The organism is Nostocoides sp., from assembly GCF_037045025.1.
Taxonomy (GTDB): Bacteria; Actinomycetota; Actinomycetes; order Actinomycetales; family Dermatophilaceae; genus Nostocoides_A.
Genome location: NZ_JBAOHM010000015.1, coordinates 1 through 227,395 on the forward strand (window position 1 = coordinate 1; position 227,395 = coordinate 227,395).

Annotated in this window: 221 protein-coding genes, 9 pseudogenes and 1 riboswitch (1 of these 231 cut by a window edge); of the genes and pseudogenes, 105 read left to right on the forward strand and 125 right to left on the reverse strand. The window is 69.4% G+C overall.

The features are described from left to right. The 6 genes and pseudogenes from crcB to V9G19_RS19090 all read right to left on the reverse strand — a co-directional run. Positions 1-357: fluoride efflux transporter CrcB (crcB, locus tag V9G19_RS19065; RefSeq protein ID WP_462286997.1), on the reverse strand; the 357-nt coding region annotated here is incomplete at its 3' end. Next, entirely contained in the window at positions 354-707 is a 354-nt protein-coding gene (locus V9G19_RS19070) for a DUF190 domain-containing protein (protein ID WP_462285599.1), read from the reverse strand. The genes V9G19_RS19070 and crcB, both read right to left, overlap by 4 nt. Beyond that, entirely contained in the window at positions 704-1,138 is a 435-nt protein-coding gene (locus V9G19_RS19075; RefSeq protein ID WP_462285598.1) for a fluoride efflux transporter FluC, read from the reverse strand. Before V9G19_RS19075 ends, V9G19_RS19070 begins: the two co-directional genes overlap by 4 nt. After that, positions 1,135-3,165: pseudogene (locus tag V9G19_RS19080) on the reverse strand (ABC transporter ATP-binding protein). Before V9G19_RS19080 ends, V9G19_RS19075 begins: the two are co-directional and overlap by 4 nt. A gap of 2 nt (positions 3,166-3,167) precedes the next feature. Next, positions 3,168-4,902 (reverse strand): annotated as a pseudogene (locus V9G19_RS19085) (ABC transporter ATP-binding protein). Continuing rightward, complete coding sequence (locus V9G19_RS19090; protein WP_462286998.1) at positions 4,887-5,474, reverse strand: TetR/AcrR family transcriptional regulator; 588 nt, start codon at positions 5,472-5,474, stop codon at positions 4,887-4,889. Before V9G19_RS19090 ends, V9G19_RS19085 begins: the two are co-directional and overlap by 16 nt. A gap of 93 nt (positions 5,475-5,567) precedes the next feature. On the opposite strand from V9G19_RS19090, the gene V9G19_RS19095 reads away from it, so the two are divergent. Continuing rightward, positions 5,568-7,436 carry a putative nucleotidyltransferase substrate binding domain-containing protein gene (locus V9G19_RS19095; protein WP_462286999.1) on the forward strand — a complete coding sequence of 623 codons (1,869 nt, stop codon included), beginning with the start codon at positions 5,568-5,570 and terminating at the stop codon, positions 7,434-7,436. Continuing rightward, positions 7,436-8,137, forward strand: a complete 702-nt coding sequence (locus V9G19_RS19100) for an exonuclease domain-containing protein (protein ID WP_462287000.1) — start codon at positions 7,436-7,438, stop codon at positions 8,135-8,137. Before V9G19_RS19095 ends, V9G19_RS19100 begins: the two co-directional genes overlap by 1 nt. Positions 8,138-8,143: 6 nt before the next feature. Here V9G19_RS19100 and V9G19_RS19105 read toward each other — a convergent pair whose 3' ends face one another. Next, the gene (locus tag V9G19_RS19105; RefSeq protein ID WP_462287001.1) at positions 8,144-8,530 is read right to left on the reverse strand and encodes an SRPBCC family protein; all 387 of its coding nucleotides are present in this window, start codon (positions 8,528-8,530) and stop codon (positions 8,144-8,146) included. Between the two features lie 168 nt (positions 8,531-8,698). Between V9G19_RS19105 and V9G19_RS19110 the strand changes: the two genes are divergently transcribed. After that, positions 8,699-9,319 carry a hypothetical protein gene (locus V9G19_RS19110; RefSeq protein WP_462287002.1) on the forward strand — a complete coding sequence of 207 codons (621 nt, stop codon included), beginning with the start codon at positions 8,699-8,701 and terminating at the stop codon, positions 9,317-9,319. Between the two features lie 8 nt (positions 9,320-9,327). Here V9G19_RS19110 and V9G19_RS19115 read toward each other — a convergent pair whose 3' ends face one another. From V9G19_RS19115 to V9G19_RS19165, 11 genes are all read right to left on the reverse strand, one after another. Continuing rightward, entirely contained in the window at positions 9,328-10,086 is a 759-nt protein-coding gene (locus tag V9G19_RS19115; protein WP_462287003.1) for a class I SAM-dependent methyltransferase, read from the reverse strand. 71 nt (positions 10,087-10,157) lie between these two features. Continuing rightward, the gene (locus V9G19_RS19120) at positions 10,158-11,615 is read right to left on the reverse strand and encodes an aminotransferase class I/II-fold pyridoxal phosphate-dependent enzyme (RefSeq protein ID WP_462287004.1); all 1,458 of its coding nucleotides are present in this window, start codon (positions 11,613-11,615) and stop codon (positions 10,158-10,160) included. Positions 11,616-11,621: 6 nt separating this feature from the next. Next, complete coding sequence (locus V9G19_RS19125; protein ID WP_462287005.1) at positions 11,622-12,719, reverse strand: hypothetical protein; 1,098 nt, start codon at positions 12,717-12,719, stop codon at positions 11,622-11,624. Beyond that, positions 12,719-13,687 carry an SGNH/GDSL hydrolase family protein gene (locus tag V9G19_RS19130; RefSeq protein ID WP_462287006.1) on the reverse strand — a complete coding sequence of 323 codons (969 nt, stop codon included), beginning with the start codon at positions 13,685-13,687 and terminating at the stop codon, positions 12,719-12,721. The genes V9G19_RS19125 and V9G19_RS19130 overlap by 1 nt, the downstream gene beginning before the upstream one ends. A gap of 159 nt (positions 13,688-13,846) precedes the next feature. Next, positions 13,847-15,289, reverse strand: a complete 1,443-nt coding sequence (locus V9G19_RS19135; RefSeq protein WP_462287007.1) for an aldehyde dehydrogenase — start codon at positions 15,287-15,289, stop codon at positions 13,847-13,849. A gap of 2 nt (positions 15,290-15,291) precedes the next feature. Next, positions 15,292-15,507: a 2-hydroxymuconate tautomerase gene (locus V9G19_RS19140; protein ID WP_462287008.1), complete on the reverse strand. Its 216-nt coding sequence runs from the start codon at positions 15,505-15,507 to the stop codon at positions 15,292-15,294. Then, positions 15,507-16,298 (reverse strand): 2-keto-4-pentenoate hydratase, encoded by a 792-nt coding sequence (locus V9G19_RS19145; protein ID WP_462287009.1) that lies wholly within the window; start codon positions 16,296-16,298, stop codon positions 15,507-15,509. Before V9G19_RS19145 ends, V9G19_RS19140 begins: the two co-directional genes overlap by 1 nt. Beyond that, positions 16,298-17,428, reverse strand: coding sequence for a 4-hydroxy-2-oxovalerate aldolase (dmpG, locus tag V9G19_RS19150; RefSeq protein WP_462287010.1), 1,131 nt, complete (start codon positions 17,426-17,428; stop codon positions 16,298-16,300). The genes V9G19_RS19145 and dmpG overlap by 1 nt, the downstream gene beginning before the upstream one ends. A gap of 15 nt (positions 17,429-17,443) precedes the next feature. After that, on the reverse strand, positions 17,444-18,487 hold the full coding sequence (locus V9G19_RS19155) for an acetaldehyde dehydrogenase (acetylating) (RefSeq protein ID WP_462287011.1): 1,044 nt from the start codon (positions 18,485-18,487) through the stop codon (positions 17,444-17,446). A gap of 12 nt (positions 18,488-18,499) precedes the next feature. Beyond that, positions 18,500-19,279 (reverse strand): 2-keto-4-pentenoate hydratase, encoded by a 780-nt coding sequence (locus V9G19_RS19160; protein ID WP_462287012.1) that lies wholly within the window; start codon positions 19,277-19,279, stop codon positions 18,500-18,502. A 126-nt stretch (positions 19,280-19,405) separates the two neighbouring features. Continuing rightward, on the reverse strand, positions 19,406-20,215 hold the full coding sequence (locus V9G19_RS19165; RefSeq protein WP_462287013.1) for an IclR family transcriptional regulator: 810 nt from the start codon (positions 20,213-20,215) through the stop codon (positions 19,406-19,408). Positions 20,216-20,284: 69 nt separating this feature from the next. On the opposite strand from V9G19_RS19165, the gene V9G19_RS19170 reads away from it, so the two are divergent. Further along, a complete protein-coding gene (locus V9G19_RS19170) occupies positions 20,285-21,076 on the forward strand; it encodes an IclR family transcriptional regulator (protein WP_462287014.1) in 792 nt (263 codons plus the stop codon). Positions 21,077-21,102: 26 nt separating this feature from the next. Here V9G19_RS19170 and V9G19_RS19175 read toward each other — a convergent pair whose 3' ends face one another. Then, on the reverse strand, positions 21,103-22,977 hold the full coding sequence (locus tag V9G19_RS19175; protein ID WP_462287015.1) for a 1-acyl-sn-glycerol-3-phosphate acyltransferase: 1,875 nt from the start codon (positions 22,975-22,977) through the stop codon (positions 21,103-21,105). 183 nt (positions 22,978-23,160) lie between these two features. Here V9G19_RS19175 and V9G19_RS19180 point away from each other — a divergent pair, with 183 nt between their 5' ends. Beyond that, complete coding sequence (locus V9G19_RS19180; protein ID WP_462287016.1) at positions 23,161-24,582, forward strand: wax ester/triacylglycerol synthase domain-containing protein; 1,422 nt, start codon at positions 23,161-23,163, stop codon at positions 24,580-24,582. Further along, positions 24,579-25,544 carry an alpha/beta fold hydrolase gene (locus V9G19_RS19185; RefSeq protein ID WP_462287017.1) on the forward strand — a complete coding sequence of 322 codons (966 nt, stop codon included), beginning with the start codon at positions 24,579-24,581 and terminating at the stop codon, positions 25,542-25,544. The genes V9G19_RS19180 and V9G19_RS19185 overlap by 4 nt, the downstream gene beginning before the upstream one ends. Positions 25,545-25,657: 113 nt before the next feature. Here V9G19_RS19185 and V9G19_RS19190 read toward each other — a convergent pair whose 3' ends face one another. From V9G19_RS19190 to V9G19_RS19235, 10 genes are all read right to left on the reverse strand, one after another. Beyond that, positions 25,658-26,059 (reverse strand): alpha/beta fold hydrolase, encoded by a 402-nt coding sequence (locus V9G19_RS19190; protein ID WP_462287018.1) that lies wholly within the window; start codon positions 26,057-26,059, stop codon positions 25,658-25,660. Positions 26,060-26,471: 412 nt separating this feature from the next. Then, a complete protein-coding gene (locus V9G19_RS19195) occupies positions 26,472-27,569 on the reverse strand; it encodes a 2Fe-2S iron-sulfur cluster-binding protein (protein ID WP_462287019.1) in 1,098 nt (365 codons plus the stop codon). 116 nt (positions 27,570-27,685) lie between these two features. Next, complete coding sequence (locus V9G19_RS19200) at positions 27,686-28,066, reverse strand: phenol hydroxylase subunit P4 (protein ID WP_462287020.1); 381 nt, start codon at positions 28,064-28,066, stop codon at positions 27,686-27,688. Positions 28,067-28,068: 2 nt separating this feature from the next. Next, entirely contained in the window at positions 28,069-29,622 is a 1,554-nt protein-coding gene (locus V9G19_RS19205; RefSeq protein ID WP_462287021.1) for a YHS domain-containing protein, read from the reverse strand. A gap of 34 nt (positions 29,623-29,656) precedes the next feature. Beyond that, a complete protein-coding gene (locus V9G19_RS19210; RefSeq protein ID WP_462287022.1) occupies positions 29,657-29,944 on the reverse strand; it encodes an MmoB/DmpM family protein in 288 nt (95 codons plus the stop codon). A gap of 6 nt (positions 29,945-29,950) precedes the next feature. Then, positions 29,951-30,967 carry a ferritin family protein gene (locus V9G19_RS19215; protein ID WP_462287023.1) on the reverse strand — a complete coding sequence of 339 codons (1,017 nt, stop codon included), beginning with the start codon at positions 30,965-30,967 and terminating at the stop codon, positions 29,951-29,953. A gap of 79 nt (positions 30,968-31,046) precedes the next feature. Continuing rightward, the gene (locus tag V9G19_RS19220) at positions 31,047-31,484 is read right to left on the reverse strand and encodes a hypothetical protein (RefSeq protein WP_462287024.1); all 438 of its coding nucleotides are present in this window, start codon (positions 31,482-31,484) and stop codon (positions 31,047-31,049) included. A gap of 29 nt (positions 31,485-31,513) precedes the next feature. After that, on the reverse strand, positions 31,514-31,945 hold the full coding sequence (locus tag V9G19_RS19225; protein WP_462287025.1) for a GlcG/HbpS family heme-binding protein: 432 nt from the start codon (positions 31,943-31,945) through the stop codon (positions 31,514-31,516). 123 nt (positions 31,946-32,068) lie between these two features. Next, positions 32,069-32,986: a catechol 2,3-dioxygenase gene (locus V9G19_RS19230; RefSeq protein WP_462287026.1), complete on the reverse strand. Its 918-nt coding sequence runs from the start codon at positions 32,984-32,986 to the stop codon at positions 32,069-32,071. Between the two features lie 3 nt (positions 32,987-32,989). Then, positions 32,990-33,376 (reverse strand): 2Fe-2S iron-sulfur cluster-binding protein, encoded by a 387-nt coding sequence (locus V9G19_RS19235; RefSeq protein WP_462287027.1) that lies wholly within the window; start codon positions 33,374-33,376, stop codon positions 32,990-32,992. 241 nt (positions 33,377-33,617) lie between these two features. On the opposite strand from V9G19_RS19235, the gene V9G19_RS19240 reads away from it, so the two are divergent. Then, the gene (locus V9G19_RS19240) at positions 33,618-34,937 is read left to right on the forward strand and encodes a DUF1479 domain-containing protein (RefSeq protein ID WP_462287028.1); all 1,320 of its coding nucleotides are present in this window, start codon (positions 33,618-33,620) and stop codon (positions 34,935-34,937) included. 87 nt (positions 34,938-35,024) lie between these two features. Here the strand turns inward: V9G19_RS19240 and V9G19_RS19245 are convergent, their stop codons facing one another. Then, positions 35,025-36,695: a glucoamylase family protein gene (locus V9G19_RS19245; RefSeq protein WP_462287029.1), complete on the reverse strand. Its 1,671-nt coding sequence runs from the start codon at positions 36,693-36,695 to the stop codon at positions 35,025-35,027. Between the two features lie 163 nt (positions 36,696-36,858). Between V9G19_RS19245 and V9G19_RS19250 the strand changes: the two genes are divergently transcribed. Continuing rightward, positions 36,859-38,769, forward strand: coding sequence for a M3 family metallopeptidase (locus tag V9G19_RS19250; RefSeq protein WP_462287030.1), 1,911 nt, complete (start codon positions 36,859-36,861; stop codon positions 38,767-38,769). 52 nt (positions 38,770-38,821) lie between these two features. On the opposite strand, the gene V9G19_RS19255 is transcribed toward V9G19_RS19250, so the two are convergent. The 5 genes from V9G19_RS19255 to V9G19_RS19275 form a co-directional block, all read right to left on the reverse strand. Next, positions 38,822-39,502 (reverse strand): ABC transporter ATP-binding protein, encoded by a 681-nt coding sequence (locus tag V9G19_RS19255; RefSeq protein WP_462287031.1) that lies wholly within the window; start codon positions 39,500-39,502, stop codon positions 38,822-38,824. Next, entirely contained in the window at positions 39,502-40,470 is a 969-nt protein-coding gene (locus V9G19_RS19260) for an ABC transporter ATP-binding protein (RefSeq protein ID WP_462287032.1), read from the reverse strand. Before V9G19_RS19260 ends, V9G19_RS19255 begins: the two co-directional genes overlap by 1 nt. Further along, entirely contained in the window at positions 40,467-43,340 is a 2,874-nt protein-coding gene (locus V9G19_RS19265) for a hypothetical protein (RefSeq protein WP_462287033.1), read from the reverse strand. Before V9G19_RS19265 ends, V9G19_RS19260 begins: the two co-directional genes overlap by 4 nt. Beyond that, positions 43,337-46,426 carry a hypothetical protein gene (locus V9G19_RS19270; RefSeq protein WP_462287034.1) on the reverse strand — a complete coding sequence of 1,030 codons (3,090 nt, stop codon included), beginning with the start codon at positions 46,424-46,426 and terminating at the stop codon, positions 43,337-43,339. The genes V9G19_RS19265 and V9G19_RS19270 overlap by 4 nt, the downstream gene beginning before the upstream one ends. A gap of 137 nt (positions 46,427-46,563) precedes the next feature. Further along, positions 46,564-48,210 carry a DHA2 family efflux MFS transporter permease subunit gene (locus V9G19_RS19275; protein ID WP_462287035.1) on the reverse strand — a complete coding sequence of 549 codons (1,647 nt, stop codon included), beginning with the start codon at positions 48,208-48,210 and terminating at the stop codon, positions 46,564-46,566. Positions 48,211-48,457: 247 nt separating this feature from the next. Here V9G19_RS19275 and V9G19_RS19280 point away from each other — a divergent pair, with 247 nt between their 5' ends. Continuing rightward, the gene (locus V9G19_RS19280) at positions 48,458-51,925 is read left to right on the forward strand and encodes a transglutaminase family protein (protein WP_462287036.1); all 3,468 of its coding nucleotides are present in this window, start codon (positions 48,458-48,460) and stop codon (positions 51,923-51,925) included. 49 nt (positions 51,926-51,974) lie between these two features. Here the strand turns inward: V9G19_RS19280 and V9G19_RS19285 are convergent, their stop codons facing one another. Next, positions 51,975-53,516 (reverse strand): amidohydrolase, encoded by a 1,542-nt coding sequence (locus V9G19_RS19285; protein WP_462287037.1) that lies wholly within the window; start codon positions 53,514-53,516, stop codon positions 51,975-51,977. A 361-nt stretch (positions 53,517-53,877) separates the two neighbouring features. On the opposite strand from V9G19_RS19285, the gene V9G19_RS19290 reads away from it, so the two are divergent. Genes V9G19_RS19290 through V9G19_RS19305 form a run of 4 tightly spaced genes read left to right on the forward strand, consistent with a single transcriptional unit; the run spans position 53,878 to position 58,333 of the window. Further along, a complete protein-coding gene (locus V9G19_RS19290) occupies positions 53,878-54,702 on the forward strand; it encodes a pyridoxal-phosphate dependent enzyme (RefSeq protein ID WP_462287038.1) in 825 nt (274 codons plus the stop codon). A gap of 9 nt (positions 54,703-54,711) precedes the next feature. Beyond that, complete coding sequence (locus V9G19_RS19295; RefSeq protein WP_462287039.1) at positions 54,712-57,258, forward strand: circularly permuted type 2 ATP-grasp protein; 2,547 nt, start codon at positions 54,712-54,714, stop codon at positions 57,256-57,258. After that, positions 57,258-58,175, forward strand: coding sequence for a transglutaminase family protein (locus V9G19_RS19300; RefSeq protein ID WP_462287040.1), 918 nt, complete (start codon positions 57,258-57,260; stop codon positions 58,173-58,175). Before V9G19_RS19295 ends, V9G19_RS19300 begins: the two co-directional genes overlap by 1 nt. Beyond that, positions 58,172-58,333: a toxin-antitoxin system HicB family antitoxin gene (locus tag V9G19_RS19305; RefSeq protein ID WP_462287041.1), complete on the forward strand. Its 162-nt coding sequence runs from the start codon at positions 58,172-58,174 to the stop codon at positions 58,331-58,333. The genes V9G19_RS19300 and V9G19_RS19305 overlap by 4 nt, the downstream gene beginning before the upstream one ends. A gap of 455 nt (positions 58,334-58,788) precedes the next feature. Here the strand turns inward: V9G19_RS19305 and V9G19_RS19310 are convergent, their stop codons facing one another. Continuing rightward, positions 58,789-59,166, reverse strand: coding sequence for an iron chaperone (locus tag V9G19_RS19310; protein ID WP_462287042.1), 378 nt, complete (start codon positions 59,164-59,166; stop codon positions 58,789-58,791). Between the two features lie 146 nt (positions 59,167-59,312). Here V9G19_RS19310 and V9G19_RS19315 point away from each other — a divergent pair, with 146 nt between their 5' ends. Further along, positions 59,313-60,710, forward strand: a complete 1,398-nt coding sequence (locus V9G19_RS19315; RefSeq protein ID WP_462287043.1) for a P-loop NTPase family protein — start codon at positions 59,313-59,315, stop codon at positions 60,708-60,710. A 2-nt stretch (positions 60,711-60,712) separates the two neighbouring features. After that, positions 60,713-62,713, forward strand: coding sequence for a vWA domain-containing protein (locus V9G19_RS19320; RefSeq protein ID WP_462287044.1), 2,001 nt, complete (start codon positions 60,713-60,715; stop codon positions 62,711-62,713). Between the two features lie 19 nt (positions 62,714-62,732). Here V9G19_RS19320 and V9G19_RS19325 read toward each other — a convergent pair whose 3' ends face one another. Both V9G19_RS19325 and V9G19_RS19330 read right to left on the reverse strand, forming a co-directional pair. Beyond that, entirely contained in the window at positions 62,733-62,960 is a 228-nt protein-coding gene (locus V9G19_RS19325; protein ID WP_462287045.1) for a hypothetical protein, read from the reverse strand. 52 nt (positions 62,961-63,012) lie between these two features. After that, a complete protein-coding gene (locus V9G19_RS19330) occupies positions 63,013-63,384 on the reverse strand; it encodes a hypothetical protein (protein WP_462287046.1) in 372 nt (123 codons plus the stop codon). An 82-nt stretch (positions 63,385-63,466) separates the two neighbouring features. On the opposite strand from V9G19_RS19330, the gene V9G19_RS19335 reads away from it, so the two are divergent. The 3 genes from V9G19_RS19335 (at position 63,467) to V9G19_RS19345 (ending at position 67,354) form a co-directional block, all read left to right on the forward strand. Beyond that, a complete protein-coding gene (locus V9G19_RS19335) occupies positions 63,467-64,492 on the forward strand; it encodes a helix-turn-helix transcriptional regulator (protein WP_462287047.1) in 1,026 nt (341 codons plus the stop codon). Positions 64,493-64,653: 161 nt separating this feature from the next. After that, entirely contained in the window at positions 64,654-65,547 is an 894-nt protein-coding gene (locus V9G19_RS19340) for a hypothetical protein (protein ID WP_462287048.1), read from the forward strand. A gap of 292 nt (positions 65,548-65,839) precedes the next feature. Then, on the forward strand, positions 65,840-67,354 hold the full coding sequence (locus tag V9G19_RS19345) for a DUF3352 domain-containing protein (protein WP_462287049.1): 1,515 nt from the start codon (positions 65,840-65,842) through the stop codon (positions 67,352-67,354). 119 nt (positions 67,355-67,473) lie between these two features. On the opposite strand, the gene V9G19_RS19350 is transcribed toward V9G19_RS19345, so the two are convergent. From V9G19_RS19350 to soxR, 6 genes are read right to left on the reverse strand one after another with little or no spacing between them, the layout of a single operon-like run. After that, entirely contained in the window at positions 67,474-68,346 is an 873-nt protein-coding gene (locus tag V9G19_RS19350) for an NAD(P)-dependent oxidoreductase (RefSeq protein ID WP_462287050.1), read from the reverse strand. Between the two features lie 10 nt (positions 68,347-68,356). Next, complete coding sequence (locus V9G19_RS19355; RefSeq protein WP_462287051.1) at positions 68,357-68,629, reverse strand: hypothetical protein; 273 nt, start codon at positions 68,627-68,629, stop codon at positions 68,357-68,359. Positions 68,630-68,633: 4 nt separating this feature from the next. Further along, positions 68,634-70,211 carry a radical SAM protein gene (locus V9G19_RS19360; protein ID WP_462287052.1) on the reverse strand — a complete coding sequence of 526 codons (1,578 nt, stop codon included), beginning with the start codon at positions 70,209-70,211 and terminating at the stop codon, positions 68,634-68,636. Positions 70,212-70,216: 5 nt separating this feature from the next. Next, entirely contained in the window at positions 70,217-70,717 is a 501-nt protein-coding gene (locus tag V9G19_RS19365) for a hypothetical protein (protein WP_462287053.1), read from the reverse strand. Continuing rightward, the gene (locus V9G19_RS19370; protein ID WP_462287054.1) at positions 70,714-71,520 is read right to left on the reverse strand and encodes a prolipoprotein diacylglyceryl transferase; all 807 of its coding nucleotides are present in this window, start codon (positions 71,518-71,520) and stop codon (positions 70,714-70,716) included. Before V9G19_RS19370 ends, V9G19_RS19365 begins: the two co-directional genes overlap by 4 nt. A gap of 49 nt (positions 71,521-71,569) precedes the next feature. Further along, positions 71,570-72,034 carry a redox-sensitive transcriptional activator SoxR gene (gene soxR, locus V9G19_RS19375; RefSeq protein ID WP_462287055.1) on the reverse strand — a complete coding sequence of 155 codons (465 nt, stop codon included), beginning with the start codon at positions 72,032-72,034 and terminating at the stop codon, positions 71,570-71,572. An 81-nt stretch (positions 72,035-72,115) separates the two neighbouring features. Here soxR and V9G19_RS19380 point away from each other — a divergent pair, with 81 nt between their 5' ends. Genes V9G19_RS19380 through V9G19_RS19400 form a run of 5 tightly spaced genes read left to right on the forward strand, consistent with a single transcriptional unit; the run spans position 72,116 to position 80,489 of the window. Further along, positions 72,116-72,868: an SDR family oxidoreductase gene (locus V9G19_RS19380; protein ID WP_462287056.1), complete on the forward strand. Its 753-nt coding sequence runs from the start codon at positions 72,116-72,118 to the stop codon at positions 72,866-72,868. Then, complete coding sequence (locus tag V9G19_RS19385) at positions 72,865-73,923, forward strand: S-adenosylmethionine:tRNA ribosyltransferase-isomerase (RefSeq protein WP_462287057.1); 1,059 nt, start codon at positions 72,865-72,867, stop codon at positions 73,921-73,923. The genes V9G19_RS19380 and V9G19_RS19385 overlap by 4 nt, the downstream gene beginning before the upstream one ends. A gap of 37 nt (positions 73,924-73,960) precedes the next feature. Further along, positions 73,961-77,572, forward strand: a complete 3,612-nt coding sequence (locus tag V9G19_RS19390) for an indolepyruvate ferredoxin oxidoreductase family protein (RefSeq protein ID WP_462287058.1) — start codon at positions 73,961-73,963, stop codon at positions 77,570-77,572. Between the two features lie 10 nt (positions 77,573-77,582). Beyond that, positions 77,583-79,292, forward strand: a complete 1,710-nt coding sequence (locus V9G19_RS19395; protein WP_462287059.1) for a hypothetical protein — start codon at positions 77,583-77,585, stop codon at positions 79,290-79,292. Between the two features lie 6 nt (positions 79,293-79,298). Further along, positions 79,299-80,489 (forward strand): glycosyltransferase, encoded by a 1,191-nt coding sequence (locus V9G19_RS19400; protein WP_462287060.1) that lies wholly within the window; start codon positions 79,299-79,301, stop codon positions 80,487-80,489. A 210-nt stretch (positions 80,490-80,699) separates the two neighbouring features. Here the strand turns inward: V9G19_RS19400 and V9G19_RS19405 are convergent, their stop codons facing one another. Next, positions 80,700-82,235: an SNF2-related protein gene (locus tag V9G19_RS19405; RefSeq protein ID WP_462287061.1), complete on the reverse strand. Its 1,536-nt coding sequence runs from the start codon at positions 82,233-82,235 to the stop codon at positions 80,700-80,702. A gap of 97 nt (positions 82,236-82,332) precedes the next feature. Between V9G19_RS19405 and V9G19_RS19410 the strand changes: the two genes are divergently transcribed. Together V9G19_RS19410 and V9G19_RS19415 are read left to right on the forward strand one after the other, a co-directional pair. Continuing rightward, positions 82,333-83,532, forward strand: coding sequence for a helix-turn-helix domain-containing protein (locus tag V9G19_RS19410; RefSeq protein WP_462287062.1), 1,200 nt, complete (start codon positions 82,333-82,335; stop codon positions 83,530-83,532). Between the two features lie 2 nt (positions 83,533-83,534). Further along, positions 83,535-84,149: a hypothetical protein gene (locus tag V9G19_RS19415; protein WP_462287063.1), complete on the forward strand. Its 615-nt coding sequence runs from the start codon at positions 83,535-83,537 to the stop codon at positions 84,147-84,149. A gap of 243 nt (positions 84,150-84,392) precedes the next feature. On the opposite strand, the gene V9G19_RS19420 is transcribed toward V9G19_RS19415, so the two are convergent. Continuing rightward, a complete protein-coding gene (locus tag V9G19_RS19420) occupies positions 84,393-84,569 on the reverse strand; it encodes a hypothetical protein (protein WP_462287064.1) in 177 nt (58 codons plus the stop codon). 289 nt (positions 84,570-84,858) lie between these two features. Here V9G19_RS19420 and V9G19_RS19425 point away from each other — a divergent pair, with 289 nt between their 5' ends. Further along, a complete protein-coding gene (locus tag V9G19_RS19425; RefSeq protein WP_462287065.1) occupies positions 84,859-86,496 on the forward strand; it encodes an AMP-binding protein in 1,638 nt (545 codons plus the stop codon). 29 nt (positions 86,497-86,525) lie between these two features. Here the strand turns inward: V9G19_RS19425 and V9G19_RS19430 are convergent, their stop codons facing one another. The 3 genes from V9G19_RS19430 to V9G19_RS19440 form a co-directional block, all read right to left on the reverse strand. Beyond that, positions 86,526-87,239 carry a GNAT family N-acetyltransferase gene (locus tag V9G19_RS19430; RefSeq protein WP_462287066.1) on the reverse strand — a complete coding sequence of 238 codons (714 nt, stop codon included), beginning with the start codon at positions 87,237-87,239 and terminating at the stop codon, positions 86,526-86,528. 69 nt (positions 87,240-87,308) lie between these two features. Beyond that, a complete protein-coding gene (locus V9G19_RS19435; RefSeq protein ID WP_462287067.1) occupies positions 87,309-88,955 on the reverse strand; it encodes an ABC transporter permease in 1,647 nt (548 codons plus the stop codon). After that, positions 88,952-89,848: an ABC transporter ATP-binding protein gene (locus V9G19_RS19440; protein ID WP_462287068.1), complete on the reverse strand. Its 897-nt coding sequence runs from the start codon at positions 89,846-89,848 to the stop codon at positions 88,952-88,954. Before V9G19_RS19440 ends, V9G19_RS19435 begins: the two co-directional genes overlap by 4 nt. Positions 89,849-89,894: 46 nt before the next feature. Here V9G19_RS19440 and V9G19_RS19445 point away from each other — a divergent pair, with 46 nt between their 5' ends. The 5 genes from V9G19_RS19445 (at position 89,895) to V9G19_RS19465 (ending at position 94,984) form a co-directional block, all read left to right on the forward strand. After that, positions 89,895-90,416 carry a GbsR/MarR family transcriptional regulator gene (locus V9G19_RS19445; protein WP_462287069.1) on the forward strand — a complete coding sequence of 174 codons (522 nt, stop codon included), beginning with the start codon at positions 89,895-89,897 and terminating at the stop codon, positions 90,414-90,416. Between the two features lie 48 nt (positions 90,417-90,464). Beyond that, a riboswitch (TPP riboswitch) is annotated at positions 90,465-90,571 on the forward strand. Positions 90,572-90,610: 39 nt separating this feature from the next. Beyond that, on the forward strand, positions 90,611-91,732 hold the full coding sequence (locus V9G19_RS19450; protein ID WP_462287070.1) for a thiamine ABC transporter substrate-binding protein: 1,122 nt from the start codon (positions 90,611-90,613) through the stop codon (positions 91,730-91,732). Next, entirely contained in the window at positions 91,729-93,441 is a 1,713-nt protein-coding gene (locus V9G19_RS19455; RefSeq protein ID WP_462287071.1) for an ABC transporter permease, read from the forward strand. Before V9G19_RS19450 ends, V9G19_RS19455 begins: the two co-directional genes overlap by 4 nt. Further along, positions 93,438-94,562, forward strand: coding sequence for an ABC transporter ATP-binding protein (locus tag V9G19_RS19460; protein ID WP_462287072.1), 1,125 nt, complete (start codon positions 93,438-93,440; stop codon positions 94,560-94,562). Before V9G19_RS19455 ends, V9G19_RS19460 begins: the two co-directional genes overlap by 4 nt. 29 nt (positions 94,563-94,591) lie before the next feature. Continuing rightward, positions 94,592-94,984 (forward strand): VOC family protein, encoded by a 393-nt coding sequence (locus V9G19_RS19465; RefSeq protein ID WP_462287073.1) that lies wholly within the window; start codon positions 94,592-94,594, stop codon positions 94,982-94,984. Positions 94,985-95,026: 42 nt separating this feature from the next. On the opposite strand, the gene V9G19_RS19470 is transcribed toward V9G19_RS19465, so the two are convergent. The 5 genes from V9G19_RS19470 to V9G19_RS19490 form a co-directional block, all read right to left on the reverse strand. Further along, positions 95,027-95,236 carry a hypothetical protein gene (locus V9G19_RS19470; RefSeq protein ID WP_462287074.1) on the reverse strand — a complete coding sequence of 70 codons (210 nt, stop codon included), beginning with the start codon at positions 95,234-95,236 and terminating at the stop codon, positions 95,027-95,029. A 278-nt stretch (positions 95,237-95,514) separates the two neighbouring features. Then, positions 95,515-96,279 carry an energy-coupling factor ABC transporter ATP-binding protein gene (locus V9G19_RS19475; RefSeq protein ID WP_462287075.1) on the reverse strand — a complete coding sequence of 255 codons (765 nt, stop codon included), beginning with the start codon at positions 96,277-96,279 and terminating at the stop codon, positions 95,515-95,517. Continuing rightward, positions 96,276-97,037, reverse strand: a complete 762-nt coding sequence (cbiQ, locus tag V9G19_RS19480; RefSeq protein ID WP_462287076.1) for a cobalt ECF transporter T component CbiQ — start codon at positions 97,035-97,037, stop codon at positions 96,276-96,278. The genes V9G19_RS19475 and cbiQ overlap by 4 nt, the downstream gene beginning before the upstream one ends. Before the next feature lie 2 nt (positions 97,038-97,039). Continuing rightward, positions 97,040-97,471 (reverse strand): PDGLE domain-containing protein, encoded by a 432-nt coding sequence (locus V9G19_RS19485; protein WP_462287077.1) that lies wholly within the window; start codon positions 97,469-97,471, stop codon positions 97,040-97,042. Then, positions 97,468-98,160 carry an energy-coupling factor ABC transporter permease gene (locus V9G19_RS19490; RefSeq protein WP_462287078.1) on the reverse strand — a complete coding sequence of 231 codons (693 nt, stop codon included), beginning with the start codon at positions 98,158-98,160 and terminating at the stop codon, positions 97,468-97,470. Before V9G19_RS19490 ends, V9G19_RS19485 begins: the two co-directional genes overlap by 4 nt. Before the next feature lie 236 nt (positions 98,161-98,396). Here V9G19_RS19490 and V9G19_RS19495 point away from each other — a divergent pair, with 236 nt between their 5' ends. Further along, positions 98,397-99,176 carry a hypothetical protein gene (locus V9G19_RS19495; protein WP_462287079.1) on the forward strand — a complete coding sequence of 260 codons (780 nt, stop codon included), beginning with the start codon at positions 98,397-98,399 and terminating at the stop codon, positions 99,174-99,176. 267 nt (positions 99,177-99,443) lie between these two features. Continuing rightward, positions 99,444-101,870 (forward strand): glycogen/starch/alpha-glucan phosphorylase, encoded by a 2,427-nt coding sequence (locus V9G19_RS19500; protein ID WP_462287080.1) that lies wholly within the window; start codon positions 99,444-99,446, stop codon positions 101,868-101,870. A gap of 31 nt (positions 101,871-101,901) precedes the next feature. Here the strand turns inward: V9G19_RS19500 and V9G19_RS19505 are convergent, their stop codons facing one another. Then, positions 101,902-103,872, reverse strand: a complete 1,971-nt coding sequence (locus V9G19_RS19505) for a CHAD domain-containing protein (RefSeq protein ID WP_462287081.1) — start codon at positions 103,870-103,872, stop codon at positions 101,902-101,904. A gap of 133 nt (positions 103,873-104,005) precedes the next feature. Between V9G19_RS19505 and V9G19_RS19510 the strand changes: the two genes are divergently transcribed. Beyond that, positions 104,006-105,214 carry an ATP-binding protein gene (locus V9G19_RS19510; RefSeq protein ID WP_462287082.1) on the forward strand — a complete coding sequence of 403 codons (1,209 nt, stop codon included), beginning with the start codon at positions 104,006-104,008 and terminating at the stop codon, positions 105,212-105,214. Between the two features lie 206 nt (positions 105,215-105,420). Here the strand turns inward: V9G19_RS19510 and V9G19_RS19515 are convergent, their stop codons facing one another. After that, positions 105,421-105,543: a hypothetical protein gene (locus V9G19_RS19515; protein ID WP_462287083.1), complete on the reverse strand. Its 123-nt coding sequence runs from the start codon at positions 105,541-105,543 to the stop codon at positions 105,421-105,423. 112 nt (positions 105,544-105,655) lie between these two features. Between V9G19_RS19515 and V9G19_RS19520 the strand changes: the two genes are divergently transcribed. The 10 genes and pseudogenes from V9G19_RS19520 to V9G19_RS19565 all read left to right on the forward strand — a co-directional run bounded on the left by V9G19_RS19520 (position 105,656) and on the right by V9G19_RS19565 (position 111,078). After that, entirely contained in the window at positions 105,656-105,904 is a 249-nt protein-coding gene (locus tag V9G19_RS19520) for a hypothetical protein (protein WP_462287084.1), read from the forward strand. 10 nt (positions 105,905-105,914) lie between these two features. Then, positions 105,915-106,184 carry a hypothetical protein gene (locus tag V9G19_RS19525; protein WP_462287085.1) on the forward strand — a complete coding sequence of 90 codons (270 nt, stop codon included), beginning with the start codon at positions 105,915-105,917 and terminating at the stop codon, positions 106,182-106,184. A gap of 66 nt (positions 106,185-106,250) precedes the next feature. Beyond that, positions 106,251-106,625: a hypothetical protein gene (locus V9G19_RS19530; RefSeq protein WP_462287086.1), complete on the forward strand. Its 375-nt coding sequence runs from the start codon at positions 106,251-106,253 to the stop codon at positions 106,623-106,625. A 17-nt stretch (positions 106,626-106,642) separates the two neighbouring features. After that, positions 106,643-107,317 carry a tyrosine-type recombinase/integrase gene (locus V9G19_RS19535; protein WP_462287087.1) on the forward strand — a complete coding sequence of 225 codons (675 nt, stop codon included), beginning with the start codon at positions 106,643-106,645 and terminating at the stop codon, positions 107,315-107,317. A 27-nt stretch (positions 107,318-107,344) separates the two neighbouring features. Further along, positions 107,345-107,491, forward strand: a complete 147-nt coding sequence (locus V9G19_RS19540; protein WP_462287088.1) for a hypothetical protein — start codon at positions 107,345-107,347, stop codon at positions 107,489-107,491. Continuing rightward, the gene (locus tag V9G19_RS19545; RefSeq protein ID WP_462287089.1) at positions 107,488-108,459 is read left to right on the forward strand and encodes a tyrosine-type recombinase/integrase; all 972 of its coding nucleotides are present in this window, start codon (positions 107,488-107,490) and stop codon (positions 108,457-108,459) included. Before V9G19_RS19540 ends, V9G19_RS19545 begins: the two co-directional genes overlap by 4 nt. Beyond that, a complete protein-coding gene (locus tag V9G19_RS19550; protein ID WP_462287090.1) occupies positions 108,456-108,851 on the forward strand; it encodes a phage integrase SAM-like domain-containing protein in 396 nt (131 codons plus the stop codon). Before V9G19_RS19545 ends, V9G19_RS19550 begins: the two co-directional genes overlap by 4 nt. Further along, positions 108,851-109,444 (forward strand): tyrosine-type recombinase/integrase, encoded by a 594-nt coding sequence (locus tag V9G19_RS19555; RefSeq protein ID WP_462287601.1) that lies wholly within the window; start codon positions 108,851-108,853, stop codon positions 109,442-109,444. The genes V9G19_RS19550 and V9G19_RS19555 overlap by 1 nt, the downstream gene beginning before the upstream one ends. 82 nt (positions 109,445-109,526) lie before the next feature. After that, positions 109,527-110,075: pseudogene (locus tag V9G19_RS19560) on the forward strand (IS3 family transposase); the annotation flags it as partial. 85 nt (positions 110,076-110,160) lie between these two features. Further along, entirely contained in the window at positions 110,161-111,078 is a 918-nt protein-coding gene (locus V9G19_RS19565) for a proline iminopeptidase-family hydrolase (RefSeq protein ID WP_462287091.1), read from the forward strand. Between the two features lie 278 nt (positions 111,079-111,356). Here V9G19_RS19565 and V9G19_RS19570 read toward each other — a convergent pair whose 3' ends face one another. Continuing rightward, positions 111,357-112,061, reverse strand: coding sequence for a TetR family transcriptional regulator (locus V9G19_RS19570; protein WP_462287092.1), 705 nt, complete (start codon positions 112,059-112,061; stop codon positions 111,357-111,359). 71 nt (positions 112,062-112,132) lie between these two features. Between V9G19_RS19570 and V9G19_RS19575 the strand changes: the two genes are divergently transcribed. Next, complete coding sequence (locus V9G19_RS19575) at positions 112,133-112,741, forward strand: class I SAM-dependent methyltransferase (RefSeq protein WP_462287093.1); 609 nt, start codon at positions 112,133-112,135, stop codon at positions 112,739-112,741. Continuing rightward, entirely contained in the window at positions 112,738-113,181 is a 444-nt protein-coding gene (locus V9G19_RS19580) for an ester cyclase (protein ID WP_462287094.1), read from the forward strand. Before V9G19_RS19575 ends, V9G19_RS19580 begins: the two co-directional genes overlap by 4 nt. Positions 113,182-113,207: 26 nt before the next feature. Here V9G19_RS19580 and V9G19_RS19585 read toward each other — a convergent pair whose 3' ends face one another. The 4 genes from V9G19_RS19585 to V9G19_RS19600 form a co-directional block, all read right to left on the reverse strand. Further along, positions 113,208-113,996: an ABC transporter permease gene (locus tag V9G19_RS19585; RefSeq protein ID WP_462287095.1), complete on the reverse strand. Its 789-nt coding sequence runs from the start codon at positions 113,994-113,996 to the stop codon at positions 113,208-113,210. Next, entirely contained in the window at positions 113,993-114,898 is a 906-nt protein-coding gene (locus tag V9G19_RS19590) for an ABC transporter ATP-binding protein (RefSeq protein ID WP_462287096.1), read from the reverse strand. The genes V9G19_RS19585 and V9G19_RS19590 overlap by 4 nt, the downstream gene beginning before the upstream one ends. Next, entirely contained in the window at positions 114,895-115,701 is an 807-nt protein-coding gene (locus tag V9G19_RS19595; RefSeq protein ID WP_462287097.1) for a MerR family transcriptional regulator, read from the reverse strand. The genes V9G19_RS19590 and V9G19_RS19595 overlap by 4 nt, the downstream gene beginning before the upstream one ends. A gap of 1,063 nt (positions 115,702-116,764) precedes the next feature. After that, positions 116,765-117,364, reverse strand: a complete 600-nt coding sequence (locus V9G19_RS19600; RefSeq protein WP_462287098.1) for a winged helix-turn-helix transcriptional regulator — start codon at positions 117,362-117,364, stop codon at positions 116,765-116,767. A 122-nt stretch (positions 117,365-117,486) separates the two neighbouring features. Between V9G19_RS19600 and V9G19_RS19605 the strand changes: the two genes are divergently transcribed. The 6 genes from V9G19_RS19605 to V9G19_RS19630 all read left to right on the forward strand — a co-directional run bounded on the left by V9G19_RS19605 (position 117,487) and on the right by V9G19_RS19630 (position 120,880). Then, on the forward strand, positions 117,487-118,275 hold the full coding sequence (locus V9G19_RS19605; protein WP_462287099.1) for a DUF899 family protein: 789 nt from the start codon (positions 117,487-117,489) through the stop codon (positions 118,273-118,275). A 65-nt stretch (positions 118,276-118,340) separates the two neighbouring features. Then, positions 118,341-118,958 carry a maleylpyruvate isomerase family mycothiol-dependent enzyme gene (locus V9G19_RS19610; protein ID WP_462287100.1) on the forward strand — a complete coding sequence of 206 codons (618 nt, stop codon included), beginning with the start codon at positions 118,341-118,343 and terminating at the stop codon, positions 118,956-118,958. After that, positions 118,955-119,590, forward strand: coding sequence for a dihydrofolate reductase family protein (locus V9G19_RS19615; protein WP_462287101.1), 636 nt, complete (start codon positions 118,955-118,957; stop codon positions 119,588-119,590). The genes V9G19_RS19610 and V9G19_RS19615 overlap by 4 nt, the downstream gene beginning before the upstream one ends. A 357-nt stretch (positions 119,591-119,947) precedes the next feature. Beyond that, positions 119,948-120,208 (forward strand): type II toxin-antitoxin system Phd/YefM family antitoxin, encoded by a 261-nt coding sequence (locus tag V9G19_RS19620; protein ID WP_462287102.1) that lies wholly within the window; start codon positions 119,948-119,950, stop codon positions 120,206-120,208. After that, positions 120,195-120,674, forward strand: a complete 480-nt coding sequence (locus tag V9G19_RS19625; RefSeq protein WP_462287103.1) for a PIN domain-containing protein — start codon at positions 120,195-120,197, stop codon at positions 120,672-120,674. The genes V9G19_RS19620 and V9G19_RS19625 overlap by 14 nt, the downstream gene beginning before the upstream one ends. A gap of 41 nt (positions 120,675-120,715) precedes the next feature. Next, positions 120,716-120,880, forward strand: a complete 165-nt coding sequence (locus tag V9G19_RS19630) for a hypothetical protein (RefSeq protein ID WP_462287104.1) — start codon at positions 120,716-120,718, stop codon at positions 120,878-120,880. A 264-nt stretch (positions 120,881-121,144) separates the two neighbouring features. Here the strand turns inward: V9G19_RS19630 and V9G19_RS19635 are convergent, their stop codons facing one another. Both V9G19_RS19635 and V9G19_RS19640 read right to left on the reverse strand, forming a co-directional pair. Continuing rightward, entirely contained in the window at positions 121,145-121,687 is a 543-nt protein-coding gene (locus tag V9G19_RS19635; protein ID WP_462287105.1) for a YceI family protein, read from the reverse strand. Beyond that, positions 121,687-122,031: a hypothetical protein gene (locus V9G19_RS19640; protein WP_462287106.1), complete on the reverse strand. Its 345-nt coding sequence runs from the start codon at positions 122,029-122,031 to the stop codon at positions 121,687-121,689. Before V9G19_RS19640 ends, V9G19_RS19635 begins: the two co-directional genes overlap by 1 nt. A 134-nt stretch (positions 122,032-122,165) precedes the next feature. Here V9G19_RS19640 and V9G19_RS19645 point away from each other — a divergent pair, with 134 nt between their 5' ends. Continuing rightward, on the forward strand, positions 122,166-125,006 hold the full coding sequence (locus V9G19_RS19645; RefSeq protein WP_462287107.1) for an AAA family ATPase: 2,841 nt from the start codon (positions 122,166-122,168) through the stop codon (positions 125,004-125,006). 137 nt (positions 125,007-125,143) lie between these two features. Here V9G19_RS19645 and V9G19_RS19650 read toward each other — a convergent pair whose 3' ends face one another. The 3 genes from V9G19_RS19650 to V9G19_RS19660 form a co-directional block, all read right to left on the reverse strand. Further along, positions 125,144-125,881 carry a VOC family protein gene (locus tag V9G19_RS19650; protein ID WP_462287108.1) on the reverse strand — a complete coding sequence of 246 codons (738 nt, stop codon included), beginning with the start codon at positions 125,879-125,881 and terminating at the stop codon, positions 125,144-125,146. A 34-nt stretch (positions 125,882-125,915) separates the two neighbouring features. Continuing rightward, positions 125,916-126,464: a hotdog fold thioesterase gene (locus V9G19_RS19655; protein WP_462287109.1), complete on the reverse strand. Its 549-nt coding sequence runs from the start codon at positions 126,462-126,464 to the stop codon at positions 125,916-125,918. 132 nt (positions 126,465-126,596) lie between these two features. Beyond that, positions 126,597-127,586 carry an alpha/beta fold hydrolase gene (locus V9G19_RS19660; RefSeq protein ID WP_462287110.1) on the reverse strand — a complete coding sequence of 330 codons (990 nt, stop codon included), beginning with the start codon at positions 127,584-127,586 and terminating at the stop codon, positions 126,597-126,599. A gap of 143 nt (positions 127,587-127,729) precedes the next feature. On the opposite strand from V9G19_RS19660, the gene V9G19_RS19665 reads away from it, so the two are divergent. The 4 genes from V9G19_RS19665 to V9G19_RS19680 are packed head-to-tail and all read left to right on the forward strand — an operon-like array spanning position 127,730 to position 129,854. Next, the gene (locus V9G19_RS19665; RefSeq protein ID WP_462287111.1) at positions 127,730-128,524 is read left to right on the forward strand and encodes a methyltransferase family protein; all 795 of its coding nucleotides are present in this window, start codon (positions 127,730-127,732) and stop codon (positions 128,522-128,524) included. 24 nt (positions 128,525-128,548) lie between these two features. Next, the gene (locus V9G19_RS19670) at positions 128,549-128,887 is read left to right on the forward strand and encodes a DUF4242 domain-containing protein (RefSeq protein WP_462287112.1); all 339 of its coding nucleotides are present in this window, start codon (positions 128,549-128,551) and stop codon (positions 128,885-128,887) included. Beyond that, a complete protein-coding gene (locus V9G19_RS19675; protein ID WP_462287113.1) occupies positions 128,884-129,459 on the forward strand; it encodes a YbaK/EbsC family protein in 576 nt (191 codons plus the stop codon). Before V9G19_RS19670 ends, V9G19_RS19675 begins: the two co-directional genes overlap by 4 nt. Further along, positions 129,453-129,854 (forward strand): nuclear transport factor 2 family protein, encoded by a 402-nt coding sequence (locus V9G19_RS19680; protein ID WP_462287114.1) that lies wholly within the window; start codon positions 129,453-129,455, stop codon positions 129,852-129,854. Before V9G19_RS19675 ends, V9G19_RS19680 begins: the two co-directional genes overlap by 7 nt. 18 nt (positions 129,855-129,872) lie before the next feature. Here V9G19_RS19680 and V9G19_RS19685 read toward each other — a convergent pair whose 3' ends face one another. Then, on the reverse strand, positions 129,873-130,442 hold the full coding sequence (locus V9G19_RS19685) for a dihydrofolate reductase family protein (RefSeq protein WP_462287115.1): 570 nt from the start codon (positions 130,440-130,442) through the stop codon (positions 129,873-129,875). A 264-nt stretch (positions 130,443-130,706) separates the two neighbouring features. Between V9G19_RS19685 and V9G19_RS19690 the strand changes: the two genes are divergently transcribed. From V9G19_RS19690 to V9G19_RS19715, 6 genes and pseudogenes are all read left to right on the forward strand, one after another. Further along, a complete protein-coding gene (locus V9G19_RS19690; RefSeq protein ID WP_462287116.1) occupies positions 130,707-131,024 on the forward strand; it encodes a hypothetical protein in 318 nt (105 codons plus the stop codon). Then, on the forward strand, positions 131,021-131,563 hold the full coding sequence (locus V9G19_RS19695; RefSeq protein WP_462287117.1) for a flavodoxin domain-containing protein: 543 nt from the start codon (positions 131,021-131,023) through the stop codon (positions 131,561-131,563). The genes V9G19_RS19690 and V9G19_RS19695 overlap by 4 nt, the downstream gene beginning before the upstream one ends. Positions 131,564-131,592: 29 nt before the next feature. Further along, positions 131,593-131,991, forward strand: a pseudogene (locus V9G19_RS19700) (putative immunity protein); the annotation flags it as partial. Positions 131,992-132,120: 129 nt separating this feature from the next. Then, positions 132,121-132,567 (forward strand): NAD(+)--rifampin ADP-ribosyltransferase, encoded by a 447-nt coding sequence (gene arr / locus V9G19_RS19705; RefSeq protein WP_462287602.1) that lies wholly within the window; start codon positions 132,121-132,123, stop codon positions 132,565-132,567. Positions 132,568-132,759: 192 nt separating this feature from the next. Beyond that, positions 132,760-132,984 (forward strand): tautomerase family protein, encoded by a 225-nt coding sequence (locus V9G19_RS19710; RefSeq protein WP_462287118.1) that lies wholly within the window; start codon positions 132,760-132,762, stop codon positions 132,982-132,984. Between the two features lie 40 nt (positions 132,985-133,024). Then, positions 133,025-133,195, forward strand: coding sequence for a response regulator transcription factor (locus tag V9G19_RS19715; RefSeq protein ID WP_462287119.1), 171 nt, complete (start codon positions 133,025-133,027; stop codon positions 133,193-133,195). A gap of 226 nt (positions 133,196-133,421) precedes the next feature. Here V9G19_RS19715 and V9G19_RS19720 read toward each other — a convergent pair whose 3' ends face one another. Further along, positions 133,422-133,763 carry a cupin domain-containing protein gene (locus V9G19_RS19720; protein WP_462287120.1) on the reverse strand — a complete coding sequence of 114 codons (342 nt, stop codon included), beginning with the start codon at positions 133,761-133,763 and terminating at the stop codon, positions 133,422-133,424. A 45-nt stretch (positions 133,764-133,808) separates the two neighbouring features. Between V9G19_RS19720 and V9G19_RS19725 the strand changes: the two genes are divergently transcribed. From V9G19_RS19725 to V9G19_RS19740, 4 genes are all read left to right on the forward strand, one after another. Further along, the gene (locus V9G19_RS19725) at positions 133,809-134,465 is read left to right on the forward strand and encodes a TetR/AcrR family transcriptional regulator (protein ID WP_462287121.1); all 657 of its coding nucleotides are present in this window, start codon (positions 133,809-133,811) and stop codon (positions 134,463-134,465) included. A gap of 9 nt (positions 134,466-134,474) precedes the next feature. Continuing rightward, the gene (locus tag V9G19_RS19730) at positions 134,475-135,575 is read left to right on the forward strand and encodes an alpha/beta fold hydrolase (protein WP_462287122.1); all 1,101 of its coding nucleotides are present in this window, start codon (positions 134,475-134,477) and stop codon (positions 135,573-135,575) included. A gap of 123 nt (positions 135,576-135,698) precedes the next feature. After that, entirely contained in the window at positions 135,699-136,061 is a 363-nt protein-coding gene (locus tag V9G19_RS19735; RefSeq protein WP_462287123.1) for a DsrE family protein, read from the forward strand. A gap of 10 nt (positions 136,062-136,071) precedes the next feature. Continuing rightward, entirely contained in the window at positions 136,072-136,305 is a 234-nt protein-coding gene (locus V9G19_RS19740) for a hypothetical protein (RefSeq protein ID WP_462287124.1), read from the forward strand. Between the two features lie 265 nt (positions 136,306-136,570). On the opposite strand, the gene V9G19_RS19745 is transcribed toward V9G19_RS19740, so the two are convergent. After that, the gene (locus V9G19_RS19745; protein WP_462287125.1) at positions 136,571-138,001 is read right to left on the reverse strand and encodes a carboxylesterase/lipase family protein; all 1,431 of its coding nucleotides are present in this window, start codon (positions 137,999-138,001) and stop codon (positions 136,571-136,573) included. Positions 138,002-138,203: 202 nt separating this feature from the next. Here V9G19_RS19745 and V9G19_RS19750 point away from each other — a divergent pair, with 202 nt between their 5' ends. Then, positions 138,204-138,449 (forward strand): SRPBCC family protein, encoded by a 246-nt coding sequence (locus V9G19_RS19750; protein WP_462287126.1) that lies wholly within the window; start codon positions 138,204-138,206, stop codon positions 138,447-138,449. Beyond that, positions 138,446-139,027, forward strand: a complete 582-nt coding sequence (locus tag V9G19_RS19755; protein ID WP_462287127.1) for a TetR family transcriptional regulator — start codon at positions 138,446-138,448, stop codon at positions 139,025-139,027. The genes V9G19_RS19750 and V9G19_RS19755 overlap by 4 nt, the downstream gene beginning before the upstream one ends. Before the next feature lie 207 nt (positions 139,028-139,234). Here the strand turns inward: V9G19_RS19755 and V9G19_RS19760 are convergent, their stop codons facing one another. The 3 genes and pseudogenes from V9G19_RS19760 to V9G19_RS19770 all read right to left on the reverse strand — a co-directional run bounded on the left by V9G19_RS19760 (position 139,235) and on the right by V9G19_RS19770 (position 140,653). After that, positions 139,235-139,603, reverse strand: coding sequence for a hypothetical protein (locus V9G19_RS19760; protein ID WP_462287627.1), 369 nt, complete (start codon positions 139,601-139,603; stop codon positions 139,235-139,237). A 419-nt stretch (positions 139,604-140,022) separates the two neighbouring features. Continuing rightward, positions 140,023-140,169, reverse strand: a pseudogene (locus V9G19_RS19765) (maleylpyruvate isomerase N-terminal domain-containing protein); the annotation flags it as partial. Between the two features lie 130 nt (positions 140,170-140,299). Further along, entirely contained in the window at positions 140,300-140,653 is a 354-nt protein-coding gene (locus V9G19_RS19770; RefSeq protein WP_462287128.1) for a hypothetical protein, read from the reverse strand. A gap of 269 nt (positions 140,654-140,922) precedes the next feature. On the opposite strand from V9G19_RS19770, the gene V9G19_RS19775 reads away from it, so the two are divergent. Both V9G19_RS19775 and V9G19_RS19780 read left to right on the forward strand, forming a co-directional pair. Continuing rightward, entirely contained in the window at positions 140,923-141,396 is a 474-nt protein-coding gene (locus V9G19_RS19775; RefSeq protein WP_462287129.1) for a nuclear transport factor 2 family protein, read from the forward strand. Continuing rightward, positions 141,393-142,121: a TetR/AcrR family transcriptional regulator gene (locus V9G19_RS19780; RefSeq protein ID WP_462287130.1), complete on the forward strand. Its 729-nt coding sequence runs from the start codon at positions 141,393-141,395 to the stop codon at positions 142,119-142,121. The genes V9G19_RS19775 and V9G19_RS19780 overlap by 4 nt, the downstream gene beginning before the upstream one ends. 41 nt (positions 142,122-142,162) lie before the next feature. Here the strand turns inward: V9G19_RS19780 and V9G19_RS19785 are convergent, their stop codons facing one another. Next, entirely contained in the window at positions 142,163-142,354 is a 192-nt protein-coding gene (locus V9G19_RS19785) for a hypothetical protein (protein ID WP_462287131.1), read from the reverse strand. A 255-nt stretch (positions 142,355-142,609) separates the two neighbouring features. Between V9G19_RS19785 and V9G19_RS19790 the strand changes: the two genes are divergently transcribed. Next, positions 142,610-143,395 (forward strand): enoyl-CoA hydratase/isomerase family protein, encoded by a 786-nt coding sequence (locus V9G19_RS19790; protein ID WP_462287132.1) that lies wholly within the window; start codon positions 142,610-142,612, stop codon positions 143,393-143,395. A 1-nt stretch (position 143,396) separates the two neighbouring features. Continuing rightward, positions 143,397-144,347 carry a 3-hydroxyacyl-CoA dehydrogenase family protein gene (locus tag V9G19_RS19795; protein WP_462287133.1) on the forward strand — a complete coding sequence of 317 codons (951 nt, stop codon included), beginning with the start codon at positions 143,397-143,399 and terminating at the stop codon, positions 144,345-144,347. 16 nt (positions 144,348-144,363) lie between these two features. Here the strand turns inward: V9G19_RS19795 and V9G19_RS19800 are convergent, their stop codons facing one another. Both V9G19_RS19800 and V9G19_RS19805 read right to left on the reverse strand, forming a co-directional pair. After that, positions 144,364-145,308 carry a fumarylacetoacetate hydrolase family protein gene (locus V9G19_RS19800; protein ID WP_462287134.1) on the reverse strand — a complete coding sequence of 315 codons (945 nt, stop codon included), beginning with the start codon at positions 145,306-145,308 and terminating at the stop codon, positions 144,364-144,366. Positions 145,309-145,335: 27 nt separating this feature from the next. After that, positions 145,336-146,292, reverse strand: a complete 957-nt coding sequence (locus V9G19_RS19805) for an MBL fold metallo-hydrolase (RefSeq protein ID WP_462287135.1) — start codon at positions 146,290-146,292, stop codon at positions 145,336-145,338. 163 nt (positions 146,293-146,455) lie between these two features. Between V9G19_RS19805 and V9G19_RS19810 the strand changes: the two genes are divergently transcribed. Continuing rightward, positions 146,456-147,247, forward strand: coding sequence for a metallophosphoesterase (locus V9G19_RS19810; protein WP_462287136.1), 792 nt, complete (start codon positions 146,456-146,458; stop codon positions 147,245-147,247). A gap of 65 nt (positions 147,248-147,312) precedes the next feature. On the opposite strand, the gene V9G19_RS19815 is transcribed toward V9G19_RS19810, so the two are convergent. The 3 genes from V9G19_RS19815 to V9G19_RS19825 form a co-directional block, all read right to left on the reverse strand. Continuing rightward, positions 147,313-148,035, reverse strand: a complete 723-nt coding sequence (locus tag V9G19_RS19815) for an isocitrate lyase/PEP mutase family protein (protein ID WP_462287137.1) — start codon at positions 148,033-148,035, stop codon at positions 147,313-147,315. Between the two features lie 35 nt (positions 148,036-148,070). Beyond that, positions 148,071-150,428 carry an ATP-binding cassette domain-containing protein gene (locus V9G19_RS19820; RefSeq protein ID WP_462287138.1) on the reverse strand — a complete coding sequence of 786 codons (2,358 nt, stop codon included), beginning with the start codon at positions 150,426-150,428 and terminating at the stop codon, positions 148,071-148,073. Positions 150,429-150,601: 173 nt separating this feature from the next. Next, positions 150,602-150,952, reverse strand: a complete 351-nt coding sequence (locus V9G19_RS19825) for a hypothetical protein (RefSeq protein WP_462287139.1) — start codon at positions 150,950-150,952, stop codon at positions 150,602-150,604. A gap of 169 nt (positions 150,953-151,121) precedes the next feature. Here V9G19_RS19825 and V9G19_RS19830 point away from each other — a divergent pair, with 169 nt between their 5' ends. Both V9G19_RS19830 and V9G19_RS19835 read left to right on the forward strand, forming a co-directional pair. After that, positions 151,122-151,886, forward strand: a complete 765-nt coding sequence (locus V9G19_RS19830) for a hypothetical protein (RefSeq protein WP_462287140.1) — start codon at positions 151,122-151,124, stop codon at positions 151,884-151,886. A gap of 172 nt (positions 151,887-152,058) precedes the next feature. Continuing rightward, a complete protein-coding gene (locus tag V9G19_RS19835) occupies positions 152,059-153,192 on the forward strand; it encodes a cation:proton antiporter (RefSeq protein ID WP_462287141.1) in 1,134 nt (377 codons plus the stop codon). 20 nt (positions 153,193-153,212) lie between these two features. Here the strand turns inward: V9G19_RS19835 and V9G19_RS19840 are convergent, their stop codons facing one another. Next, positions 153,213-154,112, reverse strand: coding sequence for a YwqG family protein (locus V9G19_RS19840; protein WP_462287142.1), 900 nt, complete (start codon positions 154,110-154,112; stop codon positions 153,213-153,215). A 357-nt stretch (positions 154,113-154,469) separates the two neighbouring features. Here V9G19_RS19840 and V9G19_RS19845 point away from each other — a divergent pair, with 357 nt between their 5' ends. Together V9G19_RS19845 and V9G19_RS19850 are read left to right on the forward strand one after the other, a co-directional pair. After that, positions 154,470-154,808: a GntR family transcriptional regulator gene (locus V9G19_RS19845; RefSeq protein WP_462287143.1), complete on the forward strand. Its 339-nt coding sequence runs from the start codon at positions 154,470-154,472 to the stop codon at positions 154,806-154,808. 137 nt (positions 154,809-154,945) lie between these two features. Further along, positions 154,946-156,097, forward strand: coding sequence for an acyl-CoA dehydrogenase family protein (locus tag V9G19_RS19850; protein WP_462287144.1), 1,152 nt, complete (start codon positions 154,946-154,948; stop codon positions 156,095-156,097). A gap of 42 nt (positions 156,098-156,139) precedes the next feature. Here the strand turns inward: V9G19_RS19850 and thiD are convergent, their stop codons facing one another. Both thiD and V9G19_RS19860 read right to left on the reverse strand, forming a co-directional pair. Next, positions 156,140-156,964: a bifunctional hydroxymethylpyrimidine kinase/phosphomethylpyrimidine kinase gene (thiD, locus tag V9G19_RS19855; protein WP_462287145.1), complete on the reverse strand. Its 825-nt coding sequence runs from the start codon at positions 156,962-156,964 to the stop codon at positions 156,140-156,142. A gap of 50 nt (positions 156,965-157,014) precedes the next feature. Then, positions 157,015-159,225, reverse strand: coding sequence for an MMPL family transporter (locus V9G19_RS19860; protein WP_462287146.1), 2,211 nt, complete (start codon positions 159,223-159,225; stop codon positions 157,015-157,017). 54 nt (positions 159,226-159,279) lie between these two features. Here V9G19_RS19860 and V9G19_RS19865 point away from each other — a divergent pair, with 54 nt between their 5' ends. Beyond that, positions 159,280-159,876, forward strand: a complete 597-nt coding sequence (locus V9G19_RS19865; protein ID WP_462287147.1) for a TetR/AcrR family transcriptional regulator — start codon at positions 159,280-159,282, stop codon at positions 159,874-159,876. 21 nt (positions 159,877-159,897) lie between these two features. Here V9G19_RS19865 and V9G19_RS19870 read toward each other — a convergent pair whose 3' ends face one another. Further along, complete coding sequence (locus tag V9G19_RS19870) at positions 159,898-160,374, reverse strand: SRPBCC domain-containing protein (RefSeq protein WP_462287148.1); 477 nt, start codon at positions 160,372-160,374, stop codon at positions 159,898-159,900. A gap of 17 nt (positions 160,375-160,391) precedes the next feature. Next, on the reverse strand, positions 160,392-160,769 hold the full coding sequence (locus V9G19_RS19875) for an ArsR/SmtB family transcription factor (protein WP_462287149.1): 378 nt from the start codon (positions 160,767-160,769) through the stop codon (positions 160,392-160,394). 114 nt (positions 160,770-160,883) lie between these two features. Here V9G19_RS19875 and V9G19_RS19880 point away from each other — a divergent pair, with 114 nt between their 5' ends. After that, positions 160,884-162,152, forward strand: coding sequence for a lipase family alpha/beta hydrolase (locus V9G19_RS19880; protein ID WP_462287150.1), 1,269 nt, complete (start codon positions 160,884-160,886; stop codon positions 162,150-162,152). Between the two features lie 179 nt (positions 162,153-162,331). After that, positions 162,332-162,490, forward strand: a complete 159-nt coding sequence (locus V9G19_RS19885) for a hypothetical protein (RefSeq protein WP_462287151.1) — start codon at positions 162,332-162,334, stop codon at positions 162,488-162,490. 23 nt (positions 162,491-162,513) lie between these two features. Here V9G19_RS19885 and V9G19_RS19890 read toward each other — a convergent pair whose 3' ends face one another. Next, complete coding sequence (locus V9G19_RS19890) at positions 162,514-164,328, reverse strand: hypothetical protein (protein ID WP_462287152.1); 1,815 nt, start codon at positions 164,326-164,328, stop codon at positions 162,514-162,516. 193 nt (positions 164,329-164,521) lie between these two features. Here V9G19_RS19890 and V9G19_RS19895 point away from each other — a divergent pair, with 193 nt between their 5' ends. Next, positions 164,522-165,382, forward strand: a complete 861-nt coding sequence (locus V9G19_RS19895) for an SDR family oxidoreductase (RefSeq protein ID WP_462287153.1) — start codon at positions 164,522-164,524, stop codon at positions 165,380-165,382. 73 nt (positions 165,383-165,455) lie between these two features. Here the strand turns inward: V9G19_RS19895 and V9G19_RS19900 are convergent, their stop codons facing one another. From V9G19_RS19900 to V9G19_RS19925, 6 genes and pseudogenes are all read right to left on the reverse strand, one after another. Beyond that, entirely contained in the window at positions 165,456-166,229 is a 774-nt protein-coding gene (locus tag V9G19_RS19900) for a hypothetical protein (protein WP_462287154.1), read from the reverse strand. Continuing rightward, positions 166,226-167,143 (reverse strand): ATP-binding cassette domain-containing protein, encoded by a 918-nt coding sequence (locus tag V9G19_RS19905; protein ID WP_462287155.1) that lies wholly within the window; start codon positions 167,141-167,143, stop codon positions 166,226-166,228. The genes V9G19_RS19900 and V9G19_RS19905 overlap by 4 nt, the downstream gene beginning before the upstream one ends. Before the next feature lie 5 nt (positions 167,144-167,148). Continuing rightward, positions 167,149-167,541, reverse strand: coding sequence for a GntR family transcriptional regulator (locus V9G19_RS19910; RefSeq protein ID WP_462287156.1), 393 nt, complete (start codon positions 167,539-167,541; stop codon positions 167,149-167,151). Between the two features lie 128 nt (positions 167,542-167,669). Beyond that, positions 167,670-169,088 carry a dihydrolipoyl dehydrogenase gene (gene lpdA / locus V9G19_RS19915; protein ID WP_462287157.1) on the reverse strand — a complete coding sequence of 473 codons (1,419 nt, stop codon included), beginning with the start codon at positions 169,086-169,088 and terminating at the stop codon, positions 167,670-167,672. Positions 169,089-169,100: 12 nt separating this feature from the next. Beyond that, positions 169,101-169,289: a 2-oxo acid dehydrogenase subunit E2 gene (locus tag V9G19_RS19920; protein ID WP_462287158.1), complete on the reverse strand. Its 189-nt coding sequence runs from the start codon at positions 169,287-169,289 to the stop codon at positions 169,101-169,103. Positions 169,290-169,353: 64 nt separating this feature from the next. Then, positions 169,354-170,313: pseudogene (locus V9G19_RS19925) on the reverse strand (2-oxo acid dehydrogenase subunit E2); the annotation flags it as partial. Here V9G19_RS19925 and V9G19_RS19930 point away from each other — a divergent pair. After that, complete coding sequence (locus V9G19_RS19930; protein ID WP_462287159.1) at positions 170,294-170,473, forward strand: hypothetical protein; 180 nt, start codon at positions 170,294-170,296, stop codon at positions 170,471-170,473. The pseudogene V9G19_RS19925 and the gene V9G19_RS19930 sit on opposite strands and share 20 nt — an antisense overlap. A 47-nt stretch (positions 170,474-170,520) precedes the next feature. Here the strand turns inward: V9G19_RS19930 and V9G19_RS19935 are convergent. The 3 genes and pseudogenes from V9G19_RS19935 to V9G19_RS19945 all read right to left on the reverse strand — a co-directional run. Beyond that, positions 170,521-170,748: pseudogene (locus V9G19_RS19935) on the reverse strand (biotin/lipoyl-containing protein); the annotation flags it as partial. Next, the gene (locus tag V9G19_RS19940) at positions 170,745-171,752 is read right to left on the reverse strand and encodes an alpha-ketoacid dehydrogenase subunit beta (RefSeq protein WP_462287603.1); all 1,008 of its coding nucleotides are present in this window, start codon (positions 171,750-171,752) and stop codon (positions 170,745-170,747) included. The pseudogene V9G19_RS19935 and the gene V9G19_RS19940, both read right to left, overlap by 4 nt. A 40-nt stretch (positions 171,753-171,792) precedes the next feature. Then, positions 171,793-172,755, reverse strand: coding sequence for a thiamine pyrophosphate-dependent dehydrogenase E1 component subunit alpha (locus V9G19_RS19945; RefSeq protein WP_462287160.1), 963 nt, complete (start codon positions 172,753-172,755; stop codon positions 171,793-171,795). A 174-nt stretch (positions 172,756-172,929) separates the two neighbouring features. Between V9G19_RS19945 and V9G19_RS19950 the strand changes: the two genes are divergently transcribed. From V9G19_RS19950 to V9G19_RS19965, 4 genes are all read left to right on the forward strand, one after another. Next, positions 172,930-174,141 carry a GAF domain-containing protein gene (locus V9G19_RS19950; RefSeq protein WP_462287161.1) on the forward strand — a complete coding sequence of 404 codons (1,212 nt, stop codon included), beginning with the start codon at positions 172,930-172,932 and terminating at the stop codon, positions 174,139-174,141. A gap of 105 nt (positions 174,142-174,246) precedes the next feature. Further along, positions 174,247-175,185, forward strand: a complete 939-nt coding sequence (locus V9G19_RS19955) for an aminotransferase class I/II-fold pyridoxal phosphate-dependent enzyme (protein ID WP_462287162.1) — start codon at positions 174,247-174,249, stop codon at positions 175,183-175,185. Positions 175,186-175,190: 5 nt separating this feature from the next. Continuing rightward, positions 175,191-175,430: an ATP-binding cassette domain-containing protein gene (locus tag V9G19_RS19960; RefSeq protein ID WP_462287604.1), complete on the forward strand. Its 240-nt coding sequence runs from the start codon at positions 175,191-175,193 to the stop codon at positions 175,428-175,430. Positions 175,431-175,444: 14 nt separating this feature from the next. After that, positions 175,445-176,509: an ATP-binding cassette domain-containing protein gene (locus tag V9G19_RS19965; protein ID WP_462287605.1), complete on the forward strand. Its 1,065-nt coding sequence runs from the start codon at positions 175,445-175,447 to the stop codon at positions 176,507-176,509. A gap of 66 nt (positions 176,510-176,575) precedes the next feature. On the opposite strand, the gene V9G19_RS19970 is transcribed toward V9G19_RS19965, so the two are convergent. Continuing rightward, positions 176,576-177,247: a GntR family transcriptional regulator gene (locus V9G19_RS19970; RefSeq protein ID WP_462287163.1), complete on the reverse strand. Its 672-nt coding sequence runs from the start codon at positions 177,245-177,247 to the stop codon at positions 176,576-176,578. Positions 177,248-177,337: 90 nt separating this feature from the next. Here V9G19_RS19970 and acnA point away from each other — a divergent pair, with 90 nt between their 5' ends. Further along, complete coding sequence (gene acnA, locus V9G19_RS19975; protein WP_462287164.1) at positions 177,338-179,965, forward strand: aconitate hydratase AcnA; 2,628 nt, start codon at positions 177,338-177,340, stop codon at positions 179,963-179,965. 229 nt (positions 179,966-180,194) lie between these two features. Here the strand turns inward: acnA and V9G19_RS19980 are convergent, their stop codons facing one another. The 3 genes from V9G19_RS19980 to V9G19_RS19990 all read right to left on the reverse strand — a co-directional run bounded on the left by V9G19_RS19980 (position 180,195) and on the right by V9G19_RS19990 (position 183,073). After that, positions 180,195-181,076, reverse strand: a complete 882-nt coding sequence (locus V9G19_RS19980; protein ID WP_462287165.1) for a phosphotransferase enzyme family protein — start codon at positions 181,074-181,076, stop codon at positions 180,195-180,197. Positions 181,077-181,196: 120 nt separating this feature from the next. Then, entirely contained in the window at positions 181,197-181,796 is a 600-nt protein-coding gene (locus tag V9G19_RS19985; protein ID WP_462287166.1) for a GNAT family N-acetyltransferase, read from the reverse strand. A 2-nt stretch (positions 181,797-181,798) separates the two neighbouring features. Continuing rightward, positions 181,799-183,073 carry a hydroxyacid-oxoacid transhydrogenase gene (locus V9G19_RS19990; RefSeq protein ID WP_462287167.1) on the reverse strand — a complete coding sequence of 425 codons (1,275 nt, stop codon included), beginning with the start codon at positions 183,071-183,073 and terminating at the stop codon, positions 181,799-181,801. Between the two features lie 102 nt (positions 183,074-183,175). Here V9G19_RS19990 and V9G19_RS19995 point away from each other — a divergent pair, with 102 nt between their 5' ends. Further along, complete coding sequence (locus V9G19_RS19995; RefSeq protein WP_462287168.1) at positions 183,176-183,961, forward strand: 1-acyl-sn-glycerol-3-phosphate acyltransferase; 786 nt, start codon at positions 183,176-183,178, stop codon at positions 183,959-183,961. 51 nt (positions 183,962-184,012) lie between these two features. Here the strand turns inward: V9G19_RS19995 and V9G19_RS20000 are convergent, their stop codons facing one another. Genes V9G19_RS20000 through V9G19_RS20020 form a run of 5 tightly spaced genes read right to left on the reverse strand, consistent with a single transcriptional unit; the run spans position 184,013 to position 191,638 of the window. Continuing rightward, positions 184,013-186,283, reverse strand: a complete 2,271-nt coding sequence (locus V9G19_RS20000) for a ferredoxin (protein WP_462287169.1) — start codon at positions 186,281-186,283, stop codon at positions 184,013-184,015. After that, on the reverse strand, positions 186,280-187,296 hold the full coding sequence (locus V9G19_RS20005) for a thiamine pyrophosphate-dependent enzyme (protein WP_462287170.1): 1,017 nt from the start codon (positions 187,294-187,296) through the stop codon (positions 186,280-186,282). Before V9G19_RS20005 ends, V9G19_RS20000 begins: the two co-directional genes overlap by 4 nt. Further along, complete coding sequence (locus V9G19_RS20010) at positions 187,293-189,164, reverse strand: 2-oxoacid:acceptor oxidoreductase subunit alpha (RefSeq protein WP_462287171.1); 1,872 nt, start codon at positions 189,162-189,164, stop codon at positions 187,293-187,295. The genes V9G19_RS20005 and V9G19_RS20010 overlap by 4 nt, the downstream gene beginning before the upstream one ends. Then, positions 189,161-190,666, reverse strand: coding sequence for an NADPH-dependent glutamate synthase (gltA, locus tag V9G19_RS20015; protein WP_462287172.1), 1,506 nt, complete (start codon positions 190,664-190,666; stop codon positions 189,161-189,163). The genes V9G19_RS20010 and gltA overlap by 4 nt, the downstream gene beginning before the upstream one ends. Before the next feature lie 3 nt (positions 190,667-190,669). Further along, the gene (locus V9G19_RS20020) at positions 190,670-191,638 is read right to left on the reverse strand and encodes a sulfide/dihydroorotate dehydrogenase-like FAD/NAD-binding protein (RefSeq protein ID WP_462287173.1); all 969 of its coding nucleotides are present in this window, start codon (positions 191,636-191,638) and stop codon (positions 190,670-190,672) included. A 286-nt stretch (positions 191,639-191,924) separates the two neighbouring features. Between V9G19_RS20020 and V9G19_RS20025 the strand changes: the two genes are divergently transcribed. The 3 genes from V9G19_RS20025 to V9G19_RS20035 all read left to right on the forward strand — a co-directional run bounded on the left by V9G19_RS20025 (position 191,925) and on the right by V9G19_RS20035 (position 195,384). Next, positions 191,925-192,182 (forward strand): hypothetical protein, encoded by a 258-nt coding sequence (locus V9G19_RS20025; protein ID WP_462287174.1) that lies wholly within the window; start codon positions 191,925-191,927, stop codon positions 192,180-192,182. A 61-nt stretch (positions 192,183-192,243) separates the two neighbouring features. Continuing rightward, positions 192,244-194,151, forward strand: a complete 1,908-nt coding sequence (locus V9G19_RS20030) for a LuxR C-terminal-related transcriptional regulator (protein WP_462287175.1) — start codon at positions 192,244-192,246, stop codon at positions 194,149-194,151. A 252-nt stretch (positions 194,152-194,403) separates the two neighbouring features. Further along, a complete protein-coding gene (locus V9G19_RS20035; RefSeq protein WP_462287176.1) occupies positions 194,404-195,384 on the forward strand; it encodes a hypothetical protein in 981 nt (326 codons plus the stop codon). 13 nt (positions 195,385-195,397) lie between these two features. On the opposite strand, the gene V9G19_RS20040 is transcribed toward V9G19_RS20035, so the two are convergent. Further along, a complete protein-coding gene (locus tag V9G19_RS20040; RefSeq protein WP_462287177.1) occupies positions 195,398-196,324 on the reverse strand; it encodes a hypothetical protein in 927 nt (308 codons plus the stop codon). A 154-nt stretch (positions 196,325-196,478) separates the two neighbouring features. Here V9G19_RS20040 and V9G19_RS20045 point away from each other — a divergent pair, with 154 nt between their 5' ends. The 4 genes from V9G19_RS20045 (at position 196,479) to V9G19_RS20060 (ending at position 200,243) form a co-directional block, all read left to right on the forward strand. Then, entirely contained in the window at positions 196,479-196,928 is a 450-nt protein-coding gene (locus V9G19_RS20045) for a hypothetical protein (protein ID WP_462287178.1), read from the forward strand. A gap of 150 nt (positions 196,929-197,078) precedes the next feature. Continuing rightward, positions 197,079-197,984 (forward strand): hypothetical protein, encoded by a 906-nt coding sequence (locus V9G19_RS20050; RefSeq protein ID WP_462287179.1) that lies wholly within the window; start codon positions 197,079-197,081, stop codon positions 197,982-197,984. Between the two features lie 669 nt (positions 197,985-198,653). Further along, positions 198,654-199,697: a glutathione S-transferase family protein gene (locus V9G19_RS20055; protein ID WP_462287180.1), complete on the forward strand. Its 1,044-nt coding sequence runs from the start codon at positions 198,654-198,656 to the stop codon at positions 199,695-199,697. A 33-nt stretch (positions 199,698-199,730) separates the two neighbouring features. Then, positions 199,731-200,243 (forward strand): DinB family protein, encoded by a 513-nt coding sequence (locus tag V9G19_RS20060; RefSeq protein WP_462287181.1) that lies wholly within the window; start codon positions 199,731-199,733, stop codon positions 200,241-200,243. Between the two features lie 12 nt (positions 200,244-200,255). On the opposite strand, the gene V9G19_RS20065 is transcribed toward V9G19_RS20060, so the two are convergent. Then, positions 200,256-200,783, reverse strand: coding sequence for a hypothetical protein (locus V9G19_RS20065; RefSeq protein WP_462287182.1), 528 nt, complete (start codon positions 200,781-200,783; stop codon positions 200,256-200,258). Positions 200,784-200,937: 154 nt separating this feature from the next. Between V9G19_RS20065 and V9G19_RS20070 the strand changes: the two genes are divergently transcribed. Further along, complete coding sequence (locus V9G19_RS20070) at positions 200,938-201,456, forward strand: hypothetical protein (protein ID WP_462287183.1); 519 nt, start codon at positions 200,938-200,940, stop codon at positions 201,454-201,456. 59 nt (positions 201,457-201,515) lie between these two features. On the opposite strand, the gene V9G19_RS20075 is transcribed toward V9G19_RS20070, so the two are convergent. The 14 genes and pseudogenes from V9G19_RS20075 to V9G19_RS20140 form a co-directional block, all read right to left on the reverse strand. After that, positions 201,516-202,748: a Wadjet anti-phage system protein JetD domain-containing protein gene (locus V9G19_RS20075; protein ID WP_462287184.1), complete on the reverse strand. Its 1,233-nt coding sequence runs from the start codon at positions 202,746-202,748 to the stop codon at positions 201,516-201,518. After that, positions 202,745-203,872 carry an SbcC/MukB-like Walker B domain-containing protein gene (locus tag V9G19_RS20080; protein ID WP_462287185.1) on the reverse strand — a complete coding sequence of 376 codons (1,128 nt, stop codon included), beginning with the start codon at positions 203,870-203,872 and terminating at the stop codon, positions 202,745-202,747. The genes V9G19_RS20075 and V9G19_RS20080 overlap by 4 nt, the downstream gene beginning before the upstream one ends. A gap of 68 nt (positions 203,873-203,940) precedes the next feature. Further along, positions 203,941-206,136: an ATP-binding protein gene (locus V9G19_RS20085; RefSeq protein ID WP_462287186.1), complete on the reverse strand. Its 2,196-nt coding sequence runs from the start codon at positions 206,134-206,136 to the stop codon at positions 203,941-203,943. Further along, positions 206,136-206,786, reverse strand: a complete 651-nt coding sequence (locus V9G19_RS20090; protein ID WP_462287187.1) for a DUF4194 domain-containing protein — start codon at positions 206,784-206,786, stop codon at positions 206,136-206,138. The genes V9G19_RS20085 and V9G19_RS20090 overlap by 1 nt, the downstream gene beginning before the upstream one ends. Then, a complete protein-coding gene (locus V9G19_RS20095; RefSeq protein WP_462287188.1) occupies positions 206,783-208,318 on the reverse strand; it encodes a DUF3375 domain-containing protein in 1,536 nt (511 codons plus the stop codon). The genes V9G19_RS20090 and V9G19_RS20095 overlap by 4 nt, the downstream gene beginning before the upstream one ends. Before the next feature lie 106 nt (positions 208,319-208,424). Continuing rightward, the gene (locus V9G19_RS20100) at positions 208,425-208,856 is read right to left on the reverse strand and encodes a type II toxin-antitoxin system VapC family toxin (RefSeq protein WP_462287189.1); all 432 of its coding nucleotides are present in this window, start codon (positions 208,854-208,856) and stop codon (positions 208,425-208,427) included. After that, on the reverse strand, positions 208,853-209,104 hold the full coding sequence (locus V9G19_RS20105) for a type II toxin-antitoxin system Phd/YefM family antitoxin (RefSeq protein ID WP_462287190.1): 252 nt from the start codon (positions 209,102-209,104) through the stop codon (positions 208,853-208,855). The genes V9G19_RS20100 and V9G19_RS20105 overlap by 4 nt, the downstream gene beginning before the upstream one ends. A gap of 132 nt (positions 209,105-209,236) precedes the next feature. Continuing rightward, the gene (locus V9G19_RS20110) at positions 209,237-209,794 is read right to left on the reverse strand and encodes a thiamine pyrophosphate-dependent enzyme (protein WP_462287606.1); all 558 of its coding nucleotides are present in this window, start codon (positions 209,792-209,794) and stop codon (positions 209,237-209,239) included. 163 nt (positions 209,795-209,957) lie between these two features. Next, positions 209,958-210,947 (reverse strand): annotated as a pseudogene (locus tag V9G19_RS20115) (thiamine pyrophosphate-binding protein); the annotation flags it as partial. A gap of 125 nt (positions 210,948-211,072) precedes the next feature. After that, on the reverse strand, positions 211,073-211,780 hold the full coding sequence (locus V9G19_RS20120; RefSeq protein WP_462287191.1) for an ABC transporter permease subunit: 708 nt from the start codon (positions 211,778-211,780) through the stop codon (positions 211,073-211,075). After that, positions 211,777-211,986, reverse strand: a complete 210-nt coding sequence (locus V9G19_RS20125) for a hypothetical protein (protein WP_462287192.1) — start codon at positions 211,984-211,986, stop codon at positions 211,777-211,779. Before V9G19_RS20125 ends, V9G19_RS20120 begins: the two co-directional genes overlap by 4 nt. Before the next feature lie 210 nt (positions 211,987-212,196). Then, the gene (locus V9G19_RS20130) at positions 212,197-212,613 is read right to left on the reverse strand and encodes a hypothetical protein (protein ID WP_462287193.1); all 417 of its coding nucleotides are present in this window, start codon (positions 212,611-212,613) and stop codon (positions 212,197-212,199) included. Positions 212,614-212,710: 97 nt separating this feature from the next. Beyond that, positions 212,711-213,127 carry an ATP-binding cassette domain-containing protein gene (locus V9G19_RS20135; protein WP_462287194.1) on the reverse strand — a complete coding sequence of 139 codons (417 nt, stop codon included), beginning with the start codon at positions 213,125-213,127 and terminating at the stop codon, positions 212,711-212,713. A gap of 54 nt (positions 213,128-213,181) precedes the next feature. Beyond that, positions 213,182-213,565, reverse strand: coding sequence for a VOC family protein (locus V9G19_RS20140; RefSeq protein WP_462287195.1), 384 nt, complete (start codon positions 213,563-213,565; stop codon positions 213,182-213,184). A gap of 149 nt (positions 213,566-213,714) precedes the next feature. On the opposite strand from V9G19_RS20140, the gene V9G19_RS20145 reads away from it, so the two are divergent. The 6 genes from V9G19_RS20145 (at position 213,715) to V9G19_RS20170 (ending at position 216,806) form a co-directional block, all read left to right on the forward strand. Beyond that, the gene (locus V9G19_RS20145; protein WP_462287196.1) at positions 213,715-214,110 is read left to right on the forward strand and encodes a hypothetical protein; all 396 of its coding nucleotides are present in this window, start codon (positions 213,715-213,717) and stop codon (positions 214,108-214,110) included. A gap of 249 nt (positions 214,111-214,359) precedes the next feature. Next, positions 214,360-214,542, forward strand: a complete 183-nt coding sequence (locus tag V9G19_RS20150) for a hypothetical protein (protein ID WP_462287197.1) — start codon at positions 214,360-214,362, stop codon at positions 214,540-214,542. Between the two features lie 155 nt (positions 214,543-214,697). Further along, positions 214,698-215,084, forward strand: coding sequence for a hypothetical protein (locus tag V9G19_RS20155; RefSeq protein ID WP_462287198.1), 387 nt, complete (start codon positions 214,698-214,700; stop codon positions 215,082-215,084). A 75-nt stretch (positions 215,085-215,159) separates the two neighbouring features. Next, positions 215,160-215,492: a sensor domain-containing protein gene (locus V9G19_RS20160; protein ID WP_462287199.1), complete on the forward strand. Its 333-nt coding sequence runs from the start codon at positions 215,160-215,162 to the stop codon at positions 215,490-215,492. After that, complete coding sequence (locus tag V9G19_RS20165) at positions 215,468-216,148, forward strand: sensor histidine kinase (protein ID WP_462287200.1); 681 nt, start codon at positions 215,468-215,470, stop codon at positions 216,146-216,148. The genes V9G19_RS20160 and V9G19_RS20165 overlap by 25 nt, the downstream gene beginning before the upstream one ends. Next, positions 216,126-216,806 (forward strand): response regulator, encoded by a 681-nt coding sequence (locus tag V9G19_RS20170; protein WP_462287201.1) that lies wholly within the window; start codon positions 216,126-216,128, stop codon positions 216,804-216,806. The genes V9G19_RS20165 and V9G19_RS20170 overlap by 23 nt, the downstream gene beginning before the upstream one ends. A gap of 163 nt (positions 216,807-216,969) precedes the next feature. Here V9G19_RS20170 and V9G19_RS20175 read toward each other — a convergent pair whose 3' ends face one another. Together V9G19_RS20175 and V9G19_RS20180 are read right to left on the reverse strand one after the other, a co-directional pair. Further along, the gene (locus V9G19_RS20175; RefSeq protein ID WP_462287202.1) at positions 216,970-219,510 is read right to left on the reverse strand and encodes an HNH endonuclease; all 2,541 of its coding nucleotides are present in this window, start codon (positions 219,508-219,510) and stop codon (positions 216,970-216,972) included. Positions 219,511-219,823: 313 nt separating this feature from the next. Further along, on the reverse strand, positions 219,824-220,396 hold the full coding sequence (locus V9G19_RS20180; RefSeq protein WP_462287203.1) for a transposase: 573 nt from the start codon (positions 220,394-220,396) through the stop codon (positions 219,824-219,826). A 54-nt stretch (positions 220,397-220,450) separates the two neighbouring features. On the opposite strand from V9G19_RS20180, the pseudogene istA reads away from it, so the two are divergent. Together istA and istB are read left to right on the forward strand one after the other, a co-directional pair. Continuing rightward, positions 220,451-222,026: pseudogene (gene istA / locus V9G19_RS20185) on the forward strand (IS21 family transposase). Between the two features lie 19 nt (positions 222,027-222,045). After that, the gene (istB, locus tag V9G19_RS20190; protein WP_462287204.1) at positions 222,046-222,843 is read left to right on the forward strand and encodes an IS21-like element helper ATPase IstB; all 798 of its coding nucleotides are present in this window, start codon (positions 222,046-222,048) and stop codon (positions 222,841-222,843) included. 64 nt (positions 222,844-222,907) lie between these two features. Here the strand turns inward: istB and V9G19_RS20195 are convergent, their stop codons facing one another. From V9G19_RS20195 to V9G19_RS20210, 4 genes are all read right to left on the reverse strand, one after another. Next, complete coding sequence (locus V9G19_RS20195; protein WP_462287205.1) at positions 222,908-223,954, reverse strand: transposase; 1,047 nt, start codon at positions 223,952-223,954, stop codon at positions 222,908-222,910. Positions 223,955-224,230: 276 nt separating this feature from the next. After that, on the reverse strand, positions 224,231-226,024 hold the full coding sequence (locus V9G19_RS20200) for an IS1634 family transposase (protein WP_462287206.1): 1,794 nt from the start codon (positions 226,022-226,024) through the stop codon (positions 224,231-224,233). 299 nt (positions 226,025-226,323) lie between these two features. Then, a complete protein-coding gene (locus V9G19_RS20205; RefSeq protein WP_462287207.1) occupies positions 226,324-226,605 on the reverse strand; it encodes a helix-turn-helix domain-containing protein in 282 nt (93 codons plus the stop codon). Between the two features lie 542 nt (positions 226,606-227,147). Beyond that, positions 227,148-227,395: the 3' portion of an SRPBCC family protein gene (locus V9G19_RS20210; protein ID WP_462287208.1), read on the reverse strand. The gene runs 493 nt beyond the window's last position; 248 of the gene's 741 nt are visible here — the last part of the coding sequence; its start codon lies beyond the right edge, outside the window; its stop codon occupies positions 227,148-227,150.

Here is a 227,395-nt window from a genome sequence, read left to right on the forward strand (position 1 = left end):
GACACTCACCGCAGCGAACGACCCGGCCACGCTCGCCCCGGTATTGAGCGCGGCGACCACCCACGAGCCGGTCTGCGCCAACCGGACCGTCTCGTAGCTGAATGTCGAGAATGTCGTCAGCGCCCCACACAGGCCGACGCCGAGCAGGGTCAGCAGCCATGCCGCTGCGGCGTGAGCCGCCACCACGGCGGCGACGACACCCAGAATGAGGGACCCGAGGACATTGACCATGAGCGTGCCCCACGGGAAGACGCTGTCATGCCGCGCCTGGATCTGCCGGTCGACCAGATAGCGCAGCGGCGCTCCGACCGCACCGCCGGTCACGACGAGCAGCGGCGTGACCCAGCCGGCGCTCACCGCTGCCCCGCCGAGCCGCCGCGCCCGGCATATTTGACGACCTCCACCGGATCGAGCATCACCAGCCCCTCGGTGACCAGCTCCTCAACGACCGGCAAGAAGGCCTCGATCCGCTCCCGCGAGGAGACGATGACGATCAGCACCGGCAGGTCCTCGCTCAGCGAGACCAGCCGGTTGGTATGGATCCGGCTCGACTTGCCGAACCCCTCGATCCCGCGCATCACCGTGGCGCCGCCGAGATTGGCGGCGTGGGCGCGATGAAGGATCTCGGTATAGAGCGGCCGGTGATGCCACTGGTCGCTCTCGCCGATGATGATCGTCAACCGCGTGGCCGGGCCGAGCAGGGTCATCTGTCCTCCTTGTCCAGCCGCCGCCGGGGGCCCCGGGCGGCGACGGCGGCCCGCACGGCAGCGATCCCGAGCCAGGCGGCGAGCAGGCCGGTGACGATCGTGCCGGCGAGATACACCCCCGCAGCCGGTCCCGCCCCGGAACGCAGCAGGGTATGAATGTCGAGCACATAGGTGGAAAACGTCGTGTAGCCGCCGAGAACCCCGACCCCCCAGAACGGACGCAGGTAGCGCCGCGGCGGCCACACCTCGGTCACCAACACCATCAGTGCGCCCAGGACGACGGCACCGGTCACATTGGCGATCCACGTCGCCGTCGGTATGCCGCTCGCCGGGTGGGGCAGCGCCGCCGCCAGGCCCCAGCGGGCCAGGCTTCCGAGCGCCCCGCCGGCGGCGATCACGGCCAGGACGTCGCGCTGCTCGCCGGGGCTCACGGCACCGGTGTCCCCACCGGCTCGGGCTCGTCCACCTCGGTGAGCGCCCCGGCGAACTGCGCGGCATACAGCCGGGAGAAGGCGCCCCCGACGGCGAGCAACTCGGCATGGGAGCCCTGCTCGACGATCCGGCCGTCCTCCATGACGAGGATCAGGTCGGCGTCCCGGATCGTGGAGAGCCGGTGGGCGATGACGAAGCTGGTCCGGTCCTGGCGCAGCGCATGCCATCGCCTGCTGCACCAGCAACTCCGTGCGCGTGTCGACCGAGGAGGTCGCCTCGTCGAGGATGAGCAGCGCCGGCTCGGAGATGAACGCCCGGGCGATCGTGATCAGCTGCTTCTCCCCGGCGCTGATGTTGCTGGCCTCGGCGTCCAGCTTGGTGTCGTATCCCTCTGGGAGGGAATGGACGAACCGGTCGACATAGGTCGCCTCGGCCGCCGCGCGCACCTCGGCGGCGGTGGCGCCCGGCTTGCCGTAGGCGATGTTGTCGCGGATCGTCCCCTCGAAGAGCCAGGTGTCCTGCAGCACCATGCCGATCTCGTCGCGCAGGCCGGCGCGGCTCAGCTCGGCGATGTCGACGTCGTCGAGGGTGATCCGGCCACCGTCCAGCTCGTAAAACCGCATGATCAGGTTGACCAGGGTCGTCTTGCCGGCGCCGGTCGGACCGACGATGGCCACGGTCTGACCCGGCTCGACACACAGGTTCAGGTGCTCGATCAGCGGCTTGTCCGGCCGGTAGGAGAACGACACGTCCTCGAAGGCCACCCGTCCGTGCGGGTCCTCGACGACCACCGGATCGGCGGCATCCGGGCACCTGCTCCTGCGCGTCGAGCACCTCGAAAACCCGCTCGGCAGAGGCGACTCCACTCTGCATGAGGTTGGCCATCGAGGCGACCTGGGTGAGCGGCTGGGTGAACTGGCGCGAGTACTGGATAAATGCCTGGACATCGCCGATGCTCATCGTCCCGTGGGCGACGCGCAGCCCGCCGACGACGGCGACAAGCGACGTAGTTGAGGTTCCCGACAAACATCATCAGCGGCATGATCAGCCCGGAGATGAACTGCGCACCGAAGGTCGCCGTGCGCAGGTCGCTCGTTGGCCGCCGCGAACGCTCCGGCGACCTCCCGCTGGCGGCCGAACACCTTGACCAGTCCGTGGCCGGTGAAGGTCTCCTCGACGATCGAGTTGACGTCGCCGGTGCTCTTCCACTGCTGCGACGAACTGGACCTGGGACCGTTTGCCGACCGCCACCGTGATGGCGAGCGACACCGGGATCGTCACCAGCGCGATGATCGCCAGCAGCGGCGAAACCCAAAACATCATGACGAGCATCGCGACCACCGTCAGCAAGCTGAGTCACCAGTTGGCTCAGGGTCTGCTGCAGCGAGGTGCCGATGTTGTCGACGTCGTTGGTGACCCGCGACAGCAACTCACCACGCGGCTGGGAATCGAAGTAGGACAACGGCAGCCGCGCCAGCTTTTCCTCCACGTCACGACGCAGGCGATAGACCGCGCCGTTGACGATATGGACGATGATCCGCCCCTGCGCCCAGGACAGCAGTCCGGCGAGCGCATACAAGCCCAGCACGAGGAGGAGGATGCGCCCGAGCGCGGTGAAGTCCACACCGTGGCCGGGGACCAGATACCTCATCCCGGACACCATGTCAGCGAACTGACCCTGCCCGGCGGCGCGCAACTGGTCGGCCGCTTGCTCGGCGGTGATGCCGGCCGGGAGCGCGCGCCCGATCGCGCCGGCAAAGACATAATCGGTTGCCCGGCCGAGGATCTTGGGCCCGAGTGCGCTGAGGACGACCGAAACGAGGGCAAACGCGAGCGCCGCGACGAGCGCGGCCCGGTCGCCCCGCATCAGGCCGAGCAGCCGCCGCGCCGAGGGACCGAAGTTCTCGGACTTCTCGCCGGGCTGACCCATGCGCATGTGCGGCGGACCTCCCCGGTTGGCGGCCCCGGCCGCGCCGCGCCGCTGCTCGGCGGCCTTCTCTTCGGCGGAAAGGATGCGATCGCTCATCGTCACGCCGCCTGCTCGGCGAGGGCCTGGGAGGCGACGATCTCGGCATACGTCGCACAGGAGGCAAGCAGGTCCGGATGGCGCCCAGTCCCGACGATCCGCCCGTCCTCGACGACGACGATCTGGTCGGCACCGACGATCGTGGACACCCGCTGGGCGACGATGATCACCGTGGCCGCCCGGGTGAAGGGCTTCAACTGTGCGCGCAGGCGCGCATCGGTCGCGACGTCGAGGGCGGAGAAGGCGTCGTCGAAGAGGTAAACCTGGGGGCGCCGGACCAGCGCCCGGGCAATGGCCAGCCGCTGGCGCTGACCGCCGGAGACATTGGTGCCGCCCTGGCTGATCGCGGCCTCCAGCCCGCCCGGCATGGCCCGGACGAAGTCCTCGGCCTGCGCGATCCGAAGCGCCTCCCACAACTGCTCGTCGGTGGCCTCGGGGTCGCCGTAGCGCAGGTTGGTCGCGACCGTACCGCTGAACAGGAACGGCTTCTGGGGGATCAGCCCCAGGTGCCGCCACAACTCCTCCAGCGATGCCTCCCGCACATCCTGCCCACCGAGCAGGACCGCGCCACCGGTGACGTCGTAGAGCCGGGGAATCAAGTTGATCAGCGTCGTCTTGCCCGACCCCGTCGAGCCGATAACGGCCGTGGTCTGGCCCGGCTCGGCGAGGAAGGAGATCCCGCAGAGCACCGGCTGCTCGGCTCCGGGGTAGGCGAAGTCGACGTCGCGGAACTCGACGGTCAGCGCACCGTCGGCGATCGGCTGCGGACGGGGCGCGTCGAGCACGCTTGATCGGGTGTGCAGCACCTCATCGATCCGGCCGGCCGAGACCGAGGCCCGCGGGATCATCATCGACATCATCGTCCCGAACATGACGGACATGAGGATCTGCATGAGGTACTGCATGAACGCCGTCAACGCCCCGACGTCCATCGACCCGGCGTCGACGCGTTTGCGCGCCGAACCACCACACCGCCACCGAGGCGGCGTTGAAGACGAACATGACGAGCGGGAACACTCGGGAGAAGAGCCGGCCGACCGCAACGGCGGTGTCGGTGTAGACCCGGTTGGCCTCGTCGAAACGGCGCTCCTCGACGTCCTCACGCACGAACGCACGCACGACACGGATGCCGGTGATCTGTTCGCGCAGAATGCGGTTGACGGTATCGACGCTCTCTTGCATCCGACGGAACCAGGGCAGCATGCGGGTGACGATCGAGCCGACGATGACCCCGAGCAGGGGCACGGCCACGGCGACCAGCCAGGACAGCCCAAGGTCTTCGCGCAAGGCCATGATGATCCCGCCGACCATCATGATCGGGATTGACACCATGAACATCAGGCCCATGTTCAGCAGCGTCTGCACCTGCTGGACGTCGTTGGTGTTGCGGGAGATCAGCGTCGGCGCTCCGAACCGGGAGACCTCCTGGGCGGAAAAGCCGGTGACGCGGTCGAAGACTTCGGCGCGCAGGTCTCGGCCGACCCCGGCGGACGCGGCCGCGGCATTGCGCGCCACGGCGATCGTGGCGACGATGTTGACGACCGACACGGCGAGCATGATCGCACCCAGGCGCATGATCTCACCGGTGTCGCCCTTGGCCACGCCGTCGTCGATGATCTGGCCATTGAGCGAGGGGAGGTAGAGCGTGGTGATCGTCGCGACGAATTGGAGCAGGACGATGGCGCTGACGGCCCCGGCATACGGACCAAGGTGGGACCGGATCAGTCTCCACAACACGGCGGACGCTCCTTCCTGGCCCCGTCGAGGACGAGGGCGACGATTTCGGCGGCCGAGAGGATGGCGCCGTCGGTGATGTGCGGGTTGCTCCCGGAGAAGGCGAGCAGCCGGACATAGCGCATGACCTCACGAGGGGGGAGGCGCAACTGGTCGGCAAACGGCGCGAGGAGGGCGCGGTGGGCGGTGGCGATCCGCGCGAGCCAGGTCTCGGAGTGGGCCTGCCGCGGCGGTCCGCCGAGCCCGAGGACGGACATCAGCCGGAAGACGTGGGCAAACCGGTCGATTTGCAGTTGGGCCACCCTGGTCAGCACCGCATCAAGGCTGCCGGACCGATCGAGGGCCTCGAGGGAGCGGATGTAGGGCTTCATGTCGAATACCTCGTTGACGACGGCCTCGACGACGTCGTCCTTGGTCGGGAAGACCCGGAAGATGGTGCCCTCGGCGATGCCTGCGGCCGCCGCGATCTGCTTGGTCGTCACCGCCCACCCGTGATCGAGGACGAGCGGCAGCGCGGCCCGGACGATGGCGTCCCGGCGCTGCTCGGGGGCCAGGGCAGCTGCTCGTGGACTCACCTGCCACACCCTAAATGAGTGAGCACTCACTCACAAGTTGTTTCGATCGCCCGGACGTGCACCAGCCATCCGGGACCGGGCAGGATGACGCTCATGACCCTCGACGTCGAGCTGGCCGAGATCCGCGACTTCCTGGCCGGGCACGCGCCGTTCAGCGACCTGCCGGACGACGTCCTCCTCGGGATCCTGCCGCGGCTGCGCGTCGAGTACTTCCGCCGCGGCAGCGCGATCATGTCGCCGGGCCGGGACAACAACCACCTCTATGTCATCCGCTCCGGCGCGGTCGATATCCGCAACGAGAAGGGGACCCTCGTCGACCGCGGCGAGACCGGCACCTGCTTCGGCTCGACGACGCTCCTCGGCACCAACCCCTCGCGGTTCACGGTCGAGGCGATCGAGGACGTCCTGACGATCGTCCTCGATGCGGCCACCTTCCATGACCTCGCCGGCACGCACGCCGAGTTCCACGAGTTCTTCGACGTCCAACGCTCGCGCCGGATCTCGGCGGCGATCGCCAGCCAGCAAACCAGCCGCCACGGCTCGACGATCCTCAAGACGGCGTCCGCCGACCTCGTGCGCCGGCCACCGGTCTGGGTCGGGACCCACGCGAGCATCCGCGAGGCGGCGGCGTCCATGTCCGAGAACAGCGTCTCGGCTCTCCTCGTGATGGACGGCGAGCGGATCGCCGGCATCGTGACGGACCGGGATCTGCGCAACCGGGTGGTGGCCGCTGGCGTGGACCCCGCGCGGCCGGTCACCGACGTGATGACCACCGACCCGGTGACCGCGCCGGCCGGCGGGCTCGCCTTCGAGGTGCTCCTCGAGATGGCCTCGCGCAACATCCACCACCTGCCGCTGGTCGAGGACGGCCGGCCGATCGGTGTGGTGACCACCACCGACCTGATGCGCCTGGAGCGCGCCAACCCCGTCTATCTGGCCGGAGACATCGCTAAACAGCCAGACGCCGCAGCCGTCGCCGCAGCCGCCCACCGGCTGCCGCTCGTCGTGGAGAATCTCGGCTCCCAGGACGCCAGCGCCGAGGACATGGGGCGGATCATCACCTCGATCGGCGACGCCATCGAACGCCGGTTGATCGAATTGGCCACCGAACAGCTCGGGCCGGCACCGGTCCCCTATTGCTGGGTCACGCTCGGCTCACGCGCACGCATGGAGCAGGCGCTCGCCGCCGACCAGGACAACGCGATCATCCTCGACGACACTGTGCAGCCGGAGCAGCTGGACTATTTCGCGCAGCTGGCCGACTACGTCTACAACGGGTTGCTCGCCGCCGGCTACCCCCCGTGCAGGGGCAAGATCATGGCCGTCAACTCGCGGCTACGCGCCCCGATTCACCAGTGGCGCAGCACCTTCCGCGGCTGGATGCAAAGCCCGGTCCCCAACGCCATCCTCCGCGCGAGCATCTTCTTCGATATGCGGCCGGTCGCCGGTGAGACGAGCCTGTATGCCGAATTGGCCGAGCAGGTGCGCACCGAGGCCCCCCAATCGAAGCGGTTCTTGGCACATCTGGCCAAGAACGCCGTGGCCAACGAGCCGCCGGTGGGCTTTTTCCGCGGGTTCGTTCTGGCCAAGGAGGGCGAGCACAAGGACACCCTCGACATCAAACGCGGCGGGATCGGCGCGGTCGTCGACGTCGCCCGGGTCTATGCGCTCGCGATCGGATCGCCAGAAGTCCACACCTCCGCCCGGATCGACGCGGCGATCCACGCCGGGATCATCGATGCGGCCAAGGGCGCGGACCTGCGGGATGCCTTCGAGTTCATCTCCTATGTCCGCTTCCGCCATCAGGCCATGGCGGTGCGAGCCGGGCGGGCGCCGGACAACCATCTCTCCCCGGCCGAGCTGAGTTCGTTCGACAAACGCCACCTGCGGGTGGCCTTCGGCATCGTCCGCTCGGCGCAGTCGACGCTCGGCGCGATCCACTCGACCGGTTCGCTCGGCTGATGGGGCTGCTCGACCGGCTGCGCCGCTCTCCCGGCCGGGCCCAGGAGGTGCTGTCGGCGGCGGGCGGGCCGATGCGCACGTATGCCGAGACTCCCCTCCCCGGGGTGGATACCCCCCTCGGCGAACTCCCGCTGCTCGCGCTGGACTTCGAGACGACCGGCTTCGATCCGAAGTCGGCCCACTTGCTCAGCGTCGGCTATGTCCCCGTCGATGGCCGCTCGATCGTCCTTGGGGGCGCCCGGCACTACCACGTGCGCCCACCGGCGGGCAGCAACGGGGTGGGGCAGAGCGCGACGATCCACGGCCTGACCGATGACACCGTCGCCGACGGAGTCGAGCCGCGGGAGGCGCTGCACGATATCGCGGCCGCCCTGGCGGGCCGGGCGCTGCTCGTCCACTTCGCCTCGGTCGAGACGAGGTTCCTCGCCCGGATCTGCCGTGCGGCCTACGGCGTGGAGTTGCCGCTCGTCGTCATCGACACGATGGAGTTGGCCCGCCGGATGCTGCCCGACAGCCCGTTCAACGACCCGCCCCGCGGGGCGCTACGGCTCTGGGGCGCGCGTGCGGCATACGGCCTGCCGGTGTATGCCGCACACAACGCCCTGCTCGACGCACTCTCGTGCGCTGAGCTCTATTTGGCACAAACCGCCGAACTCGCCGCTTCCGGCCGCGCCCGGCAGCTGCGCCACGTGCAGAGTTGACCTTGCTCAGAGGGCCTCGGTGTCGATCCGGTCGAGGGCAGCGTTCCAGTGGCTGGCGAGCCAGTCGCGGTCGACCTCAGCGCCGAGGTGGTCGTGGCGGATCTCGAGCTCGGTCTGCTCGCCGCGCGGATACACGTGGACATCGACGAGGCTCGCCGGCGCGCTGTCATTGGCGTGCCAGGAGAAGCGGATCTGCTCCTGGGCGTGGAAACTGCGGGTGACGCCATAGGTCCCGTCAGCGGCATGCCAACTGCTGCCCTTGGCGCCCAGCTCGCCGCCCTCACCGAGGAGGGCTTCGGCCCCGTGCGGCGCCATCAACGCGGCCCACACGCTGGCTACCGGGTGGTCCAGCACGCGGCTGACGGACACGACATCGGTCGGCGCGTCGGCCACGGCCCCTTCTGCACTCGACATCGAAATGGCACTTCCCTTCACCTGGTGGATCGGCCGCTTCGCCGATGCCAAAACCATACCTCCGCTCCTGGGGTCCGGGGAGCCCGAACCCGTCTTCCCCGGAACCACAGGCGGCCGGCTTCCGGACCGACAGGGAACAATGACGGCGTGACGCTCGCCCACCCCGACCGGGACCGCCTGGCCGCGGCGTCGCCCTCCCGGCCGGCGGCGGCGGTCAACGCCCTCGCCGACCCGGCGCTGGTCCTCCTCGGCGGGCTCATCGCCGTGACCGCCCACGCCGTCCCGCTGCCGGCGGCGATCGGGTGGACGCTGCTCGCGGTCACCTTCTGCATCGCCCTCCCGTATGCCGCGCTCCTGCTCCTCGTGCGCCGCGGCCGGGTCGGTGACCGGCACATCGTGGCCCGTGAGGAGCGGCGGTTGCCGTTTGCCATTGCCTTCGTCTCGACGCTCGCCGGTTTGGGGATCTTGGTGTCGACCGGTGCTCCCCGGCCGCTCGTCGCCGTGGTCGCCGCGGGTCTGGTGGCGTTCGCCGCGGTCATCGTGCTGTCGACCCGGTCCAAGGCTTCGGTGCACACCGGGGTCGCCGCCGCCGTCGTGACGGCGCTCGCGATCGAGTTCGGGCCCTGGCTGCTCGTGCCGGGGACGGCGGTGGTCGCGGTGGTGGGCTGGGCGCGGACGCGGGCGGGACGGCATACGGCCGGGCAGGTGTGGCTGGGCGCGGGCGTCGCTGCGGCCGCTGTCTTGCTGGTCTACCCGGCAGTGCGCTAGCCCGCGTCTCAGCCGACCGGCTTGAAGGCCTCGATGAGATAGCGACTCGAGTGCGCGACGAAGGCGCCCTCCCGGCGGATCTGGTTGTGCAACAAGGCCAGCCGGGCGGCATACCGCTCGATGCTGAAGTCGGGAACCCACCAGATCAGCTTGCGCAGGGTGAAGACGACGGCGGCGACATCGCGGAACTCCATCCGCAACCGGGCCTCGCGCAGGTCAACGACGTCGAGGCCGACCGCGCGGGCGGCGGCGACGGCAGCAGCCGGACAACGGGCGAGCCGGGCCTGGGGCTGCGGCCCGAGGAAGAACTCGATCAGCTCGAAGCCGCTCGCTGGCCCGACATGCTGGGCCAAGTAGCAGCCGCCCGGTTGCAGCACCCGAACGATCTGCGCCCACGGCACGGTCACTGGGTGCCGGCTCGAGACCAGTTCGACGACCTCGTCGGCGATCGGCAGCGGCGATTGCCCGTCGTGTTCGACGACCCACACCCCGCGCGGTTCGAGGGCGGCCCGCGCCTTGTCCAGGTTGGGCGGATACCCCTCGGTGACGACCATGTGGTCGGGCAGTTCGGGAACGGCGGCGATCAGCGCGCCGTCACCGGTCTGCAGGTCCAGGGCGCTGTCGGCGCGGCCGAGCCGGTCGGCGAGCAACTCGCCATAGCGCCATTCGGGACGCTCCTCGGTGGCGCGCCCGGTCAGCCAGGAGAAGTCCCAGCCGCTGATGTCGGCGTTCTCCCCCTCGGCAAGAAGCTGCGCGAAGGTAGCCACAAGGCACGATACGTCGCGTGTCGCTCGACACGGGATGGGTAATCAGTGTGCCATGCGCCACGGCGAGCGGTTCAGCCGGCGCCGCGGACGGTGAGGATCGTGGCGAGCGCGGGGTCGACGGCATACGCGATCCGGACGCCGTCACGGCGGGCGGCGGCCAGGGCCGCCAATGCTGCCGCGGTGATCCGCTCGCCCGGGGCGAGCACGGGTATGCCGGGCGGGTACGGCGCAATCAACTCCGCACTGATGCGCCCCTCGGCACGCTCGAACGGGATCGGGTCACGGGCCGCGAAATAGGCCTCCCGCGGGGTCATTGCCCCCTCCGGCACGATGGCGTATGCCGCTCCCGCCACCGCTGCGCGGGGCCGGCCCCGGTGCCGGGCGATCGCAGCGGTGAGCTCGTCGCCGAGCCGGTCGAGGTCGGCGCCGGTGTCGGCGAGCGTGACCAGCGCAACGATCGTGTCGCGGTCGGCGAGTTCGACGGGTTGGCCGGCGGCGATCAGGTCGGCCTCGACGGCGATCCCGTCCGCGCCGGTGCCGGCGAGCACGAGAGTGACCTTGAGGGGGTCGACGCCTGGGCCGTCGAGGACGACCAGTCCGGGAATGCCGGCCAGGTGGGCACGCAGCCGGGCGACGCGGGTCAGCGACTGGCCGATGAGGTCGCCACCATCGCGGGCGAGCAGGGCGCGGGCGGCGTCGATGCTCGCGAGGATCGCGCCCGCCGGGCTGGTGGTGTGGGTCGCCTCGACCGCCGCGTGTAGCCGGGCCGGATCGATCAGGTCGCCACCGGCGAGGACCAGGGCGGCCTGGCTCCATGCGGGCAGCGTCTTGTGGGCCGAGGTGACCAGGGCGTCGGCGCCGAGGCCCAGGGCGTGCTCGGGCAGATCGGGGTGGAAGCCGAAGTGCGCCGCCCAGGCCGCGTCGATCAGCAACGGGACGCCGTGAGCGTGGGCGGCCGCGGCCCACCCGGCAATGTCACCGTGCGTTCCGACATAGGCGGGGTCGGTCAAGTGGACAGCGGCTACCCTGCCGGGGGTGGCGTGCTGGGCGGTGCCCCGCTGGGCGGCGACGAGGGCGGACTCGATCTCGGTCGGCGGGATCGGGAGCGGGAGCCCGATCGCCGGGTCGAGCGGCGGGGTGACCCACTGCGGTCGCAGGCCCGTGAGCACGAGCGCGCTGTGCACCGAGCGGTGCGCGGAGCGGGCGACGACGACGGTATCGCCGGGAGCGCCGACGGCCAGCAGGAGAGCCTGGTTGCCGTGGGTCGAGCCGCCGACGGAGAAGCGGCAGCTGTCCGCGCCCCATAGCCGGGCGGCCCTGGCCTCAGCGTCGGCCAGCACGCCGCGGGCGAGCTTCATCGTGTCGAGCCCGGCATAGAGGGGGACGTCGCCGGCGATCACGTCGCCGACGAGGTTGTGGTGGTGCTTGTGGCCGGGGATGGTGAAAGGGTGAATACGGCTCTCCTGGAAGGTGATCCAGGCGTCGAGCAGCGGAGCGTCGCCGCGCAGGTGACGGGGGTCGGTCGGCACCGCTACTCACTCCTCCTGGGCCGCGGCGAGGCGGCGGGCCGCCTCCTGCCGGGCCTTGACCGCGACGGTCACGGCCTCCCGCGCCTCGGCGTCCGCGGCAAACGCAGCCTCGAGCTCGGCATCGGCCGCGTGCAGCGCGGCGGTCAGCTCGGCGACCCTCGCCTTGGCGGCATCGACCCGATCGCTCGTCCGGGCCACCGCCTGCTTGGCCTCCCCCACGGCCGCGGCCGCTCCGGCGTATGCCGCTCCCGCCGCCGCTATCGCCTCCTCGGCCGCCTCGGGGTCGGGTCGCTCCCCGTCGGGCTCGTCCGTCGCTTCCGGCTCCTCGCCGTCTGCGGACTCGGGCTGCTCCCCCGCTTCCGCGGCCACCTTGTCCGTCGCTCGGCCGGCCCTGTCCGAGTCGTCCACGCGCGCCGTTTCGTTCCCGGCGTCCGGCTGGTCAACCGACTCGTCCTGGGCTGGAGCGTGTCCCTCCGCTTCCGGGGCAGCTCCGGGCTCGGCCGCCTCCTCGGGCGCATCCGGCTCGGCGAGTACGGAGCCGGGCTCGCGCGTTGTGTGGCGGCGGCCGGGGATGACCCGCAGCAGGGTCCCGGTCTCGGTCCGGGCAACGGCGTCGGCCAGATCGACCTCGCCGAACCCGGAGTAGCGCAGCGCCCGGGTCAGGTGGCCCGCCACCACGGCCTCGGTCGCCTCCACGCTCGCCAGGGCGGCGATCACCGTGTCGCGCACCTCGTCGGCAGCGGCCGGCGAGAGCGGACCACCCGCGGCGAGGGCGGTGTCGTGGGCGGCGGTCTGGACGTCGGCGAGCAGCTCGTCGCGGACCGGGCGCAAGGCGGTCAGGGCGGTTCCGTGCAAATTGGCCTGCGCGGCCCGCAGCTGCTCCCCGACCGAGACCAGCCGCTCGCACAGGTCCGGCCGCGAGCGGACGAGCGTGTTGAGCAGCGCCGCGGCGACGCTCGGTTTGCGCAGTTTGCCGATCGCGGCCGCACTCGCGCGGTCCTTGGCAGCGCGTGCCTCGGCGACCAGCTCGGTGCGCAGCGCCATGAACTCGGCGGAGGGAGCGGCATACAGCCGATCGGCTGCCTCGGCGAGCGTGGGTGACATCAGCTCGGCCTCCCCAAGCGCGCGCGCACCTGGGCGTCCAGCTCGTGCAGCCGGCGCGAAACGTCGGGATCGGGCAGTCCCGTGGCCGCGGTCGTCCGCAGCCGGGTGCCGAGCTCGACGACTTCGGTGACGTCGAGGCCGCACGCGACGGCCCCGGCCAGGCTGCGCGGCCCGGCGATGTCGGGCAGCCGGAAGGTCGGCGCCGACCCGGCGACGCACAGACCGGGCCGGACCCGCGAATCCCCTTGCGCCCCGGCCGGAAATCGCGGACCGAGCACGCGCAGCACGGCCAGGGCATAGGCGCCGTGACCGAGGGTGTTGGGGTGGAAGGACCCCTCGATCGGCAGGTTGACACCGTTGAGCCACTCCGGGTCGTCGCACACGGCGTGGCCGGCGAAGTCGTCGAGGACGTCCACAAAGAGAGCACCGGCGCGGGCAGCCGCGGCGGAAATCGTCGCCGCCAGCTCGTCCGCGGCCACGTTCATCCGCGACATCTCGTGCCCGGTGAAGAAGGTCGCCAGGTTGCAGTCGATCCCGTTGAACAGCCGGGGATAGCCGGTGACGACCACGCGCGCCGCCGGCGCGCGCCGGACGATCACGCCGAGCAGGCGGTCCAACCGGGCCGGCAGCTCGGTGCGCAGGCGATGCAGGGCGGTGTCGATCACCGGGTCGCTGTCGCGCATCCACGCCGGCTCGGCGCAGGCGATCAGCACCGGCACGAAGCCGATGTCGTTGCCGCCGATCGTGACCGTCACCAGCCGGGTGGACTCACCGAGCGACTGCAATTGGAAGCGCTCGACATCGGGGACGATGGCGGCGAGGCACGCCTCGTAGGCGACGTCAAGCCCGAGGGTCCGCCCGACGAGCACGGGGTAGCCGTCGTCGGAGCGCCAGCACACATCGCGCTGCCCGCCCCCACCCACGCCGGCGGCAAAGGAGTCGCCGAGCGCGGCATACGGAGCGGTCATGGACGCCAACGATGCCAGACCCCACCGACAGCGTGAGGTGCCGGCGTCTCCCAGACAAACTTTGTGGGGTGTCTCAGCGGGGTGGGACGGGGTCCCCACAAAGTATCGGAGCTGGGTCCCACGCTCTGCGTGGGCGAGCGACGAACTTTGTGGGGTGTCTCAGCGGTCGATCTGCATGACGATTGCCTTGGGCTCGGTGAAGAACTCGCGGCTGAAGTTGCCGCCCTCGCGGCCGACTCCGGAGTCGCCCACGCCGCCGAAGGGGGTGCGCAGGTCGCGTATGAAGAAGCAGTTGACCCACACCGTGCCCGCGCGCAGCTTGGATGCGACCCGGTGCGCCCGGGAGAGGTTCTCGGTGAACAGCATCGCGTTCAGGCCATAGCGGGTGTCGTTGGCCAGCCGCACGACCTCGCCCTCGGACTCGAACTTGTTGACCACGCACACCGGGCCGAAGATCTCCTCGCAGTAGGCCCGCCCGGTCAGTGGCAGGTCGGCGATGATCGTCGGGCGCACCAGCCACTTCCCGGAGTCGTCGACGCCGCCGGTGAGGATCTTGCCGCCCTCCAACTCGACGCTCTCGACGTAGGAGGCGACCTTGTCGAAGTGCTTGCGGCTGGCCAGCGCCGAGAAGCGGGTCGCCGGATCGAAGGGGTCGCCGATCGTCAACGCCTCGGCAGCGCCCTTGAATCGGTCCATGAACTCATCCCAGATCCCCGCCTGGACAAACAAGCGGGACCCGGCGAGGCAAATCTGCCCGGAGTTGCGGAAGATCGCCTCGACCGCCCAATAGACCGCATTGTCCAGGTCCGCGTCGCCGAAGACGATGTTGGCACCCTTGCCACCCAGCTCGAGCGAAACGGGAGCCAAATGCGTTGCCGCCGAAGCCATCACGTGCTTGCCGGTGACCGAGGACCCAGTGAAGGTCACCCGGTCGACCCGGTCGTCACCAGTCAGCGACGAACCCGCCGGCGCCCCATGGCCATTGAGGACGTTGAGCACACCCGGCGGCAGCCCGGCCTCGAGCGCCAGCCGCCCGAGCAGGGTCACCGACGCAGGGGTGTCCTCCGACGGCTTGATGATGCAGGTGTTGCCCCACGCGATTGCCGGCGCGATCTTCCACGAGGCCATCATCAGCGGGAAGTTCCACGGCGAGATCGCCGCAACAACACCGGCCGGCCCGAACTCGCTGTAGCTGTGGTGCCCGCTGTCCATCGGATAGACCTCGCCGACGTTGTCGCGCTGGTGGTCGGCAAAGAAGCGGAAGTTCCACACCGACCGCGCCACGTCATGCTTAGCCTGCGCAAACGGCTTGGCCATATTCGTCGTGTCGAGCCGGGCCAGGTCGTCGACCCGCGCCTCCATCAGGTCGGCCAGCTTGTGAATCGCGTTAGCCCGCTCGACCCGGCCCATCCGCGGCCACGGACCATCATCAAAAGCTTTGCGGGAGCTAGCGATCGCCCGCGAGGCATCCTCAGCGGAGCCCAGGGCGGCCTGGGCCCAGACCTCCTGCGTCCACGGATTCCACACGTCGAACCGACCGCCGTCGACGGACTCCACCTCGGCTCCGTCGATGATGTGGCCAAAGAAATCCAGCTCGCTCATGATCACGTGTCCTCGGGTTGTTGACGGCTGGCCGCACGCTCTGCGATCGTGACATTGCCTGCCGCCCAATGGGTTTTTGGTACTTCGCGGATGACGACGCGGACGTTCTCGAGCGGCGCCCCGATCGCCTCGACGGTCGCCATCGTTAGCCGGTCGATGAGGGTCCGCAGCTGCTCCGGCGTCCGGCCCTGCGCGAGAGTGACTTCGACGAGAGGCATCAGGCGCCCTCTCCTCCATTGAGGAAAACCGATCCGAGGTTCGTGAAGTGACAGGCCACGGACGCTCCCCGCGGCGCGAACACGGCGTCGGTCATCCCACCGGTCAACACGATCCAGCCGGCCTCGATTGCGTGCCCACGCCGCGCGAGGTCGTTGGCGGCGAGCGCGAGCGCCTCACCCGGATGCCCCTGCACGGCAGCGCCGGTCGCCGAGTCGACGATCTGCCCGCCGACCTCGACGAGCACGCCCTCCAGCGCTAAGTCGAGATCATCAGCCGGTATGCCGATCGGCCCGGTCACGAACGCCCCTGAACTGGCGTTGTCGGCCGCCACGTCGCCCGCCTTGAAGCGGAAGTCCTTGTAGCGGCTGTCGATGACTTCGGCTCCGCCCCAGACGCTTTCGACCGCCGCCATCGCCTGGGAGCAGGTCACTCCGGGGCCTTCCAGTCGCCGGCCCATGACGAAGACGATCTCGGGCTCGACCCGCGGATGGATCAGCCGGCCCTGCGGCACCGGGTCGCCGACCGGCAGGATCATCGCGTCGGTCAGCCAGGCGACGAACGGGAAGTGCACGCCCATCCGCTGCTGCTTGGCGCGCGAGGTCAGGCCGAGCTTGACCCCGATCTGCTTCTCGCCCCGGTCGAGCCGCCGCTTCAAGTTGCGGTCCTGGATGGCATAGCCGGTGTCGAGGTCGAGCTGCGGCCAGTCGTCGGTGAACGGCTCTCGCTCGCGCCGCTCGGCCTCGCAGGCGAGCAGTTCGTCGCCGACGGATTCGATTGTCCACGTGGTCATCACCGCACCCCCGCCCCGGCCAGGTCACCGAGTTCCTGCTCCTGCTGCAATTGCAGGGCGATGTCGATGATCATGTCTTCCTGGCCGCCGACGTAGCCGTATTCGCCGACCTTTTGCAAGATTGCGTGGGCGGGCACGTTGTAGCGGGCCGAGGCCCGTTCGGCGTGCAGCAGGAAGCTGGAGTAGACCCCGGCATACCCCTGGGTGATCGAGGCCCGGTCCATCCACGGCAGCCGCGGGATAAACGGACGCACGACATCCTCTGCGGCAGAGAGAACTTCACCGAGATCGACACCGGTCCGGATGCCCATCCGCTCGAACGTCGCCGCGAGCACCTCGGTCGGGCTGTTGCCGGCGCCGGCGCCGAGCGCGCACAGGGCGCCGTCGATGTGCTTGGCCCCGGCCTGATAGGCGAGCACCGAGTTGGCGATGCCGAGGCTGAGGTTCTGATGGCCGTGAAAGCCGACCTGGGCGCCGTCCTTGCCGATCTCGTCGATCACGGCCTGGATGCGCTGCTGGGCGTCCCAGAGCACCAGCGCCCCAGCGGAATCGACGACATAGACACACTGCGCCCCGGCGTCGACCATGATCCGCGCCTGCTGCGCCAGGACCTCCGGCGTCGCCTTGTGGGACAGCATGAGGAAACCGACGGTCTCCATACCGAGCCGGCGGGCCTCGCCGAAATGCTGGATCGACACATCGGCCTCGGTGCAGTGGGTGGCGATCCGCGCCACGGATGCCCCCATCTGGTGCGCCTTTTGCAGGTGGTGAACCGTGCCGAGGCCCGGCAGCATGAGGATCGCGATCTTGGCCGTCGTGGCCTCTTCGACGGCGGCCTTGATCAAGTCGAACTCGTCCACCCGGGAGAAGCCGTAGTTGAAGCTCGACCCGCCCAGGCCGTCGCCGTGGGAGACCTCGATGACCTGCACCCCGGCCTTGTCGAGCGCGTGCACGGTGGCGCGCACCTGCTCCTCGGTGAACTGGTGCTGCATCGCGTGCGAGCCGTCCCGCAGCGTGGAATCGGTGATCCGCAGGTCGGTCTCGCCGCCGGCAGTGGGCAGATTGGCCAGCACCTCCGACTCGGTGATCTCCCTGGTGACCGTCGGGGCGTCCTCGAGGCGATTCGTCATGTCTCCCATGGCGGTTCAGACTCCTGCTTTCTCGGCGGCAACGGTGCTCGGTTCGGGACTGCTCGGGTCACGGATGGTCGGGTCAGGGATGGTCGGGTCGACGGTCTCGCCGAGTTGGGCCGAAGACTTCCAGGTGGACTCGACACCGAGCCGGTGGGCGATCATGATGTCGCCGACCCGCGCCGCGGCCGAGGTGATGATGTCGAGGTTGCCGGCGTAGTCGGGCAGGTAGTCGCCGCGACCCTTGACCTCGATCGGCACGAACACCCGGGCCATGCCATTCCACAAGTCGCGGGCCGGGTCGAACTGCGGCTCGGCGCGCAAGTGATAGCCGGGGACATAGTCCTGCACGGTCGCGACCATCGCGTGGATCGATTCGAGGATCGCATCCTGGAGCGCGCCCGGCTCGCCCGCCTCCGCGGGAATCGCGCAGAAGACCGAGTTGCGCATCATCAGCGGCGGTTCGACGGGATTGAGGATGATGATCGCCTTGCCCCGCTCGGCGCCCCCGACCTTCTCCAGTGCGGCCGAGGTTGTTTCGGTGAACTCGTCGATGTTCGCCCGTGTGCCCGGCCCGGCGGACTTCGAGGAGATCGAGGCAACGATCTCAGCATACGGAACGGGAACGATCGAACTGACCGCCTTGACCATCGGGACCGTCGCCTGGCCACCGCAGGTGATCATGTTGACATTGGGGGCATCAAGGTTGAACTCGAGGTTGACCGGCGGGCACAGATAGGGCCCGACCGCGGCGGGGGTGAGGTCGACCGCGAGGATGCCAGCCTCGGCATACCGCGGGGCGTTGGCCTCGTGCGCCTTGGCCGACGTGCACTCAAAAACGATGTCAGGCAACTCATCCTGGGCGAGCAGCCAGTCGACGCCCTCGTGACTGGCCTGCAGGCCGAGCGAGGCGGCGCGGCGCAAGCCGTCCGAGGTCGGGTCAACGCCGATCATGTAGCGGGGCACGATGATGTCGCTGCGTCGCATCAGCTTGAACATCAGATCGGTGCCGATATTGCCCGGGCCGACGATCGCTGCGGTGCCCTGTGTCCGAGTCATGAGTTCTCCCTGTCAGCTAAAGCGGGCGGTGACCGAGCCGAGCCCGGCGAAGGTGGCGGTGACGGTATCGCCGGCGGCCACCGGGACCATCGCGCAGATCGCCCCGGGCAGGATCACGTGTCCGGCCTGGAGGACCACTCCGCGCGCGCCGACGGTGTTGGCGAGCCAGACCAGGCTGTTGATCGGCGACCCGAGTACGGCGCCGCCCGCACCGGTGCCGGCGACCTGGCCGTTCTTGTGCATGACCCCACCGGCGAGCCGCAGATCGACCTCGGCGAGCGGTGTCGGTGTTGAGCCGAGAACGACCGCGGCCGACGAGGCGTTGTCGGCGATCGTGTCGAGGAGCCCGATCTTCCAGTCCGCGATGCGCGAGTCCACGATCTCCAACGCGGGCAGAACGTAATCGACCGCGCCGATGGCGTCGGCGACGGTGACCCCCGGCCCACGCAAGGGCGCCGCGAGCACGAACGCTACCTCGGGCTCGGCCCGCGGCTGCAGGAACCGGTCGACCGGGATCGGCGTGTGCTCCAGATAGAAGAAGTCGTCGAGCAGGTGGCCGTAGTCGGGTTCGTTCACCCCGAGGAGACGCTGCATCGCGGCGCTGGTCAGGCCGACCTTGTGCCCCTTGATCGTGCGCCCCTGGCCGAGCATCGTCGTGATCTGGGCCTGTTGGATCGCGTAGGCGTCATCAAGGGTCAACCCCGGATAGGTCGCCGTCAACGGCGCGATCGGTCCGGAGGCATACGCGTCCAGCAACCGCTCGGCGACATCGGCGCGGGCGCCGTCATCCACGGGGGACTCCCTTCGTCGGTCAAGCCACTTTGACGGTATGCCGTTGGCGCCGCTCGCCGGGTGCTCGTTCCGCTCCCGGGAACACGCCCGGGTCGGCCGTGGTCGCGCACCGGGTGGTTGGCTGGGTCACGCAGCGTAGGCCTTGGCGATCCGGTTGGCCGCCGCGGTGAGGAACGGCACGAGCCGATCGGTCCGCGGGGTGAGGAGTTCACTGGCGCCGAAGACCGACAGCGCGGCGATCGCCAGCCGGTTTTGGAAGATGGGGACAGCCACCGAGGAGGCGCCGTCGAAGGATTCGCTGTGCGAGGCGGCATACCGATCCTTGCGGACTTGCTCGATCGCCTTGACCCAGTCCTCGGGCGTGCGCACCGTGCCCCGCGCGCGGGGTGGGAAGCCGGCGGCCAGGCGGGCCTGATGGGCAACCTCGTTGAACGCGGCGATCGCCTTGCCGGCGCTGGTCACGTGGGCCGGCATCCGGCGGCCCGAATGGCCCAAGAAGCGCACTCCGTCGGCGCTTTCCATCCGCTCGACAAAGACGACGTCGGCGCCGTCGGGCACGCCCAGATTCACGGTCAACCCGGTGGCCTGCGCGACGTGGTGCATCGTCGGCAGCGCCACGAAGCGCAGTTGGTTGCGTTGCAGTGCCAGCTGGCCGAGTTCGTAGATGTGGATTCCCAACCGGTATCGCCCGCTCCCGGCGTCCTGCTCGACAAAGCCGCGGCTGACCAGCGTCGACAACAGCCGATGCGCGGTGGACTTGGCACAGCCGAGGCGCCGGGCGATGTCGGAGACCCCGAGTTCGCTATCGGTCGCGAAGCACTCCAGCACATCGAGCGCCGACCCCACCGACTTCAGGCCCGAGCCCTCGCTCTCGCGCGGACGAATCCGCTTGGGCGTCGACAGGCACCACGCGGTGTCCTCGAAGATCGTCGTCATTGACTGGTCACTCCTACCCATCTGCTGCTGCGGCCAAGAGTGCGGCCCCGAGTGCGGTTCAATCAATCCATGCGTTCCGCTGACCGGAATGCGGCTGGCCCGGCCGCCCCGCAACGGGCTCCGAACCGGACCGTGTTGAGCCGACACCTTGCCCTGCTCGATGCCTTCGACGCCAGCAGCCCGGTGCTCACCCTGGCCGAGTTGTCCGGCCGCAGCGCGCTGCCCAAGACGACCGCGCACCGGCTCGCCGGGGAGTTGGTCGCCGAGCGGCTGCTGGAGCGCGCCGCGGACGGGCGCTACAGCCTCGGTATGCGGCTGTTCGAGATCGGGGAACTCGTCCCCCGGCATCGGTCACTGAGCACCGTGGCCCTGCCGGTCATGGAGGACCTGCGAGAAGTGACCCGCCAACGTATCCATCTCGCGGTCTTGGACGGCGTCGACGTGCTGTATGTCGAGATCCTCGGCTCGGGCGGAGTCCCCGTCACCTCGCGCCCCGGAGGCCGGTGGCCGGCGCACGCCACCGGTGTCGGCAAGGTGATGCTCGCCTATTCGCCGCTCGCCGTCGTCCGGGAGCGCATCGAAGCCGGGTTGACCCGGTTCACCCCGCGCACGATTACCACGCCGGGCGCCCTCACCCGCTCGTTGCAGGCGATCCGCAGCGAGGGTCTCGCCTATGACCGGGAGGAATCACACCTCGGCATCTCCTGTGTCGCCGCGCCGATCTTCGGAACCAACCGCAAGATCAGCGCGGGCCTGTCGGTGACCGGCCGGACCCCGAGCATCCACCCGGAGCGCCTGGGCGCCGCCGTGCGGACCGCCGCCAGCACGATCTCGCGGGGGCTGCACAACGCCGGGCTGTGATCGGCGCGGGGTCAGATCCGATCAGATCAGATCGGCCGTTCGCCGTTCAGCCGCTCGGTGATCGCCGTCAATCGGGCCCGGTATTCCTCGATCTCGTCGAGGAACGCCGTCCGCCGGGCGCTCAAGTCGGGTGTGTCGGGGTCGACCAGCCCCCGGTGTTCGGCGAGTTGATAGGCGTTGCGGAACATCTCGAGCGAATTGGACTCGTCGCTGGCCACCAGCCGACGCAATGCCCACTGTTCCCCGATCGCCAGGCAATGCTCGAGGAAGGCCTCCCGCTCGATGTCCCGGCTCGGTGGCACCTTGGTCAGTTCGTGCGCGACGATCGCATAGGCATCGAGGAAGGGCCGAAGCAGCAGCGGCGCCAAGTGGACCTGGATCCGGTCGAAATACATCGTCGCCTGATCGCGGCTCATCATCGAGGTGAACTCGGAGTCGTTGGGATCGACGCCGATCTCCCGCAGCAGCGCGAGCGCGAATTCCCGTTGCCGAGCGAAGAAGAACTCGAACTTGAGCAGGTCCCGCAACCGCAAGGCTTCCGCATACGCGTCATGGGGCTCGTTCTCGGCGCGAATGACGCCCATGAACGCGACCTCGGCGATTGCCGCGTCGAGGAAGACGTGGATGGCCGAATTGCGGTAGTTCGCCGCGGTCAGGTGCTGGCTCGGGGCAATGCTCCACACCGTCACGTCCGACTCGTGCGCGTTCACGACCTTGGTGTCGACCAGCGCCTTGAGCGCCGCCCGGATCGTCGCCCGGTCACCCAGGTTCACCCCGCCGGCAGTCGACCAATGGCGCCGGTCGAGGTAGTCGGCCAGGGGCCGCACGGTGTCCATGATCTCCCCCAGGTCGAGCGCTCGACCCGAACCCAGCAAGGCAATGCAGACCGCCGCGGTGGCGGCCACGGGGGTGACATTGTTGATCCGGTGGCAGACGTCGAGCGCGACCCGCTCGACGACCGCGTGGCCGCTCGGGTCCTCCTCGCGCAGTTCGGCGAGGCGCTCCCGCAGCGGCAGCGGCTCACCGACGTTGAGATAAACCCTCCCCAAGCGGCTGCTCAGGTGAGAGATGTAGTCGAGGAACCAGCGGATGTCCTCGGGGCGTTTGCTGCCGCCACGCGCCTCGAAGTTCATCAGCCGCACCTCGTTGGCGGGGATCTGGTCATAGAGGACCGAGATCGGCACGAGGTAGACCTCGGGAAGGTCCTTGGTATCGACCGCGTCGACGACATAGCGCAGCAAGCCAAGGCGCGGCGGGCGCAGCTTGCCCGTGCGGGTCCGGCCGCCCTCGACCGACCACATCAGGTTGACTCCCTGGCCGACGAGGTGCCCGAGGTAGTTGCGCAGGACGTATTTGTAGACGGGGTCTCCCGCCGTGACCCGGCGCACGTGCATCATGCCGGCGCGGCGGGCGATGGCGCCCATCGGGAAGTAGTCGAGATTCGCTCCCGCAAAGACCGACATCCGGCTGATTCCCGCATCGTGGACAGCGCCGGGAATGACCCATTCGTCGAGGTAGGACCGGTGGGAGATGAGGAAGACCAGGGTGTGGTCCCGGTCGAGAGTACGCAAGCCCTGCAGCCCGTCGACGTCGACGACGAGGTCGTAGCCGCGCATCAGCCAGCTGCCGAGCTTCTCCCACCATGCGGTCACCGAGGCGCTGTGGATGGCGGCCAATTCGTGGAGATGCTCATCGGCCAGGACGACCACGTCCTCCACCGCACGGCGTTCGCGATCGGCGAGGGCGTGCAGTCCGGCGAGAAACCGCGCCGAACCCTTCAGCGAGTCCACGACGGCGTTCTCGACCTCGAACCGCGAACTGACGCCGACCCGGCTCGTGATCGACTTCAGCGGCGTGGCGTCGGTGACGCGCCGAAACTTGGGGGAGACAGACTTGGCCATGGCGCCACTCCGGTCTTCATCGAGCACGGTCTCGCGACCCTTACCCTCGAGGGTAGCCGGGCTTCGGGTTGCGTGTGTGTCGACAATCATCTCTCCTAGAGGATGTCGAAAGCGCGTCGATCGGGCAGGGTGGTGCGAGGACCGCGCAAAGCGGCGTGCGTCGGAAGCGGGAGTTGGTGCGTGATGAACGAGGGACATACCTGGGGGGGTGGCGCCGCCCTGAGCCCGTGGGACACCGTGATGTGGCGTCTCGAGGAAGACCCCCACACCCGGTCGACGTCGGTCATCGTGGAGGTGCTGGATCGGGTGCCCGACTGGGACCGGCTCGTCCAGGCGCACATCCGCGGCTCGTTCCAAGTGCCGCGGATGCGGGAGCGGGTCGTCGAGCCGCCGCTGCCTCTCGTCACCCCGGCCTGGTCGGCCGACCCCAATTTTGATGTCGACCATCACCTCTATCGGATCGGACTGCCCGAACCCGGGACGTTCGAGCAGCTCGGCGAGGTTGTCGCCGACGTGCTGCAACGGCCGCTGGACCGCACCCGTCCCCCGTGGGAGGCCGTGCTGGTCACCGGGCTCGAAGGCGGCAAGGCGGCCTATCTGTTCAAGTCGCACCACTCCTTCGCCGACGGCATGGCGTTGATGCAGATGTTGGAGTTGCTGCACAGCCGGACCTCGGCACCGGGCACGCGCCAGGTGCCGCCGGCGCCCAAGCGGCCGAAGGTCAACGGCTACACTCTGCTGGCCGGCCGGCTAGTCGGCCGGGCGATGGGGACGCCGGGCGCCCTACTGCGCAGCGCCCCCAAGCTGCCGGGCAAGGTGTTCGTCAACCCGTTCACGACAACGAGCCAGATCGTCGGCTACGCCCGCTCGCTTGGGCGACAGGTCGCTCCGACCGTGGAGCGTTCGCCCTTGCTCAAGGGCAAAGGCGGTCTCGGCATCCGGGTGCTCCTGTTCGAGGTGTCCCTGGATGACCTGCGATCCGCCGGCCGCGCGGCCGGCGGATCGATCAACGACGCCTACCTCGCCGCAGTCGTCGGTGGTCTGCGCCGCTATCACGAGCATCGCGGGCACGTCGTGCCGCAGATCCCCATCTCGATCCCGGTGAGCACGCGCCGACCCGGTGACCCCCTGGGCGGCAATCAGTTCACCGGGGTGCGACTGGTCGCCCCCCTCGGTGAGACCGATCCGGAGCAGCGGATCATCCTGCTTCGCGAGCAGGTGCGCGCCGCCCGCTCGGAGGCCGCCTTGGACTGGCTCGCGGTCGCGAGCCGGGTCCTGGACAAACTCCCGGTCGCCGCGCTGGCGGAGATCGCGTTCGCCGGCACGTCCACCGCCGACGCTCAGCTGTCCAACTTCCCCGGCGTCGGTTGGGAGGCCTATGTCGCCGGCGCCAAGGTCCTCGGCATCTATCCCGTCGGTCCGCGCCCGGGGGTGGCGATGATGGCCGCGCTGGCCAGCTACGAGGGCAAGGCCTGTCTGGGGTTCAACGTCGACCCCGACGTCTTCCCCGACATCGACCTGCTGCATCGTTGCCTGCTCGAAGGCTTCGACGAGGTCTTCACTTTGACCAGCTCCGCCACGGACACGAGTGAGAAGGCACCATGAGCACACCCTGGCCGGCGGTGGCCCCCGACGAGCTGGACGATCACATCCGCGGGTTGGAACGCGTTGCCTACGCGCGCTTTGACCTCGAGGCCGACGAGGAGATCATCCCGGTGGCCACTCCCGCGGGGCATTTCGACGTCCGGGTGCTGCACGTCAACCGCGATGCCGACACCCAGCCCCCCGTTTTCCTCCTCCACGGCGTCGGCTCCTTCTCGGCGTTGGCTGTCGAGATGGCTGCCTACCTGCGCGACCGGCACATCGTCATCCTGGACTGGCCGGGGCACGGCCTGTCCGGTCCGTGCGCCATTCCTGGCCCCGGTGTTCTGCGCACCTTCGCGGTCTCGGTGTTCCAGGGGGTGTTGGACGAGCTCGGGTTGCCCGTCGTCGACGTCGTCGCCCACTCTCTCGGCGGCCAATTCAGCCTGTATGCCGCGATTGACATCCCCAGGCGGATCCGGCGGCTTGCGCTCGTCGGCTGCCCGGGGGCCGGCCTCAAGGGCGGCAAACCGATCCCGCCGATGCTCGTGATGGCGATGCCTTTTGTCGGCAAGCGGTTGATGTCCACGCAGATCACGGCCGAGCGTTTCGAGCGGTTCAACGCGATGGCGATCGGGCCGGGGGCGGGCGCGCACCTGCCCGAAGAGGTCCACATGATCGGCTTCTATATGGCCAACCGGCCCGACTACGGGCCGAGTGTGTCGACCTATTTCCGCGCGCTCATCCAGGGCCGCGGGCTGCGCGCAATGCATAACGTGCCGATTGCCGATCTCGAACGGATCACTGCGCCGACGCTGTTCGCCTGGGGCGACAAGGACACCTTCCACACCCCGACGAATGCCGCCGAGTCGATCGTCGCCTTCCGTGATCACCGGCTGCTGCGTCTGCCGCACGCGGGCCACGCGCCCTGGCTTGACGAACCCGAGCTAGTCGGCCGCGCGCTCGTCGCTCACCTCTCGGACTGACCCCAGCGCTTTCTGGCTGTCAGGTGAGAGAAATCGACGCTATGACGGCGTTTTCTCTCAGGTGACGAAGGACTCCGGCTCACGTGGTCGGGCCTCAACCCTTGTGTCGGCCGTCACTGCGAGCACTGGCACGCACCGGTCGCGGACTTGGTCTCGAAGCAGACGTCGCAGACCACCTCCCGCTGCGGATTTCCTGTCGCCCCGCCCGACGCGCCCCCGCCCGCCCGGATCCAGTTCGTCGGGTGGCTGACGCCCCACAAGCCGGTGCCCCGATCACTCGGCCAGATCTCGGCATCAGGGCCCACCGCCGCGCGCGCTTCCTCCTCCGACTCGAAGCCGTTGGTCAGCCGGGCCTGGCTGTTGTCGATCCAGTCCAGCAGGGTCAGGCTCGTCGAGAGCGGGATGACCTTGTCGTCGCGGCCATGCACGAGCAGGGTTTTCGCCCGTATGCCGCGAACGTCCGCCTCGTCGTGGGCCATCGCGTCCACCCACCGCTGCCGCGGCGCCGGGAACATCTACGAGAAGGCCTCGTGCGCCCCGGGGCGGGTGGCCGCGGCGTATCGCCTCGCGATCAGCTCGTCGGTGACCAGCGCGGGATCGTAGGCGAAGACCTCCCGCATGAGCCGGCCCATCTCGGCCTCGCTCGGCTCGAACCCCCAAACGTCGTCGAGGCCCTGGGTCGAGCCACACCTGCCGGTCGTATGCCGTTCCCTCCGGCACCTGCGTGTAGCCGAACCCGGCGAGTCCCGGTGCCAGGCAACAGAACCGGTCCGACAGGCGGGCGATCGGCAGCCGCCCGTTCACCCACGCGCTCACGCCCGAGCCGGAGCCGTGCAGCAGCAGAACGACCGGGCCCGCACCTTGGTCGTGGTAGTTCGTGACAATTCGCCCGTCCGAATCGACCGGCCGACTCGGGGTTGTCGTTGCTCATCGCTTGATCAGCGGGGAGACGACGCCGCCGGCCTTGTCGCCCTCGTTGAAGAACTCCTCGCGATAGATGTCGCGCGGGAAAAGCCGTTTGGTCATCAGGGTTTTCAGGGCGGCCTCGACCATCAGCGGAGGCCCGCAGAGGTAGCCCTTGCAGCCGGACAGCGAGGCATGATCCTCGGCGATGACGTCGGTGACCATGCCGTATCCGTATGCCGCAGAGTCATCCCCGGACGCCTCCACTTGCTCCGCAGTCTCCTCGGACAAGCATGGCCGGTAGGTGAACTGGTCGTATTCGTCGGCGAGAGAACGGAAGAAGTCCACGTCGTACAGCCACTCGCGAGAGCGCCCACCCTGGTAGAGAGTCATCTCCCCCTCGTACGCCTCGTTCTCCAGCCCGTGGCGCAGCATCGCCTTGATCGGCGCAAGGCCGGTGCCGCCGGCAACCATGATCGTGTGGTTGTCCTGCCCGGTGTGGAGGACGAACCGGCCATACGGGCCCGAGACGGGGAACTGGTCGCCGACGCCGAGGTCCTTGAAGACCCACCCGTCGGTGCCCCGGCCGCCGGCGACCTTGCGGACGTGGAACTCGAGCGTCCGAGTCTGGGTGGGCGGCGAGGCGATCGACCAGGTCCGGTCGACCGCCTCACCGGAATCGCTTGCTGGGACAGTGAATTTAAGGTATTGACCGGCGTTAAACGAGATATCCCGGTCCAGTTTGACGATCAGTCGCACGGTGTCCGAGGCGATCTCGTCCTTGCTGACCAGGGTGGCGACATAATCCTCGACCGGGAACATCTCGATGTCCTCGTCGACGTCGATGTCGGCCTCGATGGTCACATCGGACCGCGGTGTGGCGCAGCAGGTGAGCAGCTTGCCCTCGTCGCGCTCGAAGTCCATGAGCGCGAACGAACTCGCCTCGCCGTGGTCGACGTCGCCGTCGAGCACCTCGCACTTGCAGGTGGCGCAGGTGCCATGGGTGCACGAGTGGGGCAGCCACACTCCGGCGCGCAGGCAGGCGTCGAGGATCGACTGATCCTCACGGCATACGACCTGCCGGCCGAGGGGCTCGACGGTGAGGACGAAGGACTCAGACATGGCACTCTCGCTGGTGGGCCGAGAAACCTCTGCTAGCAGCAGTTAGTGAAGGAACCGACACCTAGCACGGTGTGCAGATGTGACTAACCTCTGCTAGCAGAAGTTCCTTGGGGGGATTAGGACTTGGTCTTGAAGCCAAGGACGGCCTTGTGGGTCAGGCCGAGCTCGGCGAGGGTCTTGGCCGGGTCGATGGCGATCGGGTGCTCCTCGCGGTTGACGGCCTGGAACCAGTCGAACTGCTCCCAGCCCTTGCTCGCCTCGAAGTCCGGGTCCTCCTCGTGGTAAGGCACGAAGACCTCGTTCCAGAACGCCTCCCACGGCATCGCCTCGGGAACGCGGTAGCAGGCCGCGGCGACGAACCACGGGTTGCCCTTCCACCACACCATGAGGAGCATGTCGTCGCCGTAGAGCTCCTTGGCCGAGCGCGACGGGATGTCATAGGCGCCGATCGAGTTGATCGGTGGCGCCTCGGTGAGGGTGTCGGCGAGTGCGGACATGATCAGTTCCCTTCTGCCGCAGCGGCGGCGTGCTTCTCGGGGTGGTCGGCCTCGTCGTGCCAGGTCAGCCAGTTCTGGTGGTCGAGGGAGCCCTTGTACTCGCCGCCGTCACCCGCCTGCATGCCATACCACTGCAATACTCCGGGCAGGTCGGGGGCGCCGCAGTTGCCCTGGTAGATCTGGTGCACGGGCAGCCAGGCGCGGCGATATTTCACCGGCTCGTGGTCGAAGATGTACTGGCAGCCGTCGGAGCAGAAGTTATAGCGCTCGCCCTCGAAGACGGTCTCGCGCTGGGCCTGGACGAAGGGGTCGTCGGCTTCGGTGAAGCCCATCGGGATCTGGCAGACCTGACACAGTTGCGGCAGGCCGCGGATGAAGTGGCGCCCGCCGGCCTCGATGTTGCGCTTCTCCTTCTCCCACAACGTCTTGTAGGTGGGGAAGGTGTTCGGGTACTTCTCCTCCAGCCAGGCCATGTGCTGCTCGCTCGGCACCGAGGTGGTGAAGGCGGCGGCGTGGCTGAACTGGTAGAGGATCCAGTAGGTCTGGTGGGAGAGGTATTCCTTCTCCTGGATCGCCTTGTCGACGTGCAGCGGCGGGCGGATGCCGTAGTAGGCGAGGTCCTGGAAGAGCCCGTTGAGCATCTGCTCCTCGAAGTAGAGCTCGAAGGCCTCCTTCCAGCTCATGAACTCCCGCGGGAGCATGTAGTCGAGCATTTGGGAGACGAGGGCCAAAAGCCGGTAGCCGCGCCAGAACCACTTGTCGAGCCAGTGCTGGACGATCGGGACGTTCTTCTCGTCCTGCTCGAGGACGAACTTGATCGCCTCGAGACCGAGGGTCATATGCCGCGACTCGTCCGACTGCGCCGAGAAGCCGAAGGTCATCGTCGGCAGGTCACCGTTGAACGAGGCGCCGGACATGAACGGCACGAAGAGCAGGTTGGTCAACAGGTATTCGAAGGAGAACCCGATCGAGATGAGCCACTCGAGCGGGCCGGCCGAGAGGGCGTCCTCGAAGAAGGATTTGGGCACCGAGAGATACCAGACCCGGTCGTGCATGTGCGGGAAGGAGTGGAAGCCGCTGTAGTACTTGTTGTAGTTGGCGAGCGTGTGAATCTCGGTCTGCGCGTGGCGGATCTCGTCGAGGCACTGGCACAGGGCGGCGAACCGCGGGCCGCCGCCGTTGAGGTGCCGGGCGAGCATCGCGAAGTTGCGGTGCGCGTTGTACTCGTTGGGCGCGATGCCCTGGATGAACAGCTTCATCGCGTTGAGGTAGGACGCGTCGGTCAAGCTCAAGTGACCTTGCGATTGTGCGAAACCGTCGAGGACGGCATATAGCCGCTTGTCCTTCTCCGCCTGATACTTGGTGTAGGCATCGACGGTGAGCCGGAAGGGGTCCTCCCACTTGCTCCAGTCGTGGATGGTGATCCCCTCGAACGTCGTCAGCGGGAAGACCTCCTCGGTCGAGACGTAGCTCGGCTCCCAGTCGAGATCACGGGTCAGAGCCGAATACCGGTCCTTCATGCTCAGCTTCCGCGGAGCCTTGGGCGTAATGGTCATGTGTCAACGTCCTTGTCTCAGAGGCTTCTTAGGCCTAGTGGTCCCATGCGATGAGGATCTGATCGTCATCCCAGTCCTTGATGTGGCCGAAGTAGGAGATGATCGCGAGCTGGAATTCGTGGGTTTCCCACTCGCGGCCGAGGCGCTCTTCGACGGTCTCGCGGTTGATGACGAGCTTGCCGGGGGAGGTCACGCGGACCATGCCGGGCATGTGCCGGACTTCGCAGTCGGGGTTGTCGGCCTCGATGGCCTCGATGACCGGCCGGTTCTGCTCGTTCTCTTGGATGTCCACGCCGACGGGTCGGGTGGTGGTGTCGCTCATCGGATTTCAGCCCTTCGTCGAGGCGGTGAGGTTGTCGTATGCCGCGCGCACCGAGTCGATGGAGGCGGTCAGGGACGCCGCGGCCCCGGAGGAGACGAGGCCGTCGATGGCGCTGGCAACCGGAGCGAGCGCTTCGGCCACGCTCGCCAGTGTCGCCTGCGAGACCTCGCCGATGACGCGGGCGTTCTCGGCGCCGTGCTCGGGGTCGGCGACCCAGGCCTTGTAGAGGGCGTCGAGCCACTTGCGCTGGTCGGCGAACCAGCCCGAGAGGTGTTGGGCGACAAGCGAGTACGAGCCGGCACCGCCGGTGATGGCGGCGTCGTCGAGGTGGGTGTAGAGCAGGTCGTAGATGACCCGGTCGGTCACATCGAGCGCGACCAGCCCTCGGCCCCAGTCCTTTTCGATGAGCATCTGCTCGACGTGCTTGCGCAGGGGCTGCCAGGTCTCGTCCTCGATCCAGGCGGTCTTGGCCAGCTTGAGCGGCTCGGCGGTGCCGCCGCCGAAGGAGATGCCGACCCGAGAGATGATCTGGGCGTTGCCGATCCGGTCGAAGGAGGCGTAGGCGCAGCACTGGGTGATCGAGGTCCCCCAGCCGTAGCGTGCGGCATCCGCGGAGATCATCTGGGCGGCGCCCTCGTAGTGGCGCAGCGGCAGCAGGACGTTCTGGACGATCCCCGCCCACGCCTCGGGGAGGCGGTCAAACAGCCCGCGCTTCTCCAGGTATCCGAGCGTCGAGCCGAAGGCCTCGTGCAGGTCGGCCCGCGCGGTCACATAGGGCGCGTAGTAGTACTGCCGCGGGTCCATGAACGAATAGGGGTCCGCCAGCTTCAGAACGCTGAAGTCCGGGGAGTAGATCTCCTTGTCGGGCGCCCACAGCGGCTTGTACTGGAAGTTGACCTTGCCCTGCAGGTCGACGGTGCCTTCCTGGTAGCGCGAGGCCGGCTTGTCGCCATAGCGGTCGATGATGTGCTGGAAGCTCTTGCGCTGCGGTTCGATGACCTGGGTGCGCAGCTCGATCTGCACGCGAACTCCTTTTGTCCTGGGCGGAATTGGGTAGGGAGATGAACCGGGCGGCGCCCGGGTCGGAAGCTGGGTTCTGGGATCAGTCGTGGACCGGGTGGTGCGGCGTTCCCGATTCGATGATCAGGCGCATGAGCAGATCGGGGACGTCGTCGGCGGAGTCGAGTTCCCGGGGCAGTTCATTGTCGAAGCCGTCGCCGACCAGCCGGCCGTATGCCGTGCCGTCGGCGAAGGTGGTCGAGATCCGCGCGGCCCGTCCCCGGAAGCCGACGTTGAAGGCGAGTTCGCTCGGCAACATCTCGTCGACGAGCGTCAGTTGGTCGCTCGTATGCCCGAGAACGGCATTCGCTTCGCAGACAAGCTGCTCGGCGAGTGCCCGGATGGCGACCTGTTTGTCCGCGCCGTGGCTGGCCGCGATCTTCTGGCTGATCCGGGTGTGGGGCATCGGGGCAGCCAGGTCGGCGATGTCGTCCTCGTCGGCGCCGACGAACTCGGCGACGCGCAACATGAAGGGAGTCATGAGCTTCCGGCCTCCGCACCGGTCGGGAATCAGCGGGGTGGGGTGGTCACGGCGTCGGCGCCGGCCCGGGCGACCCGCTTGTCCTGGGCGGCCGAGCCACCGGAGGCACCAACAGCGCCGACCAGTTCTCCGTCGATGACGATCGGCACGCCCCCGCCGAAGGCGGCAACCCCGGGCCGCTGGGCGATCCCGCGCAGGACCGCCTCTTCGCCGGCGAGGGCGTCATAGAGGCCATCGCTCGAGGCCCCGCCGAAGCGGACGACCGTGCGGCACTTGTCCTGCGCGATGAGCCCGGACTCGGCGAAGGCCCCGTCCATCCGGGCGAACGCCACAAGCACCCCGCCCGCGTCGGTGACCGCGATGTTGAAACGCCCGCCGATCTGCTCGGCCTCGGCGAGAGCCGCGACGATTGCGGCCTGAGCCCCGGCGAGGGTCAGGGCGATCGTGGGACGGGTGAACACGGCATACCTCCACGGGTCTCGGCGAATTGGGCAGCGCCAGCTCGGTGCGGGTGGGGGTCGGCACCACCCGCACCGAAGGTTGAGATTGTCTGCGACAGACCGGGATCGACCCGGTCGGCCCGATCAGGTGAAGACGGTGGTGAACCGCTCGTTGAGTTCGCGGGCGTGGTAGAAGATCCCCTTGGCGATCTGGTCGGGGGTCCACTTGTTGATCGGTCGGTCACGGTATGCCGGGTAGCCCCCGGCGAAGACCTCGTTGCGGTTGCCGCTCGGGTCGAAGAAGTAGATCGTCTGACCGCGGGTGATGCCGTGGCGGGTGGGGCCGATGTCGATCGGCACATCGTCCATCGAGAAGAGGTCGGCGGCCCGGCCGACCTGATCCCAGTTGTCGAGCTTGAAGGCGAAGTGGTGCAGCTTGGACTGGGGGCCTTCGAGGACGGCGATCTGGTGGATCTGGTTGTTGCACGTCATCCACGAGGCGATGTAGTGGGCGTCGTCGTCGTTGAGATCGGTCTGGACGCGCTCGGTCGGGAAGAAGTCGAAGACCGCTTTGAACATGTCCTCCATGCCGCGGACGTCCTCGGCGAGGATCAGCGCGTGGTCGAGCGCGGGGACGCCGACACCGACGAGGTGGCGCGGGAAGGCGTCCGGGTTGTGGGTGCCGACCTCGGTGCCGATGACGGTCTGGGAGTGGTAGACCTCGAAGACGTGCTCCGACGGGCAGGTGAACCGGATGCCGTCGCTGACCTCGGGGTTCTCGCCCGTTCTCATCCGCTCGACGGTCAGGCCGAAGTCCTGGGCCTTCTTCTCGATGACGTCGATGTCGGATTCGTATTCGACCTTGAAGCCGAACTTGGCGACGCCGACGCCGCCCTCTTCGAGGACGACCGAGTGGTGGTCCCACTCGTCCCAGCCCTTGTAGTAGACCTTGCCATCCTCGGCGAGGGTCTCATAGAGACCCATCGTGTTGGCGTAGTGGTGCTTGGCCTCGGCGAGGTCGGTGACTCGCGCGTGGACATAGCCCATTCGCATGACTGCCATGACTTACTCCTCGGAAATGATGACCGCGCCCTGCTGGGCCCGGGCCAACGCTTCGGCTCGCTGGCGTGCCTTCTCGTTGATTTGGCGAAGGAATGCGTTGACCAGGCGAAGGTTCTCGCCGCGCATCCGGATCGTGATGTCGCTCTCGGGCACCGCCCGGCACGACAAGCACGTTCCGTCCGTGCGTTCCTCGTCGCTCAGGACGGTGTCGGCGATCGGACGGTTGTAGGTGAAGCTCCCCGCGCGGCAGTCGACCTTGCAGATCGCGCACCCGCCGCGCCGACACCCGATGGTGTAGGCGTAGCCGGCCTTGTAGAGCCCCGACAGCACGGTCTCCTCTGGGTCGAGGTAGATGACCTCGCCCGTCGGGTCGATCGTCACGGTCGGCACGGTGCTCCTTTGCGCGATCTGGAATCGGGTGTTCCGGCCCCGGTGGCCTGCACCCACAACGTTCCCCGGCGAGCGTGCCGCCACCCAGAGGCGTTCCTCATAACGGAACCTCCCGACGGCCATCTTGCGCCCCGCGGCGCCCCGAGGCCGAGTTCCTTTAGTTAAGACCCTTGACAAAGAGGTCGGCGCCTGGCATGCTCGATGCATTCGGAAAGAGTCCTTACAAAATGGAGGAGCGCCAATGACCGCCGCGCCACACGCCCCCACCGCCGACATCGCCACCGCCGACATCTCCCGCCTGACCGGCCTGCCGCACTGGGAGACCACCCCCGAGGACATCCCCGCTGCGATCGGGCAGGTCAAGGCCGCCATTCGCGAGCGGATCGCCGCCAGTGGCCGCAGCGTCGATGAGGTGTTCGCCCAGCTCGAGGCACGCATTCGCGCCGAGGTCGAGGACATCCAGGCGACCACGGCCCGCGGCGAAGACGTCTGGCCGGTGCTCGACTTCGCCGATATCGAGGCCGGGAGAGTCAGCGCCGAGCAGACCGCGCAGATCAAGCGTCGCGGCTGCGCCGTCATCCGTGGGCACTTCTCCCGCGAGCAGGCGCAGGCGTGGGACCAGGGCATGGTCGACTACGTCGAGTCCAACCACTTTTTCGAGAACTACCGCGGCCCGGGCGATGACTTCTTTTCCACCGTCGGCTCCAAGCCGGAGATCTACCCGGTCTATTGGTCCCCCACGCAGATGGAGGCGCGCCAGCACCCGCGGATGGCGCAGGTCCAAGCCTTCCTCAACTCGTTGTGGAGCAGCGAGTCCGAGGGCAAGCAGTGGTTCGATCCCAACGTCGACAGCCTCTACCCCGACCGGATCCGCCGCCGCCCACCGGGGACCACGTCCGCCGGCCTGGCCCCGCACCTCGACCCGGGCACGCTCGACCTGTGGATGACCGAGGGCTACCAGCGGCACTTCCGCCACCTGTTCAGCGGTGACGTCGACGCCTACGACCCCTGGGACGCCGCCTACCGCACCGAGGCCAACCAATACCCGGGCTCGACGATGACCTCCGTCTTCCGCACCTTCCAGGGCTGGACGGCCCTGTCCGAGATGGACTTCGACCAAGGCGTGCTGCACACGGTGCCGATCCCCGAGGCAATGGCCTATCTCATGCTGCGTCCACTGCTGCACGATGTCGCCGAGGACGACATGTGCGGCGTCGCCCCGGGCAAGACCTTCCCGGCCAATGACACCTGGCACCCCCTGCTCATGGAGGCGCTGACCGGTATCCCGAGTGTCCAACCCGGCGACTCCGTGTGGTGGCACTGCGACATGATCCACTCGGTCGCCCCGGTGCACGACCAAAAGGGCTGGGGCAACGTCATGTATATCCCCGCCGCTCCGTGGTGCAAGAAGAACGAGGAGTATGCCGCGTCCGTCCGCGAGGCCTTCACCACCGGCAACAGCCCCGCCGACTTCCCCGAGGAGAACTACGAGGCGGACTGGCCGAACCGCTTCCACGCCGACGATCTGAACGACATCGGCCGCCGCGGGCTCGGGCTGTAGCCCCAACGGCGGCTGACCGCGCCAGAGTGGCGAAGGGCGCCCACCGTCCCCCGGTGGGCGTCCTTCGCTGCGCTGGTTATCGTGGCATCAGTTCGAGAACGACATGACCTCCGCGCGCAAGACCGCCTTGGCCGCCCAGCTGACCGGGTCGGCGGCGAAGTAGCGCTGGATGCGCCGGTTGTTCAGCGCGTTGTTGATCGCGACCATGATCATCGACTGGTCGAGCACGAGGTAGCGGTGGCCCACCGCTCCCGTGGTCGGGTTGACCGAGTCGAAATAGCCATTGACGCCATAGATGCCCGGGAAGTGCATCCGGAGCCGCTCGATGTTGGTCATTGCCATCAATGGCTGCGCGTCCAGCGCGAGGAAGGACGCATGCGGCGTGACGACCTCTTCGGAGTTGCCGCACCAGGGCTCGGCGCAGTTGGCCAGCTGCTGTCCCTCGGGGAAGGTCCAGCCGCTCACGCCATAGATCCCGTATCCGCCGGTGTCATCCGGGGTTGACGACGGCGACATGCCCCACACCGGGTAGCCGAGCTTGTCGACGGCATACCGCTTCTGGACCACGACCATGCGCTTGTTGGCGGAGCCGAAGTTGCGCTTGCCCCAGGAGGTTTCGGGGACGATCTCGCCGGCCATGAGTGACTCGAACATGCCGTTGTTCCACGACGGCAGGTAGCGCATCCGGTCACCGGTCGGGTACTTGTAGTGCCCCTCCCAGACGTTGAACGTCTTGCCCGAGACCGGGTCGGCGACGGCCGCCCACCTCCCTGGTGGCGGCCACTGGCCCTGCCAGTCAAAAACCGGGTCGGAGTTCTCGCACCCGGGGGCCGGCGGCGGCATCGTCCGCCAGGTGCGCCACCAGACATCACCTGGCATCTGGCGCAGCCCCATGCCGAGGTATGCCGAGATCCGCGGATCCGAATAGATCGCCCCGTTGTGGTACATCCCCGTGGTCGCCGGGTCATAGCCGATGTAGACCCCGCCATACATCTGCCCGGTCGGCGGCCGGTCGGGGAGATTCTGGTTGACGTTGCACGAGGTCTGCTCGCGGTCGTCGTAGAAGATCCCGAAGTCGACCTGGGAGAGCAGCTGGTTGGCCTGGGTGGCCAGGCCGGGCAGGCCGCGGCGCACCACGATCAACCCGGAGACATACCAGCCGTTGTCGACCTGGGAGATGAACGTGCAGTTGTTCTTGCCCTGCATGTCCTCCTCGGTGCACTCCGGGTCCTCCGGGCTCATGATGAACTCGGCCGTGCGCGTGTCATACCACTGGTGCAGGAAGCCCTCGTGGCGATCCATCCCGGCGACGGTGGTCAACGTCTTGCGCACCCGCGCCTCCGCCTCGGCGGTGGTGATCAGGCCGAGGTCGCGGGCGGAGACGATGGCCCACAGATAGACCCCGACATTGGCGGCGGAAGTGTAGGTGCCGTAGGCCGTCGGGGCCGAAGCCCCACCGGCGTAGGTGACATTGTCCAGTGGCAGCGCCGTGTTCCGGTCGACACCGACGCCGACCCGGTAGAGCTTCCACGAGTCGCGGGCGGTGGTGCGCAACAGCCGCTGGTCTTGCGCCGACAACGTCGGGTAGGCATCGACCCGGGCGTCGGCATCGCGCGCCGGAAATAGCGTGGGGGTCGCGGCCCGAGCGGCATACGGAGCCGTCGCGGTGGCGGTCGGGGATAGTGCCAGGCCGGCGGCGACAGCGGGCGCGATGAACGCGGCCGCCCGGAGGGCGCGGCGGGCAGGTGGTGACGTCATGGCGTGGGGGCCTCCCTGATCCAGGCGCCGGGCCTCGTTGCCCGGCGCATGACGCGGGCCGGCTCACGGGAGCGCGATCGCCGGCCCGGTCCCACTGTGACACCGAACCGGCCGCGACGCGCCGTAAGCGCTTACAGTTTTTCCGGCAAGCTAGGTTGGGCGGGTGCCATTGACTCCTCTCGCCCTGCCTGACTCCGACTGGGCCACGTATGCCGACGTGCACGTCGCTGCGGGGCTCGCCGCCGCGCGTGCTGCCCTCGACCAGCTGGCCGACGGGAGCTCACGCACCACGCTGGCGGCGCTACAGCTGTGGAACGACAGCGACATGGCCCTGTCGACGGCCAGTGGCCTGGCCAACCTGCTGGCCCAGGTCCACCCCGATGTCGCCGTGCGGACGAGCGGCGAGAACGCCGTCCAGGAGCTGACCCGGTTTGCCACCGAGCGCTCCCTCGACCGCGGCCTCTATGACGTGCTGGCCGGCCTCGACCCCACCGGCCTGGGCCCGGACGCGGCGCGCGTCCTGGGCCACAGCTTGCGCGACTTCCGCCGGTCCGGCGTCGACCGGGACGAGGCGACGCGGGAGCGGTTACGAGCCATCAACGAGCGAATGACGGTGCTCGGGCAGGACTTCGCCCGCAACATCCGCGACGACGTCCGCTCGATCCGGATCGCCCCCGAGCGACTGGCCGGGCTGCCCGAGGACTACGTCGCCGCGCACCCGCCGGGTGAGGACGGCCTGGTCACGATCACCACGGATTATCCCGACCTGCTGCCGTTCCGCAGCTTCGCCCGCGACGGCGCCGCCCGCCGCGAGTTGGTCATCGCCAACCTCAACCGGGGGTGGCCGCAAAACGACCCGATCCTGCACGAACTGCTCGACCTGCGCGCCGAACAGGCCGACCTGCTCGGCTACGCCGACTGGCCGGACTACGACGCCGAGGTCAAGATGATCCGCGAGGGCGCGGCGATCGCCGATTTCGTCGACCGGATCAGCCAGCTAGCGGACGCGCCTGGGCGCCGCGTCCTGGCCGTCCTACTCGAACGGGCGCGCGTCGAGGACCCGGGCATCGAGGCGCTGACGGCCGCGGAGTCGCACTACTACAGCGAGCTCATCCGCCGCGAGCGCTTCGACGTCGACGCTCAACACGTGCGCACCTTCTTCGACTTCGCCAAGACCCGCGACGGCCTGCTCGAGGTGACCGGCCAGCTGTTCGGCATCGAGTATGCCGCGCGGCCGGACGCCTCCGTCTGGCATCCGGAGGTAGCGGCATACGACGTGCTCCGCGACGGCGAGCCGATCGGGCGGATCTATCTCGACCTGCACCCCAGGGAGGGGAAGTTCAAGCACGCAGCTCAATTCTCCCTGGTCAGCGGCGTCGCCGGCCGGACCCTCCCCGAGGGCGTGCTCGTGTGCAACTTCCCCACGGGCCTGATGGAGCACTTTGAGGTCACGACCTTCTTCCACGAGTTCGGCCACCTGCTGCATCACATCCTGGCCGGCGCCGGGGAATGGGTCGCCTTCAGCGGCGTCGCCACCGAGTGGGACTTCGTCGAGGCGCCCTCGCAGATGCTGGAGGAGTGGGCCTGGGATCACGCGGTGCTCAGCTGCTTTGCCACCGATGCCGACGGCCGCGCCATACCCGCCGAATTGGTCGCCAAGATGGTCGCCGCGCACGAATTCGGCAAGGGCCTGCAGGCGCGCACCCAGATGTTCTTCGCGGCGGTCTCCTACTATCTCCACCGCGACCGGCCCGCCGATCACGACGCCTTCGTCGCCGACATCCAACCGCGCTTCGATCTGTTGCAGCGTTTGCCCGAGACGCACTTCCAGGCCTCCTTCGGCCACCTGGACGGCTACACCTCGGCCTACTACACCTACATGTGGAGCCTGGTCATCGCCAAGGACCTGTTCGCCGCATTCGACCGGGCCGACCTGCTCGACCCCGAGGTCGCCGCTCGCTATCGCGACCGCGTGCTCGCCCCCGGCGGCAGCAAGGACGCCGCCGACCTGGTCGCCGACTTCCTCGGCCGGCCCTACTCCTTCGAGGCCTTCGGGGCCTGGCTGGCCCGCTGACGCCGCGGCTGCTTACTACGGCGACTGCCAAGCCGTTGCGTTTTGGCAGAAGTCACCCGACCAGGTGACCGTCGGCGATCTCGATGACCCGGTCGGCCAGGGAGAGCAGCAGGGGGTCGTGGGTGGTGACGATCGCTGTCATGCGCTCGGCCTGGACCAGGGCACCGATCAGCTCCATGATCTCGCGAGCCGTATGCGAGTCGAGCTGTCCGGTCGGCTCGTCGGCGAGCAGCAGCCCGGGCTTGGCGGCCAGCGCGCGGGCCAACCCCACCCGCTGCTGCTGGCCGCCGGACAGCTGGCCGGGAAGCTGGTTGACGTGCGGGCCGAGACCGACGCTCTCCAGCACCTCCACAACCCGGGCGTCCCGCTCCTTGGGCGCCATCTTGTTCAGCCGCAATGGCACCGAGACGTTCTCCCGGGCCGTGAGGATCGGGATCAGCCCGAAGGACTGGAAGACATAGGAGACCTGTTCGCGCCGCAGGCGCAGCAGATCGGCGTCCTTCATCGCGGTCACCTCGGCGCCGTCGATCACCACGCGGCCCGATGTGGCCCGGTCCAGGCCGCCGATGACGTTGAGCAGCGTTGTTTTGCCCGAGCCGGAGCGGCCCTTGATCGCGACATACTCGCCCTGCGCGACGGCCAAGTCGATGCCGCGCAGCGCATGCACGGCCGTCTCGCCCTCGCCGAAGACTCGGGTCAGACCTTCGATCCGGACGAACGCCTCGTCACCCATCACTGCCCCCCGCCCACACGCTCGCCGGTGCCCGGCTCGCCATTGTCACGCCGGCCGTTCTCGCGCCCGCCGTTCTCGCGCTGGTCGGGCCAGACACCGATGTGGTCGCGCTCGAGGTCCAGCCGCACCCGCTCCCGCATGTCGAGAGCCTCGGTGAATTCCCGCGGCAGCTGCAGCCGACCGGCGCGGTCGAGAACGGCATACTCCTCGGCGATCAGCTCCTCACCGCCATGCTCACCGATCGCCGTGCGCCGCAACACTTCCGAGGACGTCCGTCCATCTCGTATGCCGACCGTCCGCTGCACCTGCTCGCTCACCAAGGGGTCGTGGGTCACCAGCACCACCGTCGTCCCGTAGGCCGCATTGGCCGCGCGGATGGCCGCGAACACCTCCTCGGAGCTCTCGCTGTCCAGCTCACCGGTCGGTTCGTCCGCGAGCAGCACCTCAGGCCGGTTGGCCAGCGCCACACCGAGCGCGACCCGTTGTTGCTGCCCACCGGAGAGCTGATGCATCAGCCGATCGGCGCACTCGGGGATGCCGAGCAGCTCGAGGAGTTCGCCGGCCCGCTGCGGTCGCTCGCCGCGCGCGACCCCGGAGAGCGTCATCGGCAACTGGATGTTCTCGGCGGCGCTCAGATAGGGCAACAGGTTGTGCATGGCCTGCTGGAAGAGGAACCCGACGGTCTCGCGCCGATAGCGGACCCGGTCGCGGGCCGACATCGCCAGCAGGTCCTGTCCGGCGAGCCGGGCGACGCCGGCGCTGGGGACGTCGAGACCGGACAAGATGTTCAGCAGCGTCGACTTCCCGGATCCCGAGGCCCCGACGATGGCGACCACCTCACCCTGGTCGACGAGCAGGTCGAGGCCCTGCAGGGCGACGACCTCCACACCCTCGGACTTGAAGATCCGCACGAGGTTGTCGCACACGATCTGGGCTCCGGCCCCGAAGGACGCCGCACGGGAACTCATCGTTCGCCTCCTGAGCGCAAGTGCTCGGCTAGCCCGGCGCGTCGCGCGAGCAACGCGTCGAGGATGATCATGACCAGGACGAGGAGCAGCAGGCCGGCCACGATGGCCACGATCCAGCTGCCCTGCGGGCGCACCGGCGGAAACGCGGGCCCGCCGGTATAGGGGGCCAGGTCGAGCACGCGGCGCAGCAGCCGCGGCAGGTAAAGGCCGACGCCGACGCCGGTGGCGACGGCCGCCGCGGCGAGTGGCAGCAACTCGACGAGGCCCAGGCGCCATTCGCCGCCGCGGCGCAGGCCCATGGTGCGCAACCGGATCAGCACGTCGGCCCTGTCCCTGCGGGTGGCCGCCAGCACCTGCAGCGCCGCGATCATGCTGAGCGCGGCAGCCAGCCCGAGCGCCAACAGCGACGCGACGCGCACCAGGGCCGGCAGCGCACGCCCGGCGACGGCCGCCTGCAGCGCCCGCCGGTCGAGCACCTGCTCGGTCAAGGGGGTGGGTGGATCCCCGCTGGCCAGCGCGTGGATCGCGTCGGCGTCGCCGCGCAGGAGCAGAGTGTTGGGTTGGACTCCGGTGAGTCGGGTGCGCAGGTCGTCCAGCGACACCAGCATGACCGGCAATGCCGTGCGCCCGGGCGTCCCGCGCTCCAGGGCCGGCTCAACACCGACGATGCGGACCGGGACGGTGCCCTCGTCGATCGTCAGCGAGATGTCGGCGCTGGTGTCCAGTTTCGCGCTGACCAGGGCCGCAATGGCGTCTTCCCCCGCGGCCGGCCGCAGGCGGGCGGCGTCGAAGGCGAGTGGCGAGCCGGCAAGCGCGGCGGCATACGCCTGCGGTCCGGTGGCGAGGAGAGAGACCTGACGGGTGCCGCTTCCGGCGCGGCCGGCCGCGTCACCAGTGCGGCTGTATGCCGGCAGCGCGGCCGCGATCCCCGGCCGCTGCCCGATCGCGGTGACATCCCGCGCGTCGATGCGGGTGGCGACGATCCGGCCATCGGCGCCGACCGCGCGATAGAGCCCGGTGAGCCGTTCGCGATCCACCGAGGCGGCGACCGTGGCGAGCACCGTGGTGACCGCGGCGGCGACGAGCAGGGTGACGATCGGCAGCAGCGCCGCACCCCGCTCCCGGGCGGAGCGGCTGAGGCCGATGAAGCCAAGCACCGACCGGCGCCGGGCGACGAAGTAGGCGGCCAGCCGGACAAGGGGTGGATAGACGCGGAGCAGGATCACCGCGGCGGCGAGCGCCAGCACGACCGGGCCGAGAGCGGCGAACCAGTCACCCGTGCCAGTCGCGATCCGGTCCCCTCGACTGCGGATCGTGCCCACGACAAAGACCGCGAGCGCCAGCACCAGCAGCTCCAGGACGATCCGCCGCGCCTGTGCCGCGCGCGACGGCGCGCCGCTGCGCGTCGTCACGGCCGCCGCGGCGATCGAGCGGGTGACGGCCGCCGCGACGACGAGCGCATCCAGGACCGGCAGGGCCGCGAGCGCGATGGCGTCGAGCCGGGTGACACCGGTCACGAGCACCCACACGGCGGCGGCGGCAAGCGCGGCAGCCGGGAGCACCCACAGGCCCGTTTCGGTCAGCGTGAGCGTCCATAGTTGGCGCAGCGAGGCCCCCCGAGACCGGAGCAGCCGCAGGCTCGCCGCCCGCGCCCGGACCAGGCCGGCGGCCAGTTGCGCCGCCGCCAGGGCAGCCGCCGCGACCAGCGCGACGACGACGAACTGCAGCAGCGCCGAGGTGACCGCGAGCGCGCGCAGGTAGCCGGCGCGCACGTCGGCCAGGCCGGTGGTCACGCGTGGGATCTGCGGGCCCCATTCGGATCTTGCGAGCGTCATCCGCGAGACGGCATTGACGAGAACATCGCCGTCGGCCCGGGTCGTTCCGGCGTCCTTGACGACGATCCGCCACTCGTGATCGAGCCACCTGGACGCGGAGATGTCCGGGGCGACCGCAGCGGCGAAGTGTTTTGGCAGAGCGGCCAGGCTGCCCCCGAGCGGGCCATAGTTCTCGGGCACGGTCACCAGGACCGCCTGCGGGAAGAAGCCGCCGCTGGCTCCACCCGCCGGGATGATCGCCGGGCGCAGCATCCGGTTCTCGGCACCCCAGAAGGCGTCGGCGGCGTTCAGTGGGGTGAAGGTGCCGGCGAGTTCGACGACGACCGGTTCGGCCCGCTCGTAGGAGGTGTGCTTGGCGGCCGTCGTCAACAGCATCCGGTCGCCCACCTCGAGCTGCCATTGGCTCGCGATGCTGGTGGCCAGGGCGACCGGGATGACCTTGACCGGGCGCTGGACGACGGTCTCGGCCTCGATGTCCGCGATGTAGGGGACCGTCGTGGGCTCAGTGGCCACCGATGGCATGCTCCCGGCATCCCACCGCACGCGGGGGCCAAGGTCGCTTTGGATGCGGATCAGTGCCTGCCGGGTTGCTTGCCGGGGGACCGGCCGGCCCCGGCCGTCCAGGTCGGTGACGTCGTTCTCGGCGGTTTGGGCCGAGAACGTCAGCCGGTCGACCAGGTCCTCGGCGGGGCCGAGCAACCGGCGGGCCGCCTTCTCGATGTCGTCCTGCGGTGATTTCGGCTCGCCGCCCGCGTCTCGCACCGGCACGCCAAAGATCCCGAAGCCCGAGTTGGAGTAGCTCAGGAGGATATCCCGCATACCCGCGGGTGCGGCCTTGAGCTGATCACCGAAGGCGCGATCGTAGGCCGCATCCTGCAGCCGCGGGGACGCGAGCGCTCCGGCCACGCTTGCGCCGACGAGCAAGGCAAGCAGGGGTCCGGTCCCAAGGCGGCGGAGGTGACGCCGCAACAGCGTGACCAACCGCAGCGGGTGGACGCCCGCGGTTCGGCGGTGGCGGCCGGTGGGCATGGTCATTCGTGCGCCTCCGTCCGCAAGGCGGCGCCGATATCGCTCGGGTTGCGCACCAGGGCCGCGGCGATGACGACGAGCACCAGAGCCACCCCCGCGGCGATCAGGGCTAGCGCCGGCCAGTTGAGCACGGTCAGGACCGGCGGGATCGCCGCGTGCCCGTCCCCAGCGACCAGGAGCGGCACTACCAGCCAGGCGGCAACGGCCGAGGTAATCAGCCCGACGAGCGCGCTGAGCACGATGACCACCGCGCGTTCGAGGAGGAGCACGACGCGCTGGCCACCCGGGCCGAAGCCGAGGGCGGTGAGGATGACCCCGTCGTGCTGGCGGGCGCCGCGCAGGGCGGTCGTGGCGGCGGCAAACCCGAGCGCCGCCAACACCAACGCGGCGAGGGTGAGTAGGCCCATCGCCGTGCGCATCCCGGCGTTGACGCTGCCGGCCCGCCGGCCGGCGAGCACCTCATCGCGGTCGGTGACGGTATCAGCGAGCCGCGGTTCGTCGCGCAGTTGAGCGCGGGCCGCGGCCGGGTCCGCCGGGTCGAGCCAGTACTCGCCGACCGTGAGGATCCGCATCCCCTCCGGGTCGTTGGGCAGGGCGACACCCGCGGCCCGTTGCAACGCCCCCAGGTCCGCGAGGACGCCGAGTGTCGGGTTGGTCGCGGTCGGCAGGGCGTCGATGAGGCCGGCCACGCGGGCGCTTCGGCTGCTTCCGGACAGGGCGAGAGCAAAGGTGGCTCCGGCGCGCAGGTGCGCCCGGTCGGCCAGGGGCTTGGTGAGCACGACCGGGACCGGGTCGGGCGTGGGGATGGGCGCGGAAACGACATAGGTGGCTCCCCGCCACGCCCCTTTCAGGATGTCGGCGCCAGGCACCGGCTGGCCGTCGGCCTCGACCTTCGTGACGGCCAGCTTCGGTCGGTCGCTCGGTTGCAGATACGAGTACCAGTACTCCGACATGGTGACCCCGATCAGCCTGACGGGGTAGCGAATGGCTCCGTCCGCGGTCCGCAGGGGCACCTCCGTCCGCGCCTGCGATGTCGCCGGGATGGGCAACCGCAGCGACCACCATTGCCCGGTCGCGTCGGCGATGACCACCTGGGTCCTCGGGCCCTCGCTGACGCCGAGCTGGGTGGCGTTGTTGCTTAACCGCGTTGTCAGCCACAGGGATCGGGGGGAGCCGGGAATGAGCAGGCCGAGTGGGTCAGGGACGCGCAGCCGGGCGGTCACACCCGACCACGATCCTGCCGGGACGAGGTCGGCCCGGGGCGTCATCACCGCGGCCGAGGCCGTGTCCACCCCCAGCAGCGTCACGCCGCGCACGCCGCCGACGTCGATGCTCTCGCGATGGGCGGCCAGCACTCGCTCGGGGCCGCCGGCGATCTCCCCGAGCCGCGAGGTCGTCCACGGCGCCGTGCCGATGACCTCGCTTCCCGGCTGGACCCGCAGTGCTGCCCCCGCCTCGAAGGCCGATTGATCCCGCAGCGAGCGTTCCGTGGTCGCCCGCTGGCTGACCGCCATCGAGCCCATCGTCAGCGCGAGCAGCACGAGCAGGATTGATCCGGTTTGGCTCCCGATCCGGCGGGAGACCTGCCAGCCGGCCCAGGCCTGCGGGAGCGACACGCTGCGTGCCGCGAGCCGAGACCCCACCCGGGCCAGCAGCGGGATCAGGCGCAGCGCCAGGACGGCCAGGCCGGCGACGATCAGCGCCGGCGCCGCGATCGTCAGCGGGTCCAACGCCGGAGAGGACCCGCTTTGGTAGCGCCGCAACTGCAGCAGCCCGACAAGCGCCAACAGCAGCAGCACGGCGTCGAGGCCGGCGCCCGCGGCCAACTCGGCGATTCTCCCGCGGCCAGCGAGGTCCCGCTCGACGCGCAGGCCGCCCTGGCGCAGGCTGGCGACCACAAAGACGAGCAACGCCAGGGCGCCGCCGATCGCCACCGCGCTCCAGACCTGCCCGGAGAGCAACGCCTCCCGATACCCCCTGCCGGCGGCGGGGAAGTCGGCCGCTTCGGCCAAGGGACGCACGAGCAGCGGCGCGAGGGCTGCGCCGCCGAGGGCGCTGATCGCGACGAGGAGCAAGCCCTCGGCGAGCGCCAGGCCGAGCAACTGGCCGGTGCTGGCGCCGCGCGCCCGCAGCAGTCGGGTCTCGGGGTCGCGCAGCATACCGAGCTGGGTGGCGGCGAGCGCGAGCGCGGCCCCGCCGAGAAGCAGCAACAGGACGAGGGGGGTGAGCAGCACCCGACCGGTGCGCGTGCCGAGATCGGCCGCCTCACGCAGCACCTGCGCCTGCTCCGAGCGGATGGTCGCCCCCCGCAACGCGGGATCCTTCTGCAGGCGATCGAGCGTCGCCGTCGCACCCGCCGCGGCGGCGCCGACGTTGGTCGCGGTGAGCGACTGCGGCGGGATGTCGATGATCCAGTGCCCGGTCAGTTGCCGGGTCAGCATCCCGGGGGCGGCGATGAATGGTCCGTATGCGGTGAAGTCCCCCCGATCGATCCCCGTCCTGCCGAGCGGGATGAGCCGCCAGAGCGGGGCGTCCGGGTCGGTGACGGCGATGATGCCGCTGACCTTGACGACGAGCGGATCGGTCTTGGGATCGATCAGGTCGCTCAGCTTGACCGTGGATCCGACCCTGAGGTCGAGCGCGGCGGCAGCGGGTTGCGGGAGCACGATCTCCAGCGGCTGCGCACCCTTGGTGGCCTGCGGCCAGGTGCCGGTGGCCAACCGGGCATACCGGGCGATGTCGGGGAGTTCGGCCATCAGGATGCGGTCCTGCGCGCTGCCGCCCACCAGACCACGCGAGGTGGCGATCCGCGCCCGGAGGAGGTTTATTTGGCCCTGGTCACCGACGGCGGCTTGCACGGCGGCGTCCACGGCCGCGGCGCTGTCCGTGCGCAGTGGGACAACCACGCTCGTGTCGCGCCGGCTCGGGTCGGCTGCTGCCACCGACTCGCGCACGCTCGCGTCGGCGATCCCCGCGGCAAAGGTCCGCAAGGCGGCGACGACCAGCAGCGACACCAAGACGGTCGCCACGACCGCGGCCAGCGCGGACGGGTGTTGCCGCAGCCGCCGCCACAGCACGGTCTGCCAGCGCACGCAACACTCCCTCCCGGCCCAACCCGAGCCCGAATCCAAGCGACACTAAGCGAATGCCGCCCGGCGGCTGGACGTTGCACCGGGTTCGTTAACAGACCGATATCGGGGTCGTGGTGTCGGCACTGCCCAGGCCGGACTCAGTGGAGCAGGACCGGGGTGGCGGCGCCGTCCTCGTCGTCGAGCAGGTGGCTCTCCTCGTGCTGGCGGGGGAGGAAGTATGCCGGGATGAGCGTCAGCAGCACCAGGAAGGCGGCGACGAGGAAGCTGTGGCCGAAGACCGGCCCGGCGGCGTGCGCGACCGCATCGGCCAGCTTCGCTGCGCCGGCGGCCTGGTCGTTCCCCGCGGACGCCAGGATTTCGGCCACCTTGGGGAAGCCGGCCAGCTGCTCGCGGATCGCGGCCGGGTCCGTCACACCGGCGGTGGCCTCCTTGAAGGCGGTGGCTTGGCCGACCAGGGGGTCGTCCCTAAGGCCGTTGGTCAAGACCACCGACATGATCGCCACACCGACCGAGCTGGCGATCTGCTGGGTGATATTGAGCAGGGTCGAGCCGCGGGCGACCTGGTGGGAGGTCAACGTCTTGATCGCCGAGGTCATGATCGGCATCATCGTGGCGCCCATACCGAGGCCGAGGACGAACAGCACCGGGATGATGTAGCCCCAATAGGACGTGTCTCCGTCGACCCGCGATAGCGCGAACATCCCCCCGATGATCGCCACTAGCCCGAAGGGCACGATCCGGCCGACCGGGAACTTGTCCGCGAGCGCGCCCGCGATCGGCATGGTCAGCATCGCGCCGATGCCCTGCGGGGCGACGAGCAGTCCGGCGTGCAGGGCATCCTCACCGCGGACCTGCTGGAAATACGTGGGCACGAGTAGCAGCCCGCCAAAGAACGCGGCCGCGAAGATGAACATCGTGATCGTCGCGACGCTCAGCCGGCGGTTGGCAAACAGGCGCAGGTCGAGCAGCGGGTGCACCGGTTTGAAGCTGTAGACGACGAAGGCGATCAGCAGCAGCAGCCCGGCGGTGCCCCAGCCCATGACCTGGGCGGAGAAGAAGGTCCCGGCCTCGGGGATGGAGGAGATGCCATAGAGGAACATCGCCAGCCCGGGGCTCATCATCAGCATCCCGACCAGGTCGAAGCTCTCGCTCGGCTCGGGGCGGTCGGCGGGCAACGCCCAGGCGGCATACAGCAGCGCGAGCACGCCGAGCGGCAGGTTGATCAGGAAGATCCAGTGCCACGTCACGGCGTCGATGAGATAGCCGCCAAGGATCGGGCCGAGGATCGGGCCGAGCAGCATCGGTATGCCGAGGATCGCCATCAGCCGCCCCATCCGGTGCGGGCCGGCCGCCTTGGTCATGATCGTCATGCCGAGCGGCATCAGCAGGCCGCCGCCGAGCCCTTGGATCACCCGGAAGAGGATGAGCATCTCGATGCTCTGCGCCGCCGCGCACAGGACGGAGCCCAACGTGAACAAGGTGATGGCCAGCATGTAGAGCCGCTTGGTGCCGAAGCGGTCGGCGGCCCAGCCGGTCAGCGGGATGACGGTCGCGAGCGCCAGGGTGTAGGCCGTGACCGTCCACGCCACGGTCGAGTAGGCGAGGTCCTCGCCCCCCGACGCGAACGCGTGCTGGAAGGTCGGCAGGGCGACGTTGACGACCGTGATGTCGAGGATCGACATGATCGCGCCGAGGACGACGACCCCGGCAACCTTAAGGACGGCGCCATCGATTTTGTCGAGCTGGGCGTCGAAAGGAGGACCGAGTTGGGCAGGGGCAGCCACGGGCAGAACCGCTTCCGTCGTTGGGATGAATGGGCGCGCGGACGGTGGTCGGCGCGCGCACGGCCCGGCGCACACAGGGCGCGGGCCGAGAAGACGCCCGTTAAGGATATCCCACTGTTGAACGTTCACGAAGCGGGTTTCAGGTCGGCCCGGACGCCGGCATGCCCGGCGGACCGCAGTGTTACGCCTTCGTTAAACCGCTTGGGCGGGCGGGCCACGACGCCGGCCGGGCCATAGCCTTGCCCGCGTGACGATTCGGGTGGCGATCGAGCATCGGACGACCTACACCTTTGCGCGGCCGGTGACGGTCTATCCGCACACCATCCGGCTGCGCCCGGCCCCACACTCGCGCACGCCGATCGACGCCTATTCGCTGGCGATCTTGCCGCGCAACCACTTCGTCAACTGGCAGCAGGATCCCTTCGGCAACTACCTGGCCCGGGTCGTCTTCAACGAGCCGGTGAGCGAGCTCGACATCGACGTCGACGTCGTCGCCGACCTGACGAGCATCAACCCCTTCGACTTCTTCGTCGAGGAGTATGCCGAGCACTTCCCGTTCGGCTATCCCGCCCAGTTGCGCGCCGACCTCGACCCGTATCTGCGGCCGGTCGACGAAGATGCCGACGGCAGCGGACCCGGCCCGCTCGTGCGGGAGTGGCTGGCCCACAATGTCCCCACCACTATCGGCGACGAGCCGCCCCGGATCGTCGACTTCCTCGTCGCGCTCAACCAGGCGGTCCACCGCGACGTCGCCTACACCGTGCGGATGGAGCCGGGCGTCCAAAGCCCCGACCACACCTTGGCGGCCGCGCTCGGCTCGTGCCGTGACAGCGCCTGGCTGCTCGTGTCGATCCTGCGCGAACTCGGACTGGCCGCCCGCTTCGTGTCCGGCTATCTCGTCCAGCTGGTCGCTGACGTGGCCCCGGTCGACGGGCCCGCGGGGCCAAGCGCCGACTTCACCGACCTGCACGCCTGGGCCGAGGCCTATATTCCCGGCGCCGGCTGGGTTGGCCTGGATGCCACCTCCGGCCTGTTCGCCGGCGAGGGGCACATCCCGCTGTCGGCGACCCCGCACCCCTCGGCCGCCGCGCCGATCAGCGGAGCGACCGAGCCGGTCGAGGTCAGCTTCGCCTTCCACAACAGCGTCACCCGTATCCATGAGGACGCCCGCGTGACCCTGCCCTATACGCCTGGTCAATGGGAGGCGATCGACGCGCTCGGTGAGGTCCTCGACCGCCACCTTCAGGCCGGCGACGTGCGGCTGACCATGGGCGGGGAGCCGACGTTCGTCTCGGCCGGCGACACCTCCGATCCGCAGTGGTCGACCGACGCCGACGGGGAGGAAAAGCGCCGGCTGGCGACCGAGCTGGCCGCTCGCCTGGGGCGCCGCTACGCCCCTGACGGCCTGGTCCACCACGGCCAGGGCAAGTGGTATCCCGGCGAGCCCCTCCCCCGCTGGCAGATCCAGCTGCTGTGGCGCGCCGACGGACAGCCGTTGTGGCGCGATCAACGCCTGCTCGGCGACCCGTGGGGGCCGCCGGAGGAGCGGGTGGCGACGGCCGCGCCCGGGGAGCTGGCCCGTGACCTCGCGCTCTCGATCGCGACGCACCTCGGCGTGCCCGCGGACGTCTGCCGCCCGGCATACGAGGATCCTTGGGGAACCCTGTGGGAGGAGGTCCGCCGGCCGGAAGGGCCGCGCCCGGAGGAGGACATCGACCCGGCCGACCCGCAGCTGGCCAACGAGCGCGACCGGGCCGCGCGAGTGACCGATCTCGACCTGACGCCGGGCACACCGGCCGGGTGGGTGGTGCCGCTGTTCGCCGATCCCGACGGCGCCGGTTGGGGCACCACCCACTGGCGGCTGCGCCGCCGTCACCTCTTCTTGACCCCGGGCACCTCGCCGCTCGGGTTGCGGCTGCCGCTGTCCAGCCTGGCCTGGAGCCAAGCTCCTGACATCCCGGGCATCTCCCCTTTCGTCGAGCGCGCCGACCTGCCCGAGCCCTCGCCGGAGATCGAGCCGGCGAGGGTCTTGGACATCGAGGACGCGCCGCGGCACGCGCTGGCCGTCGAGGTCCGCGGCGGGCACGTGTTCGTCTTCCTCCCGCCGATCCCCGACGCCGAGTTGGGCATCGCGCTCGTGGGCGCGATCGAGGCTGCCGCCGTCCGGGCCCGCGTGCCCGTGGTCTTGGAGGGCTACCCGCTACCGGGCGATCCCCGCCTGGGCACGCTGTCGGTGACACCCGACCCCGGCGTCATCGAGGTCAACGTCCAGCCGTCCGCCACGTGGGGGCAGCTGCGCGAGCTGACCACCAGCCTGTATGACGATGCCCGCCAAGTCCACCTGGCCACCGAGAAGTTCGACCTCGACGGCACTCACACCGGCACCGGCGGCGGCAACCACTTCACGCTCGGCGGGCCGTCCCCGGCCGACTCGCCGCTGCTGCGTCGCCCCGACCTGCTGCGCAGCCTGATCACCTTCTGGCAACACCACCCGTCGCTGTCCTATGTCTTCGCCGGCCGGTTCATCGGCCCGACCAGTCAGGCGCCACGCGTCGACGAGGGTCGCTTCGAGACCCTGTATGAGCTGGAAATCGCCTTCGCCGAGTTGGAGCGGACCACCGCGCTAGCCCGCGGTGAGAGCCCCGCCGGACACACCCCGCCGTGGCTGGTCGACCGGCTGCTGCGTCACCTGCTGACCGACCTGGTCGGCAACACCCACCGGGCCGAGTTCTGCATCGACAAGCTGTTCAGCCCGGACAGCGAGCGCGGCCGCCTGGGGCTGCTGGAGATGCGCGGCTTCGAGATGCCGCCGCACGCCCAGATGGCGCTCGTCCAGGCGCTTCTCGTGCGCGCGCTCGTCGCACGTTTCTGGGAGGAGCCGTATGCCGCTCCGCTCGTGCGCTGGGGATCGCGCCTGCAAGACCGCTTCCTGTTGCCGGCGTTCGCCGCGGCCGACCTGCGCGAGGTCGTCGGCGAGCTGAACCGGTGGCTGGCGAGATCGGCATACGGGATGGGCGAGCAGCGGCCGGCGTTTGCCGAGAATTGGCTCGACCCGTTCTTGGAGTTCCGCTTTCCCCGCCTCGGCGAGGCCGAGATCGGGGGTGTTCATCTGGAGTTGCGGCAGGCGATCGAGCCGTGGCACGCCCTCGGCGAGGAAGCGAGCAGCGGCGGGACCGCCCGCTATGTCGACTCCTCGGTCGAGCGCGTCCAGGTCGCGGCCAGCGGGCTGGTCGAGGGCCGGCACGTCGTCACCTGCAACGGGGTGCCGGTTCCGCTGGTCCCGACCGGGTCGGGGCGGCTCGGCGGTGGCGCCACCGGAATCGGCGACGGGCCGGGCACCTTCGTCGGCGGGGTCCGGTATCGGGCCTGGGCGCCGTGGTCGGCGCTGCATCCGACGATCGGCATCCACTCCCCGCTCGTGTTCGACCTGATCGACCGGTGGAACGACCGCTCGCTCGGCGGGTTCACCTATCACGTGACCCACCCGGGAGGGCGCAGCTACGACGACTTCCCGGTCAACGCGGTAGCCGCCGAGTCCCGCCGCGCCTCCCGCTTCGAGCGGCACGGCCACACCAGCGGCCCGGTGGACACGGCGTCCTGGCCGGCGACCGATTCGCTGCTCGGGCCGCCCGGCACCGAGTTCCCGTGCACCCTCGACCTGCGCCGATTCAGCCCGGGCAACCCGCCCCCGCCAGGCCAGGACGGCGAGCCCTAGCCGTCTCCCGGCGCAGTGAGCTGCTCGCGCACGTCCGGCGGCACGTCGCTCACCCCGCGTGGGTGACCCGGCCACCGAGGAGAGTCAACGAGACGGTCATCGAGCCGAGCACCTCGGCGGCGGCCACAGGGGAATCGGTCGCGGCCAGCGGGTCGGCGTCGAGCAGCGCGATGTCGCCGCGGCTGCCGACGGCCAGGGTCCGCTGATCGTCCGTGCTGGCCGCCAGGGCCTCGGCGGCACCGATCTGCTGGCTGGACGCCCACGGGTCGCGGTCGTCCCCGCTGCGATAGACGGCGGCAGCCATCGCCAGCCACGGATCGAGCGGCGACACCGGAGCATCCGAGCCCAGGTGCAGGATCACCCCGGCGTCGATCATCGACCGCAACGGAAAACACCGGTCGATCCGGTCCGGCCAGCACCTCTCGATGACATCGCGGTCATCGAGCAGGTGCGCCGGCTGGACGCTGGCAACCACCCCCAGCGCGGCCATCCGCGACACGTCCTCGGTGCGCATCAATTGGGCGTGCTCGACGGCACCGGTCGCACCGGTGGCGGCGAAGCAGTCGAGTGCCCGCTCGACGGCGGCATCCCCGATGGCGTGCACCGCGACGGTGAGCCCGTGCGAGCGCGCCCGGGCGAAAAGGTCGGTCAACTCCGCAGCGTCGTAGTTGGGCCTCCCCCGCGCTTCGGCCGGGGTCGCGCTGTCGGCATACGGCTCGCGGCAATAGGCGGACCGGGTGTTGAGCGAGCCGTCGGAGATGATCTTCAGCGGCCCCATCCGCACCTGGCCACCGGTCTCGCCCAGATCGTCGCCGGTGGCCAGGCCCTCGGCGATGACGGCATCGAGCCCCTCGGGATAGGTCGCCGCCCGAACGCGCAGACCACGGACACCGCGCGCGAACCGGCGCGGCCAGTCCCGGTGGGCCGGCCCGAACTCCATGTCCCCGATGCCGACCACGCCGACGCTTGCGGCCCTGTCGACCGCCAGGTCGTATGCGGCTCGGGCCGCCTCCGCGGCGCCCGGGAGGGAGTCGAGGCGGGCGAAGACGGGAAACCAGTCCGTCTCGCGCAGGGCTCCGGTCGTTGCCGGCGCGTCGAGCAGCCGCAGTGCGGCGGTGTTCAGCCAGCCGTTGTGCGCGTCGCCGCTGACGAGAACGACGGGATGACGGCCGCTCACGGCGTCGAGTTCGGCCACGGTCGGCTGCCGGGTCCACAGCGCGGACCGGTGCCCGAACCCGGTGACGACGGAGTCGGTGTCCCCGGCCGGGAGGACGGCGAGGTGCGCCGCCAGCCGCTCGGTGACCTCCTCGGGGCCGCCCGTGCCAGTCATGTCGACGCGCGTTAGGGTGTTGGCCCACTGGGCCATGTGGACGTGGTGATCCCACAGGCCCGGGATCGCCCAACGGCCCTCGGCGTGGTGGACCTCCTCCTCGTCCTGCGGGTTCAGGGTGGGGGCGATCTCGGTGACCAGGCCATCGCGGATGCGCAGGTCCACGGGCTCGGCCGGCGCGGGTTGCCCGCCGACCGGGACGAGGCGCGCGCCGCGCACGAGGACGGCCGGCGCGAGGTCGTGGGGAGGTGCTGGCGTCACCGCGCAACCGTAGCGCCGACGGGCGTTCGGCATACTCAGACCGAGAGGCCGGGACGGCCGAGAACGACGTTGAGGTGGCAACGATGCTCGTACGCGGCGCAGCCGAGCGCCCGCGACAGCGCGAACCTCACGGAAGGACATGACATGACCGTGCCAGCCGGCAGCTGGGTCGAGATCGAGCAGGTCGTCCTCACGCCCGATCAGCGGGCGCCGGGCATAGCGGCACGGGAATGCCGACATGGTCACCGCGACGAGCGGCAACTACGGCGCGGCCGTCGCGTCCCAAGCGGCCCAGCGCGGACTGAAATGCATTGTCGTGCAAGAGGTCTATGACAGCCACGGCATCGGCTAGCCCGAGATCGTGGAGAAGGGCCGGGCCTGCGAGGCCTATGGCGCCGAAGTATTGAAGCTGACCGTGGGTCCGGAGCTCTTCTACGTCCTGCTGCGCACGCTGGAGGAGACCGGGTTCTTCAACGCCAGCCGCCATACCCCGTTCGGGATCCGCGGCGTCGAGCCCCTCGGCGCCGAGGTCGGCCGCGAGGTGACCGAGCGCTACGGCCGGGCACCGGACGCCGTCGTCGTCACCCACGCGGGCGGCGGGAATGTCACCGGGACCGCCCGCGGGCTGCTCGCCGTGGGCTGCGCGAACACGCGCGTCGTCGGCTGCTCGGTCGACCTGTCCGGCTTGCACATGGCCGGCAACACCAGCCTCACCGCGGCGATCTCGTTGGCCCGGACCCTGCCGCGCGACCACGTGGTCGTGGTCCAGGAGACCGAGTACACCGGGGCTGGCAAGCACCACAACAGCCAGCTCGCCTTCGCCCGCTCCCGTGGCATCGAGGTGCGCCGCGGCGACCCGCGGGACAACGTGCCGGGTGTCGCCATCGTCCTCCCCGAGCGGTTGGACCAGGTGCAGTCGGTGCCGCTCGACCTGGACGACCTGCGATCGTCCTACCTGCGCAACGCCGCCGCCCACCTCCCGGTCGGGCAGTGGTCGCCGGCCGACCGCACCTTCCTTGCCGCCGATCTGAAGGTGGACCCGGACTGGGTCGCGGCCCACACCCCCGACGAAGGAGCCCGGCCCCGACCGACGACCGTCAGCACTGCCTGGATCGTCGCCGGCGGCCACTGTGGTCGCTGTTGCCCGTGGCCTCCCACGGACGACGGCAACTCCCCGGGCGCTTAGGGTGTGGGCATGACCGCCGAGGTGATCGCCGGCGACGACGCCCTCGTCACCGCCTATCGCACCCGGCTGGAGCAGCCCTGCGGAGTGCACCCGCCTTTGGTCGACGAACTCCTCGGCCGCGCCGGCGACGCCCGCACCGGCGACGGCGACCGCGACATCCTCACCGAGGCGATCGGGGCGCTCGGCCTGGCCGGTCTGCTCGCAGCCCGGACCGAGGCGCGGCGACTGGTCGAGGACGACGGGGTCACCTATGGCACCGGCGGCGCCGGCCGCCCGGGGCGCAGCTGGGTGATCGACCCGCTGCCGTTGATCATCTCCAGCGGCGAATGGGCCGGCCTGGAGGATGGGCTGCGCCAGCGCGCCCACCTGCTCGATCTCGCGCTGACCGATCTCTATGGGGAGCGCGCGCTGCTGCGGCGCCGGGCGATCCCGCCCGAGGTGGTGCTCGCTCACCCGGGATTCCTGCCACAGGTCGACGGCATCCGGGTGCCGGGCGCCCGGCAGTTGATCCAGGTGAGCGCCGACCTCGGCCGCGGGGCCGACGGCTCGTGGGTGGTCCTATCCGACCGCACGCACGTGCCTTCCGGGGCCGGCTACGCGATGGCCAACCGGCGGATCACCTCCCGGGTCATGGCCGGGCTGCACCGGCAGACCCCGCTGGCCCGGATGCGCGGCTTCTTCGACACCATGCGTCTCGCGCTGACCGATATCGCGCCCGAGGCCGTCGACCTGCCGCGGGTCGCGCTGCTCAGCCCGGGCGCCGACTCCGAGACCGCCTTCGAGGTCGCCTTCCTCTCCACCCTGCTTGGCTTCCCCGTCGTCGAGTCCGAGGACTTGACCACGCGCGACGGCCGGATCTCGATCCGCGGCCCGGAGCGGATCGAGCAACTCGATGTGTTGCTGCGCCGGGTGGATGCCGCCTTCTCCGACCCGCTCGACCTGCGGGGCGACTCCCGGCTGGGGGCCACCGGCATGGTCGAGGCGACCCGGCTCGGCACGATCACCATCGCCAACCCGCTGGGCGCGGGTGTGCTGGAGAATCCCGCGCTGCTCGCCCACCTGCCTCGCCTGGCCCGAGATCTCCTCGGGGAGGAGCTGCGCATCCCGTCGGTGCCCACCTGGTGGTGCGGCGAGCCGGCCGCGCTCAGCCACGTCCTGGCCCATCTGGGCGACCTCGTCATCAAACCGTTCAGCTATGGCCGCCACCCGGTCAGTGCCTTCGGGTGGCAACTCGACTCGGCCCAGCGCGAGGATCTGCGCGCCCGGATCACCGCCCGGCCCTGGGAGTGGGTCGGGCAGGAACCCGTGCCGATGTCGACCGCCCCGGTCGTCACGGCGACCGGGTTGGAGCCACGCCGGGTCGTGTTGCGCACCTTCGCGGTCGCCCACCAGGGCGCCTATCATCTGCTGCCCGGTGGCCTCGGCCGGGTCGCGGCCCGCGCCGAGCAGCACCTCGTCTCCAATGCGACCGGGGCACTGGCCAAGGACGTCTGGGTCCTGGCGCGCGCCGAGGCCGGCGTGGAGCGGCTTTCGGTGGAGCGGTTCACGCGGCCTCTGCCCATGCGCCGAGCTGCGGCGGTCGCTCCGCGCGTCGCCGACAACCTGCTGTGGATCGGCCGGTATGCCGAGCGCGCCGAAGCGCTCGCCCGCCTGCTGCGCGTCACCGACGATCTCGTCGAGGACCACGCCGGCCGCGACGGGACACCCGAGGCGGCGACGACCACCGTGCTGCTGGATGGTCTCGCGGCGATCACCCGCTCGCGCGCCCTGGCGGTCGACCCCGTCGACGGACTGCGCACGCTGGTGCTCGACGCCGATCGTCCCGGCACGCTCGCCTTTGCCGTCACGCGTCTGGTCGCCGCCACCAACCAGGTGCGCGACCAGGTCTCCCAGGACATCTGGATCGTCCTGGGCCGCCTGGAGCGGGCGATCGCCGACATCCCCCGCGACGAGGCGCAGTTGCAGCCGCAGCTGGCCCGCATTCTCGAGTCGCTGCTCGCCGTGGCCGGCATCATCGCCGAATCCATGGTGCGCGACGCGACGTGGGGTTTCCTGGACGCCGGCCAGCGCCTCGAGCGAGCCGTGAACACGCTGGAACTCCTGCGGCATACGGTGTGCGCCGAGCGGCCGCCGCTCGTCGACGGACAGGTCGGCGAGGCGGTGCTGATGGCCGGCGAGTCCATCCTCACCCACCGCCGGCGCACCGCGTCGAGCTCTGGGCCGGCGGCGCCGGCGGTCTCGGCGGTCGCCCTGTTGCTGCTTGATGACTCCAACCCGCGCTCGGTCGCCTATCAACTCGACCGGCTCGCCGCCGCGCTGCGCCTCATCGAGGACGAGAGCCTCGCGGCCGAGGCCGAGCGGCTCCGCGCCGAATTGGCCGCGCTCGACCGCGAGGACGCCTGCGCCGGGGACCGCTCCGGTCTGGGGGCGGCCCTCGACCGTCAGGCCGCTGACCTGCGCGCCCTCGCCGAGCGGATCGGCCGGCGTCACTTCGCCCGCAAGGCGACCCAGCACAGCCTGCCCGTCGCGTGGTCGGTCGGCCGGGAGGAACGCTGATGGCCCAGCGCGACAGCGATTTCACTCCTCGCCGCTACCGGGTTCGCCACACGACCCGCTATGACTACGACGAGGACGTCGTCGGCTGCTACGAGCGCGGTTTCCTCTCGTTGCGGCCGACACCGACCCAGCAGATCGCGTCGGTGAGCGTCGAGGTTTCTCCCGAGCCGGACCTGAGCACCCGGCATTGGGACTTCTTCGGCAACGAGAGCTTCTACGTCGAGGTGCGGACGCGGCATACGACCTTTGCGGCGACCATGATCGCCGAGGTGGACGTTGCCTGGCCGAAGGTCGATGTCGCCGGATTGGATCACTGGACGGTCGCCGAAGCGGCCGCCGCGATCCGCGAGGCCGACCGGGACCCGGTGTCCGAGACCGCCTTCCGGCTCCCCTCCGACCTGGTCGACCTCGGCGTGGAGGTGCGGGAGTTCGCCCGGAGCGTGCTGTGGCCGGACCGGCCGCTCGGCCAGGCATTGTCCGGCCTTTACGAGACCATCTATCGCGATTTCCGCTACACGAAGGGCGCAACCTCGGTACGCACCACACTGCCGGAAATCCTCAAGCTCAAGGCCGGTGTCTGCCAGGACTTCGCGCACCTCGCGATCGGTTCGCTGCGCTGCGCTGGGTTGCCGGCGCGCTATGTTAGCGGCTATATCGAGACCGCCCCGCCCCCCGGGAAACCCAAGCTGGAGGGGTCCGACGCCACGCACGCCTGGGTTTCGGCGCTGACACCGACCGGCGACTGGGTCGACCTCGACCCGACCAACGACCACTTCGCCGACTCCCGATACATCGTGACCGCGTGGGGCCGCGACTTTCGCGACGTCTCCCCGCTCAAGGGCGTGATCTTCACCGAGGCCAAGAAGTCCTCGATGGACGTCGCGGTCGATGTCACCCGCCTCGATCCCGAGCCGTGAGCCGGTCCCCGAGTCCTTTGCCCCCCCCCGCACCTATCCGAGCAAAGTTCGGCGTGCGCGTCGGCGAGCAGCTGCATCGCAGGCGCGCCATGAACGCCGCCCAGGAGCGCCTCGGTCTCAATCGATACCTCGTTCGGCGGCTGTCCGACGTGAGCTAGCGATGAGCACCACCCGCCCCACCGACCTGCGCACGGGCTACTCCGTCACGGAATCGCTCTCCCAGGCCAACGCCGTCCCCGAATGAACTGACCTGGCCTGACGTGGTTGGAAGTTCCGCAGTGGCTGCAGCGCAAGTCGCGCACTTCCCGGCGAGTCGCGCAGTTGCAGGTGCGCGACTCGTTGCGCGGCGGGGTCGACAGGAGCGTGTCGGTACGTTTCTTGGGCGATAACCGTGCCGACCGGGTCCTCTCGACCGCGGGCCTGGTCAGCGACGGGGTTGGCGTTGGCCCTGGCACAGCGTCGGGGCCGCGTAACAGCGTGTGGGGCCGCGTAACGGGCGAGCCGAGCCCGTCCGCGGGACATGGATGGCGATCAGAGGCCCCCTCTTCCCCACTCCACGGTGGCCGCCCGAGGGGGTGGCGCGACCCGTCCGGAGCTGACCACCCGCTACCGACTACCCGCCCAGTTCGGCCAGCCGTGCGGTGAGGATCCGGGTGAAGAGGTCCGGCGGGAGGTCGACGCTGTCGCGGAGCTGGATCGCGCCCGTGGTCGTGGGTATGCCGAGTTGCGCCAGCTCGGCCGCGAAGGCCTGCACAACGGACCCGGAGTAGGGATAGATGCCGATGTGCTTCTTTGTCGACATGATCGACACGAAGCCCTTGCCGGACAACACGAGCCCGGGCATGGCGTACTTGACCCCTTCGGTGGCGTCGGGGGCGAGAGCGCGGGCGGCGGCATACAGTTGAGCGATCCGGCCGCGACGCGGCTCGGGCAGTTGCTCGACGTAGTCGCTCACTGGACGGTCCTCGGGCGAGGAGGTGCGAACGGTCACGCGTCGATCCTCCCAGTTTGTCGCTCGTGCGTTCCGCGTCGTGGGCGAGGGCGATCAGGCGCGCCGGGCCGTCGAGGTGCGACCTCCCAATCGGGCATCCGCTCCGCACCCAGCGCACACCCAGCCGCGCGGGTTAGCGTGTATTGGTGAGTGACGCACCCGACATCGCCACCCTGAGCCAGTTGCACGCCAGCGGCCACGTCGCCAAGACGCTGCGCCAGGAAATGCGTGACAACCTGCTCGCCAAGCTCGCCGCCGGCGAGGACCCCTGGCCGGGTCTGCACGGCTTCGAGACAACCGTCATCCCCCAGGTCGAGCGGGCGATCATCGCCGGCCACGACATCGTCCTGCTCGGCGAACGCGGCCAGGGCAAGACCCGGCTGCTGCGCACGCTCGTCGGCCTGCTCGATGAGTGGACGCCGGTGATCGGCGGCTCGGAACTGGGCGAGCATCCATACGAGCCGATCACCCCCACGTCGATCCGGCGGGCCGCCGAACTCGGCGAGCACCTGCCGGTCGAGTGGCGACACCGCAGCGAGCGGTATGCCGAAAAACTCGCCACCCCCGACACCTCGGTCGCCGACCTGATCGGCGACGTCGACCCGATGAAGGTCGCCGAGGGCCGCCACCTGGGCGACCCCGAGACCATCCATTTCGGCCTGATCCCTCGCTCGCACCGGGGAATCGTCGCCGTCAACGAGCTGCCCGACCTCGCCGAGCGGATCCAGGTCGCGATGCTCAACGTCATGGAGGAGCGCGACATCCAGATCCGCGGCTACGTCCTGCGGCTGCCGCTCGACGTGCTCGTCGTCGCCTCGGCCAACCCGGAGGACTACACCAACCGCGGCCGGATCATCACTCCGCTCAAGGACCGCTTCGGCGCTGAGATCCGCACCCACTACCCGATCGAACTGTCCGACGAGGTCGCGGTTATCGGCCAAGAGGCGCACCTGGTCGCGTCCGTCCCCGACCACCTCATCGAGATCCTCGCCCGCTTCAGCCGGCACCTGCGCGAATCGACCGCCGTCGACCAACGCTCGGGTGTCTCGGCCCGGTTCTCGATCGCCGCGGCCGAGACGATCGCGGCCGCTGCCTTGCATCGGGCAACCGTCCAGGGCGAGCCCGAGGCCGTTGCCCGCGTCGTCGACCTGACCGGCGCGGTCGACGTGCTCGGCGGCAAGGTCGAGTTCGAGACCGGCGAGGAAGACCGCGAGCGGGCGATCCTCGACCACCTGCTTCGGACCGCAACCGCCGAGACCGCGCGCGAGCTTTTCCGCGGTATTGACTTCCGCCTGCTCGTCGAGGCGCTGTCGGGCGGGCTGCTCGTGATGACGGGTGACCACGTGTCGGCTTCCGGCTTCCTCAACGCCCTGCCCGTGCTCGGCGAGTCCGAGCTGTATGACGACGTCGCCGCCCGCGCCGGCGCGCGCAGCGAGGGCGAGCGCGCGAGCGCCCTCGAGTTGGCGCTCGAGGGCCTCTACCTCGCCAAGCGGATCGGCAAGGACTCCGACGGCTCCCAGACCGTCTACGGGGAGAGGGGTTAGCGGTGGCGCGGCGCGATCCGCACCGCTCGGCATACGGCCCGTATGCCGGTGGCGACCCGCTCGCACCGCCGGTCGACCTCGGCGAGGCGCTCGCCGCGATCGGCGAGGACGTCATGGCGGGGTACTCGCCGGAACGGGCGCTGCGCGAGTTCCTCCGCCGCGGCGGGCAGAGCCAGCGCGGCCTGGACGATATCGCCGCGCAGGTGGCGCGCCGGCGCCAGGAGCTGCTGCAGCGCGGCCGCCTGGACGGCACCATGGAGCAGATCCGCGAGCTGCTCGACAAGGCCGTGCTCGCCGAGCGCAAGCAGCTGGCCCGGGACCTGGACGACGACGCCCGCTTCGCCGAGATGCGGATGGAGGGACTGCCGCCCTCGACCGCGGCAGCGGTGAACTCGCTCGCCGACTACCCGTGGCGCAGCTCCGAGGCCCGCGACGCCTATGACGAGATCAAGGATCTGCTCGGGCGCGAGGTGCTCGACCAGCGCTTTGCCGGGATGAAGCAGGCCCTGCAGAACGCGACCGACGAGGACCGCGCGGCCATCAACGAGATGCTGAGCGACCTGAACGACCTGCTGGAGGCCCACCAGCGCGGGGAGGACACCGACCAGCAGTTCGCCGACTTCATGGCCAAGCACGGCCACCACTTCCCGGAGAACCCGCAGAGCATCGAGGAGCTGATCGACGCCCTGGCCAAGCGGGCAGCCGCCGCCCAGCGGATGCTCAACTCGATGACCCCCGAACAGCGTGAGGAGCTGATGGCCCTCTCGCAGCAAGCGTTCGGCTCAGCGCAGCTGATGGACAGCCTCGCCCGGCTGGATGCCAACCTGCAGGCCATGCGTCCCGGCGAGGACTGGCGCGGCTCCGAGCGATTCACAGGGGAGGAGGGCCTCGGTCTCGGTGACGGGACCGGCATCTTGCAGGACATCGGCGAGCTCGACCAGCTCGCCGAGCAACTCTCCCAGGCGTATCCGGGCGCCCGGATGGACGATGTCGACCTCGAGGCGCTGCTGCGCCAGCTCGGGCCGGAGGCCGTCGCCGACGCCCGCACACTGACCGAGATCGAGAGGGAATTGCGCGACTCCGGCTATCTCAAGCGCTCCTCCGACGGTTCGCTGCGGCTGTCCCCCAAGGCGATGCGCCAGCTCGGCAAATCGCTACTGCGCGACGTCGCCGACCGGATGACCGGCCGGCAGGGGGCTCGTGACGTGCGGCTCGCCGGCGCCGCGGGCGAGCCGAGTGGCTCTGCGCGGCCCTGGGAGTTTGGTGACACCGAGAGCTGGGATGTGACCAGGACACTCACGAACGCCGTTGGACGGGAGGCGAGTTCGGGCCGGGCCGGCGTAAGTCGCGGCGGCATACGGCTGGAAATCGGCGATGTGGAGGTGATCGAGACCGAGGCCCGCACGCAGGCGGCGGTGGCGCTGCTCGTCGACACCAGTTTCTCGATGGCGATGGACGGTCGCTGGCTGCCGATGAAGCGCACCTCGCTGGCGCTGCACCAACTGATCTCGACGCGCTTTCGCGGCGACCGGCTGCAGCTGATCGCCTTCGGGCGACAGGCCCAGGTGATGGACGTCGAGGAGTTGACCGGGCTGGAGCCGATCTGGGCCAAGGGCACCAACCTGCACCACGCGCTGTTGCTCGCCAACCGGCACTTCCGCAAGCACCCGAGCGCCCAGCCGGTGCTGCTTGTCGTCACCGACGGCGAGCCGACGGCCCATCTGGAGGCCACCGGTCAGGTGTGGTTCGACTACCCGCCGCATCCACGGACGATCGCGCTGACTGTCCGGGAGTTGGAGGCCGCTGGGCGGCTGGGCGCCCAGGCAACCTTCTTCCGGCTCGGAGAGGACCGCGGGCTGGCTCGGTTCATCGAGCAGATGGCCGCGCGCATCGACGGGCGCGTGATCGCCCCCGAGGCCGAGGACCTCGGTGTCGCGGTCGTCGGGTCCTATCTCGGCTCTCGCCTGCCGTCCTGGCGAGCGGGTGGGTGGATGTCGCTCTAACGCCGAGCCGCCACCGGAGTCAGCGACCGCTCTGCCAGCAGATAATGCACGCCGCGCCCTTGGGATGCCAGGCGGTGATTCTGGCGGTAATCGTCCCGCGCTGCGCACCGACGACCGGCCGCTGAGCACGCTGGAGGGAGATCGCCGGGTGAGTCGATCCCGAGCCCGCGGGCGACGCCTCGGCGGCGGTCGAGCCGATGCCAAATGTGGCAAGCGCGATGAACGAGAAACTGACGATCCGGCGCATGTGCGGTCCTTCCTGACTCTCCCCAACGGCCTGTTTGCCTGCGATGAGTCAACTACAGAGCAGCCCACCGGTCGAGCCCCGAGAACTGTCCACTAGCTGCCATGGCAGGACTTTCATCGCCTCCGACGGGCGCCGGCGGCGACACCCGCCGGAACATCGCTCGAGCATCGGGCACCTCGTCCAGCAACCCATCGAGAATCCGGACCACGGTTCGCCAGGTGTCATCCTCTTCGCCCACGACGAAGGCCACCCCCTGGATGGAATCCGGGGACCTACCCGGCAGCACCGTGATGTGCCGAACTGCAGGGTTGTCCCGCACAGCACGGCGCACCTGAGCCACGATCCGGGTCGCGACGGCCTCGACCTGCGGCGAGGACGCGTCCGGCGACGAAATCAGACGTAGCTCGAAGGGGCAAGCCTGCATCGGGGCTCCTTTCACACTCGCGCAGACATCGTGCTGCCTCTTCGGTCCGGTATGGTGTGGCGGCGATGCGGGAGTACCTGTCATGACAACAAGTGACGGGCCAGCGGTCCCCGGAGGAAGCGACGGTCTGGCCCTTCTCGGACTCGGCGAGGTGACCCTCACCGTCTATCGCGAGATGTTGCTGCGGCCCGATCAGGATCTGGACGCCCTGGCCGCCCGCGCGGGCGTCGATGTGGCCCGGGTTCGCGAGGCCCTGGACGCACTGGCCGAGCGTGCCCTGCTCCGTCCCAGCCTGACCGAGGGCTCGACCTGGCGCCCAATCTCCCCGGAGGTCGCGCTGCGCCGTCTGGTCGGGGAGGTCGAGGCGGATCTCAACGAGCGCGCGGCCACCCTCTCCCGGCTGCGCGACGGGGTCTCGGAGTTCGTTACCACCTTCCGCGAGGCCCGGGAGGCTCGCCTGGCCAGCCAGGTCGAGCGGCTCGACAGCCGCGACTCGGTCGTCGGCATGTTGGAGGAACTCAGCAGCGCCGCGCGAGACGAGATCCTCTCGATGACGACCACCCGGCCGGCGCCGCGCGCCATCGAACAGGCGCGGGACGCTGACGCCGAGACCCTCAGCCGCGGCGTCCGTGCCCGGACGATCTCCCTGGAAGGGTATGCCGCCGACAAGGCCTTCCTGGAGCAGATGGCCGCCTTGGCCGAGCTGGGCGCCGAAGTGCGCCTCGCGCCGACGCTGCCGGTGCGCATGCTCATTTTCGACCGGAATGTCGCAGTGATCGCCATGGATCCGGACGACCCCGCGGCCGGCGCCGTGGTGTTGCGCGGCAAAGGGGTCCTCACCGCGTTGGTGGCGCTCTTCGAGCTGCAGTGGGCAGCGGCTCGTTCACCCTTCGACGCCATTCGGCCTACCGACGACTTCGCCCTGTCGCGCATGGACCACGAGGTGTTGCGCCTGCTCGCCCAGGGCCTAAAGGACGACGCCGTGGCTCGGCATTTGGGTGTCTCGGTGCGCACCGCCCGCCGATTCATCGCCGACCTGCACGAGCGGGCCGGCGCAGCGAGCAGATTCGAGCTGGGCGTCAAGGCCAAGGAACTCGGCTGGCTGTGAACGTGGCTGGTGTGAACGGGCGGCCCTCGGGCGCGCCTTCAGGCCGCCGAAAAGCGGTTGCCATGCGGTCTTAAGGCCCGCCTTAAGCGGGATCCAAGCGGCCCGCGCGAATCTCGTCGACGTCCCCAACCGCAGCTTAGGCTTAGGGAAAGCGACGCCAGATGAGCACAATGTCCCCCACCACGCCGCAGCGAACCCGGCTTGGCGGCCGCGTCCTCATTGCCGCCGGCGCCGCACTGGGCCTGTTCGGCGTCGCGCAGCCCGCTCAGGCGCTCCCCGCGCCCGGCTCCGCAACCCTGCCGGGCCATCCCGAGAGTTGCCCGTCGCCCTGGTGGAATGACGACGACTGGATCGCCACCCCATCGTGGGCGCCGGCCGAGAGCGCGCCGTGGTCCGATGTGCACGTGTGTAGCGGCCGGTTTTCGCAGTGGACCTACCTGAAGAACACCGGTGATATCGCCTGGTCGGTCCTCACCTCGGGCTCAATCACCCACCTGTACTCGCCGGACGAGCCAGCGCTCTTCTATCCGTTGCGCGCCACCTCCGCCACATTGGCCAGCGTCCTGGGCCCACACGAGGCGATGCTTGTCAGTGCTCCGGCCGCCGACATCGACTGGGCGGTGGATCTCCCCGCGACCGCTGCCGCCGAGGTTTTGACGCAGGCACATGACCGCTACGGCGTCAAGGGGTGGACGCTGAGCACGTTGCAGGGCTATGCCGACACGACCCAGCCGCGCTCCCCCAACCGCTTTCTCGCGACGTGCGCGAAGGGCTTGATCGATGCCGCAACCACCAAGTGGGAGAGCGACGAGGATGCACGCACGGTGCTGAAAAACACCGCCAACGTGCTCGGCATCGGTCAGGGAACGCTGGAATGCGCCGGGGCGGTTCAGCGCTATCGGGAGGCACCCCTGCCTTCGGAATTCCCGGGACACGTGCCGCCTGCCACGAAGAGATTCGGCGTGGAGATCATCGCCGAGCGGTTGAGCTGGCTGAAGGCGGGGATCGAGCAGGCCGACCTGGCTGTTAGAGCCGCCCGGCTCTTTCCCCGGTGATGGCCGGAGCCCGGAACTACCTGCCATGGCAGGCACTGCGGGCCCACACGCGCTGCCGCGTTCCCGAATGGTGACCTAATGTCGTCGGTGCCGGTCCCGACGGCTCGTGGAGGGAAGCCCGAGGGGCCGGTTGGCCCGGCACGGTCGCCCCGACCACCGAGCACCGGCCCGCACCGCCACTTCCGTCATCCCCGCGGTGCGGGCCGGATCCCGGGAACCGCACGGTTCGGGGCTGCGTCTAGAGTGTCAGGCGGGGACCAACCAACCGCGCCGTGCAATCCGGAGGGGATTCATGACCGAGAACACATCATCCAGCCTGCCCCCGACGCCCGGCGCGCCCGCCGGAAGCGACTGGGGCATGCCGGCCGCGCCGGTCGCGCCGGCGCCGAAGCGCAGCCGCGGCAAGGTCATTGCGGCCGGGGTCGGCACGCTGGCCGTCGCCGGGCTCATCGCCGGCGGGGCGTATGCCGTCACGGCGCTCGGCGGCGGTGGCGCCCAGCCCGAGGAGGCGCTGCCGGCCAACACCCTGGCGTTCGCCAAGATCGACCTCGACCCGTCGAGTTCGCAGAAGATCGATGCCATCCGCTTCCTGCGCAAGTTCCCGTCCGCGAAGGAGCAGACCGGCACGCTGGACGACTCGTCCGACCTGCGCAAGGTGATCTTCGAGCAACTGCAAAAGAACGGCCAGTTCACCGGGCTGAGCTATGCCGCCGATGTCGAGCCGTGGATCGGCAAGCGCTTCGGTTTCGCAGTCGTTCCCGGCCAGAACGGCACCGAGCCGGTGCCCGTCGTCCTGCTCGCGACCACGGACGCCGAGAAGGCCAAGGCGTCGCTGGCAAAGATGACCAAGGACGGCGGCGGCTGCTCGGTCGGTGAGGAGTTCGCGCTGTGCGGTCAGACGACCGCGGCCATGGACACCGTCCGAGACAGCGCCACCAAGGGCACGCTCGCGAAGTCCGAGACGTTCGCCGTGGACTTCAAGGACCTCGGCGAGGACGGCATGGTGGCCTTCTGGGCCGACCTGGCCCAGCTGACCCAGCAGCTGAAGTCGGTCGCCGGCGCGCAGCTCGGTGACCAGCCCACGCAGACTCTCGAGCAGGTCAAGGGCCGGACCTTCGGGGCGCTGCGCTTCGACGGCACCGACCTCGAGCTGGCCGCGCACGTCCGCGACACGGGCACCCCGGTGGCCGACGCCAAGGCCGGCACCGGCATCGGTGACCTGCCCGCCGACACGATCGTCGCGGCGAGCGTCAACGGCCTCGGCGACAGCATCGCCAAGCAGTGGCCCCAGCTGGAGAAGTCACTGACCGAGTTGGAGCCGAGCGCGCTGCAGCAATTCACCAGCGAGACCGGTCTGACCCTCCCCGATGATCTGGTCAAGCTGGTCGGCAACCACACGACGTTCGCCTTCGGCGGCATGGAGGACGACCTGCCCAAGATCGCGCTCAAGAGCGACGGCGACGCCGCGGTGGCTGGCAAGCTTGCCAGCTATCTGACCGGCCAGGGCGCGACGGTCACCAGCACCGCCACCGACGGCGGCACGCTGCTCGCCTTCAGCGACAGCTACGCCGCGCAGGTCAAGGACGGCCGCGGCCTCGGCGACAGCGAGGCGTTCAAGAAGGCGCTGCCCAACGTCGGCGACGCCCGGGGCGCGCTCTACGTCGACTTCGCCCGCCTGATCGCGACCTTCGGCACCGACATGACCGAGACGCAGAAGGCCAATGTCGCCCCGCTGGCCGCCCTGGGCGTGTCGGGCACCGCCACCGACGACGACAGCGACATCCTGGTGCGCCTGACCACCAAGTAGTCCGGGCACAGGCTCGCTGAGTCTGCATGTTTGGGTGAGGTCGTACGTTTCGGAGTACGACTTCACCCAAACATGCCGACCTCGGCCCACAGGGGTTTCCAACCGCCGCTGAATCCGGGTCACCCATCGGCGGCCAAGTCGTCGAGCACGGCGGCCAGGTGACGGCAGCGGGCCGCCTCCTCCGGCGTGCGCACACCGAGCGGAGTCCGGGCCACCCGCTCGTAGACGGTGGCCATCGCGGCATACAGCTCGCGGCCGGCGCCGGCCCGCTCCTGGGTCAGCGCGATCTCATGCATCTCCCCCGGGAACCGGTCGCTCTTGGCGCCCGCCACGGCGATCCGCACGGCAACGTCATCGATCAGCGGGCCGAACTCCACGCGCAGGTCGTCGACGACCGGGGCGACGACGCCATTGGCGTGCGCGGTCTGCAGCGATTGGAGGAGCAGCGCGGTGAACCCCTTGTAGACCGCGGCAGTGGACATCTTGACCGCGCTCGCCCCGCCTGGGGTCTCACCGACGACGACCGGACACAAACCAGGGGAGTCCAGACCGGCGAGCAGGGCGGCGTCCGGCCCGGCTAGGAACAGCACGCTGTCTCCCCCCGGCCGCGGCGGCGCGCCCGAGATCGCCCCGTCCAGGAGCCGGCATCCCGCCGATTCGACTTCGGCCGCAACAGCTTCCAGCGTGACCGGGCTGATCGCGTTGAGATCGGCGACCACCGGTGTCACCTCGCGGGCGGTGGCCGCGGCAGCGATGGCCCGGGCCGTCTCGACCGCCTGATGGGGCGGCACAACGCTGACGACGATCTCGGCTCGGGCGACGACATCCGCGAGCGAGTCGAGGAGGTCGAGGCCGTGCGCCAGCCGGCGGGTCCGCTCGCTGCGCCCGGCGACGGTGGCCACGACGCGCGTCCCAGCAGCAATCCAGGCCCGGCCGAGGGCAGCACCCATCGCGCCCGGCGAGACGATTCCGATGACGGGCGAGTGCGGCATACGGGATCTCCTAACGGATGACGCCGACGATCCCCGCAGCCACGAGCACCGCGAGATAGCCGAGCACGAGGCGGGTGTCGCGCAGGAAGCACTTCGACCGGGTCAGGCCGGCCCGGCGCGCCTGCCAATAGCCGGTGAACCCGAGGGCGCCAAAGAGGATGACGGCATAGGGGCCGAGCAGCCAGCCGAGCAGCGCGATCGTCGCAAAGATGCACAGCCGCAGCGGATCGTATGGCGCGTGGTCCGCACCGGTTCCATCGCGGGTCGGCGATTGGGTCGTCATACGATCACCCCTGGGGGACAACGGAATCGGTGGCACGAAGCGAGGGGACGCCGAGCGAGGTGGAGATCCGCTGCCGCGACAGCGGCGCCCAGGCCTGCACGGCACAAAAGGGCGCGCACTGGTGCTCGCCGACGGCCGAGGCGGTCGCGACGTGGACGCAGCACTGAGTCAGCCGCTCCTCGATCATCGTATGGATGTCCATGAACGGTTTGACGGTGATCCGCACGACGCGTTCGCCGAGAAGCTTGCGCATCCGCGCGGCCCCGCCGGGCAGGGAGGCCGACGCCAGCGTGGCTAACGTCGAGATGCCGAGGTCACAGCTCTCACAGATGTCCCTCCAGATCGAGCCCATCGACGGGTGGGAGAGCGAGGACTGTTCGCTGAGCAGGTCGAGCAGGGAGGAGCGGACGACCTGCTTCATCCGGGTCGGGATCGCGTCGTCGGCGATCCGGTTGGCGAGCAGCCCGGGGTCAAGATCGAGCCAGGACTTGAGCGTGTCGTGCCCGACCAGGGCGGTCAGCGACTGCCAAGCGCCGGCGTCGTCGCGCAGCAAATAGCCGACCGAGCAGCAGTGCGGATGCGAGCACGGCAGCGCGGTCAGGTCGCGCCAGGTGACCTGACCGCCGGTCTGGGCGTCCAGCCGGGCCAGGACGCCGGTGTGGGTGAGCCGGTCGGCCGGGTCGAGCCCGGCGCAGCGGCCGGAGCCGAAGACGGGCTGGATGGTGACCCCACCGACATACGGGGTGTCGAGTGCCCGCTTGACCACGAAGCCGAGCTCGTCGTCGTTGACCCCCTTGGCTGCGGTCATCGTCAACGTGGTGAAGATGCCTGCGGCAGAGAGCCGTTCGAGGGCGCGATCCTTGAATCGGCGGATGTCGGCGCCGCGGTGATGAGCGGAGGCGGCAGCGCTCTCGCCGTCATACTGCAGATAGACCTCGACCCGCTCGCGATGCCGGGTGAGCAGGTCGAGCAGGGCGTCGTCGCTCGCGATGCGCAGGCCGTTGGAGTTGACGAGCACGCGCACGATCGGGCGCGCGGCGACGGCGTCGAGCAGCTCGCTCAGCCGCGGATAGATGGTCGGCTCGCCGCCACTGAGCATGAGCACGTCGAGCCGGCCGTTCTCGCGCTCCAGCCGGGTGTCGATCGAGGCGAGCACGGCGTCCAGCGGCACCACGCCGGCCAAGGCCGGGCTCGATTCGGCAAAGCAGGTCGGGCAGTTGAGGTTGCACTGCTCGGTCAGGTCGGCGAGCAGGATGCAGGTGTGCTGGGTCTGCATCTGCGGCAGGCCCAGCTCGTATGCCGCGGGCACCGGCAGGTAGTTCGCCGCCTGGTCCGGGGTGTGCACCTTGGTCGGGGCGGTCCACTGCTCGAGATAGGTCAAGATCTCGGCGGACTCGTCATACAAGGTTGTGATCAGGCCGTGCCGAGGGCAGCCGCGCTCCAGCCAGACACGCCCGTCGCGCACGGCCAGCCATCCCGAGAGCCGAGCGACGTCGGCGAGGGCACGGTCCGGATCCTCGGCGTGGCAGTCCGGGCAAAAGGCGTTGACATAGCGGTGGATCCGGTCGGCCCGCAGCGGCATACCGCTCATTGGCCGGAGGAGGAGACATAGGTGAAGAAGATCCCGATGCAGGCGGCGAAGCCGACGACGAAGGACAAGCCCACTCCGAGGAGGATGCCGGCACCCCAGCGGCGGGTGCGCTCGGGGAAGATCATGACGAAACCGACGAGCGGGACCAGCCACATGGGCGAGATCAGCAGCCCTCCGGACAGCCCGCTTCTTCGGAAGACCTGATCGCCAAAGAGGGTCACGCCGAGGCCGAGCAGCACCCCGACCAGGCCGATCAACGCGCCGAACACGATCGGCTTCTTGCTCAGCGGCGGCCCTTGCGGCGAGATCGGCGGCAGCGGCGCGGACTGCTGGGGCCAGGGCGCGGGCGGCGGCCCCCCACCGCCAACCCAGGGTGATGGCGCGCCCGCGGGCGGGTGCGGTGCCGCCGGATACGGATACTGGCCTGCCTGCTGGTTCGGATCCGGCGGCGGTGGCGGATCCGGCGGCGGTGGCGGATCGGGCGGCGGGGTCGTCATGCGGCCTCCCTCGTCGTGACCTGGTGCTGGAGATCAGGAACGGTCCACTCGCGCCGCGCGAGCCACACCAGCCGGCCAAGCACCAGCGGGATCGTCGCAGCGAGGACGAGCTGCGGGCGGGTCAGGCCGTGCCAGACGACCTCGTTGCCCCGGACGAACTCAACGATGAACCGGAAGAGCGCATAGCCGGCGACATACAGCGTGAACGTCTCGCCGGCCGGGATGTCCTTGCGGCGCAACCAGAACCACAAGATCGCAAAGGCCGCGGCCTGGAAGGCGATCTCATAGACATGTGACGGATGCAGGGGCACACCGGCGGGGGCGTGCAATCGAGCGGCCTGCTCGGGCGTCAGCGCGATCCCCCACCCGGCGCCGGTCGGGGTGCCGGGCACCTCGGTGAGCAGGCAGCCGATCCGGCCGACGGCCATCCCGGCCGCGACGGCCGGGGCGAACAGGTCCCCGGTGCGCAGGCGGTAGCCGAGCAGCCGTTTGGTCAGGTGGACCCCGAGCCAGGCGCCGACGAGCCCGCCGAGGATCGACTTGTTGCCATAGACCCAGTGCTCGACGAAGGAGGCATTGCGGCGCGGGTCGACGTGCTGCAGCCAGGTGCCCACACGCATAAAGATGCCGCCGCCGAGGAGGGCACCGATCACGACATAGAGGACGTTGTCATCGCTCTGCCCTCGCCGGCGCGCCTCGACGAGGAAGACGGCTGCGGCAACCGCCACCCCGAGCGCGACGAAGACGGCGTGCGTCGGCAGCGGGAGAGTGATCCCGAGAAGGTCGCCGAGCGTCGGATACACAGGCGCAAGCATGGCAGGCCCGACCCCGCACCGGGATGAGCCGAGCTACTCAGGCGTGCGGGTCGCGGCGCAGCAGCGGGGACAGATAGGCCGCGCCCGGGCCGGAACGCGCGGCGACATCGCCCGGGTTGGAGATCCCGCAGCGCTGCAGCGACAGGCAGCCGCAGCCGATGCAGGAGTCGAGGCCGTCACGCAGCTTTTGCAGCGCGGCCAGCTGCTCGTCGAGCCGGCCGCGCCAGTGCCGGGAGATGCGTTGCCAGTCGGCCTTGGTAGGGGTGCGCGCGGACGGCAGCCGGGCGAGTTCGCCGCGGATCTCCTCCAGCGTCAACCCCACATTGCTGGCCGCCCGGATGAACGCCAGCCGGCGCAGGACGGCCCGCTCGTAGCGCCGCCTCCCACCAGGTGTGCGGTCGGCGCTGATCAGGCCCTGCTCCTCGTAGTAGCGCAGCGCCGACGCGGCGAACCCCGACCTCGCGGCGACCTCGGTGATCGACAAGTAGTCGTGGCGGTTCACGTGCCCTCCCGTCCATGCGGTGCGCTACCGCACACTCTCACCGGTTCCGCCGATAGGTGTTGACATCAAGTTTACTTTAACTTGAAGACTGACGCGCATGGAACTTCACACGGAACCAACGCCAAACACCACATCCCCGTCGCCTTGGTCACCGGCGGCTCCAGCGGCCTCGGCCGCGCGCTTGTGCTCGGCCTCGCCGAGATCGGCTGGACGGTCGTGACCGACGCCCGGCACAGCGCCGCACTCACCGACCTCACCCACCCCGGGGTTGTCGCCATCACCGGCGACGTCACAGACGCCGCCCACCGCGCCGACCTGGTCGCTGCGCTCGAGCGTCTCGGCGGGCTGGATCTGCTCGTCCACAACGCGAGCACGCTCGGCCCGACGCCGCTGCCACCACTTCGCGAGGCCACCGCAGACACCATCCCCGAGGTCATCCGCACCAACCTCGGCGCTCCCATCCTGCTCACCGCCGCCTGCCTGCCGCTGCTGACCGCCTCGCGCGGCACGCTGCTGTCGATCTCCTCGGACGCGGCCGTCGAGCACTACGAGGGCTGGGGCCTGTATGGCGCGTCGAAGGCCGCGCTCGACCACGCGACGCTCACCTTCGCCGTCGAGACCCCGGACATCAGCGCGTATGCCGTCGACCCCGGCGATATGCGCACCCCCATGCACCAGGCCGCCTTTCCCGGCGAGGACATCACCGACCGCACACTGCCCGAGACCGTCGTCCCCCACCTGTTGGCCCTGCTCGCCGCGCGGCCACCCTCGGGCCGCTACCGCGCCCACGACGTCCCCGCCCCGGCTCCGGCTGTTGAGGTCGCGGCCCGATGACCATCCTCGCCGAACACTCCGCCATCCACTTTTCCGCGCCGCCGGATGCCTATGCGCACTCGCCCGTCGAGGAGCGCGGTCTGCCCCGCGACCGGGTGCGATTGCTCGTCGCCGGAGCCGACGGCATCCGGCACGCCTGCTTCCGCGACCTGCCCGAGCAGCTGCGCGCCGGCGATGTGGTCGTCGTCAACGACTCGGCCACGGTGGCCGGCCAACTCGACGCCGAACTCGCCAAGCACGGCCCGATCGTGGTGCACCTCGCCACGCCCCTCGAGGACGGCACCTGGGTCGTCGAGCTGCGCACCGCGCCCGACGCCGGCCGGGCGGTGCTCGACGCCGAGCCCGGCGACCTCGTGACCGCCGGCCCAGTCACCATCACCCTCCTCGAGCCCTACCCCTACCGCTCCTCCCCCACCGGCTCGGGCAATCGCCTGTGGCGCGTCCGCGCCTCCCACCCCCTCGAGCCGTATGCCGCAGCGCACGGCCGCCCGATCGCCTACGGCTACCTCGACCGGGCCTATCCGCTGACCGCCTATCAGACGGTCTTCGCGACCGTCCCCGGGAGCGCCGAAATGCCTTCGGCAGCACGCCCGTTCACAACCGACATCGTCACCCGGCTGGTCTCGCGCGGGATCGCGGTCGCGCCGGTGACGCTGCATACCGGCGTGTCCTCCCAGGAGGCCGGCGAGGGGCCACAGCCGGAGCGCTTCCGGGTGCCGGAGGCGACCGCACGCCTGGTCACCGCCGCCCGGGCCGGCGGGGGACGAGTCGTGGCGGTGGGGACGACGGTGACCCGAGCGCTGGAATCCGCCGTGGACGACGCCGGCCGGCTGGTGGCTCGGTCCGGCTGGACCGAGCGGGTGGTCACGCCCGCGCACCCGCCGCGGATCGTCACCGGCCTGATCACCGGCTGGCACGACCCCGCGGCCTCGCACCTGCTGCTCGTCGAGGCCGTCGCCGGAGCCGTCCTGGCGCAGCGGGCTTACGACGCCGCGGTCGCCGAGGGCTACCTGTGGCATGAGTTCGGCGACAGCGCGCTCTTCCTTCCCGGCTGACCGAGCCGCCCAGGGGCGGGGATGGCACAGTGTCCGTATGAGCGTCGCCGGCGAGCAGGGGCAACGGGACACACCGGTGGTGCCAGCCGCCCGGAGGGACTTTCGCCTCGCCGATCGCTACACCGCCGCCGACGGCACGATTGTCCTCAGCGGGCTGCAGGCGCTGGTCCGGCTCCCGCTGGACCAGCGCCGGGTCGATGCCCGCGCCGGCCACGACAGCGCGATCCTCATCTGCGGCTACGAGGGCTCGCCGCTGGGCGGCTATGACAAGGAGCTGCTGCGCCAACAGGCGTTGCTCGACGCCGCGCGAGTCGTCTTCCGGCCGGCGGTCAACGAGGAACTCGCCGCCAGCGCCGTCCTCGGCTCGCAACTGGTCGCCACCCTCGCCAGCCGCACCGTCGCCGGCGTCACCGGCATCTGGTACGGCAAGGCGCCCGGCCTGGACCGAGCCACCGACGCCCTGCGCCACGGCAACCTCGGCGGCGCCAGCCCGACCGGCGGCGTGCTCGCGCTCGTCGGCGACGACGCGACCGCGAAGTCTTCGACCGTCCCGAGCAGCTCCGAGGTCGCGATCGCCGAGATCGGTATGCCGGTCCTCTCGCCCGCCGATCCCCAGGACATCCTGCGCCTCGGCCTGCACGGCATTGCGCTCGCGCGCTATTGCGGCCTGTGGACCGGGATCAAGCTGGCCACCAATGTCGTCGACGGGTTGGCGACCGCCCAGCCGATCGACGCCCTTTTCACTCCCGTGCTGCCCGACACGACGGTCGGCGGCCGCCCCTTCGTCCACCAGGTGACCGCGCACTTCCTGCAGCCGCACCTCGACCGGCTCGAGGAGACCCTCGCCGTCCAGCGGCCGGAGTTGGCTCGCCGCTATGCCCGCGCCAACGCCCTCAACACGATAACCGGCGACCCGCGGGCTCGGGTCGGCATCGTCGCCGCCGGATTGACCTGCCGCGACGTTCAAGAAGCGCTCGGTCAGCTCGGCATCACGCCGAACGATCTGCCGCACAGCGGCATCCGGCTGCTCAAGCTCGGCATGGTCTCGCCGCTGGACCCCACCGAGATCCACGACTTCGCCGCTGGCCTGACCGAGCTGATCGTCGTCGAGGAGAAGCGCGCATTCGTCGAGACGGCGATCAAGGCCATCCTGTATGGCCGCGCCGCCGCCCCCGCCGTCGCCGGCAAAACCACGCCCGAGGGCCGGCCCTTCCTGCGCGCCCACGGGGATCTGCCACCGCACCTGATCGCCGCCACCCTCGCTCCCCGGCTGGCCGCGGCCGGCATCGGCCGCGCCCGCGACTGGCTCGACCACGACACCGATCACAACGCCGGCCTCGGCCCCCGCACGCCAGAGCGCGAGCAGCTTCCTCTCACCCCGGTGCGGCGGATTCCGTACTTTTGCTCCGGGTGCCCGCACAACCGCTCCACGCGCACCCCGGCAGGCAGTCTCGTTGCGGCCGGAATCGGCTGCCACACCCTGGTCGTCTTCATGGACAAGCAGCGGGTCGGCGACGTCATCGGGTTCACCCAGATGGGGGGCGAGGGGGCGGCGTGGATCGGCGTGCAGCCGTTTGTCACCGACACCCATCTGGTGCAAAACCTCGGTGACGGCACCTATCACCACTCCGGCAGCCTCGCCGTGCGCGCGAGCGTCGCCGCGGGGAGCAATGTCACCTACCGCATCCTCTACAACGGTGCCGTCGCGATGACCGGCGGCCAAGACATCATCGGCGGTATGCCGGTCCCCGCCCTCGCCGCCGAACTCCTCGCCGAGGGCGTCGCCCACGTCGTCGTCACCACCGACGACGTTCGCCACTACCGCGGGCTCGACCTGCCCGCCGGCGTCATCGTCCGCAGCCGCGACGAGCTTGAGGACGTCCTCACCGAGCTGGCCGCGATCCCCGGAGTCACGGCCGTCATCCACGCCCAGGAGTGCGCGACCGAGTTGCGCCGCAAGCGCAAACGTGGCCTGGCGCCGGCGCCGGAAATGCTGGCCTTCATCAACGAGCGGGTCTGCGAGGGCTGCGGCGACTGCGGAGCCAAATCAAACTGCCTGTCCGTTCAGCCGGTCGAGACCGACTATGGCCGTAAGACCGCCATCCACCAGGCCAGCTGCAATCGCGACTATTCCTGCCTCGACGGGGACTGCCCGTCCTTCCTGACGATCACGCCGGGCACGTCACCCGGCCGGCCCCGCCCGAGCCAGACCCCACCTCCGCGGGCCCCCGAGAGCCCGGCCGGACGAGCCCCGGAACTCACCGCCGCCGATCTCCCGGAACCGGCGCTCGCCCCGCGTGACCGGATCGTCGACGTCCGGCTGATGGGCATTGGCGGCACCGGCATCGTCACCACCGCCCAGGTGCTCTCGGTCGCCGCCACCACTGCCGGCCTGCACGTGCGCGGCCTCGATCAGCTCGGCCTGTCCCAAAAAGGCGGTGCCGTCGTCTCCGATGTCCGGCTGAGCGCCGAGCCGTTCGACGGGACCAACAAGCTCGAACCCGCGAGCTGCGACCTCTATCTCGGCGCCGACCTGCTCGTCGCCGCCGACCCCAAGAACCTCCTCGTCACCGACCCGGCCCGAACCCGGGCGGTCGTCTCGACCACCAAGACCCCCACCGGGACCATGGTCGCCGACCCGGAGGCAACCTACCCCGCCACCGGCCCGCTGACGGAGGCCATCGCCGCCAGCGCCCGGCCCGACAGCGTGTTCGTCGACGCCCGCGCGGTCACCGAGGGGCTTTTCGGTAGCGACCAGCTCGCCAACACCTTCCTCCTCGGCGTCGCCGCGCAGTTCGGCACGCTGCCCGTCGCGCCCCACCACATCGAAGATGCCCTGGATCAGAACGGCGTCGCCGTCGCCGCCAACCTCCAGGCCTTCCGTTGGGGCCGCCGGTATGCCGCCGATCCCGACGCCGTCCTCGCCGTCGCCTCCCCCGCGACCCCGCCCGCTCGCCCGGTGCGGCCGGGGGTGCGCCGCCTCGCGACCGCCGAAGGCCTCCCGACGACCGGCGTGCTGGGTGACCTTCTCCTTCGGCGCGCCGACGACCTCGTCGACTACCAGGATCGGGCCTACGCACAGCGCTACCTGCACCACCTCGGGCAGGTCCACACCCGCGAGCAGGCTGCCCTGCCCGGCCGCGAACCCGTCCTGACCACCACGGTCGCGCGCTATCTCTACAAGCTGATGGCCTACAAGGACGAGTACGAGGTGGCCCGCCTCTCCATCGATCCGGCGCTCAAGGCAACCGTCCGCGAGCGGTTCGGAGCGGACGCGGCATACGCCTTCCGGTTGCACCCCCCGATGCTGCGTGCCCTCGGCCGGTCGGACAAGCTCGCCCTGCCCGAGCGGGTGGCCACGCCGGCCCTGCGCGGACTGTATGCGCTGCGGCGGCTGCGGGGCAGCGCGCTCGACCCGTTCGGCCATACCCGGGTCCGAGCGGTCGAGCGGGAGTTGGTCGACGAGTACCTGCGCGCCATCGTCCGCGCCTGCGCCGACCTGTCGCCAGCGACGATCGATCGGGCCGTCGCCCTCGCCGCGCTGCCCGACCAGGTCCGCGGCTACGAAGAGATCAAGCTCGCCAGCGTCGCCCGCTACCGCGCACTGCTGCACGCAACCGACATCGCCCCCGCCGCCGAGCCGAGGTAGCGCTCGCGCCATGCCCCCCGTCCTCTCGCATGTCCTCGGCGCCGTCGTCCTCGGCGGCGCCTTCGCCGGCTACCTGACCACGCTCTACCGGCGCCGGTGGGTCGATGTCGCCTTCCTCCCCGCGACCATCTGCGCCGGCAGCGCGCTCGCCGTCTTTGCCGGCGGGCTGCTCGGCGGGCTCGCCCTCACCGCGACCGGCCTTGTCCTCCTCGGTAACCTCGCGCTCGGCTACGCGCTGCTGCGCCACCGCAAGGCGATCCGTGCGGCACTGCTGGAGCCTGCCGTGCTCACCTTCATCCTGTTTTGCGCCGCGCTCGCCGTCGCGCTGCGCGGGCGGCGGTTCGTGCAATACGACAACTTCAGCCACTGGGCGGTGATCGTCAAGGTCCTGCTCGGCACCGACGAGTTCCCCGATCAGGGCGATGCGGTGATCGGCTTCCGCTCCTACCCCCCGGGGAGCGCCTCCTTCCTTTATGCCGTCTGCCGCTTCCTCGGCTCCGGCGAGGACCGCGTCATGTTCGCGCAGGCGACCATGCTCGCCGCGGCCGCTGTTGCCGTGCACGCCGTGGCACTGCGGCGGCGCTGGTGCGGCCCGCTGCTCGCGCTCGGCGCGATGGTGATCCTGGCGACGACCGGGATTGCCCTGGACGGCGTGCAGGTCGACACCCTGCTGGCCGCCTATCTGTTCGTGCCCCTGGTCTTGGCCGCGCGGCACGCGGCGGACCTGCGTCGCACCTGGCCGGTCGCGACGGTCGTGGTGGGCTTCCTGCCCACGATCAAGGCCAGCGGGTCGCTGCTCGCGGCGATCGCGGTGGTGACGATCGTGGCGGTCAGCCTGGCCCGGCGCGGTCGGCTGCGCTGGCGGGTGCTGCCGGTGGTCCTCGCCCCGGCTCTGGTCGCTTATTCCTGGAACCGGCATGTCGTGACCACCTTCCCCGACGGCGCCGGGCGCTACGCCATGCCGCGCGACCCGGCGCAGATCCCGGTCAAGACGCCGGCCCAGCGGCGAGAGATCATCGACGCCTTTGCGCGCTTCCTCGCCACCGAGACTCAGCTGTGGCTCACGCTCGCCCTCGCCGCGGTGATCCTGCTCGCCCTCGTGGCGGTCGGCGCATTGCGCCGGCGCTCGGCCGTGCTCGTCGCGGTCGGTGGCGCCCTGGCCGTGCTCGCCTGGGTGCTGGCCGTGCTCACGGTCTATCTGACGGCCATGCCCTACCGCGAGGCGAGCCATCTAGCTAGCGCTCGGCGGTATATCGGCACGGCGGTCACCCTTGTCCTGCTCCTGGTGCTCACCGCAGCTGGGGCGCTTTTTGACCGGGCCCACGGGTGGCTCCTGCTGCCCGCGGCCGCAGCGGCACTGGCGCTCACGCTGCCCTTCCTGCCGGCGGCCGCCTATCTCGTGCAGCCGCAGCAACTCGCCGGCACACCCCGCGGACAGGCCGACATCGCGCTTGCTCGGTCCGGCCGCCTGGCGCCCGGCAGGGTATGTGTCATCGAGGACCGGCGCGACTCTGGATACCGCCGCTTCCTGCTGCGTTATCTGTTGGCACGCGCCAGCGTGGTCGAGCGCTACGTCACCACCGAGCGCCATCCCCCCGATGCGCTGGACGGCTGCCGGTATGCCGTCCTCCTCGAGCCGAACCCGCTGGCCGAGGAGCTGTTGCGCCGCGCCGCGTTCAGCGTGCCGTCGCCGCCGCCCGTGGTCGCCACGAGACAATAACCGGCGATGAGCACCGAGCCGCCCGTACGAGGCCAGCCGCGCAGCGATGCCGGCTCGCTCCCGGAGGCACCGTCCGGACCCGTGCTCGTCATCCCCTCGTTGCACCCCGGCGAGGACTTCCCCGAGATCGTGCGGCGCACCCGCGACCTCGGGCTGCGCGAGGTGGTGGTCATCGACGACGGGTCGGGAGCGGCATACGCGCATATTTTTGCGGCGATCGGCGCGATCGACGGCTGCACGGTGTTGACTCACTCGGTCAACCGGGGCAAGGGCGCGGCGCTGAAAACGGCGCTGCGGTATTGCCTGAGCCGACCCGAGGTGACCGGCATCGTCACCGCCGACTCCGACGGCCAGCACCTACCCCAGGACATTCGTCGCGTCGCGGCCGAACTGGCCGAGGCCGAGCGCGCGGAGCTGCGGGCCGCGGTCTTGGGCATCCGTGACTTCACGCTGCCCGATCTGCCGCTACGCAGCCGCCTCGGCAACAAGGCGACGACCGCGGTGATCACCGCCCTCTTCGGCCGGGTCGTGCGCGACACCCAGACCGGCTTGCGCGCCTTCTCCCGGGGCTTGTTCGAGGAGCTGCTCGCGCTGGACGGCGAGCGTTTCGACTACGAGATGAACGTCTTGATCTATCTGCTGCAGCAGCGGCTCCCGTTCCGGGGGGTCGTCATCTCGACGGTCTATCACGACCGCGGCAATACCGTCTCCCATTTCCGGCCGGTGCGGGACTCGATGATCGTCTATCGCGGGATCGTCGTGCAGGCGGTGCGGTTCGCGCTGTCCTCGTTCACCGCGGCGGTGGTCGACCTGGTGACGTTCACGGCGGTGATCGACTACGCCTTCGGCGGGACCAGCGCGCTGCGTGGTGTCGCGGTGGCGACGCTGACGGCACGGCTGGTCTCGGGGCTGGTCAACTACGAGGTCAACCGGCATATCGTCTTTGCCAGCGACCACCCGCGCGGCATCTCGATGCTGCGCTACCTGCTGCTCGCCCTCGGGATCGTCGCGGCCTCGGCCGTGGGCACCTCGGTGCTCGGCACGCTGCTGGCCGGGCACGTCGTGTGGGCCAAGGTCATCGTCGACAGCGCGTTATTCGTCGCCAGCTATCTGGTGCAAAAGCGCTGGGTGTTCGCTCCCGGAAGAGCCGGGCCTAAGAGCCTGCCGCGCCTACGGGACCATACGCCGAACTCGTGAGTCGACCAATAGGATCCCTATCTGCGCGGGCAACCTCGCTTCGGCCGCGGCATCCCCGTCTAGCTAGGCGATCGGCATACCCACGCTGATTCAGGACGCTGACGATCCAGTTGAGGGTGTCGGCGTACTCGGTGAAAACGACCACCCGCTCATTGGTCCACGCGCGACCGTCGGGGCGGCATACCGCATCGAGGTGGGTGACGAGCGCACTCAGGCGCGCGTCGGGCTTGTGTTCGTACGCGCGACCCCAGGCGACGAGCCGCTCGATCTCCTGCGGGCTCGCCGCGCTGAGCGGATCGGTCGCCTTCGACTGCCGAAGCGCCTGGAACTCGGGGTGGTCGAGGGCGCCTTCCTCTTCCTCGGAGGCGCCGCTGCCGAGGACTTCGGTGTAGTAGTAGTCGTCCTCGTCCTGCGGTATGCCGCGGCCTCCCGCTGCGTCGTACTGCTCCAGGGTGCGGGCGAAGGCCCATGGGCTGGAGAGGAAGCGCTTCTTGAGCAGGAGCGCGACGATGTCGCCGGATCGCTTGCGGCCGTTGGCTTTCGCGCTCTTGGTGAGGAGGTCGTCGAGGGTGGCGAAGGCCTGCTCTGCGTCGTCCGTCGGGGTGAAGGGGATGGTGGCGATCTCGCGGGACGGAAGTTCTTGTCGGGGATGTCGGTCTTGAGGCGCCGGATGGTGATGTCTTTGAGAGCGGCCTCGTCGATGCTGGCGCCGCGACTGAAACGCCGGTTGTCGATCATCTCCAGGAGGGCGGTGAAGGACTCGGAGTGCCCGTTGTGCGGGGTGGCGCTGAGGAAAAGCCGATGCTCGCACTTCTCGGCGAGCTTGCGGGTGGCGATGGTGCGCTTGCTGTCGAGGGCGTAGCCACGGCCGCCGCCAAGGGTGCTCGGGCTGGCGGGCGCAATGTGGTGAGCTTCATCGACAACGAGGACGTCGAAGGCGAACTGCCGGGCCGAGTTCTTCTGTCCGGCTCCGGCGAGGACGTCGCGGAGGAGGCGCTGGGCGCGAGGGGTGGGTAGCCAGGCCATGCTGACAATGACCCGGGGATAGATGCGGAAGGGGTTGGCGGCCAGGCCGTGGGTGCGCCGGACCTCGGCCATGAGCTCGGAGTTGACGATGACGAAGTCGAGACCGAACTTCTCGCGCATCTCGTCCTGCCACTTCAGGGAGAGGCTCGGCGGGCAGACGATGACGACGGTGCGCGCGCGGTGTCGTAGGAGGAGTTCCTGGATGACCAGACCGGCTTCGATGGTCTTGCCGAGACCGACACCGTCGGCGAGCAGGAGGTTGGTGCGGGGAGTGGCCAGGGCGCGACGGAGGGGCTCGAGCTGATAGGGCTCGACGTTGGCGCCGCTGCGGAATGGTGCCTGGAAGCTGGTGGCGTCTGCGGAGGTGACGGCGCCCCACCGCACGGCGTCGACGACGGCGCCGAGGATGTTGGGGTCGTCGAAGGCGTCCGGACCGATGGTCTCGGGGAGGCCCTGGTCGGGGACTACGGTGTGACCGACTTCCAGCTCCCAGACGACGGTGAGCGTCTCGCCGAGCCGGTCTTCGGCGAGGGACTGGAGGGCCACGACATGCTGCATACGGGGGTCGCCCTCGTCGGCGGGACTGCGTGGAAGTTGTTGCTGGCGAACGTCTTCCACGGCCCAGGTGCTGCCGCGAACCTCGACCACTCGACCCGGCTCCGGGATGGGCGGCAGGGGCTGTCGGTGCTCGGTGCGAGCATCGGCGGCAGTGGCAGTCATTGCCGATCCTTTCCGGGGGTGCGTTGTGGGTCTACCCAATCAGGAAGTTGGGTTCGCGAGCGGTTCAGGGGCCGTGGCGAGCCGTGACGTGTCGGGGATGAGCCTGTCACGCAATTGCGAAAATCGCAACTCACTGGCAGACTTGCTAATTGACAAGGGCGAACCGGCGCCGGCGTCCTCGGAAGGCAAGTTGATAACCATGAGCACGTCAACGGATCGTGTGCGGGAGTTGATCGGGCGAAGTCGCCTGTCCCAAGGCGAGTTCGCTGCGGAGGTGGGTCTGGATGCGGCCAAGATGTCCAAGTCGCTCAATGGAACTCGGCGTTTCTCATCACTGGACTTGGCGCGGATTGCCGAGCGCTGTGGGGTGAGCGTGGACTGGCTCCTTAACGGCGAAGAGACCCCCGTCGCCACGGCCGCCCGGGCAGCGACTGGCAGCTCGGCGGAGCACGCCCTGCGGGAGGGGCGCGAGTTGATGGAGCTGCGGCGAAATGCCAACCGACTCGGCTACAAGCAGCCATGGAGCGGCATCGCAGAACACGGGGCTGGCGGGAAGGCAATAGACCAGGGTGACCGACTCGCCGTTGCTGCGCTGGCTCGCGTCAGCGAGGCTGGGCTGGATGTTGGCGGGCGGGACCTAGCCGGGGTGATTGAGGCCGCGTTTGGAGCCGATGTCTGCCTGGCCCCGTTGGGGGAAGGTTTCGACGGTCTCGCCGTGTCGAGCCAGGACGGCAAGCTCATCTTGGCTGCCATCACTCCTATCGCTGCTCGGCAGCGCTTCACACTGGCCCACGAGCTGGGCCACCTGCTGGCCGGAGACAACCAGGGGGTGCACACGGATAGCGACATCTATGGCAAGGAGTCAAAGTCCGGGAACTCGGAGATTCGGGCGAACGCCTTCGCGGCGTCGTTCCTCATGCCCGAGGGGCGGCTGCGTGGCGAGGTGCGACCCGGTTTCAACCAGGCTGACTTCGCACGGCTATCAGTGGAGCTGATGGTGTCCCCAAGCGCGCTGGCCTGCCGCCTTTCCAACCTGCGGCTGATCGACGACATGAACCGAGACCAGTGGAAGACGATGAGCGCGAAGGGCGCAGCGTCCATCTCTGGTGCCATCGCGGACCTCGCCGCAGCTAGCGCGCAGTCATCGGAACCCCGGCGCCCGGGCTTGCTGAAGCGAGACTTGTTTGTGGCCTACCTGGAAGGCAAGAGCACGCTGAGGCCGTATGCCCACCTGGTCGGCGCATCGACCGAGCAGATCCGGGCGGATCTCGAACGCGGCGCGGAATCAGGTGCCTGAACGTGGCAGAGGCGGTCTTCCCGGACAACACGGTGCTGTGCAACTTCGCCGCCGTGAACCGCCTCGACCTTCTTCGCGACTGGCTTCGCGGCCGTGGGCGCTGGACCGACGCAGTTGCTCTGGAGGCATCACGCTCTGCTGCCCACCTGCCTGCTCTCGGATCGCTGGCGGCCGAGGGTTGGCTGGGCGATCCAGTAAAGATCGATGACGACTTCGGCGTCCGGCAAGTCGAGCACTTGCGCACCGCAGTGTTTGGGGGCACGTCCGGCGAGCCTCTGAAACATCTTGGTGAGGCGCAATCCTGTTATCTCATAAAGGAAGTGGCGGACTGGCGCGGCTCCTGGTGGATTACCGATGACGCAGATGCACTGGAATACGCCCGCGCTAGCGGAATCACTACTCGGGAAACGATCGATGTCATGCGTGGCATCGTGGCCGACGGCGATCTGACGGCACGAGAGGCGTTCGACCTCATGAACGCGATGGAAAAGGCAGGTCTAGTTGAGTCCGAACGTCGTTCGCCGCCATGGGGGTGGCCGCGACGGCATACTCATCGAGCATGGCAAAGGCCAGGGACGCCTGGTCACCGTAGTAGCCAGCTACCAGAGCGACCCTAGGAGGACCATCGCTAGCTCCCCCTTGTTGTCCTGCCGAATCCGGCGAAGGAGCTTCACCAGGGCTGCCCCTTCGCCCGCATCGGCCAGGAACAACTCCGGCACTTCGTCGACGACGAGGACGAGTGGTGGCGGGCTCAGCCGCAGAGGCCAGCGCCACTGCGTCTTCAAGTGTCGACTCCGCTTGATCGCGGCTGAGTTTGGCAACCCCCAGGTTCACCTCGACCGACCAGCGTCTGAACTCCTTCAGGGCCGAGCCCACAATCCCTTCCGGAGTTCCCTGATGATTGCCTCGACGACATCGACCAAGGTTTGACGCTGGGCACTCACGGCGGCCACCCGGCACCCGCGAGAGCGCAACTCGTCCTCGACGAGGTGGCGCACGGAGGTCTTGCCGAAGCGCCGGTCGCCCGTCAGTGACACGGATGTTCCCGAAGGTAGTCGCAGCAGGCGGCGACCTCATGCTCTCGCCCGACGATGTGGCGATTGTCCGGCGGCGTGCCGATCGCGAGCGGCAGGCGAGTCGGCCACCTTGCCAGAACGCATCCAGCTTGATGTACATCAATGCTGATGTACATCAAGCCTGATGTGTTTCCTCCCGGGCTCACCACGGGCTCACCGGGGAAGCTCGAGTCGAGTGAGTTGAGCCTTGCCAGCGGCCGACCCGCGAGCATGGCAGGCTGGGGCACAACATCCCGATCGAGGAGGATCGATGCCCGTCACCGCCGACGACCCCCAGCTTGCGCACGCCATCGGTGAGACCGACCCACCGCTGCTGACAAACACCATCTCGGCGAATCTCGACGCCACGGTGGCCGCGTATGGCGACCGGGAGGCGCTCATCGACTGCGAGCAGGGCATCCGCTGGACGTATGCCGAGTTCGCCGCCGAGGTGGACAAGGTCGCCCGGGCGCTGGTGGCGGCCGACTTCGCCGTGGGCGAGCGGGTCGGCATCTGGGCGCCCAATATGGCGCAGTGGACGGTCGTGCAATATGCCACGGCCAAGGTCGGCCTGATCCTCGTCAACATCAACCCGGCCTATCGCACCCACGAACTGCAATACGTCCTGCGCCAGGCGGGTATCAGCTTGCTCGTCGCCGTCGAACAGTTCAAGACCAGCAACTACCGATCGATGATCGATCAGGTCCGCTCGCAGTGCCCGGACCTGCGCGAGGTGCACTACTTCGGCACGCCGGAGTGGGACGACTTCGTCGCGGCCGGTTCAGCGGTGCAGCCTGACCTCGTGCAGGGCATCGCCGACTCGCTCAAGCCCGAGGACCCGATCAACATCCAATACACTTCGGGGACAACCGGATTCCCCAAGGGCGCGACGCTCTCGCACCTGAACATCCTCAACAACGGCTATCTCGTCGGCGAGGTCTGCCGCTACACCGAGCAGGACCGGGTGTGCATCCCGGTGCCCTTCTATCACTGCTTCGGCATGGTCATGGGCAATCTCGCGAGCACGACGCACGGGGCGACAATGGTCATCCCCGCTCCGGGTTTCGACCCGGCCAAGACGCTGGCGGCGGTCCAGGCCGAGAAGTGCACCTCGCTCTATGGCGTTCCGACCATGTTCATCGCCGAGTGGGCGCTGCCCGACTTCGCCTCCTACGACCTGTCGTCGGTGCGCACCGGGATCATGGCCGGCTCGCCCTGCCCCGCGGAGTTGATGAAGAAGCTGATCGCCGCCGGGATCGAGGAGGTGACGATCTGCTACGGCATGACCGAGACGTCACCGGTCTCGACCCAGACCCGCACCGACGACGACTTCGACCACAAGGTCGGGACGGTCGGACGGGTCTGCCCGCACCTGGAGATCCGGGTGGCCGACCCGCTGAGCGGGCAGACGCTCAAGCGGGGTGAGCCTGGCGAGTTCTGCACCAAGGGCTATTCGGTCATGCTCGGCTACTGGGATCAGCCCGAGAAGACCGCCGAGGCGGTGATCGACGGCTGGATGCGCACCGGTGACCTGGCGATCATGGACCCCGACGGGTATGTGCGGATCACCGGCCGGATCAAGGACATGGTCATCCGGGGCGGCGAGAATATCTACCCCCGTGAGATCGAGGAGTTCCTCTACACCCACCCCGACATCCTCGACGCCCAGGTCATCGGGGTCCCGGACGAGAAGTACGGCGAGGAGTTGTGCGCCTGGGTGCGGATGCGCGAGGGCGCCGAGCCGGTGACCGCCGAGTCGGTGCGCGAGTTCTGCACGGGCAACCTGGCGCACTACAAGATCCCGCGCTATGTCCGGATCGTCGAGGACTTCCCGATGACCGTGACCGGCAAGGTCCGCAAGATCGAGATGCGCGAGGTTTCCAGTCACGAGCTGGGCCTGGACGCCTGAGCGCTGGACGACGCCCGTTGCCGACCCGCTCAGCGAGCGTCGCGCGTGGCGACGGCGAGCGAGGTGAGCTGCCGCCCGAAGGGGTCGAAGTTGTCCGGGGCGAGCCAAGCGGCATACGCGGCCGAGATCGCCGGCCACTCGGCGTCGGTGATCGAGAACCAGTCGGTGTCGCGGTTGCGGCCCTTGTAGACCAGCGCGTTGCGGAAGCGGCCCTCGAAGGTGAAGCCCAGGCGCATCGCCGCGCTGACCGACGGCCCGTTGCACGAGTCGCACTTCCACTCGTAGCGCCGGTAGGCGAGGTCGTCGAAGACGTGCCGCGCCATCAACACCATCGCCTCGGTCGCGGCCGTGGTGCGTTGCAGCGCAGTCGAATACACGATCCCACCGACCTCGGCGGAGCCATTGTCCGGGTCGATCCGCAGATAGCAGGCGATCCCCAGGCCCTCGCCCTCGGGCGAGAGGATCGCCATCGGCACCGCAGCGGGTATGCCGATCAGCCCGGTCACGTAGTCCTCGAACTCCGCCGGCGTCATCCCCGACGGCGCGAGGTTGTAGGTCCAGATCCGCGGATCGGAGGCGGTGACCATCGGGCCGTAGAGGACACCCGCGTGCGCGGGACGCAACGCCTCGACCCGGACGTAGCCGCCGGTGAGCGTGACCGGCATGATCGGTGGCCGCGGCTGCCAATCCGGCACGGGGTCACCGACGGGCTGGCCGAACTCGTTAACGGACACGACCCCCATCGTAGGCAGCCGCACCCGGCCAGGCCGCGGCACCTCACGGATGTCGCGGCGTTGCGTGCTGTCGCCGCTTCAGGTGATGTCGCGGCGGCGATAGCCCCAAAAGCCCGCGACGAGCAAGGCTGCAGCGAGCAGCGTCTCGACGATCACCGGCCCCCAGGCCATCGGCTGGGCCGGCAGCTGCGGCAGCTGCCCGAACGGCGTGGCGTCGAGCACGCCCTGCGGGAAGCCGAGCACGCCGCCGATCCAGTTGACGACGAGCGACCAGCCGACGACTGCCCACGGCAGGAGACGCAGTCGCGGGGCGAGCCCGTGCACGGCGACGCCCAGGCCGAGGCAAAGCCAAACCCCGGGCGCCAACGCCATCGCGGCGCCGAGGATCCGCGGGATCAGCCCGCGGTCACCGGCCAGTCCGGATTGGAGCGGCAGCAGGACGCCGATCGCGGCGAGCAGCCCGGTCGGGACGACGAGCGCGGGGACGACAAAGGCGAGCAGTTGGCGCGTGCGCGCCGTGTCGGTGGCGAGGATGACCTCGGCGTGCCCGGCCTCCTCCTCCTTGCGCAGCCGCTCGAAGAGCTGCAGGGCAAAGACGGCGAGCAGCACGACGAGGATGCCGAGCATCGCGACGAAGAAGGCCGCCTGTAGGTCCTGCGCCCCGGCGCCCATCCGCCGGAAGCGCTCGGCCAGCTCGGGATCGTCGGCCACGGTCTCGAAGACGTCCGCGAGTGAGCCCATGACGAGCGCGAAGATCACTAGCCCGATGCCCCAGCCGAGGCTGCTGCCCCGGGTCAGGCGCCAGGCCAGGCCCGCCGCTGACGACAGCCGGGCCGGAGCGCTCGCCGGTCCGGGCCGCGCGGGCCGCAGCCCGGCGCCGTGGTCGCGCCGTGCCTCGACCGCGAAGGCGAGCCCGATCAGGCTGGCCGCGAGCGCTGCCGGCAGCGCCAGCACCCACCAGCGCTCCGCGGCATACGGGCGAGCGAGGGGGGCCCACTCGACCGGCGAGAGCCAGGCGAGGGGACGCAGCGCGCTGTCGCTCGCGGAGCCGTCGGCGAGCGCACGCAGCAGGTAGGCCGCGCCCAGCGCTCCCATCGCGACGAACCGGCAGGCGCGCGTTGAGGCGCTGAGCTGGGCAGCGCAGGCGCCGACGCCGACGAAGACCGCGGCAGTTAGGGCGATGCCTAGCCCCATGCACAGCGCGCCCGCGGCTGGTGTGTTGAGGCCGATCATCGAGACGCTGATCAGCAGCCCGAGGAGCCCGGATCCGGTCAGCCCCAACAGGATCGCTCCCCACAGCAACGAGTGCCGCCCGATCGCCCCGGCACGCAGCAGCTCGGTGCGGCCGGCTTCCTCCTCTGCCCGGGTGGCTCGAATGACCCCGAGCGCCGCCATGACGCCGCTCATCACCGCGGTGAACCCGCCGACCCGCCACATGGCGAAGCCACCGGCGTTCAGCAGGTCAAACGGCGGGCCGAGCATGGCCCGCATCGTCGGGTTCGCGGCCAGCCCGGCCGCGACCTCCCGCCCCGCCGCGTCGTCGCTGATCGTTTCGCGGTATGCCGCTGTCGTCGCCGGCACGAAGCTCCACAGCACAAGCACCCAGACCAGCCAAAACCAACGGTCCGAGCGCACCGCGCGCCGCCAGGCCAGGCCGGTGCCGGTGAGCGGGCCGGCCTGTTCGTGGCGGGTGTGCGCTTGGCCGGGCAGCGCGGTCGTCGTCATGCCGCACCGTCGTAGTGGCGCAGGAAAAGCTCCTCGAGGGTCGGCGGGGTCGCGGTGAACGACCGCACACCTTGGGGGGCCAGCCGGGCGAGGACCTCGCCCAGGGCGGCGGAGTCGACCTGAGCGCGCAGCCGGTATCCGTCGATGCTCACGTCATGGACGCCGGGCAGCGTGGCCAAGTCGGCCGGTGGGTGGTCGAGTTCGGCGCTGATCTCGGTCCGGGTCAGGTGCCGCAGGTCTTGGAGCGTCCCGGTCTCGACGCAGCGTCCGGCCCGGATGATGCTCACGTGGTCGCACAGGGCTTCGACCTCGGAGAGGATGTGGCTGGACAGCAGCACGGTGCGGCCGTGCTCGCGTTCGGCGAGAACGATCTCGGCGAAGACCCGCTCCATCAGCGGGTCCAGACCGGAGGTGGGTTCGTCGAGCAGGAGCAGCTCGACATCGGAGGCGAAGGCGGCGACCAGGGCGACCTTTTGCCGGTTGCCCTTGGAATAGGAGCGCCCCTTCTTGGTCGGGTCGAGGTCGAAGCGCTCGATCAGTTCGGCGCGCCGCCCGGCGTCGAGGCCGCCGCGAGCGCGCCCGAGCAGGTCGATGATCTCGCCGCCGGTCAGATTGGGCCACAGGCTGACGTCGCCGGGGACATAGGCCAGCCTCCGGTGCAGCGCCGCAGCGTCGCCCCAGACGTCGCCGCCGAGAAGGCGCACAGTGCCGGCGTCGGCCCGCAGCAGCCCGAGGAGGACCCGGATTGTCGTCGACTTGCCGGAACCATTGGGCCCGAGGAAGCCGTGCACATGTCCCGCAGCGACGCTCAGATCGAGGCCATCCAACGCCCGAGTCGTGCCGAAGTTCTTGACGAGCCCGACGATGTCGATGACAGCGGTCACAGCACCCATGATGCCACTTCTTTCAGTAGTTTGTGAATGTTGTTAAACTTATGACATGAGCACCGCAGCCGCGCGCGACGGACGGGCAGCCGCGCGTGACGAGGCCGCCGTGACGACCTTCGTGGAGACCTTCGGTGCGACGTTGACTGCCGCGGGCATGCAGCGCCTCGTCGGTCGGGTGATCGCGTTGCTGCTCACCGACGACGACGGGCGGATGACCGCCGCCGAGATTCAGCAGGCCCTGCACATCAGCCGCGCCGCGGTGTCGGGGGCGATGACCTTCTTGCATGCCTACGGCTTCGTCACCAAGGAACGCGAGCGCGGCAGTCGGCGCGATGTCTATGTCCTACAGACGGACACCTGGCACGACGTCACCCTGCAAAAGGCCGCCGTCATCGGCTACCTCGTCGACCAGCTCGAGCGTGGTGTCGCCGCCGTGGGCGGCCCCGCGACCCCGGCCGGGCGACGGCTGGCCTATTCGGTGGAGTTTTATCGCTTCGTCGCCGAGGAGATGGACGGCATCATCGCGCGGTGGGAGGAGCGGCGCGACGAAGTGCGCCCGCGCTATCTCGACTGATCTCCCTCGGTCGCCGCGGGAAGAGCCGGCGCCGGTGGTAGCGTTCCCCCATCCAGACAGGGGAGCGCCATACGGGGCGCTGAGAGTGCGCACCCGCGCAGACCCTCGGACCTGATCCGGTTAACACCGGCGTAGGGAGTCGAGAATCTCCCCGGCAGCACGCCGGGCCCTCCTATCGAGGAGGCGAGAAGGCCATGATCAGACCGGGCAGCAGCCACCCCACCCGACGCGGCGCGACGCTCATCGCGAGCCTGCTCCTGGCCGGAACGCTGGCGGCATGCAACTCTTCGAGCGACTCGCCGTCCACGAGCAGCACGTCCCCGTCCGGCGCCGGCTCGGCCTCGACCCCGCCGACCGAGTCGACGGAGCTGACGGTCGTCACCCATGACTCGTTCGCGCTCACCGAGTCGCTGACCAAGCAGTTCACCGAGGACACCGGCATCAAGGTCACCTATGTCGCCCCCGGCGACGCCGGGACCGTGCTCAACCAGCTGATCCTCGCCAAGGACAGCCCGCTCGGCGATGTCGTCTTCGGGATCGACAACACCTTCGCCGGCCGCGCGATCGAGGCCGGCATCCTCAGCCCGTATGCCGCTGCCTCCCTCCCCGACTCCGCCGCCGAGCTGCGCGCCGACGACAGCGAAATGCTCACGCCGATCGACTACGGCGACGTCTGCCTCAACGCCGACAAAGGCTGGTTCGAGGAGCACAAGCTGGCGATCCCGGCGAGCCTGGACGATCTGGTCAAGCCGGAATACAAGGACCTCCTCGTCGTCGAGAACCCCGCCTCCTCCTCCCCCGGCCTGGCCTTCCTCGCCGCGACGGTCGGCGCCAAGGGCGACCCCGGCTATCTCGACTACTGGGGCCAGCTGAAGGACAACGGCGTCAAGGCGGTCAAGGGCTGGACCGAGGCCTATTCGACGGAGTTCTCCGGCTCCAGTGGCAAGGGCCCGCGCCCGCTGGTCGTCTCCTACGCCACCTCGCCGGCCTTCGAGGTCCCCGACGGGGCCAAGGAGTCCAAGACGGAGGCGCTGCTCGACACCTGTTTCCGCCAGGTCGAATACGCCGGGGTCATCGCCGGCTCGCAGAACGAGGTCGGCGCCCGCAAGTTCATCGACTTCCTGCTCAGCACGCCCGTGCAAGAGGACATCCCGAGCCAGATGTACATGTATCCCGTTCAGTCCGACGCCACCCTCCCGAAGGAGTGGGTCGAGTTCGCGCCGCTGTCCACCAAGCCGATCAACGTCCCGGCCGCCGAAATCTCGGCCAAGCGTGACCAGTGGATCAAGGACTGGACGGCCAAGGTCATCGGGTGATCGCGCCCGCGGCCGGGGTTGCGCCGCGGCGGGGCCGGCGGCTGGACTCGGGGCGGGCGGACTCGTTGCCGTTGGCCGCGGGCTGGGTGCTCGCGGCCGCGATTCCGTTGGCCTTCTTGGCGATCTTCTTCGCCTGGCCGGTCCTGACGCTGGTGGCGCGCGGCTTCACCGTCGACGGCCGCCTCGATCTCGCGGCCTTCACCGACGTCATGACCGCGGCCCGCACCTGGCGGATCGTCGGCACGACGCTCAGCCTCGCCGCGCTCGGCACGATCGCCTCCGTGCTGCTCGGCGTCCCGGGCGCCTACGTCCTTTACGTATGCCGCTTCCCCGGCCGCGCGCTCGCCCGCGCCCTGGTCGGGATCCCGTTCGTGTTGCCGACGGTCGTCGTCGGCGTGGCCTTCCTCTCGCTCATCGGGCCGCGCGGCCCGCTGGCGTCGCTCGGGCTGGAGGAGTCGCGCGTGGCGATCGTCGCGGCGCTCGTCTTCTTCAACTATTCGGTCGTCGTCCGCACGGTCGGGGGGATGTGGGCACAACTCGATCCCCGTATGCCGCAGGCCGCCCGTGCACTCGGCGCCTCGCCGATGCGGGCGATGCTGACGATCACCCTGCCTGCCTTAATGCCGGCCATCGCGTCCGCGGCCGCCCTGGTTTTCCTGTTCTGCGCCAGCGCGTTCGGGATAATCATGGTGTTGGGTGGGATCAAGTACAGCACGATCGAGACCGAGATCTGGTATCAGACAACCCAATTGCTCGACCTCGGGGCGGCGTCCGCACTGTCGATCGCGCAGTTGGTCGTCGTCACGTTGTGCCTGCTGGTCACCAATCTCACGCTCTCCCGGCAGGAACGGGCGCTGGCCCTGCGCCCGGACGCGTCCGGGGAGCACCGGTGGCGGGCCCGGACCGACCTGATCCCGACGCTCGTCACCGGCGCCGTGGTTGTCGGGCTGCTGGCGGCGCCGCTGCTCACGCTCGTTGTGCGCTCGCTGCGCACGTCGGAGGGCTGGTCGCTGGCAAACTACCGGGCGCTGACGACCACGGTCGGGCGGGCGCTGCCGGTGCCGGTGTGGAGCGGCATACGGAACTCGATCGTCGTGGGTGTGCAGGCGACGCTGCTGGCCGTGGCGCTCGGTCTGCTGGTCACGCTCGTGGTCAGCAGGCGGCCGCGCAAAGCGTTGGGGCGCAAGGCATTGCGGGTGCTCGACTCACTGTTCATGCTGCCGCTGGGGGTGTCTGCGGTGACCGTCGGCTTCGGCTTCCTGATCACGCTCAACCGGCCGCCGCTCGACCTGCGTTCCTCGATGATCCTCGTGCCGATCGCGCAGGCGATCGTCGCGCTGCCGCTCGTCGTGCGCTCGATGCTGCCGGTGGTGCGGGCGATCGACCCGCGGATGCGCGAGGCGGCGGCGATGCTCGGCGCGTCACCCGTGCGGGTGCTCGCGACCATCGACCTGCCCTTCCTCGCGCGCGGGCTGGGGCTGGCGGGTGGTTTTGCGATGGCGACCTCGCTCGGCGAGTTCGGGGCGACGTCCTTCCTGGCCCGCCTGGACCGCCCGACCCTGCCGGTGGTCATCTTCCGGCTGATCGGCCGGCCGGGTGAGGCGAGCTTCGGTGCGGCCCTGGCTGCCTCGGTGGTCCTGGCCGCGCTCACCGGGCTCGTGATGTTGCTGGCCGAGATCGTCCGGCCCAAGACGGCGTCGCCGTGGTGACCAAGCGCGACAACGTCAAGCGCGACGACGTCAGGGATCCGGCCCGCAGGGTCGAGCACCTCCGGGGTCTGGCCGCCGAACACGTCGTCGTCCGCTACGGGAGCGCGACCGCTGTCGACGACGTCACCCTGCACGTCGCCCCCGGCGAGATCGTCGCCTTGCTCGGCGCCTCGGGCTCGGGCAAATCGTCGCTGTTGCGTGGGATCGCCGGGTTGGAGCCGCTCGTCGGCGGCGAGATCCGGTGGGACGACGAGTGGCTGACGGATGTCGCGGTCCACAGGCGGGGCTTCGGGGTGATGTTCCAAGAGGGGCAGCTGTTCCCGCATCGCGACGTCGGCGGCAATGTCGCCTACGGCATCCACGACCTGCCGCGCGGGCAGCGTCGGCGGCGGGTCGGCGAGCTGCTCGACGTTGTCGGCCTGGGCGGCTTCGAGGACCGCGCGGTCACCTCCTTATCGGGCGGCCAGGCGCAACGGGTCGCCCTGGCCCGCTCGCTCGCGCCCGCGCCTCGCCTGCTGCTGCTGGACGAGCCGCTCTCCGCCCTGGACCGGGCGCTGCGCGAGCACCTCGTCGGGGTGTTGCGCTCCAGCTTGCGCGCGACCGAGACGACCGCCATCTATGTCACCCACGACCAGGACGAGGCGTTCGCCGTCGCCGACCGTGTCGCGGTCATGGCCGCCGGCCGGCTCGCCCGGATCGACGCGCCCGCCGCCTTGTGGAGCGCCCCAGGCACACGGGAGGTGGCGGCTTTCTTGGGTTATGGGCCGTTCCTGTCCTCGGAGCAGGCGCAGGCACTCGGCTGGGTCGATCCGCGGCCTCCGGGCGGGCCATCCTCGGGTGACGAGACGTCCCCAACGGGGCGCCCGAGCGATTCCCGGCCGTGCCAACTGGCTGGCGCCGATCCGATCGAACTCGTGGGCGTCGGGCCGGGCGCTCTCGTCCTCGATCCCGCAGGCACGGCGGTGCCCGTCGAGTCGGCAACGGCGCGCCGCGGACACACCGAGCTGACCGTGCGTCTGCCCGGCGGCACCCCCGCGGTCGTTCGAGCGCCCCTCGGCAGCGGCATACCCCTGGAGGTGCAGGTGCGCCTCGATGCCGACGCCACCGTCGTGGTCCGCTGATCCATCGCAACCGTGGGTATCGTCAAGGCATGATTACTGCCGTCCACGCGCTCATCTACAGCGACGACGCCCCGGCCACCCGGGCGTTCTTCCGCGACGTGCTCGAGCTGCCGTTTGTCAGCGATGACGAGAGCCAGGACACCGATGGCTGGTTGATCTTTGCCACCGGACCCAGCGAAGTCGGTGTCCACCCGACCGCCGGCGAGCACGGCGGGGAGACCTTCACCGCGCCCAAGCACCACCAGGTCAGTTTCATGGTCGAGGATGTCGAAGCCGCCGCCAGCCGGCTGCGCGCCAAGGGCGCAACGATCACCACCGGCCCGGCCGACCTCGGTTTCGGCATCGGCATCGAGGTCGCCGTCCCCGGCACCGACGCGCTGCTCATCTACCAGCCCAAGCACGCCACGACCCACCACGCCTAACCAGCGGGCGGCGATCATCGCCGCCAGATCTGGGGGAGCCGCTCACACGACACCAGGCCGCACGGCGCCACCCGGCAGCGCACCACCTCGCGCCGGCGTCGACGCGGAACTCGACAGCCGACTCCGCGCGGCTGCGGACGCGTCGGTGCGCTCGGCTTCCCGCTCCAGCAGCACCGGAACGATGGCGAGCACGGCCATCAGGCCCATGCCGGCGAGGAGGAGGATCGAGGCGAGGAGCTGGGCTGCGGTCATGACTCCATCGTGCTGGCCACCCCCCTCGTCGCACGTCCCTCCCAGGTCTCGACCCGAGGTCGGACCTCCTACCCCCACCGGGAGATGCTCTCCTCCTCAGGTATGACCCCCCGCCGACATCCCCCGCCCCCAGTGCGCCGTGGTCAACCTCGTAAGTCACTGCTTCCATATCGGAAGCACAGACTCGTCACTGCTTCCACTTCGGAAGCACAGACTCGTCACTGCTTCCATATCGGAAGCAGTGACGTAGCCTCTCGCGCACCAATCCCGATCGGGTCCTACGGCCGGGCGCGCAGCGAGCGCGCGGCGACGACCGGGTCGAAGCCGAACGGCAGCTCCAGGCGGTGGGCCGCCATCAGCTCTTGGTCGGCGAGCAACTCGACCGTGGGGGCGTCGGCCACGATGACCCCGCCGGAGAGGATGACCGCGCGCTCGCACAGCTGCAGGGCATAGGGCAGGTCGTGGGTGACCATCAGCATGGTCACGCCGAGACCGGTGAGAACCTCGGCGAGTTCCCGGCGGGCGGCGGGGTCCAAGTTGGAGGACGGCTCGTCGAGGACGAGAACTTCGGGGCGCATCGCCAGCACCGTGGCCACCGCGACCCGGCGGCGCTGGCCGAAGGAGAGGTGGTGCGGCGGCCGGTCGGCGAAATCCAGCATTCCTACCGCGCGCAACGCCGCCTCGACCCGCTCCGCGATCTCGTCCTTCGAAAGGCCGAGGTTCGCCGGACCGAAAGCCACGTCGTCACGCACCGACGGCATGAACAGCTGGTCGTCGGGGTCCTGGAAGATTACGCCGACCCGACGGCGAATCTCCAGCATCGTGTCCGACCCCACCGCCAGCCCCGACACAGTGACCGAGCCAGCCCCAGCCCGCAGGATGCCGTTCAGGTGCAGCACGAGCGTCGTCTTGCCCGCGCCATTGGGGCCGAGCAGGGCCACCCGCTCGCCCGGGTGCACATGCAGGTTGACCCCAAAAAGCGCTTGGTGGCCATCGGGATAGGCAAAAGCCACACCGCGGAGGTCGAGGACCGGCGTGCTCACGCGAGCACCGCCGCCGCCAAGACCGTGGCACCGGCCGCCGGCAGGGCGAGCGCGGTCGCCCACTGCCGGCCGCTCGCCGCGAGCTGGTCGGCAAACGGCAACCGCCCGGCATACCCCCGCGAGAGCATCGCCAAATGCACCCGCTCCCCGCGCTCGAACGAGCGGATGAACAGCGCCCCCAGCGACGACGCGAGCACCGGCCACTGCCGCACCGAGCGGGCGCGGAAACCCCGCGACTCCCGGGCGATCCGCATCCGCTGCATCTCGCCGGCGACCACCTCGAGATAGCGGATCATGAAGGCGGCGATCTGCACCAGCGGCTGCGGCAGCCGCAGTTTCTCCAAGGCCCGCACCATCTCACGCGGCTCGGTCGTGGCACCAAAAAGCACCGATGCCAGCACCCCGAGGCTCCCCTTGGCGAGCAACCCCCACGCCCCCCACAGGCCCGCCTCCGACACCGTGAAAGGGCCGACCTGCACCCGTGGCCCGGTCGCGACCACCGGCAATACCAGCGCGAAGACGACGAAGGGCACCTCGACGACCATCCGCTTGAGCAGGTATGCCGCCGGCACCCGCGTCAACGCGGCCACGCCACCCAGGATCGCGGCATACGCGACGAAGGCGGCAATCGCGGTGCGCGGGGTCAGCACGACGGTGATGACGAAGAGCAGCAGGGCGACCAGCTTGGCGTGCGCGGGCAAGCGGTGAATGACGGTATGCCCGTGATAGTGCAGGTTGTGCCCGTGCCCGGCGCCCACGGTCAGTGATCGTCGTGCTCGCCGCCGCTCCCGCGGCGCCGGAGCAGATAGGTCAGCCCGAAGGCGAGCACGCCGACGAGCACGACGCCGATGATGCCCGCGAGGCCGCCGGACAGCCGCGAGTTCTCCACCCCGCGGACCCCGTAGTCCGCCAGCGGAGAGCCGCTGGTGCCGTGCTCGCTCGCGCTCGTGTCGAAGCCGAGGCTGTGCGCGACGAACTCCAGCCCGTCGGGATGACCCGAGGCATACACGCTGACCACGCCGGCGAGAACGAGCGAGACGAGCAGCCCGGTCAGCACCAGGACCCGCACATTGATCCCCCGACGAGCACCGATCCGCCGACGAGCACCGATCCGCCCACGAGCACCGATCCGCCGACGAGCACCGATCCGCCGACGAGGACCGGCCTGGCCGCCACGCGACGAGGCACTCATACCGTCAACCCGTCGCGAATCTCCAACTCCTGGCGACCGTTCAGCACCGGCCGTGCCCCATAGGCCAGGTCGGGCCGGGCCGCCACGATCGAGCCGACAGCGAGCGAGGTGATCACCGCTTCGCCGAGACCGATGAGCACGTGCCAGCCGAGCATCGTCGTGGCAAGCCTGTCCAGCGGGATGGGCGCGGCGCCGCCGGCGGCATACAGGCCGGTGAAGGCGAGCGCCGCGGCCGGGACCGACACGAACGCGCCAACCGCGGCAGCGACCGGGATCGCGGCGAGCGTGCGCGGCAGCACCCGTCGCAGCGCGAGGAAGGCGGCATACCCGACCCAGACCCCGACGATCCCGATCAGCGTGATGTTGGTGCCGAGTGCGGTCAACCCGCCGTCGGCGAACGCGATCGCCTGGACCAGCAACACGACGGACAGGCACAGCGTGGCGGTGTAGGGGCCGACGAGAACGGCGGCCAGGGCACCGCCGAGCAGGTGGCCGGAGGTGCCCGCCCCCACCGGGAAGGTCACCATCTGCGCGGCGAAGACAAAGACCGCGGTCAGCCCGGCCAGCGGAGCGGTCCGATCGTCGAGTTCGCGTCGGGCGCCACGCAGGGCCAGCGCCACCCCACTCGCGGCGACCGCGGCCGTCGCGAGCGAGATGGGCGCCGTGAGAAACCCGTCAGGAACGTGCATGCCGACCTCCGCGCAATCGTGCTTGTTGCAAGTCATTCGCAATATATCGCTCCGGGGTTCGGCCGGGCCTCCCGGACGCCAACTGCGCCCGCGTGAACCCGGCCATCGGCGCATGGTAAGACGCAGGCGTCGGGGCCGATGTGACAACGGCGAGTTCGAATCGTTACCGTGGACTGTCCCCCACGGAAGGTTCGCTCACCTTGCCTGCGCACGCACGCCCCCGTCGCATACCACGCTTGGCGCGTGGCGCCCAATTAGCGACCGTCGCCGCGCTTGCGGCCGGCTGCGTCGCGTATGCCGCAACCGGCGCCGCGGCCGGCCGACCCGGCCCGGCTGCTACCGGCTCGGTGACGGGTGACAGCGCTGCCACATCGGGCAGTGCGGTCATCCCAGGTCGCGGGGCTGGGCTGACCGGAGCAGCGGCACAGGCGCGCCCTGCCCAGGCCGAGCGCGTCTCCCGGTCGATCGCTCGCTCCAGCCGTGTCGCCGTGACGGCACCGGCGATGACGGGGCCGATGCGCCACCCGGTGGGCGCCCTTGGCATCACGGCTGTTGTCAAACCGGACCCTGTCAAGACCTTCGCGGCGGTTGCCAAGGCGACCCCCTCGGGGTCCGCGAGCGGAGGCGCCACGGGGAAGGCGGCAGTGGCCGCCGCTTCGGGTGGCTCCACGACGGCATACGCTGCGGCGGGTGCCGCGTTGGGGCTCTCGCCATCGGCGATCGCGGTCTACTCGGCGGTGCGCTCGACGTTCGGAATCACCAATATCGGCGGCCTGCGTCCGGGTGATTGGGGCGATCACGGAACCGGCCACGCCGTCGACGTCATGATCGCCAGCTCCGGCCAGGGCGATGCGGTGGCGGGCTTCGCGATCGCCAATGCCGGCCGGTTGAACATCAAGTACGTTATCTGGCAGCAGCGGATCTGGATGCCGAGCACCGGCTCGTGGAAGCTCATGGCCGACCGGGGCAGCCCCACCCAAAACCACATGGATCACGTCCACATCTCGGTCAACTAATCTCACCCGCGAGCCTGGTCCGCGTCGATTCCCGGCTTCGACAGCGTCTGCGTGGCAGGTGGGGATGTGCGGATTACCGAGTTGCGCTAGCGTTCCAGTGCACCCCGAACCGAGAGCGACTGCGAGGCCACCGTGACCGACGCTCCCGCGGGCCCACGCGGCCCGGTTGAATACGACAGTCCGTCCCTGAACTTCCGCCGGATCGGCCCACGCCATCAGCCAACCCACCCGCTGGCGAGTAAGCCTGCGATTGCCCCGCAACGCACGGTGGATGCCTTCATCCAGGAGTTCCTCGAGGAGTTGAACTTCGGCCAGGGCGCCCCCTTGGACCGCTCCACGGTCAACCACCAATACCTCGCGCTGGCGCGAACCGTGCGGCAATACCTCATGGCCGACTGGCTCGAGACCGCGGCCCGGCGGCGGGCCCGCCCGACCAAGATGGTCGGCTACCTCTCCGCCGAGTACCTTCTCGGGCGGCAACTGGTCAACGCCACGCTCAACAGCGGCTTGGCCGAGATCGTTGAGCAGGCGACAGCGGCGCTCGGACTCGATCTGGCCGAGATCCGCGCCCAGGAGGTCGAACCGGGCCTCGGCAATGGCGGCCTCGGGCGGTTGGCTGCGTGCTTCATCGATTCCCTCGCGACGATGAACGTCAGCTGCATCGGCTACGGCATCCGCTACGAGTACGGCATTTTCCGTCAGGTCTTCACCCCGGACGGGCGGCAGAGCGAGGCTCCCGACAGCTGGCTGGCGCTCGGCGCCCCATGGGAATTCCCCAACCCCGACCGGGCGGTGCTCGTTGAATTCGGCGGACACGTCGAGGGCTACAGCGACGAGTCCGGGCGGCGCCGGCGGCGCTGGGTGCCCTCATGGAATGTGCTGGGGATTCCCCATAACTACATGGTCCCCGGCTACCGCAATGGCGTGGCCAACACCCTGCGGCTGTGGGGGGCCGAGGCGACCCGGGCCTTCGACCTCGACATCTTCAACTCGGGCGACTACGCCGAGGCGGTGCGCGCCCAGACCTTTGCCGAGAACATCTCCAAGGTCCTGTATCCGGAGGATTCCACCCCTCAGGGCCGCGAGCTGCGCCTGCAGCAGCAGTACTTCTTCGTTGCCTGCTCGATCAAGGACTATGTCCAAGGCACCCTCCCCGAGGGATTCGATCTCGCCAAGCTGCCCGATCAGATCATCTTCCAGCTCAACGACACGCACCCGGTCATCGCGATTCCCGAGTTGATGCGGCTGCTGTTGGACGAGCACGACATGGAGTGGGAAGACGCGTGGGCGATCGCCTCGCGCTGCTTCGCCTACACCTGCCACACGTTGCTCCCCGAGGCGCTGGAGGTCTGGCCGACCGAGTTGGTCGGGCGGCTGCTGCCTCGGCACCTGGAGATCATCTACCAGATCAACGAGCAGTTCCTGGCCCAGGTGCGCGAACGGTTCCCCGGTGACGAATTGCGCGTGCGACGGATGTCGATCATCGGGGAGTTCCCGGAAAAGGGTGTGCGGATGGCGCACCTGGCGACGGTGGCGGCAACCAAGGTGAACGGCGTCGCCGAGTTGCACTCCCAGCTCTTGCGCGACAAGGTGCTGAGCGACTTCGCCGCGATGTGGCCGGAGAAGTTCACCAACGTCACCAACGGCGTGACCCCCCGACGCTTTATTAGGATGTCCAACCCGAGCCTGAGCAACCTGCTCACCGAGACTATCGGCGACGGCTGGATCCGGGACCTGGATCAGCTGGCCCAGCTCGAGCCACTCGCGGACGACGCCGCTTTCCGTGAGCGCTTCCGCCAGGCCAAGCGCTCCAACAAGGAGCGGCTCGCGCACATCTCCGAGCGGCAGCTGGGCATCCAGCTCCCGCCCCACCACCTCGTCGACCTCATGGTCAAGCGGTTGCACGAATACAAGCGCCAACTGCTCAAGGTGCTGCACATCGTCACGACCTACGAGGGCATGATCTCCGGAGCGGTCTCGCCCGCGGACGTCACGCCCCGGCTGGCCATCTTCGGGGCCAAGGCCGCGCCCGGCTATTACATGGCCAAGGAGATCATTTATCTGATCAACCGGGTCGCGATGGTCATCAACAACGACCCGCGCATCGACGGCCGGCTGATGGTGGTCTTCCCGCCGAACTACAACGTCACGGTGGCCCAGGCGATCATCCCAGCGGCCGACCTGTCGGAGCAGATCTCGCTCGCCGGCAAGGAGGCCTCCGGCACCGGCAATATGAAGCTGACCCTCAACGGCGCGCTCACGATCGGCACCGACGACGGCGCCAATGTCGAGATCCGCAAGCTCGTCGGCGACGACAACTTCTTCCTCTTCGGGATGACCGAACCCGAGGTCGCCGCCCTGCAGGCGCAGGGATACGTGCCCAGTGCCTACTACGAGTCCAATCCCGCCCTGAAGCGGGCCATCGACCTGATCGCCAGCGGTCACTTCACCGAGGGCAATCGCGAAGCGGTGGGGTCGATCGTCGGGGATTTGCTCTACAACGACAGGTTCCTCGTCATGGCGGACTATCAGTCCTATATCGATGCCCAGGCGCGCGTCGATGCCGCGTATGCCGATCAGGACGCATGGGCGCGGTCGGCGATCCTCAACGTCGCCCGCTGCGGCTTCTTCTCCTCCGACCGCGCGATGCGCGACTACATCGACCGGATCTGGGGAGCAGAAGTCCGTCGCTAGGGCACCCCCCCGGGGGGCTCGCCGGCGCTAGCTAGCGCCGGCCGCGGGGGCGCAGCCGGACCCGCGGCAGCTCGGGGACCGGAATACGGGTGATCTCGCCGTCGTAGCCCTCCACCACGCCGAACCGGCCTTCCCTGGACTCCCAGGCCTCACGGAACTTGACGATGTCGTCGTGGCTGCGGCCGACGAAGTTCCACCACATGACGATCTCCTCCTCGAACGGCTCACCGCCCAGGAGAAGCACGCGGGCGCCGTCCGGCCCGGGGCGCAGCCGCAGCCGCTTGCGTCCCTTGTCATAGACGGCGAGGTCGCCGCTGCCGAGAGTCTGCTCCCCGAGGATCAGATCACCGGTGTCGACCAGCACCCCATGCTCGTATGCCGCGTTCAGCTTGACCGTGGCATCGGCGCCGACCGGCAGCGTGAGTTCCGCACCGACGATGGGCGTGAAGGTCTGCACGGGCGAGGCGGGCAGCCCGGGAAGGCGGCCGACGAAGACACGCGCCCCTCCTCCCCCCTCGAGTCTGACCCGCTCGGGCACATGATGCTCGAAGCGCCGATAGGTATCAATCGCACTCTCCGGCAAAGCAATCCATAACTGGACCCCGTGCAGCGTCTTGGTGTCGGGAGTGGATACCTCCGAGTGGGCGATCCCGAAGCCCGCGGTCATCAGATTGACCTCGCCCGGGCGCACGATGCCCTGCCCACCGCCGGAGTCGCGGTGCTCGATCTGACCCTTGAACAGCCACGAGACGGTCTGTAGGCCGGTGTGGGGGTGCGGTGGGACATCCATCCCCTCCTGCCCGTCCTCCCCGATGGCCGTCGGCCCGTAGTGGTCCAGGAAGCACCAGGCGCCGATGAACGAGCGGTCACGGTGCGGCAGCGTGCGCCGCACCGTCAATGCGCGGATGCCGCCCAGTGGGACTTCCCGACCGTGCAGGATCTGGTCGGGGTCGGCGTCGGCGCGCGGGTCGGCGCCCGGAACCCGGCGCCAGAAGGGCACGAGCTCCATCAGGTCGTGCCAGGCGTTGATGGCGTGCGTGCGATCGGCTCCCTCGCCGATGTGCTCTGCCGGGATGTCGTGCGCCGCCAGGGTGTGGATCGCGACCGCGATGTCGTTGGCCTCGCCGAACGAGTCCTGCATATCGCCCAGCCTCGAGGAGAAGAGACTCGGCGGGGAGCCGGGGGAATCGGCATACAGACTCTCGAAAAACTCACAGCCATAACGCAGTTTCTTGCCCTCGATCCGCACCCGGTGAAGGTCGTGCGCGGGCAGCGTCGACAGCTGCGAGCCGGCCGCGGCGATGCGGTCGTAGCGGCGTTCGAGCGCGCGGTCGGTCAACTCGCGGGCCGGCGCGTCGCGCAGGTCGGCGGCCCCGTCGAGCCAGTGCGGATCGTCGAGCCACTCGCGCAGGTCGCGCTTCATCTCCTCCCACTGCGGCGAGCGCAACAGGGCGTTGGCCACGGCATAGGTGCGCCGCCGGCGGCCGCGCAACGGTTGCGTATGCCGATAGGGCCAGTCCTCCTTGAGCGCACGCAGCAGGAGCACATCGGCATCCCGCGCCGGGCCGAGCGGCAGGACGATCTCGCGCATCCGGATCTTGAGTTCCAGGCCGTGCTCGTCCTTCTCCAGCAGCGGTTTGAAGAGCGACATCGCGGCGCGGGCGCGCCGCCACGAGACCCGGGTCTGGTGGAGGTTGCCGGGGTGTTTTCCCTTGAGCCACAAGGTTTCGTTGGGGGCGAGGTGATCATCGAGGCAGGAGCGCAGGCACGCTTGGAAGGCTTCGCCGACGGTGGCGTCCGGCGGGATCTCGACCTTGCTTGCCTTGACCGCCGGGTTGGGTTCCTCCGGCTTGGCCGCGGTCGTCCCGGCGACGGGCTGGGCCGTCGCTGTTTTCGCTGCAGCGGTGGTTGATTTCGGCGCGGCGGTCGCGCGTGATCTGGCGGCGCGGTTGCCGGCCGGGCGCGACGACGCCGCCGTGCGGCGGGCCTGCGGTGGCGTCATTGGTCCAACCTAGTGGGTTCCGGGCCGGGACGGGTGGCGATCGGAGCGGTGTTTGGTCCACCGCGGGCCGACACCTCTGGTGACCTATCGTCAAATCTGCCGGATTCTCTAGAGACTGGAATACGGTCCCATCGTGGACCCGATTCGCAACCCGTATGCGCCCGGCGCCGGTCAGCGCCCACCCGAGCTGGCCGGCCGCGACGAGCAGTTGGCGACCTTTGACGTGGTGCTGCAGCGGGTCGCCAAGGGCCGCCCCGAGCGGTCGCTCATCCTCACCGGGCTGCGTGGCGTCGGGAAAACGGTGTTGCTCAATGCACTTCGCGGACAGGCCGTTCGGGCCCGTTGGGGAACAGGCAAGTTCGAGGCGCGCCCCGACCAGGCGTTGCGGCGGCCGATCGCGGCGGCGCTGCATGTGGCCGTGCGCGAGCTGGGACACAGTCATGCCGAGCAGGTCGACCATGTGCTCGGCGTGGTGAAGTCGTTCGCCCAGCGCGAGACCGGCGCCGGAGCCAAGCTGCGCGACCGCTGGAATCCCGGTATCGACGTGCCGGCGGTCCCGGGCCGAGCCGACTCCGGCGATATCGAGATTGACCTGGTCGAGCTGCTCACCGACGTGGGCGGGCTGGCGGCGGATCTCGGCCGCGGCGTCGCGGTGTTCATCGACGAGATGCAAGACCTCGGGCCCGAGGACGTCTCGGCGTTGTGTGCGGCGTGTCATGAGATCTCGCAGTCGTCATTGCCGGTGATCGTTGTCGGCGCCGGCCTCCCCCACCTCCCGGCGGTGCTGTCGGCCTCGAAGTCTTACTCCGAGAGGCTCTTCCGGTATGCGCGGATCGACCGCCTCGACCGCGAGGCCGCGACCGCGGCGCTGACGGTGCCAGCGGAGGAGGAGGACGCGGCATACGAGAGCGGGGCGTTGGAGGAGATGTATGCCGTCACCGGCGGCTATCCGTATTTCATCCAGGCCTATGGCAAGGAGGTCTGGGACGTCGCGCCCGGCACACCGATCACCCGCGCCGACGTCCTGGTGGCGATCCCTCGCGCCGAAGCCGAACTTGCCGTTGGCTTTTTCGGTAGTCGCTTCGAGCGCGCGACCCCCGCCGAGCGCGACTACCTGCGCTCGATGGCCGAGGTGTCGGTTGTCGGCCGCGCTGACGGCCTGGTCGAACTCGACTCGGTCGCGACTGCCGATGTCGCCAAAGCGCTTGGCAAGCAACCTCAATCCCTCTCCCCCGCCCGTGATGCGTTGCTCAAGAAGGGCCTGATCTACTCCACCGAGCGCGGCCGGGTCGCCTTCACCGTCCCGCACTTCGGGCGATATCTCAGGGAGCACCCGTCTTAGTGTCGGCCGCGTGGGAAAATGAGAGTTGGGCGAGGACTTTGAGAGTTGGTGAGAGTAGAGGGGCGTCCGACCGGGCATTTTGAGAGTGCGCTCGGCAAGGAGCTACGCCAGAGTCCGACGAGGTGATCTGCCGGTGTCGCGTCCGGGCTACCCGCCGACTGCACCGGATCGCGCGGTCTCGCCTTCGGCTTGACCTTGACCCGGGGTCAGGGCTCCTTCGCCGACAACGCCCACCCGGCTGGCGCCAACTCCGCTCCCCTGGCCGAGCGCGGATGGGCCGGTTGGACCAGGGTCGAGAAGCGGATCCAGTAGCCCGCGGAGATGCGCACCGGCTGGCCAACCTCGAGCGTGAGGTCCGCGAGCTGCGTCGAGCGAACGAGATCCTGAAGACGTCAGCAGCTTTTTCGCGGCTGCGGAGCTCGACCGCAAGATCAAGTAGAGGTGCCCACCGCGGTGTTGGTCGACTACATCGACCAGCACCGCGACCGGTTCGGGGTCGAGCCGATCTGTACCGTCCTGACGGACGCCGAGGTGCCGATCGCTCCCAGCACGTACTACGCCGCCAAGACCCGCCCGCCCTCGGCCCGCGCGATCCGCGACGCCGAACTCGTGCAGGACATCAAGGTCGCCCACAAGGCCCAACCTCGGTGTTTACGGCGCGAGGAAGATCCACGCCTCGCTCAACCGTGAGGGAGTCACCGTGGCCCGCTGCACGGTCGAGCGGTTGATGCGTGCGCAGGGCCTGCGAGGCATCGCGCGGGAGAAGACCCGCAAAACCACGATCGGCGACGGCGCGGAGACCGAGCGACCCGAGGACCTGGTGCAGCGCGAGTTCGTCGCGACCGCCCCGAACCAGCTGTGGGTGGCCGACCTGCAATGCCGACGTCGGCATTGGATGTCCTATGCCGACCTTCGGACTATGCCGATGTTGGGGTTGGTAACGCAGGTCGGAGACGTCCAGGGGGCTTGAAGGTCGGCATAGTTCTGGCGTTGTGATCACGCTTCAGACACATGGAGTGTCTGGAGGTGAGGGTGCGTGACGAAGAGATCGGCGACCGCCCGGCCGTATCCGGTTCGGGTGCCGCGGGTTGCGGTGGGGCCGCTGGCGCCTGCGGTGCTGAGCGAGTGCTCGCGATGGCTGGCAGCGAAGGGGTACTCCTCGGGCTCGGCTGCTGCGGTGGTGGACCTGGCGAAGCGGCTGAGTTCCTGGATGCACGAGGTCGACGTCGGGGTTGGTGGGATCGATGAGGAGTTACTCGCTCGATTCGTCGCGGCGGAGTGTGCCCGGGACCGTCCGTGCTCCTCGGTGAACTGTTGGATCGGCGCGCTTGGCCGTTCCTGGCAGCTGCGGGCTACCTGCGGGCCGCCGAAGTCGACGACGGACAGCTCACTGCGGCGCGTGCCGCGGTGACCGAGTGGTGTACGTGGATGCGAGTCCAGCTCGGGCTGACCGAGAAGTCCGTCGTTCGGTATTGCTACGACGCAGCGGGTCTGCTGGACATGGTGACGGTGGCCGACGGGTCGGTGGACTGGGGTCGGCTCAATGCGTCGGTGATCGACGGGTACGTCGCGGACCGAGGACGTCCCTACGGTGCCGTGACTCGGGCTCACATTGTGGGCGCGGTCCGTTGCCTGCTTCGGTGGGCGCTGAGCACCGGCCGTCTTGAGCGGGACTTGACTGCCGGGATCCTCAAGCCGCCCGGGACCAAGCGGTCGGTTCCGCGAGGGGTGGCCGCCGAGCAGGTCGCGGCGTTACTGGCTGTCTGTGATCCGGCGACCGCGATCGGGGCACGAGATCGGGCGCTGGTGTTGATGCTGGTCCGGCTCGGGCTGCGGGCCGGTGAAGCCGCCCGGCTGATGCTCGATGACATCGACTGGGCCAGCGGGCAGGTGCGGGTCACCGGCAAGGGCCGCGAGCACGTGCTGCCGCTGCCCGTCGATGTGGGGCAAGCGTTGGAAGGCTGGTTACGGCTGCGACCGGAGGCGCTGGATCGGGCCGTGTTCGTGCGCCTGCGGGCGCCGCGTCAGGTGATGACGACCTCGGGAACCTCAGGGGTCATCGCTCGCCTGTCGGGCTTGGCCGGCATCGATCCTCCGGTTTAGGCGCATCGGCTGCGCCACACCGCCGCGATGGACGTTCTGGCGGCGGGCGGCACCCTGAGCGAAGCCAAGGAACTGCTGGGCCACGTCTACACCGTCACCACGATGACCTACGCCAAGGTCGACCTCGCCTCGCTCCGCGAACTTGTCGTCCCGTTCGGGCAGGTGCCGCGATGACCGCCGCCGCGACGACACCGGTCTCGGCGCCGACGTTGCGTGATCGGCTCGACGGGTACCTGGTGCTGCGCCGCGCGCTGGGCTTCCAGCTCAACGACCTCGAGCGGCAGGTCGGCGGGTTCTGCACCTGGCTCGAAGCCCGCGGTCAGACACAGACCTTCACCGTCGAGGAGGCGGTGGCCTGGGCGCGGCTCAACCCTGACGCGCACCCCTCGTGGTGGTCCACACGGCTGTCGTTGGTGCGACGCTTCGCCGCATACCTGACCGCCAATGGCGTCGAGGTCCCGGTCATCCCGGCCGGTCTGTTGCCGGCCAGGAAGCCCCGAGCGGTGCCCTTCATCTACAGCCAGGCCGACCTCGACGCCCTACTCGCGGCCTGCAGCCGAGTGTTCAGCGATGAGCGAATCGCCGCGACGATGCGCACCGCGATCGGACTGCTTGCCGCGACGGGGCTGCGGATCGGGGAAGCGCTGCAGTTGCGCGTCGGTGACCTCGACAGCACCAATGACCTGCTGGTCATCAACGCGGCCAAGTCGCACGAGCGGATCGTCCCGATCCACCCCACGACAACAGCCGCGCTCATGGACTACATCACCCTGCCGGCCCGCATGGCCACCCACCCCGACCCGGAAGGTCCTCTCTTCGTGACCGCCCACGGGAGCGGGTACGTCTACGTGAGCTTCCAGAAGTTGTTCCGACGCCTGCGAGAGGCGGCCGGACTGCAACCGCGCGGGCGAGCGCGTCCTCGCCTGCACGACCTGCGACACACCTTCGCCACCGCGCACATGACCGCCGCCTACGCCCACGACGGTGACCCCGAGCGAGTGCTGTCGCTGCTCGCAACCTGGCTCGGGCACACCGACCCCACCCACACCTACTGGTACCTGAGCGCGACCGGCGAGCTCATGGCCCTGGCCGCCGGCCGCCTCGAACTCCACGCCGGCACCGCACCAGGAGAACCCTCATGACCGCGCTTGCCGCCAGCCTGCAAACCTACTTCACCACGTTCGCCCACAGCCAGCGAGACCTGTCCAATCACACGATCAACTCCTACCGCGACACTTGGCGGATCTTGCTGAAATACCTCACCGCGACACTCGATATCACGGCCGAGGCGATCGACTTCGACGTCGTCACCGCGACGAACATCACCGGCTTCCTCGACCATCTCGAACACGAACGCGGCAACAGCGCCAAGACCCGAAACGTCCGCCTGACCGCGATCCGCGCCGTGCTCAGCCGGGCCCTGCCCGACCACCCCGAACACGCAGCGACGATCACCCAGGTCCTGGCGATCCCACCCAAACGCACCACCAGAGCGGTCATCGAGTTCCTCACCCCGCCGAGGTCGCGGCCCTGATCGCCGCCCCCGATCCGGCGACCCGGACCGGAAGACGCGACCACGCGCTCCTGACCCTAACCGTACAAACCGGGCTTCGCATCAGCGAGGTCTGCTCCCTGACCATCGCTGACCTCCACCTCGGCACCGGCCCCCACGTCACCTGCACCGGCAAGGGACGCCGCCAACGCCTCACACCCCTGACCGGCGCGACGGTCAGCGTGATGACGGCCTACCTGACAGAGCGGGCCGCCCGACCCGGAACCGCACTCTTCTGCGGTCCCCACGGACAGCCCCTCTCCCACGACGCGCTCGAGCATCGTCTGGCCACCCACGTCACAGCCGCAGCAAGAACCCACCCAAGCCTGGCCGGCAAACACGTCACGATGCACACCCTGCGCCACACCGCAGCGATGAACCTGCTCACCGCCGGCGTCGACGTCGCCGTCATCGCACTCTGGCTCGGCCACGCCGACACCCACAGCACCGACGCCTACCTCCACGCCGACATGACCATCAAACAAGCAGCCCTCGACCGAGCCAGACCACCCGACGTGGAACCCGGGGTCTACCGTCCCGAGCCCGACATCCTCAACTGGCTCACGGCACTCTGACTATACCGACCTCCACGCGCCGAAAACCGCACCACCACAGCCACTCACGAGCATCATCGGCATAATCCGAAGGTCGGCATAGGACCTGACCTACGTCAGGACGCACGCCGGCTGGACCTATGTCGCGTTCGTCCTGGACGTGTTCTCCCGGATGATCGTGGGCTGGCAAGTGGCCACCAGCCTGCGCACCGACCTGGCTCTGGACGCCCTTGACATGGGCCTGTGGTCGCGTCGACGAGCAGGACAGGACGTCACCGGCCTGATCCATCACAGCGACAGGGGCGTGCAATATCGAGCGATTCGCTACACCGAACGGCTCGCCGAGGCCGAAGCCGTCGCATCCGTTGGCAGCAAAGGCGATTCGTACGACAACGCGATGGCCGAGGCCCTCAACTCCCTGTTCAAGGCCGAGTGCATCCGCAACCCCGTGATGCGACCCCAGGGCGGCTGGAAGAACATCACCGACGTCGAGATCGCCGTCGCCGAGTACGTCGACTGGTTCAACCACCGACGCCTCCACGGCCAGATCGGGCTCATCCCGCCCGCCGAGTACGAGACCAACCACTGGGCATCCCAACCCATCGAGCACTACCCTCAGAACCCGGTCCTCGCCGAGGTCGGAACCAACTAACCGAGCCTCCACGAAACCCGGGGCGATTCAAACCAGTAAGTCTCCGGACTCACCGGGGCGGTTCACAACTGACCGAGGGGCGATAATGAGCGGTGAGCCAAAGCAGCGGCGACGACAGATCGGCCGATCGGAGGTGGCGGCATTGGTCTCTCTGGAGGACGAGGGCTTCATTGAGCACCGAGGTCATCGGGTGTGGTGGGGCGCGACCGCAGGCGGCCCTGTGCCGCTGTTGACAATTCACGGGGGACCCGGGATCTGTCACGACTGCCTGGAGCCGCTGGCCGCGCTTCCTCGCCGGGTCGTCTTCTACGACCAGTACGGCTGTGGCCGTTCCGATCGCGCGACCAGGCCCACGGACTACGACCTGCCGTTGTTCATTGAGGAGATCGATGCGGTGCGCGCCGCCCTCGGGCTGGAGCGACTTCACCTTTTCGCGCACTCCTACGGTGGTCTGCTGGCCCTTGCCTATCTGTTCGGTCAGCCCGAGGGCGTGGTGTCGCTGACCCTGTCCAACTCCTTCGCTTCAGTGCCGGCCCTCGTCGCGGGGTGGCACCGACGGCTCGAGGAGCTGCCCACTGTGTCGGCGGATGTCCTTCTGGCCGGCGACCCTTCGCATCCCGCCTATGGGGCGGCGCTGGGTGAGTTCGTCCAACGCTTTGTCTACCGTGGTGAGCTCCCCGAGCCGGTTCTGCGTTCGATGGGCAACAGCGGCGCCGAGGTCTACGCGCGGATGCACGGATCGTCGTGGTTCACCCCCGATGGTCTGCTCGCCGACGTCGATCTCACTGACCGTCTCGGCGAGATCGCCGTGCCCACCTTGGTCATCGGTGGCGAGCTCGACCAGTGCGTCCCGGAGCTGGCGCACGCCATCCATAAAGGGATTCCCGGCTCCGAGCTCACGATCTTCGCTGGCCGGCACTTCCCGTTCTTCGAGTCTCCTGCCGACTTCCTCGACCTGGTCCAAGGCTTCCTTGCGCGGGCTGAGCGAGCAGCGACGGCGTAACCGTCTGCCGGGATGCTGACGCGCCATCGACGACCAGTGGCCACGCTGTCGCGCCACACCCGCGTCGAGCTCGCGGTCGCCTTCGGGCTGAGCCTCGAACCCGTCGGTTGAAGCAACTCTCAATTTCTTCGTCAAGAGCCGCTCTCAGAATGCACGCCCCGGCGTCGCGAGTCTCATTTTCGCCGGAGCCGGACAGTTGTCCGGTGCGACCGAAAATGAGACACGGGTGGCGATTCTGAGACTCGATGAGACTCCTGCCTGCCGACGACCGCACGCGATCACGCCCCGTCCCCGCTCGACCCTGGATCCCCGAGGGCCCGCCACGACGACCGGATCTCCGCCCACTCCTCACCACTGATCGGGCCCGCCCCCCGGGGCTGCCCGAGGAGCTGGGTCCGCAGCTGGCCGAGGATCCATTGCTCGTACGCGTCGATGGACCAGCCGGACTCGACGACGAGCTCCTGGTAGACGCCGACCGCGGCGAGGGCTCGGTAGATCGCCTGTGCCGCTCCGACCGGGATGACGATGTGGTCGCGGATGGACTCGACGATGAGGTTCTGGACGTGGTTGCGGCCCTCGAGCTTGGCCCGCAGCATCGTCCTGGTCTCGGGGTCCTCCGCCGAGGCCGCTTCGAAGAGGACCATGACGTCGAACCCGGTCTCGAAGAGCGATCGCAGGAAGCGCGCCGCCAGCGCGACGGTCCGCTCCGGGTCGGTCTCCTCCACGGCCGCCTGCACGAGCTCTCGGGCGTGTGCTGCTTCCAGCCACGCGTCGCAGATCGCCGAGAGGATCTCCCGTTTGGCCCCGTATGCCGCATACACGGTCCGTTCGGCGACCCCGGCCTCCGCGGCGATCGCCGCGACGGAGGTCATCTGGTAGCCCGACACGCCGAAGAGCCGTCGAGCGGCAGCGGCGATGCGGGTGCGTGTCGCCGCGGCCTGCTCCTGGCGGTAGGTCAGGGAGGGCTTGACAGGAGAGGACACGTGGCTCACAGTAGCAGTGCATTCATTACAGAAGGACTGCACTGAGTGCGGCGACAGTGAAAGGAGAAGAGATGTCGATCTACGGACTTCTCTACCGCCTCGGTCTGACTCCGTGGGAGCGCAATGACGACACGGGCCCCCTGCCGGACATCATCGGCGGCCGCTCGCCGGGGCGTGCGCTCGATGCCGGGTGCGGCACCGGGAGCCATGCCGTGGCCCTCGCCGTGCAGGGGTGGACGGTGACGGGCGTGGACGGAGTTCCCCGGGCCCTGGCCAGGGCACGCGATCGGGCCAGCCGGGCGGGCGTCTCCGATCGCGCTACCTTCCTGGCGGGAGACGTGACCCGGCTCGATGAGGTGCTGCCGCCCGGGGACCTCGACCTTGTTCTCGACCTGGGCTGCTTCCACGGCCTGAGCCCGGCGGGCCGCGCCGCCTTCGCGACCGCGGTCATCCCTCGATGCCAGCCCGGCGCGGTCGTCCTGCTCCACGTCGTGGGGCCGCGGCGCGGTCCGGGGCCCAAGGGAGTCAACGACGACGGCATACGGAACGCCTTCGGGCCGGGGTGGACCCCCGTGTCGACGCCCTCGACGACGGACGGGGGCGGGCCGCTGCGCGGTGTTCCCTTCCGCTGGGTGACGCTCACCCGCACCGCGCATGGGGCACTCGGAGCGACGTCGTGAGCACGCCACTGGCTCAGTTCACCCGGCTGATCGAGCGAGGGTTCAACAACGGAGACCTGACCGTCCTTGACGAGGTCGTCGACGCCGGCTGCGTGGAGCACCAGTTCGAGCGACCCGGCCGGCCGGCACCGGTCGTCGGGACGAGCGGTCTCGTGCGGATCATCACCGAGCTGCGCTCCGGTGCGGCCGACTTCCACCTCGCCATCGAGGACTCGAGCGTCACCGGTGACCTCGTCTGGGCCCGGTTGCGGGCCACCGGCACCGACACCGGAGGCCAGCTCGGGCGCACACCGACCGGTCGGCCCTTCGAGATCACGGTCATCGATATCGCCCGGTTCGTCGACGGCTTGATGGTCGAGCACTGGGGCGTGCCCGACCGCCTCGGTCTGCTCCTCCAGCTCGGGCCCTTTTCGTTCGCGCCCGGGCCGACCACGACGTAGGAGCAGACCGGGACCGGAAGCCAGGCTCACGGAATGTCGAGGCGACGGAAGGCGGGCAGGGACGCCCCCGTGAGAATCGCGCCCACGACCAGCAGGACGAGCAGATCCGCCCAGGTCAGGCCGGTGGTGATCTGCCCGTCGCCGACGGCCCAGTAGAACGGTGAGCTCCACCGCAGTCGGTGCGCCGCGCCGATGGTCGGCGCCAGTGAGCTGACGAGGTATGCCGCCGCGGCAAGTCCGCTCGCGACGCCGAGCGCGGCCCCCTTGCTGCCGGTCAGTGCCCCGACGAGCAGGGCGACGGCCCCGAAGTCGAAGGCGAGCAGGGCTGTCGACACCGTGACCGCCGCGAGGTGCGCCCAGTCGGGGGTCAGGTCGAAGTGCGGGCCGGCGAGGCACACGGCATACGAGACGACCGGGACGACGAGCGCAGTCACGGCGAGCGCGAACGCCTTCTGCGCCAGGAGCGCGCCTCGGGTGACGGGCTGGGTGGCGGTGAGGCCGAGCAGTCCGTCACCCGCCTGTCCGGCGATCGCGGTGGCGCCATAGCCGATGGTCAGCATGAGCGCGAGGAGCGGCCCGAAGTTGGCGTACATGTTCGCGTTGAGCCAGCCGGCCGGCGAGGTGATCGAACCGTTGATGCCAAATGCGGCTGCGGCCGCCGGGTTCGACTGCAGCAGGTCGCTGAGGCTGGTGTCGTCCTTGAACGCCGGGTATGCAGCGACCACGACAAGCAGGTAGGCCGCGGCACCAACGGCAGTGCCGACGAGCATCCTTCGTCGCAGTCTCAGGTCGAGTCGGGCCAGCTCGGTGCTCATGCTGCCTCTCCTTCGGTGTCGCGGTAGTAGCCGTGGAAGAGCTCGTCGAGGTCGGCCGGACGTGCGGTGACGTCCACCGGCCTGAGCGCGGCGACAGCGGACAGGACCGGGCCCACGGAGCCGGACCAGCCCAGCCGCACCGTCCGCGGGGTCGTCGAGGTCACGGTGACTCCGGGGACATCGGCGAGGCACGAGGTGTCGACATCGTGGTCGAAGGTCACCTCCATCGTGTGCGGGACACGCGCGCGCAACGAGTCGATGGTGTCGTCGACGACGACCCGTCCCGCCCGGATGATCGCGACGCGATCGGCGACGCGCTGCACCTCGTCCAGGTCGTGCGAGGACAGCAGAACGGTCCGTCCGTCGGCCACCGTCTCCTTCAGCAGCGCGCTGAACTCGTCCTGGAGCAACGGATCCAGGCCGGACGTCGGCTCGTCGAGCACGAGCAGCCGAGGTCGCGCCATGAAGGCCAGGACGAGACCGACCTTCTGCTTGTTGCCCTTCGACAGGACGCCTAGGGGGCGAGACAGGTCGGCGCCGAACCGGTCGACCAGCGCGTCCGCGTATGCCGTGTCGTGCACTCCACGGATCCGGCCGAAGCGCGCGAGCACGTCAGCGCCGGCGAGCCGGTCGGGCAGGTGCAGCTCGCCCGGCAGGTAGCCCACCTCCCGCCGGAATGCAGCATCGCCGGTCGCCGGGTCGCTGCCGAGAACCCGGGCGGTGCCGCTGGTGGGGTGGTAGAGGCCGAGCAGGCACCGAATCGTCGTCGACTTGCCGGCGCCGTTTGGCCCGAGGAATCCGAACACCTGTCCCTCCGGCACGGTCATCGACACCTCATCGACGGCCCGGCGGGAACCGAAGGCCTTGGTCAGCCGGTCGAGGCTGATCGGGGGCGTGCTCATCGGACACCTCGTTCGTCGGCGATGGCGGCGATGTCGCGCAGGAGGGCCCGGTAGATCGGCGACGGGAAGGCGAGGTCGACGATGGCGCGGACGCGGGATTCTTGGAGGCGCGCGGCCCGTTCCAGCAGGCGACGGGCCGCCATCGGGTCCACGTGCTCGGCGACGGCGACGGTCCGGGCAGCCACGTCATGAATGCCTGCTCGCAGGTCATCCGTCAGGTCACCGCTCGCCCCCTCGTCCAGCCGAAGGATCTGCTCCCAGAGATCGCACAAGGTGACGATGTCGCCGTCGGACAACGCGTCCACGAGGACCAGCAGATCCTCTGGCAGCGCATTCCGGTAGGCGGCCAACTCGAGCAGATCACGCTCCTTGGTGACCGCGTGGGCGACCGCCGGCGACAACGGGCGATCAAGGAGCGCGGCATACATCCGCACGAGCGGCGGTGGAAGGGGCGAGAGGCGGCCGTGCTCGGTGACCCGGGCCAGGAGGGTCTCGACCTGTGCCCTCTGGGAGCGCAGCGCCGTGATCCGCTCGTCGATGGAGCCGAGGACGGTGTGGAGATCCTCGAGGACCACGGTGCGCTCGTCGTCACCCTCGGGCGGCCTCAGCATGTGCCGCACGTCGGCCAGCGGAACGCCGGACTCGACCAGCCACCTGATCCGCATCAGCCGGGTCAGATGAGCGAATCCGTAGGAACGCCACGTCGTCCCGGGTTCGGGGACTGACAGCAACCCCAGCTGGTGGTAGTACCGGATCGTCCGCACCGTGGTGTCGGACAGTTCCGCGAGATCCTTCACGCGCATACTGACCATCGTCGGGTGTGACGTGACGTCACAGTCAAGAGGCAGCGTGAGATCGCGTCGGTCGTTCGCACGAGCTCGACATCACCAGCCTCGGAGAAGTCGAAGATCGGGCCCGGGGTCGTCGTCCGGTGGGGACACGCCGAACCCGTCGAGAGACATGGCCATCGCGCTGAGAGCAATCATGCGGTTGGACCAGCCTCTCATCGGTCTCAGTCTCCTCGTTCAGAACCAGTCTCAAAGTCCGCGCCCGGAGCACGGCTCAGTCTCAGAATCGTTCGCGCCGGACACGTCGTCTGTCGGGCTGTCGACGGCGAACGACTTTGAGACTTACCCGGGAGTACGAGACGGCGTGAGACAGATCCTCACCTCAGCGGCGGAGTTCGAGACGGCAGCCGTGGAGTTTGAGACGCGGCTGACCTGTCACATGCCACCTGTCTGTTGATCGCGGTCGCCCCGATCTCGACAGCGAGGTCTCGGCCCGCATGGCCGATATAGACGCCTGTCTTGCGGAGCCGGCCCTTGCGCTCCGGGTCTGGTTCGCGGTCCGCTGCTTCATCGATGGCGCGGACGAGCCGGTCCGCGATCGTCCCTGCAGTCGGCCAGGCGCCGACCGCGCGACGCTCGTGACCGGTCGGTGCGCGATCAAGACGACATGGCCGAGACCTATCGCTGCATCTTGGTGATGTAGGGCGGGTGCTCAGAACCGAGCGCTCTGGGCGCCGCTTGGACGATCTCGGCGTCGAGCCCGGTCTTCGCCTCGATGTGGTTGGGGCTCACGAGCTGACCGTCTCTTCATAAACGTCAACGGTGGCCCGTAGGACGTGCGGGTCCCTGCGTGTCAGGGTGAGTTGAGGCCAGTGGTTCTGACCAAGTCCGGCGAACGGTGTTTCTGACCTGACACGCCAGCGGGTGCTGGGGGGAAGGTTGGTCACTGATGTCCGAGACAATCACGGGCGTGAGCTCGATGCCCAAGGATGCCAAGAAGGGGCGGTCGTCCTCGACGGCGACGCGGTCGGAGAAGGCCGTGATCGCTCAGCTGGTCGGGTTAGCGCGCAGATCGGCCTCACGAGAAGCAGTCCAGCAACGCACGCACGTCCGGCTCAGACCCGATGATCTGAGCACCGCTGGCACGCAACGGCATACCGGCGAAGAGGACCCGGCCCCAGGAGGTCGAGTCGCTGCGCACCTGGGTGAGCCTTCCGCGGCCGGTCCCGCGACGCGCCCTGACGCCCCTCCGGCCCCAGCCAACGACGAACGGGTGGTCCCGATCGCCGGGCACCCGGTCGTCGCGAAGCACCAGCTCGATGTGCCCGGCTATCCGGTCGGGCTGCGGCGTGGCCATGGTCAGCATCGCCTGGACGACGCCGTCGGGCGTGAGCCCGCCGATGGGTTCGTGGACCGGTGAGTCCTGCGCCCAGCGCCCGAGGTCGCGCAGGATAGGGGCCAGTCGAGCCGCCCACGGAGTGAGCAGGTAGGCCCGCGGCAGCCCACCGACGGCGGGCGTGGCCTCGACGAGCCCGGTCGCCGCCAGCTCTCGCAGTCGCGCGCTGAGAACCGCCGGGGTGATGCCCCGCACCGAAGCGAGCAGCTCGGTGAAGCGCTTCGGCCCGAGCATCAGCTCACGGAGGATGGGATAGGTCCAGCGTCCACCGATCAGCTCCATGGCATGCGCCGTCGCGCACGCATCCCCGAGCTCTGCGTACGAGGCTCTGGACAATCTCGTTCCTCTCCGTGCACTATGGTTTCCATAATTGCTATGAAAAGCATAGCCAGAAGGGTGGAGGAATGCCTCACGACACGACCGACAACGACGAAACCCGAGCACACGGCATACGGCTCCCCCTGACTCCCGTCCCGGCAACCGCCCTCCCGCCGGTGACCGACCGGGCAACCTGGCAGGGACGGCTCGACGAGCTGCTCGTCCGCGAGAAGGCGCACACCCGAGCTGGCGATGCACTGGCCGCGGATCGACGGCGCCTGCCCATGGTGCGGGTTCCGGACGACGCGACCGTCGTGGGCCCGGCGGGTGTGACGCCGCTCGTCGACGTCTTCGAGGGTCGGCGGATGCTCGTTGCGTACTTCCACATGTGGCACGACGGGAAACCGTGGGCGGGACAGTGCGAGGGGTGCACCTTCTGCACGTCGCAGATGCAGCGGCCCGAGTACCTCAACGCCCGCGACATCACGCTCGCCGTCCTCGCCGAGGGCACCTATGAGGAGAGCCGCCCGTATGCCGACTTCCTCGACTACGTCACGCCCTGGTACTCCGCGCGTGGTGCCACCTCGCTCCTCGCCGGTCGCGAGTTCGGTTTCCACGCCTGCTATATCCGCGACGACGACAATCGGGTCTTCGAGACCTACTGGAGGACCGACCGCGGGGCGGAAGTCGGCCTGTGGAGCTATGCGCTCATGGACCTCACGGTCTTCGGGCGCCAGGAGCGATGGGAGGACTCGCCGTCCGGCTGGCCACGGATCCCCGAGGGCGAGCATCCATGGCGAGTCGCCGGCCGCCCCATCGCCCAATGGGCCGTCACCGACGAGCCCGCCGACGATGCACCGAGACACTGCCACTGACACAGCGCCACGGGCGGCAGTTGCCTCACGCCACCAGACCATCCCCCCAACCCACAGGAGAAGAAGTGAGCACCACCGACGCCGAGATCCTCGACCATGTCGGCCCTGCGTTCCTAGCGCTGGCCGACGCCCTCGAAGCCGCGGGCGAGGGCATCGCCGACCGCCCCTCGCTCTGCGAGGGCTGGACCGTCGGTCATGTCATCGCCCACGTGACCATGGCAGCCCGCTACGACGCCCCGGCGTTCCAGCGCGAGGTCGCAGCAGACGGATACGACTTCGACGTCCTCTCGAACCGCATCGCCGAGCGCGACCGACGGCGACCATTCGCCGACCTCGTCGCCGACCTGCGCAGCCCGGTCATGGCCCAGTGGACACCGCCCGGAGGCGGCCCGATCGGCGCGCTGACGCACGTCGTCGTCCACGGCCTCGACATCACCGAGGCGGTCGGCCTCCCGCGCACAGCCGACGACACGGCGACCACCATCGTCCTGAAGTCGCTGGTCACCGACGGTGTCGCCGAGAGCTTCGGCCGGTCGGCCGCGCTCCACAGCCTCTATGCCACCGATCTCGACCTCACGCTCGGCGCCGGAGCCCGGATCGAGGCGAACGCCGCCGACCTCATCCTCGCGCTGGCCAACCGGCCGCGACCGGGCGTGGACCTGACGGCCGCGGGACCCCGATGACCCAGGCCCGAATCCACAACTTCTCCATCTCCCTCGACGGGTATGCCGCGGGCGAGCCCCAGTCGTTCGAGTCGCCCTTCGGGCATGCCGGGCACCGGCTCCACCAGTGGATGTTCGCCACCCGGATGTGGGGTCCGGACGGCTCAGTGGGGGTCGACAATGCCTTCGCCGAGCGGACCAACGCGGGGATCGGCGCCGAGATCATGGGTGCCCACAAGTTCGGTCCCCCCGGCTGGCAGGACGACCCGGCGTGGACCGGATGGTGGGGGGAGAACCCGCCGTTCCACACCCCGACGTTCGTGCTCACCCATCGTGAGCACGAACCACTCGTCATGGACGGCGGGACGACATTCCACTTCCTGTCCGCGCCGCCGGCGGAGGCACTGCGGGTCGCGACCGAGGCGGCGGAGGGACTCGACGTGCGGATCGGCGGTGGCGCCCAGGTGGTCCGCGACTTCCTGGCTGCGGGACTCGTCGACGTCATGCACCTCGTGATGGTGCCGATCGTCCTCGGAAGGGGCGAGCGGATCTGGGACGGGCTCGAGGGGCTCGGCGAGAGCTACGTCATCGAGTCGGTGCCGTCGCCGAGCGGCGTCACCCACCTCACCTTCACCCGGCGCTCGGCCGACTGAGCGGCCCCGGAATCGACGTCGGCACGTCGCTTAGAAGCAACGCCGGACATCGACGCGCCACATGTTGGCCGCGGGGTGGGGATGTCCGATCCACGGGTGAGGCGCACGACGGCGGGAAAATCGCCTGCGGCCCGGGCCCGCTCGACGCTGAACCGCTTCCCCGGGTGCTCGCGAGATCTGTGCCGCCGTCGGTGTCCAAGAGATCCCATGCGGTCAGGGAATGTCGAGTCCCCTGAAGGCGAGGACTGTCGCGACCACGAGTTCTGCACCGATACCCACGAGGGCGAGGACGGCCGGCCACGACGATCCGTTGCTGGGCTGGGCGCGGTGCGTGCGCAATGTGCTACGGTTGCGCACATGCCGACGATCGCCTCACGGGACCTCCGCAATCACACCGCCACGGTGCTCGAGGGAGTCAGCCGTGGCGAGACCTATGTCGTCACGGTGCATGGTCGTGCGGTGGCGGAGTTGAGCCGCGTCGCGAGCCAACGGCGACCAGCGGTGCCCAAGGCTGACCTGTTGGCCCTACTCGACCGGCAGCAGTCGGATCCGACCCTGGCTGAGGACATGGCCTGGATCACCGAGGGCACCACCCACGATCTCGATGACCTCGACTGATCCCTCGACCAACCCCACGGCGCGCGCCCTCGTCGACACCAGCGTCTGGATCTCCGGGGAGTTGGGACGCACCATCGACCGAGACCGTCTGCCCGAGGAAGCCGTGGTCTGCGTCATCACGGTCGCCGAACTCCAAGCAGGAGTCCTCGCCGCGACCGACGCCATCTCGCGCTCACGACGCCTGGACACCCTGCAGGTCGCGCGCGATGCCGAGGTGTTGCCCGTCGACGTGCGGGCGGCCGAGGTGTGGGCCGAGCTCCGAGTCCGCCTCCGCGACGCCGGGCGCCGGGTCAATGTCAACGACCTCTGGATCGCCGCGATCGCCATCGCCAACGGGTTGGCCGTGGTGAGTCAGGACGATGACTTCGATGCGCTGCAGGAGTTCGGCGCCCTCCAGGTGGTCAAGGCCGGAGCGCCACAGAGAACTCCGACGCCGGTTGGTCGGTCGAGGGCTCGAGGGTTCTGAACTCCTTCGCCAGCGCCGGCGTCGCCTGCTGCGAAGTCGTCATGAAGCCGGGTGACGGCCCGGCCGACAACCTCCTCTACGTCGACAAGAAGGTCGTCGGCGTCATCGAGGCCAAGCCCGAGGGCACCACTCTCGCCAGGGTGGAATGGCAATCGGCGATGTATGCCGCTGGGCTGCCTCCGCAGCCCGTCGTCGAGATCCGGTGATCCGTCGCTTTCGAGCAGCCACGTCACACGGGACAGGAGGCGGTCGAGCACAGCCAAGCGGCGGGCAAGTCCTCCTAGCCCTGTGCCCAGCGCAAGCGGAGCCCTCCCACATCGGCTGAGCCGGGGCGTCCGGCCACCGTGATCCTCATCGGCTCAGGACGCGCTCGATTCAGCGGCTCGCGCCATCGAGTTCGGTGCGTCATCCGAGGCCGCTCTCGGAGGCGGACGAGCCGGTCGGGTGCCGCCGCACCGTCGTTCCCGGCGTCAGGCGGTTGAGGGCGACCTCCGGAACGTCAGCACGGCGTCGAGGTCGACGTATCGACCGACGATCAGGGTGGGCACCTTGATCCCGAGCGGGGTGCGGTCGAGGCGGCCGATGGCGGTCACCCGCACCTCGTCGTCGTTCGCGGTCTGTGCGCCGATGGTGAGGTCGACGGGCGCACTCGCGCCGCGGGCTCCCACGACCGCCCGAGTGGCCCACCCGCTCTCCGTCAGCGTGGCGTTCACGACCTGGACCCGGATGGTCGGGTGGTTTGCCGCATCGAGGAATCGCGCCTTGTGCAGGTCCCGGTCGCGGTGGGCGTTGCCGGTGTCGACGCCGTCGGCGGACAGCTCCACGTATGCCGTGCGCAGGATTCCCGACTCGGACACCTCTGCCTCGCCACGCAGGACGGGCAAGCTGCCCCGCACGTTAGTGACGAGCTTGTCGCGGACGCCGAACCGGCAGGTGCTCCGGGCGTCGACGACCTCCCAGTTCCCGGCCAAAGCCGGCGAGGGCGGAGGATCCTTCTGCGGTCGCGTGATCATCAGGCATCACCCCGGAGCGCGGTCCCGATCGGGCCCATCGTGTCGGCGACCTCGTATCGCTCGATCCGGTCCGGTCCCGGCAGGAGGGCCGCGTCCTCTCCGGGGAGCAGCTCGGACGTCATGACGAGCTCCTGGAGGATGTCGAGGACGTGCTCGCTGCGAGCAAGCGTGACGAAGACCTCGTGACCGTCAGGCCCCATCGCGCGGAAGCCGCCGAGCAGCCCCTCGCGCAGTTCTGGGTGCGCCGCGATGAGTGGACTGATGCGCTCCCGCCCGGCACGTTCGGCCGCGGCGAGGAGTTCTGGGCTCCGTGGCCCCTGGAAGGTGATGAACTGGGCATACATGACTGCTGCTCCTTGGTGTCGTGGGTGACGGTTGGCCCGTCGAGTTCGAGGGTCTGCCGCCCACGGGCGCGGGGCTTCAGTGGTGCCACCGAAATCGGGTACTGAACTCGCGAGCGCGTCGGGATACTGGTCGGGTGCCGACGCCCCCAGTGCGCACCAGCCAGCTGGCCAGGATCGAGGCCGTATGCCGTGCGGCGGCGTCCGGTCACGGACACTTGCTGCTGGTCACGGGTGAGGCCGGCATCGGCAAGACGTGGTTGGCCGGGCGGGCCCTGGAGCTGGCCGAGACGGCAGGGATGCGACGCGCTCGCGGCTGGTGCCTGGAGGACCCGACGGCCCCGCCCCTCTGGCTGTGGCGTCGGCTGGCCCGCGACATCCCCGGCGTCCAGTCGGCCGTCGCGGCCTTCGAGACCTCCGACGGTCAGGTCGAGGCCCGCCTCGCCCTCGTTGAACGGCTGGGCCGCGACCTGGCCGAGGCAGCCGCCACGAACGGGCTGCTCGTCGTCCTGGAGGACCTGCACTGGGCGGAGGAGCTGTCCCTGGACGTCCTCGCGCGACTCCTTCCCGAACTCGCGGTCCTGCCCGTCGTCGTCGTGGCGACCGCCCGCGACGACGCCCTCGACGGGACGGCCTTCGGCAGCGGCCTCGGGCGACTGGTGCGTGGCCCGAACGCCGGCCACCTCAGCCTGACCGGACTCGACGTCGAGGAGGTCTCCCGCCTTCTGGCTGGCGACGAGCGGACCGAGCACTGGGTGCCTCGGGCGGGCGAACTGGCAGCTCTCACCGACGGCAACCCGTTCTACCTCGTGAGTCTCACGACTGAGCTGTCCGAGGCGCCGGACGCCGACATTGACGCCGCGCTCGCCCAGCGACCGACGTGGCGGCACGTGCTCGCCTCAGGATGGGAGGCGCTGGGCCTGACCGCCCGGCAGACGGTCGGGGTCGCTGCCGTCCTCGGAGAACGCGTCGCGCCGACGCTGGTGGCGACGGCCGTCGGGGGGCGTGTCGACGACGCGGCCGAGCACCTCAACGCCGGTGTGCGGAGCGGGTTGCTCCGGTTCGGCGAGACTGGGCTGGCCTTCCGCCACGCTCTGGTCCGCGACGCCGTCGTCGCCTCGTTGTCACCGGAGGAGCTCGTGCGGGCCCACGAGGGTGTGGCCCGTGCCCTCGAGTCCACCGGCGAGGACCTGCTCCTCGGACTCGCCGCAGGACACTGGTCGAAGGTCCCCGGCCCCGAAGCCGCCGCCCGCTGCCGCGCCCTCGCGACGACGGTCGCCGCGGCCCAGAGGTTCGGCCCGGACCGGGTCGCCGAGCTCGCCCGACTGGCGGTCGGCGCCGCGAGATTCCTCGACGCTCCCCCGGGAGAGCTCGCCGAGGGACTGCTCTTGCAGGCTCGGCTGGAGTGGGCTGCCGGGGACCAGCAGGCGGCCCTTCAGGCGTGCGTCGAAGGGATGGACCTCGCCGAGTCGGCCGGCCGCCCCGACCTGCTTGCGGACCTCGCCCTGGTCCCGCACGGATCGGGGGATCCGGCCACACTCATCGTGACAGCGACAATGAACGGGCGAGCGCTTCGGCTGCTGCCCGCATCCGATGCGGGACGACGCGCGCGGCTGCTCGCCCAAGCCGCCCTCGCGGCGGCCGAGGCCGCTCAGCCCTTGCTCGGGGAGCTGCCGCATCCGGACGACCACGCCCACCCGGACCCTGACGCCCTGAGCGCCGAGGCGCTCGAACTGGCCCGGCGGACCGGGGACCCGCTGGCCGAGCTCGAGGCTCTCGCGGCGCGGCATTACGTGCTCAGCTACCCGCAGGCCCTGGAGGCGCGGACCGTGCTCGTCGCCCGGGCGCTCGAGCTCGCCCCGGCCGCCCCCTCGACAATGGGGGCTCTCTGGGGGCACCTGTGGTCCGCTGACCTGGCCGGTCAACAGGGTCATCTCCACGCGGTGCGCAGCACCATCACCACGATCGAGGGGATCGCGCGGCAGCGCTCATCACCGATCGCCCGGTGGCACGCGTTGCGGCTGACGGCGGGATTGGCCGTCCTCGAGGGACGCTTCAACGATTCCCGCGGGTCCGCGGCGCAGGCGCGGGAGATCGCCGAACGGATCGGGGACATCTCGATGATCGGGATGTACTACGCCTTCGGAACCAATCTGGGAATGCTCCGGGGTGACCCGAGCGAGGTTCCGGCGGGCTTCGAGGAGATGATTCGGGCAACTCCGCCGATGCCGCTCATCCGGATCAGCCGGGTCCAGATCCGGGCTCTGGTCGGGGACCTGGATGGGGCCCGCGCTCTGCTCGAGCCATTCCGCGGCCTGGCCGAACGCTTCCCCCTCGGACCACGGTGGGCCGGCACTATCGGACAGATCGGCATGGCCGCGGTGACGCTCGCCGACGCCGACCTGGCCGCCACCTGTCACGCACTCCTGCTCCCTACCGCTGGATGGCTCGGCGGGGACGGCGGAGGCACGCCCATCGCCGGCGGTTCCTGCGCGCGCGTGCTCGGCGACCTGGCCCGCACGATGGGAGACCGCACGCAGGCGGTCGACCACTACGCGCAGGCCATCGCCATCGACGAGGCCGTTGGGGCGCCGCCCTCGGCGGCGCTCTCGCGGCTGGGCCTGGCGCTCTGCCTGACGGACACGGACCCCGGCCGCGCTAGCGAGCTGGCCGCCGCGGCGCTCCGAGCCTTCCGTCGACTCGACATGCCGGGACCGGCGGTGTCGGCGAAGTCTCTGCTCGACGGGCTCGCGGCGTCTCTGGACCGGTCGGGGCTGTCCTCGCTCACGGCCCGGGAGCGCGAGGTGGCCAGGCTCGTCGCCGAGACCCTGACCAATCAGCAGATCGCCGAGCGGCTCTTTCTCTCTGTCCGGACCGTCGAGTCCCACGTGCGCAGTATTCTCGCCAAACGGGGCTTCACGACGCGGACCGAGATCGTGCTGTGGATCCGTTCATCCACGACGACCACCGGCCCGTGACGCATGCACGTCTCGTGGTTCGGGCGAAGGCGGCATCGAACGAGACGATCCAGGCGTGGTGTTCCAGGGCCAGCGCTGCCAGATGCGCGTCGGATGCGCATCGGTCGCGAGGTTGCCGGGCATACTCGCTTCGGCAATCAACCCGGGGAGGATGTCCAGGTGCCGCTGCCAATGACGCGGAAGATGCTGAGATCTGGACCTGACATGACGGTCCGGTGGCGTTCGGCCCGGACCGGGAGTGCCCCGAGGCGACCGAGGCGCTCTGCTTCGGCCGCTCGGTCATCGGTGACGATGTCGATGTATGCCGTGACGTCTCCGGAGCTGCGTTGAAGGAGCATCCGGAGGGGCATGGCCGAGGGGACCTGCAGCCGAGCGAGACCAGGGCGTGCCGACCCTGATACCTGCCAGCCGGTGAGGTCGGTCCAGAAGGTTCGTTCCTGTGCCCACAGGTGGCGGGGGACGCCGATGGTGAGCTGGTCTGGCCGGGATCGGTGGGTGCCCCAGCTGTTCGCCGTGGCGGGCCTGCTCTCGCCGTGGCTCGGCACCAGGCAGAAGACGAACCCCGCTGGTGAGCGCAGGATCGCATGAGCGAGCTGCCTGGTCAGGACGGCTCCAGCCGCCACGGCCCGGTCCACGGCGACCCCCACGTCGTCGACGTGGACGTCGAGATGAAGGCGGGTGTCGCCATCGCGCACGCGTTGGAGACGTAGGTGAGCATCACCGGTGGGTGGCACGAGGGTCGCGAACTCCTCGAGCTCTCCCCGAGTCGGGGAGAGCCGGTATCCGGTCGCGGCCTGCCAGAACTCGGCCGCCGGTTGGTGCCGCGACTCGGGGACGTCCACGAAGAGCGTCAACCAGACGGGAGCCCTGGTCATGGGCTCATGTCCGGGTTGTCCAGAGAGGTGGCCTTCACCATCGTGAGGGCGTCGGAGCCGGGGATCGCGACCCGCCGCCCCGCGCGGCCGAGGTGAGGTCGAGCGATCGCACCAGCCCACCATCTGGACCTGGTGACCTCACGACAGCGGACACCAGGGCGATCGTGCATCGCGAGAGGCACACTGGGCGGTCTTCGTCGTCGGCGATCTCGACCTCCCACACCTGCACGTGAGTGCCGAGCTGGACCGGCCGTGCGACGCCGGTCACCCGACCCGAGCTGACCGGGCGGAGGTGGTTGCCATTGATCTCCAGACCGACGCACGTCACCTGCTCGAGGTCGACGGTCAGGCTCGCCGCCCAACTGGCCAGTGTCTCCGCCAACGCCAGCGAGGCCCCGCCGTGCAAGAGTCCCAATGGTTGACGAGTGCGGTCGTCAACCGGCATCCGTGCGGTCAGGTGACGGTCACCGACGTCCACGAACTCGATGCCGAGGCGCCCGATGAGGCATTGGGACGACAACGTGTTCATGACCTCCAACGACGGGGTAGATCTCCAGATCGTCATCTGACCGGGGGTGCTCATTGAGGCTCCTTGGCACGTCGGGGACGGCGGAATCCGCTGTCTTTGTTCCGAATCCTGCCGTTGGAATGCTGGGCGAGCAGGGGTGGAATTACCGCACTTCGGGTGGGTGTCACACCCTGGCTCGCATCCCGCTCACCCGGCCGGGTCGTCCGCTCCAGCGGTGACGAACCAGGCGGCCACCTGGGCGCGGGAGCGGAATCCGAGCCGCAGCCGGATGCGCTCCACGTGCGATTCGGCGGAACGCTCGCTGATGGTCAACCGGTCGGCGATCTCCCGGTTCGTCAGTCCGTTCGCCACCAGGGCTGCCACCTCGTGCTGACGCTCGGTCAGTCCGGTGCGTCCGGAACGTCTCCGCAGCTTGCTCAGGCCGAGGAACTGACGGACCTGGTCGACGATCACCTGGGCGTCACCGAAGGCTGGCAGGTGCGAGCGACCCTTGAGCTCGACGAAGCGCGCCGACGGTATGCCGCGCGCCAGCTCCCTGCCCTGGGCGAGGGGAGCCGCTCGGTCCCTGTCTCGGTGCAGGACGAGCGTGGGTGTGTTGATCCGGGAGAGTGACCCGCTGACGTCCAGGTCGTAGGCCAGGCGCAACATCGCCGCCGCCGTCCCCGCGGTTGACGATGCCCGCTGATACTGCGCGAGGGCTCGACGGCTTCGCGCGTCGGCGTCGGGGGCAAAGACGTCGGTGAGCAGGTCCGAGCCGAGCCCCCAGTGGGACTGCAGCAGGCCCAGGACGTGTCGGCGGCTGTCCGGGTCACCGATCGCCGAACCGGTGATCCACCCGCCGTAGAGGACCAACCTGGTCACGGTCTCGGGATGCTCGGCGGCCCAGTGGGCCGCGACCGGTGCTCCGAGCGACCAGCCGAACAGGTCGAACCGGTCCACTCCGATGGCCGTGGTCACGGCCCGCACGACGGCGATCTCACTGGCCATGCTCCGCGGACCTTCGAACGGGTCAGACAGGCCGCAGCCGGGACGGTCGTAGCGCACCAGCGTGCGCCCCGAGGACAGCGCCTCATAGAACGCACGCTCCGGACCGATCGCCCAGTCCAGCTCGAGATGACTCAGCCATCCGGGGACGACGACGAGCGGTGGCCCGTGTCCGGTCACGGCGAACGCCACGCCAGCTCCGGTCTCGAGGCGCGCGGTCCCCCACCTGGGCTGATTCCCGGCCATCGCACCAGTCAAGCAAATGGGCCGCGGCGTCGAAAGTGCGGTATTTCCACTGCTGCTCGCTCCTGCTGGTGCTCGCGACAGTGGTGGCCATGAAACGTGACTCGGCCTGGCTGATCCTGTCCGCCCTGGGCTGGGCGGCCTTCGTGGCCGTGGTGGTGTGGACCATGGCCTTCCTCGCCGGCGTGGTCGTGCCCCGGACCGTCGACGGCCCACAACGCATCGGGCCCGTTGGGGCGGTTCTGTGCGACCTTGCCTGGATGTCGCTGTTCGCCCTCCAGCACTCGGTCATGGCCCGACCCGCGGTGAAGGCTGCCATGCGACGGCGTATTCCCATGGTCATGGAGCGGGCGGTGTACGTTCTGGCGACCGATGTCTGTCTGGTCCTCATCCTGACCCTGTGGCAGCCGTTCGGCGGCCAGGCATGGCACCTTCACGGCGCCGCGGCCGGGCTCCTCTGGGGGACGTACCTGGCCGGCTGGTTGCTTGCGGTCATCTCGACCTTCGCCGTCGACCATCTCGAGCTCACCGGCCTTCGACAGGCCGGATGGGCATCGCCCCGCCGACCCGGAAGCGACCGGCTCCACGTCGGTGGCCTTCATGGGGTCGTGCGCCATCCCCTCATGGCGGGACTGGTCATCGCCTTCTGGGCCACGCCGCAGATGAGCGTTGCGCACCTGCTCTTCGCTGCTCTGGGCACGGCATACGTCCTGGTCGGCATCCGCTTCGAGGAACGCGACCTGCGACGCACGTTCGGGCCTGAGTACGACGCCTACGCCAGGCGCGTCCCCGCCCTCCTCCCCCTCCCGGTCCGCCGGTCCGGGCCGTCCATCCCAACCACCACTGGCCGAGATCACTCGGACACTTCTCGGTATCCGGGAACGTGACGTGGCCCAACGAAAGGAAACACCGTGCCCATCTTCCTGATCGAGCGGGACATCCCTGCCGCGAGCTCCCTCACGCCTGAGGAGCTGGCCGGCATCACGGCGAAGTCCAACGAGGTCGTCGCCTCTCTGGGCGTGCCCTATCGATGGATCACCAGCTACGTCGCCGGGGACAAGTTCTACTGCGTCCACGAGGCCGACCACATCGACACCGTGTTGGCGCACGCGAAAGCGGGCGGCTTCCCCGCTAACCTGGTGACCGAGGTCGTTGCCCAGATCGATCCGGACTTCGTCGCCCGTCGCGCCACCGCCGCACCGGTGGCCGGTGAGGACCTGGCCCCGTCCCCCCCGGGTTCCCAGCCATGATCCGGACCAATCCGGTGGCCGGCGCGACCCCGGCCCCGGAACGGGCAGACCCCGTTCCGGCCCCGGACCGGGCAGACCCCGTCCGCATTGGCGATCAGCTCTACGACCTCCTGATCCGCGATCTGGATGCAGCCGGTGCGTCATACCGAGTCCTCGATCACCCACCGGAGGGGCGCACGGAGGTCGTGAGTGCGCTGCGAGGGCACTCCGCGGCCCAGGCGGCGAAATGCCTCATGCTGCGGGTGAAGATGGACAAGAAGCGGTCTCAGTACGTGCTGGCCGTCATCCGGGGTGACGCCCGGCTGGACTTCGCCGCTCTTCGAGAACTCCTCGGCGGGACCTACGTCGCCTTCGCGGACGCCGCGACAGCGGAGTCGCTGGCCCGTGCCCCCTCGGGTGCGGTCCTGCCCTTGGTCTACGCGAGCGAGATGCTCCTCGTCGTGGACACCTCCCTGGCAGAATCCTCCGAGATCTTCTTCAATGCGGCGCGATTGGATCGGTCATTGGCACTGGACACCCAGGACTACCTGCGCATCGCCCGTCCCGTCCTGGCCCGGATCAGCACGTGGTGATTGCGCCTGGTGCGCCGCCATCGGTCGCCGCGCAGATCCGTGCCAGCGAGGCTGCGCTCTGGCGCGCCATGCAGATGGGCGACGTGACGCAACTGGACCTCCTCCTTCATGACGACCTGCTGTTCAACACCCCGGACGGTGCCACCGCGACCAAGGCGATGGATCTGGCCAACTACGCCGGCGGCGCGGTCTCGTGGACGACGGTGGAAGGTCGCGACCTGCAGGTCAGCGCGTTCGGGGAGGTCGCCGTCGTGGCCGTGACCGTCAGGCTGGTCGGCGATTACGCCGGTATGGCGCTCGATGGCGACTTCCGATACCTGCGGGCCTGGCTGCGCGTTGACGGGTCCTGGCGGGTGATCGGCGGAAGCGTCACGCCCATGACGCCGATGTCCTGAGTCGCCCATGCCTGCGGGTCAGGTCGAGGGCGGGCCGTCGAGGACCGTCGGGACGTATTCGAGGAGCTGGAGGCGTCCGTCGAGCGTCTTGGACTCCACTAGCTCGAGCGCGACGTCCGGCCAGCCGTCGTAGACCCGGTCAGCCCCGGTGGCCCCGTTCACGACCGGGAAAACGACCACGCGGTACCGGTCCACCAGTCCAGCCCGGAGCAGGGATCGGCACAGCGTCGCGCTCCCGATCGTGCGCAGCTGACCCTCGCCCTGCTTCTTCATCGACCGCACCTCCTCGACCGCGTCGCCGGCCACGAGCACCGAGTTGGCCCACGACAAGGGCTCCCGCAGGGTGCTCGAGAACACGACCTTGGGGACCTCGGTGAGCTCGTCGATGTCTTCCTCCCCGGTGGCGGCGAAATCCGCGAAGAGCCGGTAGGTGGTCGCGCCCATCAACAGCGTGCGTGCCTGCTTCCCGTCCTGCGCCAACCACGCGAAGTACTCGGGTCCACCCAGGCCCCACAGACCGGGCCAGCCTTGAGCCGAACCGAATCCGTCGAGCGAGGTGATGACGTCCACCATGAGCTGGCGTGCCATGAGGCTCCCTTCCATTCCTGCGGCCGCTGCCGCTGGGTCGGCCGCAGCCCAGCCTCCCACCAACACCACTGGTGGAGGCGCTCCCGGGTTCTCGTGATCCGGAGCGCGAGAACGCGACTGCTGCGTCACATCGGCCGTCCGGCCCGCGTCCACACGCGCACACTGACGGTGGGCCCCGCCCACCGACCAGACGGTCACGCGGGTCACAGGATCGAGGCGGTCATGGCCCCTTGGACTCGTCACCAGCGTTGGCATCAACTCGTCGTGAGAACCTCGTGCACCCTCGGCGTGACGCTCCTCATCGCAGGATGCGCCGCCGCCGCGAACCCGGACGTCGGCGGAGGAGGCGCTCCCGGCTTCTGGCTCGGCCTCTGGCAGGGCTTCATCGCACCGATCGCCTTCCTGGTGTCCCTGTTCGACCACTCCGTGGGGATCTACGAGGTCCACAACAACGGCGTGTGGTACGACCTCGGGTTCCTCATCGGGATCAGCGCCTTCTTCTCGGGCTCGGCGGGTGCTCATCGCCAGACCCGGCCGGCGCGCAGGTCATCCTCCTCGCAGCAAGGAAAGGAGCTCTCATGACCACCCTGGTTGCCTACGCCACCCGACACGGCGCCACGGCCGGCATCGCCGAGCGGATCGCCACCACGTTGTCCGAATCCGGCTGCCCGGCGCAGGCCCACCCCGTCCAGGAGGTGACCAGCCTGGACGGGTACGACGCCGTGGTTCTCGGCGGCGCGGCATACATGTTCCACTGGTTGGGGCCGGCCATCGCCTTCGCACGTGCCCACCGGGCCGCCCTCGCTCGAGTTCCGGTGTGGCTCTTCAGCAGCGGCCCGCTCGGCACGGACCGTGTCGACAAGGACGGGACGGACGTCCTGGTGAGCACCCGCCCCAAGGAGTTCGACGAACTCACCGAGTTGCTGCATCCGCGCGGCGAGCACGTCTTCTTCGGTGCCTATGACCCGCAGAGCAAGCCGGTCGGCATCGGTGAGCGTCTCGTGCGGCTCATGCCGGCGATGAAGGATGCCTTGCCCGAGGGCGACTTCCGAGACTGGGACACCATCGACGACTGGGCCCGCGAGATCGCAGCGGCGCTCGACGCCGGCAGGCAGCGGTGACCCCGCCGCAGGAGAACTAGGCTGTGGGAATGCCGGTCACGCCCACCAGGTCCAGTGGTGACGGTGAGCCGGTGGGCGTGGACCTCTCGGTCGAGGACCTCAGGGCGGTGGTCAGATATGTCGCGGAGTGCGCCGAGCGCACCCTGTTCGTCTTCGAGGAGGCCAGCCCGGGCGACCCGCGACCACGTGCCGCTATCGACGCCGCACGCGAATTCGCCACCGGCACGCCAAGGTCCCGGCTCCAGCGCACGACCGCAGTCGAGGCCCATCGCGCCGCCAGGGATGCACCGACGGCTGCGGCCCACCACGCAGCGATGGCAGCGGGCGATGCTGCGGCTGCGGCATACCTCCACCCGATCGCGAGGGCGACCCAGGTGCGCCACCTCCTCGGAGCGGCGGCGCATGCCGCGCGCGCCGCCGAACTTTCGCGCGCCGACGACCCAGTCGTTGGTGAGTACATGCTCGACGCCGCCGCCAAGCGGATGACCCCAGAAGTCCGTGACGTCCTCGACCGCTATCCACGAACCCCGGTGGGACGCAGCAGGATCAACGTCCTCATGCATCGTCTCGACAGCCTCCTGCGAGATCCGCCACCGACCCCCCGCGTCGTGGACCCCGGTCCCTTCTTCCACGGCACCCGCGCCGACGTCGCTCCCGGTGACCTGCTCAGTCCCGGCTGGATGACGAACTACGGCAGCGGCAAGGTGTCGGGCCACATCTACGTCACCGCGTCCTCGACGGGGGCACCGCTGGCGGCCGAACTGGCCCGCGGCGACGGACCGCCGAGGGTCTACCGCGTCGAGCCGCTGGGCGATCTCGAGGACGACCCCAACGTCACCGACAAGCGGTTCCCCGGCAACCCCACCCGCTCCTACCGCACGAAGGAGCCGGTCCGCGTCCTCGACGAGGTGACCGGATTCGACCCGCCCGACCCGGACCTCGTGGCCCGCATCCGGGCCAATACCGGGAGCCTGGCCCGACTCGGCATCGAGGCGATGGACTGACGCGGCAGGCAAGGGCCGATGGGCCAGTTCGCCGCTCGTCGGGGCTGCCGCGGGTGCCCGATGGCCCGTTCGGGCCATGGTGCCCGAGGGCGACACAATGGCCGGACCGGGGGATGTGGTGGGCCGATGGCTGCGGTCATTGTGGCAGCACCCCGTCGAACAGGTCGCCGGGGTGAAACGAGAGGAGCGGTCATGCCGTTCATCCAGGTGAAGGTCATCGAGAACGTCTTCACGCCCGACCAACAGCAGGAGATCATCCGGCGGCTCACCGACGCCATGGTGGCCATCGAGGGCGAGAACATGCGGCCGGTGACGTGGTGCGTCGTGGAGGAGGTCAGCAGCGGAAGCTGGGGCATCGCCGGCAACCCGTTGACCACCGCCGACGTGCGCGCACTGGCGGCCGGGTCCCCGGCCTGACCGGGCCCTTGCGTTACGCCTCGCGGTGCACCCTTGACCGATGAGCAGGGAGGTCGACGTGCTCACCATGGCGCGTAACCACGAGATCGCGTCACGGTTGGTGATCACCGACCACACCGTGCACCGCCATGTGGCCAACATCCTCGCCAGGCTCGGCGTGCCCTCGCGAGCCGCGGCGACCGCTCACGCCCTGCGCGACGGCCTCCTCTGATGGGCACTGAACCTCTCGTGGGCGCCGAACACCCCTCGCGGCGCGACCCGGTGGACCAGGCGCCCACCGCCTCGATCCCGCCCGAGCATCCGGAGCTGAGCGCTGCCAGTGCTGCGGCGATCCGATGGCTCGACGGGATCAGCTCGCGCGCCGCGGTGCGCCGGGCCGTGGCCTCCCTCGGCCCGGCAACCGAGGTCCGTCAGGGTGAGCTCGGTGCCCCGGCAGTTCAGGACTCGGCGGGTCCGAGCCGCCGTGCTCCCGGCAGGGTCGGGCGCGGCTCCTTGAGCTCGATGAATATCGAGTGAGTCGGGGTCGTTCCGATGTTGGTGCCCGAGTGCTCCTGGGCATCCAGCCAGCGTGCCGAGCAGGCGGTCATCTCGACCTCGACCTCGTGCCCTCCGGCGCGAAGGTGTCGGCGAAAGTCGGTGAGCGTGATCATGACCGAGTCCGGGTGGGAGTGGGTGCTCGTGCGCTCACCGGGCTGGTCACGGTATTCGAGGACTCGCACTCGGTCGTTCTCGAAGACCACCCGATAGAGCTCGGGGTTGACGACGACCGGATCATTCATGGGACGATAGTACCATAAAGGGATGCACGTACCATGTCGTAGGTGATGGCGAAAAGGGACGGCGCGTCCGGAGGTCGGGTCAAGCAGAAGGCCCGCACGCGAAACGCACTCGTGGAGGCTCTGCGCGAGCTGCTCGCCCGGGGGCAGGACCCATCGGTCGCCGACGTCGCCGCAGCGGCCGGGATATCGCGCACAACGGCATACCGCTATTTCCCCGACCGTCACTCGCTGCTTGGGTCGGCCCTCCCCGAGACCGGCCAGGTATCCCTCTTAGACGACGCCGAGCAGCTACGCGTGACCGATCCGGTGACCCGATTCGAGTTGGCGCTCACGCGCCACTTCGCCTTCATGAGGCGGTGGGAACCCCAACTGCGGGCCGCGCTGCGGGCGTCGCTCGAGGGCAACGACCAGCCGATGCTCCGCGGTGGACGGGCGGTTCGGTGGTATGCCGATGCCCTCGCGCCTCTGAGCCAGAGTCGTCCAGAGCTCGACGTCGACGCCCTGGCCGTGCGGCTGCGGGCCGTCGCCGGTATCGAGCCGCACGTGTGGCTCACCGGCGTCGCCGGACTCAGTCGCAGTGCGTCGTATGACGTGATGCGGGCCAACGCCATGGCCGTGCTTGCCGACGCCCTCGGGCCAGCTTCCCTCGACGTCCGCGGATCCTCGGTCGACTGCGATGCCGCAGAGTTGACCCGGGGCTAACCTGAGTCGATGACCTCGGCTGCCCAGTTGGAGGCGTCGCAGCGGGTGCGCTTCTGTCGCTCCAGTGACGGCGTGCGGATCGCGTATGCCGTGCACGGCCACGGGCCGCCGGTCGTCCTGGACGCGTGCTGGCTGAGCCACCTGGAGTTCGACTGGCGCAGCCCGGTGTGGCGGCACTACCTCGTCGAGCTCGGGCGGGTGGCGACGGTCATCCGCTTCGACGAACGCGGCCACGGGCTCTCGGACCGCGACGTCTCGGACTTCACTCTTGAACGGAGGGTCGACGATCTCGCGGCCGTCGTCGACGACGCGGGCCTGGAGAAGTTCGCCCTGGTCGCCATGGCCCAGGGCGGCCCTGTTGCGCTGCACTACATCCACGAGCACCCGGAGCGGGTCACCAGGTTCGTCTGCGCCAGCACCTACTCCGGTGCAGGGCAGCACGTCACCGACGACGACCGCGACCTCGAGGCCGCCTTCGAAGCGATGATCCGAGCCGGTTGGGACCGAAAGGACCCGCTCTTCCGGCGGGTCTTCACGACCATGATGATCCCCGACGCGGGCGAGGAGCAGATGGCCTGGCTCGACGACCTGCACCAGCGCGCGGTGTCGGCGCGCACGGCATACCTGTCACGACGAGAGCGAGGGAAGGCGGACGCGACCCATCTGCTGCCGCTCATCGACGTCCCAACCCTGGTTGTCCACTCCCGGCACGAGCGGATGAACTCCTTCGAGAAGGGCCGGGCCCTCGCGGCGGGGATCCCGGGAGCGCGACTGGTGCCCTTGGAGAGCAAGAACCACATCCTGCTGGAGGACGAGCCCGCGTGGCCGGTCTTCCTGCGGGAGGTGACCTCCTTCCTCGGCGAGGACGCGGCCCAGTCCGCGCCCGCCACTGGGCACGGTGTGGGCGCCTTGTCTGGGCGCGAGCTCGACGTCCTGAGATTGGTAGCCCGGGGCAGCGACAACGCCGCGATCGCGGCCGACCTCCACCTGAGCGTGCGCACGGTCGAACGTCACCTCCAACGCATCTACGGCAAGCTCGGGCTCTCTGGCCCGTCGGCTCGTGCCGGCGCGGTGGCGAGGCTGCTGGGCTCACCACCCGTTACGCGCTGACCGACAGCCGCCCGCCCGGGACCTGCGGCAGCTTGGGTGCTGGCGCGCTCGCGATGGGGGTGCCCCCGCTCCTAGCGTCAATCAGGACGGGATGCACCCGTCCGGGCCGCATAGGAGCGAACCATGGGTAAGGCAGCCATCAATCTGACGACCGGACTCGAGGATCCGGAGAAGGTGACCGTCGCCTTCCTGGTCGCCGTCGGTGCCGCCGAGTCGGGCCGGCCGACGATCATGTTCCTCACCAAGGAAGCCGTGCGGCTGGCCGTGCCCGGCCACGCGCGTGGCGTGGCCTGTGACGGATGCCCACCCCTGGACAACCTCCTCCAGCGGTATGCCGCGGCCGGAGGCACGATGATCGCCTGCGGAATCTGCGTGGACGCCAAGGGAATCGACGCCGACAACCTCGTCGACAACGCGACCAAGGCCGGGTCGGTCCAGCTCTGGGAGTGGATCGGAGACGACGCCGCGACGACCTTCAGCTACTGAGGGGCAGGACGTGTTCATCGACACCACTGCGTTGGGAGAGGTCGCATCGGACGTCACCGAATACCGCGAGCAGCAGCGCGAGGCTTGGGGATTTATGCCCGACTATGTCGGCTGCTTCGTCGCTCGGCCTCAGGTCGCGCTCGCGTGGAGCTCCCTGTCCCAGACCGTGGCCGCCTCGATGTCAAGACGCCGATACGAGCTCGCCACGCTCGCCGCAGCCCGCGCGCGCAGGTCGACCTTCTGAACTGCCCGTCAGGTGAGTGGCCGGAGCCATTTACTCGATGAATCTCGACGCTGAGGACGCGGCGTCGGCTGCAGATGAGCTGTCGGAAGCCAGCTGTCCAAGGGCGGGCTGACGACTAGGGCTCGATCCCCCTGAAGCCAGTGCACACGAACAGCAGCGTCCAGGACCACGAGCAGGCTCGGCGTCACGCTGTTACGGTGACCCCGACGCGGTCCCGGCTGCGGGCCGACCCGGAGGCGGCCAGGGACGGTGGGGGCCAGGAGGGTTAGGAGAGGTCGAGCACATCAGGTGCCGAGGTCGAGTGCCGGCGTGAGAACTCCTCCGGGTAGTCGGCGATCTGCGAGTCCGTGTCGAACACGCAGCACCTACCGCCATCGAAGGTTGGCCATCCGGGGTCCCCTGTCGCGGCGAATGCTGTCCAGGCGGCCTGCATCCGATCGGACACTGCACGAGCGGCGGCCATCTCTTCACCGATGAGCATGGCCGTCTGGCCCTCCGCGAGGTTGCCGAACACGAGCGGTACGTCGAGGCCGTGGCATGCGCCGAGAACTCCGCCCATGCCCGGGGCTGGCCAGGTCAGCTCGTAGACGTGTGTCGGTCCGACGGTGAGATGGGCCTCTGCGAGCTTGACTGATGGCATGCGGAAGAGCCAGTCGGACCGGGCAATGTCGTCAAGCTCCTCGGGATCGGTGAACCGCCGCGTGTACGCCTCCGGGGCCGGGGCGAAGAGTCGCGCGCTCTCCTGCGCCTGCTCCGCAGTGACCCGGCCGAGGCGTCCCGTGAGGGCGCTGAGCAGGCGCTGTTCGTTGCGTGTGTGGCCGACGAGCAGGCCGACGCCTTCGCTCAGTCCGCGCCACGGTGTCGTCGGGAGGACGTCTCCGTCGACGATCGGCGCGAACACCACTCCCGCGTGGGCCGCGAGCCCCCATCGGTCGATGTGCTCGTCCATGGTTGCCAGGACTGCACCACCAGCCTCCGCCAACGCGCCGGGCGCGACCTGGTCGAGCTCCCCCGGCAGCCGACCCACGTGGGCGGCGCAAGCCCGGGTGATGTCCGCAGCGAGGGCGGGAGTAAAGAAGGCGCCCGGCACGCTCTGGGCGATCGCACGGGCAAATAGTCCGGATGCCCGGGGCATGACGAGCAGGCTCGCGATCGAGCCCGCTCCCGCGGACTGACCGAACAGGGTGACCCGCAGCGGGTCGCCACCGAAGGCGGCGATGTTGTCCTGCACCCACTCAAGCGCGGCGACCTGATCGAGGAGCCCACGGTTCGCGGGCACCTGGTCGATCTGACCGAATCCCTCCAGCCCAACCCGGTAGTTGAACGTCACGACTACAACACCAAGCCGGGCCAGCCTCGTCCCGTCGTACTCCGGCAGGCCGGACGTCCCGAACATGTAACCGCCACCTTGGATCCACACCATGACCGGGAGCCGACCGGCGACGTCGGGTGACCAGACGTTGACCGTCAGCCAGTCGTCGCCATCGGCTGTGCCGGCGGTCGAGCCTGGTCCGCCGGACTGTGGCGGCGGAGGTCCAAATGTCGTCGCCACCCGATGACCGGTCCACGGCGCAGGGGGAGCCGGCGCGGCGAAGCGCGCCGGGAGCGAGGCAAAAGGCACTCCGCGGAACACCGCGACGTCCCCGCTCCACGCACCTTGGAGGTCACCGCCGGACACTCGGGTTCTGGGATTCATCATGATGTCCTTCTGTCGCTCTCGACAGCTTTGCAACATGTATCATGCGATACATGTCGCAAGCGTACGCAGACGCCTCCGCTTCAGTCCAGCAAGTTTGGACAGTCCTGGCCGACGTCACCTGTGGTCGGATCAGCTGAGCACCGTTACGTCCGTCACCCAGGTCGAGGGCGAGGGTCTCGTCGAGGGGCCCCGTTACCGTGTGCGCCAGCCCGGACTCCCCCCGGCGACATACGAGGTCCTCGCGTTCACGGATGGTGAGAGCTTCACGTGGTCGGCAGCAAGCCCCGGTATCACGACCCTGGCCGCCCACGTCGTGACGGCCGGTGGAGACGGCGCGAGCATCGAGCTGGGCATCGAGTGGCGCGGCCTGCTGGCCGGGCGCCGCACCGCGCGAATGATCGAGCTCGAGGCACGGACCTTCGCGCGGCTCGCGGAGCAAGGGTGACAACCGCGCGGGACGAGCTGCTCGCCAAGGTCGTCGCACACTACGCCGAGCACGGGGTCCGTGACACAAGTCTGCGCAGTCTCGCTGCGGCGATCGGGACGAGTCAGCGAATGCTCCACTACCACTTCGGATCTCGTGAGGACGTCCTGACCGCGGTCATCGATGCCGTCGCCGGCGGACAGGCCGAGCGCATCGGGCGCTTGTTCGATGAGGAGCCGGACCGCACGGCCGCCGGCGACCTCAACTGGCGTAAGACCGTCGAGGGCGCCGAGGTGTTCGGCGCCCTTTGGTTCGAGCTCGCAACCCACGCCATGCGGCACGAGCCGTATGCCGCACGCCTCGGGGAGGTGATGGTCGCGGCACAAGTGCGGGAGTTCACTCGGCTCTACGCCGAGCGGACCTCTGCGGACAAGGCCGCCCGGCTGGCTCGGCTGACCTTGGCGGTCGGTCAGGGCCTCATCTTCGGGCTGCTCATCGACCGCGACCGGCAAGCGGCCGACGCTGCGGTCGAGGAGTTCAGCCGGCTGGTCCGCCGCGAGTTCGAGGACGCCGGCGGCGACGAGCAGACGCTCGGTTAGGCTGGTCTACCCGCGTCAACATGCGCGAGGATTCCAGGGTTGTGAAAGGACATGCAGCAGCTCCACGACGAATCGGCTGGTGGTCCGGGGCGTGGCCGCTGTTCGCACTGGTTTCTCCTCCGATCGGCGCTGACCTGTGACGCTAGGCGGCACGTGGCATAGGCCGCCACTGATTTGCGGCAGCCGACCGCGGCGGTCGCGTGCTGCTCAACTGGTCGACGGTGCGACAGAGCCGTCGGCGACGACCAGAAGGTTGGTGGTGCGGGTCATGGCGACGTAGCGGTCGACCACGCCGGCGGAGTCGTCGGTGAAGGTGTCGGGGACGAGGATGACCAGGTCGAACTCGAGGCCTTTGACCTGGTCGGGCTGGAGGGATTGGACCCGGTCGGTGGAAGCGAGGTCGGGTTTTCCGATGACGCATGCGGTGCCGTCGGGGTGGGTGTCAAGCCACTGGGTGAGGGTCTGCTCGATCTCGTCGCGGGCGATGTGGCGCACGGGAGTGCCGGTGGCGCGGATGGAGGTGGGCACGTTGGCGTCGGGCAGCACGGCCCGGATGACTGGTTCGGCGGCGGCCATGACCTCTGCGGGTGTGCGGTATTGATGGTCAAGGTGGCGTGTCGGACGCGGTCCAGACCGGCGGCGGCGAGCCGGTCGGTCCAGGTTCCCGGGAAGCCACGACGGGCTTGGGCCCGGTCCCCGACGATGGTCAGGCTGTGCGAGGGGCAGCGGCGCAGGATCATCGCCCACTGAGCGTCCGTGAGCTCCTGAGCCTCGTCGACCACGACGTGGGTGAACGGCCCGGCGAGCAGGTCACGCGCCGGTGCAGGCAGGCCGCTGTCGTCGACAAGAGCGGTGCGCAGGTCGGGCCGTTTGAGCATGGACATAACCTGCATCTCCGAGTCGTCGGAGGCGCGGCGACGACGCGGCGGGCGGAGTCCCACCAGTGCCTGCGGGGATCGACGCCCAGGTCGAGCCCATCCCAAATGCCCGGGGCTGGAAGCGCCCTCGAGCTGACCGGCCAGGCCGCGACAGTGCCCGATCATGTGCCGCAGCACGGCACGCACCTGCCAGGGTCCGCACGGGCTGCGCCGGTCCAGGTCACTCGCCCGCAGGGTGTGCACGGCGCGGTCGGCGGCGATCATGGCGCTCCACTGCAGCACCCTGACGTCGGGGGGGCGCTCCGGTGCCCGTCACGCTCCGACGGTATCCGCGGGGCCTACACCCGGCCTGTGCCGCAGGCGGGGCCGTGCCTGTGGGCTAGTGGGGTGGCTCTCAGCGGGCGTCGATGACGGTGCGCAGGATCCTCAGGGCAGCGGCGATCTGCTCCTCGTCGACGGCCCCGAGCCGGAAGATCAGGCCCGGCCGGTTCGGTTCGACGGCGTAGTCGGCGACCATGTGAATGAGCAGTCCTTGGCGCTGGGCCGAGCGGACCCACGCGGGGACATCGGCGTCGTCTGCTCGAGCCCACGCGGCCAGGTGCAGCCCGGCCGAGGAGGGGGTCCGGACGAAGGTATCGGCGAAGTCGCCGTCGATCAGCTGGGACAGCAGCGCCTTTCGGGCCGCGTACTGTCGTCGTATCCGGCGGATGTGAGTGTCGCGTCGACACTCCTGCAGGAAGCCGGCCATTCCAGAGCCTCGGCGTCCGCGAGGTCGAGGCCGAAAGGAGGGCTCGGCGACAACGATCCTGTGAAGCAGGGGGGCTGAGCCCCTTCGAGCGGACGTCGGGCGATCCTGCGCGCCGACTTCATGCTAGGACACCCGATGGGTTGGTAAGACCGCCATGCTCACTGGGTTGGCCTCGACTGGCCGAAGCACCCAGCGGCCGAACCGATGTCACCCCTTGTCGCGGCCCTTCGCTCACGCTAGATTGATCAATCTAAACAGAACGGATGGATATGTATAACTTCCTTGCCCGTGCGTTCCTGGGCCGCAAGGTCGCTCGCCTCAACCAGGGCAACCCCGAGGCGATCCTGGGGATGACCGCCGAGGACGTGGTGTTCCGTTTTCCCGGTCGCAACTCGTGGGCGAGTCAGTTCCGCCCGACCGAGCTGACCCGCTGCTTCCGACCCACCCACATCGGCCGTGCCGAATTCGAGACCTTCCTGCGGCGCTACGTCGCAAGCGGCATCCAGATGGAGATCGAGGACCTGATGGTCAGTGGCCCGCCGTGGAAGGCTCGGATGGCGGCCAAGGTGCATGTCTGGTCCCTGGCGCCGGATGGCGCCGACCGCTATCGCAACCGCGCGGTGATCTGGATCGACACCCGCTGGGGCCGCATCCGACGTCAGGAGGACTTCGAGGACACCGAGTCCGCAGCGGCCTTCGATCGGCTGTTGGAGAGCCTCGGGCCGAGCCAGACGATGGCGTGACGCCGGGCAAGGAGGCTGGTCAGGACGAGCGACCAACCCGTGACCGGCTCGTCCTCGCCACTGCCGAGCTGTTGCGCCGCAATGGGTATGCCGCAACGGGCGTTAAGGCGATCCTGACCAGCGCGCACGCGCCATACGGATCGATGTATCACTTCTTCCCGGGTGGCAAGGAAGAACTCGCCGCCGCCGCGGTGAGCAGTTCCGGCGCGGCCTACCGCGACCACGTTGCCGTGTTGTTCCCCCCGGGAGCCGACCTGGAGCAGACCGCCCGGGAGGCATTCGGGCTCGCCGCCGAGTTCCTCGCGTCGATCGACTATGCCGAGGCCTGCCCCGTCGCGGCGGTGGCCCTCGAGACCGCAAACCACAGCGAGCCGATCCGGATGGCGGCGAGCCACGCCTTCGACTCCTGGCTCGAGGTGCTCCGCGACCGAGGCCGCTCGAGTGGCCTCGACGAGGACGCCGCGGGCGAGTTGGCGCAAACCCTGTTCATGTTGTTGCAGGGAGCATTCCTGTTGGCGCGCACTCGACGCGACTCCGCTCCGCTCTTGGTGGCCGGCGAGGCAGCCGCCGACGCCGTGCGCAGCCACCTCGACCGGGCCGCGCAGCGCGAGCAAGCTGCCCCGATGCGCGCCGCCGTCGACTCGATCGCCGCGCGCCACTCTCCCACCCCGGGCCCATCTTCGCACGAATGGGGCCGGCGATCGCAGGAGGACAGGTGGTCCTAGCTTGGACCAAGGTGACCGAGCGGCTCGGCGCGCTGGCCGACTCAAGGCGGTTCAACGGCATACTCCTGGTGACTCAAGCGCAGCAGCAGGCGCTCCAGACTGGGGGCGAGCAGCTTCTCCGACGCCAGGTGGTCCTGCCCGGCGAGCGTTTCAGAGGTGCAGTTGGGGATCGCCTGCGCTCGTGCCTCGGCGAGGCGGTGCAAGTCCTCCAGGCTGCGCTCGCCGACCATCACGTGGACCGGAACGGTGATCTCGCGGGCAACATCCAGCGGCGGGGAGCAGCCGTCAGCGCCATCGGGATGCAGTCGGACTTCCCCGGTCGCCTTGCTCCGGAATGCCCTGTCGTCTCGCCGGCCACCGGGGCCGCTCCGAGACCGGCCAATCCCACCGCGTCGACGTGGCGCTTCTCGCCTTGACAGACCCACCGGAGTGAACCACCATTCAGTGAATATTGGTTCATTTCCCGGATCGCACCTCCTGGAGGCTGCATGGACACCCCCACCTTCGAGACCATCCTCCTCACGGTCACCGACCGGGTGGCGACGATCACGATCAACCGGCCCGAGTCGCGCAATGCGTTGAGCCGCGTGGTCCTGAACGAGATCCTCGCCGCCTTGGACGCCCTCCGCGACGACGATGCCGTCGGCGCAGTGGTCTTCACCGGTGCCGGCGACCGGGCGTTCATCGCCGGAGCGGACATCACCCAGGTGCGCGGCTACACGATGGCGACCGCGTTGGAATCGGCCATGCAGCGGGCGTTCGATCTCATTGAGGACTACGAGAAGCCGACGATCGCTGCGGTCAACGGCTTCGCCCTCGGCGGCGGCTGCGAGCTGGCCATGGCGTGCGACATCCGGATCGCCTCGCGCGCAGCGCGTTTCGGATTGCCCGAGCTGACTCTCGGGGTGCTCCCGGGGGCGGGAGGAACCCAACGGATGGCACGCCTGATCGGCACCGGAAACACCCTGGACCTGATTCTCACCTCGCGCATGCTGACCGCCGGCGAAGCCGAGCGGTGGGGCCTGGTCTCGCGGCTCAGCGAACCCGAGAGCCTTCTCGCCGACGCGCACGAGGTGGCCACGACGATTCTCGGCAAGGGACCGGTCGCGGTGCGCCTGGCCAAGCTCGTCGTCCGCGCCGGGAGTGACGCCGACCAACGCACCGGCCAGATCATCGAGCGGCTCGCCCAGAGCGCCCTCTATACGACAGCCGACAAGAACGAAGGCGCCCAAGCCTTTATCGACAAGCGCCCACCGCAGTTCACAGGAGCCTGACATGGCAGCAGCACCGCAGGAGACCACCCCCGACACCTCCGCGCCGGTCTGGACACGCGTGGCGGTCATCGGTGCCGGAGCCATGGGCGCCCAGATCGCCGGCGTCATCGCCCTGTCCGGGAGGGAGGTGGCATTGGCCGACACCGCGCGCGACGCGCTCGACCGAGCGGGCACGACCCTGCGCGGCCGCTGGGACTCACGCGTCGCCAAGGGCGCGATGACCGCGGCGGAGCGGGACGCGGCATACGGGCGAATCACGTTCTCCGACAATGTAAGCGACGCCGTCTCGGATGTCGATCTGGTGATCGAAGCCGTGGTCGAAAAGTTGGACGTCAAGCGTGACCTGTTCAGCCAGGTTGATGGCGCCGCGCGGCCGGGCACGGTGATCTCGAGCAACTCCAGCTCGTTCGTGCCGTCCTCGATGGCCGAGGCGATCGCCGACCCGACGCGCTTCCTCGGCCTGCACTTCTTCAACCCGGCCCTGGTCATGAAGTGCGTCGAGGTTATCGCCGGCCCGCAGACCGACCCGCAGTTGATGAGCGACGGGACCCGTTTCGTCGAGCAGATCGGCAAGGAGCCGGTCGTCCTGCGCAAGGAGATCAATGGGTTCGTCGCCAACCGCATCCTCAACGCGGTCCGCGACGAGGCGATCTATCTGCTGGAGGGCGGCTATGCATCCGTCACCGACATCGACCGCGCCTGCCGCACCGCCCTCGGCTATCCGATGGGCCCGTTCGAGCTGATGGACCTGACCGGCGTCGACATCGGCTATCTCACCAAGAAGGCCCGGTATGCCGCCTCCGGCGATCCCAAAGACGCCCCGTCACGCACGGTGTCCGGGCTCTTCGACACCGGCCAGCTCGGACGCAAGAGCGGGCGTGGGTTCTATGTCTATGACGATAAGGGCGTCAAACAGGGCGAGAACACCGACCGGCCGGGCGCGAGCGACTGATCAGCATCCGGATTTATCAGCATCCGGACCGTAGCGGGATCACCTCGACGCCGGCGACAACCGTCTGCCGAGTCGCGCCGATGCCGTCGGCGCGCAGGCTGACGACGTCTCCTGGCCGGAGCCAGCCGGAATAGTCGGCGGGGTTGGGGGTGTCGACGTGCTCGAGCAGGCACCCACCGGGCACCGTCCCCGACCCGATGACCGCACCCGGGGTCAGGTCGACTCCCCGGGAGATATAGGCGAGGAGTTCCCCGAAGCTCCAGTCCATCGCGTCCGTGCGGCCCCGGGTGATCTCGGTGTCATTGATCGTGGCGGACAACTCGATGGCCAGGCGGCCATCGACCCGATGGGCCGCAAATTCGTCGGCGGTGACCAGCACCGGGCCCAGCGTGGTGGCGCTGTCCTTGCTCTTGCCCAGCCCGATCCCCTGGGCCAGGTCGCGCATCTGGTGATCGCGCGCGGTCCAGTCGTTGAACAGCGTGTAGCCGACGATGTGCTCCTCGGCCTGGTCGGGGTGCAGGTCCCGGCCGGGGCGGCCGATCACCGCACCGAGCTCGAGTTCGAGGTCGAACAGCCGGCAGCCGGGCGCGATCGGCACGTCGTCATCCGGCCCGATGATCGAGTCGGGGTTGGTGAAATAGAAGGCGGGTGTTTGCGACCAGGCGGGGTGCAAGCTGGTGTCGCGCCCGAGCGCGCGGTAGCAGCCGCGCAAGTGGTCGAGGAAGCACAGCCCGTCGCGCACCGTCGGTGGCCGAGGAATCGGCGCGTGCACCCGGATGTCAGCGAGTGCGCTGACCTGGTCCGGCGAGCGTTGAGCGTGCTCGCCGGCCTCGGCCAACACATCCACCCCGGCCTCGATCAGGCCGAGCAGGGTCACTCCCGCGGCCAGCCCGCGGACGCTTTCCCCGTCGAGGATTCCGGTCCGTATGCCGCTCCCCCCGTCGAACGTCACCCACTTCATTCGTCTTCTCCCTCAGCCTGGTTGAGTTCACGCGTGGCACGTCAACGGCCGGCCGCCGTTGAGCGCGACCATGTCGGCGATGACGGCAACGGGGTTGGGTAATGGCGTACCCGGCGCGTGGCCGTCGAGTTCGAGATAAGCCCGATGGAGGTTGCCGACCAGCCGCTCACTGTCGGTCAGGTCGGCGAACTCCCCGAGATCCGCTTCGCGCGCGGCCGTCAGGGGGTCTAGTCCGGCAGCCTTGGCGTCGGTGGCGAGCTGTTGGACGAAGCGCAGGTAGCGCAACACGTCGTCGATCAGCTCGGGCCCGGCGATCGGGCCATGCCCCGGGATAATGGTCTGTGCCTCATACGTCTTAAGGCCTTCGACCGCCTCGATTGCGCCGGCGACCGAGCCCATAACCACAAACGGTGTCCCGCCGTTGAAGAGCAAGTCACCCGTGATCAGCACGTCCCGCTCGGGCACCCAGACGATCGAGTCGTTCGTCGTATGCGCTGCCGTCCCGACGTGGCGGACAACGCACCGCAACTCATCGACATAGAGCGTCACCTCGTCGGTGAAGGTGAGGAAGGGAGCGGCCACCTCCAGGCGCCCCCAATCGACCGGGCCCCACGCCCCGGAAGCGATCAGGCGCGAGTTCGGCGGGACGCCCTCGGCCAGGACCGCCTCCCGGGTGCGCTCGTGAGCCACGATCGTCGCGGCGTCGAAGAGATAGTTGCCGTGCGTGTGATCCCCGTGATGGTGAGTGTTGACGAGTGTCCGCACCGGCGCGGCGCTTGCTTCGCGGATCGCGTCGAGCAGTCCCCGCGTCCGAGACTCGGTGGCGCAGGCGTCGATCGCGGCGACGCCGCCCCGGCCGACGAGGAAGGCGGTGTTGTTGATCCACCACGTGCCGTCCGGTTGGACGTAGGCGAAAATCCCGTCGCTCACCTCGCGGACCTCCCCCAGCGCCGGACTCTCGTGCTCGTGGCTCGATGCACTCATCGTGGGGCTCCCAACTCCAAGGGCGGACCGTCAGGACCAGTCTGCCGGTCAGCCACGGATCGGGCCAGGGGGCTACTCGTCGGGCTCCGCGAGCCCATGCGGGTGCAGCCCTGGACGGGCACGCTTATCGTGGGATTCACCGGGCGCGGACGGAGGACGGGCGATGGCAGAGCGGCTGATCGGCCTTGCCGGCGACTGGCATGGCGACACTCGGTGGGCCGTGCACAGCCTGGAGCGATTCGCAACGAACGGCGCAACCACCATTCACCACGTCGGTGACTTCGGATTCTGGCCGGGACGGGCCGGCACGGCATACGCAAGCGCGGTGTCAACTGCCCTGCAACGGCTCGGCCTCAGCCTGGCTGTCACGCCCGGAAACCACGAGGACTACTCCTTCCTCCAGGGCCTCGAATCCGAGGAGCGCAGCAACGAATTCGGCATGGTGCCATATGCTTTCGCGTGCATAGCGGTGTTGCCCCGCGGGCACCGATGGACGCACACGGCCGGGAGCAGCAGCCGGACTTTCGTCTCCCTCGGCGGGTCAGCCAGTGTTGACCTGAACGACCGCATACCCGGGTTGTCCTGGTGGCCGGAGGAGGCGATCAGCGATCACGATGTCGAGCGCACCATCGCTGGGGGTCGCGCCGACGTCATGCTCTGTCACGACAGCCCGGAGCCGGCGACACCGGCGGTGACCCGCATCCTCGCCGGCAACCCGCTGGGTTGGCCCCAAGACGCACTTCGGTATGCCGCGAGCATCCGCTCCCGCCTCACTCAGGCGGTCGAAATGGTGCGTCCGGAAGTCCTCGTGCACGGTCACTATCACGTGTGGGACCACGCCCTCGTGCCGCGCGCGGATGGCGGAGCGATCGAGATGGTATCCCTCGACTGCGAGCGCAGCCCCGGGAATCTGGCGCTGCTCGACCTTGTCGAGCTCACCGTCCGCCGGCTGTGACCCGCCATGGCGGGTGCAGTTACGCTCACCCAGGGGACGGCATGTTTACGTCCGTGCCCGCGCGTTCAGGGCGGGGGCGCGGCCGCGAGCGCCGCGGCATACGCAGCTCGGGTCAATGCGCCCCCGGTCGATATCCGGCGCACGCCGAGCGACTCGAGATCGTTTCTCGTTGGCTGACCTGCGAGCGCGAGCACGTTGACCGGCAGCCCGAGCGAGACCACGGCCGCGATCTGCTCGGATGACACGATCCCGGGGGCATACAGCACATCGGCGCCCGCGTCGCGATACGCCGCCAGGCGGTGCATCGTCTCGTCGATGTCGGGGTTGTCATGAAGGAAGGCCTCGGCGCGCGCCGTCAGGACTACTCCGTGTCGTGCGGCGGCTGCGGCTGCGACAGACACGCGATTGGTGGCCTCGTCGAGTCTCAGAAACCCTTCTCCTGGAATGTAATCCTCGATCGACACCCCAGCGGCTCCGGCCTGGGCGAGTCGGTCGATCGTCTCGACGACGCCGCCCGGTTCATCGGGATAACACACCTCCGCATCGACGTTGATCGGCACGTCGACGGCAGCGGCCAGGGCAGCGACGTGGGCCACCAGGTCGTCCCGCGTGACCTCATGGTCGGCCTTGCCGATGGTGGCGGCAAATCCGGAGCTGGTGGTGGCCAGCGCGGAATACCCGGCGGCCGCCAACTGCTTCGCCGATCCGACGTCGAAGGGGTTCGGCATGATGAACAGGCCGCTCTCGTGGAGGGCGCGAAAACGATCGCGTGTGATTGGGGTGTCCATGGGCTGGTGGTCTCTCTCTGCTCGGCCGGTTCAGGTCAGGTGACGTATGCCGCCAAGTGCTCACCGGTCACGGTCGCCTTGGTTGCGACGAGATCTGCTGGTGTTCCCTCGAAGACGATCCGGCCGCCGTCGTGGCCCGCGCCGGGACCGAGGTCGATGATCCAGTCCGCATGTGCCATCACCGCCTGGTGATGCTCGATGACGATCACCGATTTGCCGCCATCGACCAGCCGGTCGAGCATGGCGAGCAGGTTCTCGACATCGGCCAGGTGCAACCCGCTGGTCGGTTCGTCGAGCACATAGACCGAGCCCTTCTCGGCCATCTGGGTGGCCAGCTTGAGCCGCTGCCGCTCACCGCCGGACAGAGTCGTCAGGGGCTGGCCGAGCCGCAGGTAGCCCAAGCCGACGTCCACCAGCCGCTCCAGGATCTTTTGCGCCGCAGGCGTCTTTGCCGCACCCTCACCGAAGTAGGCGAGCCCTTCGTTGACCGGTAGGTCGAGAACCTCGGCAATATTCAAGTCACCGAGCCGATAGTCGAGCACCGCGGCCTGGAAGCGCTTGCCCTCACAGTCCTCGCATGGCGCCGACACGCCGGCCATCATGCCGAGGTCGGTGTAGATGACGCCCGCGCCATTACACGTCGGGCAGGCACCCTCCGAATTCGCTGAGAAGAGAGCGGGTTTGACGCCGTTCGCCTTGGCGAATGCCTTGCGGATCGGTTCCAACAGACCCGTGTAGGTCGCCGGATTGCTCCGCCGGGAACCCTTGATCGCCGTCTGGTCGACGACGACGACCCCCTCACGCGGAGCGACCGAGCCGTTGATCAGCGAGCTCTTGCCCGATCCGGCGACGCCGGTCAGGACGACGAGCACCCCCAACGGGATGTCGACGTCGACGTCCTGCAGGTTGTTTTCGCTCGCACCCCGGATCTCGAGCGCACCGCACGCGGAGCGCAGGCTCGTCTTCAGCGCGGCCCGGTCGTGGAGGTGGCGTCCGGTCTGGGTGTCGCTTTCGCTGAGTCCGGCGACCGTTCCTTGGTAGACGATCTCGCCGCCCGCGGTTCCGGCCCCGGGGCCGAGATCGACGACATGATCGGCGATGGTGATCATTTCCGGCTTGTGCTCAACGACGAGAACGGTGTTTCCCTTGTCCCGTAGCTGGATCAGCAGCTCGTTCATCCCCTGGATGTCGTGCGGGTGCAAGCCGATCGACGGCTCGTCGAAGACGTAGGTGACGTCGGTGAGAGACGAGCCGAGATGGCGGATCATCTTCGTCCGCTGCGACTCCCCACCCGACAGCGTGCCGGATGCCCGGTCGAGCGAGAGATAGCCCAGCCCGATGTCGACAAACGAGTCCAGCGTATGCCGCAACCCCGCGACCAGCGGCGCCACCGACGGCTCCTCGAGGTGCTTGATCCACTGGGCGAGGTCGCTGATCTGCATCAGGCACAGGTCGGCGATGTTCTTGCCGTCGACCTTCGAGGCCCGCGCGCCCTCAGCAAGCCGGGTTCCGTCACACTCGGGACAGGTCTGGAAAGTCACGGCGCGCTCCACGAATGCCCGGATGTGCGGCTGCATGGCCTCGGGGTCCTTGGCCAGCATCGACTTCTGGATCCGAGGGATTAGCCCCTCATAGGTCAGGTTGATGCCTTCGACCCTGATCTTCGTCGCCTCGCGATAAAGCAAGTCGTGCAGCTCACGCTTGGTGAACTTCACGATCGGCTTGTCCATGTCGAAATAGCCGGAGCCGGCGAAGATCCGGCCATACCAGCCGTCGATGGAGAAGCCGGGCACGGTGAGCGCCCCCTCGCCTAGGGACTTCGAATCGTCATAAAGCGCAGTCAAATCGAAGTCTGAGACCTTGCCCAGACCCTCACAGCGCGGGCACATGCCGCCCACTTGCTCGAAGGTCGCCTTCTGCGCCTTGGTCTTGGCCCCACGCTCGACGGTGACCGCACCGGCGCCCTTGACGGTCGCCATATTGAAGGAGTATGCCGTCGGCCCGCCAATGTGCGGCTCGCCGAGCCGGCTGAACAGGACACGCAGCATCGCGTTGGCGTCGGTCACCGTGCCGACCGTCGATCGGGCGTTGACACCCATCCGCTCCTGGTCGACGATGATCGCCGTCGTCAACCCCTCGAGCAGATCGACGTCCGGGCGGGCGAGCGTCGGCATGAACCCCTGGACGAACGCGCTGTAGGTCTCGTTGATCATCCGCTGGGATTCGGCGGCGATCGTGGCGAACACCAGCGAACTCTTGCCCGAGCCGGAGACGCCGGTGAAGACGGTCAGCCGCCGCTTCGGGATCTCCAAGCTCACGTCCTTGAGGTTGTTCTCGCGGGCGCCGTGGACGCGGATCAGGTCATGGCTGTCAGCGGGATGCGTCGGGTTCATGGACGGCACGTTAGTTCAGGCGTCGGCGCGCATGTGTCACGCCCCGTTCACGCACCCCACTTGCGTAGTGCGCTACGAGTTCCCCAGCAGTGGAGCAGAGTTGAGCCGCAGGGCCGGCTCCCACGGCGCGGTGGGCCCGAGCACAGGCCGGCACCGCAGGGAGACATGAGGATTCACCGATGAGTGGTTCGCACGATCACGGACAATCGGGCAGTCACCGAGATGAGCACGGTGGCGGACATGACCAGGGTCACGCCGACCCGGGCGCGCTCGGCACAGACCACGCGCATGCGGCGGCCGACTTGGGAGCCGCGGGCGACCCGGGCATTCCCGACTCCGAACTCCCCCCGGCCGAGCTGGCTCGTCGCCGGCTCTTGCAGAGCGCCGGGCTGGCCGGGGCCGGGGCCGTGACGGCGAGCCTGGCCGGGGTCGGTGGTGTGGCCACGGCCGCTGCGGCCGGGCGTAGCCGCAAGGACGGGGAGCGCGCTCCGGCGGTCTGGCCCGCCGGCGACCACCACATCCATACCCAGTACTCGCCCGACGGCCCTACCGGGTCGAGGACCAGGTCAGGCATGCGGCGGCATACGGGCTGGATTGGGTGGTCATCACCGACCACGGCGGGTCCCAGCACGCACGGATCGGCGTTGAACGAGTCAACCCCGACTCATCCGGTCCCGCACCGCTCACCCCGACATGCTCATCTTCCAGGGCCTGGAATGGAACATCCCGGCCGCCGAGCACGGCACCGTCTTCGTCCACCCCGGTCAAGGCGAGGTCGAGGTCCTCAAGGCATTCGAGAACGGCTATGACGGCAGCGTGCGCGGTGCCAGCGCGAACACGGCTCACAGCGGCCGGCCCAACACCACCGCGGGCGACTTCTGGCCCGGCTATTACGGCCGCACCCTCGTCGGCGCCAGCCGGGCCCGTCACCTGGAGCTGATGGCGGGCGTGCGAGCCGGCAATGTCTGGGTCGACCACGGCGGTCTCGTCGACGAAGTGGAGGTCGAGGTCCGCACGCGCGGCGCGTCGGCCGGCCTCGGCGGGGTGATCACGACCCACCGCGGCAATCAGTGCGAGCTCGTCGTGCGCATCGTTCCGGCCCGCTCCGCGAACTGGGCCCAGTTCGAGCCGAAGCTGAAGAAGGTCGACGTCATCCAGGGCCGGGTCACCGGGCCGGCCGAAGACCGCGACACCTTCCGGGCGCCCGAGACGACCGTGGTCAAGAGTTATGACGTCAGCGGCCAGAGTGTCGTCGAACTGCGCTACGACCTCGGCGTCGTCGGCGACACCGGCTTTTATGTCCGCCTGCGTGGCAGCGACGGCAACCGCTCCCAGGTTGGCTATTTCGGCGCCGCGACCGACCCCGAGGGGCCGGCCATCGACATCGTCGGCGACGCCGACCCGTGGCTGGACCTGTGGTTCTACACCAACCCGATTTTCGTGCTGCCGCGCACGTGAGGAGGAACGCTAGCCGCCGCGCATCCGGGTAGTTTCCGACGCGGGTCTCGACGTCGCTCGAGTGCACGCATCCCCGCGCGACGGCAGTGGTGCGCGCACGGCGTTTCGGACTCGGTTGAGGGGCAACGGCACGCCAGTCTGGTGTCATGAACGCCATCCCGGTGGTGAGCAGATGAGCTTCGCCCAGCTCGCCCTGATCGGCGTCGTCGCCGTGCTCGGTCCGCTGTTCTCGCTACAGCGGGTTGTGCGCGTCCCCGTCGTCATCGGCGAACTGGGCGTCGGGGTCGTGCTGGGTAGCAGCGGAGTCAACCTGCTCGACGGGCACGACCCGACGTTCGCGTTCCTCGCCGACCAGATCGGGTTCGCCCTGGTGATGTTCGTCGCCGGCTCGCACGTCCCGATCCGCTCCGCGGGAATGCGTGCGGGGCTGCGCCGGGGCTTGCTGCGCGCGTGCGCTATCGGAGTCCTCGCCGTCCCGGTTGGTCAGGCGATCGCCGCCGCCTTCGGCACCGGGCACGGCCTCCTGTATGCCGTGCTGCTCGCCTCGTCCTCGGCGGCCGTGGTCATGCCCGCCCTTGACGGGCTCGACCTGACGGCGCCCGCGATCCTCGACCTGCTGCCGCAAATCGCGATTGCCGACGCGGCGTGCATCGTGATGCTGCCGCTGACCCTGGAGCCGTCGAAGGCGCCGGCCCGGGCGGCCGGCGCCATCGTCCTGCTCGCCATGTCCTACCTGCTCTATCGGTTGCTGGCCGCCGCCGAGGCCAGCGGGTGGCGCCGGGCGGTCCATCACCTGTCCGAGGAGCGCCACCTGGCCCTGGAGTTGCGGATCTCGCTGATCCTCCTCTTTGCGATGGCCGCGCTGGCCCAGGCCGTGCACGTCTCCGTCATGGTCGCCGGGTTCGTCGTGGGTCTGACGGTGGCGGCCGTCGGTGAGCCGCGCCGCCTGGCCAACCAACTGTTCGCGCTGACCGAGGGCTTCTTCGCGCCGTTGTTCTTTGTGTGGTTGGGTGCGAGCTTAGATGTCCGCCAAGCACTTGCCCAGCCGCGGTTCGTTCTTCTCGGGCTCGCTCTCGGGCTCGGCGCCGCGCTCGTTCATGGGCTGATGGCCATCACTGGACAGCCGCTGTCGGTTGCGGTGACGACCTGTGCCCAACTGGGAGTGCCGGTCGCGGCTGCGAGTCTGGGCCGGGCGCAAGGGGTCCTGGCGGCCGGTGAGGATGCGGCCTTGGTGCTCGGGGCGCTGGCGACCATTGTCCTCACGGCTGCAGCGGGCGCAGGAGTGGCGCGCCACGCGGGGCAGTGAGCCCGCGGCATACGAAATCCTCAATAGCATTGTTGGACCAGCCAGGCCGCCTCCCAGCGGCCGGCCTGCAGGTCCTCGGCGCGCAGCCACCAATAGAGCCGGCCGATGTCGCCCCACGTCATCCGGGCCAGCGGCTCGGAGTCGACCTGCAACAACAACCTCCAGTCGGCGGCGCCCGGAGTCAGCGACGCCGTCCGGGGATCGCCGTCGCCTGGGACGCCGCCGCAGTCGAGGCCGTTGCTCGCGAGTTGGCATTCCAGCTGCATGTCTCCCTGGATCCGGTCGGGGTGTCCCAGCAACCGGTTGCTCAGCGCGCCCGACCCCTCCTCGCCCATCACCCGTTCATAGGCTTCGGAATAGGCCACGAGCCCCGCCTGCTCGGCGTCGTATGACGGGTCCGGAACGAAGGTCCACTCCAGTCGAGGCCGCAAGGGCACCGGGACAAAGCGCAGGTCATCGGCCAGGTCGCCGGGGAATTCGTGCCTCACCGCCCGCTCGGCATCGGCGGTATGCCGCACCGCCCAGCCGTCGGCATCGGCCGGGTCGAAACCCCACGGCTGCTCGTCCGCATCGTAGAAGAACGACAGCGCCCCACGCTCCGGCAGCGGCTCGGTCGGCACCAGCGGGGCGAGCGGCGCGCAGTCGATCTGGGCGACCAGGCTGAGCGGCCGGCCGTCCAGCGTTCGCGGCCAGCGGGCATCCGCTGCGAGCAGGGGACGGCCGCCGAGGTGGGTCGACGTCGCCGCTGAGGGACTCTCGTCCGGGATCAGGCGGATGCTGCGTCGGCAGAGCGAAACGAGCGCCTCCGTTCGCCCCTGTTGAGCGACGCGTTGAAGGTGGCGAAGCGGACCTCCTGGGTCCGAGCGGGCTCGCCTGTGTTCGCCTGCGCGCTGTGAGGGGCGGCCATCGGCAGGGCGCACGAGGCCATCGCCAAGCAGGTCAGGGCACGTCGGGTCATGGGGCGCATCACGTTAGGAGCTCCCGCGATCAACCGTGCTGGCCACCTGGCGAATCTCCGGTGACCATCGCGGGCCGGGGATCTGAACGCGGAGCCGACGGGTCGGTCGGCTCCGCCGGGCTTCACGAGCGAGGTGGCCGGCCCACGAAGTCTTGAGCTCGGTCAGGGAGCACACACCCCTGGACATGAGGAAGAGGAAGATAACGGACACGAGGACGCCAAGCCCGGCACAGATCATGGCGACCGTCTCGACCGACATGGGACCTCCTTTCCGGATTGTGGCAATATAACTATTACATCTAGTGATATTGTTGTCAATATGTGGAGCCTCGACGGCACTTCGGGTGCCTTGCACGAGCGGGTGGCGGCGAGCATCCGGCGGGCGATCTCCTCGGGCGAGTTGCCCCCGGGCGCGGCGCTGCCCACCGCCAAGGAGCTCGCCGGCTCCCTCGGCGTGAACGCCAACACCATCTTACGCGCCTTTGCCGTTCTCTCCGACGAAGGCTTGATCGACGTCCGGCGCCGTCGTGGCGCGGTCGTGACCGCGCGAGCCGACCGGGCTCGCCTGATCGAGCTGGCGGACGCCCTGCTCGACGAAGCGGCGCGACTGGGTATCACTCGCGGCGAGCTGACGCTCCTGCTGGCGCGCCGCTCGTGATGTCCGGACCCCGGCATCACGTGAGCCGCAGCGACGCCATAGGGTCGCTACAACTCACGTGACAGCACGGCGTGCTCTGCCGCGGCGATCGGGTCCGTGCGCGCCGGTGCCTGCCACACCCGTGCGAAAGGTCCACCATGCAAAAGCCGCTGCCGTATCGCTCCTCCTGGATGACCGAGGAACTCGACGACGTCTCGTTGATCGCCCGCACCTTCTTCGAGCGGGAGGTGGTGCCCAATATCGAGCGCTTCGCCGAGCAACACGAAGTCGACCGGGAGACCTGGCTCAAGGCCGGCGCGGCGGGCCTGCTGCTCATCTCCGTGCCCGAGGAGTATGGCGGGGGCGGCGGGACCTTCGCCCACGAAGCCGTGGTTCTGCAGGAGCAGGGCTGGGCCGGTGACGACGCGCTGGGCTACCACATCCACAGCGCGATCACCCCGCACTACATCGTCGAATACGGCACCGAGGAGCAGAAACGGGCCTGGCTGCCAAAGCTGGCCAGCGGCGAGCATGTCTGCGCCATCGCCATGACCGAGCCCGGCACCGGATCGGATTTGCAGGCCGTCAAGACGACGGCCCGGCGCGACGGCAACGACTACGTGATCAACGGCGCGAAGACGTTCATCACCAACGCCTCGCACGCCGACATCATCATCATCGTCGCGCGCACCGGCGACCATGGCGCCAAGGGAATTTCGCTGATCGTCGCCGAGGTGGACGACCTGCCCGGATTCACCCGCGGCCGGGTGCTACGCAAGATCGGGCAGCACGGCAACGACACCCGCGAGCTGGCGTTCGCCGACATGCGGGTTCCGGTTGTCAACCGGCTCGGTGAGGAGGGCCAAGGCTTCTATCAGTTGATGCACCAGCTGCCGCAGGAGCGCCTGGCTGTCTCGGTGATCGCGGTGGCGGCGGCCGAACTCGCTGTGCGACTCGCGACGCAATATGCCAAGGAGCGCAAGGCATTCGGCAAACCGATCATCGAATTCCAAACGATGGCCCATCGGCTCGCCGAGTGCGCCACCGACGTCTTGGCGGCACGGACCTTCCTCGACCACTGCATCGGTCTGCACGTCGATGGCAAGCTCGACGCGGTGACGGCCTCCCAGATCAAGTATTGGTCCACCGACATGCAAGTCTCGGTCATCGATCGCTGCCTGCAGGTCTTCGGCGGCTACGGATACATGATGGAATACCCGATCGCCCGGATGTATGCCGGCGCCCGCGTCCAGCAGATCTATGCCGGCACCAACGAGATCATGAAGGAGTTGATCTCCCGCAGCCTGTGAGCTTTCAGCCGATCGGCGTGCGGGTTTTCACGGTTACGCCACTCACACCCACCGCACCCCAGCGGCCGCGAACTCGTGGAAGTGATGCACTGGGCCCGGCCCCGAGCCGATATCCAACGCGTCCGCCCGGCGCAGGGCGGCGGTCAGCCAGTTCTTGGCATCCGCGACCGTGCTCGGCCAGTCCACCCGGCGCAGACGCAGCGCCGCGAGTGCGGAACTGAGCGTGCAGCCGGTGCCGTGGGTGTTGCGCGTCGGGACGCGCGCAGCGGCATACACCCGCTCGCCGTCCTCGTCGAGCCACAGGTCGACGGCGTCGGCGGTGTCCTCGAGATGCCCACCCTTGACCAGGACCCGTCGCGCGCCAAAATCGTTGCGCAGCAGCGCCGCCTGCTCGCGCATCCCCTCCACCGTCGTGGCGGGATTTCGCCCCGTCAACACGGCAGCTTCGGGCAGGTTGGGGGTGATGACATCGGCATACGGCAGCAGTGCCCGCACGGCATCGACGGCGTCCTCATCGAGCAGGCGGCTGCCCGAGGTCGACACCATCACCGGGTCAAGGACCCGCACCAGGTGCGCCAACGGCTCGCGCAGATAGTCGCCGACAGCCGCGGCGAGCGCAGCGGAGCCGAGCATGCCGACCTTCACGCTGTCGATCCGCACGTCGGCGAGCAGCGTGTCCAGCTGCGCCCGGACGAAGTCAACCGGGACTTCATGGACGCCGGTGACGCCGGTGGTCGACTGAGCAGTGAGCGCGGTGATGACCGACGTGCCATAGGCGCCGAGCGCCGAGAACGTCTTCACATCCGCCTGTATGCCGGCGCCACCGGAAGGATCGGAGCCGGCGATGGTCAGGGCAACGGGGATCATGGATCCTCCTCACTGGGGCACGCGTCAAGGAATGCTAGGGCGTGGCCCGCTCACGTGTGGGTGAGCTGGTGCCGGCGCCACCACCGATCGAGCGGATCGGGCAGCCACCAGTTCCACCGGCCCAGCAGCCGCATCGACGCGGGCACGAGCACGCCCCGGATCAAGGTCGCGTCCAGGAGCAGGGCGGTGAGCATGGCGACGCCGAGCATCTTGACGATGATCACCTCGGAGATGACGAAACAGCCGACGACGACCCCGAGCAGCAGCGCGGCACCGGTGATGATCCGCCCGGTCCGGGACAGCCCATGGGCGACCGAGAGCGTGTTGTCGCCGGTGCGATCCCACTCCTCCCGGATCCGCGAGAGCAGGAAGACCTCGTAGTCCATCGAGAGCCCGAACAGCACCGCCGCCATCGCGACCGGGGTGGTCAGCTCGGTGTAGCCCGGCGACTCGAAGCCCAGCAGCCCGGCGAGGTGACCCTCCTGGAAGCCCCACACGACGATCCCGAAGGAGGCAAGGATCGAGATCGCCGAGACGAGGATCGCCTTGACCGGCAACAGGATCGACCCGAAGGCGAGGAACAGCAGGACGAACATCGAGGCCGCAAGAAGCCCGAGCATCACCGGCAGCCGGTCGGCGATGACCGCCCGCTGGTCGACGCTCAGCGCGTTCGAGCCCCCGACCAAGGCCTGCACCCCCGCCGGTCCGGCGACCGACCGCACCTTCGGGACGAGCGCGCTCGCGCTCGCGTCGTTCGGGTGCCCCGGGTAGGCCATCTGGACCAGGCTGTGCGGGCGCCCGTCGACGACCGTGGTGCCCGCCGGCACGACGCGCAACAGTTGCGGCACCTGTTGGTCCACCTGCCTCGCGTATGCCGTGGCGGCCGTCGCGTCCGCGCCCACCAGCACCGCGTACATCCAGGACTCGGTCCCGCCGAAGTGCCGATCGTGAGTAGCGAGCGTCTGCCGACTGGGCGCGGATGCGGGGAGCACGCCCTCGTCGACGCTGCCCCAGTGTACGTTCCGGAAAGGCGCGGCCAGGAGCAGCACGAGGAGGGTGACCGCGCCGAGGGAGATCCACGGCCGGCGCATGACGGCGTGGGCGATGGCCGCCCAGGCGCCGTGCCGGTCGGCCTCCTCGGGCAGGACGGTGGCCGGACGCGTCCCCGGGACATGCCAGGCGTTGACCCAGTGGGCGAGCAGGGCGAGGACGGCGGGGAGCAGGACGATCGAGGTGACGGCGGCGCCGAGCACCGCGGGAATCGCCCCGTAGGCGAGCGAGCGCAGCGGGGCGAGCGGGAAGACGAGCAGAGTCGCCATGGACACGGCGACGATGACCGCGCTGAACACCACCGTCCGGCCCGCGGTGGCCAGCGTCGGGCCGAGGGCGGCGACGGCCGCCTCCCGCCCGCGGCCGTCGCGCAACTCCTCCCGGAACCGGTTGACGATGAACAAGCAGTAGTCGATCGCCAACCCGAGGCCGAGAATGCTCGCGACGGTCAGCGCCTGCGACGTGACGGTGGCGTGGTCGGCCGTCACCGACACAGCGGCCATCGCGATGACCAGGGCGACGAGTCCGACGACCGGCGGCAGCAGGGCGGCAACGAGGCCGCCGAAGATGAGCACCCCGAGGACGGCGACGATCGGCAACGCCAATCCCTCCGCCCGCCGGGTGTCGTCGGCGACGGCGCGGACGACGTCGTCAGCCATCGAGTAGATCCCGCCGACGTCGGTGCGGATTCCGGGGTGATCAACGACGAGCTTCGGCGCGATGTCCTGATAGTCGAGAAGCTTCTGCTTGGTGTCCGACTTCTCCGCGGTTCCGTTCTCGCGCAATGTGATCGCGACGCGCACCGCCCGCAGATCCCGGCTCACATAACCGGCCTGCGGCGGCTGCTCGAGTCCATTGACGACCCCGATCACCCGGTCCGGCGGGAGCGCGGCGAGCACCTTGGCAATCGCCTGGCCGATCGGCGGGTCGGTGACGGGGCGGTTGTCGGTCGTCGAATAGATGACGGTGACGTCCTCGATCCGGTCGCCGAAGGCCCGGTTGAGCGCGACGAAGCTCTGCCAGGAGTCGGCGTGCTCGTCGTAGCCACCGCCCTCGGTGAGTTTCTGGGCCGCCGAGCCGCCGACGGCCCCGAGGCTGACGACGAGGAGCAGCCAGACGACGATGACCGGCCACGGGTGTTGCCCGGCGGTGGTCCCGATCCGGTGCAACAGCGATCGATGAGGAAGCGGCGAGGAGGCTGCCGGCGGCATACCTCCATAGTTGCACACGTTCACTGAACGCGTACAATTTGTTAGGCTGAGCCCATGTCCGTCCGGCGCGCAGGCCAGCTCGAGCGCGAGGACCGGGTCAAGGAGTGGGCGCTGCGCCTGTTCATCGAGCGAGGGTATGCCGGCACGTCCGTTCGCGATATCGCCGCGGCGGCCGAGGTGTCCACCGGGACGGTGCGCAATGTCGGGGACAAGGCCTCGCTCTTCCTCCTCGTCATGGAGGAGTCGGCGACGAGCTACGCCCTCGACGTCTGGCGGGCAATCTCGTCCGTTCCCCCCACACCCGAGCGCAGCCTGGCCGACGAGGTGTGGAGCTACTTCTCGGTGACGCTCGATGTCGCCGACGCGAATCGGAAACTCTTCCGGGACTATTGGGCCGCGTATGTCGCCCGGGTCGACGGCCGCGAGAACGAGGCCCGGATGGCCGGGGTCATCGAGGCCGTCGCCGCCCGCTGGTGCGCGCACGCCGGGCGGGAGTTCCCGGACGAGGAGGCGACGGTCGCGGCCTACGCGATGTATTCGACCTATGCCGTCACCATGCTGGCGATCAGCACCGGCCTCGACCCGCAGCAGTACCGCGGTTATCTGCGCGCGGTCGTCGAGCACCAGTGCGCGCTGGCGATCCCTCGGTGACGTTGCCCGTTCTGCCCCCGCTCAGGCGTCGGCCGGCTCCTCGGCCAACTCCCGCCACCTCGCCGCGAAGTCCGCGATCGGCTGGTCGCGCAGATACCGGCCGAGGTCCTCGACGTGCACCTGCCAGCCGATCCGGTAGGCCGCAACTTGCCCAGCCGCGATCCCGCGTTCCTCGATGACCAAGCGCGTCCCCGTGGCCACCGCCTGCAACCGGGCCTCGACGGTGGTCGGCGCGCCGCCGTCCTCGGTCGTCTCCACGACGAGTCGACTGGGGGCGTCGCAGACGAGCACCTCGCCGGATCCCTCCCAGCCGCTGGTGAACCGCGCCCGGAAGATCCCGCCGACGCGCAGGTCCCCCTCGACTTCCGCGATCCAGCGCCGCAGCCGCTCGGGGTCGGTCAGCGCCTCCCACAGATCTGCCGGGTCGGTCGCGAAGACGTCCTCGACCTGAACACTCCCGGTCTTGTTGTCCGTCGTCGTCACGATGGTGTCGCTCATTGCTCGTTTCCTTTCGATTACCTGCCAGATCGCTCGCGCGGGGTGGCACTGGTCGCTTCTTCGGTCTGTCCCTTGGCCACCCGCGCAGCACGTCGGCCGCGGGCAATCTCGGTGTGCAGTGCGGACATCCGCTGCACCCACAGGGCCCGGTAAGGCGCCAGCCAGTCGTCCAGCTGGGCCATCGGCTCGGGGGTCAGGGCATAGACCCGCTCCCGGCCGCGGTCCTCGACCTCGACGAGGCCGGCCTCGCGCAGGACGCGCAGGTGCCGCGAGACTCCCGGCTGGCTGAGGTCCAACCCGTCGCCGAGGCGGCCGGCGGTCGCCGGGCCCCCTCGAAGCTGCTCGAGGATGGCCCGCCGGCTGGGGTCGCTCACGGCGTGCATCAACGCGTCCATGATCTATTAATAGTCGTACGGTTATATAACTGTCAACCGATGCTTTCTGCCTTGACCGGGGATGTCCGTCACACCCGACCAGTGACGGCATTCGCCGCACGTCATCATGGAACCGTGAAATCGGATGAGGCCAAAGACACCGGGCGCGCTGCCGGGACCTACCTGCGTCAGGTCACCGACCTGGTCCGCGGGGCCCACTTCGCCGTCAGCGACACCGTCCACGATGCTGTCGGTGCCGTCGTCGGCCCCAGCGCCACCCCCATTCGGGTCTTCTCGGACACCATCACGAGCGGCGTCTATGCCCTCACCTCGCGCGGCGTCGACGCCGGTGCCCGTGTCGTGGGAGCCGTTGCCGCCCACCGGATGAAGGACGGCGACGAGTCCCGGCTGAGTCTCCACGACGGCCCCGCTGCGCACCATGCCCTGGCGATTGGTCTCGGCCTGCACGGTGACACCCTGCTGCGCGAGTCGAGTTCGATCGCTCCGGCCATGCAGGTCCGGCGATCGGGGAGCGCGGTGGAGCTGACCCGCGAGGGCGTGGCCACGGCATACGACCAGGTCTCACCCGACCTCGTCGTCTTCCTCCACGGCCTCTTCGAGACCGAGGCGGCCTGGCGACTGGCGCGCATCAAGCGACGCTCGTATGCCGAGCGGCTGCAGGCCGATCTCGGGCTCACCCCGGTCATGGTGCGCTACAACACCGGCCTGCGGATCTCGGACAACGGCCGGGATCTGAGCAGCCTGCTCACCGAACTCGTCGCTGCGTGGCCGATGCCGGTCGAACGGATCGTCCTCATCGGCCACTCCATGGGCGGGCTGGTCATCCACAGCGCCCTCGCCAGCGAGCCCGACCCGTCCTGGATCGCGCTGGTCACCGAGACGGTCACGCTCGGCAGTCCACACCATGGCGCCCCGATCGCGCGTGGCCTGTTTGCGGCGGTGGAACGGTTCGGGCGACGGGAGCGCTCTCGGTTCGCCGCCGAATTCCTACGGCTGCGCAGCGTGGGAATCCGCGACCTCGCCCACGGCAATATCGTTGCCGCCGACTGGGAATCCCACGACCACGACGACCCCACCGACCGGCGAACGCATCCCGGACCACGGGCCGACATCCGCCACCACGCCGTCGTCGGCGTCACCGGGCCCACGCTGGCGGCCCCGGTCTCCGAACTGCTCGGGGATCTGCTCGTCCCGGTCGCCTCTGCGGCCCACGCCGAGCTCGAGTCGGTCCAGCGCCGGTTCACCCACGACGGGATCGCCGTCGTGCGCGGGGTCACCCACCTCGGGTTGCTCAATAACGAGGAGACCTACGCTCACCTGCTGCGCTGGCTAAGACCGGCGCCCTCCGATCAACCAGACGCCGTGGGGACGTCGGTGGTGTAGCTAGAACGCGCGGATGCCAGACCGGCGCGCGCGCCAGTGCCGACTGAATCAGCGACGTCTTGCCGATGCCGGCCTCCCCGGCGACCAGGAGACCCGTCCGTATGCCGCGGCCGAGCGCGAGCACTTCCAAAAGGGGTTGTCGCACGGGACGATGCTGGCGCTGGTCCCATGGGCCTTCAATGGCCTCCCGACCCGGCCCGCCAGCCGCGCTGACCGACGCCCCGCGGGCCGCTCGATTCCTGTGGCTGCTGACCCACCGTCGCTTCGAGCGCCGCGAGCGCGCCACCTTCGGCCCGCAGTCCACCCTGCTGCCGAGATCGGGGGGCCGCACCTGGTGAGCCCGCCACAACCGCGGCCTGGCTCACTCGCCGAACTGCTCGTCCATCAAATCGAGCCAGGTGCGAATCCGGGCCCGGGTGCTGGCGGTGAGCAGGCCGGGATCTCCCAGCGTCAACTGGCCATACGCGGTGTGTTCCACCCCAATCGCGTCGAGCATCACGCCGGCCCGCTGGGACGGGCTGCTGCGCAGCCCGAGCGCGTCCATGACCTGCTGCATGGGCTTCCCGGCGCGCGTCCCGTCGTTCGCCTTGAGGATGATCCACACGATCGCGCCCGCGGCGGTCTCGTCCTTGGATCGCCTGCGGAAAATCTCGGCGTCGGCGCGAGCGATTCGCGTCAGCAACCGTCGACAAGCGGTGCGCAGTTCGATGTCGTCCCACAGCGCGGCAACCCCGCCGATGAGTTCGGCCGTATGCCGCACGCGCGAGATGATGTCCTCGGGCAGCCCGCTGACGTCGAGTTCCTCGTCGGGCAGCGGTCGAGCGTCGAGAGTCTCGGCCGCTTCCGGCGAGCCGAGCAAGCGGATGAGGGACTCATCCCGAAGCTCCGCGACGGCCCGGGCGAGGTCGATCACCGGCTCCCCATCCACCACGTCGTCGTCCTCAAGGAGTTCTCGCTCGCGCACTACCGCGGGGTCGTCGCGCTTCCGCAAGAATGCCGGCGTCCACCGGTCGATCGCGGCGAGGGCGAGCCGAGTCGCCTTGCGCGGCACTCCACCGGTGTGGTGGCAATAGCCGACGAAGGCGGGAAGCAGCTGCGGCGCCCGGGCATACTCCTCGGGCTCGCCGGAGAGGAGGACGGGCAGTATCTGCGTCAGCAGGTCCTTGATATCGCCCGGCTCCCACCGGTAGTCCTCCTCGAGGAGATCGAGCGTCGCTAGCGCGAAGGCGTGGGCCAGGTCGTGGTCGGCGGGGTGCATGCCGATGTCGGCTGCGCCGTCGTCAAGAGACTCGAGGAAGTCATGCGCGAGTTCGGTGGCCTCCATCTCGAGGTAGTCGTCGAACTCCTCGTCCTCGTCGTAGGTGAGGAATTCGGCGGGGTCGCGCTCGGGATATCCTGTGCCGCCGTCCGGCAAGCCACGGATGAGGAAACGCAGGAGCGGACGCAGGCCGGGCCACGTCTCGCCCGGCGGGATGCCGTGGTCGATGGTCTCGTATGCCCTGATCGCATCCTGCATCCGGGCCCGCGCGTCGGCAAGGTCGACCGGGACAAAGTCCGCCCAATGGCCCTCGCGAGCGGCGATCTCGCGCAGCTCGGCGACGGCGTCATCGAGGCTGGACGGCATCAAGAAGGCGTCCTTGACGACCGTGCCGTAGCGGTGGTCAATATAGACGAGCAGGCAGATGCCACGAACTCCCGCGCCGGCGAGCTCAAGGATGAGGTCGTCGCCGACGTCGTTCGGGACGACCATCTGCGTAGCGCGGACGACCCGCAGCTCCGCGAGGCCGGCAACATCCAGCGGGAGCGGATGGCGACGGTTGGACAACTCCCGCCGGATGCGCGCCGCCACCAGCTCATCGGTGGTGAGGGTCGCGATGATATGAAGCGCCGCAGTGGTTTCGGCGATAGAGACATCAAGGAAGCTGTCCACGAGATCACTCAGCAGCGGCTTCTCGGGCAGCTCGTCGACTTCGACGCTCGGGTCGAGGATGTCCAACATGGCTGACATTAGGGAGGCGAGCGCGAGATCGCCGGCACGCATCGCCTCGCGGATTCCGTTGGCGAGTTCCTGGTCCTGCTTGCTTAGTCCCGTCTCGTGCTCACGCGGAGTCTGCCGCCCCCGCGTCGCCGATCGGTGCGGGGGACGGCGCGAACCACCATGCTTACGTTTGCTCACAGCTCCATCCGACCATGCTTTGGGCGCTGGAGCTAGCGCACCCGCGACACAGTGGGGCGCAGGCACCCCCAGCGGAGCTAGCGGGCGTGCTGGGGGCCAGCGTCTCCCAGTCCCGGCGGCACTCCAGCGTTGACCTGCTGAATCGTGGGCGGCTAATCGCCACGAGTGGCGAATCACCGGTGAAACTCACACCATGACCCGAGCCAAGCTCTCCCGCATCCCCGCCCAGAGCCAGCACTGGCCAGGAACCATCACCGACCTGCACCCCGCGCCCGACCACGGCGAGAGTTCCTGGACCCCGCGCGATCGGCTGGTCGGCAAGCGGGTCCTGATTACCGGTGGCGACTCCGGCATCGGCCGGGCAATCGCGATCACGATGGCCAAGGAGGGCGCGACCGTCGCGATCTCCTACCTGCCCGCCGAGCAAGGCGACGCGAAGGACACCCAACGGGTCATCGAGGGCGGCGGCGGCAGTTGTCACCTCTTCCCGGCCGACCTGACCGAGATGGCCGCCAATCAGCAACTCGCCACGGACGCGGTGGCGGCCCTCGGCGGCCTCGACGTGTTGGTGTGCAATGCCGCCTTCCAGATGACCTACCAGGCGCTGGAGAAGTTCCCTCCCGAGCAGATCGCACGCACCTATGCGACCAACGTCTTCTCCCCGTTCTGGCTCATCCACGCGCTCGCGGGCGAGTTGCAAGGCGGCGGTTGCCTCCTGGTCACCACCTCAGTCCAGGCCTACAAACCGTCTGAGGACCTGCTCGACTATGCATCGACCAAGGCGGCACTGAACAACCTCGTGGTCAACCTCGCCAGCGAGCTCGGGCCGCGCGGCATACGCGTCAATGCCGTTGCCCCCGGCCCAATCTGGACTCCGCTCATCCCGTCGACCATGCCGCCGGAGCGAGTCTCCGGCTTCGGGGCAGACACGCCGCTGGGGCGCGCCGGCCATCCCGTGGAGGTCGCGGCGGCATACGTCTTCCTCGCCTCGGACGAGGCTTCCTATATCTCCGGCACGGTCCTCGGTGTCACCGGTGGCAAACCCGTCTTCTAAGCCGCCGATTTAGCGGCGGTTGATCGGGCGGCCCAGCGCCGGTGGGTGACTCGCTCGGACCGCGGGGTGAGGATCAGGCGCGGGCGCTGCGGATCGGGACCCGCCGGGAGAGCAGATGCACCGCACCGGTGGTCAGGGCGAGGAGCACGAGGCCGAGGACGACGCTCGCCGGGACGCCACCGAGACCGAGGGCGGGCGGGGTGAGGGCGCGGCCGTCACGAGTGAACACGGCCAAGGTGAACATGGTCAACGGGTCAAGCACGAGGACCAGCGCAGCCATCGGGATCATGGTGAGGGGCAGGGCGAAGGTGGCCACCGACCCCAATCGGAAATAGGTCAGTCCGACGACCAGGCCCGTCAGTCCGGCGACCGCCAGCAGGAGGACGAGACCCCACAGATAGGGGAGAGCCGCTGTTTCCGCGGCCGAGACCCGGCTGCCGTCCGCCCCCGCTGTCCACCCCAGTCGGCCGTAGAGCCAGCGCTCGATCCGCAGCAGCAGCCAGAGCGCGACGGCCCCCCAGACGGCGAGCACGAGAACGGCGGTGATGGCGGCGCGCACGAAGCTGCGCCGGGTCATCCCGGCGGCGACGTGCGGGCCGAGCCAGCTGGTCGCGTAGTGAATCGCCACGGCGAAGGGGATCCACGGGGCAACCTGTTGGGCGAACTGGAAGCCGGACATCGTCGGCGTGGTGGCGCGGCCCACGAAGAAGAGAACGACCACGACGACAGCCACGGCGATCGCGAGAAAGCCCGCGAAAACCGACGCGTGGCCCATCGCCTGCCATCCGGCCATACGCAGCCATCGGGGCATTCCTCTTGCAGGGGTAGGAAGCGTTGCGGTGGTCATCGTGCATCCTCGGTGAGGTGAATGAACAGGTCTTGGAGGCCGGGGGCCGAGATCGTCAGGCCGGCGCTCTCGGCGGCTGCAACAGCGGCCGGATCCACCTGGCCGTACACGGTCACCTGCCTGGTCGGACCGAGGTCGCGGGTCGTGAGAATGGGCATGCCGGCCGTGAAGTGGTCGACGCGGGCGGCCGGGCCGGTGACGGTCAGGCCCTGGCGATGGACCTCGTCGGCGTCCGCGCTGAGCACCACCTGGCCTCGGTGAAGGATGGTCACGGTCTCGAGGAGGTACTCGATCTCCTGGATCAGGTGGCTGGACAAGATCACCGTGCGCGGATGCTCGGCGAAGTCGGCGATGAGCAGATCCGTGAACCGTTGTCTCGTCGGGGCGTCCATGCCGATGTGCACCTCGTCGAACATCGTCACCGGGGCTCGCGAGGCGAGGCCGATAACCGCGCCGACACACGAGCGCTGACCGCGAGAGAGCTTGTCCGGCTTCGCTTTCGGATTCAGGCCGAACGCGTCGAGCAAGTCCTGCGCCCACACCGGGTCGAAGGTCGGGCGGGCGAGCGCGTGGAAGTCGAGGTTCCACGCGATCGACTCATCCCCGACGACATTGCCGCTTTCGCGGATCAGGCAGGTCTGGGCCATCATCGTCTCGTCCTCGAAGGGAGAACGGCCGCCAACCTCGACCTCGCCAAGGGTGGCGGGCATCTGCGAGGCGAGCACGGCCAGCAGCGTCGTCTTGCCGGCGCCATTGCGCCCGAGCAGGCCGTGAATTCGCCCGGCAGCCAGGTCGAGGTTCACGTCGGTCAACGCCGCGGTCTTCCCATAGCGCTGGTCGAGGTGGTGGGTGCGAACTGCGAGGCCGGCGCCCATCGGGGTGGCGGCAGCACTCAACTTCGCGGGGTGGGTCATTGTCGTCATCGTCCTTGGCCGTTCGTCGACGTCATGGCGGGGGTGGACATGTGGGTCTGGATGTGCCGAGTCAGTTCTCCGGCGGTCAATCCGAGTGCGGCCGCCTCGCGGATCAGCGGCTCGAGCCGGTCGGTGACAAAGGCCAAACGGCGCTCCTCTCGGAGCATCTCGGCGGCGCCCGGTGCGACGAACATCCCGATCCCGCGGCGCTTGACCAGCAGGCCCTCGTCGGTGAGCTCGGCGAACGCCTTGGCCGCCGTCGCCGGGTTGATCCGGTAGGTCGTCGCGTACTGCGTCGTGGACATCACTTGATCCCCCTCGGCCAGAGCGCCCGCGAGGATCTCGCCGCGGATCGCCTCGGCGATCTGCACGTAGATCGGCTCGCGCCCCTCGAACATCGGCCTCACTTCTTCGGTTCGTTGCTTTTCTAATGAACCACCTAACTGCCGACTCTGTCAAGGGCCGAAAAGGGAGCAACCGCCCGAGACCATCTCGGGCGGTTGCTCCCTGCTCCCCTACGGGGCGTTCACAGGCTGTTGACCGGACACCCCAAGGCCGCGAGGGCGGCCTCGTGGACGATCTCGCTGCGCGTCGGGTGCGGGAGCATCGAGCGCGCGAACTGGGTGGCGGTCATCCTGCCGGCCCGGGCGACCGCGAGCATTCCGATCAGCTCGGTGACTCCGGCACCGACGAGGCTCGCCCCGAGGATCGCATCGGTGTCGGCGTCGACGACGACCCGGGCGAAGCCCTCAGTCTCGGCGGCACCGAGGGCACGGCCGTTCTCCGACATGTTGATCCGGCCGGTCGTGATGCGACGTCCCCGCTGCTGGGCGGCACGCGCGTCGATCCCGATGCTGGCCACCTCGGGGGTGGTGTAGGTGCACCGCGGCACCCAGTCTCGCCAGTCGTCGGGCTCGGGCACGCGGCGCACACCGGCGATCGCGTCCACGCACCGGATCGCCTCCGCGCTCGCCTTGTGGGCCAGGCACGGGCCGCCAGCGACATCACCAATCGCATAGAGTCCCCACACCCCGGTCCGGCCGAGGGAATCGGCCTTGATGAAACCGCCCCGGTCGAGGATGTCGAAGCGCTCCAGACCGAGGTCCGCGCTGTTGGGCGCGACCCCGACAGCGAGCAGGACCTTCTCGGTTTCGATTGTGCTTTGGGTGCCGGAGGAATCGGTGATCGACACGGCGGCCCGGTCACCTTCGGGACGCACGGACTCCACCCGCGCTCCGGCCATCGTCGTGATTCCGCGACGGTTAAACGACCTGGTTATCAACGCGGAGACCTCGGAACTCTCCGCGGGCATGATCCGGTCGAGGGACTCGACGAGAACGACCCGGGTGCCGAGGTCGGCATATAGGGAGGCGAACTCCGACCCGATTGCACCCGAGCCGATCACGACAAGAGACTCCGGAATCGACCCCGGGACAAGAGCTTCGCGATAGGTCCAGATCAGCGAGCCGTCGGGGACGATCCCCGGCAGGCTGCGCGGTCCGGCACCGGTGGCGACGATGACGTGCTCGGCGCCGAGCGTGCGGGCCCGGCCCGCGATCTCGACGTGGACCTCGCCCTTGTCGATCCCGGTGACGGTCCCGGCCACCACCTCGACCCCATTGCCCTTGAGTAGGGCGCCGACACCCGAGGCGAGATGCCCGGCGGTGCGCCGCGAGTGCGCGACGAGCGCCGAGACCTCCACCCGGGGCGCCTCGGCGAACACCCCGACCTCGGCGCCCGAGCGGACCGCCCGGGCAACCTCGGCGCCGTGCAGCAACGCCTTGGTCGGAATGCAGCCCCAGTTGAGGCAGATCCCGCCGAGTTCGGCCCGCTCGACGACTGCCGTGCGCAGGCCCAGCTGGCCGGCCCGGATCCCGGCGACGTAGCCGCCGGGGCCGGCGCCGATGACGATGACGTCGTAGGTCTCGTCCGGTTGATCGGTCATCGCGGCCTCCCGTCAGGCGAACATCAGGCTCGGCGTCTGCAGGACCCGGCACAGGTGCTGCAGGAAGCGCGCGGCCAGCGCCCCGTCGACGACGCGGTGGTCGCTGGCGAGGGTCAGCGGCAGCAGCGACGCCACCACCGGGGCGCTGTCGTCGCCCGGCACGAACGTGGACTGGGTCGCGCCGACCGCGAGAATCGCCACCTGGGGGGGGGTTGATGATCGCATCGAAACCCGACACCCCGAACATCCCCAGGTTGGAGATCGTGAATGTGCCGCCCTGGAACTCATCCGGCCGCAGGGTCCCCGCTTTCGCCCTCGTGGCGAGGTCGGTGATCTGCGCCGAGATGTCGGTGATCGATCGGGTGTCGGCGCGGCTGACGATCGGGGTGATCAAGCCCTGGCCCGTCGAGACCGCGACCGCGATGTCGGCGTGCGCGAACTGGGTGATCTCCTGCCGGCCGGGGTCGTATTGCGCGTTGACGCCCGGCACCGCGACCAGGGCCTTGGCCGCCGCTGCCACGAGGAGGTCGTTGACGGTCACCCGGGCATCGAGCCGGCTGTCGTTGATCTCCGTGCGCAACTCCAGCAACCGGCCGATGTCGGCGTGCGCGGTGACCCGGAAGTGCGGGGAGTCGAGGTAGGACGATCGCAGCCGGTCTGCGATCACCCGCCGCATGCTCGACATCGCGACGGTGGTCGGCTCATTGCCCACCTGGCCCGACCCGGCGACGGGCGCCGCCGGTCCGGCCGCCGCAGGCGCTGCCGGGGGTGGCTCGGTGCCGATGCTGCGCCGCGCCATGACGGCAAGGACGTCGTCGACGAGGACCCGGCCGCCGCGACCCGAGACCCGGCACTGGCGCAGGTTGATCCCGTGCTCCGTCGCGAGCCGGCGCGCGTGCGGCGTTGCGAGGACCTCGGAGTCGTCCCGCCGGTCCGGGAGCCTGGGGACTCGGACACGGTCGTTGCCGAAGCCAAGCTGTCCACCTGCAGAGCGGACGGCCTGCTCGATGTCCCGGACGGTGACCTGACCCCCGCGACCCGTTGGCGTGATGCCCGACAAGGCGATCCGGTACTCAGTGGCCAGCCGCCGCGCATGCGAGGTGGCGGGCACCTCGGTCTCGTCGGCGCCTTGCAGTGCGCTGGGGATCCGCGTGGCACCGGATGCGGGCGCTGGTGCTGCCACCGCTGCAGGAGCGCCGGAGGACGTGGGGACCTCCCCGGGCACGGCGGCCGGCGCCGGCTTGGCCGACGGGGCCGCAAGGACGTCAGGTGGCTCTGCGCTCTCGGGAGGCGCGGGGGCGCCGGCGTCCCGCGTGCCGGCCGCCGCGGGTGCGGTTGCCGGTGCCTCGGCCGCGGCGCCGGCCGGCGTCCTGGTGGCCAAGTAGGCGTCGATGTCGGCATCCGTGGCTGCCGCATCGGCAATGACGGCGATGACCTCACCGACCGGGAGGCTCTCGTTGAGGGCGGCCACCAGGCGACGAACCACACCCGCGGTTGGCGCCTCCACCTCCGCGGAAATCTTGCTCGACTCGACCGTCGCGAGGGCGGTCCCCTCGGCGACGGTGTCCCCGACCGCGACCAACCACTCGGTGACCGAGCCCTCCTCCATCGTCATCCCCCACTTGGGGATCTCAACCGCGACGATCGTCGACATCGTCATGCCCCCACGGCGGCCCGAACGGCGTCCTCAATCCGGTCAGGCCCGGGCAGCCACTCCTTCTCCAGGACCGCCGAGAAGGGCACCGGCGAGTGCGGGGGGACGACGAGCTGGATCGGCGCCTTCAACGAGTCGAACGCCTTCGTGGCCGCCAGCGCGGCGATGTCATGGCCGAACCCACACCGGTTCGCCGATTCGTCCACGACGACCAGCCGCCCGGTCGCCGCGATCGATTCCAAGATCCCGTCCTCGTCCAGTGGTGAGGTGGTCCGCGGGTCGACGACCTCGACCGAAATGCCCTCGGGCGCCAGCTTGTCCGCGACCGTCACCGCGAAGTTGACCATCTGCCCGAGCGCGACCACCGTGACATCGGTGCCCTCGCGCGGATAGGCCGCAACCCCGAGAGGAATGGTGTACGGCTCGTCCGGGACCTCGGACTTGAGGTCGTAAAGCATCTTGTGCTCGCAGAACATCACCGGGTCGTCGTCGCGGATGCTTTCGAGGAGCAGGCCGCGGGCGTCATACGCATTGGAGGGGACGACGACCTTCAGGCCGGCCGTCGAGGTGAAGATGTTGTAGGGCGAGTTCGAGTGCTGCCCAGCGGCACTCGCCCCGGCACCGATGATCCCGCGAACGACGAGCGGGGTGCGGGCCTTGCCGCCGAACATGTACCGGAACTTCGCCGCCTGGTTGTAGATGGTGTCGTAGGCGACGCCGAAGAAGTCCATGAACATCAACTCGGCGACCGGACGCAGGCCGGTCACCGCCGCCCCGGCCGCCATCCCGAGCAGGGCGGCCTCGGAGATCGGGGTGTCGATAACCCGGTCGTCGCCGAACTCGGTCCACAGCCCCTGGGTGACGCCGAACACGCCACCGAACGCCTCGACGGTCTTGTCGGGATTCAACCCGCCCTTCCCGCCGCGCAGGTCCTCGCCGATCAGGACGACGTCTTCGTCCTCACGCATCGCATCGGCCATACCGGCGCGGACGGCCTCACGGAAACTCATGCTGGTCACGGTTGGTTCTCCTCTCCTGTCACGAGGTCGGTCAGTAGGAGACGTAGACGTCGGCGTCCACGTCACTCAGGTCGGGCAGCGCGGCCTCTTGGGCCTCGGCCACCGCCGCGTCGACCAGCGCGACGTTCTCCGCGTCGATCGCGTCGAGGTCCTCGGCCGATATGCGGTCGCGGGTGCGAGCGCGGAAGTGGACCAGCGGATCCTTGGTTTCCTTCAGCTCGGCGAGTTGGTCCGGGGTCCGGTATAGGCCCGGGTCGCCCTCGAAGTGGCCGTAGAACCGGACCGCGGTCGCCTCGATGACCGACGGGCCGCCGCCCTCGCGAGCCCTGGTCACGGCCTCCTTGGAGGCGCTGTACATGTCGAAGAAGTCGGTTCCATCAACCGTGGCCGACGGCATACCGAAGCTGCCTGCGCGGGAGGCGATGTCCTTCGACCCGATGGCGAAGTCCGCACCAGTTGCCTCGCCCATCCCGTTGTTCTCGAAGACGAAGACCATCGGCAGCTGCAGGACGACGGCCATGTTGAGCGCCTCCAGGGTGAACCCATGGTTGGAGCCGCCGTCACCGGTGAACGAGACGGCGACCGATCCGTCCTTGCGGTATTTCGACGTGAGCGCCGCCCCGATCGCCAACGGCGGACCGCCGCCGACGATGCCGTTCGCGCCGAGCATCCCGACCGCGAGGTCGGCGATGTGCATCGAGCCGCCCTTGCCGTGACACAGGCCCTCCTTGCGGCCGTAGATCTCGAGCATCATGCCGCGGACGTCGCAGCCCTTGGCGATGCAGTGACCGTGCCCGCGGTGGGTCGAGGCGATCTTGTCGGCGCGGGTGAGGTTCTCACACATGCCGACCGCGATGGCCTCCTCACCGGCATACAGGTGAATGAACCCGGGGATGGCCCCGGTCGCGTTCTCCTTGTGCAGCCGGTCCTCGAACGCCCGAATCATGGACATCTTCCGGTAGGCGTCTAGTTGCTGCTGCGTGGACAGATCCATCGGTGGCCTCCTCACGTCGACGGGATGGGGCCTCGGGCCGGACGCCGGGTCCCGCGGGTCACTGGCCACGCTAGGGAGGGCGGCGAACACCGTCGAATGCAACAGGATGCAACGCGTCAGGTGGACGTGTAATCTCGATCCGGAGAGCACCGCATCGAGATCTGGACCAAGGCGATGAGCCGAGTCGCGACACCGGAGCCCGCGCTCCTGTTCGATGACGACCCGCGTCGCCATGCCCGTCAGATGGCCCAGTTGCATGCCGCCTTCGTCTGCGGCAAGCCCACCCCGATCCGGCCGCGCCAGCTCGTTGAGGCGTCGTGGAACCGGATGCAGCAGCTTGGCCTAGTCCCCGAGGAACCCAACCCGTTGATCGACGTGGCCGCGGTGTCGGCCGAGGTCGAGAAGCTCGCCACGGCATACGGCTCGCGCAGCGCCAGCCTCGTCCGCTTGATCGGTCGGGCGCTGCAACCGTGCCTGGCCGACAGCGACCTGGTCGGCGTGCTCGCCACCTCGGCATCCCGTGTGGGCGCGCGCTTCGGTGGCCCACGCGCCCTGCGGCTCGCCGACCGGATCGGCTTCGTTGACGGAGCCGCCTGGAGCGAAGGTCAGGTCGGAACCAATGCGATCGGACTGGCTGCCCACCTTGGCCACGCTGTGCAGATCCACGGCCCCGAGCACTGGTGTCGCAACCAGCACGCCTGGTCGTGCGCGGCGGCCCCGATCACCGACCCCGCAACCGGGGACGTCATCGCCGTCATCGACATCTCCGGCGCGGTCCGCCTCGGGCATCCGGCCCTGCTCGCCCTGGTCCACTCCCTGGCCCGTCAACTCGAGCTGCACCTGCATGACACCCACCGGGCCCGGCTCGAGCGGCTGCGGTCGGCGTCCCTCCCACTCGTGGCCAGCCTCTCGGGCCCGTGGGTCCTCACCGACCCGGACGGCTGGGTGATCGGCGCCCACGAGGTTGTCCCACCCGCACACATCTCGCTGCCGGCCGGACCAGCGGACAGAGCCGTCCTGACGGGGCTCGGCGTCATGCGCACATCCCACCTCGATGGGACGGTGCTGCTCGTCCCGGTCGCCATGGGGGAGGTCGACGTCGCCTACCGCCTTGACCCCGCCCGCGGGATCCTCACGACCGCGATCGGCGGAGTGACGACGACGCACGAGCTGAGCGCCCGGCATGTGGCGATCCTCGGGGCGCTCGCGGAGAGCGAAAGCCCCCTCAGCGTGAATGAACTGTCCCGCCGCGTCTGGGGGTCCGAATACTCGGCCGTCACGACTCGGGCAGAGGTTTCCCGGCTGCGCAAGAAGTTCCCGGGCTTGGTCTCCTCCGCGCCCTACCGGCTGCTCGCCGACTTGCCCGCAGGCTCCGCACCCACCTGAGCGACGTCGGGCAGCCGACCAAACGCTGCCCCCGCCTGCGTCGACGGAGCGTCCAACGGTCCGAACAGGCTGCGGCCTGGCCTACGGTGGCCGCATGGCTGCCGCATGGCTGCCGCACCGTCCGTGCCGAAGCCGCTGACCGGGGGCGATACCGGCTATCCGGCCGGGACGGCATACGCCGAAGCCCTGCGCGACTTCGCGGCGCAGCGATGGGGCTGGGACGGGCTGGCGATCGAGCGCACGATGGTCGTCCCCGACGTCATGATGGGGATCGCCGAGGTGCTGCGCGTCCTCACCGACCCGGGTGACGTGGTCGTCGTCTGCCCGCCGGTGTATGCGCCCTTCTTCGCGTTCGTCACGCACGCGGACCGGCGCATCCTCGAGGCACCCTTGGGAGCCGATCGGCGCACGGACGCCGTCGCCTTGGCGGAGGCCTTCGCCCGGGCCCGGCGCGAGAGCAACCAGCCGGTGTTCCTGATGAGCAACCCGCACAACCCAACCGGGACCGTCCCCACCCGGGGCGAGCTCGCCGAGGTGGCCGCGCTCGCGCGCACGCACGGGGTGCGGGTGATCTCGGACGAGACCCACGCGCCGCTCGCGCTGCCGGGGGCGACCTTCACGCCCTACCTCAGCGTCCCCGGGGCCGAGGATGCGATCGCGCTGACCTCCGCGTCGAAGGCGTTCAACCTCGCCGGGCTCAAGGCGGCCTTGGCGATCGCCGGACCGGACGCGGCGGGCGACCTGGCGCGCATTCCCGAGGAGGTCAGCCACGGCCCGAGCCATTTCGGGGTGCTCGCCCACACGGCCGCCTTCCGGGACGGCGGAGCCTGGCTCGATGCCCTGATCGCCTGTCTCGACGAGAACCGGGATCTGCTGGGCCGCCTTGTCGCCCAACATCTTCCGAGTGTGCAGTATGTGCGCCCCGAGGGCACCTTCCTCGCCTGCCTGGACTGCCGGGCGCTGGGGCTCTGGCGCTGCTTCGGCGGGCGCGGCGCCGCACGGGTGCCGCCCTGGACGGTCCGGCGTTCGAGGTACGCGGGCTGACCAAGGTGTATGGCGACGGCCACCGGGCGGTCGACGACGTCACCTGGTCGGCCCGGCCGGGACAGGTGGTCGGCCTGCTCGGTCCCAATGGTGCCAGCAAGACGACGACCTTGCGGATGGCCGTCGGGCTGATCCATCCCGACGCCGGCGAGACCCGGATCCTCGGGCACCGGGTCCGCCCGGGCGCGCCGGTGCTCACGCAGGTCGGAACCCTCATCGAGGGGCCCGGGTTCGTCCGCACCTGACCGGCCGGGAGAACCTGCGCGCCTACTGGGCCGCGACCGCTCGCCCGGCGCACGAGGCCGGGATGGAGGAGGCTCTCGCCGTCGCCGCTCTCGGCGGCGCGCTCGACCGGCCGGTGAAGTCCTACAGCCACGGGATGCGGCAACGGCTCGGGATCGCCCAAGCGATGCTCGGCATGCCGGCGGTCCTCATTCTCGACGAACCGACCAACGGGCTCGACCCGCCGCAGATCGCCGGCCTCCGTCCGATCCTCCAGCGGTATGCCGCGAGCGGACGGACCGTCGTCGTCTCCAGTCATCTGCTCGCCGAGGTCGGGATGACGTGCAGCCACGTCGTCGTCATGCACGCCGGGCGCGTCGTCGCGGCCGGGGCGGTCGGTGACCTCGGGGTGGCCGGGCGGACGCAGTCTCGAGGACGTCTTCCTCGAGACGATCGCCGGGATCGGGCGGCCCCCGGACGAGCCGGCTGCGGCCGAGACGGTCGATCATCGCACCGAGCGGTTGCGGCAGGTGCGCCCGCGATGAGCCTCGATTTCGGCCGGCCGGTCGTGACGGCATACCGCGCCCTGCCGTGGCGAGCAGAGGCGCGCCGCCAGATTCGGCGACCGCGCACCATGTGGGCGTTCGGGATTCTCGTCGCCTTGCCGGTGATCGTCGTCGCGTCGTTCGCGCTCGGCGATGGCGGTGACCCGGGCGGCTCCCGCTTCTCGGATCTGGCGACGAGCGGGGCCGCGAACTTCGCCGTCTTCATGCTGCTCGTCGCCGCCGAACTGCTCATCCTCGTCCTGATGGCGTTGTTCGTCGGTGATTCTGTTCCGGCGGAGGCGAGTTGGGGGTCGCTGCGCTATCTGCTGACCGCCCCGGTGGGGCGCGCCCGGCTGTTGACGGCGAAGCTGGTCGTCGGCCTCGCCACCGGCGCCGTGGCGCTAGTGATCTTCGTCCTCTGGTCGCTGCTCGTCGGTGGCCTCGCGTATGGCTGGTCGCCGCTGACGATCCCGCCGCGGGGACGGTGGGGCGCGCGACTCGCGACTCGGGCTCACGGTTGCGTTCATGCGTTCCGTCCTTCGACCAGTCGGGATTGAGCAAATGTTATAGGCTATAAGCTCAATCGGCAAGCCGTGATCCATGAGGCCGACAGAGGACGGGGCTCAGCGGAGGGAGGCGCTCGCCTTCCGGCCGTGACTTTGGGCGATGTGTTCCCGCATGATCGCCGCGGCCAACTCGGGCTGCTGGTCGACGACGGCCTCGGCAATCATCTGGTGTTGTCGCTCGACCCGAGCCAGATCGGTCGGTTCGACCGTGGCGGTCCGCATGCCGATGATTCGATAGCGGTCGGCCTGGTCCCACAGCCGGTCGAGCGTCTCCAGGAGGATCGGGTTGGTGGCGGCCACGTGAATGGCCCGGTGGAACTCTCGGTGCAGGGCAAACGCGTCGAGGTCGTCAGCGATCGAGATCGGGCGGATCGCCTGGAGAGCACGCGTGATCGCGTCCACATCCTTGACCGTACGGCGCTGTGCCGCAAGGGATGCCGCGACTGGGTCGAGGTAGAGGCGGACTTCATACAAGTGCTCCGCCTCATCGGCGGTGATCGGGCTGACCCGGGCGTCGCGGTGGGCCTCAAGGATGACCAGACCCTCCGCGGCAAGGCGCTTGAGCGCCTCGCGAAGCGGCGTCGTGCTGAGTCCGAGTTCGGCCGCGAGGGCCGCCTGTCCCACGACGGCACCCGGGCCAAACTCGCCGCTGAGGATGCGGCGGCGCACCTCGGCGTAGGCGTAGTCGTTCTTGGTGAACGCTCCCTTGCCACCGGCGAGCGCTGTCATGGTGTCCTCCCGTAAGTCGCTCGTTCACCGTAGAAGAGAAGTTGCCTGACTCCTAACCTATAGGTTATAACCAAAGCAGAGGAGCGTGTGATGACACCAACCGAGCACATCCGACCGACAGCCACCGTGGCCCATCGCGGCGCCGCCTACGCGGTGGTGGATCTGGCCGCCGTGGCGCGGGGCCAGCTCGCTGACTGGCCATGGGTGCTGCGCCTGCTCGCGGAGAATGTCGTCCGGACCGCTGCCGAGAGAGAGGTCGACACCGCGCTCACCGGCCTGCGAGGCTGGGTCGCCGCGGGCGGGACGAGCGCCGTCGAGATTCCGTTCACGCCCGGCCGGCTGCTTATGCATGACACGACAAGCACACCCGCCCTCGTCGACATTGCCGCGATGCGCGACACCCTCGCGGAGCACGGTGGCGATCCGAGGTCACTGAGCCCGGTTGTGCCGGTGGAGGTCTCCGTCGATCACTCCCTCGCGGTCGAGGACTATGCCCGTCCCGATGCGCCGCAACGTAATATGGGACACGAGATCCGTCGCAATGTCGAGCGCTACCGCTTCCTGCGCTGGGCCGACCGCGAGTTGGACAACTTCCACGTCAACCCCCCGGGGACCGGAATCATGCACACCCTCAACCTCGAGCAGCTGGCCACGATCGCGGCCACGGAAGACCGCGACGGGCGCACCTGGCTGGTGCCCGACGTCATGGTCGGCACGGACTCGCATACCCCGATGGTCAACGGGCTCGGCGTCCTCGGCTGGGGAGTGGGTGGGCTCGAGGCCCAGACGGTGATGTTCGGTATGCCGATCCGGCTGCGGATCCCCGACATCGTCGGCGTCCGGTTGACCGGGTGCCTCCCCCCTGGAGTCGTCGCCACCGATCTCGCACTCGCCGTCACGGCACGGCTGCGGGAAATCGGGGTGACCGGCGAGTTCGTCGAGTTCTTCGGGCCCGGGGTCAGCACGTTGACCGTCGGCGAGCGCGCGGTCGTTGCCAACATGGCGCCGGAATATGGCGCCACGACAGGGTATTTCGCCGTTGACGACCGAAGCATCGACTATCTGCGGGGCACCGGGCGCAGCGAGGAGCACGTGGAATTGGTTCGCGCCTACACACAGGAGGTCGGGCTGTGGTTCGATCCGGCGGCCGAGCCGGCCTATACCCGGGTCCTTAATCTCGACCTTAGCGACCTGCGCCCTTCGGCGGCCGGGCCACGGCGCCCGCAGGACCTGCTCGATCTCGATGCCATCCCCGCCGCCCTGACGGAAGCGGCGCCTGAGGGGGCGGCCAGCGAAGGGGATCTCCCGGCATACCCGATCGCGATCGCGTCGATCACGAGCTGCACCAACACCAGCGACCCCCGGCTGCTCGTCGCTGCGGGACTGCTGGCGCGACGGGCGCGGGTGCGTGGCCTGCGTGTCCCTGGCTGGGTCAAGACCTCCCTTGCGCCCGGATCGCCCGCGGCCGCAAGCTATTTGCGACGAAGCGAGCTGGACGTGGACCTGTCGGCGCTGGGCTTCGACATCGTCGGCTTCGGGTGCACCACCTGCATCGGCAACTCCGGACCCCTGAGTGCACCGGTGGCCACCGAGCTCGCCCACACCCGCCCGGTCGCCGTCTTGTCGGGCAACCGCAACTTCCCCGGCCGGGTTCATCCCGATATCGACCTCGGCCTGCTCGTCTCGCCGCCACTCGTCGTCGCCTTCGCCCTCGCCGGGCAGGCGGGACGCGACCTGACCACCGAACCGGTCGCCACGGCCGCGGATGGGGCACCGGTCATGCTCGCCGACCTCTGGCCGAGCGGCGACGAGATCGACGCGGCGCTGGCCAAGGGCTTGGACGCCAGCGACTTCCGCCACGACTTCGCCGCCGCTGCGCGAAATCCGTTGTGGCAGGCCATCGACGCCCCGACCGGCCGGCTATTCGCCTGGGACGAGGCCTCGACGATCCTGCGGCGACCGCCGTTCGCCGACGCCGGTCAGCCTGCGCTCGTCGGCACGTTCGAGGCCCACCCCCTCCTCGTGCTCGGTGACGACATCACCACCGACCACATCTCACCGGCAAGCGCGATCCCGCCAGGCAGCTACGTCGCCGACTTCCTCGCCGACCGCGGCGAGGACAGGAACGACCTCAACGTCTATGCCTCACGACGGGGCAACTGGGAGGTGATGGCCCGCGGTGCATTCCACAACAACTCGCTGCGCAACTCCCTCGTCCCAGACGTCCCGACCGGTCACACCGTGCACGCGCCCACCGGTGACGTCCTGCCAATCTGGGATGTGGCACAACGCTATCGGCTTGACGGTCACCCAGTTGTCATTGTCGCCGGCGAACGCTATGGAATGGGTTCCTCGCGCGACTGGGCGGCCAAGGCACAGCAGCTTCTCGGCGTGCGCGCCGTGCTCGCCGCGAGCTTCGAACGGATTCACCGCACCAACCTCATCGGGATGGGCATCCTCCCCGCGGTGGTCGCGCCCGACGCTTTGGCGACCCTGCATGCCATGCGTCCCGGCGACCGGGTCCGCGTCTGCGCCGAGCCTGGCCCCCTGAAGCCCGATGCCGAGATCCCGCTGGCCGTCCTGTGGGTCGACGGCACCGCCACCGAGCTGACCGCACGAGCCGCCGTCGAGACCGCACTCGAAGTCGAGCAGCTGCGTGCCGGTGGTGTCATCCCGCTGATCCTCGCGCGCCACCTGCCCGAGGCCACTGATTCGTAGAGTTCGGGTGAGTGGCGTGGTGACACGGCCGATGCTGGGCGGGCCAGACGAAGGGCTACTGATCGGCCCGGCGGGGTCGAGAGGACCCGTGTCGGTACGTCTTGTGGCGAGAGTCGTGCCGACCGGGTCCTCTCGATGGGCGGGCCGGACCTGAAGCCCCCTCTTCCCCAACCCACGGTGGCGGCCCTGCGGGCGACATCGTCGTGGAGCGCTAGCCTAGGGAGCGCCGTCACGACGCCAAGGTGAATCGACCGGTCTCGAGCCAGTTCCGCAGCCGCGAAACGGTGGTCGCAAGGTAGCTGTCGGCTTCCTCCCGCCAGGCCGCGGTGCTCGTTTGTAATAGGGCGTTGGCGAGCAGCAGCTGCCGGGCCGCGACGATCGCCTCGAACCGTGACCCATCGTGCTCCGGCAGAGCGCGCACGCTTGCGTAGCCGTCCAACAGCGCAGCTTCCTCGTCGGGGCCGCCGCCACGCAGATAGAAGACCGCAACGGCCAGGTCGAGAATCGGCACGGACATCCCCGCGTCGTCGAAGTCGAAGATGGCCAACTGCCCGCGATGCCACTTGAGGTTGTCGCCGTGCAGGTCCGCGTGCAGGGCGATACGCGAGGTGTTGCGGCATACCTCGTCAAAGGCGATCGCGCTGCGCTGCAGAGCGATCCGGACAACGTCGGCGTCCCTTCGCGGCAGCCGCGCAAGGGCGGGCGTGAGCTGGTCGGGATCTCCGAACAGCGGTGCGACGTAGTCCGGAAGTTCCGTGCCCGCCGGTGGCGACCAGTGCGCAGCCTGCGCGTGCAGCCGCGCCATGGCGGCCCCCAGAGCCTGTGCCTGAGCGGGCAAGCAGACCCTGATGTCCTCGCCCTCCAGCCAATGCGCAACAGTGACCAGCGCTTCACCCCCCAATTCCGCGCACGGAACCTGGACGACGAACTCCCCCGAGAGAGCGGCGAGGGGTTCGGGAACAAGGACCGGCGTCTCCGCTCGGATCGCGTGCAACCAGGCCTGTTGTGCTCGCACATTGGCCCGTGTGCTCACCGAATTGGTGTTGACCCGCAAGGCAAACCGGCGACCGTCCTCGGTCTCGACGCGGAAGGTCGTGTTGAATCCGTGCAACAGGAGGGACAGCGCGGCCCCCTCGAGACCAAACTCGACAGCGGCGGCGAGTGCGACCCGCCGCGTGATCTCGACCTGGTCCTCCTCGGTGCGGTCGGCATAGCCGCCGACCGGTTCAGATCAGAACTCACGACGCATCACCACCCGCCGCTTCGTCGGCCGGGCCACCTCGGCAAGTCCGGCGCGCAGGAACATGCCGATCGTGCCGACGTGCATCTCCGCGAGAATTGCCGCCGTGGTGTTGATCGGGTAGCCCTCGATCGCCCGAGCACCCAACCGGTGGGCGTGCTCGACGGCGGCCAGGGCGAGGGCGGAGGCGATCCCCTGCCTGCGGTAGCCGGTGCGGGTGACGAAGCAGGTGACCGCCCAGACGGTCGGATCCGCCTTGTCCTCCTCCCGCCCGTCCCACGGAACCCGCTGGCCCCGCACCAATCCCCCGTATGCCGCCCGCGGCTGCACCGCGCACCAGCCCACGGGCTGCTCGCCCAGGTAGGTAACCAGCCCGGTCGACTCCTCGGTCTCGCCCTGGGTTTGCATCCGCAGCCGGTGCTCCCGCTCCGCCGCGGGAACATCCTTGAACGCCTCCCCCGCAGGCAGCTTGTAGCGCTGGCACTGACACATCGCCGCGCTCCCGCGGGCGCCGAAAATGCGTTGGAGATTATCCCATTTGGCCTCGCCGGCCGGGACAATGCGCAGGGTGCCGGCCGACAACGAGGGCACGCCTAGCTCGTCGCCGGCCACAGCGAAAACGACCCATGAAAGATCGCCGCGAGATCGCTCTCCTCGACCTCGCGGGGAGCCACCGCGAGCAGCCGCTGCTGTTTGGCGCTGCCGGCGACGAGGGCATCGACATCGGCGGGCGTGAAGCCGACGGCGGCGATGCCATTCGGCATACGGACATCGCGCAGCAACCGGGCAACGGCGCCGGCGAGGGCCTCCTCGTCCTGCTCCCTGGCGTCCGGATCGAGGAGCAGCGCCGCGCGGCGGTGCCGCTCGGGGTCGGCCGCAAAGGTGAACCGGAACGTCTCCGGGGCCGTGAGCGACACCGACATCCCGTGGGGCACAAGGGGCTCGTCACCCGGATACTCCGGGGCGTGATAGCCGGTCACCCGGCCGGCGATCGGATACCCATTGGCATGCGGAATGTGGACCCCGGCGTTGCCGAAGCCGAGACCCGCGAAGGTCGCGGCGAGCGCCATATCGGTTCGTGCGGCTTCGGTCGGCTCGTGGACGGCAACCCGAAGAGAGCGGCCGAGCAGTTCGAGCGCCTTCTCCGACCACATGTCGGCGATCGGGTTCGCCCCGCAATAGGGCACGCGTTGCTCCGGCCGCTTGCGCTCGTATGCCGCATACGGCCGCGCCGTGTAGCTCTCCAACGCATGGCAGAGAATGTCCAGCCCGCTGCAGGCGGTGACCATCGGTGGCAGCGACATGGTCAGCGCCGGGTCAATGATCGCCAGCGCGGGGCGCAGCCGGGGGTGGCTGATGCCGGTCTTGACCTTGAGGGCAAGGACGTCAAGGACGCAGACCGTGGTGCACTCGGCGCCGGTGCCGGCGGTCGTCGGGATGGCCACGAGTGGGGCGAGCGCATTGACCGGTGCGCGACCCTGCCCGATCGGTGCGTTGACGTAGTCCATCAACTCACCCGGGTTGTGCAGCAACAGATTCACCGCTTTGGCGGTGTCAATGCTGGACCCGCCGCCGACGGCAATGACGCCGTCGAATGGGCCGTTGTCTCGGGCGAAGGCGATCGCCTCCTGCAGGCTGGCGTCGGTCGGCTCGACGTGCGCGCCGGCGAAAACGACCGCCGTGATCCCCGCAGCCCGGATGTGGTCAGCGACCCCTTGCGGCATACCGCTTGCGACGAGACCCGGATCCGTGATCAGCAGGGCGCGCCGGATGCCGAGCTGACCGAGGTCGTGCCCGATTTCCTCGACCGCACCAACGCCGAACTTCACAGGCGGTGCCCCATAGGTAAAGATCGTCTCGTTGGTCATCGTTATCCTCCTCGCCCCCCCAGCCAACCACGCGAGCAGGCCGTCCACGGAGAGGCTATGGTTTGCATGCCGGATCATCAGAACTCAACACGATCAGCGGGCTTGACCCGCCCCTACGAGCAGACGATGTTCCAGCTGGGCCGGGCCTACCGGCGGCTGGGCCGGCAGGTTGGTGGGGTCTATCACCGGATCGAGGTGCAGCCCCCGATCCCCGACGTTCCCGAACCGGTTCTTTTCGTCTCCCATCACGGGTGGGGCGCGGCCGTGGATCCCAACCTCTTTGCCATTTGGGCGATGCTGCACAAGCTGGACCTGAGCAAACCCTACGTCGCGATCGCGCACGGGATGGCATGGAAGATCGGCGGCGGGTCGTTCATGGAGGGCATCGGCGCAGTGCCGGCCTCACCCGAGGCAGCCACCGACGCCCTCGCCGACGGGCGCAGCGTCTTGGTCCTGCCCGGCGGCGACCTGGAGGCGTTCAAGCCGTTCTCGCACCGCGACAAGATCCTCTTCCACGGCCGTACGGGCTTCGCGCGGGTGGCGATGACCGCCGACGTCCCGATCGTTCCACTGGTCGTGGCCGGAGCCGGCGAGACGCTCCTGGCGCTCTCTGACGGCGCCGGGATAGCCCGCCGGCTGGGCCTTGATCGACGGTTGCGGCTGAAGGCCTTCCCGGTCAGCGTCACGCTCCCGTGGGGGCTCAACGTCGGCACCGTGGGACTCACCTTGCCCTACCTGCCGTTGCCGGCGAAGCTCACCGGACGCATCCTGGAGCCGATGAAGGCGCACGAGGAGGAGACCGTGGCGGAGTTCGCCGCGCGAGTCGAGTCCGCGATGCAAGCGGCACTAACGGACATGACCAAGGATCGCCGATTCATGATCGGGTGACCGGGACATGGTCGCCCACAACCGGATCGAGAAGACGTATGCCGCCGTGGGCTAGGCGAATGCCTCGGCCCGCTTGATCAGTTCCTCCAGGCCCGGCTCCGCCGGGTCGCGCGGCTTGGCGGGGTGGATGATCGCGACCTGACAGTTCTCGGCGGCCTCCACCAACTCGGCATACGTGCCCGCGTCGGGATCGGCAATATAGGCCTGCCGGTTCTCGTTGTAGGCGAACATCCGGTCGTTGATCAGCGTGCATTCATTGCACGTCGAGCAGCGAGAGGTCTCGATCCACGGCAGGTAGGGGTCGCGGGCCTCGGGCTCGTTGAGGTCGTCCTCGGGCTCGGCGAGGGCCGGAGGCGCGTCACTCGGCGCTGCAGTCGCGGCGACGCCCGCCGCCGGCAGCGCCGCGCCCGCCTGCAATTGGGCGATCTCGGCGTCGAACAGGTCGCGCTGCCGGGCGAGTTCGCGGGCAACGTGGGAGTTGTGGATCCCGCCCAGTTCCTGCAGGCGACGCCACTGCTCGAGGTCGCGTTGGGTGCGGTGGACCAGGGGCCGGTCAACGAGGACTCGGTGCAGACTCTCGTCGGCAGAGACCATGAGCAGATAGGGCAGTTGGTCGGCCCAGATCCCGGGTGCGGTGGCGAGGTGCTCGGCGAAGGGCACCACGGTGCCTTCGGAGCCATCGAGGGAGGAGAGTGCGAGGTGCGGAAGCATCCGGGAGTCACCCGCCCAGAAGTCGGCCGCCGTAAAGGGCGCCTCGACGCGCACGCGTTGCATTGCCGCATCCGCATACGACACGCAGTGCACCGGCCAGTCGCGCTCGGCTTGCGGGTTGGCGGCGAGCGTGAACCGGTCGGCCCAGGTGTCGCCCGCCGCCGGGTCATAGGTGAAGGCGGGGAACACCCGCGCCTCCGTGGCGGCCGCCGAGGCGAGATAGGGCGGCAGGTCGCCCAGCCACTGTCCACCCCCGGAATAGACGACGAACAGCGCAGCCCCGGGTGCCATCGACCCGTCCACGATCCGCTCGCGCATCTGAAAGAGGCCGGCGCTGGGCGCCTGAAGGACGAAGGATTCGCCGGAGGCCAAGGCATAGCGGGCGAGCTTGCGAGTGGATAGGCGGTCCCCTGGGTGCCGGTCCGCGGACGAGGTTCCGCGGAGCAGGTCGTTGACCTGCACCAACACCTTGATCGGTATGCCGGCCGCGAGTGCTTCGAGCAGCACGACGCTGTCGCGCGCGGTCAGCACCTCGGCGTCGACGCGCACGAGATAGTCCGGAAACATGCCGAGGATGTCGGCCTCGAGGTCTTCCACGTCCCATTTGGCAAAGAGAGGATCGTGGATGTCCTCGCGATAGCGTCCGTCGGCCTCCATCTCCGCGATGACGAGCGACTTGGCCAGCTCAGCCGTCGCGGCAAATCGGTCCCGATAGGCGGCGATCGCGTCATCGGGGCTGGAGTAGACGAACTCGTACAACTCACCATTGCCGCCGTCAGCGTCCTCGCCGACGGGGACGAAGCGTTGCCTGGCGAGCGCGTCCAGCAGCCCGCGAACCCGTTCGCGGCGCGCGTCGGAGAGGCGGAAGCGGGGGCGGTTGTCGGTGAGCAGACGCGAGAGGGCAGAAACGTCCAGCTCGGCACCGAACACCGGGCCCAACGACTGGGCGAGGCGGTCGCTCGCCAGTCCCGTTGGCGAGTCGGCCTGCTCGGCGGCCAGAATGTCCGCCAACGCCTGGCGAAGCTGGGTGATCCGCGCGGACAAGAGACCGATCCGGTCACGCTGCACCTGTTTCCACAGGTGTCCGACGACCTGACCCGGTGTCTCCTGAGTGCAGGCCACCACGTCCCCCTCGACCTGGCGCGCCGCCACCAGCTTGGCGAGGCTGTCCGCCAGCAGCGGGTCCTCGGCCGTGGCCACCAGCCGTTCCTCGGCCCTGGCCCACAGGCTCGACAGTCGGTCGACGCCGCGGTCGGCTTGACCGCGGATCTCCTGCTCCAGCAGCATCGCGTGGTGGCGAATCCGGGCCGCGTCGTCCCCGACTGCCACGACCGCGAGGATCTCGTCCATCATGCCGGACAGCGATCTCACGGCGGCGCGCACGTCGCCGCCATGGACGAGGATCAGCGGGTAGTCGTAGCGCAGTTCGTGCAGCCGTCGATACGGGGCGAACTGGGCCGACAGCAGTCCCAGGCCGGCGATATCGCTCAGGCCGGTGGCCATTCGGCGTCCCGTGAGATAGAAGGATGCCCGGTTCTGCTCGGCGTTCAGTTCGGCGGTGGAATGGCGCATTGCGTCCGCCGCCGCGGGGAACGGCCGGATGTCAGTCACTCGGCCCACCGCGCTTCGACCCGTGCCGTCATCACGGCGAACCGGTCGAACTCCTCCTGCAGGACCTGGCGAACCGCGCCGGCAGAGTGCGTCGTCTCGGCCCGCAACAGCTCGTCATACTGCGGGACGCTCGGGTCGTGGAATAGGATCCCGATCGGAATCGGGTCATGCTGGGAGGCGATCTCACGGGCGCGGTGGATGTCGGCCGGGTCGTGTTCGAGACGATTCGGATAGAGCGAAGCGAGTCCCGAGGAGACCGACAGCGCGTTGTCGTGCACCAGGAGTTGCACACGCGACGGATCGTGCAGCCAGGGCTCGAAGTTGTCGGGCATCCACTCCGGGCAGCGCTGCACGATGCGGATGAACGACAGCCCGTCATGGTGAAAAGCGGCGTGAATGATGTCGAAGAGCACCTCGGGGATCCAGTCGGCCGCCTGGGCGACGAACGAGACGTTCTGGACCCCGAGCGTGACGGTCAGGGGGTTGAGCCCCTCCATGAAGGAGCCGCGCGGAGTGGTGTTGCTCCGGGTCCCGCGCGGCGACGTCGGCGACGCCTGCTTCTTGGTGAGGCCATAGATCTGGTTGTCGTGCACCATCACGACCATCCGCATGTTGTAGCGGATGGCGTGGATCCAGTGCGCGGCACCGATGCTGAAGGAGTCGCCGTCGCCGGAGTTGACGAACACATTGAGGTCCGGCCGGGCCATCCGCACCCCTTCGGCGACCGGGAGGGCGCGCCCATGGATGCCGTGGAAGCCGTAGGTTTTCATGTAGTGCGGCAACCTGCTGGAGCAGCCGATGCCGGAGACGAAGACGGTCTTCTCCGGCCGCAGGCCTTCGTCGCGAAGCAGCCGCTGCAGCGCGGTGAGCACGGCGTTGTCGCCGCAGCCGGCACACCAGCGGGGCACGCCCTTTTGGAAGCCTTCGATCTCGACCCGCTCGTCATACAGTCGCAGCAGGCACTCCGCCGCGCTGTTGTGGGTCAGGTCGAGGTGGTTGAGGTCGGTCATCATTGCTGGCTCAGCTTCCTTCGCATGGCGGCACGCACCCGAGCGGGTTTGAGGGGTTGGCCGCCCACCTCGGTCCAGGTGTCGACATCGATCAGATAGCGCGAGCGCAAGAGCATCGCCAGCGCCGAGTAGCGGCGGTTGTCCGCGTCGATGATCGGGTCGTCGGGGTGATCACTCCAGTTGCCCTCGACGGTCATCACCGCAGCAAAGCGGCCCATGATCTCCTTCAACCCGGGTGGCAGCGGATTGAGAAACCGCAGATGCAGCGCGGAAACGCGTGACCCCTCGGCGCGCAACTGGTCGACCGCCTCCTCGATGACGCCACGGGTGCTCCCCCACCCGATCACCAGCAAGTCGCCGGTGTCCTCGCCGTGGACGGGCGGTGGCTTCAACGTCCGTTGCAGGGCAGCGAGTTTGAGGCTTCGTGCGCGTATGCCGTGCTCATTGACGTCGGGCTCGTAGGCGACGTTCGCCGCGGCGTCGTGGGCGAGCCCGGTCAGCGTGTACATGCCGCCCGGCTGGCCCGGGACGAACCGGCGGGACAGGCCGGTCGCCTCGTCCCACGCATACGGTCGCAGTTCCTCCGGGACCTGGCTCTGGTCGACCGGGGGCGCCAGCCACGCCGGGTCGAATTCGGGCCGGCGGAAGGGCTGTTGGGCCGTGGCGAGGCTCGCGTCGGACAGGACGACGACCACGGTGCTGAAGGTCTCGGCGATCCGCCGGGCGGCGATCACCGAATAGAAGCAGTCCTCGATCGTGCTCGGCGCGATGACGACCTTGGGGGCATCGCCATGGCTGCCGAAGATCGTCGTCATCAGATCGCCCTGCTCGACCTTGGTCGGCTGGCCGGTGCTCGGCCCACCACGCTGGACGTTGACGACAACGAGCGGGATCTCGCCCATGACCGCGAGGCCGATCGCCTCCTGCTTCAGGGAGTAGCCGGGACCCGAGGTGATCGTGACCGCGCACTTGCCGGCATACGAGGCACCGATGGCAAAGGTCGCCGCGGCGATCTCGTCCTCGGCCTGGTGCACGATCCCGCCGACTCGCGGGAAGATCTCGCTCAGATAGTGCGAGGCCGAGGTGGCCGGCGTGATGGGATACATCGCGCAGATCTCCATGCCCGAGGCGACCACGCCGAGCGCGAGCGCGGTGTTGCCATTGGTGACGATTTGCTCCTCGCTCGCCGGCACAGCGGGGATCTCGAAGGCCAGATCGAGGTTGCGCCGGGCCCAGGTGTAGCCGGCGACAAGCAGATTGGTGTTGGACGCGATCAGGGCTGCCGACTTCTTGCGGAAGGTCAGCGCAACCTGTTCGCGGGCCAGGTCGAGATCGAACTGGTAGATCGCGCAGAGCATCCCGAGGGCGAACATATTCTTCCCGCGCCGGGGGTCCTTGACGAGTTTGCGGCATTCCCGCTCCATCGGGACCTCGATGAGGTGGTAGCCGGCGGCCTCCAACGCGTCGTAGGTCTCGGCATACGACGTGGCGATCCGGCGGTCCCGGTGCTCGCGCCACATGTTCTCCAACAGGATCGTGCAGCCGGGCTTGAGTTCGCGCATGTGCACCCGGCCGAGGAGCACCTGCTCGTTGAACGCGACGACCAGGTCGGCCTCGTCGCCGCCATTGGTGACCCGCTGCGAGCCGAGCCGGATCCGGTTGCCGCTGGCTCCGGCGACGCTGCGGGCCGGCGGCTGGATCTCGGCGGGGATGATCTCGACGGTCCAGACGCCATTGCCCGTCCTGGCTGCGATCGCCCCGAACGACTGGCCGCAGCGCTGGGCGCCCTCCCCGGAGTCGCTGATGATCTCGACAATGTGTTCCGACACGGTGTGTATGCCGCTGGCCGGCGGTGCGGAGGTGGCAGTCATCCTGCGGTCACCGCCTCGCGGACCCGGACGAAGCTGGACTCATGCGCGGCGATGCCGAAGACCGAGTCGTCGGGATCGGCATACGGCCGGAAGATGTCGCGGATGCCGAGATAGCGCGCGATGCCGGCGGCCGCCGTCCGGCCGGCGCCCATAGCCTCGATGACGGTCGCCGCGCCGGTGACGATGTCGCCGCCGGCATAGACCCCCGCGATCGACGTGGCAAGGTCGGCGTCGACCTCGAGATATCCCCAGCGGTTGAGGGTCAGCCGCGAGGTCTGCCCGATGATCGGGTTGGCGTTGGTTCCGATCGCGAAAACGACCTGGTCGCAAGGGAACTCGAATTCGCTCCCGGGAACGGGCACTGGCCGGCGGCGGCCCGAGTCGTCGGGCTCGCCCAACTCCATTCGCACGCAGCGCATTGCCCGGACGGCACCGGCACCGTCATCGAGGATGGCAACCGGGTTGGTGAGCCAGTGGAACTCGATGCCCTCCTGCTCGGCGTGATGGACCTCTTCGACGCGGGCGGGGGCCTCGGCGCGGGAGCGGCGATAGATGCAGTGCACCTGCTCGGCGCCGAGCCGCAGGCAGACCCGCATGGCGTCCATCGCGGTGTTTCCGGCACCGACGACCGCAACCTGCCGGCCGAGCGGGATCGGGGTGTCGTGGGCGGGAAAGTCCCGCGCCTGCATCAGGTTGGCCCGGGTGAGCAGCTCGTTGGCCGACAGGACGCCGCCGAGGGAGTCGCCCGGGATGCCGAGCATCGTCGGGTAGCCGGCGCCGGTCCCGATGAAGACGGCGTCGAAACCGAGCTCGTCGATCATCTGCTCGATAGTGAACAACCGGCCAACGACCGTGTTGCACTCGAAGCTCACGCCCAGCTTTTCGAGGTTGGCGATTTCGGCGTCGATGACCTCGCCCGGAAGGCGGAAGTCGGGGATGCCATAGCGCAGCACTCCCCCGGGCAGGTGCAGGGCTTCGAAGACCGTCACCTGGCAGCCGGCCTTGGCCAGATCGGCCGCACAGGCCATGCCGGCCGGTCCCGAGCCGACGATCCCCACGCGGTATGCCGTGGGAGCGATATAGGGCCGCCGCGCCCAGTCGCCCGCGATGGCTAGGTCGCCCACGAATCGCTCGAGGCGGCCGATCGCGACCGGCTCCAAGGACTCGCCGACCGTGCAAACCCCTTCACACTGGCTCTCCTGCGGGCACACCCGCCCGCACACGGCGGGAAGCAGGTTGGTCCGGGCGATGGTGTCGTAGGCACCGTGGTAGTCCTGGTCGGAGATCTTGCGGATGAACCCGGGGATGTCGATCGAGACCGGGCACCCACGCACGCACGGCTGGTCGGCGCAGAACAGGCAGCGCAGCGCTTCGCGGGTCGCCTCGGTCTCGTCATAGCCGAGGTTGACTTCGGTGAAGTTGGTGGCGCGCTCCGCGGGCGGCTGCTCACGCACGGGGGTGCGGTCCTGCGGGATGCTGCGGATCGTGCGTTTGGCGGCCACGGCTCAGGCCTCCGACCCCGGCTGCGGCAGGGTGGACGCCAACTCATCGGCCCTGGCGTGCTCGGCCCGCTGACAGACCCGGTCAAACTCCGCCAACGCCTCAGCCTCCTCCGCGGTGTAGCGGCGCAGCCGGGAGGACAGGTCGTCGAAGTCGACGCCGTGGCCGTCGAAGTCGGGCCCGTCGACGCACGCGAACCGCACCTGGCCGCCGACCCGCACCCGGCAACCGCCGCACATGCCGGTGCCGTCGACCATGATCGGATTGAGCGAGACACTGGTCGGTATGCCGCTTGGCCGGGTGACCTCGGCGCAGGCCCGCATCATCATCGGCGGCCCGATCGCGATGACCTCGCTCACCGTGGGGTGCCGCTCGATGGCCACCCGCAAGCCGTCGGTGACCTTGCCCCGGATGCCGACCGAGCCGTCATCGGTGCACAGGATGAGGTCGTCGCACACGTCGCGGAACTTCTCCTCCCAAAAGACCAGCTCGCGGGTGCGGAAGCCGAGGACGCCGATGACCGTCGCGCCCGCCTGGTGCCAGCCGCGCGCCTGCGGATAGACCGGCGCGACGCCCAGCCCGCCACCGACGCAGACGACGGTCTTGGGGGTGGCGGCGCGACCGGTCGCGTCGATGACGCTGGGGATTCCGAGCGGCCCGGCGATGCCGTGCAGCGTGGTCCCCACCTGGCAGGTCTGCTGCATCTCACGGGTGGTTTTGCCGACGGCTTGGATGACCAAGGTGATCGTGCCCTCAGCGGCATCGAAGTCGGCGATGGTGAGCGGAATCCGCTCGCCCTCGGGGTGCGACATGACGATGACGAATTGTCCGGGGCGGGCCGCGCGGGCCATCAGCGGATGTCGGATGACGAGACTGAAGGTGACCTCGGAGACGTCCTCCCGGCCGACAATGGGGAAGGCGGACGTCGGCGGCCGATGCGGCGGAATCGGCGTGGTCCCGTGTGGCTCGGACAAATTCTCCATCAGACACCGTCTACTCTGCGCGGGTCGACCTGGCCCATGCCTGGACTCGACGGGCAGAAACAGTGCATCCAGCCCAAACCAGGCACAACAGAGATGCTAGCGCGCATCCGCCGCTGCGTCTTTCCCCTGCCTGTGGCGGGGGCTGAGGTAGCGGATGGCGGTGTCTGAGGTAGCCGGCCGGGGACAAGTTAGGGAAGACGGGCGATGTGCCCGGCTACCTCACCCGCCGATCGTTGAGGTTGTCCACGCACGGGCAGCAAAACGAAAGGCACGGAACATGTTCCTCCATGGTGACCCCCTCGTCGTCAGCGCCGAAATCGCGCGCCGCTACGAGCTCGCCCACGTCCCCGTGGTGCGCTCGGGGCGGCTGCTGCCGCTGCTTACCTTCCCGAGTCTCGGCATCACCTCCTCCTTCCGCGTGCGCCGCCAGGCGCATCAGCACCGGGCGATTCCGAGCCCAGACGCAGGCCCGGGTTCGGGCCCGGGACGCGGTGAGCGGCACGGCGCACGGCATACCGCCCTGACCGCCCGATGAGGCCATCGAGCAACACGTCCTGGAGCCGGGGCGGGAGCTGACCTACTCCTTCCGTCATGCTTTGCTCGGCGAAGCCGTCGCCGCCGATGTCTTGCCCGGCTTGCGCCGTCGGCTGCACCGGGCCTACCTCGCTGCGCTGACAGGCAACCAGGAACACTCCTCCCCCGCCGAGATCGCGCGGCACGCCGCAGCGGTCGGCGATGTTGCCACGGCGTGCGCGGCGACCCTCGCCGCCGGGGATGCGGCCATGGCCGTCGGTGGCCCCCGCGACGCCGTGCGCCATTTCGAGCGGGCCCTGGCCTGGGTCGAGGACCCGGCCTCGCGGGCGGCAATCGCGTTGCGTGCGGCCACCGCGGCCAGCACGGCTGGGGCGCGGGTTCGTGCGGTCGAGCTGCTCCGCGAGGCGGTGGCGGCCACGCCCGCGGCGGAATTCCCCGGCGAGCGGGCCGAGCTGCTGGCACAGCTGGCGCTGGGGTTGCGGATCCTCGACCTCCCCGGCGACCCGTTCGGGCTGACCAGCGAGGCGGTCGCGCTGCTGCCGGACACGGCAGCCCCGCGGCGGGTGCGTGTGCTGCTTGCGCACATTCAGATCCTGCTGGACCGTCGAGCACTGGACGACGCCTCTGACCTGTGCGATGAGGTGGTTGCCCTGGCGCAGGAAGCCGGCCTGGCAACCGCGCTCGCCGAGGTGAGACTGCACCGGGCCCACCTCCAGGAGTTGCGCGGCACGAGCTGGGATGACGTCGCCCGCATGCAGGCCGTCGTCGACCACGTCGAGGGCGGCGAGGACCCGGTCCAGATCCGGGCGCTGCTGCGGCTCGGGTCTCTCCTGCAGCATCACGGCCGCCTAACAGAGTCCCTCGATGCCTATGAGCGCGCCCTGCGCGCGGCCAGCCGCCTGGACCAGGAGTGGGCGCCCTATGGGCTAGAGAGCCGCGTCTATGCCGGCAGCGTCGCCCACCAACTCGGGCGGTGGGCGCAGGCGCAGGCCCATCTGGCAGTGCGCGCCGATCAGCCGGCGCCCCAGCCGGGGGCCGCGCTGCTGGAATCCGCGAGGCTGCAACTGCGGGTCGACCGCGGCGAGATCGTCCCCTTCGCCGAGCTGGCCGAGCTGGCTCGGTGGGGCGAAATCGACACGCTCGTGGCGGCATACGTCATGTATCCCGCGGGCGAGCTGCTCGGCGTTTCGCCCGATCGCGACGCTCTGCTCGATTTGATCGACCGCATCATCGAGCTGATCTCCGCGTCCTGGTCGCCCGGCTTCCAAGGCATCCTGCGGATCGCCGCGGTCGTGTGCGGTCAGGCGGCCGACCTCGCTCCCCGCGCTGCCGAGCCCACCCGGTCGCGGTTGCTGCAGCTGGCCGACGCGTATGCCGCACGGGCAGACGCGCGGCTGGCGCTGCCTGCGTCGACGTCCTCCCCGGCGCCCGGGGCCGAGTCGCTGGCCTGGGCGGCGCGGCTGGCGGCCGAGCGGTTGCGGTTGGCCCGCGTCGTGGGCTCGGGCGTTGACGGCGAGCCGGTCGGCCGCGAGGAGTTGGTGGCCGCGTGGGAAGCGGCCGTAGCGGCATACGAGAGGTATGGGCATGTGCCCGAGACGATCCGCGCGCGGGCGCGGCTCGCCGAAGCGCTCGCGCTCGTCGGCCGTGGGAGCGATGCCAACCAGGTCGCGGCCCGGGCGCGAGCCGACGCCGAGCTGCTGGGTTTGACGCCTGCCTTGACGATCCTCGACGCGGTGTTGGCGCCGGAGCGCGGCGCCGGTTCGGCTGCGGGAGAACACCATCTGACCGCCCGCGAGCGCGAGGTCCTCGACCTGGTTGCGCTCGGCCGCACCAACGGCCAGATCGGCAGGGAGCTGTTCATCACGACCAAGACGGTCAGCGTGCATGTCTCCAACGTGCTGGCCAAGCTGGGCGCGGCCAACCGAGCCGAGGCCGCCGCGATCGCCCGCCGCCAGGGGCTCCTGGACTGAATCGACGGCGACGATCTCGGCGATGTGCACCTCCGTGGGGGTTTCCACAGTGGGGGTGTCCTGCAACAGGTGAGGTATACGGCACCTCCTGCAGGACAGCGCCGCGCACCAGCGTGGGGGTGTCCTGCAACACGTGAGGTATACGGCACCTCCTGCAGGACGGCGCTCCACCGCTGTCGGTGGCCGGTGGGATGCTTCGAGCGAATCGGCCGGACCGTCCGGCCGGCGGTCTGGACTTGGGGGTGCAGCGTGGTGCGGTCCTATGTGCTGCGGCTGGATGGGGCGCGAGCTGCCACCGATGCGAATCGAGCCGAGAGCGCGTGTCCGCCAACGGCAACCGAGATCGGCGTCGCGCGCTTCGTCGACCTGCTCCTCGCGGTGCAGACCCTGCTGTATCGGATCACCCGGGAGGTGGCCGATCGGGCCGGTCTCGGGCGGACGATCCGGGCGCTCGAGCGGACCAGCGCGGCCCGCGTCGCGTGGTCCGGCGACCCGGGGATGGTGCTGCTGCGCATCGGCGACCCGTCGACCCTCGACATCGACCCCTTTGCCGAATCCGTCGATGCCGCGATAGGCCAGATTCTCACCGGCATGGCGGCCGGTCGCCGGCCGGAGGTGGCCACCAATCCGATCGCGGCCGCCGTTGACGACGTGATCCGGGCGCTGCAGTGGGTCGCCGACGAGGTCCGGGTCGAGGTTCCAAACCAGACGGAGGTGCTGCTTCGGCCCGCGGAGTTGACCCGTGAGCCGTGGCAGCCCGCGCGGACCGAGCCGGCCAGTCGGGTCGAGCTGGCCGGGAGGCTGGAGATGGTCGACCTACACTCCGGCCGGTTCCGCGTCCGCGACGCCCTGGGCGAGGCCTACGATCTGCCCGAGGTGATCGACGCGACGCCGACTGCTCGACTCGTGGGCAGACCGGTGATTGTCCGCGGAATCCTGTTGCCGGGGGCGGGGACTCAGCACAACCGGGTCGAGAACGCCAGCGTGGAGCCAGCGGAGGCTGGCCTGGGTCCTCCGGGTCCGGCCGCGAGCAATGCGCGCGATCACACGCACGGCGGGCCCGGCCCGAGCGATTTCGGCCAGTGCGATTTCGGCCAGAGCGCGTCCGGCCAGAACGCGTCCGGCCAGAACGCGTCAGGACAGAGCGACTCCGGCCAGGGTGGGGCCGATCCGCTCGACTTGAGCGACGACGGCTGGCGCCGGTTCCTCGCTGCCCACCGGGAGGACTTATGACGCCAACCGGCGCTCAGCCGCTGGTCACCTCCGGGGCCGGCGTCAGCGGTCCCAGCCCAGTGCCCAGTTCCCGATCGGCCCAGTCATAGAAGGCTGCAGCCGCCGGCGCGATGCTCGATCCGATCGGCCAGTCAGTGAACGTGCACCGCAGGAAGCCGGCACCGCCAATGACGAGGGCCCCAGGCACGGGTCCGAGCGCGGTCCCGATTCCCCTCCCGGCCTTCGCGGTCTCGCTCCACCCCGAGCCGGTGAACCACACCGAGCGCTGCGGCACATCCACGTCGATCGTTGGATCCATCGTCCAGGTGCCGCCGTGACGCGAGCCATCGGCGCTGTCAAGCAGCTGCGCCTCTAGTTCCGCTGCGGTGCGCGAGATCCCACGTCCCGACACGATCAGATCGAGCACTTCGGAGAGCGGAAAGCCGGGGATGCCGCGCGCGATCGTGTTCAGGCCCGCCCCGGACCGCGGGTTCAGCTCGGTGGGACGGAATCCGTCAACGGTCACGACGCCGTCGACGGTGAACGCGCCGCGGAAGTCGACCTCGGCGGCCAGTTGCTGCCCGACGCGCCGCGCCACGGCACGCATCTCCTCTCGCACCCCGTCCGGCGGGTCCCAGTAGGTTCCCGCGCCGCAATAGACGAACTCCCGTCCCCGGCGCAACACGACCATCTCGACGGGCCGCAGCGCCACCACGCCGTCCGCGCACACGATCCCGTGGATCGAGCACGGGATCCCCTCCAGGAACGGCATGACGCGCACCCGGCGGCAATGGCCGGCCAACGCGGCGACCGCGGCCTGCGCCTCCTCGGCGTCGCGGACCCACTCGGTCAGCGAGGTCCCCCCGTGCCACCCCTGTGTCGCGTCCGCCGCCCAGACCACCCCCTTCCCGAAGTCCAAACCGGCTGACGCCGACCACGCATTGCCCAGATCGGCAACCACAGCCGGCGCCGCCGGGCACGCCGGCGCGTCGCCAGAGCGCGTCCACCACGGTCTTGTCTTCCAACCGGATCCACTCCGGTCGCCGATGGGCCAGGAGAGGCCGCCCGGCGACCTCGCCAGTTGCCACCAGGAAGTGACCGAGTAGCAGCGCCGAATGGTCCGGGTCGAAGGCGTCGATCTGGTTGCGGATCATTTCTGGCAGGTTTCCCAAGGACGCCTCGCCGTGTCGGATCTGCGCCATGACGTCCAACCCGTCCGGTTTGTCGAGGGCGAATACCGGGCAGGCGGGCTGCTCGCCGACGCCGAGCCCCTCGGTGGCGAGCACGCCAACCTCGCCGGCGCCCAACCGGCGCAGCTGGGCCACGGTTGCTGTCCAGGCCGCGGCGACTCCTCCGACGAGGAGCACTCGGCGCCCACCGACCAGCCGACGCACGTCGGCGTCATACCACGCCTCGTCGCCGCGGTCAGGGGCCTCGGAACTCGCGTGCTCGTGCATGGGGTCCAGGGTGCCTCACCGGCGGTCGGCACCTCGACCGATTTCGGAGGCCACGCATTTTCGCCGTGGTGGTGTGGTTTCGCAGAACTCACACGGTATTCCGTGTGACTCCTGCAAAACTGCGTGACCTCTGCACACGCAACTGCGGGCCGGTGGCCGCACTGGCTAGCGTCATGGATCGGCATGCGAGGATGCGAGACACGCCCGCCCCCGATCCTGCGGAGGAGCAGCAATGATCATGCGGCGAGTGGTGGACGCGTGACCGCCCGTGAGGACGGCGATCGCCGCCTGATCCGCGTTCTCGCGTTCGCCGGCCGGGAGTTCGATCGCGCTCGCGAAGCGTTGCTTGCCGACGACGAGCACGAGCAGGGACCCGGCGACCTCGCCAATGGGTCCGAGGCGACCGCCGACGGCAACCCAGCCGACGCCCGCCGGGAACCATCCGATGCCGACCAACCGGCAACGGCGCTGCAGGGCATTGCCCGTGGCGGCCAACGGGTTGCCTCGGCGGCTGCGGGCGCGGCCACCGGGGTTGCCCGGGCCGCCGGTCGGAAGATCACCGGATCGATCCATCCCCGGCATCCCGACTGGCCGACGGCGACGCTCGATGAACGGGTCGACTGGTGGGTCGAGCGGTTCGGGACGGCAGCGGCGGCCCTGACTGCCGTGCCGGGAGCGTTCGGCGCGCTCAGCCGCGTGAGTGGGGCCGGAAATGTCATCGGGGCGGCCGCACAAATCCTCATCGTCAACGCCGTGGCCGCCGAGGCGGGTGTGGATGATCCCTCGCGGCGGATCGCGGCGGCAGCGCACATCGTGTTGGGGCGCGAGCTGGATCGAGGGGTCATCGAGACCACCCTCGCCGCGCCCGAAGACGTTGACCCCGAGACCCAGAACGGGGACGCGGATCCCGGTGACCTGACTGCGGAGGAGGATCGCCGCATCCGCACGCGCCTCGGTCGCACCGCCCGGCTCGTGTGGCGGGTCGCCCGGGAGCTGTGGCGGCTCAACGCGGATATCGACAACCGTCCCCAGGGCGGCTTCGTGCTGCGGACGATGCGGAATCTGCCGGCCGTCGGGGCGGCCAGCGCGTTCATCTCCGAACGCAAGGGCATCGCCCGGGCCGCCGACGCCGCACGGCTGGCCTTCGCCGCGCCCGTCGATTAGCTCCCGATCGCGCGCCCGGGCCCATATCCCGGTGCGGCGAATGGAGAAACGGCATCCGGTCTCCCCGTGCCGGAGCAACCGAACGTCGACCTGGGGGATCGCGAGATCGTTCCCGCAACGAGATCCTGCGCACCGAGGTGGGCTCGGGGGTGCACGGGATGGCGATCGCGGGCACCGACGACCACGACGAGATGGGCGCTCGCTCGGGGCCCGGGTGATGTCGATTTGACCGTCTACGGGCTGCGCAAGTACGTCCGGCTCGTCCTCGCCGGCAACCCGACGATGCTCATTCCGCCGTATGCTGCCGGCCCGGCCATCCTCCTCAGCTCACCTTTGGGAGAGGAGCTTCGGGAGCTGCGCCCCCATCCTGGTCACGCAGCTCGCCGGGCATCGTTTCCTCGGCTACCTCGACGGGCAGGGGGAGCGCCTCCTTGGGTGCGGGCGGCGGTCGCGCGTGCCCAATCGACCGGAGCTGGTCGAGCGGCACGGCGATGACACGAAGTACGCGCGTCGCACGCCCTGCGGCTGGGCCGCCAGGGCGTCGAACTCGTCAGAGTGGGACGTCGGTGCTGCGCGCCGAGCCGGACCGGGCTGCTGTCGATGCCTGGTTGGTCGCCGCGCACCGCCGACACTGGGCTGAGCGTGGCCGTTGACTGACAGACTGCGGTCGTGGCCAGCGGAACCTACGTCGAAGACAGCTACCAGCGCGACACCTTCTACATCCCGGACCGGATCACCGCCGACGGGTCGAGCGGGTGGCCGGTCGAAGCGGGACGCTACCGCCTGGTCGCCGCCCGGGCGTGTCCGTGGGCCAACCGGGCGATCATCGTCCGGCGCCTCCTGGGCCTGGAGAACGTCCTGTCGATGGGCCTGTGCGGACCGGAGCACGACGCCGACAGCTGGACCTTCGACCTCGACCCGGGCGGCGTCGACCCCGTGCTCGGCATCCCCCGGCTGAAGGACGCCTACGACAAGCGGTTCCCGGGGTATCCGAAGGGGATCACGGTCCCGGCCGTCGTCGATATCCCGTCCGGGGCGGTCGTGACCAACGACTTCCCGTCGATCACCCAGGATCTCAGCACTCAGTGGCGCGAGTATCACCGCGAGGGCGCGCCCAACCTGTGGCCCGAAGGCCTGGCCGACGAGATGGCGGCGATCAACAAGCGGGTCTACACCGAGGTCAACAACGGGGTCTATCGCTGCGGGTTCGCCGGGACGCAGGAGGCGTATGACGCGGCATACGAGCGGCTGTTCACCGCGTTGGACTGGCTCGAGGATCTGCTCGGAACTCGTCGCTTCCTGCTCGGCGAATCGATCACCGAGGCGGACGTGCGCCTGTTCACGACGCTGGTGCGCTTCGACCCCGTGTATCACGGGCATTTCAAGTGCAACCGCGGCCGGCTGGTCGAGTTGCCCAACCTGTGGGGGTATGCCCGGGATCTGTTCGGCACTCCGGGTTTTGGCGACACGGTCGACTTCGCCCAGATCAAGGCGCACTACTACCGGGTCCACCGGGACATCAACCCGACCGGTGTCATCCCGGCTGGCCCGGACCTGTCCTCTTGGGCCCGCCCGCACGATCGCGCGAGCTTGGGCGGTATGCCGTTTGGCCGGGGCACGCCGCCCGGTCCGGTTCCCGAGGCGGAGCGCGTGCCCCCGGCGAGCAACCCGCACGTCGGCGCCGACGGTCTGGTCGTGTCGCCCGCCACGTGAGCCGCGAAGTTCCCGCCCGTGAGACAGTGCGGCATGCCCTTCACCCGCGAACGTCCAGCGCCGCAAACCGGGGAGCGCGAGACCCTGTTGGGTTGGTATGCCGTGCAACGCGGCATCATTGCCCTCAAGTGCGCGGGGCTCGCTGACGATCTTGCCCACCGGATCGTCATTCCCACCTCCTCGATGATGACGATCGCCGGCGTGGTCGCCCATCTGACGTGGTCGGAACGGCTCTGGTTCGAGCACGAGTTCCTCGGCATCGACTGCGACGGGCCGGGCTTCGACGGCGTCAACGACTCGGAGTTCGCCGCGGCCCGAGGCGAGCCGATCGCGGCGGTGTTGGCGGCATACGAGCGGCAGTGCGCCCACTCCGACGACATCATCGCCGGACACGACTTGTCCTCTCTCGCACGGCGACCGGCGCGCGTCGGACCACATCGCTCGCTGCGTTGGATCGTGGGGCACATGCTCGAGGAAACTGCCCGGCACGCCGGCCACCTGGACCTCCTGCGGGAGTTGCTCGACGGAGAGACCAGCTACACCTGACCCGGCGCGGCCTCAGGCTCCCGGCAACAGGCGCAACTGCGGTTGGCTCGTCGTCCCGAGGGCAGGCGCCAAGCCACAGCGCGTGTCGAGGATGCCGGACCAGCCGTGCGGCGTCATGATGTAGACATCCCCGTCGAAGGCATCCCGGCCGTGGTTGCTATAGCGCCAGGCGTTCAACCACAACCAGTCCGCGGCCGCATCCACCACGCGCCCCTCGCGACAGACGACGGTCACGAACACGCCCGTGATCGCTGCCCAGCGATAACCGTCCCACTCTCGGGCGGGGGCGAGCTGCTCGGCAACCCGGCGAACCCGATCGGACAAGCGCGCCCGCTCCCGCTCTTTGCGCAGGACATCGACCGAGCGGGCGCCGCCGGCCGAGTCCCGGGGCGGTTTGAGGATGCGGGTGCCCGTCACACTCTGGGTCTCGATGTCGACGCGGGCGATCACCACCTCCCCCATGCCCACGCTGGAGCGCTCCAGAATCTCGGCCAGGGTCGCCTCGGGATCGGCCAGGTCCCATGGATCACGTTGTCTCATGCCAGGACAGCATGCCCCTTCCCACAGACACCCTCCGGGTTCTGTCCACAGGCCCGTGGATACCTTCCGGTTGTCGTCCGGCCGATGTGATTGGGTGGCACCTCGACGGGGACGCAGGCGATCCCGACCGCTCAGCACACACTTCGGGGGACAGATGGGATTCAGCACGAGCTATCTGGGGCGCCTGGACATCGAGCCGCGCCTCAACAACGCCGAGACCGAGTGGCTGCGCGCGTTCCGGCGCACCCAGCGCGCCTTTCACCCCGATGACCCGTATGCCGTGCCGATGCACCCATCGGCCGAGCACCGCACGCATCCGCTCACCAAACCGGCGCCCGGAGGTGGCTGGTGTTGGCCGGGCCATGGGCAGACCGGGCTGCCGCGCTGCGACTGGGAGCCCTGCGTCGACGGCTGCTGCCTGGTCTGGTCCGGCGGCGAGAAGTCCAACACGGCCGCCATGGAGTTGACCTATCTCGTCGAGCGCTTCTTGCGCCCGCAAGCGCGGGCAAGCACGGACGGGCGAGACGACTTCGCCGAGTTCACCTTCGACCATCACGTCGACGGCATCATTGCTGCCGAACGGGGCGACACCCGGGAGCTGTTCTTGATCGTCGCGCGGGACAACGTGATCACGACGCAAGTTCTGATCCCGGGCGATTCCGATCCGTGGTGACCCGGCGCAGACGGTCGGCCGATGCGGGTGGCTGCCGATTCGCTGTTCCCGCCACCGAATCACCCCCAGCCCCAACGCAACCCGGTGAGTTCCTGCTCGACCCAATCCCAGGCGATGCGCTCCTGCTCCAACCGCACGGCAGAGCCATGGACGTCCTCGACGAGTTCCTGGTAGAGGACCTGCTCGATGTCGGTGAGCCGGTCGAGACGCGCCCGGGTTGGGCTCGGCTCGTGACCCCAGCGGTCCCGGTGAGCGAGCAGGGTGTCGCGGTCCATGAGCAGGGACGACGCGTGCGGCACCCCAGCGCGCAGGAGGCTGAGGATCGCGAACCCGTGGGTGTCGATGTCGCCGCTATAGATGACGCTCGCCGCCGCCCGGATCCACGGCACCCGGCCCAGGCGCCCCGCGGAAAACCCGGCCCCCCAGACGACAACGCCCTCCGCGGGCACGGGAACGGCGAGGTAGGTCACCTGGTTCTCCACGATCACCACCCGCCGCGCCGACGTGCGCAATCGGGCCAGTTCGTCGAGCCGGAAGGCCGCCTCGGTGACCGGCGGGGGCAGGCCCGCGAACCCGGCGTCGACCCGCACATGCACCAGCGGCTCGGGCTCGGCGAAGCTATATCTGGCCGCGAATCCGGCTCCGCGCGAACGAGATTGATCGATATGGTCAGCGGGGGCCGCCGGGTCGGTGGCGAGGAGTTCGTCCAGGAGCGCGGCGATCAGCCCGCGGTGGGCGGCGACGAACTTGGTGTCTACGCCGGCGGCGGTGATCTGGCGGACATACCATCCCCGGCCGCCGTTGCCCGCCAACCACGCAACCGCCGCCACCAGCCGCGGCCATTCGTCCGCAACAGCCAAGGCACGCAACGGATTGCGCGCCACCCACCCGACGAGCCGCGGCTCCCGCGAAGCCGTCACCTCGCGGACGGCGTCGAACCGGGCCACCTGAGCGCCCACCCCGAGCAACCGCCAGGCCTGCTCGAAGCTCTCGACCCCCGCCCGGGCCGGAATCGTGTTCCGGCCGATCGCCCGGCCACCGACCTCCCGCAAAGTCAGCCCGTATGCCGCTCCCTCCCCGCTGTCGCGCACCAGCCTGGCGCTCCACTCACGGACCGCGGCCAGCTCGGCGCCGATCTCGCGCACCGCCGGCCCACGAATCGGGACCTCGACCCGCGGGCACGGCGCCCCGGCGGCATACGCGGTCAGCAGGCTCCCGTCATCCCAGCGCCGCCGCACCCGCGCGGCGATGTCGGCGCTGGTCGTCCACCCCCGAGGTGCCCGTGGGCTCACCGGCGCAGGTCGGCGACGGCGGCCGCGACCGTCCGCTCGGCCCGCAGCGCGTGATAGTCCTCGATGGTCAGCGTCTGCAGCCGGGACGCGGCCCCGGTGCGGTTCTCGACGAACCCGACGGCTGCGACATACGGCTCGATGATGTGGACCTTCTGGAGCGGGGTGACGACGAGCAGCTGCAGGCCGAGCTTGCGGAAGAGATCGAGCGCATAACGCGTGGAGACGTCGGACCCGCGCCCGAACGCCTCGTCGATCAGCGCGAACCGGAAGTCGCGCGACTTCGACACGCCCCACTCGAGCCGGAACTGATAGGCCAGGGAGGCCGCGAGGATCGTGTAGGCGAGCTTTTCCTTCTGGCCGCCGGACTTGCCGTCGGAGTCGGTGTAGTGCTCCCATTCATCCCCCGAGTCGCGCCAGCGCTCGGAGGCGGCGAAACCGAACCAGTTGCGGACGTCGGTCACCAGTGCGGTCCAGCGGCGGTCGAGGTCGGTCTGCCCCTCACGGCCCTTGAACCGCTCGATGATCCGTTTGACCCGCAAGAACCGCTCCTCGGAGTATTGGTCGTCGGCGGCGATCACCTCATCGGTGCACGCCCGCAACTCGTCGCGGAAGGCGCGGATCTCCTGGTTGGTGCTCGGCTGGATGGTGAGCGTGATCAGCCGGCCGGGGTTGTATTCGATGGCGCGCAGTGAATCGTTGATGACGTCGATCCGCTCGCGGATAATCGTGGCCGACTTGGCGAGCCAGGCGCTGAACCCGGCGATGTCGTTGATCGTGTTGGTGTTGAGCTGCCGCTTGAACTCGGCCTCGAAGCGCGGCAGGTCGTCGCTGGCGAGCCGTTCGCGCAGCGCGCGGTATTCGCCGGCCGCCTCGACCGCCGCGTCCATCTCGGTCGTCTCGGCCGGCCAGAGCCGGCGGAACTCCTGCATCGCCGCGACCGCGCGCTGCCCGACCGCCTGTTGCTGGCGGGCGGCCTTCTCGATCCGCTCGGTCAAGGCGGCCTGTTGCTCCCGCTCGATGCGGTCGCAGTCGGTCACCGACTGCGGGGTGGGGCAGGACTTCTCCAGCAGCCCGTATGCCGCTTGGGCTACCGCCCACGCCGCCTCGCCCGCGCGCGTTCGCACCGCGGCGACCTGGGCAAGCTGCTCGTTGACGGCGTTGAGTTCGGCGCGCAGCTCACCGCGCCGCTCGGTCAGTTCACGCTCGCGGCCGGTCGCGCCGGCGAGGTCGCGCCCGGTCTCGGCCAGGCGTTGCCCGAGCCGGGCCAGCTCGGCGTTGCCGCGCTCGATCTCGGCTCGCTCGGCGTCATAGCGGGTGATCGCCGCGACGCAGGAGCGCCAGTCCAGCTCGGCCCACGAGGTGAAGACCGATAGCCGGTCGAGGACGCTGCGCAGGCCGGAAGTTTGCGCGCCAGCCGGGTGCAGGACTCGATCTGAGCGGCCAGCTGGGTCAGTGAGCGCTGCACTCCGCTGGCCTTCTCCAGCAGGGCGTCGATCTTGTCCTCATTGGACCAGCCGAGGACCCAGCGGGTGCGGTCATCAATGCGGAAACGGTCGTCCTTCTCGTGCCGCCCGTCGCCCGACTTGACCTGACCCGCCCGGGTGACCGCGCGAGCGTGGGTGCGCAGCTCGGCGATGCTCGCCGCGCAGGCGTGGTCGGCGCGCCGGCCCAGCTCCCGGGTGACCCAGTCGGCGAATGGCCCGGGTAAGACGTCGAGCAGGTCGGCGAGCACGGTGTGCGGCTGCAGCGGCCGGGAGTCCTTGGTAAAGCGTGGTGGGACGCGGTAATAGACCAGGCGCCCGCCGAGGTGGTTGGCGTCGACCCAGGCCGACGCGGCGTCGTAGTGCTCGGCCGGCACGAGCACCGAGAGGGCGAACCCCCGCAGCACGCGCTCGGCGGCACCCCGCCACTCCTCGTGCTCGGCGCGCACCTGGATCAGCTCGCCGACGAAGGGCAGCTCGGCCTCGGCCACGCCGAGCGCGGCGCGCAGGGCCTCACGGATGGCGAGATTGCGGGCGTCGATATTGGAGCTGCGCCCACGCAGGCTGCGCAGCTCGGCGCCGAGCGTGTCGCTCTCGTCCTTGGCGCGGCGCTGGTCGACGGCCAGCTCGGTGCGCCGGCCCTCGACCTCGCTCGCTTCCTCGTCGAGCGCGAGCAGCCGGGCGTGGGCCTCGGCGCGGGCGCGGGCGAACCCGTCAGCGTCGGCCACGGCGTCGAGCCCGGCCTCGGCGAGCAGGGCGGCGTGCTGGCCGGCGCGGGCCTCCTTGTCGGCTCGGCGGGAGCGCTCGTCGTCGATCAGCCGGGTCAGCTCGGCCAGGCGGGAGCCGCCGGCTCCGTCGCGGGCCAGCTCCAGGCGGCGCTGCTCGGCGTGCAACCGGGCGATCTCTTCGCCGGCTTGGCTGCGGGCGTCCTCGACCGACCCGATCTCGGTTTCGATCGCCTCCCGGCGGGTGGCGAGCAGCTGACCCTTGCGGTCGGCGATCCAAAACCGCAACGCCGTGCGGGCCTGCGCCGAGCGATCCATCTGCTCCTGGAGCGCGGCGTGGCTGTCGCAGTGGGCGACGATCGGATCGAGCCCAGCGAGTTGGTCCTTGGCCCGGCGGACCGCGTCGTGGGCTCGGGTGAGGTTGTCGAAGTGGCCGACGAGCGTGCTGATCCGGTCGGCGGCGTCGGCGCCTTCGAGCATGTGCTGGCGCACGAAGTCGGTGAGGTTGCCGACCGCCTTCATCGAGATCGTCTGGTGGAGCAACTCCAAGGCCTGCTCGGAGCCGATGCCGAGCAGCCGCCGCAGCCGCGTGCCGTAGTCGGGGAAGTGATCGGCAATGTCGGCTCCTCCGGCCCGGAGCCGCCGCTTGAGCACGGCGATCTCGGAGCCGAAATCGGTGAAGTCGCCGGCGATCGAGAGCGGCCGGTCGGCGGTGACGAAGAACCGATTGGGCTGCGCGCTCGTGTCGCGGGTCCAGAACACCTGCGCGAGCGTGACCTCGGCGGCATACCCCTCGTTGGTGAAGACGCCGAGGATCACGCTGTGGTGGCGGTGGTCGCGCAGGCCGACCGCGCGCGAGCCGCCGGTGGACTCGATCCGCTCGGACTTGTAGTGGCCCTGGACATAGGAGCGCAGGTCGCGCTCGCGATTGTCGGCGCCGGCGGCCTTGTTGTAGTTGATCCGGTTGGCCGGCAACAGCAAGGTCGTCACCGCATCGACCAGCGTCGACTTGCCGGAGCCGATGTCGCCGGTGAGCAAGGTGGTCTCCCCGTCGAGGTCCAGCCGGCTGACCCGTCCGTCGAATGTCCCCCAGTTGAGGACCTCGAGCCGGGTCAACCGGAACCCCGGCTTGGCCCCGGCCACTGCGGCGTCCAGCTCGACGGCAGAGAAGAGACCGTCCATCACGCCTTTCCTCCCGGCTCGCCGTCGGGGGCCTCGCCCGCGAGCGCGGCGGCATAGTCACGCAGGCGGGCATCGAACTCGCCCAACCACTGCGCATCGACGAACGCCTTGAGGATGCGGCGCACCTCCCACGCCGGGCTCCCTCCCGAGACCGACCGCAGGAAGCCCAGCTCGACCGCCTTGGCGATCGTGCGATCGATCTGGTCGACGATCTTGGCTTCGTTGGTGGAGTCGGCAAGGAAGACGCGCAGGTCATCGACCAGCCGCTCCCGGGTGACCACCAACCGTCCCTCGCCGCTGGTCGCATCGAACTCGGCAAGCGCCTTGCGCAGCAGGGCGAGCAACAGGCTGACCGAGAACGAGAGCCGGTGGCGCGGCACCAAGCGAGGGATCGGCGCGTCGGGGTCCTCGGGCTTGGAGCGCAAAAACGCATACCCCTCGGCCTCGTCGATGACGACCGTCAACCCGAGGACGTCCATGTGGTCACGCAGGCGCGGCTGCAGCGTCAAGATGTGCTGCCAGATCTGCTCGTGCGTGTCGCGATAGACGACCCCCTTCATCAAGGCGACCGCGGCAACGCTGAGCGGCGCCGGCTCGGCTGACGCGGCCGAAGCAGGGGCCGGCGGGTGCGCGGTGGTGGTCGGGGTCATCGGGGGCCTCCGGTGGTGGCGCGGTGGCGGGTGAGGGTGATCAGCGGCATCCGGACTTGGCGAGGCACGCCCGATGCGTCGACATAGGGGACGTGGGTGGTGACCGTATCGTCGACGACGAGATCGAGATCGTCCTCGCTGATCGCGAGATAGGCGACGATCTCGGCCAGGCCGAGCGCTGGTGGGTGCCGGTCGAGCAATTCGTCCAGCCGGATCTGATCGGACTGCCGCAGCTCGGTGCGCACGGTCGCGACCAGGCGGGCGGTGTCGACATAGACCTGGTCGAACAGTCCAGTGCCGTCGAAGTCGTCGGCGCCCGACTCGGCGACGCTCGAGTCCAGCTCGCCGGCGGCGGCGGGGACATAGAGCGGGCGCTCCATCGGCAGGTGCACCCGGGGGGCCAGCGCATCCAGCTCCATGGTCACCGCCGGTCGCGGGTCGTCGCGCACGAGCAGGGCGGTGCGCTCGATGCCGCGCAGCAGGTCCATGACCCGCCGGTTCTCCAGCCACACCCGATCGTCGAGGAAGCGGCGCAGCTGCTCGGACAGCTGGCGCACGGTCTGTTGGGTGCGCTCGGCGGCGTCGAGCCAATCGTGGTGGACGTGCCGCAGCCGCCGGTCGACCTCCACCTGGTCGAGCGTGACCAGCCGCTCCAGCAGGTCGCTCAGCTCCTCCTGCCGGTTGCGGGAGAGCAGGAAGTCGTGGAAGGCCTGGAAGCTGCGGCCCTGGTCGGAGGCGGCGATCGCGTGCCGGTCACCGACCAGCCGGTCGAGCAGCTCGCCCTTGGACCCGTCCCACGCGGCGATCTGCTCCCGGGCGCCGCGATCGAGCGCCCGGAAGTTTTCCTCGACCTCACGGAAGTCGGCGAGCAGCTCGCGGGCGGTGCCGGAGAAATGCTGGTAGCGGTCGAGCAGGGCCGCCGTGTCGAGCGGCGGCGCCTGCCCCGCCTCGGCGAGCCCGATCTGGGCGTCGATCTCGGCCCGGCGCCGGTGCAGCTGGGTCAGCCGACCGGCCGGATCGGTCTCGGCGCCGTGCACCATCTGGCGAAGCAGCTCGATCAGGGTATGCAGCCGCGACTCGGTCCCGACGAAGCTGCGCGCCCGCAGCCCGCTCACCCAGGCGACGGCCTTCTCCAGCTCGGACGTCGCGTCATAGTGCGCCTCGGTGGTGCCGTCGGGATAGAACTTGCGCAGCCAGCCCTGCCCCGGCGCCGCCCAGGCCTCGACATAGTCCCGCGCACTTCGGGGGTATGCCGCTCGCTCGCCGCCGGCGGCACGTGCGACTTCCGCTGCACTCTCACCCCTGACCGCGGTCTCACCCCCAATGGCGGTCCCGGTCTCGCTGAGCGAGCTGTTGATCGCGTGCAGCGCGTCATCGACCCGCACGAGCAGATCGCTCTCGGCGATCGAGCGGACGTTGTCGGCAACGAAGATCCGCCCGAGCACGGCGAGGACGAGTGGCGCCGTGTCGGCCCGCAGCAGCCGCCACGCGCCGGAGTTGGCGCGCAGATAGGCGATCTCGTCGTGGTCCATCGCGGTTCTTCGTGCTCCTCACCGGCCGGGGGTCGACCGTTGCCACAAACGCTACGAGAGCCCACCGACAACCCCCCGCATCGACACCCCCGAGCGGATGCGTCCCCTACCCGCTGGCCGTCGCTGTCGGCCCGGGATCCTCCACGACCGGGTCGTGCGTCGCTAAGCCCAGCAGTCCGGCGACCCTTTTCATGGCCTCGTCGTGGGTACACATGACCAGGTCGTCGATCCCGCTTCGCAAGGCGGTAGCCACGTGAATGGCGTCGAGGGTCTTCAGGTGCGGCACGATGGCTTCGGCATCCTGGAGCACGGCATGATCCAACGGGATGGTTCCGATGTGGTCGAGGACGGCCCAGCGGCGCTGCACGGGTTCCCCCAGTCGTCGCAAGGCACGCGTCATTTCTGTGCGCAACAGACGTGAGGAGTTCACGCTGTCGGCCGGTGCCGCCACGGTCTGATCGAACCACCGGGCCGCCGAGGGTGAGTGACCCAGCAAGATGCGCAACCCCACCGAGGTATCGAGGTAGTAGTCGGTCACTGCTCGCCCTTTAAGTCCTCCAGGAATGCGTCGCAGGAAACTCCGTCCGGAAGCTTCACGGGCGCAAGGTCGACGGTGCGCGACGGACCGGTGAGCTTCGGCGGGATGATCGCCGCTGAGGACGTTGTCGGAACCACCCGGGCTATCTCATGGTTGTGCCGTGTCACCACATAGGTCTCACCAGCCAGGACGTCAGCCAGCATGGGCGTCGGGTTCTGCCGCAACTCGCCCACCGAGATGGTCTTCACATCGCGAGTGTAGGAATTTTTGTCTTCCCTTGTCTACTTCACCCGGAGGTTCCTCGGTCGGCGTGGCAGGGTGGCGGTATGCAGCTGACCGAACTCCTTGTCGGCCAACTCACCGAACTCTTCGAGTCAAGTTCAGGGGACGCTCACGGGCGGGACCAAGTCCGCCGGTCGCGGCCGCAGCGCACCGACGTCGATCTCGACGATCGCCGGGCCACCTCGCCGGACTGCCTTCGTCAACGCCCGGTCGAATTCGTCGACGCTCCCGATTTGCTTGTGCCGCAATCCGAATGATCCAGCCAAGAGTGCGAAGTCAGGCGTGTGCAGGTCGACTCCTCGCGGGTTGCGACCGGCGGCACGCTGGAGGTTGCGCAGCACGCCATGGCCACCGTCGTTGACGAGCACGACGGTGACATTCGGCCGCTCCGCGGCGAGGACGGCAAGCTCGCCGAGGTGGACGGCGAGTCCGCCGTCCCCGATGGGCGAGTACATGGTCGCCTGGCCGGGCGATGCCGGCGCCGATCGCCATGGCGAGGCCCTGTCCGTTGCCGCCCCCTGCGGCATACACATTGTCGGTGGGGTCAAAGACGGCGAGCAGCCGGTTGCCCCACGAACTACCGGGGATCGTGACGTCGCGCACGATCGGCGAGCGACTGGGCAGCCGGGCGCGGATCGCGTCGCAGATGCCGGCATACGCCCCGATGTCCTCGCGATGAGCCGAGCGCGCCGCCGCCGCACCGGCACCGATGCGGTCGGCCCAGGTGTCCTCCGTCGCGACCTCGCCCAAGAGGTCGACCAGGGCCGGTATGACGTGCCGCGCGTCGGCCTGCAGGCCGACGGTCACCGGGAAGTTGCGTCCGAGCGCGTACTCCTCCACGTCGATCTGGATATGCGTACTTGGCAGCGGCAACTCGAATTCACGGGTTTCGTTGGCCCGCAGGTGACTTCCGACGGTCAAGAGGCAGTCGGCGGCGCCGAGCACGTCGCCGAGAGCGTCGTGGGTCGCGAAATTGCCGATGCACAAGGGGTGGTCCTCCGGCACCGAGCCGCGGCCATTGGCGCCGCTCAACACTCCCGCGCCCCAGACCTCGGCGAGGTCGACCAGGGCTGATCCCACTTGACGCGCTCCTCCGCCTGCCCAGATGAGCGGCCGTTGCGCCTGACGCATCAGCGCCGCCGCTCGCTCGACGTCGCGCCGTGAGCCCGCCCTCGGCCGGTCCGATCGCGACCGAACCTTGTTCTGCGCCTGCGGATCCGCGGTGTACTGCAGGTCGATCGGCCAGTCGACACTGACCGGGCCCTGGGGCGGCGTGAGCAGCCGCCGCGCGGCGCTCGTCAGGATCGCCCGGGCCTGGCGGGCCGTCTCGATCCGCAGGGCCTCGGCGGAGACCGCCTGCAGCATCTGCAATTGCCGCGGCACCTCGTGATAGGCCCCGCGATGTTCCCCGATGAGGTCGGCGTTGATGTTTCCGGTCACGTGCAGGACCCGGCTCTGGGCCGTCAACGCCTCGAGCATCGACCCGGCGGCATTCCCGGCGCCGGTCCCGGTCGAGGTGATGGCCACGCCGATGCCGCCGCTCGCCCGGGCATACCCGTCCGCGGCGTTGACCGCTGCCGCCTCGTGCCGGACCGGGACGAACCGCAGGTCGCGATCGACGGCCTCGACGAGCGGGAGGTTGTGGATGCTGATCACCCCGAAGGCGACGTCGACGCCGGCCTCCCGCATGACCTCGACGAGGATGTCGCCGCCCGTGCGCGCCGCTCTGGTCAGCTCGCTCGCCGGAACGCGGTGGGTCTCGGTGGTCGTATGCCGTGCCGGCCGGTTGCCCTTGCTGCGCTTGGCCATCCGCGCTCCCCTCGAGTGTGAACGTTCTCGTCGGCCGACATCTCGGACCCGCCGGGACCTCAACCGTAGGTCTCCCGGGGCGCGCGCGGTCGCTTACGCCTCGATCAACGACGCGCCCACGGCGCCTACTCGTCACCGCGCAGGGTGAACGAGCGCAACCGGTCTCCGGTGACCCACAGCGCGGCGAGAGTGACGACGAGGGCCGCCCCGACGGCATACGGGAGAGCGAGATCGGCGTCCTCGACGCGCGAACTGATCTCGCTCGCCACCTGCCGCCCCCACGAGCCGATGGCGACCCAGCGGATCCCGGCGAGCAGGCCACCGAGCACGCCCTCCCAGATCAGCACGAACAGCAGACCGGCGACGACCGCGTGCCGGGTCATCGCGGCGAGCACGAGGAAGAGAGCGGTGTATGCCGTGCCCGCCACCGCCGCGCCCGCCCCCCACGCGAGGGCGCGCGCGACATCGCCGGCATCGAGAACGAGCCCGGCGATCGCGAGCGGCAGCGCGCCCAGGACCAGGGTCGCCAGCCACGCGACGACGAACTTGCTGACCGCGATCACATGCCGGCTGACCGGTTTCGCGAGCAGATAAACGATCGACCCGTCATCGACCTCCGGCCCGAGCACGGCGCTCGCCGCGAGCAGCGCCACCAGCGGCAGGGCGAGCGTGTAGCCGAGGTTGACCACGCTGTCGTAGCCGTCGTCGCCGCCGGCGAGCAGGCGCACCAGCACGGCGAGCCCCACCAACACGAGTGGGATGAGGACGAGCACCAGGCCGCGGCGGCGGCCGAACAACGCTTGGGCGGAGAGGCGAATGATGGTCGGGTTCATGCCGATCCCCCGACGAGATAGGCGAAGGCGCTCTCGAGAGACTCATCACTCGGAGTCAGTTCGAGGATCCGGATGCCCTTCCCCCGGGCGAGCGTCGGCAGCGCGAGCGCGAAGGCGCCGAGATCGCTCACCGACACATCCAGGCCTCCTTGGCGGCGCAGGGCGATGTGCGAGCTCAACAACAGCGTCCGGCCCTCGGCGCCCATCTGAGGCGAGCAGGACGAACGGGAGGATCTTCGAGCGGCCGGAACGGCCCAGCCCGAACGCGTTGCGGAAGCCGGTGGCGACCAGGGCGCGAGCGATCGCGCCCAGACCGTGGCGAGGTCCGGCATACGGCCGGTAACCGATGTCGTGGATGACACTGCCGCCCAAGGTGTTTTTGGGTCCTGGGTCTTGGGGTATGCCGTTCGGATGGCTCATCGTGGCCCTCCCGCGTCCGCGAAGACGTCCTCGATGCGGCGGTGATCGGCCTGCAGCCGGACCAGGCCGAGGCCGAGGTCGCCGGCGGTGTCCCGGATGAGGTCATGGACGTCGGGAGCGCCTGGTTCCGCGGCGGTCGCGTCGACCGTGAGCATGCTGCCGCGCGGGCCCGCGGAGACCCCCGCCGCGGCGAGCCCCACGAGCATCCGTTCCTGAGCGTTGTCGCCGAGGACCTCGACGAGCAGGGCGCCGGTGGCGTCGAGGAAGTCGCCGGTGCGGGAGGCGCGCAGCAGCCGGCCGCCGTCGAGGACGACGACCTGGTCGCTGACCCGTTCGAGCTCGCCGAGCAGGTGTGAGGTGACGATGACCGAGATCCCGAAGTCGTGGCCGATCCGCTGGATCAGGCCGAGCATCTCGTCGCGCGCCGCCGGGTCCAGGCCATTGGTCGGCTCGTCGAGGAAGACGAGCTTCGGGTCGTGGACGAGGCCTGGGCGAGCTTGGCCTTCTGCTTCATGCCGGTGGAGTAGCCCCCATCGGCCGGTAGCGCTCCTCGGCCAGGCCGACGTGCCGGAGCACGTCGGCGGCGCGTTCGCGAGCGGCGACGCGCCGCAAACCGGACATCATCGCCATGTGCACGGCGAAGTCGCTGGCGCTGACATCCGGTGGGAGACAGTCATGTTCGGGGAGATAACCGACGACGGCCCGGATCGCCGGGCCGGCCGTGGCGATGTCGTGCCCGAGCACCCGGGCCCGCCCTGAGGTGGCGGGGATCAGGCCGAGGAGGGTTTTGATGAGCGTCGACTTGCCCGCGCCGTTCGCGCCGACGAGCCCGGTCACGCCGGCGTCGATCTGCACGGTGAGGGCGTCGAGCGCGAGCACCGAGCCGTAGTCCTTGGTGATCCCCTCCGTCACCACTACCGGATGCATGCCATGAGACTAACCGGACACACACGGAGCCCGACCTCGCGGGCGGACAGCTTGCTAGCCCGCAGCGCGGCAGTGGTCGCGCTCGTTGACCTCGATGACGTGCCCACCCGGCGCACGCACGATCATGCGGCAGCCCCACGGCCGCTGCTCATGACCGGTCACGACACTCGCGCCGGCAGCGACGGCATCCTCGACGAGCGTCTCCAGCCCGGTGACGTAGACCCCTGGAAACGTGCTTCCTCCCGCTCGCAGGTCCGGCGCCTCGGCGATGCTCTCCCCTGCATAAACCGCCACGTGGACATCGCCGACCTCGGCGGCCCAATGCTCCACTTGGTCGTCGTGAACCTCGTGTTCGAGGTCGATTCCGAGGGCCCGCAGGACTCCCGCGAGCCCGGCGGCGTCGTCGCTGAAGAAGACAAGCGAGGCGAGTGACGTCATACGCATCATCATGCCGATCGTCGGCGACGGACTGGGCATCCGGCGTCCCCGGTCAGTTCAGTGAGCACGTCTCGCCCGCCAGGCGTGACCCGCCACACATGCGGAGAAGGCTGGAACAGGGCGGGCGCCTTCGACGTTATTCCGACGTCATGACCACCAGCCAACGCCTCGAACTCGCCCAACGCTTCTTCGACGAGGGGCGGTATGCCGCATGCCTTCGGCTGGTCGAGCCGCTCACCCTGCGGGCGCCGCGCACCAAGGACGACCTCACCGCCCAGCGCCTGCTCGCTCGGTCGGCGTATGCCGTGGGGAAGCTCGTCGTCGCCCAGACGGCCGCCGAGCGCGTCCTGCGCCGTCGCCCGCAGGATGCCGAGACGATGCGGCTGCTGGTTCGTGTCCTGCAACGAGAGGGACGGCACGTCGACGCCGCCCGCTGGATGACCCGCCTGGACGAACTCGGCACGGACACCTGGACCGACGATTCCGCGATGCCAACTGGTCCGCGGCGGCCCGCCGGTGCCGCCCGCCGCTCCACGGTCGCCTAACGCTGATTTCCGCGGCGCGGCGGAGGCGCCGCGTTGGGATTCCCGAGCCGGGGTGATCGGCGGGCCCAGCCATGTCGAGAGTAGCCTTCCGGCACGTTTCAGGCCGAAAACCGTGCCGATCGGCTCCTCTCGATGGCCTGCTTGGTCTCCGACGGCGGCCGCCGCCGAGCAGGGATCGGAATCGACCCGCGAGGAGACCAAGTCGTCTTTGCGGATGCGCTACTCAGTCGACTGACGTAGCCTGCACGCATGGCAGATCAGCCGACCGCCCCAACGCGAAACATCGGTGGGGGCCTGATTGCCGCGAGCGGCACGCTTGCTTTGATTGCCTTCGTCTTCTGCGGAGTCGTCTTTGATGGCTGGGCGTGGGCGTGGGTCTTCTTCCTGGTTCCAGCGGCGATCCGGGCATTTCAGCACGGCTCGCGGGGCTGACCAGATGGTGGGCACGGGCGACTGGTGATCCGCCGCCCGGCCGCCTATTCCCGAGCGGCGACGAGCCCAATCGGCCGCGGGCGGGTGGCGGCCCGGCCGGGCTGAGGCCACCGAGGCGGGCCAGGGCCAGCTCTCGCCGCCGTTCGGAGATCCCCATGGTGACGGCGGCGATGGCGCTGATCAGGGCATACAGGCCGCCAAGAGCTGTCAGCGCCAACAGGAATTGGTCGTTGGCCGTGCGCATGGCGCTGTTCTGGGCGGCGATCCAGTCGGGCACGGTCTGCGCCTCGCCGAGCTCGGCCGTCATGATGGCTGCCCGCACCGAGGCCGGCGAATGGCCCGCTTCGACGCGGATCAGGGTCTCGGTCGGTGCCGAGGCGAGCACCGCGGCCGGCACCATTTCGCGAGTGACCAGGAAGCTTTCGCCGGGCGCGAGCAGCACCGGGATGCTGCCCGTGCGCCGCAGCGGAATGATTCGGTTACCGAGCGCGAGCCGGAGATCGCGCGGCCGGCCGTTCTCTTCGAGGCCGGAGCCGATGTAGATGGCGCCCGGAGCGAGGTGCGCCAGCTGCTCCCGGTGTCGCGGCCAGCGGTGCGTCGCGGCAGACGATGGGCAAGTGTCGACGCGAAAGCGTAGCGGGCCGCTTGGGTGGCTGCGGCTGTATGCGCGGCCAGCCAGCTGGCGCGCGGTCGGTTACCTGCTGATCATGTTCGGCACCGGCATGGTGGTCCTCGTCGTTCTCACCGTGGTGTTCGCCCTCGGGGCTGGCCTGGCGCTGGCGCCGCTGCTCGGGCGCGCACAAGCGCCGATGACCCTCGGCTCGTGGCTTGTGGACACTCCGGCCGAACAGTGGGCCGTGGTTCCGGTGGGGTTGCTGACCCTGCTCGCCCTGCCCTATTTGTGGGCTGGCATCCGCAGCTCGGGGTGGCGACCATCCGCGCCCTCCTGACGGTCGACCCGGAGCAAGCCGACCGTGAGCTACGCCAGGTGCGCAGTTCGCGGGCCCGGCTCGTCGATGCCTTCGATAGCGAGCGAGCTCGGATCGAGCGTGACCTGCACGATGGCGCTCAGCAGCAGCTGGTCCAGCTAACCATGCGCCTCGGTTTGGCGAGAACTGCGCTGCCGCAAGAACATCCGGCATACGCCGATGTGGCGGCAGCGCACGATCAAGCGAAGGTGCTGATGGAGGAGCTGCGGAGACTCGTGCGCGGCATCCATCCGACCACGTTGACCGACCGAGGATTGCCTGCCGCGCTGGAGGAACTCGCTGCGGCACAGTCGATTCCGGTGGAGCTCGACCATCGGATACCGCCGGATCTCCCGCGCGCGGTGCAGAGCAGCGTGTATTTCGCCGTCGCGGAGGCGCTCACCACTGTCGCGAAACACGCCGGGGCCGCGCGGGTCGCCATCGTGGGTCAGGTTGCGGCCGAACGGGTTTCGGTGACAATCACCGACGATGCGCATGGCGGGGCGCGGCCGGGTCCCGGCACTGGCCTGTCCGGGATCGCCGACCGGCTGGCGGCCATCGACGGCACGCTCGCGATCTCCTCCCCGGCTGGCGGCCCGACGGTCGTCGCGCTCGATGTGCCAGGCTCGCCGGTATGACGGATTCGCCTATGCGCATCGTCCTCTCGCCGAGGACGGAGTGCTGTTGCGCGAGGGCCTCGCCGGTCTTCTCGGGCGATTCGGTATGGACGCCGTTGGACTTGCTGGTGATGCCGCCGAGCTGGTGGCGGCCGTGGAGCGGCAGGCGCCCGACCTGGTGATCACCGATGTCCGGATGCCGCCGGGCTTCAGCGACGAGGGGCTGCGCGCGGCAATCGCTTTGCGCCAGGCCGATCCGTCCTTGCCCGTGGTGGTGTTGACCCAGTATGTCGAGCGGGCGGGGGCTCGCGAGCTGCTGGAGTCGGAGGGCAGCGGCGGTCTGGCCTATCCGTTGAAGGACCGGGTCGCGGATGTCACCGAGTTTGTCGCCACCGTGTGCCAGGTCGCCGGCGGTGCGACCGTGATCGACCCTCAGGTGGTGCGCCAACTGCTGCGGAGCGAGGACCCGACCAGCCGGTTAACTCCGCGCGAGCGTGAAGTCCTTTCCCTTGTCGCCGAAGGCCATTCGAACGCGGCGATCGCCGCGCGCCTGGTCGTCACCGAGGCGGCAGTCGACACACACATCGGCAACATCTTTGGCAAGCTTGGCCTGCCACCCAACGAGGACCAGAACCGACGCGTTGTCGCCGTGCTCACCTATCTCGGCGCCGGCGGGTAGGAGGGGCTGACTCAGCGGTCGGCCCGAGGGGCTGGCCCCACGCCCGGACGAGATGCGGCCCTCAAGAAGCGTTCGGCAAGCCGCCGTGGGTGATGGCGTCGGGATCGGTTGCGGGGCGCGCCGGGCGAGGTCAGGTCGTTGTCGGGGCGGCGCCTCACGCCGGTCAGGTGGGGCGGTGGCCCCAGCCGAGGGCCGGCGGTGGGATGGAGAGGTAGGTGTGGCCGGTGGGGGTGGTGATCGCGGTGATGTGGGTGCGGGGCCTGGCGTTGCGGGCGATGTGGGTGTTGCGGTCGGTCTCGGGTCCGGCGGCGTAGGCGGCGATCTCGGCGCGGGTCAGGACGCGGGTGGTGAACCCGGGCAGGTCTTTGGTGTAGTTGCAGCCGGCGGACAGGCCTTGCCCGTTCTGGTAGCTGGTGGGCCCGCCCTTCGCGGCGGGGACGGCGTGGTCAGCGTGGCGGATGGGGGCATCGCAGTGGGGCATGCGGCAGCGATCGTCGCGCAGGATGAGCAGGGAGCGCAGCAGGGGTGGGAAGAGGCGGGCGGCGGATTCGAGGGCGATCAGGTCGCGCCGGTCGGGGCTGGTGAACGCCCGCCGCAGGGACACCGCGGCGGGGTGCTCGCCGGGGCCCGGCGGACCGCAGTGGTTGTCGGGGGTGTCGGTGTCGGTGTCGGGGGTGTCGCAGCCGTACAGGAGCCATTCGCGGGCGAGGGCGGCGGGGATGGTGCCGTGGCCGAGGATGCGGACCGGGTCGGCGGCGCCGGCGCAGCGGCTGCCCTCGCCGGGGCGGTGCCAGGCAGGCTCGGTGGGTGGGTGCTGGTCCGTCGGGGTTGGCGGCTCGCCCGCCGGGGCTTCGGTGATGGGGTCGGACTCGGTGGCGGGGTGGCTGTCGGGATGCGTGTCGGCGGGGTCAGGGGGCCGCTGGTCGGCGAGGACGCCAGCGGGGTCGGTGTCATCGGGATCGGCGGCCTTCTCGCGGTTGCCGCGATCGTCACCGGGATCAGCAGGTGCGGCCGGTTCAGCAGGTCCGGGAGATGCGGCGAGTTCCGCGGCGGGGCCGCTGGGGCCGGCCGGCTGGCTCCTGCTGCCCGCACGGGTGTCGGCGGGCTCGGCGCCGTCATCGTCCGGCTCGCCGTGGGTGTCAGGGTCTCCGGGCCCAGGCTGGTCGGTGGGCTCGCCGTCGTCGGTGGGGTCAGCGTCGGCGGTGGCATCGCCGGGAACCGTCTCGGCCGGCGAGCCGGCAGCAGGCTCGGACTCGGGCTCGGCAGCGTCGGCTTCGGCGGGCCAAGGTTCGGGTTCGCCAGCGCCGGCGTCGTCGCCAGTGTGGGTGTCGGCAGTCTCGGTCGCGCCGCTGTCGCTGCCGGTGGTTTCGGTGGCACGGCTGTCGGCGGTGCTGTCGCTGCCGGTGGTTTCGGTGGCACGGCTGTCGGCGGTGCTGTCGCTGCCGGTGTCGGAAGCGCCGGTGGTGTCGGGAGCGCCGGTGGTGTCGGTGTCGGTGTTGTCGGTGGTGTCACTGGGGGCGGTGGGGGTGAATAGGTCGCCCAGGTCGTTGAGGTTCTTGCCGTACAGGTTGTCGGGGGTCATCACCAGGGTGACCGCGGCCGGGGGGAACTGCCCGGACGCCAGCCCAGACAGCCGCGCGATGGCGGTGTCGGCCAGCACCTGCGAATAGGTCCGCTCCCCCGCCGGGTCATCCGGGTCGGCGCCGGCGAGCACGCCGGTGGCGTGCCGGTGCAAACACGCGTACGCGGACACGATCCGCGGCAACGTGTCCAAGAGGGTCAGGTAGGCCATCCCGTCCGGCGCCGGCCGGGTCCACGCTCCCCGGGAGGAGACCGCTTTGGCGTGCCTGGCCAGGACGGCGTCCGGGTCGAGCCGGGCGGCGACCTGGGCGGCGGCGGCCCGCGCCTGCGCCAGGGTCAACACCGGCAACCGCTCCCCGAGCTCGGCGTCCAGGAGGCGCTGGTCGTCCTCGGACAACCCGGCGGCTTCGGCGCAGACCGCGCCCGCGACCGCCGGGGAGATCAGGCCCGCGGTCAGGGCGGCCAGGGTGTGCGGTAACACGCTAGTCAACGCCCGCGACTGGGACAGCTGCGCCTGCGCCGCCGACGGGCTACACCCGCGGGCCAGCGCGAGTTGCGGGGTGATTCCCCGCCCCGCCGCCCGCGGCGAGAGCCCGCGGGCGTGCGCGTCGGCGGTATGGGTGTCGGCGAACGCGACGCTCACTCGCGCCTGGGCCGCCGCCAGGGCCGCTTTGAGGCGTTCACACACGCTCAACACCTCGATCCGCTCCCCCTGCCCCGCGTCCTGGGCCAGGCCGTCGACCTCGGCCAACGCGTCGGTGATCGCGGTCAGCCAGGCCACCTGATCGCTCGCCCGCTGTGGTGCCCCCACCAGCTCCGCGAACCGCGACCCGCACTCATCCCCACCCTCGCCGCCGCCGGGGTAGCCGCCGCGGCCGCGGCGGGGGAACTGGGCGGCCTCGTAGTCCTCCATGTCCGCGCGGATCTGGGCGAAGAACGCGGCCTCCTCGGCCGCGTCGGCGAACATCGGCTCCTCATCCCCGCGTTGCAGCAGCGCCAGCTCTTCCTCCGGGGTCAGCTGACCGGCCAGCCCGTCACAGTCATCAAAGAAGTCATTCACGGTGTGGTCCCAGCCGCCATCGTCCCCGGGGGTTCCGGGGGTGGTGGGTAGGATCGCCGTCATGCCACAATTGTACTATATTACCTGCCAGTAGGTAAGCACAAATTCCTGAATATTCGCCTAATCCGATTCGTGTGATTGGGCGCGTGGACGTCCTAAGCGGACGGATGCGGTGCATCTCATCGAGGGTGAGGTCGGGATCTGATCTGACCCGGATCCGCGAGTAGCTTGCGTGTGGGTTGGGCGGCCAGTGAACGGCGGATAGATTTTGTGTTGTGGCAGTGTGTTTTTGGGTGCGGGCAGGGTGGATGGCCCGGTGGCGCTCGGGTGGGCGGGTCTTCGGGGTCCTGGGTCGTCGGGACGGGGGATTCGCGGGTTAGGCCGCGGTGGGTAAGGCCCGGATCCGGGCCAGGACGGTGGGCAGGAGCTGGCGGTCGGGCGGCAGCCGCAGGATCAGCTGGCGGCCGTGGTGGACCAGGCGGGCTGGGACGCAGAGCAGTTCGTGGCGTAGGCGGGCGCCGTGGGCGCGGTGACGCTGGTCGATCCCGGTCAGGGCTTGCAGCAGAACGGAGATGTTCCCGGCGAGCAGGGCAGCCCACATCCACACCGTGTTGATGGCGTGGTCGCCCGACGGCAGATGCCGCAGCGCGGCCCCGAGTTTGGCTTCCCGGATCCGGTCCTCAATGTCGGTGCGGCGGCGGAACCAGGACTCGACCTGCGTGATCGAGGCAACCGGTGCGGCCGCCTCACCCGGCTCCGCCGGCTCCGCCGGCTCGGCCGGCTCGGCCGGCTCGGTGGGGTTGGCCGGGTGGTCGTTGGCGGGGATATTGGTGACGATGAAGGAGACCGCGTGAGTTTGGCAGCCTGATTTGGCCCCACTGTGACGGCTTGAACTGGCCCCACCTGTGTGTCTGTGTGGGGGTGTCGTGACGGTCTGATTTGGCCCCACCCGGGTTGGCTCGATGTGACAGGTGTCGTCGAGTCGAAAGCGGGGCGCGGGGTCGTGTGGAGGTCGAGGGTGGAGTTGTTCGAGCAGATCCGCCGGGATAGGCGGCTGGATGAGTCGATCTCGATCCGGGGGCTCGCGGATCGGTATGGGGTCCATCGCCGTACGGTCCGGGCGGCGTTGGCGGATCCTGTTCCGCCGCAACGGAAATTGGCGGAGCGTCGGGCTCCGGTGCTGGATGGGGCGCGGGAGTTGATCGACGCGATGTTGACCGCGGACCTGACCGCGCCGCGGAAGCAGCGGCACACCGCGGTCCGGGTCCGGGACCGGCTGGTGACCGAGCACGGGCTGGTGATCTCGTATTCCACGGTCCGTGATTATGTCCGCGTGGCGCGGCCGCGGATCGCCGCGGAGGCCGGCCGCAGTCTGGATGAGGTGTTCGTGCCGCAGTGGCACGAACCGGGCGCGGAGGCCGAGGTCGACTTCGCTGATTTGTGGGTTGACTGCCAGGGGCAGCGGGTCAAGTGGTATTTGTTCACGTTCCGGATGTCGTACTCGGGCAAAGCGGTTCACCGGGTGTACCAGTCCGCGTCGCAGGAGTCTTTCCTGGCTGGGCATGTTGCCGCGTTCACCGAGCTCGGTGGGGTCCCGGTGGGCGCGATCCGGTATGACAATCTCTCGGCCGCGGTGAAGAAGATCTGCCAGGGCCGCTCGAGGGTCGAAACCGACCGGTGGACGATCTTCCGCTCCTACTACGGCTTCGACGCCTTCTACTGCCGTCCTGGCCGCGACGGCGCCCACGAGAAGGGCGGTGTCGAGGGTGAGGGCGGCCGGTTCCGCCGTACCCATCTGGTCCCGGTCCCGGCGGTGACCAGTGTCGGGGAGCTGAACGCGTTGTTGGCCGGGTACGACACCGCCGACGATGCCCGGCGGGTCGGATCGCGCACCAGCACAGTGGGGTTCGACTTCGCCCACGAGAAGCCGCTGCTGCGGCCGCTGCCGGCTGAACCGTATGAGGTCGCGACCACGTTGACCCCGCGGGTTGATCGACACGCCCGGGTCAGCGTGCGGCAGGTCTCCTACTCCGTCCCGGCCCGGCTGGTCGGGCGGCGCGTGCGGGTGGTCCTCGACGACGAGCACGTGCAGTGTCTATGACGGGCAAGCCCTGGTCGCGGTCCATGCCCGCTCCACCAATCGCGGCTCCCAGGTGCTGGTGCTCGATCACTACCTCGATGTGCTGGCCCGTAAACCCGGGGCGCTGCCCGGCGCGTTGGCGCTGGCCCAGGCCCGCACCTCCGGGGTGTTCACTTCCACCCATGACGCCTGGTGGGACGCGGCCCGCCGCGCCCACCCCGACGACGACGCGGCCGCGACCCGCTCCATGATCGAGGTGCTCCTGCTGCACCGGAACCTCCCGGCTGCGGCCGTGCTGGCCGGGATCCAGGCCGCCCTGGCCATCGGGGCCACCAATCCCGATGTCGTGGCCGTCCAAGCCCGCCACGCCGCCACCGCCCCGGACAGCGGGATCGTCATCCCCCTCCCCGCCCGGATCGAGACCGACCCGCGCCCGGTACCCGACCTGACCGCCTACGACACCCTGCTCAACCCCGCCACCACCACCGAAACACACTGAGACAGAAAGAAGAATCCTCATGCCAGCACGAACTGCCACCCACGCCCGCGGCACCAGCAGCATCGGCGGCGGCGACGCCGCCGCGATCGCCCCCGTCGCCATCGCCGCCCGCACCCTGGGCCTGCCCACCGTGCGCGACGACCTCGACGAACACCTCGCCACCGCCGAACGGGAACACCTCTCCTACGCCGGATTCCTCGCCGACCTCCTCAGCGCCGAATGCGACGACCGCGCCACCCGACGGCAAGCCCGCCGCGTCCGCGAAGCCGGGTTCCCGAGACCGAAACGGTTGGAACAGTTCAACTTCGACGCCAACCCCGCGATCAACCCCGCGACCATCAACACCCTCGCCGCCGGCGAATGGATCACCACCGGATCCCCGCTATGCCTGATCGGGGACTCCGGCACCGGGAAAACCCACCTGCTCATCGGGCTCGGCACCGCCGCCGCCGAACAAGGCCACCGGGTCCGCTACGTGCTGGCCTCGAAACTGGTCAACGAACTCGCCGAAGCCGCCAGCGAGCACCAACTCGCGAAAACCATCGCCCGCTACGGCCGGCTCGACCTGCTCTGTATTGACGAACTCGGCTACCTCAGCCTCGACCGCCACGGCGCCGAACTCCTCTTCCAACTACTCACCGAACGCGAGGAAAAGGCCTCCATCGCCATCGCCGCGAACGAGCCATTCTCCTCCTGGACAACAACATTCACCGACCCGCGCCTCTGTGCCGCGATCGTCGATCGCCTCACCTTCAACGGCCACATCATCCAAACCGGCACCACCAGCTACCGACTCGCCCACACCCGCAAGAACTAAGACAGAACCACCAGCCTGGGGCCAGTTCAAGCCGCCACAGTGGGGCCAAATCAGGTTGACATACTCAGACCGCGTGGGCGTGGGTGGCCGCGCCCTCCAAGGCGAGGGTGAGTTGGTTCTTCTCGATGGTGCGTCGACGCCGTGAGCGGGGGTCGTCGGAGATGTCCTCGGCCTCGATGCGGACCCGGCGCACGATGGTGTACGTGTGCGGCGGCCACCCCTGCGGGGCGTAGTCGACCGCGGCGACCTGCGCGCCGGGCATCCCCTCCGCCGCACCCCAGGCGTCCTCGGGGATGGCGGCGTAGGCGCGCCACATCGCGGTGTTCCGTTTCGCGGCGATGGCGAAGTCACACCCGGCCGCCACCGCGGCGTGGGCCAGGTCGGCGGTGAAGTAGCCGGCATCCGCGCGCACCCGCAACCGATCCCAGTCGGCCGCGGCCGAGCGGATGTCCTCGGGGATCCCGGCCAGGACCCGGCGCAGCAGGTCAGCGGCCCGGGGCCTCACATCCTCATTCCCCGCGAGCAACTCCGCGGCCAGGGTCAGCCCGGCCTCGGCCCAGGTCCCCAGATGCGGACGGCCCGCGCGCTGACCGTGATAGTTGTAGGCCACGCCCTGCTTCGTCGGCCCGTACACCTCCACATCGGTGGAATCCAAGTCCACCGTCACCGCCGCGGCCAGCACCGCCCGGCGGGACGCCGGCAACAACCCGACCGCATGACCGGTCAGGTCCGCGACCGCACCCTCACTCTCCAGGCCGGCCAGCTGCGCCGGCCCGAACCGGCGGGCCAACCCCGCCGCCGTGGTCGAGGCCAACACCGGCACCGCCGACAACGCGGACCCGGCCACATCCTGGCGCTGCCGGTCCAACGCGGCCAGCACATCCCCGCCGAGCAACTGGCACTGCGCCAGCGACACCAGCACCTGCCCGCCCGTCGCGCCCCGCTCCCGCTCCTTGATCGCACCGATCCCCCGGTCAAGGCGCCCGACCAGGTCCAGTTTCTCGATGAACTCCGCGAGCGCTGCCACCCCCGAGGTCCCGGTCAACGACGGATCCGGCGCGCCGATCCGCACCCGCTTCCGCACCCGGCCACGACCACGTACTCTCTTCATCGACAAGGTGCTTCTCCTCGCTGGCCAATCGAAGGCTTCGTAACCCCGATTCTCCCAGTAGGACAAGCACCTTCGTCACATCACACGCCGATCACCCCACCACTACTCGCGGATCCGGGTCTGAGTCCACCTATTTCGAATAGGCGCATGAGCCGTCAGGTGCGGGAAGTGGAGAACGACACCCAGCGGCGCCTTTAGGCCGAAGTTACGGCTGGTTGACGTGGCGAACCCCCTGCTGGGCAGGGGGTTCGCTGGTTTGGGTGTTGGTGGTTCTGTCTACTTGCCGTTGATGGTTAGGGGGATGGGGGCGTTTAGGAGGGCGAAGGTGTGGCGTTGGGTGGGGGTGGGTTCGGCCAGGGTGGGCACGAGGGGTGTGGTGTGGTCGGTGCCGTAGCGCAGGTCGTTGCGGGTCAGGGTGGCGAGGTGTTTGAGCAGGGCCGGGAAGGACCGCACGGGCTGGTCGTGGTCGTCGGTGTGTCGGGAGGCTTTGCGGTCCGCGGCCGGGGAGCGGTGGGCGGGGGCGACCGGGTCGGCGGGTGTTGGCGGGTGTTCGTCGGTGAAGGTCAGGGGGGCTAGGGTGGCGCGTAGGTGCCAGGTCAGGTAGGCGGCGAGCATCACAATCAGGACGTGGGCGCGGACGCGGTCTTCGAGGCGGTGGTAGATCGGGCGCAGGTCGAGGTCGGTGGCTTTGATGCTGCGGAAGTCGCGTTCGACGTGGGCGAGGTTTTTGTAGGCCTGGACGATGCTGGCGGGGGTGAGGGTCTCGGCGGGCGTTGGGGTGCGTAGCACGTAGATGCCGTCGAGGGCGGCTTCGGCGGCGATCTGGCTGGTTTTGCGGGTGATCACCACGGTGGTGTCGGTGATGGTCAGGTCGAAGTGTTTGGCCATCCGGTATTTGTTGAGGAGTTTGCCGACCCGCAGGCCGATCGTGTCGGCGCCGGCTAGCCGGCCCTCGGCCACTGCTCGCTGGGTGGGGGCCAGGGCGGTTTCGGTGGCGGTGAGCAGGTCCTCGCGTTTGCGGGCGCGTTCGGTGGCCAGGAACGGGTTGCGGCAGGCGATCAGCCGTTCCCCGGGGTAGTCGGGGTGGCTGATTTCGGCCAGGTTGTGTTCATCGAACAGGGTTGGTTGAAGCGGGCCGCCCTCGGCGGCAAGGGTTTTGATCGCGGGGGCGCGCAGCGCGGTGATCCAGCCGAGGTCGGCTCGGGTGGCCGGGTCGGTGTTGGTGTGGCGGATCGCGGTGATCCGGGCGGTGGTGATCATGCCGCGGTCGCCGACCATGACCATCTCGGTGAGTTTGAAGGTGTCCCGCACCAGGGTGACGGCCTCGATGAACGCGGTGGGGTCGGCGGTGTTGCCGGGGAAGACCCGGATCGCGACCGGGCGACCGGCCGGGTCGGTCAGCAGCCCGTACTCGATCTGGGTGCGGTTCTTCTTCCCGTCGCGGGAGTAGCCGCGCCGGGCCAGTGGGCAGTGGCTGCCTTCCATCCACGAGGACGATAGGTCGAACAGCGCCATCCGGGCGGGGTTGGCGTCGGCGGCCAGGTGGCGCCGGGCCAGCTGCTTCTCGATCGCGTCCTGGCGCCCGAGTAGCCAGTCCATCGCCGCGTAGACCTCGTCGGTGGAGGCACCGGCCAGGTCGAGGTCGACGCCCAGGGTGGTGTCGGCCCACCAGGAGATGGTCGCCAGCTTCGAGCCGGGTGCCAGCACTCGGGCGATGATCAGCCCCATCGCCAGGTCCCGGGCCCGCCCGGGCGGCCCGAGTAGCCCGGGTAGGCCCAGGGCCCGGGCTTGGGCCCACACCGCGGCCACATGCCCGTGCGGCAGGGAGCGGGTGATGGTGGCGGCCTGGTCGGCCGGGATGAACGCCTGCCCGGCCAGGCAGGCCCGGATCACCTCGATCAGCTCGGCCGGCAGGTGGGAGAGGTTCGCGACCGTCTCGTTGCGCACCTTGCCGTTCTCCCGCCAGGAACGCCGCAACAGGTGGGTCTCGTAGTCCCGGGCCACCCCGTCCTTACCAACATAGTGACGACGGTACGTGGTCACATGAACCGCTCCACCACGTTTCGCCATACCGCCAAAATATCACACCATGCCGGATCGATCGATCCACTTTAGTGACGACACACCGAGGGGTTAGAAGCCGCATCACTGCAGGTCAAAACGGGGATCAGCCCTCAAACCACTCGCAACTTCGGTTTAGGGAAGCTCAGCGATCGGAGACCACGCCCGCGTCGAGAGGAGCCCATCGACACGCTTTTCGCCCTTCGGTTCAGGTGGGAGACCCCACCAGGAAGTTCCGAGAGCAGATTGCGAACTCGACCGGCGCCTCGCGGATGGCCGAGTAGATCGCCAGCTCCATTCGTGCGCCTCTAGTAGTCGCCGACCGTGATCGTTGCCGGCACTGCTGCCGGAGCGTCGAGGATCGGCACGACGAGGTGAAGTCCGAGTGCGGCTGCAACGTTGATGTAGGCGCCGATCGTGACCGAGGGGTTGCCTGCCTCGATCCTGTGCAGGGTGACACGCGAAACGCCAGCAGCTTCGGCACAGACGACTGCCGTGACACCGAGGGCCGTCCGGCGGTCGCGCAGCCGGGCGCCTAGTTGCGGACAAGTCGCGGATGCTCTGCCAGACAACTGCTCGGGGCGCGTCAATCTTGAGTGCTTGGATGGATTCGTCGAGACGTTGCGGGCGATCTTGGACGTGGGCGATCGCCTTCCTCAGGCTCTCGCCGACCGTCCTGCCGTATGCCGCGACCGCCTTGCGCGCGCCGGCCTTCAGGGCGACCGTGTCGGGCTTCAGCATGGCCAGGTCGATGAGATCGCGGCTGAACGTCGACGTGTCAGGTCCGCGAAGATCGAAGGTCTGGGTCGAAGCTCGGACTAGCCACACGTCATACCGGTCAGTCCGCGAAAAATGGCCTCACGGTCGGCGACCGTCCAGCGGTCCGCACACATCCGCGCAACCGGGGACTACGCCCGCCGTCGAGAGGAGCCGATCGACACGCTTTCGCCCGTAGGCGTACCGATTGGGTCCTCTCGATATCGTCGGGCGTGCCGATCACCTCCGCCGATGCACTCCACAGCGCCGGATGTCGGCGGCGCGCTTCAGCACTTTCGAGTTCGCCCCCGGACAGGTCAGGTTGCCCATTCGGGGAGAGCAGATCCCCGGTCCACCCACGAGGTCAGAGCCTTGCTCAGGCTCCCTGGCGCCGCCCGAGGGCCCAGCCGATCAGGACGCCGAGCAGCCCGACGGCGAGATGCGGCGCATAGGCGCGCAGCACCACGGGCAAGACGGTCGCGCCCAGGTCAATCGAGTCGTCCTGGGTCGTCGCCGCGGGCCGGGGGGACGACGGCGCGTTGGCCGCAGCCACTCCCGCGTCGGAAGCCGGCCGCGTCCCGTCGCCATCGGGCGCCGCGCGGCCGTCATCCGATGCTTCGGAAC

Coding starts and splice junctions, on each gene's coding strand:
- V9G19_RS19070 (WP_462285599.1), bottom strand. CDS start 707: ATGACCCTGCTCGGCCCGGCCACGCGGTTGACGATCATCATCGGCGAG.
- V9G19_RS19095 (WP_462286999.1), top strand. CDS start 5,568: ATGACCCTCGACGTCGAGCTGGCCGAGATCCGCGACTTCCTGGCCGGG.
- V9G19_RS19100 (WP_462287000.1), top strand. CDS start 7,436: ATGGGGCTGCTCGACCGGCTGCGCCGCTCTCCCGGCCGGGCCCAGGAG.
- V9G19_RS19125 (WP_462287005.1), bottom strand. CDS start 12,719: ATGTCACCCACGCTCGCCGAGGCAGCCGATCGGCTGTATGCCGCTCCC.
- V9G19_RS19130 (WP_462287006.1), bottom strand. CDS start 13,687: ATGACCGCTCCGTATGCCGCGCTCGGCGACTCCTTTGCCGCCGGCGTG.
- V9G19_RS19135 (WP_462287007.1), bottom strand. CDS start 15,289: ATGAGCGAGCTGGATTTCTTTGGCCACATCATCGACGGAGCCGAGGTG.
- V9G19_RS19140 (WP_462287008.1), bottom strand. CDS start 15,507: ATGCCTCTCGTCGAAGTCACTCTCGCGCAGGGCCGGACGCCGGAGCAG.
- V9G19_RS19145 (WP_462287009.1), bottom strand. CDS start 16,298: ATGACCACGTGGACAATCGAATCCGTCGGCGACGAACTGCTCGCCTGC.
- dmpG (WP_462287010.1), bottom strand. CDS start 17,428: ATGACGAATCGCCTCGAGGACGCCCCGACGGTCACCAGGGAGATCACC.
- V9G19_RS19155 (WP_462287011.1), bottom strand. CDS start 18,487: ATGACTCGGACACAGGGCACCGCAGCGATCGTCGGCCCGGGCAATATC.
- V9G19_RS19165 (WP_462287013.1), bottom strand. CDS start 20,215: ATGACGACGATCTTCGAGGACACCGCGTGGTGCCTGTCGACGCCCAAG.
- V9G19_RS19170 (WP_462287014.1), top strand. CDS start 20,285: ATGCGTTCCGCTGACCGGAATGCGGCTGGCCCGGCCGCCCCGCAACGG.
- V9G19_RS19175 (WP_462287015.1), bottom strand. CDS start 22,977: ATGGCCAAGTCTGTCTCCCCCAAGTTTCGGCGCGTCACCGACGCCACG.
- V9G19_RS19180 (WP_462287016.1), top strand. CDS start 23,161: ATGAACGAGGGACATACCTGGGGGGGTGGCGCCGCCCTGAGCCCGTGG.
- V9G19_RS19185 (WP_462287017.1), top strand. CDS start 24,579: ATGAGCACACCCTGGCCGGCGGTGGCCCCCGACGAGCTGGACGATCAC.
- V9G19_RS19190 (WP_462287018.1), bottom strand. CDS start 26,059: ATGTTCCCGGCGCCGCGGCAGCGGTGGGTGGACGCGATGGCCCACGAC.
- V9G19_RS19195 (WP_462287019.1), bottom strand. CDS start 27,569: ATGTCTGAGTCCTTCGTCCTCACCGTCGAGCCCCTCGGCCGGCAGGTC.
- V9G19_RS19200 (WP_462287020.1), bottom strand. CDS start 28,066: ATGTCCGCACTCGCCGACACCCTCACCGAGGCGCCACCGATCAACTCG.
- V9G19_RS19205 (WP_462287021.1), bottom strand. CDS start 29,622: ATGACCATTACGCCCAAGGCTCCGCGGAAGCTGAGCATGAAGGACCGG.
- V9G19_RS19210 (WP_462287022.1), bottom strand. CDS start 29,944: ATGAGCGACACCACCACCCGACCCGTCGGCGTGGACATCCAAGAGAAC.
- V9G19_RS19220 (WP_462287024.1), bottom strand. CDS start 31,484: ATGACTCCCTTCATGTTGCGCGTCGCCGAGTTCGTCGGCGCCGACGAG.
- V9G19_RS19230 (WP_462287026.1), bottom strand. CDS start 32,986: ATGGCAGTCATGCGAATGGGCTATGTCCACGCGCGAGTCACCGACCTC.
- V9G19_RS19240 (WP_462287028.1), top strand. CDS start 33,618: ATGACCGCCGCGCCACACGCCCCCACCGCCGACATCGCCACCGCCGAC.
- V9G19_RS19245 (WP_462287029.1), bottom strand. CDS start 36,695: ATGACGTCACCACCTGCCCGCCGCGCCCTCCGGGCGGCCGCGTTCATC.
- V9G19_RS19255 (WP_462287031.1), bottom strand. CDS start 39,502: ATGGGTGACGAGGCGTTCGTCCGGATCGAAGGTCTGACCCGAGTCTTC.
- V9G19_RS19260 (WP_462287032.1), bottom strand. CDS start 40,470: ATGAGTTCCCGTGCGGCGTCCTTCGGGGCCGGAGCCCAGATCGTGTGC.
- V9G19_RS19265 (WP_462287033.1), bottom strand. CDS start 43,340: ATGACCATGCCCACCGGCCGCCACCGCCGAACCGCGGGCGTCCACCCG.
- V9G19_RS19295 (WP_462287039.1), top strand. CDS start 54,712: ATGACCGCCGAGGTGATCGCCGGCGACGACGCCCTCGTCACCGCCTAT.
- V9G19_RS19300 (WP_462287040.1), top strand. CDS start 57,258: ATGGCCCAGCGCGACAGCGATTTCACTCCTCGCCGCTACCGGGTTCGC.
- V9G19_RS19325 (WP_462287045.1), bottom strand. CDS start 62,960: ATGCGCCGGATCGTCAGTTTCTCGTTCATCGCGCTTGCCACATTTGGC.
- V9G19_RS19330 (WP_462287046.1), bottom strand. CDS start 63,384: ATGCAGGCTTGCCCCTTCGAGCTACGTCTGATTTCGTCGCCGGACGCG.
- V9G19_RS19335 (WP_462287047.1), top strand. CDS start 63,467: ATGACAACAAGTGACGGGCCAGCGGTCCCCGGAGGAAGCGACGGTCTG.
- V9G19_RS19340 (WP_462287048.1), top strand. CDS start 64,654: ATGAGCACAATGTCCCCCACCACGCCGCAGCGAACCCGGCTTGGCGGC.
- V9G19_RS19345 (WP_462287049.1), top strand. CDS start 65,840: ATGACCGAGAACACATCATCCAGCCTGCCCCCGACGCCCGGCGCGCCC.
- V9G19_RS19350 (WP_462287050.1), bottom strand. CDS start 68,346: ATGCCGCACTCGCCCGTCATCGGAATCGTCTCGCCGGGCGCGATGGGT.
- V9G19_RS19355 (WP_462287051.1), bottom strand. CDS start 68,629: ATGACGACCCAATCGCCGACCCGCGATGGAACCGGTGCGGACCACGCG.
- V9G19_RS19360 (WP_462287052.1), bottom strand. CDS start 70,211: ATGCCGCTGCGGGCCGACCGGATCCACCGCTATGTCAACGCCTTTTGC.
- V9G19_RS19365 (WP_462287053.1), bottom strand. CDS start 70,717: ATGACGACCCCGCCGCCCGATCCGCCACCGCCGCCGGATCCGCCACCG.
- V9G19_RS19385 (WP_462287057.1), top strand. CDS start 72,865: ATGACCATCCTCGCCGAACACTCCGCCATCCACTTTTCCGCGCCGCCG.
- V9G19_RS19390 (WP_462287058.1), top strand. CDS start 73,961: ATGAGCGTCGCCGGCGAGCAGGGGCAACGGGACACACCGGTGGTGCCA.
- V9G19_RS19395 (WP_462287059.1), top strand. CDS start 77,583: ATGCCCCCCGTCCTCTCGCATGTCCTCGGCGCCGTCGTCCTCGGCGGC.
- V9G19_RS19400 (WP_462287060.1), top strand. CDS start 79,299: ATGAGCACCGAGCCGCCCGTACGAGGCCAGCCGCGCAGCGATGCCGGC.
- V9G19_RS19405 (WP_462287061.1), bottom strand. CDS start 82,235: ATGACTGCCACTGCCGCCGATGCTCGCACCGAGCACCGACAGCCCCTG.
- V9G19_RS19410 (WP_462287062.1), top strand. CDS start 82,333: ATGAGCCTGTCACGCAATTGCGAAAATCGCAACTCACTGGCAGACTTG.
- V9G19_RS19425 (WP_462287065.1), top strand. CDS start 84,859: ATGCCCGTCACCGCCGACGACCCCCAGCTTGCGCACGCCATCGGTGAG.
- V9G19_RS19430 (WP_462287066.1), bottom strand. CDS start 87,239: ATGGGGGTCGTGTCCGTTAACGAGTTCGGCCAGCCCGTCGGTGACCCC.
- V9G19_RS19435 (WP_462287067.1), bottom strand. CDS start 88,955: ATGACGACGACCGCGCTGCCCGGCCAAGCGCACACCCGCCACGAACAG.
- V9G19_RS19440 (WP_462287068.1), bottom strand. CDS start 89,848: ATGGGTGCTGTGACCGCTGTCATCGACATCGTCGGGCTCGTCAAGAAC.
- V9G19_RS19445 (WP_462287069.1), top strand. CDS start 89,895: ATGAGCACCGCAGCCGCGCGCGACGGACGGGCAGCCGCGCGTGACGAG.
- V9G19_RS19450 (WP_462287070.1), top strand. CDS start 90,611: ATGATCAGACCGGGCAGCAGCCACCCCACCCGACGCGGCGCGACGCTC.
- V9G19_RS19465 (WP_462287073.1), top strand. CDS start 94,592: ATGATTACTGCCGTCCACGCGCTCATCTACAGCGACGACGCCCCGGCC.
- V9G19_RS19470 (WP_462287074.1), bottom strand. CDS start 95,236: ATGACCGCAGCCCAGCTCCTCGCCTCGATCCTCCTCCTCGCCGGCATG.
- V9G19_RS19485 (WP_462287077.1), bottom strand. CDS start 97,471: ATGAGTGCCTCGTCGCGTGGCGGCCAGGCCGGTCCTCGTCGGCGGATC.
- V9G19_RS19490 (WP_462287078.1), bottom strand. CDS start 98,160: ATGCACGTTCCTGACGGGTTTCTCACGGCGCCCATCTCGCTCGCGACG.
- V9G19_RS19505 (WP_462287081.1), bottom strand. CDS start 103,872: ATGACGCCACCGCAGGCCCGCCGCACGGCGGCGTCGTCGCGCCCGGCC.
- V9G19_RS19535 (WP_462287087.1), top strand. CDS start 106,643: ATGCGAGTCCAGCTCGGGCTGACCGAGAAGTCCGTCGTTCGGTATTGC.
- V9G19_RS19540 (WP_462287088.1), top strand. CDS start 107,345: ATGGACGTTCTGGCGGCGGGCGGCACCCTGAGCGAAGCCAAGGAACTG.
- V9G19_RS19545 (WP_462287089.1), top strand. CDS start 107,488: ATGACCGCCGCCGCGACGACACCGGTCTCGGCGCCGACGTTGCGTGAT.
- V9G19_RS19550 (WP_462287090.1), top strand. CDS start 108,456: ATGACCGCGCTTGCCGCCAGCCTGCAAACCTACTTCACCACGTTCGCC.
- V9G19_RS19565 (WP_462287091.1), top strand. CDS start 110,161: ATGAGCGGTGAGCCAAAGCAGCGGCGACGACAGATCGGCCGATCGGAG.
- V9G19_RS19575 (WP_462287093.1), top strand. CDS start 112,133: ATGTCGATCTACGGACTTCTCTACCGCCTCGGTCTGACTCCGTGGGAG.
- V9G19_RS19585 (WP_462287095.1), bottom strand. CDS start 113,996: ATGAGCACCGAGCTGGCCCGACTCGACCTGAGACTGCGACGAAGGATG.
- V9G19_RS19590 (WP_462287096.1), bottom strand. CDS start 114,898: ATGAGCACGCCCCCGATCAGCCTCGACCGGCTGACCAAGGCCTTCGGT.
- V9G19_RS19595 (WP_462287097.1), bottom strand. CDS start 115,701: ATGCGCGTGAAGGATCTCGCGGAACTGTCCGACACCACGGTGCGGACG.
- V9G19_RS19600 (WP_462287098.1), bottom strand. CDS start 117,364: ATGGAGCTGATCGGTGGACGCTGGACCTATCCCATCCTCCGTGAGCTG.
- V9G19_RS19605 (WP_462287099.1), top strand. CDS start 117,487: ATGCCTCACGACACGACCGACAACGACGAAACCCGAGCACACGGCATA.
- V9G19_RS19615 (WP_462287101.1), top strand. CDS start 118,955: ATGACCCAGGCCCGAATCCACAACTTCTCCATCTCCCTCGACGGGTAT.
- V9G19_RS19620 (WP_462287102.1), top strand. CDS start 119,948: ATGCCGACGATCGCCTCACGGGACCTCCGCAATCACACCGCCACGGTG.
- V9G19_RS19625 (WP_462287103.1), top strand. CDS start 120,195: ATGACCTCGACTGATCCCTCGACCAACCCCACGGCGCGCGCCCTCGTC.
- V9G19_RS19630 (WP_462287104.1), top strand. CDS start 120,716: ATGAAGCCGGGTGACGGCCCGGCCGACAACCTCCTCTACGTCGACAAG.
- V9G19_RS19635 (WP_462287105.1), bottom strand. CDS start 121,687: ATGATCACGCGACCGCAGAAGGATCCTCCGCCCTCGCCGGCTTTGGCC.
- V9G19_RS19640 (WP_462287106.1), bottom strand. CDS start 122,031: ATGTATGCCCAGTTCATCACCTTCCAGGGGCCACGGAGCCCAGAACTC.
- V9G19_RS19650 (WP_462287108.1), bottom strand. CDS start 125,881: ATGACCAGGGCTCCCGTCTGGTTGACGCTCTTCGTGGACGTCCCCGAG.
- V9G19_RS19655 (WP_462287109.1), bottom strand. CDS start 126,464: ATGAGCACCCCCGGTCAGATGACGATCTGGAGATCTACCCCGTCGTTG.
- V9G19_RS19665 (WP_462287111.1), top strand. CDS start 127,730: ATGAAACGTGACTCGGCCTGGCTGATCCTGTCCGCCCTGGGCTGGGCG.
- V9G19_RS19675 (WP_462287113.1), top strand. CDS start 128,884: ATGATCCGGACCAATCCGGTGGCCGGCGCGACCCCGGCCCCGGAACGG.
- V9G19_RS19685 (WP_462287115.1), bottom strand. CDS start 130,442: ATGGCACGCCAGCTCATGGTGGACGTCATCACCTCGCTCGACGGATTC.
- V9G19_RS19695 (WP_462287117.1), top strand. CDS start 131,021: ATGACCACCCTGGTTGCCTACGCCACCCGACACGGCGCCACGGCCGGC.
- arr (WP_462287602.1), top strand. CDS start 132,121: ATGCATCGTCTCGACAGCCTCCTGCGAGATCCGCCACCGACCCCCCGC.
- V9G19_RS19710 (WP_462287118.1), top strand. CDS start 132,760: ATGCCGTTCATCCAGGTGAAGGTCATCGAGAACGTCTTCACGCCCGAC.
- V9G19_RS19715 (WP_462287119.1), top strand. CDS start 133,025: ATGAGCAGGGAGGTCGACGTGCTCACCATGGCGCGTAACCACGAGATC.
- V9G19_RS19720 (WP_462287120.1), bottom strand. CDS start 133,763: ATGAATGATCCGGTCGTCGTCAACCCCGAGCTCTATCGGGTGGTCTTC.
- V9G19_RS19725 (WP_462287121.1), top strand. CDS start 133,809: ATGGCGAAAAGGGACGGCGCGTCCGGAGGTCGGGTCAAGCAGAAGGCC.
- V9G19_RS19730 (WP_462287122.1), top strand. CDS start 134,475: ATGACCTCGGCTGCCCAGTTGGAGGCGTCGCAGCGGGTGCGCTTCTGT.
- V9G19_RS19735 (WP_462287123.1), top strand. CDS start 135,699: ATGGGTAAGGCAGCCATCAATCTGACGACCGGACTCGAGGATCCGGAG.
- V9G19_RS19745 (WP_462287125.1), bottom strand. CDS start 138,001: ATGAATCCCAGAACCCGAGTGTCCGGCGGTGACCTCCAAGGTGCGTGG.
- V9G19_RS19760 (WP_462287627.1), bottom strand. CDS start 139,603: ATGGCCGCCGCCGAACCAGTCATCCGGGCCGTGCTGCCCGACGCCAAC.
- V9G19_RS19770 (WP_462287128.1), bottom strand. CDS start 140,653: ATGGCCGGCTTCCTGCAGGAGTGTCGACGCGACACTCACATCCGCCGG.
- V9G19_RS19775 (WP_462287129.1), top strand. CDS start 140,923: ATGTATAACTTCCTTGCCCGTGCGTTCCTGGGCCGCAAGGTCGCTCGC.
- V9G19_RS19790 (WP_462287132.1), top strand. CDS start 142,610: ATGGACACCCCCACCTTCGAGACCATCCTCCTCACGGTCACCGACCGG.
- V9G19_RS19795 (WP_462287133.1), top strand. CDS start 143,397: ATGGCAGCAGCACCGCAGGAGACCACCCCCGACACCTCCGCGCCGGTC.
- V9G19_RS19800 (WP_462287134.1), bottom strand. CDS start 145,308: ATGAAGTGGGTGACGTTCGACGGGGGGAGCGGCATACGGACCGGAATC.
- V9G19_RS19805 (WP_462287135.1), bottom strand. CDS start 146,292: ATGAGTGCATCGAGCCACGAGCACGAGAGTCCGGCGCTGGGGGAGGTC.
- V9G19_RS19810 (WP_462287136.1), top strand. CDS start 146,456: ATGGCAGAGCGGCTGATCGGCCTTGCCGGCGACTGGCATGGCGACACT.
- V9G19_RS19815 (WP_462287137.1), bottom strand. CDS start 148,035: ATGGACACCCCAATCACACGCGATCGTTTTCGCGCCCTCCACGAGAGC.
- V9G19_RS19820 (WP_462287138.1), bottom strand. CDS start 150,428: ATGAACCCGACGCATCCCGCTGACAGCCATGACCTGATCCGCGTCCAC.
- V9G19_RS19825 (WP_462287139.1), bottom strand. CDS start 150,952: ATGGATGTGGTGGTCGCCGGCGGGCCAGACCGCCGGAGCGCGCTCCCC.
- V9G19_RS19830 (WP_462287140.1), top strand. CDS start 151,122: ATGCTCATCTTCCAGGGCCTGGAATGGAACATCCCGGCCGCCGAGCAC.
- V9G19_RS19835 (WP_462287141.1), top strand. CDS start 152,059: ATGAGCTTCGCCCAGCTCGCCCTGATCGGCGTCGTCGCCGTGCTCGGT.
- V9G19_RS19845 (WP_462287143.1), top strand. CDS start 154,470: ATGTGGAGCCTCGACGGCACTTCGGGTGCCTTGCACGAGCGGGTGGCG.
- V9G19_RS19850 (WP_462287144.1), top strand. CDS start 154,946: ATGCAAAAGCCGCTGCCGTATCGCTCCTCCTGGATGACCGAGGAACTC.
- thiD (WP_462287145.1), bottom strand. CDS start 156,964: ATGATCCCCGTTGCCCTGACCATCGCCGGCTCCGATCCTTCCGGTGGC.
- V9G19_RS19860 (WP_462287146.1), bottom strand. CDS start 159,225: ATGCCGCCGGCAGCCTCCTCGCCGCTTCCTCATCGATCGCTGTTGCAC.
- V9G19_RS19865 (WP_462287147.1), top strand. CDS start 159,280: ATGTCCGTCCGGCGCGCAGGCCAGCTCGAGCGCGAGGACCGGGTCAAG.
- V9G19_RS19870 (WP_462287148.1), bottom strand. CDS start 160,374: ATGAGCGACACCATCGTGACGACGACGGACAACAAGACCGGGAGTGTT.
- V9G19_RS19875 (WP_462287149.1), bottom strand. CDS start 160,769: ATGGACGCGTTGATGCACGCCGTGAGCGACCCCAGCCGGCGGGCCATC.
- V9G19_RS19885 (WP_462287151.1), top strand. CDS start 162,332: ATGGCCTCCCGACCCGGCCCGCCAGCCGCGCTGACCGACGCCCCGCGG.
- V9G19_RS19895 (WP_462287153.1), top strand. CDS start 164,522: ATGACCCGAGCCAAGCTCTCCCGCATCCCCGCCCAGAGCCAGCACTGG.
- V9G19_RS19900 (WP_462287154.1), bottom strand. CDS start 166,229: ATGACCACCGCAACGCTTCCTACCCCTGCAAGAGGAATGCCCCGATGG.
- V9G19_RS19905 (WP_462287155.1), bottom strand. CDS start 167,143: ATGACCCACCCCGCGAAGTTGAGTGCTGCCGCCACCCCGATGGGCGCC.
- V9G19_RS19910 (WP_462287156.1), bottom strand. CDS start 167,541: ATGTTCGAGGGGCGCGAGCCGATCTACGTGCAGATCGCCGAGGCGATC.
- lpdA (WP_462287157.1), bottom strand. CDS start 169,088: ATGACCGATCAACCGGACGAGACCTACGACGTCATCGTCATCGGCGCC.
- V9G19_RS19940 (WP_462287603.1), bottom strand. CDS start 171,752: ATGAGTTTCCGTGAGGCCGTCCGCGCCGGTATGGCCGATGCGATGCGT.
- V9G19_RS19945 (WP_462287160.1), bottom strand. CDS start 172,755: ATGGATCTGTCCACGCAGCAGCAACTAGACGCCTACCGGAAGATGTCC.
- V9G19_RS19950 (WP_462287161.1), top strand. CDS start 172,930: ATGAGCCGAGTCGCGACACCGGAGCCCGCGCTCCTGTTCGATGACGAC.
- V9G19_RS19955 (WP_462287162.1), top strand. CDS start 174,247: ATGGCTGCCGCACCGTCCGTGCCGAAGCCGCTGACCGGGGGCGATACC.
- V9G19_RS19970 (WP_462287163.1), bottom strand. CDS start 177,247: ATGACAGCGCTCGCCGGTGGCAAGGGAGCGTTCACCAAGAACGACTAC.
- acnA (WP_462287164.1), top strand. CDS start 177,338: ATGACACCAACCGAGCACATCCGACCGACAGCCACCGTGGCCCATCGC.
- V9G19_RS19990 (WP_462287167.1), bottom strand. CDS start 183,073: ATGACCAACGAGACGATCTTTACCTATGGGGCACCGCCTGTGAAGTTC.
- V9G19_RS20005 (WP_462287170.1), bottom strand. CDS start 187,296: ATGATGACCGACCTCAACCACCTCGACCTGACCCACAACAGCGCGGCG.
- V9G19_RS20010 (WP_462287171.1), bottom strand. CDS start 189,164: ATGACTGCCACCTCCGCACCGCCGGCCAGCGGCATACACACCGTGTCG.
- V9G19_RS20025 (WP_462287174.1), top strand. CDS start 191,925: ATGTTCCTCCATGGTGACCCCCTCGTCGTCAGCGCCGAAATCGCGCGC.
- V9G19_RS20045 (WP_462287178.1), top strand. CDS start 196,479: ATGGTCCGGGTCGAAGGCGTCGATCTGGTTGCGGATCATTTCTGGCAG.
- V9G19_RS20060 (WP_462287181.1), top strand. CDS start 199,731: ATGCCCTTCACCCGCGAACGTCCAGCGCCGCAAACCGGGGAGCGCGAG.
- V9G19_RS20065 (WP_462287182.1), bottom strand. CDS start 200,783: ATGAGACAACGTGATCCATGGGACCTGGCCGATCCCGAGGCGACCCTG.
- V9G19_RS20070 (WP_462287183.1), top strand. CDS start 200,938: ATGGGATTCAGCACGAGCTATCTGGGGCGCCTGGACATCGAGCCGCGC.
- V9G19_RS20085 (WP_462287186.1), bottom strand. CDS start 206,136: ATGGACGGTCTCTTCTCTGCCGTCGAGCTGGACGCCGCAGTGGCCGGG.
- V9G19_RS20090 (WP_462287187.1), bottom strand. CDS start 206,786: ATGACCCCGACCACCACCGCGCACCCGCCGGCCCCTGCTTCGGCCGCG.
- V9G19_RS20095 (WP_462287188.1), bottom strand. CDS start 208,318: ATGGACCACGACGAGATCGCCTATCTGCGCGCCAACTCCGGCGCGTGG.
- V9G19_RS20110 (WP_462287606.1), bottom strand. CDS start 209,794: ATGCCGGCATCTGCGACGCGATCCGCGCCCGGCTGCCCAGTCGCTCGC.
- V9G19_RS20120 (WP_462287191.1), bottom strand. CDS start 211,780: ATGAACCCGACCATCATTCGCCTCTCCGCCCAAGCGTTGTTCGGCCGC.
- V9G19_RS20125 (WP_462287192.1), bottom strand. CDS start 211,986: ATGGGCGCCGAGGGCCGGACGCTGTTGTTGAGCTCGCACATCGCCCTG.
- V9G19_RS20130 (WP_462287193.1), bottom strand. CDS start 212,613: ATGCTCGGCCTGATCCAGCGGATCGGCCACGACTTCGGGATCTCGGTC.
- V9G19_RS20135 (WP_462287194.1), bottom strand. CDS start 213,127: ATGCATCCGGTAGTGGTGACGGAGGGGATCACCAAGGACTACGGCTCG.
- V9G19_RS20140 (WP_462287195.1), bottom strand. CDS start 213,565: ATGACGTCACTCGCCTCGCTTGTCTTCTTCAGCGACGACGCCGCCGGG.
- V9G19_RS20145 (WP_462287196.1), top strand. CDS start 213,715: ATGACCACCAGCCAACGCCTCGAACTCGCCCAACGCTTCTTCGACGAG.
- V9G19_RS20150 (WP_462287197.1), top strand. CDS start 214,360: ATGGCAGATCAGCCGACCGCCCCAACGCGAAACATCGGTGGGGGCCTG.
- V9G19_RS20155 (WP_462287198.1), top strand. CDS start 214,698: ATGGTGACGGCGGCGATGGCGCTGATCAGGGCATACAGGCCGCCAAGA.
- V9G19_RS20170 (WP_462287201.1), top strand. CDS start 216,126: ATGTGCCAGGCTCGCCGGTATGACGGATTCGCCTATGCGCATCGTCCT.
- V9G19_RS20175 (WP_462287202.1), bottom strand. CDS start 219,510: ATGACGGCGATCCTACCCACCACCCCCGGAACCCCCGGGGACGATGGC.
- istB (WP_462287204.1), top strand. CDS start 222,046: ATGCCAGCACGAACTGCCACCCACGCCCGCGGCACCAGCAGCATCGGC.
- V9G19_RS20195 (WP_462287205.1), bottom strand. CDS start 223,954: ATGAAGAGAGTACGTGGTCGTGGCCGGGTGCGGAAGCGGGTGCGGATC.
- V9G19_RS20200 (WP_462287206.1), bottom strand. CDS start 226,024: ATGGCGAAACGTGGTGGAGCGGTTCATGTGACCACGTACCGTCGTCAC.